229 protein-coding genes, 7 tRNA genes, 1 other RNA gene and 1 pseudogene (2 of these 238 running past the window's edge) are annotated in these 225,430 nt (G+C 69.0%); 147 read left to right on the forward strand and 91 right to left on the reverse strand.

Annotation, left to right across the window (positions count from 1 at the left end; genetic code table 11):
- From dapE to BBA86_RS03515, 3 genes are all read left to right on the forward strand, one after another.
- On the forward strand, nt 1-891 hold the 3' portion of the coding sequence (dapE, locus tag BBA86_RS03505; RefSeq protein ID WP_065570312.1) for a succinyl-diaminopimelate desuccinylase. Its footprint begins 186 nt before the window's first position; 891 of the gene's 1,077 nt are visible here — the last part of the coding sequence; its start codon lies beyond the left edge, outside the window; the stop codon is at nt 889-891.
- Nucleotides 873-2,072, forward strand: coding sequence for a hypothetical protein (locus BBA86_RS03510; RefSeq protein WP_065572164.1), 1,200 nt, complete (start codon nt 873-875; stop codon nt 2,070-2,072). The genes dapE and BBA86_RS03510 overlap by 19 nt, the downstream gene beginning before the upstream one ends.
- A 93-nt stretch (nt 2,073-2,165) precedes the next feature.
- Nucleotides 2,166-2,339, forward strand: a complete 174-nt coding sequence (locus tag BBA86_RS03515; protein WP_064506455.1) for a DUF3117 domain-containing protein — start codon at nt 2,166-2,168, stop codon at nt 2,337-2,339.
- Nucleotides 2,340-2,413: 74 nt separating this feature from the next.
- Here the strand turns inward: BBA86_RS03515 and BBA86_RS03520 are convergent, their stop codons facing one another.
- Nucleotides 2,414-3,052, reverse strand: a complete 639-nt coding sequence (locus BBA86_RS03520) for an O-methyltransferase (protein WP_065570313.1) — start codon at nt 3,050-3,052, stop codon at nt 2,414-2,416.
- A gap of 74 nt (nt 3,053-3,126) precedes the next feature.
- Between BBA86_RS03520 and BBA86_RS03525 the strand changes: the two genes are divergently transcribed.
- Nucleotides 3,127-3,513, forward strand: coding sequence for a translocase (locus tag BBA86_RS03525; protein WP_065570314.1), 387 nt, complete (start codon nt 3,127-3,129; stop codon nt 3,511-3,513).
- A 25-nt stretch (nt 3,514-3,538) separates the two neighbouring features.
- On the opposite strand, the gene BBA86_RS03530 is transcribed toward BBA86_RS03525, so the two are convergent.
- Genes BBA86_RS03530 through BBA86_RS03540 form a run of 3 tightly spaced genes read right to left on the reverse strand, consistent with a single transcriptional unit; the run spans nt 3,539 to nt 6,479 of the window.
- Complete coding sequence (locus tag BBA86_RS03530; protein ID WP_065570315.1) at nt 3,539-4,672, reverse strand: Mrp/NBP35 family ATP-binding protein; 1,134 nt, start codon at nt 4,670-4,672, stop codon at nt 3,539-3,541.
- On the reverse strand, nt 4,669-5,217 hold the full coding sequence (locus BBA86_RS03535) for a DUF1003 domain-containing protein (RefSeq protein WP_065570316.1): 549 nt from the start codon (nt 5,215-5,217) through the stop codon (nt 4,669-4,671). Before BBA86_RS03535 ends, BBA86_RS03530 begins: the two co-directional genes overlap by 4 nt.
- Nucleotides 5,217-6,479: a magnesium transporter MgtE N-terminal domain-containing protein gene (locus BBA86_RS03540; RefSeq protein ID WP_065570317.1), complete on the reverse strand. Its 1,263-nt coding sequence runs from the start codon at nt 6,477-6,479 to the stop codon at nt 5,217-5,219. The genes BBA86_RS03535 and BBA86_RS03540 overlap by 1 nt, the downstream gene beginning before the upstream one ends.
- A gap of 72 nt (nt 6,480-6,551) precedes the next feature.
- On the opposite strand from BBA86_RS03540, the gene BBA86_RS03545 reads away from it, so the two are divergent.
- Both BBA86_RS03545 and BBA86_RS03550 read left to right on the forward strand, forming a co-directional pair.
- Entirely contained in the window at nt 6,552-7,262 is a 711-nt protein-coding gene (locus tag BBA86_RS03545) for a general stress protein (protein WP_065570318.1), read from the forward strand.
- Nucleotides 7,259-7,930 carry an alpha/beta family hydrolase gene (locus BBA86_RS03550; RefSeq protein ID WP_065570319.1) on the forward strand — a complete coding sequence of 224 codons (672 nt, stop codon included), beginning with the start codon at nt 7,259-7,261 and terminating at the stop codon, nt 7,928-7,930. Before BBA86_RS03545 ends, BBA86_RS03550 begins: the two co-directional genes overlap by 4 nt.
- Here the strand turns inward: BBA86_RS03550 and BBA86_RS03555 are convergent.
- The 3 genes from BBA86_RS03555 to BBA86_RS03565 are packed head-to-tail and all read right to left on the reverse strand — an operon-like array spanning nt 7,912 to nt 12,164.
- Entirely contained in the window at nt 7,912-9,690 is a 1,779-nt protein-coding gene (locus BBA86_RS03555; RefSeq protein WP_065570320.1) for a gamma-glutamyltransferase family protein, read from the reverse strand. The two genes, BBA86_RS03550 and BBA86_RS03555, sit on opposite strands and share 19 nt — an antisense overlap.
- Before the next feature lie 10 nt (nt 9,691-9,700).
- Nucleotides 9,701-11,119, reverse strand: coding sequence for an aminopeptidase P family protein (locus tag BBA86_RS03560; protein ID WP_065570321.1), 1,419 nt, complete (start codon nt 11,117-11,119; stop codon nt 9,701-9,703).
- Between the two features lie 31 nt (nt 11,120-11,150).
- Nucleotides 11,151-12,164, reverse strand: a complete 1,014-nt coding sequence (locus BBA86_RS03565; protein ID WP_065570322.1) for an endonuclease/exonuclease/phosphatase family protein — start codon at nt 12,162-12,164, stop codon at nt 11,151-11,153.
- Nucleotides 12,165-12,220: 56 nt separating this feature from the next.
- Here BBA86_RS03565 and BBA86_RS03570 point away from each other — a divergent pair, with 56 nt between their 5' ends.
- Nucleotides 12,221-13,096: a PHP domain-containing protein gene (locus BBA86_RS03570; protein WP_065570323.1), complete on the forward strand. Its 876-nt coding sequence runs from the start codon at nt 12,221-12,223 to the stop codon at nt 13,094-13,096.
- Between the two features lie 12 nt (nt 13,097-13,108).
- Here the strand turns inward: BBA86_RS03570 and BBA86_RS03575 are convergent, their stop codons facing one another.
- Nucleotides 13,109-14,629 (reverse strand): DEAD/DEAH box helicase, encoded by a 1,521-nt coding sequence (locus tag BBA86_RS03575; protein ID WP_065570324.1) that lies wholly within the window; start codon nt 14,627-14,629, stop codon nt 13,109-13,111.
- Nucleotides 14,630-14,773: 144 nt separating this feature from the next.
- On the opposite strand from BBA86_RS03575, the gene BBA86_RS03580 reads away from it, so the two are divergent.
- A complete protein-coding gene (locus BBA86_RS03580) occupies nt 14,774-15,508 on the forward strand; it encodes a ferritin-like fold-containing protein (RefSeq protein WP_065570325.1) in 735 nt (244 codons plus the stop codon).
- A 16-nt stretch (nt 15,509-15,524) separates the two neighbouring features.
- Here the strand turns inward: BBA86_RS03580 and BBA86_RS03585 are convergent, their stop codons facing one another.
- Together BBA86_RS03585 and BBA86_RS03590 are read right to left on the reverse strand one after the other, a co-directional pair.
- Nucleotides 15,525-15,815, reverse strand: coding sequence for a hypothetical protein (locus tag BBA86_RS03585; protein WP_065570326.1), 291 nt, complete (start codon nt 15,813-15,815; stop codon nt 15,525-15,527).
- A 1-nt stretch (nt 15,816) separates the two neighbouring features.
- Nucleotides 15,817-16,038, reverse strand: a complete 222-nt coding sequence (locus BBA86_RS03590; protein ID WP_065570327.1) for a DUF3107 domain-containing protein — start codon at nt 16,036-16,038, stop codon at nt 15,817-15,819.
- 166 nt (nt 16,039-16,204) lie between these two features.
- Here BBA86_RS03590 and BBA86_RS03595 point away from each other — a divergent pair, with 166 nt between their 5' ends.
- Together BBA86_RS03595 and BBA86_RS03600 are read left to right on the forward strand one after the other, a co-directional pair.
- A complete protein-coding gene (locus tag BBA86_RS03595) occupies nt 16,205-19,282 on the forward strand; it encodes an ATP-dependent helicase (RefSeq protein WP_065572165.1) in 3,078 nt (1,025 codons plus the stop codon).
- Nucleotides 19,279-22,560: an ATP-dependent DNA helicase gene (locus BBA86_RS03600; protein WP_065570328.1), complete on the forward strand. Its 3,282-nt coding sequence runs from the start codon at nt 19,279-19,281 to the stop codon at nt 22,558-22,560. The genes BBA86_RS03595 and BBA86_RS03600 overlap by 4 nt, the downstream gene beginning before the upstream one ends.
- Before the next feature lie 30 nt (nt 22,561-22,590).
- Here the strand turns inward: BBA86_RS03600 and BBA86_RS03605 are convergent, their stop codons facing one another.
- Nucleotides 22,591-23,820 carry a phosphotransferase gene (locus BBA86_RS03605; RefSeq protein ID WP_223247017.1) on the reverse strand — a complete coding sequence of 410 codons (1,230 nt, stop codon included), beginning with the start codon at nt 23,818-23,820 and terminating at the stop codon, nt 22,591-22,593.
- Nucleotides 23,821-23,884: 64 nt separating this feature from the next.
- On the opposite strand from BBA86_RS03605, the gene nudC reads away from it, so the two are divergent.
- A complete protein-coding gene (gene nudC, locus BBA86_RS03610) occupies nt 23,885-24,787 on the forward strand; it encodes an NAD(+) diphosphatase (RefSeq protein ID WP_065570330.1) in 903 nt (300 codons plus the stop codon).
- Nucleotides 24,784-26,496 carry an ATP-dependent helicase gene (locus BBA86_RS03615; RefSeq protein WP_065570331.1) on the forward strand — a complete coding sequence of 571 codons (1,713 nt, stop codon included), beginning with the start codon at nt 24,784-24,786 and terminating at the stop codon, nt 26,494-26,496. The genes nudC and BBA86_RS03615 overlap by 4 nt, the downstream gene beginning before the upstream one ends.
- Nucleotides 26,497-26,512: 16 nt before the next feature.
- Here BBA86_RS03615 and BBA86_RS14755 read toward each other — a convergent pair.
- Nucleotides 26,513-27,187: pseudogene (locus BBA86_RS14755) on the reverse strand (hypothetical protein); the annotation flags it as partial.
- A gap of 98 nt (nt 27,188-27,285) precedes the next feature.
- Nucleotides 27,286-28,701 carry a zinc-dependent metalloprotease gene (locus BBA86_RS03630; RefSeq protein WP_065570334.1) on the reverse strand — a complete coding sequence of 472 codons (1,416 nt, stop codon included), beginning with the start codon at nt 28,699-28,701 and terminating at the stop codon, nt 27,286-27,288.
- Between the two features lie 126 nt (nt 28,702-28,827).
- Here BBA86_RS03630 and BBA86_RS03635 point away from each other — a divergent pair, with 126 nt between their 5' ends.
- Complete coding sequence (locus BBA86_RS03635; RefSeq protein ID WP_065570335.1) at nt 28,828-29,952, forward strand: PDZ domain-containing protein; 1,125 nt, start codon at nt 28,828-28,830, stop codon at nt 29,950-29,952.
- Between the two features lie 79 nt (nt 29,953-30,031).
- Nucleotides 30,032-32,959, forward strand: coding sequence for a UPF0182 family protein (locus tag BBA86_RS03640; RefSeq protein ID WP_065570336.1), 2,928 nt, complete (start codon nt 30,032-30,034; stop codon nt 32,957-32,959).
- Nucleotides 32,960-32,986: 27 nt separating this feature from the next.
- Here the strand turns inward: BBA86_RS03640 and BBA86_RS03645 are convergent, their stop codons facing one another.
- The 7 genes from BBA86_RS03645 to idi are packed head-to-tail and all read right to left on the reverse strand — an operon-like array spanning nt 32,987 to nt 38,551.
- Nucleotides 32,987-33,862 (reverse strand): prenyltransferase, encoded by an 876-nt coding sequence (locus tag BBA86_RS03645; RefSeq protein ID WP_065570337.1) that lies wholly within the window; start codon nt 33,860-33,862, stop codon nt 32,987-32,989.
- Nucleotides 33,859-34,167 (reverse strand): lycopene cyclase domain-containing protein, encoded by a 309-nt coding sequence (locus tag BBA86_RS03650; RefSeq protein WP_065570338.1) that lies wholly within the window; start codon nt 34,165-34,167, stop codon nt 33,859-33,861. The genes BBA86_RS03645 and BBA86_RS03650 overlap by 4 nt, the downstream gene beginning before the upstream one ends.
- Entirely contained in the window at nt 34,164-34,505 is a 342-nt protein-coding gene (locus BBA86_RS03655) for a lycopene cyclase domain-containing protein (RefSeq protein WP_065570339.1), read from the reverse strand. Before BBA86_RS03655 ends, BBA86_RS03650 begins: the two co-directional genes overlap by 4 nt.
- 5 nt (nt 34,506-34,510) lie before the next feature.
- Nucleotides 34,511-36,064: a phytoene desaturase family protein gene (gene crtI, locus BBA86_RS03660; RefSeq protein WP_065570340.1), complete on the reverse strand. Its 1,554-nt coding sequence runs from the start codon at nt 36,062-36,064 to the stop codon at nt 34,511-34,513.
- Nucleotides 36,061-36,945 (reverse strand): phytoene/squalene synthase family protein, encoded by an 885-nt coding sequence (locus BBA86_RS03665; RefSeq protein WP_065570341.1) that lies wholly within the window; start codon nt 36,943-36,945, stop codon nt 36,061-36,063. Before BBA86_RS03665 ends, crtI begins: the two co-directional genes overlap by 4 nt.
- On the reverse strand, nt 36,942-38,006 hold the full coding sequence (locus BBA86_RS03670; protein ID WP_065570342.1) for a polyprenyl synthetase family protein: 1,065 nt from the start codon (nt 38,004-38,006) through the stop codon (nt 36,942-36,944). Before BBA86_RS03670 ends, BBA86_RS03665 begins: the two co-directional genes overlap by 4 nt.
- Complete coding sequence (gene idi, locus BBA86_RS03675) at nt 38,003-38,551, reverse strand: isopentenyl-diphosphate Delta-isomerase (RefSeq protein ID WP_065570343.1); 549 nt, start codon at nt 38,549-38,551, stop codon at nt 38,003-38,005. Before idi ends, BBA86_RS03670 begins: the two co-directional genes overlap by 4 nt.
- Before the next feature lie 71 nt (nt 38,552-38,622).
- Here idi and BBA86_RS03680 point away from each other — a divergent pair, with 71 nt between their 5' ends.
- Entirely contained in the window at nt 38,623-39,096 is a 474-nt protein-coding gene (locus tag BBA86_RS03680) for a MarR family winged helix-turn-helix transcriptional regulator (RefSeq protein WP_065570344.1), read from the forward strand.
- Between the two features lie 57 nt (nt 39,097-39,153).
- Here BBA86_RS03680 and BBA86_RS03685 read toward each other — a convergent pair.
- Nucleotides 39,154-39,227, reverse strand: a tRNA-Met gene (locus BBA86_RS03685).
- A gap of 82 nt (nt 39,228-39,309) precedes the next feature.
- Here BBA86_RS03685 and BBA86_RS03690 point away from each other — a divergent pair.
- Both BBA86_RS03690 and BBA86_RS03695 read left to right on the forward strand, forming a co-directional pair.
- Complete coding sequence (locus BBA86_RS03690) at nt 39,310-39,819, forward strand: DUF6328 family protein (RefSeq protein ID WP_065570345.1); 510 nt, start codon at nt 39,310-39,312, stop codon at nt 39,817-39,819.
- Nucleotides 39,816-40,625, forward strand: a complete 810-nt coding sequence (locus BBA86_RS03695; RefSeq protein ID WP_065570346.1) for a carbon-nitrogen hydrolase family protein — start codon at nt 39,816-39,818, stop codon at nt 40,623-40,625. Before BBA86_RS03690 ends, BBA86_RS03695 begins: the two co-directional genes overlap by 4 nt.
- A gap of 15 nt (nt 40,626-40,640) precedes the next feature.
- Here the strand turns inward: BBA86_RS03695 and BBA86_RS03700 are convergent, their stop codons facing one another.
- On the reverse strand, nt 40,641-41,849 hold the full coding sequence (locus tag BBA86_RS03700) for an aminotransferase class I/II-fold pyridoxal phosphate-dependent enzyme (protein WP_065570347.1): 1,209 nt from the start codon (nt 41,847-41,849) through the stop codon (nt 40,641-40,643).
- A gap of 126 nt (nt 41,850-41,975) precedes the next feature.
- Here BBA86_RS03700 and BBA86_RS03705 point away from each other — a divergent pair, with 126 nt between their 5' ends.
- Genes BBA86_RS03705 through BBA86_RS03715 form a run of 3 tightly spaced genes read left to right on the forward strand, consistent with a single transcriptional unit; the run spans nt 41,976 to nt 46,172 of the window.
- Nucleotides 41,976-43,439: a S1C family serine protease gene (locus BBA86_RS03705; protein WP_065570348.1), complete on the forward strand. Its 1,464-nt coding sequence runs from the start codon at nt 41,976-41,978 to the stop codon at nt 43,437-43,439.
- A 52-nt stretch (nt 43,440-43,491) separates the two neighbouring features.
- Nucleotides 43,492-44,733: a CDP-glycerol glycerophosphotransferase family protein gene (locus BBA86_RS03710; RefSeq protein ID WP_065570349.1), complete on the forward strand. Its 1,242-nt coding sequence runs from the start codon at nt 43,492-43,494 to the stop codon at nt 44,731-44,733.
- A complete protein-coding gene (locus BBA86_RS03715) occupies nt 44,730-46,172 on the forward strand; it encodes a CDP-glycerol glycerophosphotransferase family protein (RefSeq protein ID WP_065570350.1) in 1,443 nt (480 codons plus the stop codon). Before BBA86_RS03710 ends, BBA86_RS03715 begins: the two co-directional genes overlap by 4 nt.
- A gap of 6 nt (nt 46,173-46,178) precedes the next feature.
- Here the strand turns inward: BBA86_RS03715 and BBA86_RS03720 are convergent, their stop codons facing one another.
- From BBA86_RS03720 to BBA86_RS03745, 6 genes are all read right to left on the reverse strand, one after another.
- The gene (locus BBA86_RS03720) at nt 46,179-47,246 is read right to left on the reverse strand and encodes a glycosyltransferase family 2 protein (protein WP_065570351.1); all 1,068 of its coding nucleotides are present in this window, start codon (nt 47,244-47,246) and stop codon (nt 46,179-46,181) included.
- Complete coding sequence (locus tag BBA86_RS03725) at nt 47,243-49,774, reverse strand: glycosyltransferase (RefSeq protein WP_065570352.1); 2,532 nt, start codon at nt 49,772-49,774, stop codon at nt 47,243-47,245. The genes BBA86_RS03720 and BBA86_RS03725 overlap by 4 nt, the downstream gene beginning before the upstream one ends.
- A gap of 29 nt (nt 49,775-49,803) precedes the next feature.
- A complete protein-coding gene (locus BBA86_RS03730) occupies nt 49,804-50,946 on the reverse strand; it encodes an acyltransferase family protein (protein WP_065570353.1) in 1,143 nt (380 codons plus the stop codon).
- Between the two features lie 78 nt (nt 50,947-51,024).
- Nucleotides 51,025-51,249 carry an SCO4848 family membrane protein gene (locus tag BBA86_RS03735; RefSeq protein WP_065570354.1) on the reverse strand — a complete coding sequence of 75 codons (225 nt, stop codon included), beginning with the start codon at nt 51,247-51,249 and terminating at the stop codon, nt 51,025-51,027.
- A gap of 9 nt (nt 51,250-51,258) precedes the next feature.
- Complete coding sequence (locus BBA86_RS03740) at nt 51,259-52,104, reverse strand: hypothetical protein (protein WP_065570355.1); 846 nt, start codon at nt 52,102-52,104, stop codon at nt 51,259-51,261.
- A 28-nt stretch (nt 52,105-52,132) separates the two neighbouring features.
- Nucleotides 52,133-52,822, reverse strand: a complete 690-nt coding sequence (locus BBA86_RS03745) for an NTP transferase domain-containing protein (protein ID WP_223247018.1) — start codon at nt 52,820-52,822, stop codon at nt 52,133-52,135.
- Between the two features lie 319 nt (nt 52,823-53,141).
- Between BBA86_RS03745 and BBA86_RS03750 the strand changes: the two genes are divergently transcribed.
- From BBA86_RS03750 to BBA86_RS03760, 3 genes are read left to right on the forward strand one after another with little or no spacing between them, the layout of a single operon-like run.
- Complete coding sequence (locus tag BBA86_RS03750) at nt 53,142-54,515, forward strand: ABC transporter ATP-binding protein (RefSeq protein ID WP_189318415.1); 1,374 nt, start codon at nt 53,142-53,144, stop codon at nt 54,513-54,515.
- Nucleotides 54,491-56,044, forward strand: coding sequence for a hypothetical protein (locus tag BBA86_RS03755; RefSeq protein ID WP_065570358.1), 1,554 nt, complete (start codon nt 54,491-54,493; stop codon nt 56,042-56,044). The genes BBA86_RS03750 and BBA86_RS03755 overlap by 25 nt, the downstream gene beginning before the upstream one ends.
- Nucleotides 56,045-56,085: 41 nt before the next feature.
- Complete coding sequence (locus BBA86_RS03760) at nt 56,086-56,352, forward strand: DUF3039 domain-containing protein (RefSeq protein ID WP_064001855.1); 267 nt, start codon at nt 56,086-56,088, stop codon at nt 56,350-56,352.
- On the opposite strand, the gene BBA86_RS03765 is transcribed toward BBA86_RS03760, so the two are convergent.
- On the reverse strand, nt 56,331-57,659 hold the full coding sequence (locus BBA86_RS03765) for a nicotinate phosphoribosyltransferase (protein ID WP_065570359.1): 1,329 nt from the start codon (nt 57,657-57,659) through the stop codon (nt 56,331-56,333). The genes BBA86_RS03760 and BBA86_RS03765 overlap by 22 nt on opposite strands.
- 56 nt (nt 57,660-57,715) lie before the next feature.
- On the opposite strand from BBA86_RS03765, the gene murI reads away from it, so the two are divergent.
- The 5 genes from murI (at nt 57,716) to BBA86_RS14395 (ending at nt 61,806) form a co-directional block, all read left to right on the forward strand.
- Nucleotides 57,716-58,543, forward strand: a complete 828-nt coding sequence (murI, locus tag BBA86_RS03770; RefSeq protein ID WP_065570360.1) for a glutamate racemase — start codon at nt 57,716-57,718, stop codon at nt 58,541-58,543.
- Nucleotides 58,540-59,283: a ribonuclease PH gene (gene rph, locus BBA86_RS03775; protein ID WP_065570361.1), complete on the forward strand. Its 744-nt coding sequence runs from the start codon at nt 58,540-58,542 to the stop codon at nt 59,281-59,283. Before murI ends, rph begins: the two co-directional genes overlap by 4 nt.
- Entirely contained in the window at nt 59,280-59,873 is a 594-nt protein-coding gene (gene rdgB, locus BBA86_RS03780) for an RdgB/HAM1 family non-canonical purine NTP pyrophosphatase (RefSeq protein ID WP_065570362.1), read from the forward strand. Before rph ends, rdgB begins: the two co-directional genes overlap by 4 nt.
- 98 nt (nt 59,874-59,971) lie before the next feature.
- The gene (locus BBA86_RS03785) at nt 59,972-60,883 is read left to right on the forward strand and encodes a cation diffusion facilitator family transporter (RefSeq protein ID WP_065570363.1); all 912 of its coding nucleotides are present in this window, start codon (nt 59,972-59,974) and stop codon (nt 60,881-60,883) included.
- A gap of 458 nt (nt 60,884-61,341) precedes the next feature.
- Nucleotides 61,342-61,806: a hypothetical protein gene (locus BBA86_RS14395; protein ID WP_141677833.1), complete on the forward strand. Its 465-nt coding sequence runs from the start codon at nt 61,342-61,344 to the stop codon at nt 61,804-61,806.
- A 47-nt stretch (nt 61,807-61,853) separates the two neighbouring features.
- Here BBA86_RS14395 and BBA86_RS03800 read toward each other — a convergent pair whose 3' ends face one another.
- Nucleotides 61,854-64,223 (reverse strand): ATP-dependent DNA ligase, encoded by a 2,370-nt coding sequence (locus tag BBA86_RS03800; RefSeq protein ID WP_065570365.1) that lies wholly within the window; start codon nt 64,221-64,223, stop codon nt 61,854-61,856.
- Between the two features lie 61 nt (nt 64,224-64,284).
- On the opposite strand from BBA86_RS03800, the gene BBA86_RS03805 reads away from it, so the two are divergent.
- A complete protein-coding gene (locus tag BBA86_RS03805; RefSeq protein ID WP_065570366.1) occupies nt 64,285-65,220 on the forward strand; it encodes a Ku protein in 936 nt (311 codons plus the stop codon).
- On the opposite strand, the gene BBA86_RS03810 is transcribed toward BBA86_RS03805, so the two are convergent.
- Together BBA86_RS03810 and BBA86_RS03815 are read right to left on the reverse strand one after the other, a co-directional pair.
- A complete protein-coding gene (locus tag BBA86_RS03810) occupies nt 65,221-65,997 on the reverse strand; it encodes a DedA family protein (RefSeq protein WP_065570367.1) in 777 nt (258 codons plus the stop codon).
- Nucleotides 65,998-66,070: 73 nt separating this feature from the next.
- A tRNA-Leu gene (locus BBA86_RS03815) sits at nt 66,071-66,152 on the reverse strand.
- Nucleotides 66,153-66,264: 112 nt separating this feature from the next.
- Between BBA86_RS03815 and BBA86_RS03820 the strand changes: the two genes are divergently transcribed.
- From BBA86_RS03820 to BBA86_RS03850, 7 genes are read left to right on the forward strand one after another with little or no spacing between them, the layout of a single operon-like run.
- Nucleotides 66,265-67,428 carry a CpaF family protein gene (locus tag BBA86_RS03820; protein WP_065570368.1) on the forward strand — a complete coding sequence of 388 codons (1,164 nt, stop codon included), beginning with the start codon at nt 66,265-66,267 and terminating at the stop codon, nt 67,426-67,428.
- Nucleotides 67,425-68,285 (forward strand): type II secretion system F family protein, encoded by an 861-nt coding sequence (locus BBA86_RS03825; RefSeq protein ID WP_065570369.1) that lies wholly within the window; start codon nt 67,425-67,427, stop codon nt 68,283-68,285. The genes BBA86_RS03820 and BBA86_RS03825 overlap by 4 nt, the downstream gene beginning before the upstream one ends.
- Nucleotides 68,282-69,193, forward strand: a complete 912-nt coding sequence (locus BBA86_RS03830; protein WP_065572166.1) for a type II secretion system F family protein — start codon at nt 68,282-68,284, stop codon at nt 69,191-69,193. The genes BBA86_RS03825 and BBA86_RS03830 overlap by 4 nt, the downstream gene beginning before the upstream one ends.
- A 47-nt stretch (nt 69,194-69,240) precedes the next feature.
- Nucleotides 69,241-69,420 (forward strand): hypothetical protein, encoded by a 180-nt coding sequence (locus tag BBA86_RS03835; protein WP_065572167.1) that lies wholly within the window; start codon nt 69,241-69,243, stop codon nt 69,418-69,420.
- An 11-nt stretch (nt 69,421-69,431) separates the two neighbouring features.
- Complete coding sequence (locus BBA86_RS03840; protein WP_065570370.1) at nt 69,432-69,821, forward strand: TadE/TadG family type IV pilus assembly protein; 390 nt, start codon at nt 69,432-69,434, stop codon at nt 69,819-69,821.
- Nucleotides 69,796-70,263 carry a TadE/TadG family type IV pilus assembly protein gene (locus BBA86_RS03845; protein WP_065570371.1) on the forward strand — a complete coding sequence of 156 codons (468 nt, stop codon included), beginning with the start codon at nt 69,796-69,798 and terminating at the stop codon, nt 70,261-70,263. The genes BBA86_RS03840 and BBA86_RS03845 overlap by 26 nt, the downstream gene beginning before the upstream one ends.
- The gene (locus tag BBA86_RS03850; RefSeq protein ID WP_065570372.1) at nt 70,260-70,667 is read left to right on the forward strand and encodes a pilus assembly protein TadG-related protein; all 408 of its coding nucleotides are present in this window, start codon (nt 70,260-70,262) and stop codon (nt 70,665-70,667) included. The genes BBA86_RS03845 and BBA86_RS03850 overlap by 4 nt, the downstream gene beginning before the upstream one ends.
- 6 nt (nt 70,668-70,673) lie before the next feature.
- On the opposite strand, the gene BBA86_RS03855 is transcribed toward BBA86_RS03850, so the two are convergent.
- Nucleotides 70,674-71,948: an MFS transporter gene (locus BBA86_RS03855; RefSeq protein ID WP_065572168.1), complete on the reverse strand. Its 1,275-nt coding sequence runs from the start codon at nt 71,946-71,948 to the stop codon at nt 70,674-70,676.
- Nucleotides 71,949-71,974: 26 nt separating this feature from the next.
- On the opposite strand from BBA86_RS03855, the gene prfB reads away from it, so the two are divergent.
- The 8 genes from prfB to smpB all read left to right on the forward strand — a co-directional run bounded on the left by prfB (nt 71,975) and on the right by smpB (nt 78,586).
- Entirely contained in the window at nt 71,975-73,087 is a 1,113-nt protein-coding gene (gene prfB, locus BBA86_RS03860; RefSeq protein WP_065570373.1) for a peptide chain release factor 2, read from the forward strand.
- A 113-nt stretch (nt 73,088-73,200) separates the two neighbouring features.
- Nucleotides 73,201-74,022: a DUF4397 domain-containing protein gene (locus BBA86_RS03865; protein WP_065570374.1), complete on the forward strand. Its 822-nt coding sequence runs from the start codon at nt 73,201-73,203 to the stop codon at nt 74,020-74,022.
- Nucleotides 74,023-74,040: 18 nt separating this feature from the next.
- The gene (locus tag BBA86_RS03870; RefSeq protein ID WP_065570375.1) at nt 74,041-74,685 is read left to right on the forward strand and encodes a class F sortase; all 645 of its coding nucleotides are present in this window, start codon (nt 74,041-74,043) and stop codon (nt 74,683-74,685) included.
- Complete coding sequence (locus BBA86_RS03875) at nt 74,682-75,266, forward strand: RNA polymerase sigma factor (protein ID WP_065570376.1); 585 nt, start codon at nt 74,682-74,684, stop codon at nt 75,264-75,266. The genes BBA86_RS03870 and BBA86_RS03875 overlap by 4 nt, the downstream gene beginning before the upstream one ends.
- Nucleotides 75,253-75,996: an anti-sigma factor domain-containing protein gene (locus BBA86_RS03880; protein ID WP_065570377.1), complete on the forward strand. Its 744-nt coding sequence runs from the start codon at nt 75,253-75,255 to the stop codon at nt 75,994-75,996. Before BBA86_RS03875 ends, BBA86_RS03880 begins: the two co-directional genes overlap by 14 nt.
- Nucleotides 75,997-76,053: 57 nt before the next feature.
- The gene (gene ftsE, locus BBA86_RS03885) at nt 76,054-77,133 is read left to right on the forward strand and encodes a cell division ATP-binding protein FtsE (RefSeq protein WP_065570378.1); all 1,080 of its coding nucleotides are present in this window, start codon (nt 76,054-76,056) and stop codon (nt 77,131-77,133) included.
- Complete coding sequence (gene ftsX, locus BBA86_RS03890) at nt 77,130-78,044, forward strand: permease-like cell division protein FtsX (RefSeq protein ID WP_065570379.1); 915 nt, start codon at nt 77,130-77,132, stop codon at nt 78,042-78,044. Before ftsE ends, ftsX begins: the two co-directional genes overlap by 4 nt.
- A gap of 65 nt (nt 78,045-78,109) precedes the next feature.
- On the forward strand, nt 78,110-78,586 hold the full coding sequence (gene smpB / locus BBA86_RS03895; protein WP_065570380.1) for an SsrA-binding protein SmpB: 477 nt from the start codon (nt 78,110-78,112) through the stop codon (nt 78,584-78,586).
- A 22-nt stretch (nt 78,587-78,608) separates the two neighbouring features.
- Here smpB and BBA86_RS03900 read toward each other — a convergent pair whose 3' ends face one another.
- Nucleotides 78,609-78,818 carry a hypothetical protein gene (locus tag BBA86_RS03900; RefSeq protein WP_223247019.1) on the reverse strand — a complete coding sequence of 70 codons (210 nt, stop codon included), beginning with the start codon at nt 78,816-78,818 and terminating at the stop codon, nt 78,609-78,611.
- Nucleotides 78,815-80,284 carry an SDR family oxidoreductase gene (locus tag BBA86_RS03905; RefSeq protein WP_065570382.1) on the reverse strand — a complete coding sequence of 490 codons (1,470 nt, stop codon included), beginning with the start codon at nt 80,282-80,284 and terminating at the stop codon, nt 78,815-78,817. The genes BBA86_RS03900 and BBA86_RS03905 overlap by 4 nt, the downstream gene beginning before the upstream one ends.
- Nucleotides 80,285-80,322: 38 nt before the next feature.
- Here BBA86_RS03905 and BBA86_RS03910 point away from each other — a divergent pair, with 38 nt between their 5' ends.
- The gene (locus BBA86_RS03910) at nt 80,323-80,733 is read left to right on the forward strand and encodes an NUDIX hydrolase (protein ID WP_065570383.1); all 411 of its coding nucleotides are present in this window, start codon (nt 80,323-80,325) and stop codon (nt 80,731-80,733) included.
- Between the two features lie 102 nt (nt 80,734-80,835).
- Nucleotides 80,836-81,207: a transfer-messenger RNA gene (gene ssrA, locus BBA86_RS03915) on the forward strand.
- Nucleotides 81,208-81,268: 61 nt separating this feature from the next.
- On the opposite strand, the gene BBA86_RS03920 is transcribed toward ssrA, so the two are convergent.
- Nucleotides 81,269-81,841: a hypothetical protein gene (locus BBA86_RS03920; RefSeq protein WP_065570384.1), complete on the reverse strand. Its 573-nt coding sequence runs from the start codon at nt 81,839-81,841 to the stop codon at nt 81,269-81,271.
- Entirely contained in the window at nt 81,838-82,662 is an 825-nt protein-coding gene (locus BBA86_RS03925) for an inositol monophosphatase family protein (RefSeq protein ID WP_065570385.1), read from the reverse strand. The genes BBA86_RS03920 and BBA86_RS03925 overlap by 4 nt, the downstream gene beginning before the upstream one ends.
- 115 nt (nt 82,663-82,777) lie before the next feature.
- Between BBA86_RS03925 and BBA86_RS03930 the strand changes: the two genes are divergently transcribed.
- Nucleotides 82,778-82,850, forward strand: a tRNA-Lys gene (locus tag BBA86_RS03930).
- Nucleotides 82,851-82,904: 54 nt separating this feature from the next.
- On the opposite strand, the gene corA is transcribed toward BBA86_RS03930, so the two are convergent.
- The 9 genes from corA to BBA86_RS03975 form a co-directional block, all read right to left on the reverse strand.
- Nucleotides 82,905-83,903, reverse strand: a complete 999-nt coding sequence (gene corA / locus BBA86_RS03935; RefSeq protein WP_065572169.1) for a magnesium/cobalt transporter CorA — start codon at nt 83,901-83,903, stop codon at nt 82,905-82,907.
- A 91-nt stretch (nt 83,904-83,994) separates the two neighbouring features.
- A complete protein-coding gene (locus BBA86_RS03940) occupies nt 83,995-84,207 on the reverse strand; it encodes a DUF2945 domain-containing protein (protein ID WP_065570386.1) in 213 nt (70 codons plus the stop codon).
- Nucleotides 84,195-84,797, reverse strand: a complete 603-nt coding sequence (locus BBA86_RS03945; RefSeq protein ID WP_065570387.1) for a hypothetical protein — start codon at nt 84,795-84,797, stop codon at nt 84,195-84,197. The genes BBA86_RS03940 and BBA86_RS03945 overlap by 13 nt, the downstream gene beginning before the upstream one ends.
- Nucleotides 84,794-85,672, reverse strand: coding sequence for an endonuclease/exonuclease/phosphatase family protein (locus BBA86_RS03950; protein ID WP_065570388.1), 879 nt, complete (start codon nt 85,670-85,672; stop codon nt 84,794-84,796). Before BBA86_RS03950 ends, BBA86_RS03945 begins: the two co-directional genes overlap by 4 nt.
- On the reverse strand, nt 85,609-86,400 hold the full coding sequence (locus tag BBA86_RS03955) for a glycosyltransferase family 2 protein (RefSeq protein ID WP_065570389.1): 792 nt from the start codon (nt 86,398-86,400) through the stop codon (nt 85,609-85,611). The genes BBA86_RS03950 and BBA86_RS03955 overlap by 64 nt, the downstream gene beginning before the upstream one ends.
- Nucleotides 86,401-86,403: 3 nt before the next feature.
- The gene (locus BBA86_RS03960; protein ID WP_065570390.1) at nt 86,404-87,318 is read right to left on the reverse strand and encodes an ABC transporter substrate-binding protein; all 915 of its coding nucleotides are present in this window, start codon (nt 87,316-87,318) and stop codon (nt 86,404-86,406) included.
- Between the two features lie 39 nt (nt 87,319-87,357).
- Nucleotides 87,358-88,080 (reverse strand): ABC transporter permease, encoded by a 723-nt coding sequence (locus BBA86_RS03965; RefSeq protein WP_065570391.1) that lies wholly within the window; start codon nt 88,078-88,080, stop codon nt 87,358-87,360.
- Nucleotides 88,077-88,754, reverse strand: a complete 678-nt coding sequence (locus BBA86_RS03970; protein WP_065570392.1) for an ABC transporter permease — start codon at nt 88,752-88,754, stop codon at nt 88,077-88,079. The genes BBA86_RS03965 and BBA86_RS03970 overlap by 4 nt, the downstream gene beginning before the upstream one ends.
- A gap of 7 nt (nt 88,755-88,761) precedes the next feature.
- Nucleotides 88,762-89,598: an ABC transporter ATP-binding protein gene (locus tag BBA86_RS03975; protein ID WP_065570393.1), complete on the reverse strand. Its 837-nt coding sequence runs from the start codon at nt 89,596-89,598 to the stop codon at nt 88,762-88,764.
- Between the two features lie 134 nt (nt 89,599-89,732).
- Here BBA86_RS03975 and BBA86_RS03980 point away from each other — a divergent pair, with 134 nt between their 5' ends.
- A complete protein-coding gene (locus BBA86_RS03980; protein ID WP_065570394.1) occupies nt 89,733-91,148 on the forward strand; it encodes a dihydrolipoyl dehydrogenase family protein in 1,416 nt (471 codons plus the stop codon).
- A 6-nt stretch (nt 91,149-91,154) separates the two neighbouring features.
- On the opposite strand, the gene BBA86_RS03985 is transcribed toward BBA86_RS03980, so the two are convergent.
- A complete protein-coding gene (locus BBA86_RS03985) occupies nt 91,155-91,946 on the reverse strand; it encodes an IclR family transcriptional regulator (protein ID WP_065570395.1) in 792 nt (263 codons plus the stop codon).
- Nucleotides 91,947-92,050: 104 nt separating this feature from the next.
- Between BBA86_RS03985 and BBA86_RS03990 the strand changes: the two genes are divergently transcribed.
- The 3 genes from BBA86_RS03990 to BBA86_RS04000 are packed head-to-tail and all read left to right on the forward strand — an operon-like array spanning nt 92,051 to nt 94,654.
- Entirely contained in the window at nt 92,051-92,824 is a 774-nt protein-coding gene (locus BBA86_RS03990) for a CoA transferase subunit A (protein ID WP_065570396.1), read from the forward strand.
- A gap of 1 nt (nt 92,825) precedes the next feature.
- Nucleotides 92,826-93,476 (forward strand): 3-oxoacid CoA-transferase subunit B, encoded by a 651-nt coding sequence (locus tag BBA86_RS03995; RefSeq protein WP_189318416.1) that lies wholly within the window; start codon nt 92,826-92,828, stop codon nt 93,474-93,476.
- A complete protein-coding gene (locus BBA86_RS04000) occupies nt 93,473-94,654 on the forward strand; it encodes an acetyl-CoA C-acetyltransferase (RefSeq protein ID WP_065570397.1) in 1,182 nt (393 codons plus the stop codon). The genes BBA86_RS03995 and BBA86_RS04000 overlap by 4 nt, the downstream gene beginning before the upstream one ends.
- 12 nt (nt 94,655-94,666) lie before the next feature.
- On the opposite strand, the gene BBA86_RS04005 is transcribed toward BBA86_RS04000, so the two are convergent.
- On the reverse strand, nt 94,667-94,921 hold the full coding sequence (locus tag BBA86_RS04005; RefSeq protein WP_018188103.1) for a hypothetical protein: 255 nt from the start codon (nt 94,919-94,921) through the stop codon (nt 94,667-94,669).
- A 73-nt stretch (nt 94,922-94,994) separates the two neighbouring features.
- On the opposite strand from BBA86_RS04005, the gene BBA86_RS04010 reads away from it, so the two are divergent.
- From BBA86_RS04010 to serA, 9 genes are all read left to right on the forward strand, one after another.
- Entirely contained in the window at nt 94,995-96,407 is a 1,413-nt protein-coding gene (locus BBA86_RS04010; RefSeq protein WP_065570398.1) for a trehalose-6-phosphate synthase, read from the forward strand.
- The gene (gene otsB / locus BBA86_RS04015) at nt 96,404-97,171 is read left to right on the forward strand and encodes a trehalose-phosphatase (RefSeq protein ID WP_065570399.1); all 768 of its coding nucleotides are present in this window, start codon (nt 96,404-96,406) and stop codon (nt 97,169-97,171) included. Before BBA86_RS04010 ends, otsB begins: the two co-directional genes overlap by 4 nt.
- A 9-nt stretch (nt 97,172-97,180) precedes the next feature.
- On the forward strand, nt 97,181-98,887 hold the full coding sequence (gene ilvD / locus BBA86_RS04020) for a dihydroxy-acid dehydratase (protein ID WP_065570400.1): 1,707 nt from the start codon (nt 97,181-97,183) through the stop codon (nt 98,885-98,887).
- Nucleotides 98,888-98,928: 41 nt separating this feature from the next.
- Complete coding sequence (locus BBA86_RS04025; RefSeq protein WP_065570401.1) at nt 98,929-100,722, forward strand: acetolactate synthase large subunit; 1,794 nt, start codon at nt 98,929-98,931, stop codon at nt 100,720-100,722.
- 2 nt (nt 100,723-100,724) lie between these two features.
- Complete coding sequence (gene ilvN, locus BBA86_RS04030) at nt 100,725-101,234, forward strand: acetolactate synthase small subunit (protein WP_065570402.1); 510 nt, start codon at nt 100,725-100,727, stop codon at nt 101,232-101,234.
- A 45-nt stretch (nt 101,235-101,279) separates the two neighbouring features.
- Nucleotides 101,280-102,305: a ketol-acid reductoisomerase gene (gene ilvC, locus BBA86_RS04035; protein ID WP_065570403.1), complete on the forward strand. Its 1,026-nt coding sequence runs from the start codon at nt 101,280-101,282 to the stop codon at nt 102,303-102,305.
- A 107-nt stretch (nt 102,306-102,412) separates the two neighbouring features.
- Complete coding sequence (locus BBA86_RS04040) at nt 102,413-102,895, forward strand: hypothetical protein (RefSeq protein ID WP_065570404.1); 483 nt, start codon at nt 102,413-102,415, stop codon at nt 102,893-102,895.
- A 4-nt stretch (nt 102,896-102,899) separates the two neighbouring features.
- The gene (locus BBA86_RS04045; RefSeq protein ID WP_223247020.1) at nt 102,900-103,241 is read left to right on the forward strand and encodes a hypothetical protein; all 342 of its coding nucleotides are present in this window, start codon (nt 102,900-102,902) and stop codon (nt 103,239-103,241) included.
- A gap of 122 nt (nt 103,242-103,363) precedes the next feature.
- Entirely contained in the window at nt 103,364-104,968 is a 1,605-nt protein-coding gene (serA, locus tag BBA86_RS04050; protein WP_065570406.1) for a phosphoglycerate dehydrogenase, read from the forward strand.
- 70 nt (nt 104,969-105,038) lie between these two features.
- Here the strand turns inward: serA and BBA86_RS04055 are convergent, their stop codons facing one another.
- On the reverse strand, nt 105,039-105,581 hold the full coding sequence (locus BBA86_RS04055) for a TetR/AcrR family transcriptional regulator (RefSeq protein ID WP_026302971.1): 543 nt from the start codon (nt 105,579-105,581) through the stop codon (nt 105,039-105,041).
- Between the two features lie 58 nt (nt 105,582-105,639).
- On the opposite strand from BBA86_RS04055, the gene BBA86_RS04060 reads away from it, so the two are divergent.
- From BBA86_RS04060 to BBA86_RS04095, 8 genes are all read left to right on the forward strand, one after another.
- Nucleotides 105,640-107,187, forward strand: coding sequence for an MFS transporter (locus tag BBA86_RS04060; protein ID WP_065570407.1), 1,548 nt, complete (start codon nt 105,640-105,642; stop codon nt 107,185-107,187).
- A 34-nt stretch (nt 107,188-107,221) separates the two neighbouring features.
- Nucleotides 107,222-108,274 carry a 3-isopropylmalate dehydrogenase gene (locus tag BBA86_RS04065; RefSeq protein WP_065570408.1) on the forward strand — a complete coding sequence of 351 codons (1,053 nt, stop codon included), beginning with the start codon at nt 107,222-107,224 and terminating at the stop codon, nt 108,272-108,274.
- Between the two features lie 49 nt (nt 108,275-108,323).
- The gene (locus tag BBA86_RS04070) at nt 108,324-109,418 is read left to right on the forward strand and encodes a branched-chain amino acid aminotransferase (protein WP_020097180.1); all 1,095 of its coding nucleotides are present in this window, start codon (nt 108,324-108,326) and stop codon (nt 109,416-109,418) included.
- A 3-nt stretch (nt 109,419-109,421) separates the two neighbouring features.
- Nucleotides 109,422-110,189 carry a fumarylacetoacetate hydrolase family protein gene (locus tag BBA86_RS04075; RefSeq protein WP_018188089.1) on the forward strand — a complete coding sequence of 256 codons (768 nt, stop codon included), beginning with the start codon at nt 109,422-109,424 and terminating at the stop codon, nt 110,187-110,189.
- Nucleotides 110,182-111,417: an MFS transporter gene (locus BBA86_RS04080; RefSeq protein WP_065570409.1), complete on the forward strand. Its 1,236-nt coding sequence runs from the start codon at nt 110,182-110,184 to the stop codon at nt 111,415-111,417. The genes BBA86_RS04075 and BBA86_RS04080 overlap by 8 nt, the downstream gene beginning before the upstream one ends.
- Before the next feature lie 42 nt (nt 111,418-111,459).
- Complete coding sequence (gene gltX, locus BBA86_RS04085) at nt 111,460-112,974, forward strand: glutamate--tRNA ligase (protein WP_065570410.1); 1,515 nt, start codon at nt 111,460-111,462, stop codon at nt 112,972-112,974.
- A gap of 69 nt (nt 112,975-113,043) precedes the next feature.
- A tRNA-Gln gene (locus tag BBA86_RS04090) sits at nt 113,044-113,115 on the forward strand.
- A gap of 86 nt (nt 113,116-113,201) precedes the next feature.
- Nucleotides 113,202-113,423, forward strand: a complete 222-nt coding sequence (locus tag BBA86_RS04095) for a hypothetical protein (RefSeq protein ID WP_065572171.1) — start codon at nt 113,202-113,204, stop codon at nt 113,421-113,423.
- 25 nt (nt 113,424-113,448) lie between these two features.
- On the opposite strand, the gene BBA86_RS04100 is transcribed toward BBA86_RS04095, so the two are convergent.
- Entirely contained in the window at nt 113,449-113,628 is a 180-nt protein-coding gene (locus tag BBA86_RS04100; protein ID WP_065570411.1) for a hypothetical protein, read from the reverse strand.
- 93 nt (nt 113,629-113,721) lie between these two features.
- Complete coding sequence (locus BBA86_RS04105) at nt 113,722-115,734, reverse strand: DUF262 domain-containing protein (protein WP_065570412.1); 2,013 nt, start codon at nt 115,732-115,734, stop codon at nt 113,722-113,724.
- Nucleotides 115,735-115,857: 123 nt separating this feature from the next.
- On the opposite strand from BBA86_RS04105, the gene BBA86_RS04110 reads away from it, so the two are divergent.
- The 5 genes from BBA86_RS04110 (at nt 115,858) to BBA86_RS04130 (ending at nt 120,879) form a co-directional block, all read left to right on the forward strand.
- Complete coding sequence (locus tag BBA86_RS04110; protein WP_065570413.1) at nt 115,858-116,631, forward strand: hypothetical protein; 774 nt, start codon at nt 115,858-115,860, stop codon at nt 116,629-116,631.
- Between the two features lie 115 nt (nt 116,632-116,746).
- Entirely contained in the window at nt 116,747-117,529 is a 783-nt protein-coding gene (locus BBA86_RS04115) for a DeoR/GlpR family DNA-binding transcription regulator (RefSeq protein ID WP_065572172.1), read from the forward strand.
- A complete protein-coding gene (locus BBA86_RS04120; RefSeq protein ID WP_065570414.1) occupies nt 117,526-118,509 on the forward strand; it encodes a 1-phosphofructokinase family hexose kinase in 984 nt (327 codons plus the stop codon). The genes BBA86_RS04115 and BBA86_RS04120 overlap by 4 nt, the downstream gene beginning before the upstream one ends.
- Entirely contained in the window at nt 118,502-120,577 is a 2,076-nt protein-coding gene (locus BBA86_RS04125) for a fructose-specific PTS transporter subunit EIIC (RefSeq protein ID WP_065570415.1), read from the forward strand. Before BBA86_RS04120 ends, BBA86_RS04125 begins: the two co-directional genes overlap by 8 nt.
- A 32-nt stretch (nt 120,578-120,609) precedes the next feature.
- Nucleotides 120,610-120,879: an HPr family phosphocarrier protein gene (locus BBA86_RS04130; RefSeq protein WP_018188079.1), complete on the forward strand. Its 270-nt coding sequence runs from the start codon at nt 120,610-120,612 to the stop codon at nt 120,877-120,879.
- Nucleotides 120,880-120,951: 72 nt separating this feature from the next.
- On the opposite strand, the gene BBA86_RS04135 is transcribed toward BBA86_RS04130, so the two are convergent.
- The gene (locus tag BBA86_RS04135; protein ID WP_065570416.1) at nt 120,952-121,590 is read right to left on the reverse strand and encodes an MBL fold metallo-hydrolase; all 639 of its coding nucleotides are present in this window, start codon (nt 121,588-121,590) and stop codon (nt 120,952-120,954) included.
- A 114-nt stretch (nt 121,591-121,704) separates the two neighbouring features.
- Between BBA86_RS04135 and BBA86_RS04140 the strand changes: the two genes are divergently transcribed.
- Nucleotides 121,705-121,777 (forward strand) — tRNA-Glu (locus BBA86_RS04140).
- A 57-nt stretch (nt 121,778-121,834) separates the two neighbouring features.
- Here BBA86_RS04140 and BBA86_RS04145 read toward each other — a convergent pair.
- On the reverse strand, nt 121,835-122,878 hold the full coding sequence (locus BBA86_RS04145; protein ID WP_065570417.1) for a DUF4349 domain-containing protein: 1,044 nt from the start codon (nt 122,876-122,878) through the stop codon (nt 121,835-121,837).
- Nucleotides 122,875-123,435 carry an RNA polymerase sigma factor gene (locus BBA86_RS04150; protein WP_065570418.1) on the reverse strand — a complete coding sequence of 187 codons (561 nt, stop codon included), beginning with the start codon at nt 123,433-123,435 and terminating at the stop codon, nt 122,875-122,877. The genes BBA86_RS04145 and BBA86_RS04150 overlap by 4 nt, the downstream gene beginning before the upstream one ends.
- A gap of 104 nt (nt 123,436-123,539) precedes the next feature.
- On the opposite strand from BBA86_RS04150, the gene BBA86_RS04155 reads away from it, so the two are divergent.
- The 7 genes from BBA86_RS04155 (at nt 123,540) to BBA86_RS04185 (ending at nt 131,148) form a co-directional block, all read left to right on the forward strand.
- Nucleotides 123,540-124,634, forward strand: a complete 1,095-nt coding sequence (locus BBA86_RS04155) for a TerC family protein (protein WP_065570419.1) — start codon at nt 123,540-123,542, stop codon at nt 124,632-124,634.
- Nucleotides 124,635-124,792: 158 nt separating this feature from the next.
- A complete protein-coding gene (leuC, locus tag BBA86_RS04160) occupies nt 124,793-126,235 on the forward strand; it encodes a 3-isopropylmalate dehydratase large subunit (RefSeq protein ID WP_065570420.1) in 1,443 nt (480 codons plus the stop codon).
- 1 nt (nt 126,236) lies between these two features.
- Nucleotides 126,237-126,833: a 3-isopropylmalate dehydratase small subunit gene (leuD, locus tag BBA86_RS04165; RefSeq protein ID WP_065570421.1), complete on the forward strand. Its 597-nt coding sequence runs from the start codon at nt 126,237-126,239 to the stop codon at nt 126,831-126,833.
- Nucleotides 126,834-126,899: 66 nt separating this feature from the next.
- Complete coding sequence (gene murA / locus BBA86_RS04170; protein ID WP_065570422.1) at nt 126,900-128,264, forward strand: UDP-N-acetylglucosamine 1-carboxyvinyltransferase; 1,365 nt, start codon at nt 126,900-126,902, stop codon at nt 128,262-128,264.
- On the forward strand, nt 128,261-129,031 hold the full coding sequence (locus tag BBA86_RS04175) for a lysophospholipid acyltransferase family protein (RefSeq protein ID WP_065570423.1): 771 nt from the start codon (nt 128,261-128,263) through the stop codon (nt 129,029-129,031). Before murA ends, BBA86_RS04175 begins: the two co-directional genes overlap by 4 nt.
- Nucleotides 129,021-130,169 carry an NAD(P)H-dependent glycerol-3-phosphate dehydrogenase gene (locus tag BBA86_RS04180; RefSeq protein ID WP_065570424.1) on the forward strand — a complete coding sequence of 383 codons (1,149 nt, stop codon included), beginning with the start codon at nt 129,021-129,023 and terminating at the stop codon, nt 130,167-130,169. Before BBA86_RS04175 ends, BBA86_RS04180 begins: the two co-directional genes overlap by 11 nt.
- Complete coding sequence (locus tag BBA86_RS04185) at nt 130,069-131,148, forward strand: D-alanine--D-alanine ligase family protein (protein ID WP_083199457.1); 1,080 nt, start codon at nt 130,069-130,071, stop codon at nt 131,146-131,148. The genes BBA86_RS04180 and BBA86_RS04185 overlap by 101 nt, the downstream gene beginning before the upstream one ends.
- Before the next feature lie 6 nt (nt 131,149-131,154).
- Here the strand turns inward: BBA86_RS04185 and BBA86_RS04190 are convergent, their stop codons facing one another.
- A complete protein-coding gene (locus BBA86_RS04190) occupies nt 131,155-131,631 on the reverse strand; it encodes a DUF3515 family protein (RefSeq protein WP_065570426.1) in 477 nt (158 codons plus the stop codon).
- Nucleotides 131,632-131,653: 22 nt separating this feature from the next.
- Here BBA86_RS04190 and thiL point away from each other — a divergent pair, with 22 nt between their 5' ends.
- The gene (gene thiL, locus BBA86_RS04195) at nt 131,654-132,625 is read left to right on the forward strand and encodes a thiamine-phosphate kinase (protein ID WP_065570427.1); all 972 of its coding nucleotides are present in this window, start codon (nt 131,654-131,656) and stop codon (nt 132,623-132,625) included.
- Here thiL and rsmD read toward each other — a convergent pair.
- Complete coding sequence (gene rsmD / locus BBA86_RS04200) at nt 132,595-133,203, reverse strand: 16S rRNA (guanine(966)-N(2))-methyltransferase RsmD (RefSeq protein WP_065570428.1); 609 nt, start codon at nt 133,201-133,203, stop codon at nt 132,595-132,597. The genes thiL and rsmD overlap by 31 nt on opposite strands.
- Before the next feature lie 38 nt (nt 133,204-133,241).
- On the opposite strand from rsmD, the gene BBA86_RS04205 reads away from it, so the two are divergent.
- The 6 genes from BBA86_RS04205 to mutM are packed head-to-tail and all read left to right on the forward strand — an operon-like array spanning nt 133,242 to nt 138,377.
- Nucleotides 133,242-135,389, forward strand: a complete 2,148-nt coding sequence (locus BBA86_RS04205; RefSeq protein ID WP_065570429.1) for an ATP-dependent DNA helicase RecG — start codon at nt 133,242-133,244, stop codon at nt 135,387-135,389.
- 39 nt (nt 135,390-135,428) lie between these two features.
- Nucleotides 135,429-135,920, forward strand: coding sequence for a pantetheine-phosphate adenylyltransferase (gene coaD / locus BBA86_RS04210; protein ID WP_065570430.1), 492 nt, complete (start codon nt 135,429-135,431; stop codon nt 135,918-135,920).
- Between the two features lie 60 nt (nt 135,921-135,980).
- On the forward strand, nt 135,981-136,538 hold the full coding sequence (locus BBA86_RS04215) for a YceD family protein (RefSeq protein ID WP_065570431.1): 558 nt from the start codon (nt 135,981-135,983) through the stop codon (nt 136,536-136,538).
- 2 nt (nt 136,539-136,540) lie between these two features.
- On the forward strand, nt 136,541-136,750 hold the full coding sequence (gene rpmF, locus BBA86_RS04220; RefSeq protein WP_018188062.1) for a 50S ribosomal protein L32: 210 nt from the start codon (nt 136,541-136,543) through the stop codon (nt 136,748-136,750).
- A 10-nt stretch (nt 136,751-136,760) separates the two neighbouring features.
- Nucleotides 136,761-137,453, forward strand: a complete 693-nt coding sequence (gene rnc, locus BBA86_RS04225; protein WP_065570432.1) for a ribonuclease III — start codon at nt 136,761-136,763, stop codon at nt 137,451-137,453.
- 6 nt (nt 137,454-137,459) lie between these two features.
- A complete protein-coding gene (gene mutM, locus BBA86_RS04230; protein WP_065570433.1) occupies nt 137,460-138,377 on the forward strand; it encodes a bifunctional DNA-formamidopyrimidine glycosylase/DNA-(apurinic or apyrimidinic site) lyase in 918 nt (305 codons plus the stop codon).
- On the opposite strand, the gene BBA86_RS04235 is transcribed toward mutM, so the two are convergent.
- Both BBA86_RS04235 and BBA86_RS04240 read right to left on the reverse strand, forming a co-directional pair.
- Nucleotides 138,374-139,468, reverse strand: coding sequence for a GNAT family N-acetyltransferase (locus tag BBA86_RS04235; protein ID WP_065572173.1), 1,095 nt, complete (start codon nt 139,466-139,468; stop codon nt 138,374-138,376). The genes mutM and BBA86_RS04235 overlap by 4 nt on opposite strands.
- 61 nt (nt 139,469-139,529) lie before the next feature.
- On the reverse strand, nt 139,530-139,787 hold the full coding sequence (locus BBA86_RS04240; RefSeq protein ID WP_065570434.1) for a hypothetical protein: 258 nt from the start codon (nt 139,785-139,787) through the stop codon (nt 139,530-139,532).
- Nucleotides 139,788-140,209: 422 nt separating this feature from the next.
- On the opposite strand from BBA86_RS04240, the gene smc reads away from it, so the two are divergent.
- The 4 genes from smc (at nt 140,210) to BBA86_RS04260 (ending at nt 145,565) form a co-directional block, all read left to right on the forward strand.
- Nucleotides 140,210-143,713 carry a chromosome segregation protein SMC gene (gene smc / locus BBA86_RS04245; protein WP_065570435.1) on the forward strand — a complete coding sequence of 1,168 codons (3,504 nt, stop codon included), beginning with the start codon at nt 140,210-140,212 and terminating at the stop codon, nt 143,711-143,713.
- A 64-nt stretch (nt 143,714-143,777) separates the two neighbouring features.
- Nucleotides 143,778-144,125, forward strand: coding sequence for an excalibur calcium-binding domain-containing protein (locus BBA86_RS04250; RefSeq protein WP_223247021.1), 348 nt, complete (start codon nt 143,778-143,780; stop codon nt 144,123-144,125).
- A 22-nt stretch (nt 144,126-144,147) separates the two neighbouring features.
- The gene (gene ftsY / locus BBA86_RS04255) at nt 144,148-145,020 is read left to right on the forward strand and encodes a signal recognition particle-docking protein FtsY (RefSeq protein WP_065570436.1); all 873 of its coding nucleotides are present in this window, start codon (nt 144,148-144,150) and stop codon (nt 145,018-145,020) included.
- Between the two features lie 44 nt (nt 145,021-145,064).
- Nucleotides 145,065-145,565 (forward strand): DUF2004 domain-containing protein, encoded by a 501-nt coding sequence (locus BBA86_RS04260; RefSeq protein WP_065570437.1) that lies wholly within the window; start codon nt 145,065-145,067, stop codon nt 145,563-145,565.
- A gap of 3 nt (nt 145,566-145,568) precedes the next feature.
- Here the strand turns inward: BBA86_RS04260 and BBA86_RS04265 are convergent, their stop codons facing one another.
- From BBA86_RS04265 to lipB, 3 genes are all read right to left on the reverse strand, one after another.
- Nucleotides 145,569-145,904, reverse strand: a complete 336-nt coding sequence (locus BBA86_RS04265) for a hypothetical protein (RefSeq protein WP_065570438.1) — start codon at nt 145,902-145,904, stop codon at nt 145,569-145,571.
- A gap of 123 nt (nt 145,905-146,027) precedes the next feature.
- Nucleotides 146,028-146,993: a lipoyl synthase gene (lipA, locus tag BBA86_RS04270; RefSeq protein ID WP_065570439.1), complete on the reverse strand. Its 966-nt coding sequence runs from the start codon at nt 146,991-146,993 to the stop codon at nt 146,028-146,030.
- A 26-nt stretch (nt 146,994-147,019) separates the two neighbouring features.
- Nucleotides 147,020-147,661 (reverse strand): lipoyl(octanoyl) transferase LipB, encoded by a 642-nt coding sequence (gene lipB, locus BBA86_RS04275; protein WP_065570440.1) that lies wholly within the window; start codon nt 147,659-147,661, stop codon nt 147,020-147,022.
- Nucleotides 147,662-147,718: 57 nt separating this feature from the next.
- On the opposite strand from lipB, the gene BBA86_RS04280 reads away from it, so the two are divergent.
- Both BBA86_RS04280 and ffh read left to right on the forward strand, forming a co-directional pair.
- Entirely contained in the window at nt 147,719-148,300 is a 582-nt protein-coding gene (locus tag BBA86_RS04280) for a TetR/AcrR family transcriptional regulator (RefSeq protein WP_065570441.1), read from the forward strand.
- Nucleotides 148,301-148,312: 12 nt separating this feature from the next.
- Nucleotides 148,313-149,863: a signal recognition particle protein gene (gene ffh, locus BBA86_RS04285; RefSeq protein WP_065570442.1), complete on the forward strand. Its 1,551-nt coding sequence runs from the start codon at nt 148,313-148,315 to the stop codon at nt 149,861-149,863.
- Between the two features lie 6 nt (nt 149,864-149,869).
- Here the strand turns inward: ffh and BBA86_RS04290 are convergent, their stop codons facing one another.
- The gene (locus BBA86_RS04290; RefSeq protein ID WP_065570443.1) at nt 149,870-151,027 is read right to left on the reverse strand and encodes a glutamate--cysteine ligase; all 1,158 of its coding nucleotides are present in this window, start codon (nt 151,025-151,027) and stop codon (nt 149,870-149,872) included.
- A 185-nt stretch (nt 151,028-151,212) separates the two neighbouring features.
- Between BBA86_RS04290 and rpsP the strand changes: the two genes are divergently transcribed.
- From rpsP to BBA86_RS04355, 13 genes are all read left to right on the forward strand, one after another.
- Entirely contained in the window at nt 151,213-151,623 is a 411-nt protein-coding gene (rpsP, locus tag BBA86_RS04295; RefSeq protein ID WP_065570444.1) for a 30S ribosomal protein S16, read from the forward strand.
- Between the two features lie 4 nt (nt 151,624-151,627).
- A complete protein-coding gene (locus tag BBA86_RS04300; RefSeq protein ID WP_065570445.1) occupies nt 151,628-151,858 on the forward strand; it encodes an RNA-binding protein in 231 nt (76 codons plus the stop codon).
- On the forward strand, nt 151,851-152,465 hold the full coding sequence (gene rimM / locus BBA86_RS04305; protein WP_189318417.1) for a ribosome maturation factor RimM: 615 nt from the start codon (nt 151,851-151,853) through the stop codon (nt 152,463-152,465). The genes BBA86_RS04300 and rimM overlap by 8 nt, the downstream gene beginning before the upstream one ends.
- A 1-nt stretch (nt 152,466) precedes the next feature.
- A complete protein-coding gene (trmD, locus tag BBA86_RS04310) occupies nt 152,467-153,177 on the forward strand; it encodes a tRNA (guanosine(37)-N1)-methyltransferase TrmD (protein WP_065570447.1) in 711 nt (236 codons plus the stop codon).
- A gap of 45 nt (nt 153,178-153,222) precedes the next feature.
- Nucleotides 153,223-153,690, forward strand: a complete 468-nt coding sequence (locus tag BBA86_RS04315) for an MFS transporter permease (RefSeq protein WP_065570448.1) — start codon at nt 153,223-153,225, stop codon at nt 153,688-153,690.
- A 169-nt stretch (nt 153,691-153,859) separates the two neighbouring features.
- Nucleotides 153,860-154,207, forward strand: coding sequence for a 50S ribosomal protein L19 (gene rplS, locus BBA86_RS04320; protein WP_065572175.1), 348 nt, complete (start codon nt 153,860-153,862; stop codon nt 154,205-154,207).
- Nucleotides 154,208-154,342: 135 nt separating this feature from the next.
- On the forward strand, nt 154,343-155,083 hold the full coding sequence (lepB, locus tag BBA86_RS04325; protein WP_189318418.1) for a signal peptidase I: 741 nt from the start codon (nt 154,343-154,345) through the stop codon (nt 155,081-155,083).
- The gene (locus BBA86_RS04330; RefSeq protein ID WP_065570450.1) at nt 155,080-155,742 is read left to right on the forward strand and encodes a ribonuclease HII; all 663 of its coding nucleotides are present in this window, start codon (nt 155,080-155,082) and stop codon (nt 155,740-155,742) included. Before lepB ends, BBA86_RS04330 begins: the two co-directional genes overlap by 4 nt.
- Before the next feature lie 56 nt (nt 155,743-155,798).
- Complete coding sequence (locus BBA86_RS04335; protein WP_065570451.1) at nt 155,799-156,122, forward strand: DUF2469 family protein; 324 nt, start codon at nt 155,799-155,801, stop codon at nt 156,120-156,122.
- Between the two features lie 90 nt (nt 156,123-156,212).
- Nucleotides 156,213-156,575, forward strand: a complete 363-nt coding sequence (locus BBA86_RS04340; RefSeq protein ID WP_065570452.1) for a YraN family protein — start codon at nt 156,213-156,215, stop codon at nt 156,573-156,575.
- A complete protein-coding gene (locus tag BBA86_RS04345; RefSeq protein ID WP_065570453.1) occupies nt 156,572-158,098 on the forward strand; it encodes a YifB family Mg chelatase-like AAA ATPase in 1,527 nt (508 codons plus the stop codon). Before BBA86_RS04340 ends, BBA86_RS04345 begins: the two co-directional genes overlap by 4 nt.
- A complete protein-coding gene (gene dprA / locus BBA86_RS04350) occupies nt 158,095-159,261 on the forward strand; it encodes a DNA-processing protein DprA (RefSeq protein ID WP_065570454.1) in 1,167 nt (388 codons plus the stop codon). The genes BBA86_RS04345 and dprA overlap by 4 nt, the downstream gene beginning before the upstream one ends.
- 66 nt (nt 159,262-159,327) lie before the next feature.
- On the forward strand, nt 159,328-160,227 hold the full coding sequence (locus tag BBA86_RS04355; protein WP_065570455.1) for a tyrosine recombinase XerC: 900 nt from the start codon (nt 159,328-159,330) through the stop codon (nt 160,225-160,227).
- A gap of 12 nt (nt 160,228-160,239) precedes the next feature.
- On the opposite strand, the gene BBA86_RS04360 is transcribed toward BBA86_RS04355, so the two are convergent.
- On the reverse strand, nt 160,240-160,731 hold the full coding sequence (locus BBA86_RS04360) for a murein hydrolase activator EnvC family protein (protein WP_065570456.1): 492 nt from the start codon (nt 160,729-160,731) through the stop codon (nt 160,240-160,242).
- A 287-nt stretch (nt 160,732-161,018) separates the two neighbouring features.
- Here BBA86_RS04360 and rpsB point away from each other — a divergent pair, with 287 nt between their 5' ends.
- The 8 genes from rpsB (at nt 161,019) to BBA86_RS04400 (ending at nt 166,872) form a co-directional block, all read left to right on the forward strand.
- The gene (gene rpsB / locus BBA86_RS04365; protein ID WP_065570457.1) at nt 161,019-161,888 is read left to right on the forward strand and encodes a 30S ribosomal protein S2; all 870 of its coding nucleotides are present in this window, start codon (nt 161,019-161,021) and stop codon (nt 161,886-161,888) included.
- Between the two features lie 78 nt (nt 161,889-161,966).
- Nucleotides 161,967-162,794 (forward strand): translation elongation factor Ts, encoded by an 828-nt coding sequence (gene tsf / locus BBA86_RS04370; protein ID WP_065570458.1) that lies wholly within the window; start codon nt 161,967-161,969, stop codon nt 162,792-162,794.
- An 87-nt stretch (nt 162,795-162,881) separates the two neighbouring features.
- A complete protein-coding gene (pyrH, locus tag BBA86_RS04375; protein WP_065570459.1) occupies nt 162,882-163,601 on the forward strand; it encodes a UMP kinase in 720 nt (239 codons plus the stop codon).
- Nucleotides 163,602-163,657: 56 nt separating this feature from the next.
- On the forward strand, nt 163,658-164,212 hold the full coding sequence (frr, locus tag BBA86_RS04380) for a ribosome recycling factor (protein ID WP_065570460.1): 555 nt from the start codon (nt 163,658-163,660) through the stop codon (nt 164,210-164,212).
- Between the two features lie 118 nt (nt 164,213-164,330).
- On the forward strand, nt 164,331-165,251 hold the full coding sequence (locus tag BBA86_RS04385; protein WP_223247022.1) for a phosphatidate cytidylyltransferase: 921 nt from the start codon (nt 164,331-164,333) through the stop codon (nt 165,249-165,251).
- Entirely contained in the window at nt 165,248-165,805 is a 558-nt protein-coding gene (locus tag BBA86_RS04390) for a DivIVA domain-containing protein (RefSeq protein WP_065570462.1), read from the forward strand. Before BBA86_RS04385 ends, BBA86_RS04390 begins: the two co-directional genes overlap by 4 nt.
- A gap of 43 nt (nt 165,806-165,848) precedes the next feature.
- Nucleotides 165,849-166,586: a phage tail tip lysozyme gene (locus BBA86_RS04395; protein ID WP_065570463.1), complete on the forward strand. Its 738-nt coding sequence runs from the start codon at nt 165,849-165,851 to the stop codon at nt 166,584-166,586.
- Between the two features lie 4 nt (nt 166,587-166,590).
- The gene (locus BBA86_RS04400) at nt 166,591-166,872 is read left to right on the forward strand and encodes a hypothetical protein (RefSeq protein WP_065570464.1); all 282 of its coding nucleotides are present in this window, start codon (nt 166,591-166,593) and stop codon (nt 166,870-166,872) included.
- A gap of 2 nt (nt 166,873-166,874) precedes the next feature.
- Here the strand turns inward: BBA86_RS04400 and BBA86_RS04405 are convergent, their stop codons facing one another.
- Nucleotides 166,875-167,948, reverse strand: a complete 1,074-nt coding sequence (locus tag BBA86_RS04405) for an AI-2E family transporter (protein WP_065570465.1) — start codon at nt 167,946-167,948, stop codon at nt 166,875-166,877.
- Nucleotides 167,949-168,105: 157 nt separating this feature from the next.
- Between BBA86_RS04405 and BBA86_RS04410 the strand changes: the two genes are divergently transcribed.
- Nucleotides 168,106-169,884 (forward strand): glycosyl transferase, encoded by a 1,779-nt coding sequence (locus tag BBA86_RS04410; RefSeq protein ID WP_223247023.1) that lies wholly within the window; start codon nt 168,106-168,108, stop codon nt 169,882-169,884.
- A complete protein-coding gene (locus BBA86_RS04415; RefSeq protein WP_065570467.1) occupies nt 169,881-170,819 on the forward strand; it encodes a tetratricopeptide repeat protein in 939 nt (312 codons plus the stop codon). The genes BBA86_RS04410 and BBA86_RS04415 overlap by 4 nt, the downstream gene beginning before the upstream one ends.
- Nucleotides 170,820-170,861: 42 nt before the next feature.
- On the opposite strand, the gene glgB is transcribed toward BBA86_RS04415, so the two are convergent.
- The 3 genes from glgB to glgX are packed head-to-tail and all read right to left on the reverse strand — an operon-like array spanning nt 170,862 to nt 177,214.
- Nucleotides 170,862-172,997, reverse strand: a complete 2,136-nt coding sequence (glgB, locus tag BBA86_RS04420) for a 1,4-alpha-glucan branching protein GlgB (RefSeq protein WP_065570468.1) — start codon at nt 172,995-172,997, stop codon at nt 170,862-170,864.
- Nucleotides 172,994-175,069: an alpha-1,4-glucan--maltose-1-phosphate maltosyltransferase gene (locus tag BBA86_RS04425; protein ID WP_065570469.1), complete on the reverse strand. Its 2,076-nt coding sequence runs from the start codon at nt 175,067-175,069 to the stop codon at nt 172,994-172,996. The genes glgB and BBA86_RS04425 overlap by 4 nt, the downstream gene beginning before the upstream one ends.
- A gap of 45 nt (nt 175,070-175,114) precedes the next feature.
- On the reverse strand, nt 175,115-177,214 hold the full coding sequence (gene glgX / locus BBA86_RS04430) for a glycogen debranching protein GlgX (RefSeq protein WP_083199461.1): 2,100 nt from the start codon (nt 177,212-177,214) through the stop codon (nt 175,115-175,117).
- A gap of 54 nt (nt 177,215-177,268) precedes the next feature.
- On the opposite strand from glgX, the gene BBA86_RS04435 reads away from it, so the two are divergent.
- Nucleotides 177,269-178,450 carry a cysteine desulfurase family protein gene (locus tag BBA86_RS04435; RefSeq protein ID WP_065570470.1) on the forward strand — a complete coding sequence of 394 codons (1,182 nt, stop codon included), beginning with the start codon at nt 177,269-177,271 and terminating at the stop codon, nt 178,448-178,450.
- Nucleotides 178,451-178,459: 9 nt separating this feature from the next.
- A complete protein-coding gene (gene mnmA / locus BBA86_RS04440; RefSeq protein WP_083199462.1) occupies nt 178,460-179,557 on the forward strand; it encodes a tRNA 2-thiouridine(34) synthase MnmA in 1,098 nt (365 codons plus the stop codon).
- On the opposite strand, the gene BBA86_RS04445 is transcribed toward mnmA, so the two are convergent.
- Nucleotides 179,514-180,542, reverse strand: coding sequence for an epimerase (locus BBA86_RS04445; RefSeq protein WP_065570472.1), 1,029 nt, complete (start codon nt 180,540-180,542; stop codon nt 179,514-179,516). The two genes, mnmA and BBA86_RS04445, sit on opposite strands and share 44 nt — an antisense overlap.
- A gap of 218 nt (nt 180,543-180,760) precedes the next feature.
- Here BBA86_RS04445 and BBA86_RS04450 point away from each other — a divergent pair, with 218 nt between their 5' ends.
- Nucleotides 180,761-181,291, forward strand: a complete 531-nt coding sequence (locus BBA86_RS04450; protein ID WP_223247024.1) for a DUF4166 domain-containing protein — start codon at nt 180,761-180,763, stop codon at nt 181,289-181,291.
- Nucleotides 181,264-183,588, forward strand: coding sequence for an NAD-dependent DNA ligase LigA (gene ligA, locus BBA86_RS04455; protein WP_065572177.1), 2,325 nt, complete (start codon nt 181,264-181,266; stop codon nt 183,586-183,588). Before BBA86_RS04450 ends, ligA begins: the two co-directional genes overlap by 28 nt.
- Nucleotides 183,589-183,591: 3 nt before the next feature.
- Here ligA and BBA86_RS04460 read toward each other — a convergent pair whose 3' ends face one another.
- Nucleotides 183,592-185,292 (reverse strand): long-chain-fatty-acid--CoA ligase, encoded by a 1,701-nt coding sequence (locus BBA86_RS04460; protein ID WP_065570473.1) that lies wholly within the window; start codon nt 185,290-185,292, stop codon nt 183,592-183,594.
- 56 nt (nt 185,293-185,348) lie between these two features.
- Between BBA86_RS04460 and gatC the strand changes: the two genes are divergently transcribed.
- The 6 genes from gatC (at nt 185,349) to BBA86_RS04490 (ending at nt 190,937) form a co-directional block, all read left to right on the forward strand.
- Entirely contained in the window at nt 185,349-185,648 is a 300-nt protein-coding gene (gene gatC / locus BBA86_RS04465) for an Asp-tRNA(Asn)/Glu-tRNA(Gln) amidotransferase subunit GatC (protein ID WP_018188011.1), read from the forward strand.
- Nucleotides 185,645-187,156: an Asp-tRNA(Asn)/Glu-tRNA(Gln) amidotransferase subunit GatA gene (gatA, locus tag BBA86_RS04470; protein WP_065570474.1), complete on the forward strand. Its 1,512-nt coding sequence runs from the start codon at nt 185,645-185,647 to the stop codon at nt 187,154-187,156. Before gatC ends, gatA begins: the two co-directional genes overlap by 4 nt.
- Nucleotides 187,156-188,673: an Asp-tRNA(Asn)/Glu-tRNA(Gln) amidotransferase subunit GatB gene (gene gatB / locus BBA86_RS04475; RefSeq protein ID WP_065570475.1), complete on the forward strand. Its 1,518-nt coding sequence runs from the start codon at nt 187,156-187,158 to the stop codon at nt 188,671-188,673. The genes gatA and gatB overlap by 1 nt, the downstream gene beginning before the upstream one ends.
- 73 nt (nt 188,674-188,746) lie before the next feature.
- Nucleotides 188,747-190,003: a DNA polymerase IV gene (gene dinB, locus BBA86_RS04480; RefSeq protein ID WP_065570476.1), complete on the forward strand. Its 1,257-nt coding sequence runs from the start codon at nt 188,747-188,749 to the stop codon at nt 190,001-190,003.
- Nucleotides 190,004-190,057: 54 nt separating this feature from the next.
- Nucleotides 190,058-190,381, forward strand: a complete 324-nt coding sequence (locus BBA86_RS04485) for a hypothetical protein (protein ID WP_065570477.1) — start codon at nt 190,058-190,060, stop codon at nt 190,379-190,381.
- Nucleotides 190,365-190,937: a hypothetical protein gene (locus BBA86_RS04490; RefSeq protein WP_065570478.1), complete on the forward strand. Its 573-nt coding sequence runs from the start codon at nt 190,365-190,367 to the stop codon at nt 190,935-190,937. Before BBA86_RS04485 ends, BBA86_RS04490 begins: the two co-directional genes overlap by 17 nt.
- A gap of 10 nt (nt 190,938-190,947) precedes the next feature.
- Here BBA86_RS04490 and BBA86_RS04495 read toward each other — a convergent pair whose 3' ends face one another.
- The 7 genes from BBA86_RS04495 to BBA86_RS04525 form a co-directional block, all read right to left on the reverse strand.
- Complete coding sequence (locus BBA86_RS04495; protein ID WP_065570479.1) at nt 190,948-191,433, reverse strand: DUF2017 family protein; 486 nt, start codon at nt 191,431-191,433, stop codon at nt 190,948-190,950.
- Nucleotides 191,430-191,729 (reverse strand): ATP-dependent Clp protease adapter ClpS, encoded by a 300-nt coding sequence (gene clpS, locus BBA86_RS04500; protein WP_065570480.1) that lies wholly within the window; start codon nt 191,727-191,729, stop codon nt 191,430-191,432. Before clpS ends, BBA86_RS04495 begins: the two co-directional genes overlap by 4 nt.
- Complete coding sequence (locus BBA86_RS04505; protein WP_065570481.1) at nt 191,720-192,070, reverse strand: metallopeptidase family protein; 351 nt, start codon at nt 192,068-192,070, stop codon at nt 191,720-191,722. The genes clpS and BBA86_RS04505 overlap by 10 nt, the downstream gene beginning before the upstream one ends.
- 25 nt (nt 192,071-192,095) lie before the next feature.
- Nucleotides 192,096-192,171: transfer RNA gene (locus BBA86_RS04510), tRNA-His, on the reverse strand.
- A gap of 34 nt (nt 192,172-192,205) precedes the next feature.
- A complete protein-coding gene (orn, locus tag BBA86_RS04515) occupies nt 192,206-192,826 on the reverse strand; it encodes an oligoribonuclease (protein WP_083199463.1) in 621 nt (206 codons plus the stop codon).
- Nucleotides 192,827-192,872: 46 nt separating this feature from the next.
- Nucleotides 192,873-192,945, reverse strand: a tRNA-Arg gene (locus BBA86_RS04520).
- A gap of 27 nt (nt 192,946-192,972) precedes the next feature.
- The gene (locus BBA86_RS04525; protein WP_065570482.1) at nt 192,973-193,581 is read right to left on the reverse strand and encodes a YczE/YyaS/YitT family protein; all 609 of its coding nucleotides are present in this window, start codon (nt 193,579-193,581) and stop codon (nt 192,973-192,975) included.
- 60 nt (nt 193,582-193,641) lie between these two features.
- Between BBA86_RS04525 and BBA86_RS04530 the strand changes: the two genes are divergently transcribed.
- On the forward strand, nt 193,642-195,066 hold the full coding sequence (locus BBA86_RS04530) for a PLP-dependent aminotransferase family protein (RefSeq protein ID WP_065570483.1): 1,425 nt from the start codon (nt 193,642-193,644) through the stop codon (nt 195,064-195,066).
- 10 nt (nt 195,067-195,076) lie between these two features.
- On the opposite strand, the gene BBA86_RS04535 is transcribed toward BBA86_RS04530, so the two are convergent.
- A complete protein-coding gene (locus tag BBA86_RS04535; RefSeq protein ID WP_065570484.1) occupies nt 195,077-195,322 on the reverse strand; it encodes a hypothetical protein in 246 nt (81 codons plus the stop codon).
- Nucleotides 195,323-195,445: 123 nt separating this feature from the next.
- Between BBA86_RS04535 and msrA the strand changes: the two genes are divergently transcribed.
- The 5 genes from msrA to BBA86_RS04560 all read left to right on the forward strand — a co-directional run bounded on the left by msrA (nt 195,446) and on the right by BBA86_RS04560 (nt 199,359).
- Nucleotides 195,446-195,970: a peptide-methionine (S)-S-oxide reductase MsrA gene (msrA, locus tag BBA86_RS04540; protein WP_065570485.1), complete on the forward strand. Its 525-nt coding sequence runs from the start codon at nt 195,446-195,448 to the stop codon at nt 195,968-195,970.
- Nucleotides 195,971-196,153: 183 nt separating this feature from the next.
- The gene (locus BBA86_RS04545) at nt 196,154-196,618 is read left to right on the forward strand and encodes a single-stranded DNA-binding protein (RefSeq protein WP_065570486.1); all 465 of its coding nucleotides are present in this window, start codon (nt 196,154-196,156) and stop codon (nt 196,616-196,618) included.
- Between the two features lie 263 nt (nt 196,619-196,881).
- On the forward strand, nt 196,882-197,157 hold the full coding sequence (locus BBA86_RS04550; protein WP_065570487.1) for a DUF6993 domain-containing protein: 276 nt from the start codon (nt 196,882-196,884) through the stop codon (nt 197,155-197,157).
- Nucleotides 197,158-197,207: 50 nt separating this feature from the next.
- A complete protein-coding gene (gene ettA / locus BBA86_RS04555; protein WP_018187995.1) occupies nt 197,208-198,887 on the forward strand; it encodes an energy-dependent translational throttle protein EttA in 1,680 nt (559 codons plus the stop codon).
- Nucleotides 198,880-199,359, forward strand: a complete 480-nt coding sequence (locus tag BBA86_RS04560) for an acyl-CoA thioesterase (protein WP_065570488.1) — start codon at nt 198,880-198,882, stop codon at nt 199,357-199,359. Before ettA ends, BBA86_RS04560 begins: the two co-directional genes overlap by 8 nt.
- Nucleotides 199,360-199,365: 6 nt before the next feature.
- Here the strand turns inward: BBA86_RS04560 and BBA86_RS04565 are convergent, their stop codons facing one another.
- The gene (locus BBA86_RS04565; RefSeq protein WP_065570489.1) at nt 199,366-200,238 is read right to left on the reverse strand and encodes an acyl-CoA thioesterase; all 873 of its coding nucleotides are present in this window, start codon (nt 200,236-200,238) and stop codon (nt 199,366-199,368) included.
- A gap of 61 nt (nt 200,239-200,299) precedes the next feature.
- On the opposite strand from BBA86_RS04565, the gene BBA86_RS04570 reads away from it, so the two are divergent.
- Complete coding sequence (locus BBA86_RS04570; protein ID WP_065570490.1) at nt 200,300-200,974, forward strand: hypothetical protein; 675 nt, start codon at nt 200,300-200,302, stop codon at nt 200,972-200,974.
- 11 nt (nt 200,975-200,985) lie between these two features.
- On the opposite strand, the gene BBA86_RS04575 is transcribed toward BBA86_RS04570, so the two are convergent.
- The 7 genes from BBA86_RS04575 to pepN form a co-directional block, all read right to left on the reverse strand.
- The gene (locus tag BBA86_RS04575) at nt 200,986-201,435 is read right to left on the reverse strand and encodes a globin (protein ID WP_065570491.1); all 450 of its coding nucleotides are present in this window, start codon (nt 201,433-201,435) and stop codon (nt 200,986-200,988) included.
- Nucleotides 201,432-202,535 (reverse strand): mechanosensitive ion channel family protein, encoded by a 1,104-nt coding sequence (locus tag BBA86_RS04580; RefSeq protein WP_065570492.1) that lies wholly within the window; start codon nt 202,533-202,535, stop codon nt 201,432-201,434. The genes BBA86_RS04575 and BBA86_RS04580 overlap by 4 nt, the downstream gene beginning before the upstream one ends.
- Nucleotides 202,536-202,545: 10 nt before the next feature.
- Entirely contained in the window at nt 202,546-203,193 is a 648-nt protein-coding gene (locus tag BBA86_RS04585) for a response regulator (protein WP_411267696.1), read from the reverse strand.
- A gap of 74 nt (nt 203,194-203,267) precedes the next feature.
- A complete protein-coding gene (locus BBA86_RS04590) occupies nt 203,268-204,521 on the reverse strand; it encodes a sensor histidine kinase (RefSeq protein WP_223247025.1) in 1,254 nt (417 codons plus the stop codon).
- A 9-nt stretch (nt 204,522-204,530) separates the two neighbouring features.
- A complete protein-coding gene (locus BBA86_RS04595) occupies nt 204,531-205,364 on the reverse strand; it encodes an ABC transporter permease subunit (RefSeq protein ID WP_065570493.1) in 834 nt (277 codons plus the stop codon).
- Entirely contained in the window at nt 205,361-206,275 is a 915-nt protein-coding gene (locus BBA86_RS04600; RefSeq protein WP_065572181.1) for an ABC transporter ATP-binding protein, read from the reverse strand. The genes BBA86_RS04595 and BBA86_RS04600 overlap by 4 nt, the downstream gene beginning before the upstream one ends.
- 108 nt (nt 206,276-206,383) lie before the next feature.
- Nucleotides 206,384-208,933 (reverse strand): aminopeptidase N, encoded by a 2,550-nt coding sequence (gene pepN / locus BBA86_RS04605; RefSeq protein WP_065570494.1) that lies wholly within the window; start codon nt 208,931-208,933, stop codon nt 206,384-206,386.
- Between the two features lie 124 nt (nt 208,934-209,057).
- Here pepN and BBA86_RS04610 point away from each other — a divergent pair, with 124 nt between their 5' ends.
- Genes BBA86_RS04610 through lnt form a run of 6 tightly spaced genes read left to right on the forward strand, consistent with a single transcriptional unit; the run spans nt 209,058 to nt 214,961 of the window.
- Nucleotides 209,058-209,594 carry a ribose-5-phosphate isomerase gene (locus BBA86_RS04610; RefSeq protein ID WP_065570495.1) on the forward strand — a complete coding sequence of 179 codons (537 nt, stop codon included), beginning with the start codon at nt 209,058-209,060 and terminating at the stop codon, nt 209,592-209,594.
- A complete protein-coding gene (locus tag BBA86_RS04615; RefSeq protein ID WP_065570496.1) occupies nt 209,594-210,586 on the forward strand; it encodes an Fpg/Nei family DNA glycosylase in 993 nt (330 codons plus the stop codon). Before BBA86_RS04610 ends, BBA86_RS04615 begins: the two co-directional genes overlap by 1 nt.
- A gap of 22 nt (nt 210,587-210,608) precedes the next feature.
- Nucleotides 210,609-211,262 (forward strand): FMN-binding negative transcriptional regulator, encoded by a 654-nt coding sequence (locus BBA86_RS04620; protein WP_189318420.1) that lies wholly within the window; start codon nt 210,609-210,611, stop codon nt 211,260-211,262.
- Nucleotides 211,259-212,761 carry an amidohydrolase gene (locus BBA86_RS04625; protein ID WP_065570498.1) on the forward strand — a complete coding sequence of 501 codons (1,503 nt, stop codon included), beginning with the start codon at nt 211,259-211,261 and terminating at the stop codon, nt 212,759-212,761. Before BBA86_RS04620 ends, BBA86_RS04625 begins: the two co-directional genes overlap by 4 nt.
- 8 nt (nt 212,762-212,769) lie before the next feature.
- Nucleotides 212,770-213,333 carry a gamma carbonic anhydrase family protein gene (locus BBA86_RS04630; RefSeq protein ID WP_065570499.1) on the forward strand — a complete coding sequence of 188 codons (564 nt, stop codon included), beginning with the start codon at nt 212,770-212,772 and terminating at the stop codon, nt 213,331-213,333.
- A gap of 23 nt (nt 213,334-213,356) precedes the next feature.
- Nucleotides 213,357-214,961, forward strand: a complete 1,605-nt coding sequence (gene lnt, locus BBA86_RS04635) for an apolipoprotein N-acyltransferase (protein WP_065570500.1) — start codon at nt 213,357-213,359, stop codon at nt 214,959-214,961.
- Between the two features lie 3 nt (nt 214,962-214,964).
- Here lnt and BBA86_RS04640 read toward each other — a convergent pair whose 3' ends face one another.
- From BBA86_RS04640 to BBA86_RS04655, 4 genes are all read right to left on the reverse strand, one after another.
- Nucleotides 214,965-215,336 carry an RNA polymerase-binding protein RbpA gene (locus BBA86_RS04640; protein ID WP_018187978.1) on the reverse strand — a complete coding sequence of 124 codons (372 nt, stop codon included), beginning with the start codon at nt 215,334-215,336 and terminating at the stop codon, nt 214,965-214,967.
- A gap of 106 nt (nt 215,337-215,442) precedes the next feature.
- Nucleotides 215,443-216,216, reverse strand: a complete 774-nt coding sequence (locus BBA86_RS04645; protein WP_065570501.1) for a glycerophosphodiester phosphodiesterase family protein — start codon at nt 216,214-216,216, stop codon at nt 215,443-215,445.
- The gene (locus tag BBA86_RS04650; RefSeq protein ID WP_065570502.1) at nt 216,213-217,169 is read right to left on the reverse strand and encodes an SPFH domain-containing protein; all 957 of its coding nucleotides are present in this window, start codon (nt 217,167-217,169) and stop codon (nt 216,213-216,215) included. The genes BBA86_RS04645 and BBA86_RS04650 overlap by 4 nt, the downstream gene beginning before the upstream one ends.
- Nucleotides 217,166-217,636, reverse strand: a complete 471-nt coding sequence (locus BBA86_RS04655; RefSeq protein ID WP_065570503.1) for an NfeD family protein — start codon at nt 217,634-217,636, stop codon at nt 217,166-217,168. The genes BBA86_RS04650 and BBA86_RS04655 overlap by 4 nt, the downstream gene beginning before the upstream one ends.
- Before the next feature lie 136 nt (nt 217,637-217,772).
- On the opposite strand from BBA86_RS04655, the gene BBA86_RS04660 reads away from it, so the two are divergent.
- Nucleotides 217,773-218,534, forward strand: a complete 762-nt coding sequence (locus BBA86_RS04660) for an SDR family oxidoreductase (RefSeq protein ID WP_065570504.1) — start codon at nt 217,773-217,775, stop codon at nt 218,532-218,534.
- A 15-nt stretch (nt 218,535-218,549) separates the two neighbouring features.
- On the opposite strand, the gene BBA86_RS04665 is transcribed toward BBA86_RS04660, so the two are convergent.
- Entirely contained in the window at nt 218,550-219,482 is a 933-nt protein-coding gene (locus BBA86_RS04665; RefSeq protein WP_065570505.1) for an AEC family transporter, read from the reverse strand.
- An 85-nt stretch (nt 219,483-219,567) separates the two neighbouring features.
- Between BBA86_RS04665 and BBA86_RS04670 the strand changes: the two genes are divergently transcribed.
- Genes BBA86_RS04670 through BBA86_RS04680 form a run of 3 tightly spaced genes read left to right on the forward strand, consistent with a single transcriptional unit; the run spans nt 219,568 to nt 221,265 of the window.
- Nucleotides 219,568-220,032 carry a DUF2975 domain-containing protein gene (locus BBA86_RS04670; protein WP_065570506.1) on the forward strand — a complete coding sequence of 155 codons (465 nt, stop codon included), beginning with the start codon at nt 219,568-219,570 and terminating at the stop codon, nt 220,030-220,032.
- Nucleotides 220,032-220,253 carry a helix-turn-helix domain-containing protein gene (locus BBA86_RS04675; RefSeq protein ID WP_065570507.1) on the forward strand — a complete coding sequence of 74 codons (222 nt, stop codon included), beginning with the start codon at nt 220,032-220,034 and terminating at the stop codon, nt 220,251-220,253. The genes BBA86_RS04670 and BBA86_RS04675 overlap by 1 nt, the downstream gene beginning before the upstream one ends.
- Nucleotides 220,246-221,265 (forward strand): hypothetical protein, encoded by a 1,020-nt coding sequence (locus tag BBA86_RS04680; protein WP_065570508.1) that lies wholly within the window; start codon nt 220,246-220,248, stop codon nt 221,263-221,265. The genes BBA86_RS04675 and BBA86_RS04680 overlap by 8 nt, the downstream gene beginning before the upstream one ends.
- Nucleotides 221,266-221,413: 148 nt before the next feature.
- Here the strand turns inward: BBA86_RS04680 and BBA86_RS04685 are convergent, their stop codons facing one another.
- Nucleotides 221,414-222,643, reverse strand: a complete 1,230-nt coding sequence (locus BBA86_RS04685; protein WP_065570509.1) for an ROK family protein — start codon at nt 222,641-222,643, stop codon at nt 221,414-221,416.
- A 188-nt stretch (nt 222,644-222,831) separates the two neighbouring features.
- Here BBA86_RS04685 and BBA86_RS04690 point away from each other — a divergent pair, with 188 nt between their 5' ends.
- The 3 genes from BBA86_RS04690 to BBA86_RS04700 form a co-directional block, all read left to right on the forward strand.
- The gene (locus BBA86_RS04690) at nt 222,832-224,076 is read left to right on the forward strand and encodes an ABC transporter substrate-binding protein (RefSeq protein ID WP_065570510.1); all 1,245 of its coding nucleotides are present in this window, start codon (nt 222,832-222,834) and stop codon (nt 224,074-224,076) included.
- Nucleotides 224,077-224,141: 65 nt separating this feature from the next.
- A complete protein-coding gene (locus BBA86_RS04695; RefSeq protein WP_189318421.1) occupies nt 224,142-225,080 on the forward strand; it encodes a carbohydrate ABC transporter permease in 939 nt (312 codons plus the stop codon).
- A protein-coding gene (locus tag BBA86_RS04700; RefSeq protein WP_065570511.1) for a carbohydrate ABC transporter permease crosses the window boundary here: on the forward strand, nt 225,077-225,430 show its start. Its footprint extends 495 nt past the window's final position; 354 of the gene's 849 nt are visible here — the first part of the coding sequence; its start codon is at nt 225,077-225,079; its stop codon lies beyond the right edge, outside the window. The genes BBA86_RS04695 and BBA86_RS04700 overlap by 4 nt, the downstream gene beginning before the upstream one ends.

Genomic DNA, 225,430 nt, shown 5'->3' on the forward strand with positions numbered 1-225,430 from the left:
CAGCGCGTCGCCATCGCCGGGCACATCGACACCGTGACGATCAACGCCAACGTCCCCACCCGTGACGTCGACGAGGACGGCGAGTCGTTCCTGTGGGGCCGCGGCACGGTCGACATGAAGGCGGGCGTCGCGGTGCAGTTGAAGCTCGCCGCTGAACTAACCGACCCCCGGGTCGACATCACCTGGATGTGGTACGACCACGAGGAGGTCGCGGCCGACCTCAACGGGCTGAATCGGCTCGCGGCATCCCGCCCCGATCTCTTCGAAGCGGACTTCGCCATCCTCGGCGAACCCTCGAACGGCGAGGTCGAGGGCGGGTGCAACGGCACGCTCCGTGCCGTCGTGCGCACCACGGGCGTGCGTGCGCACAGCGCCCGGGCGTGGATCGGCGAGAACGCGATCCACAAGGCCGCGCCGGTCCTCGTCCGCCTCGCGGAGTACCGACCACGCGAGATCGAGGTCGACGGGCTGCTCTATCGGGAAGGACTGAACGCCGTCGCGATCCGCGGTGGGATCGCAGGCAACGTCATCCCGGACGCGTGCGAGGTCGACGTCAACTATCGCTTCGCTCCGAGCAAGGATGCCGCGGCCGCCGCCGCGCACATCCGGGACGTCTTCGCCGGCTTCGAGGTCGAGGTCGTCGATCTCTCCGAGGGCGCCCGTCCGGGGCTCGATGCGCCGCTCGCGCAGGAGTTCGTCGCTGCGGTCGGGGCGGTACCCAAGCCGAAGTACGGCTGGACGGATGTCGCCCGGTTCTCCGCGATGGGTGTGCCCGCCGTCAACTACGGCCCGGGCGACCCGTCCCTCGCGCACCACGACGAGGAGCGGGTGCCGCTCTCGCAGATCGAGGATGTCGAGCGGGGTCTGCGGGCATGGCTGAGCGGCGACTGAGGACCACCGCCTCCATCGCCGGCACGGTCGCCGCGGTCTACGTCACGGCGCGCCTGGTCACCACCCTCTTCTTCTGGATCGCTGCGGAGCTGTCGGGACCGACGTCGCGATTCGGCCCGGATGCCACGATCCCCTCGCTCGCGATGGGATGGGACTCCCAGTGGTATTGGGTCATCGCCGACCGCGGCTATCCGACCCAGCTCCCCGTGTCGGACTCCGGTCAGGTCGCCGAGAACGCCTGGGCGTTCATGCCGGTGTACCCCTGGCTCGCGCGTGCTCTCGGCACCGTCCTCGGCGGTTACCCGGCGGGAGCGATCGCGCTGGCCGTCGTCGCGGGGTACGCGGCATCCGTCGTCCTGTTCCTCCTGCTCCGCCAGCGCATCGGTGAAACCGCGGCACTCTGGGCGGTGGTCTTCTTCGCCAATGGTCCCCTCGCCGCCCTGTTCCAGATGGGCTACGCCGAGTCGCTGTTACTCCTCTGGCTCTTCCTCGCCCTCCGGGCGCTCGTGCGCCGGCGGTTCGGCTGGATCTACCCGCTCATCGTCCTGATGGGATTCACCCGGCCCGGGGTCCTCGCGTTCGCCCTGCTGATCGGGCTGTACGGCATCCATCGGTGGGTTCGGCGCGGGCAGGATCCGCTGCCGACGTCGCACATCGTCCACATCATCGGGCTCGGCGCGCTGGCCACCATCGTCGGCTTCTCCTGGCAGGTGATCGCCGGCATCGTGACGGGGGACCCCGCCGCCTACCTCGACACCGAGCTCGCCTGGCGACGCAGTTGGGTCGGGTCGGAGGAGCACTTCCTTCCCTTCGCCGGGTTCATTCAGGCAGCGGGTATCTGGTTCGGGATCTGGGGGCTACCGCCGTCGTGGGGCCCCGTCGCGCTCGTCCTGCTCGTCGTCGGCGTGGCGGTGCTTCTCGTTCGGGCGCCGCAGGTGCGGAGACTGGGACCGGAGATCCGGCTGTGGGGCGCCAGCTACCTGGTATACCTGCTGGCGGTCTTCTTTCCGCAGTCGAGCATCTTCCGACTCCTCCTGCCGTTGACGCCCGTGGCGGCAGCCGTCGCCGTGCCTCGCTCGAGCTGGTGGCGGATCGGCGTCCTCCTGCTCTGCCTGGGCAGTCAGTGGTTCTGGATCCACGAGATGCTCGCACTCGGCGACACGTTCTTCCGGATTCCATGACGATAAGCGTCCGCTGAGAGCCGCGCGCGCCGAAGGGGATCACCCCATTGGGTAGACTAATGGGGTAGGCCGAAGACGAAAGGGAGCCCCACAATGGCAGCCATGAAGCCGCGCACCGGAGACGGACCTATGGAGGCCGTCAAGGAGGGCCGTCTCATCATCGTGCGTGTTCCGCTCGAGGGGGGCGGTCGACTTGTCGTCTCGGTGAACGATGACGAAGCGAAGGAACTCCACAGCGTTCTCAGCGGGGTCGTCGGCGCCGCCTGACCCCGGATCGACACGAAAGGCCGGCCCCTCGGGGCCGGCCTTTCGTCATCCCTGGACGCTGTCTCGAGACGGATTCAGGTGGGGTCGGCGACGGTCGTCAGCTGGAGCAGGCCCTCGCCGACGATGGAGAGTGCGCCGAGGACGGCCGGGGAGGACTGAGTCTCCTGGATCAGCGAGCGGTAGGCGCTCTCCACCGGTCCGCGCTTGACCGGATCGGCGACCGCCCCGCCGGCGAGGACACGCGGTACGAGAACGGTGCCTCCCGCGCGAGCGAGGCGCAGGCCGTGCTCCACGTACTCGATGACCCCCTCGGGGTCGGCGTCGATCAGGACGATGTCGTACGACGCCTCGTTCATCCGGGGGAGGACGTCGGCTGCGCGACCGGTGATGAAGCGCACGCGGGCAGGCGGGACGCGGGCGTCGGTGAAGGCCTTCCGCGCCACGGCGAGGTGCTCGGGCTCCTTGTCGATGGTGGTGAGCGTCGCGCGCGGCGAACCGTGGAGGAGCCACAGCCCCGACACGCCACCACCGGTCCCGATCTCGACGATGTTCAGTGCGCGGCTGGTCGCGGCGATGACCGCGCACTGCGCACCGACCTCGGGGCTGATCGGATTGGCGCCGATCTCGAGGGCGTGTGCGCGCGCCCGCGCGATGGCATCGGTCTCGACCGTCGCCTCTGCGGCGAACCGGCGAACCGCCTCGTGATCTCCCATGTGGTGAACCTCCACGTTCAGCCTAGGCGCGCGGTCACCGCTGAACCCCCAGGCGCACGGGTAACCTGGGAACCATGTCATTCGGGCTCGATCTGGAGAAGATCCTCCTCATTGGTCTGATCGCGGCCCTCCTGCTCGGACCCGAGCGTCTCCCCGGGTACGCCGCCTCGCTGGCGCGCCTCACCCGACGGGTCCGCGAGTGGCTCGACGGCGCCAGGACCCGTGTCAAAGAAGAGATGGGCGACGACTTCGACGAGATCGAATGGCGAAAGCTCGACCCGCGCCAGTACGATCCTCGCCGGATCATCCGTGAGGCCCTCATCGACGATGCCCCGGTGAAGCCGGTGACGGCGACACTCGGAGCGGCCACCGGTGTCGCCGTGGCGGAGCCACCGGCGGCCACCGCCACCGCTACGGAGGACGTGGCGACGGGCGTGCCGTTCGATTCAGAGGCGACCTGACGCGACCGTCGTCGTGTCAGTCCGGTCAGGCGCGGGAGACCGGAAGCGAACGTCCCGCCAATGATCGCCGCGTCGACACGATCTCGCCGGCGATGCGGGAGATCGTCTGAGACGCGATGTCGTCGGGCGCGCCGACGACGACGGGCACTCCGGTGTCGCCCCCCTCGCGCAATGCCGGGCTGAGAGGGACGGACCCGAGCAGCGGAACGTCATCGTCGTCGGACGACAAGGCGCCGGCAACCGCGGCGCCGCCGCCGTCGCCGAAGAGGTCGAGGGTCGTGCCGTCGGGCAACGTCAGTGCCCCCATGTTCTCGATCACGCCGAGAATCGACTGGCCGGTCTGGCGAGCCACGACGCCGCTACGGACGGCCACGTCGGCGGCGGCCGCCTGAGGCGTCGTCACGACGAGCACCTCGGCGTGGGGGAGCAGCTGCCCGACGGAGATCGCGACGTCCCCGGTACCGGGCGGCATGTCGATCAGGAGCACGTCGAGATCCCCGAAGTGCACGTCGGTGAGGAACTGCTGCACCGTGCGGTGGAGCATGGGGCCTCGCCACGCGACGGCAGGGGAGGCATCCGGGGGGAGGAACATCCCGATGGAGATCGTCTTCACGCCGTACGCCACCGGTGGAAGCATGAGGTCGTCGAGCCGCGTCGGCTGTGGGGGGCGCCCATCGTCGCCGACCAGACCGAGGAGTCCGGGGATCGAGAACCCATGGACGTCGGCGTCGATCAGTCCCACCGCGAGGCCTCGCGCGGCGAGCGCGACGGCGAGGTTGGCCGTGAGGGTGGACTTGCCGACACCGCCCTTGCCGCTCGTGACCGCGATGACCCGCGTCAGGGAGTCCGCCGTGAAGGCCATCCGCCGGGTGCCGCGGATGCGCTCGACGAGTGCGGACCGCTCCGCGGGAGTCATGACGCCGACGTCGACAGTGACCTCGCTCACGCCCGAGACGGATGCCGCGGCATCCCGTACGTCCTGTCCGATCCGATCGGCCGCCGGGCATCCGACGATGGTCAGCGCGATGCCGACGCGAGCGACGGCGCCCTCCACGGTGACGTCGCGGACCATGTCGAGCTCGCCGATCGGGCGGCGCAGCTCGGGATCGATGACCGCGGCCACCGCCCGGCGGACGTGTTCTGCAGCGACGGCGCTCACGAGGACGGTGGATCGTCGCCGCGACGTTCGGTGTCGCGCTCGGCATCGCGCTCGTCGAGGCGCTCCAGGAGCGTCCTCAACTCCTGACGCAGGACATCGCGGTTGACCACGTCGTTCTGCATGTCGGTGAGGGCCATCCGCAGGGCGACGACCTCGCGGGCGAGGTACTCCGTGTCCGCGAGATTCCGCTCGGCGCGCTGGCGATCCTGCTCGATCTGCACGCGGTCGCGGTCGTCCTGCCGATTCTGCGCGAGGAGGATCAGCGGCGCCGCGTACGAGGCCTGCAGCGAGAGCACCAGGGTGAGGGCTGTGTAGCCCAGCGCGGCGTCGTCGAAGCGGAGCGTCTCGGGACCCACCGTGTTCCAGCCGATCCAGGCCACGCAGAACAGTGTCAGGATCAACAGGAACGCGGGCGTCCCCATGGCCCGGGCGATCCATTCGGTGAATCGACCGAATCGGTCGCGGGAGGGCTGCGGCGTTCGGGTGAGGACGCTCGCCCGGCGACCGCGGGGAGCCTCGAAGCCGGACTTCGGCGCGCGTGCCATCATCGCCGCGGCTCCGTGACCTGGCGCGGGGCGTCCTGCGAACGCCAGTCGTCGGGCAGGAGGTAGTCGATGACGTCGTCGACGGTCACCGTGCCGACGAGGTGGCGCGCCTGATCGACCACGGGCAGCGAGACGAGGTTGTAGCTCGCGAGCAGGCGCGCGACCTCGGCGGCGCTGGCGGCCGTCGTCACGGGCTCCACCGTGTCGTCGATGATCGCGCCGAGGCGCTCGTGAGGCGGGTACCGCAGCATCCGCTGGAAGTGGACGACACCCAGCAGACGCCCCGTCGGAGTCTCGTAGGGCGGAAGGGTCACGAACACGGCGGCTGCGAGAGCCGGGTGGAGCTCGTGACGACGGATCAGGGCGAGAGCCTCCGCGACCGTGGCGTCGGCGGACAGGACGATCGGCTCACTCGTCATCAGGCCACCGGCGGTGTCCGGGCCGTGGACGAGGAGCGCGCGGACGTCCTCGGCTTCTTCGGGCTCCATGAGGTCCAGGAGCTGGCCGGCTCGGGCATCGGACAACTGGCCGAGCACGTCGGCCGCGTCGTCGGGTTCCATGGCGTCGAGGACATCGGCCGCGCGCTCGTCGCCCAGGGCCTCCAGGATGTGGACCTGGTCGTCCTCCGGCATCTCTTCGAGCGCGTCGGCGAGGCGGTCGTCGGGGAGCTCCTCCGCGACCTCGAGAAGACGATCTTCGGGCAGGTCGAGGAGCGTGTTGGCGAGATCGGCGGGCTTCAGCTCCGAGTACGAGGCGACCAGGAGCTCCGCGGACTGCGTCTCACCGTCGACCTGCTGCTCGCGCACCTCGTCCCACTGCGCGAACGTCGTCGGGCCTTTCGCGAAGGGCGACGCGCTCGTCTTGGGACGACGCAGGAACAGCTGGCCCACGTGCCATTCGCCGAGGCGATCGCGTTCGATGGCGACGTCCTCGATGACGGCGCGGCCCGAGCCATCGGTGAGGTGGACGTTCCTCCCGATCAACTCGGTCATGACGCGAACCTCGCCACCGCGCTGCTCGAAGCGGCGCACGTTGATGAGTCCCGTCGTGATGACCTGCCCGCTCGCGATCGAGGTGACCCGTCCGATGGAGAGGAAGACGTTGCGTCTGCCCGGGATCTCGACGACGAGGCCGACCACTCGAGGAGGGTCGTCCTTGCGATAGATCACGACCACGTCGCGGACCCGTCCGAGACGGTCTCCCGACGGGTCGAAGACGGCGCACCCGGTCAGGCGCGCGACGAAGACCCGCTGCGTACTCACCCGACCAGCGTAGTCGGCGGATCCGTCGCGGTTCCTGCGCCCACGCAAAGACCGCCGTGCGAGACTGAGCGCATGAGCATGATGGGCGGGGCCCCCAAGGAACACGGCGCGACGGTCGCGGAGTACACGGCGTACGAGGCGGCGCAGAAGGCCGTCTCGACTTTGATCGCGGCCGATGTCCCTGCGCAGGACATCGCGATCGTCGGGCGCGGTCTACGTTCGGTCGAGCGTGTGACGGGGCGTCTCGGCTACGCGACCGCTGCGCGCTCCGGCGCGATCAACGGTGTGCTCCTCGGACTGCTCTTCGCCGCGATCTTCGTCCTCGGCAGCCCGGGAGCCGTCCTCCAACTCTTCGTCGGCGTCATGCTCGTCGGGATCGCCCTGGGCATGCTGCTGAGCATCATCAGCTACTCCATTCTCCGGCGTCGGCGCGACTTCACGTCCGTGACCCAGGTGATCGCCGATCACTACGACGTCACCGTCCTGCCGCGCAGCATCGGCCGCGCGAAGCAGCTGCTCGGCGCTCCCGCCGCTCCCTCCGCGCCGCCGGCCCGGCCCATCGATCCCGCTGAACCGCCGCGGTACGGCGAACGCGTCACCCCGGGTGCGCCGCAGCCTCAGGCGGGCGAGCGGGTCGACCCCGCTCCGACACCCGCGGCGGGCGAGCGGGTCGACCCGTCCGAGCCGCCCCGCTACGGCGAGCGCGTCGATCCCGCTCCGGCGCCCCCTGCTCTCCCGCCGCAGGGGGGCGAGAGCTCGACAGGTCCCGACCCGCAGCGATGATCCCGGTCGCCCTGCCCTCGGGCGGGGTCGAGCTCGGCGCGTGGGTCGATGACGCCGACGACCCGATCGGCGTGATCGCCCTCGCCCACGGAGCCGGCGCCGGGCACGAGCACCCGTTCCTCGACGGCGTCGCGCAGGCCTGGAGCGCCGCGGGCTTCACGACGGTCCGGTTCGATTTCCCCTACCGGCACGCGGGCAGACGGATGCCGGGTCCCGCCGCCCACGCCATCGAGACCTGGTCCGCCGTCGAGAGCTTCTGCCGGAGGGTGCTCCCCGGCATCCCGTTCGTCGCGGCGGGAAAGTCCTACGGCGGTCGCATGGCGTCGGTGGCGGCGGCGGAGGGACGGATCGCTCCGGAGGCGCTCGTCTACCTCGGCTACCCGCTCCATCCGCCGGGGCGCCCCGAGAACGCCCGTACCTCGCACCTTCCGTCCGTCGCCGCGCCTCAGCTGTTCCTCGCCGGGACGAAGGATCCGTTCCTCCAGCCGCTCGCCGACCTCGAGGCCGCCGCCGCGTCCTGCCAGGTCGCGGACGTCCGCTGGATCGAGGGCGGCGGGCACTCGTTCGAGGTGGCGGGGACCAAGCTCCCCGCGCACGAGGTGGGTGCGGCCACCGCGCACGTCGCCCTGCCGTGGCTCGCGGAGCGACTTCAGCGTCCGGCTGCGTAGCCCTGAACGCCGCGCGGGTTCGCGGCTGCCCACAGGATGCCGGTGCTGCCGTCTCTTCCGACGGCCGAGAGCCGGCCGAGCGACCAATCCCCGGCAGGCGTCACGCGGTGTCCGCGCCGGGCGAGTCCGTCGAGGACCCGCTCGCCCAGTCGGTTTTCGGCGGCGATGCCCGTCGGGTCCCAGGTCCTCGGCCAGAACGAGTCGACCATCGCCGCCGTGTGCAGCGTCGGGGCGTCGATCGCCTGCTGCGCGGAGTATCCGCCGACGAACATCCGGAGCAGCATCGGCAGCTGCCACTGATCCTGCTGGTCGCCGCCGGGGGTCCCCAGAGCGATGCGGGTGGTCCCGTCGTGGACGAGCGTGGGCGAGAGCGTCGTCCGCGGCCGGTGACCGGGACGGAGGGCCGCAGGCGACGCCTCGTCGAGCCAGCACATCTGCAGCCGCGTACCGAGGCAGAACCCCAGTGACGGGATGGCGGGGGAGGACTGCAGCCAGCCGCCCGACGGCGTGACCGAGATGATGTTGCCCCATCGGTCGACGACGTCGATGTGGCAGGTGTCGCCGCGCGTGTCGCCCGTGCGCGCGACGGTGGGCTCGCCGGTGCCGACCGCGGCCTCGGCCTCTCGTCGCAGCGGCGGGCGCCAGGGGACGGCTCCAGCACGCGTCGCAGGTCGCCACGTGGATGAGGCGCGGTCGCCGATCTCGGCCCGGCGGGCGGTGACCACAGCGTCGGCGAGGAGGGGCGTGGCGTCCGCACCCTCGCCGAAGTAGGCATCGCGATCTGCGAGGACGAGCTTCAGCACCTCGATGAGCGTGTGCGCGCCGTCCACCGACGAGGGGTCGAGACGTTCGTCCGCGAGCGGCTCGAGGATGCGGAGCGCCTCGAGGAGCGCCGGGCCCTGGGACCAGGCATCCGCTTTGAAGACCGTGCGGCCGCGGAAACCCACGGCCAACGGCGTCTCGTAGCGCGCCGGTGGGTCGGCGAGGTCGGCCGGAGTGAGGACGGCGGCGTGGTCTCTCCCGCTGGAGTGCCGATGGGGGCGGGCGAGGAACGCGCAGGCGTCCGCGAGCAGGTGACGCCATTCCGTCCGGGCGGCGTCGATCCGCGCGCGACGCTCGTCGGCGGGGTCGCCGGCCGTGGCGAGGCGCCGCAGCACGCCGGCGTAGGCCGGGTTCCGGTGGCGTGCGCCCGGCGTCGGGAGCTCGCCGTCCGACAGCCACAGCTGCGCCGACGACGTCCAGTGATCGCGGAACAGGTCGGCGACCCGACCGATGGTCGCGGCCGCGGCGGGGAGGAGCGGATGCCCCTCCTCGGCGTACCCGATCGCGTAGGACACGACGTCGGAGACGGTCCACGTGCCGTGGTCGCGGAGCAGGAGCAGCCAGGCATCGACGGCAGCGGGGATCGCAGCCGCCAACCCGCCGGCGCCCGGGACGAGATCGAGCCCCTCCGCGGCGAAATGGTCGATCGTGGCCCCGGCCGGCGCAGTCCCCTGGCCCATGAGGACCGTCGGAGCGGCGGCATCCGCAGGCTGGAACAGGCCGACGAGGTCGCCGCCGGGACCGTTCAGATGCGGTTCGACGAGATGCAGCACGAAGCCGCCGGCGCAGGCCGCGTCGAACGCGTTGCCACCGCGCTCGAGGACGGCCTGCGCGACGGCGGTCGCCGTGGCATGGGTGGATGCCGCCATCCCGAACGTCCCCATGAGCTGGGGCCTCGTCGTGAAGGCGGACGGCGGCGTGTACCCCGTCGTCGTCATCGACGCGATCTCAGGCCCGAGCGCGGGCGATCCACGCCTCGATCTCGTCCGCTGTGCGCGGGATGTCGGCCGACAGGTTCACGGGCCCGTCCGCCGTCATGAGGATGTCGTCCTCGATGCGCACACCGATGCCCCGGTACTCCTCGGGAACGGTGAGGTCGTCGATCTGGAAGTAGAGGCCCGGTTCGATCGTGAAGACCATGCCGGGCTCGAGCTCGCCGTCGTAGTACATCTCACGGCGGGCCTCGGCGCAATCGTGGACGTCGATGCCGAGATGGTGGCTCGTCCCGTGCACCATGTAGCGGCGGTGCTGCCCGCCGCGGTCGACGTCGAGCGCCTCCTCGGCGGTCACGGGGAGCAGGCCCCACTCGGCCGTGCGCGTCGCGATGACCTCCATAGCCGCCTCATGGATGGTGCGGAACTTCACGCCCGGACGCGCCGCCGCGAACGCGGCGTCCGCCGCCTCGCGAACCGTCTCGTAGATGCGTCGCTGGACGGCGGAGAAGGTCCCCGAGACGGGAAGGGTGCGGGTGATGTCCGCTGTGTAGAGGCTATCGACCTCGACACCCGCGTCGATCAGGACGAGGTCGCCCGGGACGACGGCACCGTCGTTGCGCGTCCAGTGCAGGTAGCACGCGTGCGGTCCCGAGGCGGCGATCGTGTCATACCCCTCGCCGTTGCCGTCGGTACGGGCGCGGAGGTGGAACACGCCTTCGATCGCCCGCTCGCCGCGCGGCGTGTCGATGATGCGGGGAAGCTCGGCGACGATGTCGTCGAATCCCCGTCCGGTCGCCTCGACCGCGAGGCGCATCTGCGCGATCTCGTACGGGTCCTTGACGAGGCGCATCTCGGACACGAACCGTGTCAGCTCGTCGTCGACCTCGACGGTCCGATCGCGATCGGAGTCCTGGAACGCGTCGATGTGCGCTGTCGGGACGCCGAGCTCGGCTGCGACTTCGTCGAGCGAGGGCCGCGGTCCGATCCAGAACTCGCCGATCGCAGCGTCGGCGTAGAACTCGGTCGTCGTCCGGTCGGCGCGCTCGCGCAGGTACAGGGTCACGTCGTGCCCGCCGTCGACCGGCTCGAAGACGAGGACGGAATCGGGGACCGCGTCCGCCCCCCACCCGGTGAGGTGGGAGAACGCGGAGTGGGCGCGGAAGGGGTAGTCGGTGTCGTTGGAGCGCTGCTTGAACGAGCCCGCGGGGATGACCAGCCGCGAGCCCGGGAAGGCGGCGGAGAGAGCAGCGCGGCGTGCGGCCGCGTAAGGGGCCTCCGCCCGCTGCGAGGGGCGCGACGCGGGCCGTTCCGCCCAGCCCGTCGAGATCGAGTCCAGGAAGCCGGCGGGGAAGGGCTGCTTGCGATTGGTCGTCGCTGCGGCCGGGGTCTCAGGGGTCTCCGTTGCGATCGTGTCGCGCTCATCGGTGGTCATCGTCCCAGTCTCCCACCGACCGCCCGAGACGTCAGCCCACCGGCTCCAACTGCACGATGACGGGACGGTGGTCGCTGCCCGACCCGTCGAGGGAGGTCACGACAACCGATCCCGTCGCTCGCCAGGCATCCGTCGACATGACGTGGTCGATGGGAGCGCCCAGGAGAGACGGCCAACCGGTGTCCCACGTGCCGACGGCACCGGTCCCCGTGGCGGACGCGGCATCGTGGCAGCGGCCGAGGGTCCCGCCATCGGTGCCGAGCCGACTCATGTGATCGACGGTCGCATTGAAGTCTCCGGCGAGGATCACATCAGGGCTCGCGCACTGATCCGCGACCCAGCGGAGGTCGCTCCGCCAATGATCCATGTCGTTCGGCCTCGGCGCGACGGCGTGCACGGCGACGATCGTCGGTCCCTTCCCGTCGACGGGCATCGCGACCACGCTCGGGACGACCGAGGTGTTGCGGGTTCCCGCCGAATCCGACGTCACGACGGCGTAGTCGCCGAGATCGGGGGAGATGAGGAGCGTCGTGTACGTGGCATCCCACCCCTGGTAGTTCTCCTCGTGCACCCACATCGGGTTGCCGCGCTCACGCATCGCGACGGCGATCGCCTTGCCCGTCTTCTCCGTCGTCTCGGGGAGCGCGACGACGTCGACATCCATCGCGATGGCGGTCTGCACGATCGCGTCGACGTCGGTCGCCTCGCCCGCGGTGTTCCACGTCATGACGCGGATGCTGTCGGCGGTGGGTTCGGGGAGTCCCGACGTCCCGAGACCGCGGAAGGCGAGGATGCCGACGTTCGCCGCGCAGGCGAGGATGCCGATCATCGCCAGGCCCGCTCCGAAGCCCCGCGTGCGGCGCCCGAGGCAGATCAGGAGGCCGAGGAGGGCGAGGGCGGCGAAGCCGACCGCGACGACGGGGCGGAGGGAGACGAGCTGCGCGATCGGGAATGTCTGCTCGAGGCGGAAGAACTGCGGCCAGGTGAGGATGGCGGCACCGATGGCGGCGGCGATCGTGATGAGGATCCCCGTCAGTCGCAGCACACCACGACACTAAGCGGGCAGGCTGGGGAGTTTCTGCGCGCGGTACGCTCGTCACCATGTCCGCCGGGTCGCATGATTCCTTCGCCCCCCACGGGCCGGGAGACCTGCACCTGCATTCGGATCATTCCGACGGGACCGAGCCGCCGTCCGCCGTCATGGCCGCAGCGCACCGTCACGGCATCCGGACCGCGGCCCTCACCGATCACGACACGACATCGGGCTGGGCCGAGGCCGCCGACGCCGCCGTGTCGCTCGGAATGTCCTTCCTCCCGGGCATGGAACTGTCGGCGCGCCACGAATGGCGCAGCGTTCACGTCCTCGCCTACCTGGTCGACCCGGAGAACGCGGACCTGCGAGCACTGACCGATCGCATCCGGGAGTCCCGCCTCACGCGCGCACGGACCATGGCCGATCGGATCGGTCGAGACTACGACCTCACGTGGGAGGACATCGAGGAGCAGACCGCGGAGGGCGCCACCGTCGGACGTCCCCACATCGCAGACGCGCTCGTCGCTCGCGGGCACGTCCGCGACCGCGGCGAGGCATTCGGCGGCATCCTGTCACCGGCCAGCGAGTATTACGTCGCTCTCTACGCTCCGGATCCCGTGACCGCCGTCGCCGCCGTCTCGGCCGCCGGCGGCGTGCCGGTGATCGCCCATCCGGCCGGGCGGGCCGGACTGCTGCCCACCCGGATCGTCCGGGGCATGCTCGGTGCGGGCCTCGCGGGGTTCGAACTCGGCCACCGCGAGAACGCGGAGCCCGCTCTCGGCGAGCTTCGTCGCCTCGTCGCCGATCGGGGCCTGATCGCCACCGGATCGAGCGACTATCACGGTCGCGGCAAGCCGAACATCCCCGGCGAGAACACGACGTCCGAGGAGATGATCGACCGGATCGTCGCGCTCGGGACGGGGAGCTCGCTCGTCACGCCCTAGCGGGGCGCGAGCTCAGGCGCCCGCGGCGGGTGCGCCCGAGCCGGACCCGCCGCGACGGCGCCGACGGCGACGTGCGGGAGCGGGCTTGCCGTCGTGGTGCTCCTTGCCGGAGCCGTCGTGGGTACCCGCTCCGTCGACCGTGCGGTCGGCGGCATCGGCCGACGTGGGAGCGGAACCGGATGCCGACGCCTCGCCGTCGGCGGCGAACGTCGAGCCGACCTTGGCCTCGTCCGCACCTGAGCGGCGACGACGGCGGCGGCGGGTACCGGCATCCGTCGACTGCTCCGCGGCGGCATCGGCAGCACGTGCCGGGGCGGCCGAGGAGCGCGCGGGAGCAGCCTTCGGGGCTGTCGCGATGCGGCCTTTCGTCCCGGCGGGGATGTCGAGGTCCTCGAACAGGTGGGGGCTCGACGAGTAGGTCTCGAGGGGTTCGGGCTGGCCGAAGTCGAGAGCCCGGTTGATGAGGGCCCACTTGTGGAGGTCGTCCCAGTCGACGAACGTCACCGCGATGCCGGTCTTACCGGCACGGCCGGTGCGGCCGGCGCGGTGCAGATAGGTCTGCTCGTCGTCGGGGATCGTGTGGTTGATGACGTGGGTCACGTCGTCCACGTCGATACCGCGGGCGGCGACGTCGGTCGCGATGAGGACGTCGCGCTTGCCCGCCTTGAAGGCGGCCATCGAGCGCTCGCGCGCCTCCTGGCTCATGTCGCCGTGGACGGCGCCGGCGCTGAAGCCACGGTCGCTGAGCTCGTCGACGAGTCGCTGGGCGGCCCGCTTGGTGCGCGTGAAGATGACGGTCTTGCCGCGGCCCTCGGCCTGCAGGATACGAGCGATGACCTCGTCCTTGTCGAGCGAGTGCGCCCGGTAGACGAGGTGCTTGATGTTGGCCTGCGTGAGGCCCTCGTCGGGGTCGCTCGCGCGGATGTGGATCGGGTTCGACATGAAGCGTCGGGCGAGCGCGACGATCGGGCCCGGCATGGTGGCCGAGTACAGCATCGTGTGGCGGACCGGCGCGACTTTCTGGAAGATCTTCTCGATGTCGGGGAGGAACCCGAGGTCGAGCATCTTGTCGGCCTCGTCCAGGACGACCTCGGTCGCGTGCGACAGATCGAGCAGACGCTGGTTGTTGAGGTCGATGAGGCGCCCCGGGGTGCCGACGACGATCTGCGCGCCCGCCTTGAGCTGATCGATCTGACCCTCGTAGGCCTTGCCGCCGTAGATGGCGACGACGCTCGTGGCGCGCCCCGAAGTCAGCATGTCCATGTCCTCGTAGACCTGGACGGCGAGCTCGCGCGTCGGAACGACGATCAGCGCCTTGACGCCGGGCTCGGGGGTGAGGCCGAGGCGCTGGACGACGGGGATGCCGAAGCCGAAGGTCTTGCCGGTACCGGTCTTCGCCTGGCCGATGATGTCCTGGCCGGGAAGGCCGAGGGGGATGGTCTGCTCCTGGATGGGGAACGTGTCGACGATTCCCTTGGCGGCGAGGGTGTCGACGATGTCCTGGTCGACGCCGAGCTCTGCGAACGTGGTCATGCTTTTCCGTGCCTGTCTGACGGTGAGATGCCGCCGTGATGAGGGTCCACGCCCTTCACTCAGCCCCAGGCGCGGGGTCCCGATCCGACGCCGGGACGGAGCCATCCTACCGGAGCGGTCCCTCCCGCCCCGTAGGCTGGGCGCGTGGTGAGGTGGTTCTGGCAGCGACGGCGACCCCCCGGGCGCATCCTGCGGTTGCGTTCCCGCGATGAGGCGAGCGACGTTCGTCGTGTCGACTTCCAGCAGCTCGCGCCCGACGTGGCCACGTATCTCGGGCAGGCGGCCTACCTCCAGCTCGGATACGCCGAGACGCTCAGCTCGGTCATCGAGCGGAGCCCCGAGCTCTCCCACAAGGAATCGCTCTCGCGGGCCACCGGCGCTGCGCTGTTCAAGCACCAGGCGCTGGTCGAGCTCATCCGCGACCGGGGCGACGACCCGCTCGAGCTGATGCTCCCGTTCCGAGAACCCCTCGACGCCTTCCGGCGGGCGACCCACGGGGTGCGTCCGCTCGAGACCATGCTCACCGTGCACGTCACGGCGGGCCTGCTCGACGACTTCTACCTGTCCCTTTCGGGGAGCTACGGCGAGACGGGCCGCCGCGCGGCGGCGATCCTCCGAGCGGATGCCGACCGCTCACCGCTCGTGGCGATCGTCTCCGACGCCATCTCGACCGACGACGAGCTGCGCTCACTGCTGAGCCTGTGGGGCCGGCGCCTGGTGGGCGACACGCTCCTCGTGGCGAGGAGCGCTCTTCGTCCACGGACCACGGATCGACCCGGCGCGCTCGACCAGGACGACGAGAAGCAGGTCGAGCCCGTCTTCACCCAGCTCTTGGGCGCCCACTCGCGGCGCATGACGAGTATCGGACTCGACGCCTGACCGTGCCGAGTCGTGCTCAGGCGATGCCGAGGTCGCGGCGGGTGCGGGCGTCCCGTGCGGCCCGCGCACGCGACGCGAGAAGCAGGACGATCGGGGTGACGATGACAGGGACGGCGATGCTCGTCAGCCAGATCCAGCCCGTGTCGGGGCCCATGCCGGCCCAGGTCATCGCGGTCCAGGTCCCGGCCCCGAGCAGGGAGCCGAGGATCGGCGCCGCGGCCACGCCGCGCAGCGAACGGAGCGGCAGCGCGTAGTGCGCGGCTGCTCCGGCGATCGCTCCGAAGACGAGCGCCAGGACGACGAGCATGTCAGGCGACGAAGCCCACGCGACGGGACTGGTCGGTGCCGACCTCGACGAAGGTGATGCCCGCCGTCGGGATGAGGTAGGTCGCGCCCTTCGCATCGGCGAGGGTCACGTAGTTCGCGCCGCTGTCGAGCGCCGCGATGACCGTCTGCTTCACAGCCTCGGCGGTCTCGTTCGAATCGAAGCCGAGCTCGCGCGAGTTGGCGATGCCGATGCGGATCTCCACGGTGATGCCTGCCTTTCCGGGCCCGGGTCTCCGGGCGCGTCTCGAGCCTACGACACGGGCTCGGGCACCGGATGCGGGTGGCTGCTCGCTGTCGGCGAACGATCCCGCCCCCGGCGCGCGGGCTCTCGTGACACTGGTGTCGGCGGCGACGGTTAGCGTGGACCGCATGCCCGCCGCGCCCTCCCGACCCGACCCGGCGCAGGACGCGGTGATCGCCCTCCCCGAGGCGGCTTCCGGCGTCGTGATCGGCGCGCCGGGCACGGGGAAGACGGCGACCCTCGTGCGTCGCGTCGTCGCGCTCATCGACGGGGGGATGACGCCGGAGCAGCTGCTCGTGCTGACACCGACCCGGACCGCGGCGACCGGGTTGCGCGATCGCCTCGCTGTCGGCGTCGGCGTCGCGACGAGCGGTCCGCTGGCCCGGTCCGTGGCGGCCTTCGCCTACCAGGCGGTGCGCGCTCACGCCGTACACAGCGGTGAGGAGCCTCCGCAGCTTCTGACGGGCCCGGATGAGGACCGCATCATCGGAGACCTCCTCGCCGGCGACGCCGAAGACGAGCAGCACGCGCCGTCTCGGTGGCCCGAGTGGCTGCCCCCTGACATCCGATCGACGTCCGGGCTCCGCGCCGAGATCCGTGCCTTCCTCGCGGAGATGACGACGCTCGGCATCGAACCGGGCGAGCTCGCCGCGCGCGCGAGCGCGACGGATCGACCGGTGTGGGCGTCGCTGGCGTCGTTCGCCCGGGAGTACCGCGCCGTCCGCGCACGCATGCGCGGAGCGCATCGGGATGCGGCCGGTCTGGTGCGTGAGGCGGTGGGGCTCCTTCGCGACGCTCCGGCCGGCTCGCCCGCTCTGGGGTCGGTCGCCGGCCTGCGCGCGATCCTCGTCGACGACGCGCAGGAGCTGACTCTCGGTGGAGTGGAGTTGCTCGAGGCCTGCCGGATGCGTGGCATCGCCGTCCTCGCCTTCGGCGATCCCGACGTCGGCTCGGGGTCGTTCCGAGGCGCCCACCCCGAGAACTTCGCCCGCCTCGCCACGACGACGTATGTCCTCGACCGGGTGCACCGCGGGACGGCGGCGCACCGAGACCTCACGGCACAGGTCACCTCGCGCATCGGGGCGGCGGGGCTCGTCGCGCACCGGCATCCACCCGTCGGGGTCGACCCGGATGAGAGCGTCCGCGCATTCACGCTGCGATCCGGGGCCGAGGAGTTCGATGTGATAGCCCGCCTCCTGCGGGAGCGTCACGTCCACGACGGGGTCCGCTGGGAGGACTGCGCGGTCATCGCGCACGACTCGCGCCAGGTGACGGCCCTGGAGGCCGAGCTGTCGGCTCGCGACGTCCCCACCGCCGCTGTCGGTCCCGCCCGCGCCCTCGCCGAGACGGTGATCGTCCGGGAGCTGCTGCGGACCGTCGATCTCGCGGCGATACCGCTGGAAGAGCGCACCGACGACGACGTCCTCGACGCGCTGGTGGGCGGGGGCCTCGATCCGGTGGAACTGCGTCGCCTGCGCGCCGCGCTCCGACACGAGGAGCTGCGACGCGGGGGCGAGCGATCTGCGCGGGATCTGCTCGCGTCGGGGATGCGTCATCCGATCGAGTTCGACGTCGTCGACACCCCCGAGGCGCGCCGGGCCGCGCGCGTGGCGCGCACGCTCGGCGACCTGGGGGAGCAGCTGCAGACCGGCGCGACCGCGCACGAGCTCCTCTGGACCGTGTGGGAGCAGCGAGGCCTCGAACGCCAGCTGCGTTCCCTCGCCGACGGCCAGGGATCGCTGGCGGACGGCGCCCGGCGGGACCTGGACGCCGTCGTCGCCCTGTTCGAGGCTGCCAAGCGTCACGGGGAGCGCGAGGACGGCACCGCGCCGATCGACTATCTGCGGGCGCTGCTGCACTCGGAGATCGCGGAGGACCGCCTGCGGACCGGCACAGTGACGAGCGGAGTCCAGATCTCCACGCCGGCTGCCGCTCTCGGACTCGAGTTCGACACCGTCATCATCGCAGGGGTGCAAGACGGGGTGTGGCCGAACCTCCGGCTGCGCGGCAGCCTCCTCGAGACCGCTCGGCTCGCCGAGGAGGACACGGATCTCGACACGGCGGATCGACGCCGCGCGGTTCTGTACGACGAGCTCCGACTCTTCGCGCGTGCGGTTTCGCGGGCGCGGTCCCGGCTCGTCGTGACCGCGGTGGACGACGACGACTCCGGGCCCAGCGTCCTGTTCGAGCTGCTGCCTCCCGCCCGGCCGGCTCCTCGGTCGGCTGAGCATCCGCTCACGCTGAGGGGTCTCGTCGCGGCCCACCGCCGGACGCTCACGGACCCGCGAAGTGCGGAGCCGGTGCGGGCGGATGCGGCGGGGCAGCTCGCGTTGCTGGCCGGCGCCGGTGTTCCCGGCGCAGACCCTTCGCAGTGGTACGGGCTCGCCGAGCCGACCTCTACGGCCCCCATTCGAGACCTCGACGCGGCGCCGCTGCGCATCTCACCCTCGCGCATCCACGCACTCGAGCAGTGTCAGCTCGACTGGGTCATCGGCGATCTGGGCGGCGACCCGGGAACCGCGGTCGCGGGACTCGGCACCCTCCTGCACGCGGCCCTGGAACGTGCGGAGACGGGAGATGTCGAGACGCTGTGGGCATTCGTCCAGGACGGGTGGTCCCAGCTCGAGTTCGACGCCGCGTGGATCGACGAAGCCGAGCGCCGTCGCGCCCGCGACCTCGTCGAGAGACTGGCCGCGTACCTCCGCGACATCGAACGGGACGGCACCGCCCTCGTGGGTGCGGAGCCGCACTTCGAGGTCGCGCTGCCGGTTCCGGATGCCGCGCATCCGGCGATCCTCTCGGGCTACATCGACCGGGTCGAGCGGACGCGGGACGGCCGCGTCGTCATCGTCGATCTGAAGACGGGGCGGTACGAGCCGACGGGCGACAAGGCCGCCGAGGAGAACCCGCAACTGGCCGCGTACCAATTGGCGTTCGAGCGCGGGGCGATCCCCGAGGTGGCCGGCGCCGAGCCGGGCGGGGCGAAGCTCCTCGTCCTGAAGGGAACGCGGAACGCCCCTTACGCGCAGCCGCGACAGGAACCGTTCGACGACGAGACGCGGGCGGCGTTCCTTTCCCGCGTCGACGAGGCGGTGCGCGTGATGCGAGGTACCTCGTTCATCGCGCCCTTCGAAGAGCACTGCCGCGACGACCACACCCGCGGACTCTGCCGCATTCACACGATCGGACCGGTGAGTTCTGCGTGAGCGCCTCCGTCATCAGCCCTGAAGCCGTCGCGGCGGCGCTCGGGCAGTTCCCCCCGACGGTCGAGCAGTCCGCCGTCATCTCGGCGCCGCTCTCTCCGGCGCTCGTCGTCGCGGGCGCCGGGAGCGGCAAGACGGAGACGATGGCCGGTCGCGTCGTGTGGCTCGTCGCCAACGGCCTGGTCCGTCGGGATGAGGTGCTCGGGCTGACCTTCACCCGCAAAGCCGCGGGGGAGCTGGCGGAACGCATCGGGTCACGGCTGCGTCGCCTGGCGGAGTTCGAGAGTCGGGGACTCCTCCCGCAGCTCGAGGCTCTGCACGCCGACGGTCGTCTCGCCGTCTTCGGGGAGCTCGAGCGCTCGGGGGCGCCCGAGAGCGCCCGCCGCGCGGCGCTCGACGCCCTCGCCCCCGAGAGCGCGAGCCCGGCCGCGGGGGACGCGTTGCTCGAGCGGCCCGCCGTTTCGACCTACAACAGTTTCGCCGACGCCATCGTGCGCGAGAACGCGGTCCGGATCGGCCGCGACGCCGAGGCTGTCGTCCTCAGCGAGTCCGCGGCGTGGCTCCTCATGCGCCAGGTCGTGCTGTCCTCCGACGACCCGCGCCTGCCCGAACGCCCCGAGCGGCCCTCGACGATCATCGACGCGGCCCTGCGGATCGCGCGGGACAGCGTCGACAACCTCGTCGGTCTCGCGGATCTCGACGCCTTCGCTGAGGCGTTCCAGGACGTCCTCGAGCGGCCGAGTGAGCGCGCCGGGACGACCGTGTACGCGGACGTCCGGACGGCGGCCGAGAAGGTGTCGGGGCTCACCGTCCTCACTGCTCTCGCTCGCACCTACGACGCCGAGAAGCGCCGGCGCGGCCTCATCGACTTCTCCGACCAGGTCGCCGGAGCTCTGGAGGTCGTCCGCACGCATCCGTCCGTGGCCGACGAGGTGAGGCAGCGGTACCGGGTGGTCCTCCTGGACGAGTACCAGGACACCTCCGTCGTCCAGACGGATCTGCTGGCCGCCCTGTTCCGGGGGACGGCGGTCATGGCCGTCGGGGATCCGCATCAGTCGATCTACGGATGGCGCGGCGCCAGTGCGGGCAACCTCGGTGACTTCGCGCGCTCCTTCGATCCGGATGCCGGGGCTCGCACGTATTCGCTTCTCACGAGCTGGCGCAACGGCGTCGACGTCCTCCGGGCCGCGGGTGCGGTTCTCGAGCCTCTCGAGGCGCCCGTCGAGGTCGGCGCGCTCCGCCCCCGCCCGGGGGCGCCCGCGGGACGCGTCGACATCGTCGTCGAAGACGACGTGGACGCCGAAGCCGACGCCGTCGCGGAGTGGTTCCGCGCCGTGCGCGAGGAGCGGCATCGAACCGGACGGCAGACCACGGCGGCCGTCCTCGTGCGGAGCAAGAAGCACATGATCAGGTTCGCGGACGCGCTGGGGCGGCGCGGCATCCCGCACCGGATCCTCGGACTGGGCGGACTCCTCTCGACCCCGGAGGTGGTCGACGTGGTCGCCGCGCTGCGGGTCATCAGCGACCCGCGAGCGGGATCCGCCCTCATCCGGTTGCTCGCCGGGCCGAGGTGGGCGGTCGGGCTCGCCGATCTCAAAGAGCTCGCTCACGTGGCCGCACGGCTGGTCCGTCACGACACGGCGCTCCAGCCGTTGCCACCCGAGCTCGCAGAGACGATCCGCTCCTCGGCGGGAGACGAGGGCGGATCGCTCATCGCGGCTCTCGACTTCGTTTCCCGTCAGAAGCCCGATCACGGCTGGCTCAGCGGTTTCACCCCGGCGGCACGGACCCGGCTGCGGGAGGCGGGTGCCGTGTTCGCAGGACTGCGGCGCGCCGCGGGTCTTCCGATCCCCGAGCTCGTCCGGCTCATCGAGGCGGAACTGCGTCTGGACATCGAGCTCGCAGCGAACGAGTCGCGGGGACCGGCCCGGACGGCCTCGGATCAGCTTCGTGCCTTCATCGACGAACTCCACGGTTTCCTCCAGACCGACGAGCGCGGTTCGCTGTCGAGTCTGCTCGCCTGGTTGGACCGCGCCGAGCGCATCGACGAGTTCGCACCGCGCACCGAGCCGCCCGAGGAGGACGTCGTTCAGTTGCTGACGATCCACGGCTCGAAGGGCCTGGAGTGGGACGCCGTGGCGGTCGTCCGCGGTGTCGAGGAGGAGCTGCCTGCTCGACTGCAGGATGCGAAGGGCTGGCTGGGGTTCGGCGTGCTGCCATACTCTTTCCGGGGTGACAGGGACTGGCTGCCCGAGCTCAGATGGCGCGCGCATGACGCGCCCACCCAGCAGGACCTGAAGGCCGCACTCGTGTCGTTCACCGAGGGGATCCGCGACCGCCACCTGGCGGAGGAGCGCCGGCTCGCGTACGTCGCCGTCACGCGAGCACGCGAGCACCTCTTGCTCGCCGCGTCGCCGTGGGCGGGAACCAAGAAGCCGCGCCGGGTGAGCCGGTTCGTGACCGAGATCGCAGCGGAGCTCGAGATCCCGCTTCCCGAGACCGAGGTCCCGGACAATCCCTACGACGGTGCGCGAGCCACCCTCGAATGGCCCATCGATCCGCTCGGCGCGCGTGCCGCGAGGGTCCGGAATGCGGCCGCACGTGTGCGGACGGCTATCGGCTCCGCCCCGGCGACGCCGACGCGCGACCTCGAGCTCCTCCTCGCCGAACGGGCGGCGCGGGCTGCCGGCCAGGAGCGCGTGGCCCCCACCCGCATCCCCGCATCACGGTTCAAGGACTTCGTCGCCGACTACGACGCGGCCGCGACGGCGGTCTCGCGTCCGCTGCCGGAACGGCCCTACCGTCAGACGAGGCTCGGCACACTGTTCCACTCCTGGGTCGAGCAGCGATCCGGTCTGGTGGGTAGGGCCCGGTCCGCCGATGATGTGCTGTGGGATGACGACGAGGACGGCGGATCCGTGTCGGCGGCGGACGCCGACGCGCTCGACCGGCTGCGCGAGGCCTTCCTCTCCTCCGAGTGGGGTCCGCTGCAGCCGATCGAGGTCGAGACCGAGATCGACTTCGTCGACCCCGACGCCCTCGGCGACGGGCGCCCGCACATCGTCATCTGCAAGCTCGATGCCGTCTACCGGCGCGGGGACCGCATCGAGATCGTCGATTGGAAGACCGGTCGACCCCCACGGACGGCAGCTGAACGAACCGAGCGGATGCTGCAGCTCGAGCTGTACCGACGGGCATACCACGCGAAGCACGCGGTCCCGCTGGACATGATCGACGTCGCCCTCTTCTACGTCGCCGACGGCCTCGTTCTGCGGGCCTGACCGGGGCGCAGGATCAGCGGCCGATGCGGCTCAGGCTGTTCCCGTCCAGCGGCGGAGCGCGTTCTTGGCCGCGTCGTCGGGGTCGCGCTCCTCGGCGGCCGGCGCGTCCTCGGCGCCGGGCCAGTCGCTGAACTCGATCGGCTCGGTCTCCTCATCGGTTCGGGATGCCGCCGGTTCCGGCGCCTCGTCCTCGTAGCCGTCGAGCATGCCGGGGTCGTAGGCGTCGGTCTGCATCGACGTGTCGATGGCGTCCGCGGTCGCGGCGGGCACGCGGCCGATCGCCGCGATCGCGTCGTCGACGCTCACCGTCCCCGATCCGATCGGCGGCTCGTCGCGGACGCTCTCGTCGAGAGAGGTGAGGAGGGCGACGGCATCCGTCATCACCGACTCGGATGCGGACTCGTGCCCGTGCACGAGCCACTTCGCGAACTCGAGTTCGGCGTGCAGGCGAGCCCGCTCGGCGAGCATGGTGTCGGGTGAGCGTCCGGCGGCCGCGGAGTATGCGGCGATGACGTCCGAGGCGGCATCGGGAGCGCTGGCGATCCAGCGGAGGTCCTCGGCGGGATCCCCGACGCTCAGTCCGCCCCACGACAGCAGCCCGTCGACGGTCGGCACCCCGTCGACGTCGGTCAGGGTGAAGGCAGCGGGGTCGACGCCGCCGAGGACGACCGTCGGCTCGACATTCCACAGGCCGTCGAGCGCGATGGCACGGCTCCACCTCCGCAGGAGCCCGAACGGCAGGCGGCCGGTCGCCTCGGCACGATCGAGGAGGCGTTCGGTGTCGGACCGGACCTGCGCGGCCGTCCGGGAGGGCAACCCCGCGCTCTGGACGATCGAGGTCGGGAGATCGTGGATGCCGGCGATCGCTGTCGCGATGGCCGTCGCGACGCCGCGACCCGCCGGGATGTGGGCGGCGTCGACGCGGTATCCCGCCAAGTGGGTTTCGACGCGCGCGGTGCGGCCCTCGATGCTCGATCGCCCCAGGATCTCGGGGGCGCGGAACGGGAGCATCGCGCGTACCCCCGCCGTCAGCGCCGCGAGCGCGGCGGCCTCCCGTGAGGCGTCGGCTTCGGCCTCATCGCTCTCCGGGACGCGGACCACGAGGCGTGTGCCGTCGTCGAGGTGGACGAGAGCGGTGTCGTACCGTCCGCCGGCCCCCTCGCTCAGGCGTCCCGCCGCGGTGATGCTCGTGCGCACGCCCGAAGCCTGCGAGAGAGCTGCCGTCGCCGCCGCGGCTAGAGTGAGAGGAGAGCGTGCCATGCCCCCCAGGGTAGGCGGGGCCCGCCGCAGCGCATTCGCGCCACGCCCGCAAGAGAGGTCCTCGATGACGACGAAGGACGTCCCGCCGCCACTGGCTCGAGCGGTCATCGACCGTGCAGCCGACGAGCGGCTCGACGAAGGTCTGCTCACCCGCATCCAGCAGGACGCCGACACCCGGGTGCTGCTGCTGCACGGCGATCGCGCCCCGCTCGACGGGCACTTCGCGCTCCAGTGGCTCAGCCCCGATGCCGTCCCCGGTGACGCCGTCTGGGCGTTCCTCGGTCGAGACGCGAAAGCGCGTGCCGTCGCCCTGGCTGCACTGCCCGCCTCGGCTGGCGAACCCGCCGTGAACGCGGCGGAGTGGGGCAGCCTGCGCGTGATCGGCGGGGACCTCGATCCCGACGACGCCGGGCGCGTCGTCCAGGGGCTGAGCCTCGCGCGTTGGCTGCTCGACGCGCCGTTCTGCCCGGCCTGCGGCGGAGCGACCGAGATCCAGCAGGCGGGCTGGTCCCGGCGATGCGTCGTCTGCGGGCGACAGCACTTCCCGCGGACGGATCCCGCCGTCATCGTGGCCGTCGCCAGCGCCGACGGTGAGCGCCTCCTGCTCGGGCGCAACGCCGCCTGGGGGGACATTCCGGTGTACTCGACGTTCGCCGGCTTCGTCGAGGCGGGGGAGTCTCTCGAGACGACCGTCGAGCGGGAGGTAGCCGAAGAGGCGGGCGTGCGCCTGGACCGGATCGTCTACCGCGGATCGCAGGCGTGGCCGTATCCGCGCTCGCTCATGCTCGGGTTCACGGCCTACGCCGTCGCCGATGACGAGGCGCGTCCCGACGGGGAGGAGATCCTCGACGTCCGCTGGTTCACGCGTGCTGAGATCCGCGAGGCTCTCGCGGGCCGAGCTGACGTCCGGCTCCCGGGGTCCGCGTCCATCGCTCGGAGCCTGATCCTGCGGTGGGTGGGGGAGTGAGCGCAGACCCTCTCGCCGATCTCGACGACCGCCAGCGCGAGGCGGCGAGCACGCTCCGCGGCCACGTGTGCGTCTTGGCCGGCGCAGGCACCGGGAAGACGCGCGTCATCACGCATCGCATCGCCCACGGCGTCGACACCGGCGCCTACTCGCCCCAGCGCGTCATGGCGGTCACGTTCACGACGAAGGCTGCCGGCGAGCTACGCGGACGGCTGCGGGCGCTCGGCGTGGAGGGCGTCGCGGCGCGCACCTTCCACGCGGCTGCACTCGCGCAACTGAACTTCTTCTGGCCGCAGGTCGCCGGCGACACCGCCCCGGCGATCGTCGACAGCAAGGTCCGCCTCCTCTCGCACGCCGCCGACGGGATCGGGCTCCGCCTCGATGCGTCGACGCTCCGTGACGTCGCCTCGCAGATCGAATGGCGCAAGGTCACGATGCGATCGATCGAGGACTACGCGCAGGCGCGGCCGGGCGGCATCCCGGGGCTCTCGATCGATCCCCTCGTGGGCCTGCAGCGCGCGTACGAGAAGCTGAAGGACGAGCGGCGTCAGCTCGACTTCGAGGACGTCCTCCTCGCGTGCGCCGGGATGATCGAGTCCGAGCCTCGCGTCGCGACCGCGGTGCACGAGCAGTACCGCCACTTCACGGTGGACGAGTACCAAGACGTCTCGCCGGTCCAGCACCGCCTGCTCCAGCTGTGGCTCGGCGACCGCAAGGATCTGTGCGTCGTCGGGGATGCGAGTCAGACCATCTATTCCTTCGCGGGCGCCGACCCGCGGTATCTGCTCGAGTTCGCCGAGCGCGACGACGACGTGACCGTGGTCCGTCTGGAACGCAACTACCGATCGGATGCCGCGGTCCTGGCGGTCGCGAACGAACTCATGCGCGGGCGGCCCGGCGCGCTCCAGCTCGTGACGCCCGCGCCCGCCGGTCCCGCTCCCGAGGTCACGTCCTACGACGATGACGCCGCCGAGGCCGATGGCATCGCCGATCGGATCGCCGCGCAGCTGAAGGCGGGCATCGACCCGCACGACATCGCCGTCCTGTACCGGTTGAACGCCCAGTCGGCGCCGCTCCTGGCCGCGCTCTCGTCCCGCGGCATTCCGGCGACGGTGCTGGGCGGCAAGAGGTTCTGGGACCTCCCCGAGGTCCGCCAGGCACTCCTGGCCCTGCGCGGTGCGTCGGTCGCGCCGCTGTCCGGATCGTTCATCGCGACGGTCCGCGACGTGCTGCGCTCGCTCGGTTTGACGGACGAGGCACCCCCCGCGGGCGGCGCGCTCCGCGACGCGTGGGAGGCCCGTGCGGCGGTCCTCCGTCTGGCTGAGGAGGCACCGGAGGGGACGACCCTCCGCGGCTTCACGGATGAGCTGACCGCCCGCGCCAAGGCGCAGCACGAGCCGGCGATGCGCACGGTGACGCTGGCCACACTCCACGCCGCCAAGGGGCTGGAGTGGGCGCACGTGCATCTGATGGGACTGAGCGAGGGTCTGCTGCCGATCTCCTACGCGTCGACCTTCGAGCAGATCGACGAGGAACGACGTCTCACGTACGTCGGGGTCACGCGGGCCGCGCGAACGCTGTCGTTGTCATGGGCGCAGCGCTCGGGGAATCGGGAGCGTCAGCGGTCCAGATTCCTTCAGGAGATCGGCAGAGGCACGATCCGTGAGGGCGGTGCTCGCGGAGCTCGCGCCGGTCGTCCGTCGCGCTGACCACGATCGATCGCCCGACGTCCCTCGTTCGGAGCATCCGAGCGGCGAGGGCGGCTGCCTCGACGAGCAGCAGAGGATCCGTCGGGACGGACGGGCGGGCGAGCAGCTGAGCGGCGACGAGCGGCCATTCCGCATCACGTTCTCGCCGCTCGGCATGGACGCACGCGAGGCAGGCCGTCTCGCCGGGGATGACCAACGGCCCGACCACGACCCGGTCGCCGGACAGTTCGATCGGTAGGTGCGGAACGTCGTCGGCCGTCAGGCGTGCGGCGCGATGCGGGTCGACCAGGCGCGCGGCGACGAGGACGATCGGGGCACGCCCGGGTGGCAGAGCCCACCGCGCGCAGTCCGCCAGGGTCAGCCCCGCGCCCGCCATCCCCACCAGGAGGGTCCGCTCATCCTCGTGCCCGAGATCTGCCGGGAGCTCCACCCGGACGCGGGGGCTCGCGGTCTCGTCCGTCGCGAGCGAGCCCTCGATGCGGCGGAGGAACGCCGCGGCCTCGACATCGCTCGCGCCGAGTTCCCGCGCGAGCGGCCCGAGGCGCGCGTCCGGAATGCCGCTGACGAGCTCATCGAGAAGACGCTCCTGCCACGGATGCAGTCCCGTCAGGAGCCTCTTGTCGTCGATCCCGAGTTGAACACTCGTCGGTGTCCGCCAGAGCGGTGGATGCGAGGGGGCGAGGCGCAGCATGCCGCGATTCTGTCGATGACCGTGGCGCTGCGGGCAGCCCCTCCACAGTCACCGGGACCGTGATCCGTGGCGGGGTGCCTGTGGAGGAGGCTGTCGGCTCAGACCGGGCGCGGGCCGGTCGGGCCGTCGTCGCCCGACTCGTCACCCGTGGGGGATTCGTCGGCGGTGCCGTCTGCTCCGGCTTCCTCGTCGAGGAGCGCGGCGAGGGCGTCGTCGAACGCGTCGCGCTCAGGCTCCTCGCCCCGCTGGCGAGCCTGGAGACGGACGATCAGACCGGCCGGGTCGTCGATGTCCTCGGCCGTCGGCATCAGGTCGGGGTAGTCCCACAGTCCGTCGCGGACAGCCGGGCCGACGGCATCCGTCACGGCTCGCCACATCGCGGCGGCTTCGCGCAGGCGACGGGGCCGCAACTCCAGGCCGACGAGCGAGGCCATCGCCTGCTCGCCGGGACCGCCGACGGCGCGACGACGGCGCACCGCCTCGGCGATGCGATCTGCTGCCGGAACCCGCGTCGTGGCGTCCGCGGTCACGACGTCGACCCATCCCTCGATCGTGGCGAGGAGGTTCTCCAGTCGAGTGAGGGCGGCGACCTGAGCCTCGGAACGCTGGGGGAGGAGGGCACCGCTCTCGATCGCGGCCTTCAGCTCTTCGGGGGCGGACGGGTCGAAACGCGAGGCGAGGTCTTCGAGCGCATCCGTGTCCACATGGACGCCCCGGGCGAAGTCCGTCACCTGCGAGATCACGTGCAGGCGCAGCCACCGCGCGTGACGGAAGAGGCGGGCGTGGGCGAGTTCGCGGGTCGCGAGGACGAGCGCGAGCTGGTCCTCCTCGATCTCGAGATCGCGTCCGAAATCGGCGAAGTTCTGCGGCAGGATGGCCGCGGCGCCCGTGGGCATGAGAGGGATGCCGACGTCCCCGCCGCTGACGACCTCGAGGGAGAGCTTGCCGATGACCGAGCCCAGTTGGCCGGCGAACAGCGCGCCGCCCATGCGACGCATCAGCCGGCCGGCCCCCTGGATCGCCGGACGCATCTCCTCGGGGGTCTGCGACTCGAGCGCCGCCATGAGGGCGTCGCTGATCGAGGTCGCCACCGGCTCCGCGAGCTCCTGCCACACCGGCAGCGTGGCCTCGACCCACTGGCCTCGGGTGATGGGGTGCGGGGTGGAAGCGAGTTCGGCAATCCCCGTCACCTCGCTCAACCACAGCGACGCGAGGGCGAACGCCTGATCGAACTCCGTGCGGGCGCCGGAGCTGATGCCGAGGCCGTCACGGTTAGCGATGTGCAGAGCCTGCGTCTTCGCGGCGGACCAATCGAGGCCGTCGTCGTCGCCGTCCGCCGACATGGCGGCCTGGAACTGGCGCATGATGTTCTGCATCATGGCGGGGTCGATGCCCATGCTCGAGAGCTGGCGGAGCTGTTCGGGATCGATCCCTCCCTGTCCTCCCAGCATGCGCCGCAGCATCTCGGCGAAATCGTCGTCGCCGGGGAGCTCGTCGTCCGCAGGATCGGTCATGTCAGGCGCCTTTCAGCAGGGGGGAGACGTCTCGTTCTACGCTAGTGGCAGGTTTTCTCCGCCCGGTCCGAGCGGGAGATGTCCCGTGTACGCCGGTCGCGAACGAGCGCCGGAGGAAGGACCAGCGTGTCGTTTTTCACGCCTGCACCCGAGCGCGTCGAGCCGCGCAGTTCGCCCCGCTCTCGCCGCTTCGCCGCCGGCGTCTGGGCGCTCGTCGTCGCGCTCGTCGCACTTCTCGTCCTGAGCTTCCTCCCGACCGGCTACGTCATCCAGCGGCAGGGGCCCGTGGTCAACACCCTCGGGACCGCCGAGAACGCCGATGGCAAGGACGTCCCGCTGATCTCGGTGTCGGGAGCGAAGACGTACCCGACAACCGGTGCCCTCGACCTCACGACGGTCCAGGTTGTCGGCAACCGCGAGCAGACCCCCTCGTGGTTCGAACTCGCTCTCGCCTGGTTCGACCCCGCCGAAGCGGTGCTTCCCGTCGACAGCATCTTCCCGGCGGGGACGACGACGGAGCAGCGGAACGAGGAGAACGCCGCGCTGATGGTCGATTCCCAGAAGGAAGCAACGGCCGCAGCCCTCACTGAGCTCGGCTACACGGTCCGTGAGCACGTCGGGGTGGGGGCCCTCCCGAAGGACTCTCCGGCGACGGGGATCCTTCAGGTGGGTGATGAGATCGTCTCCGCCGCCGGGACGAAGATCACCGACACCGCGCAACTGCGCTCCGTGATCAACGACGGTGAGGGTGACCCCGTCGATCTCGTGGTCCGTCGTGGCGGAGAGGAGCGTCCCGTCACGATCACGCCCGTCCGCACGGAATCGACGGACGGCCCGGTCTGGATCATCGGGATCACCACCGAGCGCGACTTCGACTTCCCGATCGACGTGACGATCCAGCTCGACCGGATCGGGGGACCGAGCGCGGGACAGATGTTCGCCCTGGGCATCATCGACACGCTCACCCCCGGGGAGCTCAACGGCGGGAAGCAGGTCGCCGGTACCGGGACGATCGACTCGGCCGGCACGATCGGTCCGATCGGAGGCATCCGGCAGAAGCTCTACGGTGCACGGGATGCCGGTGCGACGTACTTCCTCGCCCCGAAGGAGAACTGCAACGAGGTCGTCGGACACGTCCCCAGCGGTCTCCGTGTGATCCCCGTCTCGAAGCTCGACGAGTCGCTCGCGGCGCTCGACGCGATCCGCACCGGCTCCGGGGTCGACGATCTGCCGGTCTGCACTGCCCGCTGACCGCGGCACCCCCTGCGATTCCGCCGAGAGCGCACGGGCGCGAGGCCGGGGTGCAAGAGCCGCCGCCTAGGATGAGAGGGTGACCTCGACACCTGCCGGGCCGGCCACGTCCACCCCTCCGAATCCCGTCCGTCGCACGATCGCCATCACCGTCGGCGTGTTGGTTGTGCTGGTGATCGCGTTCTTCGCGTTCGCCAACCTCTACACCGACTGGCAGTGGTACCGGCAGCTCGGATTCGACAGCGTCCTCGTGACGCAGTGGACCGCGCGCGTCGTCATGTTCGTCATCGGGTTCCTCGCGATGGCCGCCCCCGTGTTCGCCGCCATCCAGCTGGCCTACCGCCTGCGTCCCGTGTACGCCCGGCTGAGTTCGCAGCTCGACCACTATCAAGAGGTCGTCGAGCCCCTCCGTCGCCTGGCGATGTGGGGCATCCCGGTGTTCTTCGGCTTCTTCGCCGGCTTCGCCGCGTCGGCGCAGTGGGAGACCGTGTGGCTCTGGGCCAACGGCGTCTCGACGGGTCAGAAGGACCCGCAGTTCGGCCTCGACACCGGCTTCTATCTCTTCCAGATGCCGTTCTACAGCATCGTGCTCGGCTTCGTGTCGGCCGTCCTGCTGATCTGCCTGCTCGTGACCGTGGTCGTCGCGTACCTCTACGGCTCCGTCCGCGTCGGCCAGCGGGAACTCCGCATCTCGAAGGCCGCGCGCATCCAGCTCGCGGTCGTCGCGGCCCTCTACCTCGCCGTCCAGGCGGTCAGCCTGTGGTTCGACCGGTACAAGACGCTCACGACGCAGGGCGATCGCTTCACCGGTGCCAGCTACGTCGACGTGAACGCGGTCATCCCGGGACTCGCGATCGTCTCCATCGCCGCGGCCATCGTCGCCGCACTGTTCGTCGTGACGGCCGTCATCGGCCGTTGGCGCTTCCCGCTCATCGGAACCGGGCTCCTCATCGTCTCCTCGCTCGTCGTAGGAGTCGCGTACCCGTGGGCGGTCAGCCAGTTCCAGGTTGCGCCGAACCTCGAGACCTACGAGGCGCCGTACGTCGATCGCAACCTCAGCGCGACGAAGTTCGCGTACGGGATCGACGGGCTCGAGAAGACCGAGTACGAAGCCGTCACCACTGCCGAGAAGGGCCAGCTCCGCGCCGATGCGGAGACGACTGCCTCGCTGCGCATCATGGACCCCGCCATCATCGGTCCCACGGTCCGCCAGCTCGAGCAGTACCGGTCGTACTACCAGTTCCAGAACCCGCTCGACGTGGACCGCTACCAGATCGACGGCGAGACCCAGGATGCCGTCGTGTCCGTGCGCGAGCTGAACCTCGACCAGCTGGGGAATGCGCAGTCCTGGTACAACAACACCCTCGTCTACACGCACGGCTACGGAGTCGTCGCGGCGAAGGGCAACGACCGCACGGCCGACGGCGACCCCGTCTTCCTCGAGCGCGGCATCCCCACGTCGGGCTCTCTGACGGATGAGTCGAAGTACGAGCCCCGCATCTACTTCGGCGAATCGTCCCCGACCTACTCGATCGTCGGCGCCCCCAAGGGGAGCGAGCCCGTGGAGCTCGACTACCCCCGTGGCGAGGACGGCGCCGGTCAGACCCGGACCACCTTCACCGGCGACGGCGGACCCAACATCGGGAACCCGTTCAACCGGCTCCTGTACGCACTCAAGTTCCAGTCCACCGACATTCTCTTCTCGGACGGGATCAACGACAACTCGCAGATCCTCTACGACCGGAACCCGCGGGACCGAGTCCAGAAGGTGGCGCCGTACCTCGAGCTCGACAGCGACCCGTACCCGAGCGTCGTGGACGGACGCGTCGTGTGGATCATCGACGGCTACACCCTCAGCAACAACTACCCCTACTCGTCGATCGTCAGTCTTCGGAATGCGATCTCCGACACGACGAACACCCAGCCGCGGGTCGCCCTCGACGACATCAACTACATGCGCAACTCCGTCAAGGCGACGGTCGACGCCTACGACGGGTCGGTGAAGCTGTACGCGTGGGACGAGACGGACCCGCTGCTCCAGGCGTGGCAGAAGGTCTACCCGTCGACGCTCCGACCGATCAGCGAGATGTCCGGCGACCTCATGAGTCACGTGCGGTATCCGACCGACCTGTTCAAGGTGCAGCGCGCGATGCTCGGCACCTACCACGTCGACGATGCGCAGTCCTTCATCCGCCGCGACAACGCGTGGCGCACGCCGCAGGACCCGGTGACGCAGTCGAACCTGCAGCCGCCGTACTACCTGACGATGAAGATGCCAGGCCAGCCGGATCCGACCTACTCGATGTTCACGTCGTTCATTCCCGCCGCTGAAGGCGACCAGGAACGCAACGTGCTGATGGGGTACCTCGCCGTCGATGCGAATGCGGGCAGCACGAAGGGGGAGAAGAACCCCGACTACGGCAAGCTCCGGATGCTGGAGATCAGTGCCGACGTCTCGGTTCCGGGTCCCGGCCAGGTCCAGAACACGTTCAGCTCGAACGAGACGATCGCGCAACAGGTGAACCTCTTGCGCCAGGGCCAGTCCGAAGTACGAAACGGCAACCTGCTGACGCTGCCCGTCGGTGGCGGCCTGCTGTACGTCCAGCCGATCTTCGTGCAGGCGTCGAGTGGAACCCAGCTCCCCGCCCTGCGGAAGATCCTGGTCGCCTTCGGCGACGAGGTCGCCTTCGAGGACACGCTGCAGGAGGCGCTCGACAAGCTGTTCGGTGGCGATTCGGGTGCGACGACCGGTGACGAGGGAACCGCGCCGAGTCCGGCACCCTCGGGATCCCCGACCGCGACTCCGACCGAGACCCCCGGCGGTGGTGACAACACGCCGCCGTCGGCGGGCACGGGCGATGAGACTGCCCGTCTCCTGCAGGAGGCAAGCGAGGTCATGATGGCGCGCGACGCCGCCATGCAGAAGGGCGACTGGGCGACCTACGGTCAGGAAGACGAGAAGCTCACCAACATCATCGACCGGCTGATCCAGCTCGACGGGAACTGACCGCGCGATGATCCTGGTGGGGGCTGTTCAGGACAGGAACAGCCCCCACCAGATCATGAGCAGGGTCACGACGAAGCCGGCGAACTGGTTGAGCCAGAGGAACCGGTCCCAGCCCCGGGTGGCGGTCGCTGCCTCCGCGTCCGACACCGACCGGTACGGCCACACGGTCGCGAGGTAGGGGAGCGCCACGATCGCGGCGAGCGGCCCCGGCCACGTCGTGGCGAGCATCGCCAGGCCCGCTGCCGCGTAGGCCACCAGAGAGAACCGCACCGTCCAGGCGGCCCCGCGGGCCGTCGCGATCGATGAGATGCCCGCCTCGCGATCGGCGACGACGTCCTGCACTGCACCGAAGGCGTGGGAGGCCACGCCCCACAGTGCGAAGGCCACGATGATGAGGGCGAGCTGCGGCGTCCAGGTCGCACCCGTCAGCACGAGCGCGTAGACGGCCGGCGAGGAGAAGTGGATGCTGCTGGTGACCGAGTCGGCGAAGGGCCGCTCCTTGAGGCGCAGCGGAGGCGCGCTGTAGAAGACGACGGCGACCAGGCTGAGGGTCAGGACGACCCACGACAGCGGTGGACCCGAGATGACGAGGAAGACCACGAACGGTGCGCAGAGCACGCCGGATGCCCAGAGCGTCGGCGCGTGCAGGCTCTTTTCGAGGATCGCCCCGTGCGCCCCGCCCTTCCGGGGATTCCGAAGGTCGGATTCGTAGTCGAAGACGTCGTTGATGCCGTACATCGCGACGTTATAGGGGATGAGGAAGAAAATCGTCCCGACGACGAGGAAGACATCGACCTCGCGCGTGCTCAAGAGATACGCCGCCGCGAACGGGAACGCCGTGTTGATCCAGCTGACGGGTCGGGACGAGACGAAGAGCTGGTGCGCGAAGCGGAGCGGCGTCATGCGGCATCCTTCCGTTCGGGAATCAGCGCCGACACGGCGGGAAGGAGGAAGGCGACGCAGAGCGGGTATGCGAAGTCCTCGATGGGGGCCAGGCCGATCCGGATGCCGCTGATGTGCTCCTCGGGATAGGTGAACAGGTCCGCGGCGATCATCGCATTGTCGAACACCGCGGTGAGTGCGAACAGTGCTGCGGCGGTCCACGCCGAGGCGACGAGTCGCTCGCGGCGGCCGGGACGGCCCAGCGAGGCGAGCGTCACTCCGAGCGTGACCACGAGGAACGGGATGAGGATCAGCGGGTAGGTCACGTCGTCTCCGGGCCTCGCGGTCGGCCGCGTGCCGCGCGGACGCGCGTGACGATGGCGTGGATCACGAGGGCGAGGTGGCAGAGGAAAGCGAGGAAGACGGGCTCCTCCAGAGGCAGGTGCGGTGCGAGATCGATCCCGATCAGCAGCGGGCTGTCGCCTCGGACGAAGACGCCCGTCGCGATCCCGACGAGATCCCACACGAGGAGGAACACCGTCCCGCATCCGATCAGGAGGGCGGTGCGGCCCGGTGCGGAACCGAGGGCGAGTCGGTGTCTGAGGTCGACGGCGAGAACGCCGAGCGCCGAGACGATCAGGGCGCCGAGGTAGACACCCGGCATCGTGCTCAGCGCTCCGAAGCGAGAGGCTCGGGCAGTCGTCCTGTGGAGACGTCTCCGTCGAGGAGTTTGACGATGAGTTCGGCCGAGATGAGGCACATGGGCAGCCCGACGCCGGGGAGGACCGTCTGGCCGGCGTACAGCAGCCCGTCGACCTTCGATCGCAGGCCCGGCCGGAACATGGCCGACTGGCGCAGGGTGTGGGCGAGCCCGAGTGCACCGCCGCGGAACGAGCCGAAGTCGGCGGCGAAGTCCCCGGGGGAGATCGTGCGCCGGACGCGCACACGTTCCGCGAGGTCGTTGACGCCGGTCCAGTCGGCGATCTGGGCGATCACGGCGTCCGCGGCGGCCTCGATCGGGGCGTCGCCGGCACCGTCCACGCCGCCGCGACCGAGCTCCGGAGCGGCGGGCATGGGGACGAGGACGAACAGGTTCTCGTGACCGGCGGGTGCGACGTCGTCATCCGTGGCGCTCGGCCGGCACACGTAGAGCGATGCGGGGTCGGGGATCGCGCCGGTGGTGTCCTCGCCGAAGATGGCGTCGAAGTTCGCCTTCCAGTCCTTCGTGAACAGGAGGGTGTGGTGCTCGAGCTCAGGCAGCTCGCCTTCCACTCCGAGCAGGATCAGGAGGGCACCGAACGAGGGGACCCGCTTGTCCCACCAGGCGTCGCTCCGCGAGCGGAGGTCGGGCTCGAGCAGCTCCGTCTCGGTGTGGTGCATGTCGGCCGTGGAGATGACGTGGTCGGCTTCGACGCGGGTGCCGTCGGCGAGGCGGATGCCGGTGGCCACGTCGCCGACGGTGATGATCCGCTCGACCTTGGCCGAGGTCCGGATCACGGCACCGCGTTCCTCGGCCAGGCGGGCGATGGCGCGGATGATCTGCACGAAACCGCCTCGCGGATACAGCACGCCGTCGTCGAGGTCGAGGTGGCTCATGAGGTGGTAGAGGCTCGGAGCGTCGTAGGGCGAGCCGCCGAGGAACACGGCGGGGTAGCCGAGAACCTGCCGGAGGACGGGGTCCGAGAACTGCTTCTCGACGTGGGCCGAGAGGGGGCGCAGCAGGAGCGGCAGCAGCGTGCCGAGCTTGCTGAGGACGTCGGGGTGGGCCAGCCCCTTCAGCGAGACGTAGGGGTCGTAGAGGAACCGGGAGACGGCGAGGTCGTAGATCTCGCCGGCGGAGTCGAGGTAGTCGGCCAGCTTCGCGCCGGCGTCGGGTTCGCGCGCCTCGAAGGCGGCCATGGCGGCATCCCGTCCCGACACCACGTCGAACGGCTCTCGCTCGCCCTCGTGGTAGACCCGGTAGGCCGGGTCGAGCCGCACGAGGTCGAGCTGTTCCGCGGCCGTCGTGCCGAGGAGCGCGAAGAAGTGATCGAAGACCTCGGGCATGAGGTACCAGCTCGGCCCGGTGTCGAACCGGAAGCCGTCCTTCTCCCAGCTGCCTGCGCGGCCGCCGATGTCGTCCAGCGCCTCGAACACGGTCACCTCATCCCCGCGGTCGGCGAGGAGCGCAGCGGTCGCGAGACCGGTGATCCCGCCTCCGATGATGGCGATGCGGCGGGTCATGCGGGGGACCTCCGTGAGGATGCGGGTCGTCTGGCGGGCAGCAAGGTGCGGTGCGCGACGGCGGCGCGGACCGCGATCGCTGCTTTGACGGGGTTCGGGACGCGGACGCGCGTGTCGACGTCCTCGGTCCGGTGCAACCTGTCAGCGAGCGAGGCGAACAGCCCGTGCGCCGTCGCGACGGCGACACGGCAGTCCGCGGGAAGGAGCGGGATCGTCGCCTCCGCGGCATCCAGGTCCGCGTCGATGCGTGCGAGGACCTCGATGCGACGCTCGGCCCCAACGCCCACACCGAGGTAGTCCCGGCCGAGGCGACCGGAGTCGTCCGCGTGGTCGCGGAGGAAGTTGATGTCCTGGAACGCTGCGCCGAGACGGCGTGCGCCCGATACGAGGTCCGGATCGGGGTCCCGCGGTGAGACGCGACCCGCGTTGACGAAGACCTGCAGGCACATCAGTCCGACGACCTCTGCGGAGCCGTACACGTAGTCGTCGTGCGACGCGTCGTCGTGCTCGGCCCGTTCGAGGTCCGTGCGCATCGATGCGAAGAACGGCTCGATGTGCACCTGCGCGATCCCGCACTCCCTCGAGGTGCGGGCGAAGGCGTGCACGACGAGGTTCGCGCTGAAGCCGCGGTCGATCGCCGCGTAGGTCTCCGCCTCGAGCGCGTCGAGGACGCGTCGCTGCTCGTCGAGGGGGACGCCGGCGGCGTCGGCGGCGCCGTCGACGATCTCGTCGGCGACCCGGACCAGCGCATAGACGTTCCGCACATGCCCCCTCACGCGCGGGCCCAGAAGAGTCGTGGCGAGTCCGAAAGATGTGGAGTAGGCGCGGATGACCGATGCCGCCGCTGCCGCTGCGGTCTCGTCGTACAGGGAATCGCTCATCGCGGGATGCGGTCCTCCACAGCGGCGGCGAGCGAAGCGAGGAGGACGACGGCGTCGCGGGGGAGCGCGGCGTCGGCGGCGTGGCTCCGTGCGGAGCGGAGCGTCTCGGCGATCATGTCGACAGCACGCTCCCGTGCTCCGCTGGCGGCGAGCTCGCGCTGCGCCTCGGCGATCGCGATGGGGCCGGTCGGCGCCATCGCCAGGGCGGACGCGATGCGCGGCCACGCCTCGGTCTCAGCGGCCATGGCGATCAGCGGCGTCCGCTTGGACGCGCGGAGGTCGGCGCCTGGCTCACGACCGGCTTCGGCCCGCGAACCGAAGGTCCCGATCAGGTCGTCGGCGAGCTGGAAGGCGACTCCGATCGCGGAGCCCGCGGATTCGAGTGCCGCCCGCTCGTCGTCGCTGGCGCCCGCGAGGAGGGCACCCGCGGCCAGCGGAGCCTGGAAGGAGTAGAAAGCCGTCTTGTCGCGGGCTGTGCGGATCAGGGAGTCCGTGGGCGGGAGGTCGGCGCCGATCGTCTGCTCGACGTCGGCCAGCTCGCCGGCGGCCGAGATGAGGAGCGCGTCGTCGAGGAGGACGAACAGGGCGGCCCGCTGCGGTGCAGTGACCGGGGCGGTGGCGATCAGGCGGGTCGCCTCGAACAGCAGGAGATCCCCGGCGAGGACGGCCGCAGCGGCGCCGAGCAGGTTCGCGTCGTCGGCGTCGCCGCCGCGGGCCAGAGCGCGTTCCCGGAACCGTCCCACGACGTTCGGGATGCCGCGACGCTCGACGTCGCCGTCGATCAGGTCGTCGTGCACCACGAACGCCGCATGCAGGAGTTCGAACGCGGCGGCGACTCGCCAGAGCCCGGGGGAGTGGCCGATGTCGCCACCGAATGCCTGGAATGCGGCGACGACGAGCGCGGGTCGCAGCTGCTTGCCGCCCGTGGCGGAGGCGGCCGTAGCCTCACCGAGGGCGGCCGACGCCTCGCCAAGGGCCGCCGAGCGGATGCGGAGACGCTCGAGAGCGACCTGCAGGGCATCGTCGATCTCGCGTCGTGCGATCGCGGAGAGGGTGATCACGAGGCCCTCCGAACGGTGACCGGGTCTGCCAGATCGAACTGCTGCGCCTGGAGGACGAGCCAGGGGCTGAAGGCCCACGGTGCTGCGGAGACGGAGGCGGCCAAGTCGGCGGGGTCGACCCACCGCGCTTCGGCGACCTCGTCGGGATTGAGGATCGGATCCTCGTCGGCGTAGGCGACGTAGACGGGGCAGATCTCGTTCTCGACGATCCCCGAGGCGTCGACCGCGCGGTAGCGGAAGTCCGGGACGGTCGGCGTGACGTCGCGGATGACCAGGCCGACTTCGTGGGCGGCGCGCCGGTGAACGGCGTCGACGACCGCTTCGCCGGGGCCGGGGTGGCCGCAGAAGGAGTTGGTCCACACGCCCGGCCACGCCGCCTTGCTGAGCGCCCGACGTGTCACGAGGATCTGGCCTCGGGCGTTGTACACGTGGCACGAGAATGCGAAATGGAGGGGCGTGTCGGTACCGTGGACCGTTGCCTTGGGAGCCGTTCCGATGTCGCGGCCGTCGTCATCCATCAAAACGACGTACTCGATGTCAGGCACGATTCCTCCGTAAGTTGCTAGATTATCTAGCTATCATCCGTCATGCTACCTATCGACCCAGGAGGTGTCCAATGGTTGCAGAACCGTGGATCCCGACGACCGAGCGGGAGGCCGTCGTGGTGAACGCCCTCGAGGCGATCCGCGCGTTCTCGGACTCTCTGGATCGAATGTACGCGGGTATGCGCGGTGACATGGACATGAACGCGACCGATCTCGCTGCGTTGCGGATGCTCATCATCCGCGAGCAGCACGGTGAGGTGGTCAAGCCCAACGATCTGGCGACGCACCTCGCGATCTCGACGGCCTCGACCACGAAGCTGCTGGACCGGCTCACTGCGGACGGCTACTTGACGCGCATCCCTCATCCGCACGATCGTCGCGCCCGGATCGTCGTGCTGACCGACGAGGCACGCGTGACGTTCCGTCGCCATTTCGGAGAGCGGCTGCGGCGGATGAGGAGCGCGGCCGACGGATACTCCGATGATGAGCTGCGCACGATCGTGCGCTTCCTGTCCGACATGGAGACGGCGATGCTGCCTCAGTGATCTGCCCGGAATCGAAGAAGGCGCCCCCTCCGGAGAGGGAACGCCTTCTTCTTTTTGTTGCGGGGACAGGATTTGAACCTGCGACCTCTGGGTTATGAGCCCAGCGAGCTACCGAACTGCTCCACCCCGCGGCACAAGAGAAAACACTAGCACGCGATTCGGGGGGACGCGAATCGGGGCGCGGACGGTCCCGGGACTGGGCAGGATGAGGACATGCCTGCGCGAGACCTCGACGTCACCTCGGACGCCCAACCCGACGGTCGGGATGAGACCCGAGACGAGCGGGCGGACCGCAACTGGAACGAGGTCCTGCAGGAGCTGCGCGTGCTCCAAACCGGAACCCAGATCCTCACCGGATTCCTTCTGGCCCTCGCATTCCAGCCATCGTTCGGCGACCTGAACGCGGCCCAGCGCGGGATGTACCTGGTGCTGGTGGCGCTCTCCGCGCTCAGCGCCGTCGTGGCGCTCGCTCCCGTATCGGTGCACCGCTTCCTGTTCGCGCGTCGCGCGAAGCCGGCGATCGTCCGCTTCGGCCACGTCTGCATGCTGGGCGCACTCGGGCTCGTGTCCCTCCTCCTGATCGGCGTCGTCGGCTTCGTGTTCGACGTCGTCGTGGGAGGTGCGGCATCCTGGATCGCGGGTGCCTGTCTCGCGGTCGTCATCGCGGGACTGTGGGTCGTCGCACCCGTGATCGCCCAGCGCCGTTCGGAGAGGACCTCATGACCGTCACGCCCCTCGGCGTCGCCGTGGCCCAGTTCGCTCCGACCGCCGATGAGTCGGCCAACCTCGATGCGATCGCCGACCTCGTCGCGCGTGCGCGTGATCGCGGTGCGGACGTCGTGCTCCTCCCCGAGTACTCGAGCTACTTCGTGGACCCCTTCGACGCCTCGCTGGCCGAGCATGCGCAGGATCTCGGCGGCCCGTTCGTCACCGCGCTGGCGGCGCTGGCTGCCGCGCATGGGGTCCACATCGTCGCAGGGATGGTCGAGCGCGCGGCGTCACCGGGCAGAGTCCGCAACACCGTCGTCGCCGTGGATGCCGGAGGCGTCGTGGCCCGCTACCGCAAGCTCCACCTGTACGACGCCTTCGGACAGCGGGAGTCGGACTGGGTCGAGCCGGGGGACATCGACGTCCCCGAGACCTTCGATCGGGGCGGCATCCGATTCGCCCTGATGACCTGTTACGACCTCCGCTTCCCGGAGGTCGCCCGTGTGCTCGCCGACACCGGCGCGCACGTCGTCCTCGTCGCGGCGGAGTGGGTCCGCGGGCCTCTCAAGGAGGACCACTGGCGGACGTTGCTGCAGGCTCGTGCCATCGAGAACACCCTGTACGTCGCCGGTGCGGACCACCCGCCGCCCCTCGGCGTCGGACACTCGGTCGTCGTCGATCCGCAGGGCGTGCCGGTCGTGCACATCGGGACGGCCACGGACGTCGCGGTGGCTTTCGTGGACCCTCGTGTCGTCGAGCGGGTCCGCCGAGTGAACCCCGCTCTCGCCTTGCGCCGCTATACGGTCGCGGCACGCGAGTGACGCGCGCGGCGTGTGTCAGCGGGTGGATGCCCCCAACCGGCGGGCAGCCTCCGCGATGACGTCCGTCCGCTTGCACGAGGCGAAGCGGACGAGCGTCGCGTAGTCGTCCCGGTGCTCGGACGTCACGAACGCCGTCACGGGGATCGCCACGACGCCGACGCGCGCGGGAAGCTCGCGGCAGAAGTCCGCGGCATCCTCACCCTCGGCGAGCATGGAGCGCACGTCGGCCACCGTGAAGTACGACCCCGCGGGAGTGGCCACGTCGAATCCAGCCGCGACCAGGCCCGCGCCGAGCAGATCGCGCCGTTGGCGTTGGGTCGCCGCGAGATCCTCGAAGTACCGGTCGGGCAGCCCGAGGCCGACAGCGATCGCGGGCTGGAAGGGCGCTGCGTTGACGTACGTGAGGTACTGCTTGACGGCGAGGACGGCGTCGACGAGGTCGGCGGGTCCGCTGATCCAGCCGACCTTCCACCCGGTCGTGCGGAACGTCTTCCCGCCCGACGAGATGGTGAGCGTCCGCTCGGCGGCCCCGGGCAGTGTGGCGATCGGCGTGTGGCGACCGGACATGACCAGGTGCTCGTAGACCTCGTCCGTCACGACGAGCGCGTCGTGCAGATGAGCCAGCCGGACGATCTCCTGGCGGACCTCGGCGGAGAACATCGTTCCGGTCGGGTTGTGGGGATCGTTGACGAGGATGATCCTCGTCCGATCGGTGACGGCCGCCCGGAGGTCGTCCAGGTCCGGCTCCAGACGCGGCCACCGCAGCGGAACCGGAATCAGGCGTGCGCCGGCGAGCGCGACCGCCGCTGCGTAGGAGTCGTAGAACGGTTCGAAGACGACGACGTCGTCGTCGGGCCCGTCGACGAGCGCCAGGATCGCAGCGGTCAGCGCCTCGGTCGCTCCGGCGGTGATGACGATCTCACGGTCGGGGTCGAGGTCCACGCCGTAGAACCGGTGCTGATGATCCGCGACCGCGTCTCGGAGCACCGGCATCCCCCGCCCCGGCGGGTATTGGTTGGCCCCGGTCCGGATCGCGTCGATGGCTGCGTCGAGCACGTCGGCCGGACCGTCCTCGTCCGGGAAACCCTGGCCGAGGTTGATCGCGTCGTGCCGGATCGCAGCGGCCGTGACCTCGGCGAAGATCGTGGGCGCCAGGTCGCCGGTGGGGGACAGGAGGCCTGCCCCGCGAGCCGCGCGTTGCCAAGCTCCGGGTATGTGCAGCACCGGTTCAGCGTATCGCTGCTCGACCCGGATATCCGCTGCACTCCCATAGGCTGATCGGAGGGGTGGCATAGCTGGTCCACAGACTCCGGGAGCACTCTGAAGTCGCCTCGAAAAAGGAGCAGTCCCATGAGCGAATCGAACACCCCCGACCCGAACACGTCCGGCGCGAATGTGCCCCCGCGACCGCCGCTTCCCGACGCCGGCGCGCCCGGATACCAGGGCACCTCCGGTGCCCCCTCGTCGGCCGGGCACCCCTCCGACCAGCCGTGGTACGCCCAGGCTCATCACCAGCAGAGCGCCCACGATGCCGGTCAGCACGCCCCGGGGGCGGCGTTCACCACGCAGCCCCTACCCGGTGAGTCGACGTCGGGACGCCCTCACGATGCGAAGGTGGGTTCGGGCAAGATCGTGGCCGTGCTCGTCGCCGCTGCCATCGTGGGAGCGGTGTCGGGATTGGGCGGCGCGGCGATCGGGAACGACGTCTTCCAGCCGCAGGCGACCGCCGTCGCCCCCAAGGGGTCGACCCAGATCACGGTCAACGACCCCGATCAGGTCAACCAGACCACCGGCATCGCCACCAAGACCCTGCCGAGCGTCGTCACGATCAGCGCCACGTCGTCGAGCGGCGGCGGCACGGGGTCCGGTGTCGTCCTCAGCGAAGACGGCTACGTCGTCACCAACACGCACGTCGTGACTCTGGACGGCGCGAGTTCCGACGCCTCCCTCCGGGTCACGACCTCCGACGGCCGCGTCTTCAACGCGAAGATCGTGGGGACCGATCCCATCTACGACCTCGCCGTCATCAAGCTGACCGACGCGAGCGATCTCACTCCGATCACGTTCGCCGACTCGGCGAAGCTGAACGTCGGCGACACGACGGTTGCCGTGGGCGCACCGCTCGGCCTGTCCAACACGGTGACGACCGGCATCGTCAGCGCGTTGAACCGCTCGATCCAGATCGCTTCCTCCGCCGTCCCCGATTCCGGCGAGCAGGAGCAGGGCCAGGGCCAGAACGGCGAGTCGCCGTTCCAGTTCGACTTCGGGCAGGGGCAGCAGCGCGGGTCGGGCTCGTCGGGCACGATCTCGATCGCGGTCATCCAGACGGATGCCGCCATCAACCCGGGCAACTCCGGTGGCGCACTCGTGGATGACGAGGGAAACCTCATCGGCATCAACGTCGCGATCGCGACCGCGGGCGGCGGGTCGTCCTCGTCGAGCGAGGCGGGCTCCATCGGTGTCGGCTTCTCGATCCCGTCGAATGTCGTCAAGCGCGTCGCCGACGAGATCATCAAGGACGGCAAGGCCACCCACGGTCTGCTCGGCGCGATGGTCGGGAACTCCGCCGACGCGAAGGACAGCACCGTCGCCGGCGCGCTGATCAGCGACGTGACCCCCGGCGGCGCCGCGGCGAAGGCAGGACTCAAGGCCGGCGACGTCGTCACCGAGTTCGACGGAGTGCCGGTCCGCGACGCCACCGACCTGACGGCCCAGGTCCGCGCGCTGGCTGCCGGTAGCTCGGCAGACCTCGTCTACGTCCGCGACGGCAGGTCGCTCAGCGCCGATGTCACGCTGGGCACCCTGAACGACTGATCGCTCCGGCGACACCCCGAGGCACGACCCCATCCCGCGATAGGCTCGCGGGATGGGGTCGTTCTCGTTCTCGTCGGGCAATGCGGCGCAGGTGCTGAGAATCCCGGTCCACCTGCTCGGACTTCTCGGGACGCGGGTCATCCCTCGATCGAAGGACCTGTGGGTGTTCGGCTCGGCCGCGGGGATCGGCGAAGGAGCGTGGGCGCTCTGGAAGGTCGCCGCAGCGAACGGAGAGCGCGCCGTCTGGTTGACAGGATCGGAGAAGGATGCCGCCGACGCCCGACGCGCGGGCCTCTCGTCCGCTCCGAAAGCCGGCTTCGTCGGGTTCTGGCTCACCGCCCGGGCGCGCGTGGTCGTGGTGACCCACGGCGCAGGAGACGTGAACCGCTACGGTACGGCGGGCGCGTTCCTCGTGCAGCTGTGGCACGGCATTCCCCTGAAGCGACTCGGGCTGGACTCTCCAGCGACGGCGAAAGCGCCCGTGAACGTGCCGGGCCTGGCTCGCCTTCTGCGTTACGCCTACCGGCGCACTCAGCGGCGCATACGTCTGCTGCCCGCCGCGTCCCACCTCGTCCGAGGCCGCCTCGAGTCGGCTTTCGGTCTCCGCTACGACCGGATCCCGGTCACCGGCGAACCGCGCGTGGACGTGCTGTCGGTCGGTTCGGCCGCTGAGGCGCGTGCGTCGGTCGAAGCGCTCGTCGGACCGGCCACGGGCGCTCGTCTCGTCCTCTACGCACCGACCTGGCGAGACGGGGCGCCGGACCCCGCGATCCCCAGCCCGTCGGAGTGGGCGACGATCGTCGAGTCGCTCGAGTCCGCGAACGCCGTGCTCGTGATCCGCTCGCATCCGCTGGGCGCCGGCGACTACACGCCGCCTCCGGGGACCGATCGCGTCCGGCAGATGGGAGCAGACCGCGTCGCCGATGTCACGCCGGTTCTCCCGGCGTTCGACGCTCTGATCACCGATTACTCCTCCCTCGTCTACGACACGGCGCTCATCCCGCTCCCCGTCGTCTTCTTCGCGCCGGATGAGTCCCGCTACGCCGTCGAGCGTGGCTTCTACGGGCGATATCGCGACCTCGCGGGCGAGGACGTGGCGACCTCGTGGAGTCAGGTCGTCCGCCAGCTGTCGGTCGTCCTGCTCGATGATGCCGAGCGTGCGCGGCGGATCGCGCGGGCTCGCGACCTCAGCTCCCGCGTTCACATGTACCGCGACGGCGGCAACGCCGAGCGCGTGTACCGGGCCATCCGTCGCGGGCTCGACGCGTCGCGAACGACGAAAGGCAACGAATGATCCGGTCCGCGCTGGCATCGGGTGACGTGCTCATCCTCGAGGGGCCTGGGGCCGCGCCTTCCGGCATCCGTCTCGAAGGCGCGCGAGCACGCGTCGACGGCGCTGTCGCGGAAACGGATGCCGGCTGGCGGGCGACGATACCGATGCGCGTCTCGCGATGGGGCGGCCCGCTCCTCGCGCTCCCGAGCGGCGCCTACCGCGTCGTGGTGGACGCCGGAGACGTCGCCGCCGACCTCGCGCCCTTCGCGCGGACCGTCGGCGAGGCTCTCGCAGTTGAGCTCGACGGCGGGCGTGTCGTCGTCTCGCCGCCTCTGACGGACGTGGATGCCTCCGCCGCGGGGCAGTCCGCCCTGGAGCGGGCGTACGCCCATGGGTCCTCGGAACTCGAGAACGCCGTCCTCTTCGAGAGCTTCTACGGCAGAAACGCGAGCTGCAACCCGCGCGCGATCGACGCGGAGATCGCTCGTGTCGCGCCAGGGGTGACGCGGTATTGGAGCGTGTCGGACCGCTCCGTGGACGTTCCCGGCGGCGCCGTGCCCGTGGTCGAGGGTTCTCCCGAATGGTGGCGGGTCCGGGGGGCCGCTCGCCTTCTCGTCGTCAACGACTGGCTGCGGCGGCGCTTCGTCCGTCGGCCCGGCCAGCGGGTGTTGCAGACCTGGCACGGCACGCCGCTCAAGCGTCTCGCCCTTCAGCGTCCCGGGTTCGATCCCCGGCGCGCTCTCGCCGTCGTCCGGGAGAGCAGGCGCTGGGACGTACTTCTCGCGCAGAGTCCCTACGCGGCCGGCATCCTCGAGAAGGCGTACGCATTCGGGCGGCGGCCGATCTGGGTCGAGGGCTACCCGCGCAACGACGTCCTCGTCGCCGGCGACGAGGATCGGGTCCGCCGCGAACTCGGCGTCTCGCCGGACGCGAGAGTCCTCCTCTACGCGCCGACATGGCGGGACGATCGTGAGGAGATGGTGGACTTCCTCGACCTGGAACGACTGGCAGACGACACCGGAGCGATCGTCCTCGTGCGGGGACATTCGCGCACCCTGGTTCCGGGGGCGGATGCGACCGGCTCGCGAGTCATCGACGTCACGACCTACCCGGACACCTCGGCGCTCCTGCGTGCAGCGGATGCGCTCATCACGGACTACTCGTCGGTGATGTTCGATTTCACCGTCACGGGCAAGCCGGTCTACTTCTTCGTTCCGGATCTCGATCACTACCGCGGCAAGCTGCGCGGCTTCTACTTCGATCTGGCCGTCAGAGCCCCCGGTCCGCTCACGTCGACGCAGGACGAACTGACGTCAGCGCTCACCGACACGGGCACGCCTGGCCGCTTCGCGGACCGCTACGCATCCTGGGTGTCGCGATTCAACGCCCGCGACGACGGGCGTGCCGCGGAGCGAGTGGTCGCGAGACTTCTCGATCAGGACATGATCCCGCGCGATTGATCCGCGTCAGGGCAGAGGCGTGTTCCGGTCGAGGCGGGACGTGTCGACGGTGTCGCGGGCGCCCCGGAGGACCCCGGCCAGGAACCCGGTGCCCCATGCGAGGTGCATGGTCGGGAGCACGGCGGCGAGCCATGCCCGTTGAGCCATCGCCTGTCCGGCGACCGCGCTGAATGCGAGTACGCCCACGACGTAGAGCGCGACGGGAAGGTGGAGGATCGAGAGCACCGCGGAGGCGGGACCGGCCACCAGACCGATTGCCTGCAATGCGGCCAGGAGGATGCTCGCCGTGAGGACGACGACGAGGGCGGGGGGTGCGAAGAACCGCAGGGAGTTCTGGCGACCGAACCGGCGAACGAGTTCTCCGCGCCACGTTCCCGTCGCGACGAACTGACGGGCCAGGCGGGCCCAGCTCTCTCGCGGCCAGTAGGTGACGGCGAGCTCCGGGTCGAACCACACCCGGTAACCGGCGTGCCGGATGCGGAGATTCAGCTCCCAGTCCTCGCCGCGTCGGATCGACTCGTCGAAGAGGCCGACTTCCTCGAGCACGCTCCGGCGCATGACCCCGAGGTAGGCGGACTCCGCAGGTCCCTCCGGGGCACCCCCGTGGTAGGCGCCCCCGCCCAGGCCGACCGGCGAGTTGTAGGCGACCGCGACGGCTTTCTGGAACGGGGTGCGGCCGTCCGCGCGCATGACGCCGCCCACGTTGGCGGCCCGCACGCGAGCAAGCGTGGACAGTGCGCGTCGCGTGTACCCCGGCGCGAGCTCGGAGTGCGCGTCGACGCGCACGATGGTGGGATGCCGAGCTGCGCGGATCGCGAGATTCAGCGCGACCGGGATGTCGGCGCGCGGGTTGTCGACGAGACGGATGCGGTCGTCCGCCGACGCCAGTCGTCGCGCGAGCTCGGTCGTACCGTCGGCGGACGGTCCCAGCGCGAGGATCAGCTCGGCGGGACCGTCCACGTCCTGCTGGAGGACGGTCTCGACCGCGCGCTCGAGGTACTCGCGTTCGTTGAGAACGGGCATCACGAAGGTGACACCGGCACCGGGCGCGGGAACCGGCGCGTCGACCGTCACGGTGTGCCCGTGGAGTCAGGGGAGCGCGCGGGCTCGACGCGCGGGATCAGCGCATCGAACTGCGAGAGCACTTCGGCGGTGTAGGCGTCGACGTCGAGCGACGCCGGCGCCACCTGTCCGTCGAGGAACGCCGTCATGCCGTCGGCGAGCGCACGGTCGTCGCGGTCGACGATGTGCAGGTCGTCGCCCGGCAGAGCGCCCCGCGCGGAGCCGAATGCCGTCGACACGATGGGCAGTCCCAGTTGCGCAGCTTCGATGAGGACCATCGGCTGACCCTCGTAGTCGCTGGAGAGGACGAAGCAGTCGCAGCGTCGCATGACGGACACCGGGTCGCGGAGCGGGCCCGTCAGGAAGACGCGCCCGGTCAGACCGGCATCCCGCACCTGTTGCTCGAGCTGTGCGCGTAACGGCCCGCCGCCGACGATGAAGAGCTGCGTATCGGGTGCTTCGGAAGCGAGACGGGCGAACGCGCGGATCAGCCGGGCGTGGTTCTTCTCGGTCGACAGCCGGCCTACCGAGATGAATCTCCGGATGCCGGGGGCCGAGAGCGCGGCCTCGAGGACCTGGTCGAGGCCGGCGTCGTCCTCCGGCTCGTCGCCATCTTCGTCGCGCTCGTCGACGGCTTCGGCGGAGACGAGGTCGGGGAGGTTTCGCAGGGTGACGAAGCTGTCCGCCGGCGCGTAGTCCGCGAGCTCCGCACGGTTGAGGTCCGTGAGGGCCGGGGAGACGGATACGAGCTGGTCGTACGCGCGGTACATGGCGAAGACGCGGCCCAACGAACGCCGGAAAGCCTTCTTGCCGTTGACGGTCCGATCGCGGTCGGCGGCCATCTCGTTGTGCAACCAGATCGCGCGGACCGCCCGCGGCGAATGCAGCATCAGGTGCGCCCAGAACGGGCTGTATCCGCTGAAGTCCGCGACCCAGTCGAACTTCGCAGACCCGAAGATGCGGGTCCACTCATCCCGCCACAGGGTGCGGTGCCCGAGGCGACGGTGCGCGCGGAGCGGATCGGTGCTGACATCCGCGACACGTCGCATGATCTGGCGCGCCTTCAAGCCGTTCATGCCGCCGACGCGGAAGACCTGCCGGATGTTCGGATTCAGGCGGGTCTGATTGTGGCGTGTCGTCGCGCCGCGGGGGAACGACATGAGGGCCGTCACGTCGTAGCGCTCGGTGTCGAGCGAGTTCAGCAGGTTGACGGCGGCCGTCGTGATGCCGTTGAGGCGCATCCCGCCCAGGTAGAACAGCAGTCGGGGACGGTCGTCGCGCCGCACGGGCCGGACACGGCGCCCCTCCTCTCTGCCGCGGAAGACGACGTCGATGACGCGCGAGGTCGCGTCACCGTCGTCGTAGGGGACGAATCGTTCCGCCCAGTCGGCGTAGCGCGGGTGGGCCGCGGCATCCGGTTGCAGCAGCCCGCCGAGCTCGCGTCCGAGCGCCCGCGGGTCGGTGTGCACGGGCCCGGGGAGCTCGTCGAGCGGCATGTACGTGCCACGATCGGTCGAGTAGGCGTCGCCGTCGGGGACGAGGAAGCCGATGGGACGGCCCGTGGCGAGATAGTCGAAGAAGATCGATGAGTAGTCCGTGACGAGCGCATCGGCGAGGCCCAGCAGAACGTTCGTCGCGATGATGTTCGGCACGAGGACGCGCCGGAGGGCCGGGATGCCGCTGGCCGCCCGGTGCACCACCTGATGGGTCTTGAGGAGCACGACGACGCCGTCGCCCAGTTCTCGCTGCAGGCCGGAGACCTGGTCCGCCAGGTGCGCGAGATCCGCATCGGGAGCCTGGAACGAGCTGCCCCGCCACGTCGGAGCGAACAGGACGATTCGCTTTCCCGTGAGCGACCAGCCCAGTCCGGCGGCGAGCGCAGCGACGCGCTGCTCCTTTTCGACGTCCGACATCCACTGCCGGTCGATACGCGGGTAGCCCTCTTCGATGATCGCACCGCGGTAGACGTTGCGGAGTTGATAGGCGTCCTCGTACATGGTCTCGGCCATGAAGGGGTTGGCTGCGAGGAGGTAGTCGGCGTTCAGGAGGTTGCGCAGGGTGTTGGCGGATTCGCGAGCACCGCCGGGCATATCGAAGCCCATGAGCTTCAGCGGGGTCCCATGCCAGGTGTTGAGGTAGACCTGACCGACGCGCTTACTGAACGCCGGCGGGAAGGTGGCGTTGTTGATGAGGTATCCGGCCGTGGAGACAGCGCGCCAGTAGGCACCGCTGCCGCGCGTCACGACGACGACGTTGCTGTTGCCGGCGAACTCCGCACGGAGCGCTGCGGCGGCATCCGGATCGCTGATCGCCCAGATGTGCGTCAGGTCTGCGAACTCCGGATCGGCGAGCAGTGATCGGAAGATCGCCTCGGGATTGCACAGCGCTCCGTTACCCGCGAAGGATTCGTAGACGACTGTCCGGTGCCGGATCGGCCGGGAGCGCGCCCACGCGATCTGCTCCGACGTCGGGATGCGCTTCGCGCGGCTCAGCGCCGAACGGACAGCACGGGTGACGGCGGGCGGAAGGGGCGAACGCATGTATGTGCTGTGCTCTCGTCGACGGCAGGTCAGGGCGCGACTTCTCCGGCCCGGCGGCGGGCTCGTGCCGCAACAGCTCGGTGGACGCGTCGCGCCGCCTTATGCATTCTAGCTTCGACTCCCTCGTAGAACCCCCAGGCCACGAGCAGGCTGATCGGGATGCCGAGGAGGCCGACCAGCGCCCACGCCTCGGAACCGAAGGCGAAGGCGAGAGTGGCCAGGACGGGGACGTGTACGAGGTAGAGGCTGAACGAGATCTTGCCGAGCCACTGGATCGGCCGTGTCTCGAACAGTCGGATGGCCGGCCCCCACGCGAGCGCGACGAGCACGACGCCGGCAGCACCCGGCGCGGCGAACGCCCACAGCACCTGGCTCAGATCCGTGCCGCTCGGGACGATCGGCCGCGCGAGCCAGCTGCCGATGAGCATGAGGATGCTCACGAGCGTGAACAGCGGCATGAACCACCGGGGTCGTGGACGTTCGACCCACGCCAGCAGGTCCGGCATCCGCGCCGCCATGATCGTGCCGATCACGAAGACGGGGAAGTAGAGCAGTTCGCTCTGCTCGAACAGACGCCCCGCCACGCTCAACGCGCAGCAGACGATGACCGCGGTCAGCGCGTACCGCCTCGCGAGCAGGGCGAGCGCTGTCGCAAGCGGGAGGACGATGGAGTAGAGGAGTTCCCAATGCAGCGACCAGAGAGGGTTGTTGAGCGAGTACTGACGCGGGACGAGGGATGCCTGCGCGAGGAAGGACTGCCACGTCACACTCTCGGCGTGCGTCTCGGCCATCCACGAGCCGGCGGGCATGGTCGAGCGATCGCGCGGAACCAGGAAGATCAGCAGGGCGCTGAGCCCCAGCGACGCGATCACGGGACCGTACAGTCGGACGACACGCGCGGAGAGGAAACCCATCCACGAGAAGTTCTCGCGGAACACGGGGAGAACCACGACGAGACCGGAGAGGACGAAGAAGACCAGGACGGCTTCGTTACCTGCCGTCAGGAGTTTGACCGGCGACTCCGAGATCACCGCCCAGCTCACGGTGCCTTCGAGTAGCGGACGCGCGATGAGCAGCCAGTGGTGCAGGAGAACGACGAGAGCCGCGACTCCACGGAGACCGTCGAGGCTCTGGATGCGGCCGGGCGGGTGCGTCGGGGGAGTCGTTACCACTCGTCAACGCTAATCATTGCGGCGCGGCGGACCGAACCACTTGCGCGCGCACCGTGGGGTGTGCAGACCGTCGAGGCGTCAGGTCCACGCGCCCGTCGCGGCGATGATTCCGGCGAGGATGGAGACGGCCGCGAGGACGAGGGCAACGGCGATCAGCACCGTGTGGACGACGAGGAAGCGCGTGGCGCGACCTTCCTCGTCGCGTGCGCGCGCGTCGCGGGCGACGCGCCGATAGAAGGCAGGCCAGACGAGCGCGTTGAAGACGCCGTTGAGGATGAGCAGAGTGACGAGAACCGGGACCACCCGGCCACGCTACCCCGTGACGTGAGGACCGGGCCCGGAACGACGGCGCCGCCGCGCGCGCAGGCTCAGGCGCTCTCGCGGGCTCGGCCCGGCGGCCAGCTCTGCGGGAAACGCGGGCGGGACGGGCCCGAAGGCTTTGCGGGCGCCCACGACAACGCGACGCCCCAGGATGTGGTTGCCGCTTCCGCCGACGACGGCACCGACACCGAACGGGAGGGCGCGACCGACCACCGAAACGCCACCCTGCACGGTGAACCGGCGGAGGAACGCGGATTTGAGCCGGTCGAGAAGGGGACCCACCATGGCCCGGGGAAGCGACGTGGTGACCAGCTCTCCCCAATAGGCCTGGCGGGGTTTCCCGGAGCCGCTGACCTGCCCGGCGAACTGGCTGACGAGCTCCACGCCCTCGCGTCCCACCATCAGGGTCAGAACGAGGGCTCGGGCGCGGTCGGGATCGGACAGTCGGACGCCGTGCACCTCCGCGAGGGACTGGGCGAACAGGGCGGTCGCCTCCAGGAAACCCACCGTCTCCGCACCGGCCAGCGCGAGGGTCACCGCGGTTCCGACGCCGGGCACGACCGCCGTGGCTCCCACCGCGGCGCCGCCAGTCGTCACCGTGGCGAGGTAGCGCCGTTCGAGGATCCGGCAGACATCAGCGGGAGTTGCGTCCGGATGGCGTGAGCGGATGGCGCGGAGGTGCGCGATGACCGCAGGCCGCTGTGTCGCGAGGACGCGATCGAGCACGCGGATGAGCCACGGGTGCTCCGGCGACCCCACCGGAGGCAGGCCGCCCGCCCACGCCGCATCATCCGGCAGAGAGTGGATACGGGGGACGTCGTTCGTCGCGGGGGTCACGGCGCGCCCGAAGGCGCCGTGTCGATCCTCAGACGTAGAAGTTCGCCCGGTCGAGGTCTTCCGCGAAATCCACCTCGACGGCGTAGAGGTCTGAGATGTCGAGGGGTTGCAGCTTCAGCCCGTTTTCGGCGACGGCGAGCTCGAGCCCGCGCTCGAAGTAATCCTGATTGTCGACTCGGTTGAGCTGCGCGATGAGGGCCGGCTTGTCTGCGCGGGAGATGTAGTTGATGCCTACGGCCTCGCCGAGCCCGCCGGCGACCGTCTTGGACAGCTCAGCGATGTTGCCGTGTGCGTCGACGGTGTACTTGACCTCTTCGTCGCTGACCTTCGACGTGTTCACCGTGACGAAGGACTGGTCCGCTTCGATGAGGGCGAGAGCGCGACCGAGCAGACGAGGGTCGAAGACGACGTCGCCGTTCATCCACAGGACACCCGACTTGCCGGTCGCCTTGAGGGCGCGAAGAAGGCTCTTCGAGGTGTTCGTCTGGTCGTAGCGGTCGTTGTAGACGTAATCCGCGTCGGGGAACGCCTCGACGATCGTCTCGGCGCGGTAGCCGACGACCGTGGTGATGGACGCGCTCGGCCCGAAGGCGGCGTGAATGTTGTCATGCTGCTGGCCCATGATGCTGCGGCCGTCGCTCAGCTGTGTCAGCGGCTTGGGCAGACTGCGGCCGAGCCGCGAGCCCATACCGGCTGCGAGGATGACGATCTTGGTCACGGGGTGCTCCTGACGATGTGGTCTCTGTCCGTGCATCGGAAAGACACATCCTTGTGCCAGCTAAATGGTAGCGGGGGTGCCTGACAATGACCCGTATCCGTGTATGGCGTTGCGCATTCGTGACCACCGGTGCTGCCGTACGGCGTCTCAGGAGACGGCGAGCACCCCTTGGTAGGTTTGACGAGTGACGCCTCCGAAGACACGACAGCCCCGCGGTAAGGCACGAGTGTCCGGCACCGGCACCGCTGTCCCCCCGCCGCCCCCACTGCCTGCCGATGTCGCCGCGACACGCGCCGAAGACGGTTCTGCCGGCGAGACGATGACCATTCCGGCGCTTCCGCCGAAGCCCGATCTGCCGGCATCCGTCGCCGCCGCACGCTTCGAAGATGCGGTGAGCGAACCCGGTGGCGGAGCGGAGGTCGCCGCTGAACCGGACGTCGACCCGGAACACGAACGTCAGCCGCAACCCGAGCCCGCAGCCGTGGCTGAGCCGGACCTGGAGTCCGAGCCGGAAGTCATGGTCGATGTGCAGCCCGACGTCGACCAAGAGACCGAGCGCAAGATCGGCTCGGAGTCGGCCCCGGAGCCGGAGCCGGAGATCGAGCCGGAGCCCGAACTGACGGTCGAGCCAGCCGTCGAGCCGGCGCTGAAGCCCGAACCGACGGTCGAGCCGGAGCACCAGCCTGAGATCGTCCCGGAGCGCGAGGTCGAGCCGGGCCCCGAGGTCACGCCAGAGCCCGAGCCGGCGCCCGAGATCGAGCCCGAACCGGAGCCGGCGCCCGAGCCCGAGCCCGAGCCTGACCTGGGGCTGGAGCCCGACCTGGCGCTGGAGCCCGACCCGGGGCTGGAGCCTGAACCCGAGCCGGAGGGACCCGCGCCCGCCACCGCTGTTCTGCCGACGACCGACCGGATCGAGCCGACCGAAGGCGGCACCGCGTTCGCCCTCCGGATGTCGCACGTGTCGAAGGCCTTCGGTCGCACTCTCGCTGTGGACGCCGTGGACCTCGAGATCCCGGCCGGAACCTTCTACGGCATCGTCGGACCCAACGGTGCCGGGAAGACCACGACGCTGTCGATGATCGCGGGTCTCCTGCGCCCCGACTCAGGCACCATCCAGGTCGGCGGCGTCGACCTCCGCCGCGATCCCCGCGGTGCGAAGGCGCTCATGGGGGTCCTCCCGGATCGCCTGCGCACCTTCGATCGACTCACCGGTCGACAGCTCCTCCACTACTACGGCGTCCTGCGCGGGCTCCGGCCGGCGGTCGTCACGGAGCGCACGCAGGACCTCGCTCGCGCGTTCGACCTGACCGCTGCACTTGCGCGTCCGGTGTCCGACTACTCCGCGGGCATGACCAAGAAGATCATGCTGGCCGGCGCCATGATCCACGCCCCGAGGCTGCTCGTCCTCGACGAGCCGTTCGAAGCGGTGGATCCGGTCTCGAGCGCCGTCATCCTCGACATCTTGTCGGCGTACGTCGCGCGAGGCGGCACCGTCGTCCTCTCGAGTCACGGCATGGAGCTCGTCGAGCGGGTGTGCGACGGCGTCGCGGTCATCGTCGCGGGCCAGGTGCTCGCGCAGGGCACGGTCGACGAGGTCCGTGGCGACAAGACCCTCGCGGAACGTTTCGTCCAGCTCTCCGGCGGACTCAGCGATGTGGAAGGCCTCGAGTGGTTGCACACGTACTCCGACTGAGGCTCGCCCTCCTCATCGGCGCGGTGAACGCCCGACCCGTCGTCGTGGTGCGCCGACTGGCGGCGTTCGGCGTCCTCGCGGTGGCTGTCGCGGCCGTGTGCGTCGCCTTCGTCCGGCTCGACCGCGTCCCCGATGAAGAAGCGGCGACGCTGACCGTCGTGGGAGGCGCGCTGCTGATCGCCGGCTTCCTGCTGATCCCGCTGTTCACCGGGGCCGATGACCCCCTCGACCCGCGTCGCTTCGTCACGACGGGTGCCGAGCCGCGGACCATCGCCTGGACGGTTGCGGCGGTGTCGCCGGTCGGGGTTCCCGGCCTGGTCGTGCTCTCGATCGCCGCAGCGATGGCTGTGGCGGCCACGAGCCACGGGGCCCCGGTCTGGCAGGCTGTCCTCGGAACCGCCCTGATCGTCGCCACAGCGGTGCTCGCGTCGCGGTGCGCCATGGCCGTCTCGGCGGTCGCCCTCCGAGACCGACGGTCGCCGCAGCTGACCGGGTTGATGGTCACCGCAGCCGGAGTCGTCGTGATCCCGGTCGCCGCTTTCGCGTTCTCCCTCGAGTGGTCGGGCGGACTTCCGTCCCCGCTGACCGAAGCGGCTCAGGTGCTCGCGATCACTCCCTTCGGCGCGGCGCCCGCGATAGCCGTGCGCACCGGGGGAAGCCTCATCGCCTCGCTGCTGGTCGCCGGAGGAACGATCGTCGTTCTGGGCGCCATGTGGTACCTGCTGGTCCAGCTGATGATGACTCGAACCGAGCGCCCGGTCCCGGTCCGCGAGCGTCGCGGCCTCGGGTGGTTCGCGGTCATGCCCGGGCTGCCGGGGGGAGCGATCGCGGCGCGGAGCATCGTCTACTGGTTCGGCGATGCCCGCTACCTCGCGAACGTCATCGTCGTGCCGATCGCCTCCATCCTCATCGTGACGCCGTTGCTCGTCGTGGGTGTCCCGCTGCAGACCGTGGCGCTCATTCCACCGCCGATCCTCGCCCTCTTCCTCGGCTGGCTGGTGCACAACGATCTGGCTTACGACTCGACAGGCGTGTGGCTGCACATCTCCGCGGGGGTTCGCGGTCTCGCAGACCGGATCGGCCGGCTCGTACCCATCCTCATGATCGGCATCCCGCTGCTGGCGCTCCTGATCACCGGCTCGGTCTGGGTGCACGGTCGATGGGCGGTTCTGCCCGCCCTCATCGGCGTCTGCGTCTCCCTGTTCGCCGCGGGCCTCGGCCTCGGGTCGATCTCCTCAGTCGCGTCGCCCTACGCCGTTTCCCGCCCGGGCGAGGGACCATTCGAGCAGCCCCAACGCACGGGCGGGGGCATGACGCAGGCCCTCGTGCTGTTCGGTGCCATCCTGCTGTCCGCACCGGCGCTCTGGTGGGGGTGGCTCTGCCTCAACGGGGACGAGGGTGCCGCGTGGTCGTCGTTCTGGTCCGGCATCGGGGTCGGTCTCGGCGTGATGATCGTCGGCGTGGCCGTCGGTGGAGCACTCTTCGAGCGCCGAACCGGACGCATCATGGAGTTCGCAGAAACCCTCTGACAGCCGGCCACGAAGCTCTCGGCCCCAGTACACTCGGGGGAATGAGCACGCCGATCGACAGCCCTGATCAGGGCGGCCTCGCCACACTCGACCGCGAACTCGAAGAGCTCATCCGCGAGGAGTCCATCGAGCCTGGCGACCATGAGCGGTTCTCGCACTACGTCAAGAAGGACAAGATCCTCGAGTCGGCCATCACCGGCAAGCCGGTGCGCGCGCTGTGCGGCAAGAAGTGGACCCCCGGTCGGGATCCCGAGAAGTTCCCGGTCTGCCCGACATGCAAGGAGATCTACGCCTCGCTCACCTCGTAGACGGTCGGCAGCGCGGGATCGGCGCGGCTGAGCGCCAGCGCCGCGACCGGCAGCTCCTCGCGGACCCGAAGGTGGTGCGCGCGGGCGGCGGCGACACCCTCGGGACCGAGGTGAGCGGCATCCGTCTCGCCGTGGTCGACGAGCACGGTCTGCAGTGGACGCGCGTCGGGATGAGCGGACGGGGTGTCGAGCTCCTCGAAACCGTCGGCGACGGCGATCACCTCCGCGGTTGCGACACCGTCGGCGCGACGCCGGAACGCCGCCTTGCGACCGCCGATGGACGCCTTCGACGTCGAAGCCTTCGCCACCGGAACCCAGCCGCCGTCTGAGCCCTGTCGGGCGACGAGCTTGTAGACCATTCCCGCCGTCGGGGTGCCCGATCCGGTGACGACGGAGGTTCCGACTCCGTACGCATCGACCGGGGATGCGGCCAGCGCAGCGATCGCGAACTCGTCGAGATCGCTCGTCACAGTGATCCGCGTCTCGGTTGCGCCGAGCTCGTCGAGTTGCTCACGGACGGAGGCGGCCACGGTCGGGAGGTCGCCGGAATCGAGCCGGACGCCACCGAGACCGGTACCCGCGACGCGAACGGCCGTCTCCACGCCCTGGCGGATGTCGTAGGTGTCGACGAGAAGGGTGGTCCCCGTGCCGAGGGCATCGATCTGGCTGCGGAAGGCGTCCTCCTCGGTGTCGTGCAGGAGGGTCCAGGCGTGCGCTGCGGTGCCCATGGTGGGGATTCCCCAGGAGCGTCCCGCTTCGAGGTTGCTGGTGGCGGAGAACCCCGCGATGTAGGCGGCGCGGGCCGCCGCGACGGCGGATCGCTCCGCTGCACGGCGGGATCCCATCTCTGCGAGCGGACGGTCACCGGCGGCGATGCTCATGCGCGCGGCGGCCGTCGCGACGGCCGAGTCGTGGTTGAGGATGCTGAGGGCCAGAGTCTCGAGGATCACCGCTTCAGCGAAGGTGCCCTCGATCGTCAGGAGGGGGGAGCCCGGGAAGTAGAGCTCGCCCTCCCGGTAACCGCTGATCGTGCCGCCGAACCGGTAGTCCTCGAGGTAGCGCACCGTCTCATGGCTGACGATGTCGTTGTCGCGCAGGTAGGCGAGTTCGGCCTCGTTGAAGCGGAAGTCTGCGATCTCCGAGAGGAGCCGTCCGGTTCCGGCCACGACGCCGAAGCGGCGGCCGCCCGGAAGACGCCGTCCGAACAGTTCGAAGACGCACCGACGATTCGCCGTGCCGTCGCGCAGTGCGGCATCCAGCATCGTGAGTTCGTAGCGGTCGGTCAGCAATGCCGTGGACGTGGCCATCCGGTCACTCTATCCACGCGCAGGGGAGGACCGGACCGAGACTAGGCTGGTCGATCGTGACGGACGCACCGATCGGGATCTTCGACTCCGGAGTGGGCGGGCTGACCGTGGCCCGGGCCGTCTCCCAGCTCCTGCCGCGCGAATCGATCCTCTATATCGGCGACACCGCGCACTCCCCGTATGGACCCAAGCCCATCGCCGACGTCCGCCGGTACGGACTCGAAGTGCTGGACACGCTCGTGGACCAGGGCGTCAAGATGCTCGTCATCGCGTGCAACACGGCGTCGGCCGCCCTTCTCCGCGATGCACGCGAGCGCTATGACGTGCCGGTCGTCGAGGTCATCGGCCCGGCCGTCCGCACTGCCATCTCGACCACGCGCAACGGCCGCGTCGGCGTCATCGGTACCGCCGGCACCATCGGGTCGGGCGTCTACCAGGACATGCTCGGTGTCAACGAACGCCTGAGCGTCTTCGCGCAGGCGTGCCCGCGCTTCGTCGACTTCGTCGAAGCGGGCGTGACGGACACGACGGACGTCCTCGGCGTCGCCGAGGAGTACCTCGCTCCGCTCCGCCACGCCGGCGTCGACACCGTCGTGCTCGGGTGCACGCACTATCCGTTCCTCGAGGGCGCCATCAGCTACGTCATGGGCCCCGATGTGTCGCTCGTGTCCAGCGACACGGAAACGGCGAAAGACGTCTACCGGCAGCTCGTCTCCCGCGACCTCCTCGCCGGTCCGGACGCGACCCCGACCCACGTCTACGAGGCGACCGGCGATTCCGCCGACGACTTCATCCGACTCGCCGACCGGCTGATGGGTCGCGGCGTCAGCGCCGTCCGACTCGTCCAGACCGGTGCCATCGACCTACCGAAGGAGACCCCATGACCGAGACCACCCGCGCCGACGGCCGTTCCGTCGACCAGCTGCGCCCCGTCACGATCGAACGCGGGTGGAGCGCCCATGCGGAGGGTTCCGCGCTGATCTCCTTCGGCGGCACGAAGGTCCTGTGCACGGCATCCTTCACGAACGGCGTCCCCCGGTGGTTGACCGGTAAGGGCAAGGGCTGGGTCACCGCTGAGTACGCGATGCTCCCGCGCGCGACGAACTCGCGCAACGACCGCGAATCGATCAAGGGCAAGGTCGGCGGGCGCACGCACGAGATCTCGCGGCTGATCGGACGCGCGCTGCGGGCGGTCGTCGACACGAAGGCCCTCGGCGAGAACACGATCGTCATCGACTGCGACGTCCTTCAGGCCGACGGCGGCACGCGCACCGCCGCCATCACCGGTGCCTACGTCGCCCTGGCGGATGCGATCGAGTGGGGCCGCGCGAAGGGCTTCGTCGGCAAGAACGCGAAGGCGCTCATCGACTCGGTCGCAGCGGTGTCCGTGGGCATCATCGACGGTGAGCCGATGCTCGACCTCGCCTACGTCGAAGACGTCCGCGCGGAGACCGACATGAACGTCGTCGTCACCGGTCGCGGCCTGTTCGTCGAGGTCCAGGGAACCGCCGAGGGAGCGCCCTTCGACAAGCGCGAGCTCGACGCCCTGCTCGAGCTCGGCGTGAACGGCTGCGGCGACCTCCGCGAGGCGCAGCTCGCCGCGCTGGCACGGGAGCTCGCGTGACGACGCGCCGCATCGTCCTCGCCACGCACAACGCGCACAAGGTCGAGGAGTTCGGAGCGATCGTCGCGGCGACGCGACCCGACCTCGAGGTCGTCGGCTATGACGGCCCCGAGCCGGTCGAGGACGGTGTGACGTTCGCGCAGAACGCCCTCATCAAGGCCCGAGCGGCCGCCGCCCACACCGGACTCCCGGCCATGGCGGACGACTCCGGGATCGCCGTCGATGTTCTGGGTGGGTCGCCCGGAGTCTTCTCCGCGTATTGGGCGGGGCACAAGAAGGACAGCGGCGCGAACTACGAGCTCCTGCTCGATCAGCTCGCCGACATCGCTGATCCCCACCGCACGGCGCAGTTCGTCTCGACGATCGCGCTCGTCGTCCCCGGTGACGAAGAGCACGTCGTGACCGGCGTGTGGCCGGGCCGTCTCGCGACCGCACCGACGGGGGAGAACGGGTTCGGCTACGACCCCGTGTTCCTGCCGGACGACGCAGAGGGTAGTTCTGCGGCGGAGTTGACGCCCGCCCAGAAGAACGCGTCGTCGCACCGCGCGCGGGCCTTCGAAGCTCTCGTGCCTCTGCTCGCCTCCCTCTGACGCGGCGCGGGCTCTCCTGCTGAGGCTGAGAATCGGACTCATTCCCGAGTTCGGGAATCGGGCCGGTCGGTGCGACGGCGGGTCCTACCCTCGTAGACATGCACGATCACGCACCCACCGGCATCCGGGGAGGACATCCGCGGCGACTGCTCGCGGTCTCCCTCGGAATCACCGCGACGGTGCTCGTCGTCCAGCTCGTCGGTGCCATCTTGACCGGGTCGCTGGCGCTGCTCGCCGATGCCGGCCATATGTTCACCGACAGCTCGGGGCTCGTGATCGCTCTCATAGCCGCGTCGGTCGCGGCTCGCCCGGCGGACGAGCGACAGACCTACGGATATCAACGCGCCGAGGTCTTCGGTGCGCTGCTCAACGCTGTGATCCTCATCGCTCTCGGAGCGTGGATCGCGGTCGAGGCCGTCGGCCGCCTGATCCGACCCGCGGATGCCGAGGTGCAGGGGCTGCCGATGCTCGTCGTCGCCGTCATCGGCCTCCTCGCCAACGGTGTCTCGCTCTACGTCCTGAGCGCCGCGCAGCGCACGAGCATCAATGTGCGCGGCGCGTACCTCGAGGTCCTGGGCGACCTGCTCGGGTCGGTCGTCGTGATCATCGCGGCCGGGGTGATCTGGCTGACGGGATGGATGCCGGCGGACGCCGTGGCTTCCCTCGTCATCGCCGCGCTCATCGTGCCGCGTGCCATCACCCTGTTGCGAGAAGTGTTCGCCGTGCTGGGCGAGCGGGCACCGGCGGGGACGAAGGTCACCGACATCCGCGACCACATCCTCGGCACCGAGGGCGTCGTCGACGTCCACGACGTGCACGTCTGGCAGCTCACGCGCGGCGCGCCGGTGTTCACGGCGCACGTTGTCGTCGCGACGGACTTCTTCGCGGATGACCGCGCGGGCGCGCTGCTGTCCCAGCTTCAGTCCTGTCTCGCCCGCCACTTCGACGTGGAGCACTCCACGTTCCAGCTCGAGCCGGCGGGCCACGTCGAGCACGAGGCCCACGCCTGAGGCACCGCTGATGGTGGACGTCGCCGCGCCGAAGCTGGCGTCTCGAGGCTTCGACACCACGACTGGGTTCTACGTGTCAATCGGTTTCGAGGCGGTCTAACGCTGAAGACTGGCTGATACTGCGCCGGCAGCAGCTGCAGCTGGAGGTCTTCCCCGATTCGGACCTCGACCCGGGCGCGAACACGGTCATGTGCTGTCTTCGCGTGGACGACCTCGGCGCCTGGTACCGGCGGATCGCCGACTCCGGTGCGCCCGGGGGCGCGACCGGCATCCCCCGGCGGCATCCGCCGAAGATCGAGGCTGGGGCGGTCGCGTCGTGTATCTCGTGGATCCTGACGGCACTCAGCTCACTCTCGTTCAGAACCGGTGGCGGTAGGGCTTCTCTTTCCTTTCCAGGGCGCTGCTAGTGTCGGATTGTCGCTTTCGGTTTTCGGGGCGAATGACATCCGGGGGGAATAATGAATAAAATCGCGCGATTTGCTGCGGCCACTGCGGTCGCATTGGCGATGGTCTCGCTCTCAGCGCTGCCGGCCAACGCTGCAGGTCTCAAGATCACGTACATCAAGAACAAGGTTGACGTCGGCGTCAGCCTCACATTTCCGGGGATCACACCTGCTCTTCCAGACGATGCGCGGATGACGATCGCCGGAAAGTTCTCGGAGCACAAGGCGAATAGCGTAAGGCTGAAGAGCTTCATCTTCTGTTATCAAGAAGGTCCCGCGAAAAAGATCACCGTCCATCCCATGGCGGGCAATATCGCCTCCGAGATTTGGGAGCCCAACGGGTGGGTGGATCTCCAGCGCGGCCAGTGCAAGACCTGGTATCCGAACAAGGTTTACAAGAAGAAGAGCAACGGTGAAGTTGTGAGGATCACGGCATTCATCGACGGCTCCAAATCGGTCATTGCTGGCTTCTACCGATAGCGCGAGGTGACGGCTGGGCCCGGCGGAATCGATCCGGATCCGCTGGCTCAGTCTTCGGCGTTCACGTCCGCGGGAGTCTTGTCGGGGCGGAGCCCCCGCCAGCGGGCGTGACGCAGGGTGCCGTTCGGTGTCGCTTCGGCGTACTCCACCTCGCCGACGAGCTCGGGTCTGACCCACAGCGCGTCGGACGCCTCGGCACGCCCGATGTCGACGAAGGGGTTCTCAGCGGTGCGGAGCGGTGCGAGCTCGGCATCCAGTCGTGCGAGCGTCGCCTCGCTGAACCCCGACCCGACGCGACCGATGTAGCGCAGACCGCCCTCTGTCGGCAGGCCCATGAGCAGCGATCCGATCTCTCCGGTGCGCCCGCCTCTGCCGGGACGGATGCCGCCGATCACCACTTCCTGCATCAGGGTCAGCTTCACCTTGAGCCACTGCTCGCTGCGGACGCCACGACGGTAGACCGAGGCGGGATCCTTCACGACGACGCCCTCGAGTCCGAGCTGCTGCGCCGTTGCAAGGGCGTCGTCGACGTCACTCGCGACGGGAGGCACGACGATGGGATCGATCGCGCCCCCGGCCACACCCTCCAGCAACTCGCGCCGCTGCGAGAGGGGCAGGGATGCGGCATCCGTCCCGTCGATCTCCAGGACGTCGAACAGCAGGAATTGCGCGGGGATCCGCGCCGACTCGCGGTCGATGTCGGCGGCCTTCGTGAGGTGCATCCGGTGCTGGAGCAACGAGAAGCTCGGCCGGTTGCGATCGTCGAGCGCGACGATCTCCCCGTCCACGACGCAGGGGGCGGCGCCGAACCCGGGATCGCCGCCGGTCAGTTCGGGATACCGGGCGGTGATGTCGGCGCCGCTGCGGGCGCGGAGCCTGAGATGTTCGCCGTTCCAGACGCCGAGGGCTCGGACGCCGTCCCACTTGAACTCGACCCAGGGACCCCAGCGGGTGGCCGCATGCCTGGCCAGGGCCGCATTCGAGGACGTCGCGAGCATCGGCGCCGGTATCGGTGCCGATGCAGGGGAGGGCGGAGCGGGCGCCGGCGGGGGAGCCGCGGCATCCTTCTTCATCCGGTGCAGCAACCACTGCGACTTCTCGCCGTCGCCGCTCGTCCGGATGAGGGCGAGCTTCACGGTCCCGAGCGGCCCTTCGCCGTGCCCTGTCGCGGTGAAGATGACCTCGTCGTCTCGCCACTTCTCGAGGTCGAAGGTGCCGCTGTCCCAGATCGACATGGTGCCGGCGCCGTACTCGCCGGCGGGGATGTCCCCGGCGAAATCCAGGTACTCCATCGGGTGGGGCTCGGTCATCACGGCCAGGTGGTTCGTCGAGGGTGACTCCGGGATGCCGCGCGGCACGGCCCAGCTGACGAGCACGCCGTCGCGCTCGAGTCGCAGGTCGTAGTGGAGCCGTCTCGCGTGGTGTTCCTGGATGACGAACCGAGAGGATGCCGGACGAGCGGAGCCGGCGGGGGAGTCCGGCACGGGCTCCGGGGTCTTCGCCGCGGTGCGCTTCGCGATGTAGGACGTCAGCGGTCCCGTGCTCCGGGGGGCGAGCGGTGCGATCAGGTCGCCGTCGGCGGCGACTCGGTCGAGGACCTCGTCGTAATGCAGGTGACGCAGACCCGGATCGTCGAGCTCGTCCCAGGTGCGCGGCGCGGCGACCGTGGGCCGCGCGCGTCCGCGAAGCGAGTAGGGCGCGATGGTCGTCTTCTTGCCGTTGTTCTGGCTCCAGTCGAGGAAGACCTTCCCCGGTCGCGCCGCTTTGGACATCTGACTCACGACGAGGTCGGGGTGATCCGCTTCGAGCGCTCGCGCGAGTTCCTTTGCGAAGGCGCTGATCTCGTCGCTCGCGCGGCTGCCGTCGAGCGGGGCGTACAGATGGATGCCCTTGCTGCCGCTCGTGACGGGGAGGGGGTCCATGCCCAGGTCGACCAGGATCTCCCGAGACCATCGGGCGACTTCGGCGCACTCGGCGAGTCCGACGCCGGGGCCCGGATCGAGATCGAGCACGAGACGATCGGGATTCCGCCTCGCGCCGTCAGCGTCGAAGCGCCACTGCGGCACGTGCAGTTCGATCGACGCGACCTGTGCGAGGTAGACGAGGGTCGGGACTCCGTCGACGAGGGGGTAATCCTTCGCGCCGGTCGAGTGCTCGATGGGTCTCCGGGCCACCCACGACGGTGCGCCCGCCTCGAGGTGCTTCGCGAAGAAGGAACCCTCCGCCGTGCCGTCCGGCCAGCGGATCCGGGTGACCGGTCGCGCATCGAGGTGGGGGAGGATGGCGGGGGCGATACGCGTCAGGTAGTCGATGACCTCGCCCTTGGTGGTGCCCGTTTCGGGGTACATCACCTTGTCGAGGTTCGTCAGCCGCAGCCGGCGTCCGTCGACGACGACCTCCTGCGGCGCGGCTGGCATGGGGCCAGATTAGTGCGCAACCCCCATTGGTCGCCGCGCCGACGGGGTGTGTACTGAGGGCATGAGATCGATCTGGAAAGGCGCATTGACCTTCGGACTCGTCAACGTGCCGGTCAAGGTGTACTCGGCGACGGAGGATCACGACGTGTCGCTGCACCAGGTGCATGCGACCGACGGAGGCCGCATCCGCTACCAGCGCATCTGCGAGATCGACGGTGAGGTCGTGCCGTACTCCGACATCGACAAGGCCTACGACGACGGCGAGCGCACCGTCGTCCTCACCTCGGACGACTTCGCCGCGCTGCCGAGTGAGCGCAGCCGTGAGATCGAGGTCGTCGAGTTCGTCCCCACCGAGCAGATCGACCTCCTCACCCTCGACAAGGCCTACTACCTCGAACCCGATTCGAAGAGCCCGAAGGCGTACGTCCTCCTGCGCCAGACGCTCGAGCAGACCGACCGCACCGCGATCGTGCGTTTCGCGCTCCGGCAGAAGACGCGACTGGCGGCGCTCCGCGTGCGCGGCGACGTGCTCGTTCTGCAGACTCTCCTCTGGGCGGACGAGGTTCGCGAGGCATCGTTCCCCGTGCTGGATGAGCCGGTGAAGATCTCCAGCAAGGAGCTCGAGCTCTCGGCATCCCTCGTCGACAGCTTCTCGGGCGACTTCGACCCGGGCGAGTTCACCGACGAGTACCAGAAGGAACTGCGCACCCTCATCGACGCGAAGCTCGAGAAGGGCGACGCGTTCGACACCGCCGAGACCTTCGGCGAGAAGGCGGATGCCGAAGGGGGCGAAGTCATCGACCTGATGGCGGCACTGCGGGCGAGCGTCGAGAAGAGCCGCGCGGCGCGGTCGGGTTCCGGTTCGTCGGGGCAGACCAAGGACGACGCCGAGAAGAAGTCGGTGCCGGCCAAGAAGCCTGCGAAGAGGGAACCTGCGAAGAAAGAACCGGCGAAGAAAGAACCGGCGAAGACCCCCGCGAAGAAGAAGGCGTCCTGATCAGAGCCGCGGAGCGTCCCCGCGCTCCTCGGCCGGGTCGTCGAACGCCTCAGGCTCGAGGACGAGCTCCTGCGCCTCGGCCGCGTCCGTCGTCCCATCCGGGCCGGCGGACATCTCGCGCTTGACCTTGCGCTTCTCGGCGAAGTAATGCCAGACGATGAAGACGATGGTGCCCGCGACCGCGATGAGCAGGATGACGTCGATGTACTCGGCGACGAACTCTCCGACGCCGGGGATGAGGCTCACCAGGTAGCCGATGACGGTGAGACCGAAGCCCCAGATGACGGCGCCGATGAGGTTGTACAGCGAGTATTTGTGCCAGGCCATCTTGCCGACGCCGGCGGCGACCGGGGCGAAGGTGCGCACGATGGGGACGAATCGCGCGAGGATGACCGTCACACCGCCGTACCGCTCGAAGAACGCATTCGTCCGTTCGACGTTACTCCGACTGAAGAGGCCCGATTCCTTGCGTTCGAAGACCGCTGGACCGCCTTTGCGGCCGATCAGGTACCCGACCTCTCCACCGAGGAACGCGGCGAGCCCGATCAGGAGTCCGACGATCCAGACATTGACACCGAAGACGCCGTTCGGAGCGTGCGTGACGGGGTTGGAGAGGAGCCCCGCCATGATCAGGAGCGTGTCGCCGGGGAGCAGGAACCCGACGAGCAGGCCGGTCTCGGCGAAGATGATGAAGCAGACCACGACGAGCGCCCAGGGGCCGGCAGCGTTGATGATGGTCTCGGGATCCAGCCAGGGGATCAAGGCGAAGGGGTGCACGGAGGTCCTTCAGGTCGCGACGGCGGGCCGGCCGGCGGTATGGGCGCAAGGTGTGAGACACGACGGTGCCTCGTGCGGAAGGGGGGACTTGAACCCCCACGCCCGAAGGCACAGGAACCTAAATCCTGCGTGTCTGCCGATTTCACCACTCCCGCTGGTGGCTTCAGTCTAGGGCGCGCGGTGGGAGTCGCCTGAGAGGGTCAACCCCCGAATCGCGTGTGGATAACTCCCGCGCGGACAGCGGCGGGCTTGCGAGGATCCCAGGCCATGAGCTTCCCGCAGACCGCACCCACGACGCGAGGCCTGACGTCGGTCGCCGAGCGCGTGCGGGAGCGGCTGCGGGCGGAGGAAGTCGACCCGTCGCGGGAGCCCGACCGCGCGTCGTTCATCGCTCGAGCCGAGGTGCGGCGTCACAACGACTTCGCCCTCGCACGGGGTGTGGACGTCATCGAGGACGAGGCGGCCTCCGTCCGCGACATCCTCTCGACGGTCGCCGGGTACGGCCCGCTCCAAGCGCTGCTGGATGATCCGGACGTCGAAGAGATCTGGATCAACGCACCCGACAAGGTCTATATCGCGCGCGAGGGTCGAAGCGAGCGGGCACCGATCGTGCTCAGCGACACGGCCGTCCGAGATCTTGTCGAGCGCATGCTGCACGCCACCGGTCGTCGGGTCGATCTGAGCCAGCCGTTCGTCGATGCATCTCTGCCGGACGGGTCCCGGCTGCACGTCGTCATTCCCGACATCACTCGTCGCCACTGGGCGGTCAACATCCGGAAGTTCCTCACGCGCTTCCGGACTCTCGACGACCTCGTCGCGGCTGGATCCGTTTCCCCCGAGGTAGCCGGACTGCTTCGGACGGCGATGCGCGAGGGAACGAGCGTGATCGTCTCGGGCGCGACGCACGCAGGGAAGACCACGCTCTTGGGCGCGTTGATCGCGGCCGCGCCGTCGCACCATCGCATCGTGACGGTGGAGGAGACGTTCGAGCTCGCTGTGCAGGCGCCGGACCTGGTCGCCTTGCAGGGGCGTCAGCCGAGCTTGGAGGGCACGGGTGAGGTGTCGCTTCGGCGTCTCGTGAAAGAGGCGCTGCGCATGCGTCCCGACCGCCTCGTGGTCGGCGAAGTCCGCGACGCAGAGGCCCTCGACCTGGTTCTGGCGCTCAATACCGGCGTCCCCGGAGCAGCCACCATCCACGCGAACTCAGCTACGGATGCGCTTCGCAAGCTGGGATCACTCCCGCTCCTGGCCGGACGGAACATCGATCGCGACTTTCTTCTTCCGGCCATCGCCGCCTCTGTCGGCCTCGTGGTGCACTGTCGACGGGATGCCGAGGGCCGCCGAGCCGTTGCGGAGATCATCGCTCCGACCGGTCGCGTCGTCGATGGCGTCATCGAGAGCCGTCGGGTGTTCGAGAGCGAGTCGAGATGACGACGGTTCTCGGAGTGACGCTGGCCGCAGGCATCCTCCTCGCGCTCTCGCCGTGGCTGTGGCCGCCCCGCGCGCCTCGCGATCAGGGTGCTCGACGGGATGGCCGTCCCGCGCGTCTCCTGCAAGACGCCGGGTTCGGTCATGCCACCGTCGGGCATCTCGCGATGATCTCGCTGGCGGCAGCCGCGCTCACCGGTGCATCGGTCTGGTTGGTCACATCGCTCCTCGCCTTCGCCGCGGTCGCCGCGGTGGCGGGCTTCTTCGCCCCGGCCGCGTGGCTGCGCGGACGGGTGCGCCGCCTGCAGAAGAGTCGACGGCAGCTGTGGCCCGACGTGTGCGACCTCCTCGTGGCCTCGGTCCGGTCCGGGATGTCGCTCCCGGATGCGGTTTCCGCGCTGGCCGAGGTGGGGCCGCCGGCGCTTAGGCCCGCCTTCGTCGGCTTCGCGTCGGACGTCTCCGCGTCCGGGCATTTCGATTCCAGCTCCTTGCGGTTGAAGGCACGCCTCGCCGATCCCGTCGCCGACCGCATCATCGAGGCGCTCCGGATGGCTCGGCAGGTCGGCGGCACCGAGCTGACCAGCGTCCTCCGCGCCCTCTCGGCGTCCGTCCGTTCCGAGGCGGCGCTCCGCGCGGAAATCGAAGCGCGCCAATCGTGGATCCGCGGCGCGGCCGTGCTGGGAGTCGTCGCGCCGTGGGTGATCCTCGGTCTGCTCGCCCTGCGTCCCGAGGGCGCCACGGCCTACAGCAGCCCTGAGGGGGTGACCGTCATCGTCCTCGGTGCCGCGGTCTCGTTCGTCGCCTTCCGGCTCATGCTCGGGATCGGTCGGCTGCCGGAACCGCGGCGGTGGTTCGCGTGAGCGGGCTTACAGAACTGGCTCTCGCGATCGTCTTGGGCGGTGCTTTTGCCACCGGCCTCGTCCTCATCGCGACGCGCATCCCGCGCCTCGCCGCTCCGACGCTCGCTCGTCGAATCGCGCCGTACCTCCGTGACATCGCCGATCCGCGCGGGCTGACTCCCTTGGCATCGGTCTCGGGAGACTGGCGATCGCGGCGGGATCGTCTCGTGGCATCCCTGGGCGGCGCGGCGCGACTTGAGCATCGCCTGCGTCAGGCGGGCTGGACTCAGGATGCCGCCGGGTTCCGTGGACGTCAGCTCACGTGGGTCGTGGTGGGCGCCTTGCTGGGCGGTATCGCACTCGTGATCCTCGCCCTCGCGGGCAGGCTCACGGCTGGAGCGGCAGTTCTCCCGCCCGTGGCCGCGTCGGCGGCCGCCGCCCTCGTCGATCTTCGCCTCACGTCGGCGGCGCGACGTCGCCGAGCGCGCGTCGAGGAGGAGCTGCCCACAATTCTCGAGTTCCTGTCCCTCTGCCTCGCTGCAGGCGAGGGGCTGCGTGACGCGCTGCAACGGGTCGGCGAGATCGGCAGCGGTGAACTCACCGTGGAGATCCGTCGCGCGGTCCTCGACAGCGGCACGGGGTCGAACCTGTCGGACGCTCTTCTCGACCTGGGACGACGTCTCGACGTTCCCGCCCTGTCGCGGGCGATCGAACACCTCGTCGCCGCGATCGATCGCGGCGCGCCGCTGGCCGGAGTCCTCCAGGACCAGGCGGGCGACGCCCGCGAGGACGCCAAGCGTTCCCTCATCGAGCAGGCAGGGAAGAAGGAGATCGCGATGCTCTTCCCGATCGTTTTCCTCCTGCTGCCGATGAGTGTCCTGTTCGCCGTATTCCCCGGCATCGTGATGCTGCGACTCGGGGTCGGCTGACGCATGACCGAAAGGAGATCATCATGATCCGTTCCACCGTCGTCCGAATGCGCACCGCATGGGGTGCGGTGCGCACCGAGCTCCGAGAGGACGATCGCGGGGACGTGCCGGGCTGGGTGCTCATCACGCTCATGACCGCCGGCCTCGTCGTCGTCATCTGGGCACTCGCGGGGCCAGCGCTCGCCCAGCTCTTCCAGCAGGCGATCGATCAGGTCTCCAGCTTCTGAGGCGCCTCGAGATGCGGCGGCTGCTCTCCGACGAGCGCGGATCGACTCCGGTCGAGTTCGTGCTCGTCGGAGTGCTCCTGACCGTGCTGACGCTCGGCGTGCTGCAGCTCGGACTCGCCGTCTACGTCCGGAACGTCGTTCACGACGCGGCGGTCGAAGGCGCGTACTACGCGGCCTTGGCAGACGTCGAGACCGCGTCAGGTGCAGCGCGGGCACGCGAGGTCGTGGGGCGCGCTGTCGGGGGCGATTTCGTCGAGAGTGCGACGGCGACGGAATCTCGCGTCCTCGGGTACGAGACGGTGTCGGTGACCCTGACCACACGGCTGCCGATCGTCGGTCTGCTCGGCGTTCCGCACGGATGGGAGGTGACGGTCCATGCCCCCGCAGAGAGCTTCGAGTGACCGGCTCCGTGACGACGAAGGCGGTTCGGCCGCGCTGGAGTTCATCGTCGGCGGGGTTGTCCTGCTCGTCCCGATCGTCTACCTCATCGTGGCCCTCGGGATGATCCAGTCGCACTCGCTCGGCGTCGAGTCCGCCTCCCGTCACATCGCCCGCGCCGTGGCTTCGGCAGAGAGCGTCGAAGACGCTGATCATCGCGCAGCGACCGTTCTGGACTCTCTCGTGCAGGAGTACGACCTCGACGAGGATGCGTTGGAGGTGGACGTGTCGTGCGTGGACGCGGCCACCACCTGCCCGACGGCGGGGGCGATCGTGCGGGTGACGGTGTCGTCCTCGGTTGCGTTGCCGCTGGTTCCTCCCGTTCTCGGTCTCGACGATGCCGCCCGGGTCGGCGTCGAGTCGTCCTCCGTACAGAAGGTCTCCCGGTATTGGAGGGACGGATGAGTCGCGGCGACGAGGACGGCAGCGTCCTGCTGCTGACCATCGGCTACGCCCTGCTGGCACTCGTCCTCGTCTTCGTGACGGTCGACGCGACCAGCCTGTACCTTGCGCAGAAGCGCACGCAGGCGACGGCGGACGCCGCGGCCCTCGCAGGCGCGGACGGTTTCACCCTCGAGGTTGTCGAGGGCGAGCCCCGCGCGGAGCTCACGGACGGGGGAGTGCGCGAACAGGCTCGGGCGATCACCGCCGCCGAGCCGGGTGCGAACCTCGTCGCGGCGGCCACTCCCGACGGCGTGTCCGCCCGGGTCGTCGTCAGCTCAGTGTGGCACCCGCCGATCTCGACGCTGTTCGTGCCGGGAGGCGTCACCCTCCAGGCGACGGCCACGAGTCGCACCGCGCTCGAATAATCTCGCTCAGCGGGCCACGTGCGGCAGGAACCGCGGGAGCCAGCGGATGAACGCGACGGCGCCCAACAGTCCGATGATGCCCACCGCACCGGCCGCGAACGAGAGCGACGAGACCGCCGTGATGCCCGTGACGATCAGCGGGGTGGTGGCACCACCGGCATCCGTCAACGTTCGCCAGGACCCGAGGAACGGTGCCGGATCGTCCTTCGGCGCAAGATCGGCGCCGATCGTCAGCAGGATGCCGCTGGAGAGCCCGTTGCCCACGCCGAGGACTGCGGCGAACATCGCGAACCACATCTCGGCGCTCGCGCCGTCGTGCGTGATCGATAGGGCGAGGAACCCGCTCCCCATCAGAACCATTGCGGGGAGCGCCGCCCACAGGCGCCCGAACCGGTCCATCACCTGCCCGCTCGCGTAGAAGAGGGCGAAGTCGAGCGCACCGGAGATGCCGACGACGAGGGCGATCGACTGCGCGTCCAGCCCGATCGACACACCCCACAACGGCAGGACGACCTGACGTGCCGATCGGACCGCCGACAGGGAGGCCGCCGCCAGGCCGACACGCGACAGGACCCGGCGGTGCAGCCACATCGTGCGGAACACGCCCACCCGTTCGGCGACGGGGATCGAGCCGGTCACCGGTTCGCCCGAGTCCTCAGCCTCATGGCTGCGCACGGTCTCCGCGACGAACTGCTTCTCGGGGTCTGGCCCGAACGTCACCAGGACGATGAGGGCGACGAGACACACCGCGAAGAACCAGATCGTCGACCGCTCGTCGCCGAAGAGTCCGATGAGCGCCGCCGCGATGAAGGGGCCGGTGAACATGCCGAGGCGGAAGGTGCCGCCGAGAAGTGACAGTGCACGTGCGCGGAACATGACCGGCACGCGGGTCGTCATGAAGGAGTGGCGCGCCAGACCGAACGCGGCGGCGCAGGAGCCGATGAGGAACACCGCGCCCGCGAAGACCGGTAGGGACGGCACCAGCGCTGCGGCCAGCGAGACGACGAGCGCCACGGAGCCCGCGATCATCATCGTCACCCGCTCGCCGACCCGGGCGACCGCCCAGCCTGCGGGCAGGTTGCCGACCAGCTGTCCGATGACGAGCAGCGAGGCGATGAGCGCCGACAGGGCGACGTCCGCACCCAGGCCGCCTGCGAGGATCGGGATGAGGGGGAGCACCGCTCCCTCGCCGATCGCGAACAGGACGGTCGGCGCGTAGACCATCGGTCCGAAACGCCACAGCACCTCCCGGGCAGTGGGGGAGTCGGGTCGGTCGGTCATCGCCATCCACGTTACTCTGGAGTGTCATGCTTGAATTCGATCCGTCTGCGGACATCCAGGCCCTCCGTTCCACCTTCGGTGAGATCAAGGCGGTCGTCGATGTCGACGCCCTCACCGCCGAGATCGCCCGTCTTTCCGACGAGGCGGGCGCTCCCGACCTCTGGGACGACGTGGAGAAGGCGCAGAAGGTCACCAGCGCCTTGAGCCACCGCCAGTCCGAGCTGAAGCGCGTCACGGAGGTCGAGCAGCGACTCGACGACGTCGAGGTGCTCGTCGAGCTCGCGCAGGAGATGGACGACGAGGACTCCGCCGAGGAGGCTCGTCGCGAGATCGCCGATCTCGAGAAGGTCATCAGCCAGCTCGAGGTGCAGACCCTCCTCGACGGCGAGTACGACGATCGCGGCGCGGTCGTCACGATCCGCTCGGGTGCCGGCGGCGATGACGCCACCGACTTCGCCGAGATGCTCATGCGCATGTACCTGCGTTGGGCCGAGCGCCACAAGTACTCCGTCAAGGTGATGGACACGTCCTTCGCCGAAGGCGCGGGCATCAAGTCCGCCACGTTCGAGGTCGACGCCCCCTACGCCTACGGCACGCTCTCGGTCGAGGCCGGCACGCACCGCCTCGCTCGGATCAGTCCGTTCGGCTCCGCCGACAAGCGCCAGACGAGCTTCGCGGCCGTCGAGGTCATCCCGGTGATGGAGGAAGCCCAGGAGGTCGACATCCCCGAGGGCGACATCCGCGTGGACGTCTTCCGTTCCTCCGGTCCCGGCGGACAGTCGGTCAACACGACCGACTCTGCCGTGCGCCTGACGCACCTTCCGACCGGCATCGTCGTCTCGATGCAGAACGAGAAGAGCCAGATCCAGAACCGGGCGGCCGCCATGCGCGTGCTGCAGACGCGACTCATGCTGCTCCAGAAGGAAGAGGAAGCGGCGAAGAAGAAGGAGCTCGCGGGCACGATCACGGCGAGCTGGGGCGATCAGATGCGCTCCTACTTCCTCTACGGTCAGCAGCTCGTCAAGGATCTCCGTACCGGCCACGAGGTCGGCAACCCCGCCGTCGTCTTCGACGGCGACCTCGACGGGTTCATCGCTGCCGGCATCCGCTGGCGCAAGCGCAAGGACGACGACGACTGATCCGCGCCGGGTGGTCGAAATCTTTTTCATCCACCTGCATCCATATCGGGTGCGTCGCAGGAATACCTCTCTGACAGCGCGAACAGCTCGCGCCGGATCAGAAGGAGTTCCTCATGCGCAAGACACTCTCTGCGGGCGTGGCTCTCGGTGCCGCCGTGGCCTTCGCCGCATTCACCCCCGCGTCGGCTGCGACAGCGGAAGGCGCCGACCTGTCGGTCCTGCACGCGATCCCGGACACGCCCGTCGACGTCTACGTCGATGGGAAGCTGACGATCGACGATTTCCAGCCCGGTGACCTCGGCGGTCCGCTGGAACTGCCCGGCGGCACGTACTCCGTCGCGCTGACGGCAGCCGATGCGACCGACGACTCGGACCCGGTGCTCGGCCCGATCGACCTCACCCTCGAGGCAGGCAAGAACTACACCGCCGTGGCGCACCTCGATGCCGCCGGTGAGCCCACCGCGAACCTCTTCACGAACGACACGTCGAAGACGGCCGCGGGTGAGGGACGCCTGACGGTCCGCCACGTCGCCGCCGCTCCGGCCGTCGACGTGCTGGCCGGTGGAGAAGCCGTGGTCAGCGGTCTCGAGAACCCCGATGAGCAGTCGCTCGACCTGCCCGCCGGCACCGTGGACGCATCGGTCGCCCTGGCCGGTACGACCGATCCCGTAATCGGACCCGCCGACGTCGACGTCGCCGAGGGCGTGCTCACGATCGTCTACGCCTGGGGATCGGCGGAAGCCGGGAACCTGGCGCTCGCGACCCAGACCATCGACGGCCTCCACTCGGGCCCGGGAGGCGTGAACACGGGCTCGGCCGGTCTCGTCGCCGAGAACGCGCCCACCGGGTGGGTCTTCGCCGGTGGCGCCGCGCTGATCGCCGGACTCGTCGGCGGCGGCGTCTACGCGACGCGCGCTGCCAAGGTCCGTCGCTGAGCCACGGAGGTTCCCCATATGCGTCGCTTGTCCGTCGTCGCCGTGTCTCTGACGGTGACGCTGCTGGCGGCCTGCGCGCCGGTCTCGGAGGCGGGTCGGCCCCCCTCCGAGACCGGCCCCGGCGCGACCGGGACGGTCTCCCCGACGCTCGCGGCCCCATCGCCCCGGGTGTCCGTCCCGGTCGCGCCGGCGACTCCGCGGGCCATCGCCGCTCCGCCCGCTCCGGAACGGTTGACGATCCGCTCTCTCGACGTCGACATGCCGGTCGAGCCCGTCGGGGTGAAAGACACCGGCGAGATGCAGATCCCCGAGCGTCCGTCCTCCGCGGGGTGGTACCGGTTCGGCTCGGCTCCTGCGGACGGTGAAGGGACGACCGTCATCGCCGCGCACGTCGACGATCGCGAGTACGGGATCGGCCCGCTCGCCGCGCTGCGCGATGCTCGTCCCGGTGAGATCGTGGCCGTCACGGATGCCGACGGCACCGTCACGGACTACGTCACGGAATCGGTCACCTACATACCGCGCGCCGAACTCCCCGTCGATCGTTTGTTCACCCGAGAGGGTCGCCGCATGCTCGCCGTCATCACCTGTGGCGGTGATTTCGATCAGCAGACCCGCACCTACAGCGATAACGTTGTGCTCATTGCTCGGGCGCAACCGTGAGTCTCATCGTCGAGCCGCGGCTCGCTGCACGGAAGGAGCCGGCCGTCGACGACGACAAGGAACTCGGCGAACGCTTCGCCGCGGGCGATGACACGGCGGTGAAGGCCATGTACGACCGTTGGTCGCGCATCGTCTACACCCTGGCGGTCCGCTCCTTGGGTGACACCGCCGAAGCCGAGGACGTCACCCAACGCACTTTCGTGTCCGCATGGACGTCGAGGTCATCGTTCCGCCCCGGCCAGGCGCCGTTGGGGGCGTGGCTGATCACGATCGCGCGCCGCCGCATCGCGGACGCGCACGAGGCGCGAGCGCGCGCAGCCCGCCTGGAGGAGGCGCTGAAGGCGGTGGTGCCCGAACCGACGGTGGACCACGATGTCTCCGACGCCATGGTCGTCGCCGACGAGGTGTCCCGGCTCGAGCCGGACGCGCGAGCCGTTCTCGCTCTCGCCTTCTATGAAGACCTCACGCATCAGCAGATCTCCGAGAGGCTCGGCATGCCGCTGGGTACCGTGAAGAGCCACATCCGCCGAAGTCTCACCCGCCTGCGAACCCGATTGGAGGCGCACCATGTCGCATCTTGACCCCGAGGTCGCCGCCCTCCTCGCGATGGGCGAGCCGGCGTCGGACGCCGACCGGCGCCACCTCGATGCCTGTGCGGACTGCCGCGCCGAGGTCGACTCGTTCTCCCGCGCCGTTCTCGCGGGTCGCGCATCGGGAGCGGGCGAGCCCCTGCTGACACCGCCGGACCGTGTCTGGGAGTCGATCCGTTCCGAGCTGTCACTGTCGGACGTCGCTTCCGACGCCGACGCGGCCGAGGCATCCGTTGCCTCGTCCCCCGGCACCCGTTCCCATGTCGCATCGCGCCGCAGGCGGGTCAGTCGTCGGCCGGTGTTCTTCGTCCTGGCCGGCGCTGCGGTCGCGGTGGTGGCCATCTTCGCCGGAGTCTGGGCATCGGGCGGAATAGTTCCGAAGGCGGACATCATCTCCGAGGCGCGCCTGGACGGGCTACCCGGGTGGTCCGGCGCGGCCGGTGAGGCGCTCCTGGAGCGCATCGACGGCCACGACCGCGTCGTGATCGACCTCACGGCATCCGTTCCGGACGACGGGTACCGCGAAGTCTGGCTCCTGACCGCAGACGCGAGCGACCTGGTCAGCCTGGGAACCCTCGACGGCTCGACGGGGACGTTCGATGTTCCCGACGCCGTCGACATGTCGCGTTTCACCGTCGTCGACATCTCGCAGGAGACGACCGACGGCGACCCCGGCCATTCGGGCGATTCCATCGTCCGGGGAACCCTGTCAGCCCCCTGAGTTATCGGGAGTGTCGCTGACGGATGCCGGTGGCTTCCCGCTTAGGCTCGTCAGGCCATGATCCGGTTCGAAAAGGTTTCCAAGCGCTATCGAGGCACCAGCAAACCCGCTCTCAGCGATGTCGAATTCGACGTCCAGCGCGGTGAGTTCGTGTTCCTCGTCGGTGCCTCCGGCTCGGGGAAGTCCTCGTGCCTGCGTCTCATCCTCCGCGAGGACACTGCGTCCGACGGACGCGTCGTCGTGCTCGGTCGTGACGTGAGGGGCTTGAGCACCCGCAAGGTCCCGTACTTCCGTCGCCACATCGGGTCGGTGTTCCAGGACTTCCGCCTCCTGCCGAACAAGACGGTGTTCCAGAACGTCGCCTTCTCGCTGCAGGTGATCGGCTCCAGCCGCGCCTTCATCCAGCAGTCGGTGCCCGAGGCTCTCGCACTCGTGGGTCTCGCGGGGAAGGAGAAACGTCTCCCTCACGAACTGTCCGGCGGCGAGCAGCAGCGCGTCGCGATCGCGCGCGCCATCGTGAACCGCCCCCAGATCCTGCTTGCCGACGAGCCGACTGGAAACCTCGATCCCGGCACGTCGATCGACATCATGCAGTTGCTCGCCCGCATCAACGCCGGCGGGACGACGGTCGTCATGGCCACGCATGAGGCGGGCTTCGTCGACCAGATGCAGCGCCGCGTCATCGAGCTGCGCGGCGGCGTCGTCGTCCGCGACGAGCGTCACGGCGGATACGGCGACACCTCGGGCCTGCCGGTCCTGACGCCCGAGACCGTCAAGGGCGCTGCAGCGACGGCGGCGCTCACCGCGGTCCTCGAGCTCCAGAAGCAGATCGCCTCCTCCGGTGAGACCGGCGAGGTCGATCCGCTCCCCGAGCCCGCGGAGCCGCCCGCGCCGCAGCCGGACGCCGTCCTGCCCGCCGTGCCCGTCGTGAAGGACGAGCCCGTCGCGCTTCAGCCCCGTGATGACGATCGACCGGATGCCGCGGCCGCGGCGGTGGCTGCCGAGCCCGACACCGGCACCCGCGGCATCCCGATCACACCCGCGGACATCGACCTGGCGGACATCGACGGCCTCGGTGCCGCGGACCGGCTGGGTCTTGGCCGCCGCGACGACGACGAAGTGGGGCCGACAGCATGAGGGTCCGTCTCGTCCTCGGCGAGGCGTTCACCGGCCTTCGCCGGAACGCCTCGATGGTGATCTCGGTCATCCTGGTCACGTTCGTCTCGCTCACCTTCGTCGGTGCGGCGATGCTCATGCAGATGCAGATCGCGAAGATGCAGGGCTATTGGGCCGAACGCGCCCAGGTCGCGATCTTCATGTGTCGGGACGGTTCGACGCAGACGACCTGCAGCGATGGCGAGGCCACGAAGGAGCAGTTGAAGGACGTCGCCGACAAGCTCGAGAGTCCCGCGCTGAAGGACATCGTCAGAAGCGTCCGCTTCGAGACGCGCGACGAGGCGTATCAGAACGTCCTCGACCTCATGGGTCAGGACTACAAGGACTTCATCACCCCCGCCCAGCTCAACGAGACGTACTGGGTGAACCTGGTCGACCCGACCCAGACGGACGTCATCGACGAAGCCTTCAGCGGTATGGACGGCGTGGAGGAGGTGAAGGACCAGATGGAGTATCTGCAACCGCTCTTCTCCGCTCTGACGATCGCCACCTACATCGCGATCGCCATCGCCGGACTCATGCTCGTCGCCGCGGTCCTCCTCATCGCCACCACCATCCGTCTGTCCGCCTATGCGCGACGCAAGGAGCTCGGCATCATGCGACTCGTGGGCGCGTCGAACAGGTTCATCCAGACACCCTTCGTCCTCGAGGGCGTCTTCGCGGCGTTCATCGGGTCGACTCTGGCGAGTGTCGCCATCTGGCTGGGCGTCCAGTACGGCGTCCGCGGCTATCTCGTCGACGAGATCGACTTCGTGACGACGTGGATCGACGGACGCGATGCGCTCCTGGTGATTCCCGTCATCGTGGGGTTGGGGCTCGTCCTCGCCGCGCTGTCGGCGAGCTTCGCGATCCGCAGATGGCTGCGCACCTGAACCGGCGCCTCCGTTAGACTGGCAGGCCGGTCGCGCGCGGAGCGCGGCCGCGTCGAGGAGTCATCATGCCCAGGGAACGCGGAGAGCAGGTCATCGCGACCAACCGTCGCGCGCGCCACGAGTACGCCATCGAGAAGACGTACGAGGCGGGCCTCGTGCTCACCGGCACCGAGGTCAAGTCGCTCCGGCAGGGTCGCGCGAATCTCAGTGACGGCTACGCGTTCATCGACGGCGGGCAGGCGTGGCTCGATGCGGTGCACATCCCCGAGTACTCGCAGGGTCACTGGACCAATCACGCGACCAAGCGCACCCGCAAGCTGCTCCTGCACAAGGACGAGATCATCAAGCTCTCCCATGCCATTTCCGCCGGCGGCTACACGCTCGTCCCGTTGAAGCTCTACTTCTCGGACGGTCGGGCCAAGGTCGAGATCGCCGTGGCCAAGGGCAAGCGAGAGTTCGAGAAGCGTCAGACGATCCGCGAGCGCGAGGACAAGCGCGAAGCCGAGCGCGCGATGCGCGGTCGGAACCGGCTCGGCGACTGAGCCCCGGCTCGGCGACTGAGCCTCAGCCGCGTCGACGCGGTTCGGGCGGCGGGGGTACGGCCTTGGCCGCGATGATCGCGCCGCGCGGGATGCGTTCGATCCCGCGCTTGCCGTCGACGACCACCACGTCCGTCTCGGCGCTCACCAGCTCACCGAGCGCATCCGTCGCTCGACCGTCGGGGAGCAGGTAACGCACGACGACGCGCGTTCCCGGGGCAGGGAGCGAGGTCACCACCGGCTCGGTGCGTAGTCCTTGAGGAAGACACCGAAGACGTCGTCCCCGGCCTCGCCTCTCACGATCGGATCGTAGACGCGGGCCGCCCCGTCGACGAGGTCGAGCGGTGCGTGGAACCCTTCTTCTGCCAGACGCACTTTCGTCGGGTGCGGACGCTCGTCGGTGATCCAGCCGGTGTCGACGCTCGTCATCAGGATGCCGTCGGATTCGAACATCTCCCGGGCGCTCGTGCGGGTGAGCATGTTGACGGCGGCCTTCGCCATGTTGGTGTGCGGATGCCCCGGGCCTTTGTATCCGCGCTCGAAGACGCCCTCCATCGCGCTGACGTTCACGATGTACGTGCGCCGCGCCGGGCTGCCCGCGAGCGAGGGCCGCAGCTTCGACACGAGCAGGAACGGAGCCGTCGTGTTCGCGAGCTGAACCTCGAGCATCTCGAGCGGATCGACCTCTTCGACCCGCTGAACCCAGGAGTTCGAGTGGTCCAGATCCGGGATGAGTCCGCCTGCATCGATCGCCGTGCCGTCCGCGAGGCGGTCGAGAGATGTGGACCCGGCGGACATCGCCTCGCGGGTGAGCATGTCGGCCCGGTCGGCTGCGGCGGCGAGGATCGGATGTGCGCTGACGGAGCGCTCGAGGGCTTCGGGATGCCGGTCGTTCGTGTGCCCGAAGGTGACCAAGGCGGGGAGCGGACCGTCGGGCAGGGGAGCGAGCTCGGCATCGACGAGGGGCTGATAGGCGCCGGGGGATCGCCGCACGGTCTGCGTGGCGTTGTTGATGAGGATGTCGAGCGGGCCGGCCGCGGCGACGTCATCGGCGAGAGCGATGACCTGTGCGGGGTCGCGGAGGTCGATGCCGACGATCTTGAGGCGATCGATCCAGTCCGCCGAGTCGGGCAGTGCGCGGAATCGGCGCACCGCGTCGCGGGGGAACCGGGTGGTGATCGTCGTGTGCGCGCCGTCGCGCAGCAAGCGCAGCGCGATGTACATGCCGATTTTCGCGCGGCCGCCGGTAAGGAGGGCACGGCGGCCGGTCAGGTCCGTGCGTGCGTCGCGCTTCGCGTGGCTGAGGGCGGCGCAGTCGGGGCAGAGCTGGTGGTAGAAGGCGTCGACGACCGTGTACGGCTGCTTGCAGATGTAGCACCCGCGCGCTTTCTTCAGGACGCCCGCGATCGGTGCTGCGGTGCGCGCCGCGATCGGGATGCCGCGCGTCTCGTCGTCGATCCGGTCGGGGGCGCCGGTCGCCGTCGCGTGGACGACGTCGCGATCGGCGACGGCGATCGCCTGGCGGATCTCTCGGCGCCGCTCCTTCTTCGCCGCCTTGAACATGGCGGCGCTCGCCTGACGGACCGTGACGAAGTCGGGATGCGTCTGGGGGAGGGACGGAAGCGCCGCGAGGACGCGGAGCGTCGTGGCGAGGTCGTCGGGATCGATCCCGGTTTCGTCGGGTGAGGCGTCGGGAAGCACATGAGATTGTACGTCGGCCCGCCTGTTAGCGTTTTCGCGTGACGCCCTACGAAGATGCTTCCGCCCCGTCGATCCGCGTGTCGGCGGCCGTCATCCGTGATTCCGCCGAACGGCTGTTGCTCGTGCGCAAGCGGGGGACGAGTGCGTTCATGCAGCCCGGTGGCAAGCCTGAAGACGGCGAGACGCCGGCGGAGACTCTCGTACGCGAGCTGGGTGAAGAGCTCGGCGTCTCGGTTGGACTCGATGACCTGCGTGGCCTCGGCGTCTTCCGTGCGGATGCCGCTAACGAGCCCGGGCATGCCGTCATCGCCGACGTGTTCGAGGTGTCGCTTGCCGGGCAGGTGCCGGTCGCTGCCGCGGAGATCGCAGAACTCCGTTGGGTGTCGCGCGGTGAGGCCGGCGGTATCCCGATCGCTCCTCTCGCCGCCGAGTACTTCCTCGCCGGGTGACACCGCCACGAGCGGTGGTAGTCTGGGATGCTCGGACGCTCCGGCAGCCGAGACATGACAACTCCACAGTGTGACAACGGTCCACACGCCGTCAGGCGTCTCGGGGATGATCGGTTTCGACATCGCCTGTGACTCTGCGGGAAGCGGGCCGAGGATGCAGGGTTATCTCGTAAACGATCTCTGCGAACCAATAACTGCCAATAAGAAGCAGTCCGACTTCGCCCTCGCTGCGTAAGCAGCCAGCTCGAGTCCGTCAGTCCGTGAGTGATCCCCTCATGGTTCCTGGCGTCATCTAAGGGATCTCGCTGCGTGGCGTCGCCTGAGCGTCACGCGGGACTTTTTCAGGCTGGGCTCGTCGACTTACATGTCTGTAGGAAGAGTCGGAGCCGAGTAGAACGCCTTTTACAGACTGCGCCCGGAGAAGACGCCGTCTCTCAGCGATGGACGGGGGTTCGATTCCCCCCATCTCCACGAACCGTTGTCACGGAGTACAAGCCCCCGGTCCGTTCGCGGATGCGGGGGCTTCGTCGTCCCCTCAGCCGAGGTCGATCAGGTCGAGGCCCTGACGGGTGTCCGAGACCTCCACCCACCCGTTCCGGAACAGGTAGGTCATCCCATAGCCCTGGTCGTCCAGGCGCAGGGCGGCCGAGGGGTCCTCGGTGATCATGACGCCTCGGGGATCGTCCTTCCGGAGCCACCCCTCCGTCTCCAGGGCCTTCTCCGCAGCGGAGGCGTCAGCATCGCTGATGGGCGACCATCCGAAGAGGATGAGGTCGTCGTTCGTGGGGGAGCTGAAATCCCCCCACGTGCACGCGATCCCCTTCGGCAGTTCGAGATCGAGGATGACGAACGGATCCTCACGCACCGTCCACCCCGTCGAGTTGAACGTCTCGACGGTGTCGGGAGAGAGCATGTTCTCGCAGGTGACGTCGTCCGGGTCGATCTGCGTCGCCGCGGGTGCCGTCGTCGCCGGCGCCTGCGGCGTGCTGCCGGAGCCGCTGGCGCCGGGGGCCGTTCCGGGCGTGCAGGCGCTCAGCAGGACGACGGAGCCGACCACGACGAGGGCGGCGACCCCTGCCGCGCGCAGACGTGCAGGAACGGCCGTCACGTCCGCAGCATCTCCAGGAACGCATCGTGCAGGATGCCGTTGGTCGCCAGGGACGACCGGGCGTCGAGTCGCTCCTCGCCGTCGATGTCCGTGAAACGGCCGCCGGCCTCGATGATGATCGGGACGTGAGCGGCGATGTCGTACTCCCGGACGTCGAACTCCGCGACGAACTCGAGGCGCCCCTCTGCGAGGAGCATGTACGGCCAGGCATCGCCGTAGCCGCGATCGCGCCACACGGCGCGGGAGAGCCGCAGGAGGTCGTCGGTGCGACCCACGGCATCCCACTGTCCGATGCTCTGGAAGCTGACACTCGCCTCGGCGACGGTGGCGACCTCCGAGGTTCGGATCGCCCGGGTGCGACCGTCCGGGGTCCGTGTCCATGCGCCCGTGCCCGTTGCGCCCCACCAGCGGCGTGAGATGGCGGGTTGGCTGACGACGCCGACGCGCGGGACGCCGTCGATGACGAGGGCGATGAGGGTCGCCCACATGGGGATGCCCTTGAGGTAGTTCGCCGTTCCGTCGATCGGATCGATGATCCACTGGCGGCGGGTGTCGCCGCTCGTGCCGTATTCCTCGCCGAGTATCCCGTCACCAGGGCGCTCCGCCGTCAGAAGGTCGCGGATGGCTCGCTCCGTGGCGAGGTCGGCCTCGGTGACGTGAGTGGCATCGGCTTTCGTCTTGATCTCGAGATCGGGTGCGTCGAAGCACTCCATCGAGACACGATCCGCGGCATCCGCGAGGCGGAGGGCGAGAGCGAGGTCGTCGCCGAGGTCGTCGTCGAAGGGGGCTGTCCAGTCCGTCGAAGAAGGAGAGGGCGTCACGGGGTCCAGGATACGGCGTGCACCTGAGTGCGATGACACGCGCAGGGTGCCTCGATTGGCGCGGGACGCGATCGTGATGCTAGTGTTGACCCTCGGTTCGAGTTCTTCGAATCACGCACCTCTAGCTCAATCGGCAGAGCAACTGACTCTTAATCAGTGGGTTCCGGGTTCGAGTCCCGGGGGGTGCACGGATGGCCCCGATCACTCTCGCCAGTGATCGGGGCCTTCTGCTTTTTCGAGGTTCAGAGCCAGTGTTTGCGCTTGAACACGACATACAGCACCACCGAGCTGGCGACCATCATGCCGAGCGCCATCGGGTAGCCGTACGTCCAGTGGAGCTCCGGCATGTTCTCGAAGTTCATGCCGTAGACCGTCCCGACGAGGGACGGGCCGAAGAGGATCGCCGCCCAGCCGGAGATCTTCTTCACCTGGTCGTTCTGCTCGAGCGATGTATCGGTCTGGCGCTGCGTGACCAGTGTCGAATGCACCGTCAGCGCGTTGTCGAGTATCGACCGGAACGCCACGATCCGTTCGTTGAGACGGATGACGTGGTCCAGGACGTCGCGCAGCGATCGTTGGAGCTCGATGTCCACCCCGTACTTGTCGGAGCCCTGCAGCAGGCGCTGGAGCATGTCGTCGAGCGGCAGGGTCGACTTGTGGAGCGCGATCACCTCGCGTGCCAAGGCGTAGATGCGCTGAGACAGCCCGGAGTCGTCTCCGCTGAAGAGCTTCTCCTCGATCTCGTCGATGTCGTTCTCGACACCCGCGAGAACGGGAGCGTACTCGTCGACGACCTGGTCGAGGATCGCGTAGAGGATCGCCTCAGGACCCATGCGCAGCAGCTCGGGCTGCTTCTCCATCCTCGCTCGCACCTGACTGAGATCGGGCGAGTCAGCATGTCGGATCGTGACGACGAAATCAGGACCGACGAAGACGTGGAGCTCGCCGAACGCGACGGATTCCGTCTGATCGTCGTAGCGCGCGGGCCTGAGCACGGCGAAGAGGACATCACCGTAGCGCTCGAGCTTCGCCCGCTGGTGGCCCGCCAACGCGTCCTCCACGGCGAGCGGGTGCAGCGAGAACTCCGAGGCGACGGCGGCGACTTCGGCCTCGGTCGGGCGGTACAAACCGATCCACGCCATGCCGCTGTGGTCGCGCATGTGCTCGAACGTCTCGGTGAGGTTCGACGGGTCCTGGATGCGGTGGCCGTCCACGTACACGGCGTTGTCGACGATGGGCATGCGTAGATTCTGCGCCCTGCGGGATGAGCGGATGCCGCGCGCCGCGCCGAGGCTCCGTGAGACGAACCGCAGCGGAACCCGCGGCATCCCTTCAGGATGACAGCTTGTTCAACGCCGAACCCTTGTGAGCGGCTTTGGCCCCGGTCTTCTCCGACTCGACGATGAACGCAGGCTCATCCTTCGATGCGGTGAAGTCCTGCCCGTCGAACGTGAAGTCGCTCGTCTTGCGTTCCGTGATCTTGCCCTGGGTGCGTCCCTGGGACGTCTTCCAGCTGACGCGGTCACCCTTCTTCAACTCCGCCATGATGCTTCCTTTCTGTTCGCCGCGACGAGCGCGGTCCTGTCGATGGGTATCCGGATGATCAGGATGCCGGCGAGCAAGGAACCGAGCCCACCGACGGCCATGTCGCCGATGGTGTCCTGGTAGGTCACGAAGATGTCCGGTGCGAGGAAGGTCTTGCCGGCCCACTCGACCATCTCCCACAGCGCACTGATCGCCAGCCCGATCGTCGGGACGAGGACGACGGTCGACCGTCGGGCGTCGCTCGCCGGCACGACCGCGAAGCGCCGAAGGGCGAGGAACACGATGGTCGCGATCACACCGGTCGCGACGAAGTGGACGGCGATGTCCCACCACGCGATGGAGCGGTACAGCTCCAGGACGTTGCTCCATGCCGCGACGACCACCGTGACGCCGTAGAACACGTCGAGACCGGGTCGCGCGCCGATCGCTCGGGGCACGAGGAGGGCGGGCAGAGCCAGCGCGAGAATCCCCGCGTCGGTCGGCGTCCACCAGAGGAATGCCGCTGCCACGCTCAGCAGACCGAGCACCCGGATGCCGTCGGCCGCCCACTCGGCGGCGGAACGCGGCGGACGAAGGAAGTCTGCTCTCATCGGGGTACCTCGATGGCGGCATGGACCGGGAGATGATCCGACCCGGCCACCCCTTCCTCCAGCCGAGCGTCGACGCCGACGCGTTCCACGACGATGTCCGGGGTCGTCAGAATCCAGTCGATGCGCGCGCCCCCGCGGACCGGCGGGCGGTAACCGCTGTATGTGCCCCAGAGCGGCGTCACGCGTTCGGCTGCGGCAGTCCAGGCATCCGTCATCAGGTCGCCGCGAGTCATGGCCTCCAGCGCGGGCGAGCCCGCGGCTGCGTTCATGTCGCCCACGACGACGGCGGGGAGCCCCCGCCGTCTCACCTCCCGTCGGATCTGCTCGGCGGCGCGGACGCGAGACCGAGCCGAGAACGGGTCCAGGTGAGTGTTGATGACGGTGAGAGAGGCTCGCGTGCGTCGGTCCCGGAAGACTCCGATCACCATCGCCCGAGGCAGGGGGTTGCCCCACGACCGGGAACCCGCGACGTCGGGCGAGTCCGACAGGGCGAGTTGCTGCTGATCGATGAGTTCGAGCCGCGATCGATCGAAGAAGATCGGACACCCCTCGCCGCGGCCGCCGCGTCCGCGTCCCGCGCCGATGCGCGCGTACTCGGGACCCAACGCGGCGGCGATGTCCTGTGCCGGCCCCGGGAGGACCTCCTGCAGACCGACCACCGACGGCGACTCCCGCGACAGCGTCGCCATGAGCGCGGAGCGGCGCCGGTCCCAGCGATCGGCACGGCGGGTGAGTACCCGCGGGAGCGGCCGACGCACGTTCATCGTCGCCACGTGCAGGAGGTCGCCGTCGACCTCACCGAGGACGCCGTTCACGAGGACGCCTTCAGGGCTGACCTGCGGCGCACCGCGCGACGACGCGCGGACCGCGCCCATCGGATCGGTGCGAATTCTTCAGGCCAATGCCGGACGACGGTGCGGATGCCGCGGCGCACACGTCGGCGGAACGCCGACGCCGACGCGAAGGGCCGCATCGAGATACCCATCGCGGCAGAGGGGACGAACCGGATCCGATGCTCCTTCCCGAGATGGAAGGAGAGATCGAGGTCGTCGTGCATCTCGGGGTCGCCGCGGTGCACCGTTGCGCTCACGCGCCGCCACGCGGATCGACGCATCGCGAGGTTGGAGCCGAACAGGGGAAGGTGTCCGAGGGTCGGGGTGAGGACGGCGGCGTAGGCGCCCAGGTAGGCGACCGCCAAGGGCGACCGAAGGAATCGCGGGCCGTCGACGAATCGAGCAGCGCCCGCGAAGACGTCGACCTCGGGTCGGGCGCGGGCTTGCGTGCTCATGACCTCCACCCAGGTCGCCGCCGGTATGCAGTCCGCGTCGAGGCGGAGGATGAGGTCGCCCTTCGCGGAGTCGTACCCGGCTGCCGCTGCCGCGGGTATCCCGGGCTGGACGCACGAGATGACGCGCGTCCCGTTTTCACGCGCAACGTCGGCCGAAGCGTCTGACGAGGCGTTGTCGACGACGACGATCTCGTCCGGACGCCGGGTCTGGAGAGCGAGGGCCCGCAGGCACCGCCTAAGTCCGTCAGCGTCATCTTTCACGGGAATGACGACGGTGACGGATCCGGCGGTGGGCTGCGGGCCCCGGGCTGTCATGTGTCAGCCGAGGTTGTCGGCGATCCACTTCTTGGCGATGTCAGCGCTCGAACGCTGGTCGACGGTGGACTCGACGTTCATCGCGACGAGCTCCTCGGGGCTCATCGCCGCGCTCACCTTGTTGATCGCATCCGCGATCTCGTCGGCCTTGTCGGCGTTCGCGATGGGCACGACGTTCGCAGCGAGGAAGAGTCCCTTCGGGTCCTTCAGCGTGACGAGGTCCTCCGTCTCGATGCGCGGGTCCGCGCTGTAGACGTTGGCGACCTGGATGTTCCCCGCGACGAGCTCGTCGACGGTCGTGTCGGCCGTCGCTTCGAACTTGGCGTCGACACCGTAGACCTTCTTCAGGTCGGTGAAGTAGGGACGCTGCTCCAGCTCGGGCGCGCCGCCGAACGTGAGGTCCTTGACGCCGGCCAGGTCGCCGATCTCGGTGACGTTGTTCTCCTTCGCGAAAGCGGCGGTCACGTTGTAGGAGTCCTGGTCGGTCGCCGGCGAGTAGTCGAGGGCCTTCAGGTTGTCCGGGAGGACCTTCACCATGGCGTCGTAGACCTCGTCGGACGACCCCGCGGTGGCCGACTTGTCGTAGTACTGCAACAGGCTGCCGGTGTACTCGGGGAAGAGGTCGATCGAGCCGTCCTCGAGCGACGGCATGTAGGCGTCGCGCTGCCCGATGGCGAACTTCCGCTCGACGGTGAAGCCGTCCTTCTCGAGCACCTGGGAGTAGATCTCGGCGATGATCTCGTTCGACGGGTAGGACTGCGAGCCGACGACGATCGTCTTGGACTGGTCGTCGCCGCCCTGGTTGCCGCTCGAGCCGCCGCCCTGGAGGGAGTCGCTCGAGCCGCAGGCGGACAGCGCGAAGACGGCCGCGGCGGCGAGGCCGATGACGGGAATGATGCGGGTGCGTGTGATGGACATGGATGCCTCCGGATGGGGTGGTGGTCGGTATTTCCGGGCTCAGGTGGCCGGGACGGGGGCGCGCCGGGTGCGACGACGCGTGGGGGAAGAGTGTTGCACGGCGACACCGCGGGGCACGACGATGCGCTGGAACAGCGCGAACGCACCGTCCAGGACGAGGGCGAGGATGACGACGACGATCGAGGCGCCGAGGATCTGTGCGGCGTTGCGAGTCTGGATGCCCTGGATGAGGGCGAACCCCAGTCCGCCGAGTCCGACGTACGCGGCGATGGTGACCGTGGCCACGACCTGCAGGACGGCGGAGCGGATGCCGCCGATGAGCAGCGGCAGGCCGAGGGGGACCTCGATCTTCCACAGGATCTGCATCGGCGTCATCCCGACGGCGCGGCCCGCCTCGACGGTGGAGCGGTTGATCGCCTCGATACCGGCGTACGCGCCGGCGAGGATCGAGGGGATCGCGAGCAGGACGAAGGCGACGACCGCGGCCTGCTCCTTGAAGTTGACGCCGATCACGAGGTACAGGAGCACGACGAGACCGAGGGACGGCAGGGAGCGAGCGGCGCCCGAGAGGAACACCGCGATCTCGCGGCCTTTGCCGGTATGACCGATCGCCCATCCGGCCGGGATGGCGATGAGAGCGGCGATCGCGACAGACCCGAAAGTGAAACCCAGGTGCTGCAGGACCGCCTCCCACAGGGGGAGGTAACCCGTGGTGCGGTCGGGGGAGAAGATCCACGCGAACGCGTCGAGGAAGACGTTCATGCCGTCACCTCCACGGCACGTGCTCGTTCCCGCGGCATGCGGGTCTGACGGGTCCACGGCATCAGTGCGCGCCCGGCGAGAACGAGCACCAGGTCGATCACCAGGGCGATGACGACGACGGCGAGGACGCCCGCCAGCACCTCGGGGATGATGCGTCGCTGCGACCCGTTCGTGAAGAGGTAGCCCAGGTTCTGCACACCGATCAGGGCGCCGACGGTGGCGAGGGAGATGGTCGACACCGCCGTCACTCGCAGGCCCGCCAGCATGACCGGCCCCGCCAGGGGTAAGTCGACCGTCCAGAAGCGCCTGAGCGGCCCGAATCCGACGGCCACCGCGGCGCTGCGGACCGCGGCATCCACCGACGCGAGACCGTCGGTCACGGAGCGCGTCATGATCGCGACGGCGTAGATCGTGAGCGCGACGACGAGGTTCGTCTCGGACAGGAGGCCGATGCCGGTCGTCGCACTGATGAGAGCGAACAGGCCGAACGAGGGGATCGTGTAGAGGATGCCCACCACGCCCAGAAGAGTCCCGCGCAGGCGAGTGAACCGGAACGCTGCCCAGCCGAGCGGAATCGCGAGGACGAAACCGAGCACGATCGCGACGGCGCTCTGCCGCAGGTGGGCGAGCGTGAGTTGCCCGATCAGGTCGAGGTTCTGGCCGACCCAGTTCATCGGGCGATCACCCCTCGTCCCCGGGCGAGCCCGGAAGCAGGACGCCTTGGGTTCGACCCGATCCGTCGACGAGCACCGTCCCGCGGTCGGTCTGTTTCGCGTGGAAGGCGCGCGCGCCGCGATCAGCGCCGATGAAGCTCGCGACGAAGTCGTCGGCGGGGGCCTCGATGATCTCCGACGGGGTTCCGTGCTGAGCGATCCGCGCGCCCTTCTGCAGGATGACGACCTGGTCGCCCAGCAGGAAGGCTTCGTCGATGTCGTGGGTCACGAAGACGATCGTCTTGTCGAGTTCTCGCTGCAGTCGGATGACCTCGGCCTGCAGCTCCTTGCGGACGATGGGGTCGACGGCGCCGAACGGCTCGTCCATGAGCAGGATGTTCGGGTCCGCAGCGAGCGCGCGTGCGACGCCGACGCGCTGCTGCTGACCGCCGGAGAGCTGAGCGGGGTAGCGATTGGCGAACGCGGTGTCGAGGCCGACGACCTCCATCAGCTCCAGCGCGCGGCGACGCGCGGTCGCGCGCGTCTGGCCGGTGAGCACGGGCACGGTCGCGATGTTGTCGGCCACCGTGTAGTGCGGAAGGAGGCCGGCGTTCTGCAGGACGTAACCGATGCTGCGGCGCAGCTGAACGGCGTCACGTGAGCGGATCGACTCGCCGTCGATCGTGATGTCACCGGACGTCGGTTCGATCAATCGGTTGATCATCCGCAGCAGCGTGGTCTTGCCGCAGCCCGAGGATCCGACCAGGACCGTCGTCTTGCGCGCGGGCATCTCGAGCGAGACGTCGTCGACGGCGGCAGGACCGTCGCCGAAGCGCTTGGTGACGGATCGGAATTCGATGGCCATGGGCGTCCTTTCGGCCGGTGTTTCAGCAAACCACAGACCCCCGACATCCCGGCAGTCTCCGGCGTCCATTGACGTCTTTCCCCGGGTATGGCAAGGGCAGGACTTTCCGGTCGAGCGCTCGCTACGGTGTCGGCATGAGCACACGCGAGTACGACCTCATCGTCATCGGAGCAGGCCCTGTCGGCGAGAACGTCGCGGATAGGGCCGTGCGCGGCGGGTTGACAGCCGCGATCGTCGAGAGCGAGCTGGTCGGCGGCGAATGCTCGTACTGGGCCTGCATGCCGTCCAAGGCGCTGCTGCGCGCACCCGCCGCGCTGCGCGCGGCGCGGGACGTCGGAGGAGCGGCCGAGGCGGTGTCCGGCGGCGTCGACGTCGCAGCCGTCCTTGCGCGGCGTGATCGCATGGTGCACGACTACCAGGACACCTCCCAGGTCGAGTGGCTGCAGGGCGCGGGCATAGATCTCGTCCGGGGCCACGGGCGGTTGTCCGCGGAGAGGGAGGTCACCGTCGAGGCGGCCGACGGTTCCACGACGGTCCTGCGGGCACGGCACGCTGTCGCGGTGTGCACCGGTTCGGCAGCGCTCCTGCCCGATATCCCGGGCCTGGAGGATGCCGCGCCGTGGACGAGCCGTGAGGCGACCGGCGTGAGGAACGTCCCGTCGTCCCTCGTCGTGCTCGGGGGCGGCGTCGTCGGTGTCGAGATGGCGACGGCGTTCGCCGCCTTCGGGTCGGAGGTCACGGTGATCGCACGGTCGTCGCTCCTCAGCGGGCTCGAGGACTTCGCCGGTGAAGCGGTGGGTAAGGCGCTCACCGCGGCCGGCGCGACCGTCCGTACCGGCGTCGGCGTGACCGGCGTCCAGCGCGCGGGCAACGAGGTGACCGTGTCGCTGGACGACGGCTCGACCGTCCGCGCCGAGGAGATCCTCGTCGCGACCGGTCGCGTGCCCCGGACCGAGGACGTCGGCCTGGAGGTCGTCGGGCAGAAGGCCGGAGCGTGGATCGAGGTCGACGACACGCTCCGCGTTCCCGGCAGCGACTGGCTCTACGCGGTGGGTGACGTCAACCACCGCGCCCTGCTCACGCACCAGGGGAAGTATCAAGCGAGGGTCGCGGGTGACGTCATCGCCCGACGGGCCGGCTCCGGCGACGTCGACACTTCGGCCTGGCGTCCCCTCGCGGCGACCGCGGACCACACCGCCGTGCCGCAGGTCGTGTTCACCGACCCCGAGGTCGCCGCCGTCGGCCACACCGAGGCATCCGCCCGCGCGGCGGGCATCGAGGTGCAGGTCGTCGACTACGACCTGTCGTGGGTGGCCGGCGCCAGCACGCACTCCGACCGGTACGAGGGAATGTCGCGCGCCGTCATCGACACCGAGCGGCGCGTCCTCGTCGGAGCGACGTTCGTCGGACCGGACGTCGCGGAACTCCTGCACGCGGCGACGATCGCGATCGTCGGCGAGGTCCCGCTCGAGCGACTGTGGCACGCCGTGCCGGCGTACCCGACCGTCAGCGAGGTCTGGCTCCGGTGGTTGGAGTCCGCGGGGCTCTGACTCCCGTCAGCTTCGCCGGGCCGACTGGACGCGCGTCGTCAACTGGTGCGCGTGGGCGAGGAGGAGCCTCCCCAGTTCAGGCAGTCGGTCCGGCCCGAAACGGAACTCCACCCCGGTGAGGCTCAGGGCCCACGCGGGCCGGCCGGCGGGATCGAAGACCGCCGCGCCGAGGCCCCAGGACCCGGGGACGATCAGGCCGGGATTGACGGCGTACCCGCGATCCCGGGTCTCCGCGATGCGTCGCGTGAGGGAGGCCGCATCGTGTTCGTCACCCCATCGGCTGACGAGTTCGGGATGCCGGGAGAGGTAGGCGTCCACGTCGTGCGGCGGGAGGAACGAGAGGATTGCGAGTCCGGCCGACGCGACCCCGAGCGGGAACCGGACGCCCTCGCTGAGGACGAACGATCGGATAGGGAAGGACCCCTCCTCGCGCACCAGGCAGACGGTCTCGTCACCCCGTCGGACCGAGAGGAACGCGCTCTCCTCCGTCTTGACGGCCAGTGAGCGCACGATGTCGCCGGCGAGGTGGGTGACGTCGTACCGCGGAGCCGCCGCTGCGCCCATGAGGAACAGATCCGGGCCGGCGAGCCACCGCGCGCTCCGCTCGTCCTGATCGACGAGTCCCTCCGCGCGGAGGGCGGAGAGCAAGCGGTGGGTCGTCGTGCGGGTCAGTCCGGCGTCGGCGGCCAGTTCCCGCACGCCCTTACCCGCTGTCCCCGCTGCACTGACGAGTCGCAGAAGGAGGGCGGCGCGCGCGATGGCCTGCGCGCCGGGGACGGATGCCGCGGGTCGTTCCACATCGTGGACAGTAGGCGGCGCGACGTCCACATGGCAACCGTTCGCTCTCACTTCCACCGGACGGGGACGGAGGCTGGAGGACAGACCATACGAAGGAGTGCGCAGTGATCGACAAGACGGTGGCGGGCGCGGCGAAGGCGGTCGCCGACATCCCCGACGGCGCGAGCATCGCCGTGGGCGGTTTCGGGCTCTCGGGCAATCCGATCGCCCTGATCGAGGCCCTGCTCGCGCAGGGCACCACGGACCTCTCGATCGTCTCCAACAACTGCGGGGTCGACGACTGGGGGTTGGGTGTCCTTCTGCATGCGCGCCGCATCCGGAAGATGACCTCGTCGTACGTCGGTGAGAACAAGGAGTTCGAGCGGCAGTTCCTCTCGGGTGAACTCGAACTCGAGCTGACGCCTCAGGGGACCCTCGCCGAGAAGTTGCGCGCCGGCGGCTCGGGTATCGCGGCGTTCTTCACGCAGACAGGCGTCGGGACGCAGGTCGCCGACGGCGGGTTGCCGCGGCGCTACGACGGCCGGGGCGGGGTGGCGCTGGCATCCCCGGCCAAGGACGTCCGGACGTTCGCGGTCGATGGCGTCGAGAAGGAGTACGTGCTCGAGGAGGCGATCACGACCGACTTCGCTTTCGTGCACGCGCTCCGCGGCGATCGGCACGGGAACCTCGTCTTCGCGAAGTCAGCCCGAAACTTCAACCCGTTGGCCGGGATGGCGGGTCGCGTCTGCATCGCGCAGGTCGAGGAGCTGATCGAGCCGGGCGGGATCGATCCGGATGCCGTCCACCTGCCCGGCGTCTTCGTGCATCGTGTGGTGGAGGTCGGGACCGACATCGAGAAGCGCATCGAGCGACGTACGGTCGCTGCGGAGGGGGAGTGAGATGGCGCTGACCAGGGATCAGATGGCGGCACGGGCGGCCGCGGAGCTGCAGGACGGCTCCTACGTGAACCTGGGGATCGGGCTCCCGACTCTGGTTCCCAACCACGTGCCCGAAGGGGTCGTGGTCGTACTGCAGTCCGAGAACGGCATCCTGGGGGTCGGGCCCTACCCCCGAGAGGCCGACGTCGATCCCGACCTCATCAACGCGGGAAAGGAGACGGTGACGACGCTCCCGGGGGCTGCGTTCTTCGACTCCGCACTCAGCTTCGGGATGATCCGCGGGGGGAAGATCGACGCCGCGATCCTCGGCGCGATGCAGGTCTCGGCGACCGGCGACCTCGCGAACTGGATGATCCCCGGGAAGATGGTCAAGGGTCCGGGCGGGGCGATGGACCTGGTCCATGGCGCAGCCCGCGTGATCGTCCTGATGGAGCACGTCGCCCGGGACGGCTCTCCGAAGATCGTCGACGCGTGTTCCCTGCCGCTGACCGGCCGCGGCGTGGTCGACCGCATCATCACGGACCTCGCCGTGATCGACGTCACGGGCGAGGGTCTGGTGCTGGTGGAGACCGCCCCCGGCGTCAGCGTGCAGGATGTCCGCGACGCGACGGAGCCGGGCCTCATCGTGTCCGATGCGAAGGTGGAGTCATGAGCGAAGAGATCGTCATCGTCGGTGCGGCCCGCACCCCGCAGGGCAAGTTGAAGGGCGCGCTGTCGTCCTTCTCGGCGCCGCAGCTCGGGTCGTTCGCGATCCGCGGAGCCCTCGAACGCGGTGGGGTGGATCCCGCGGCGGTCGACGCGGTGATCATGGGGCAGGTCCTGCCTGCCGGTTCGGGTCAGAATCCGGCGCGGCAGGCGGCTCTCGGGGCCGGCATCGGCTGGGGCGTCCCGGCATCCTCCGTCAACAAGGTCTGCCTGTCGGGTCTCACCGCGGTGATCGACGCCAAGCGCATGATCGCGTCGGGGGATGCCGCGGTCGTCGTCGCCGGCGGGATGGAGTCGATGTCCCGTGCCCCGCACCTTCTGACGGGTTCGCGCGACGGCTGGACGTACGGCTCGGTCGAGGTCCTCGACCACATGGCGCACGACGGACTCACCGACGCCGCGGAGGGGATCTCTATGGGGCTCTCGACCGAGCGGCGCAACCCGGGTCTCGGACTGACGAGGCGGGAGCAGGACTCCGTCGCGGCGCTCTCGCACCAGCGTGCGGCCGCCGCGGCCGAGGCGGGCGTGTTCGACGCGGAGATCGTGACGGTCGAGGTTCCCCAGCGCAAGGGTGAGCTGCGACGGATCAGCGCCGACGAGGGTGTCCGCCCCGATACGACGGTGGAGAGCCTGGCGGGGCTGCGACCGGCGTTCTCACCCGACGGCGACATCACCGCGGGGAACGCCTCGCCGATCTCGGACGGCGCGGCCGCGGTCGTCGTGACGACGCGATCCCGCGCCGAGGCAGAAAGATGGACTGTCCTCGGGGTGATCGGCGCCGCAGGGCAGGTGGCGGGACCCGACAGCTCGCTGCACTCCCAGCCGGCCCGCGCAATCGCTCACGCCCTCGAGCGGCAGGGGCTGTCGGCATCCGACCTGGACGTCGTCGAGATCAACGAGGCCTTCGGCGCGGTCGTGGCCCAGTCTCAGCGGGAACTCGGCATAGGCGATGACATCGTCAACATCCACGGCGGTGGGATCGCGATCGGCCACCCGATCGGCGCCTCCGGCGCGCGGCTGGTCGTCCACGCGGTGCACGAGCTCGCGCGCCGGGGACGCGGAACCGCGGCGGTGGGCCTGTGCGGGGGAGGCGGTCAGGGTGAAGCGCTCATCCTGACGCGCTGAATCCGCCCGTCGTCAGCGGGAGAGGCGGCGCTTCAGCAGCTTCTTCTTCTCGCCGTCGCGCGGAGAGTCCATCGGGATGAGCTTCCCCCGAGATGCACGCCGAGTGTCGACGACGGAGCCGACCGCGAGCGCGAGGGTGATTCCCCAACTGAGCCACGCGAGGGCGGTACGCCAGGTGAAAGGTTCCGGGCTGCGCGCGGACCGCAGCAGCGTGACACCGCCGGTGAGGGCTGACAGCAGTCCGGTTCCGAACAGGTATTTGCGCATACCACCCACGGTACTGCGCCGGACGCATGCCGCGGCGGTTGTTAGCCTGAAGTCATCCATCGAGAGGAACATCGTGACTCTGGCTTCCGACTTCGTCGTCGTGTCCAACCGCCTTCCCGTCGACCGGACCGATGATGAGAACGAACCATGGCGACGCTCTCCCGGCGGGCTCGTCACGGCTCTCGATCCGGTCATGCGCACCAACAACGGCGCGTGGGTCGGGTGGCCGGGCCAGCCGGGCGTCGAGCTCGATCCCTTCGAGTTCGACGGCCTCCAGCTCGTGCCGGTCACGCTCTCGGCTGATGACATGCAGCTCTACTACGAGGGCTTCTCGAACGACACGATCTGGCCGCTGTATCACGACGTGATCGCAGCCCCGACCTATCACCGGACATGGTGGGACGCCTACGTCAGGGTCAACAAGCGATTCGCGGAGGCGGCCTCTACCCACGCCGCCGAGGGCGCTACGGTCTGGGTCCACGACTACCAGCTCCAGCTCGTCCCGAAGCTCCTCCGCGAGCTCCGTCCCGATCTGACCATCGGATACTTCCACCACATTCCGTTCCCCGCATACGGGCTGTACGCGCAACTGCCCTGGCGTCGTCAGGTCCTCGAGGGGTTGCTCGGGGCTGACGTCATCGGCTTCCAGCGGGTGGCGGATGCCGGCAACTTCGCCCGTGCGGTGCGTCGCCAGCTGGGGTTCGACACGAAAGCCGGCGCCATCTCCGTTCCGACGGAGGACGGGGGAGTGCGCACGGCCGTCGCCCGTGCCTACCCGATCTCGATCGACGCCGCGGAGTACGAGGAACTCGCGAAGCGGCCCGACATCAGAGCTCGCGCGGAGGAGATCCGCTCCAGCCTCGGCAACCCGAAGGCGATCCTTCTCGGTGTCGATCGACTCGATTACACGAAGGGGATCCGTCACCGTCTGAAGGCGTACGGCGAGCTGCTGGCCGACGGACGCCTCTCGGTGCACGACGTCATCCTGGTCCAGGTCGCGAGTCCCAGTCGGGAGCGCGTGCAGACGTACATGGAGCTCCGCGACGAGATCGAACTGACGGTCGGCCGCATCAACGGCGACGCGGACGAGCTCGGTTACAGCGCGATCCAGTATCTGCATCACTCGTACCCGCGCGAGGAGATGGTCGCGCTCTTCCTCGCGGCGGACGTGATGCTGGTCACGGCCCTGCGAGACGGCATGAACCTGGTTGCCAAGGAGTACGTCGCGAGCCGCGTCGACGGTGGAGGGGCTCTCGTGCTCAGCGAGTTCACGGGCGCAGCGGACGAGCTGACTCAGGCCATCAAGGTCAATCCGCACGACATCTCAGGGCTGAAGGACGCCATCATGCAGGCGATCGAGATGCCCGACAAAGAGAAGGAGCGCCGTATGCGCGCGCTTCGACGGCGGGTCCGCGAGAACGACGTCGCGAAATGGTCAGAGCGGTTCCTCTCGGAGCTGCGCACCGCCCGTGAGGCGCGCCCGTGACCGACCTCGAGGCCGTGACGCGGACCGAGACGCTTCTCGTCGCGCTCGACTTCGACGGCACGCTCTCACCCCTCGTCGATGAACCGATGACAGCGCGAATGGCACCGGCCGCCCGAGCTGCCGTGACGGCGCTCGTGGCCGCCCCCGCGACGGTCGTCGCGTTCGTCTCCGGCCGCTCGTTGGGCGACCTCCGCATTATCGCGGAGCACACCGACGACTCGCCGATCCTCCTCGCGGGCTCGCACGGCGCGGAGTATCTCCTCCCTGGGTCGGGTTCCGCTCCCGCGCTCGACCCAGCCGATACCGCTCTGCGCGACCGGATGCGCGCGGAGGCGGAGGAACTGGCCCGGGACGTACCGGGAGCGTGGATCGAGCCGAAGACATTCGGGTTCGGCGTCCACCTGCGCACCGTCTCCGATGGGGCATCCGCCGAGCGGCTGCGATCCTCGACGGATGCCCTCGTCGCGGATCGCGCGCCCCACTGGCGTCGTCGTCAGGGGCACGGCATCGTCGAGTACGCGTTCACCGATGTGGGCAAGGATGCCGCGGTGGCCCACCTCCGCCAGGTCGTCGGTGCCACGGCGGTCATCTTCGCCGGTGACGACGTCACCGATGAGGACGCCCTCCGTTCCCTCGGACCGGAGGATCTCGGCATCCGAGTCGGCTCGGGGGAGACGGCGGCATCCGTTCGTGTGGGAGACATCGAAGAACTCGCCGCTTTGCTGTCGACTGTCGCACGCGAGCGCGTCGCCGCACACCAATAGACTTCGAGAATGCCCTCAACCGACGAGAACATCGATATCAAGCCCCGCAGTCGCGCGGTGACCGACGGCATCGAAGCCACCACGTCACGCGGAATGCTCCGTGCGGTCGGTATGGGCGATGAGGACTGGGACAAGCCCCAGATCGGCATCGCCTCGAGCTGGAACGAGATCACGCCGTGCAATCTGAGCCTCGACCGGCTTGCGCAGGGTGCTAAAGAGGGCGTGCACGCCGGTGGCGGCTACCCGCTCCAGTTCGGCACCATCTCCGTCTCCGACGGTATCTCGATGGGCCACGAGGGCATGCACTTCTCGCTCGTCAGTCGTGAGGTCATTGCGGACTCCGTCGAAACCGTCATGATGGCCGAGCGACTCGACGGCTCGGTCCTGCTCGCCGGTTGCGACAAGTCGATCCCCGGCATGCTGATGGCCTCGGCTCGCCTCGACCTCTCCAGCGTCTTCCTCTATGCCGGCTCGATCGCGCCGGGCTGGGTCAAACTCAGCGACGGCACCGAGAAGGACGTCACGATCATCGACTCCTTCGAGGCGGTCGGAGCGTGCCTTGCCGGCAAGATGAGCGAAGCCGACCTCAAGCGCATCGAGTGCGCGATCGCGCCCGGCGAAGGGGCGTGCGGCGGGATGTACACGGCGAACACGATGGCGTCGGTCGCCGAGGCTCTGGGCCTCAGCCTGCCCGGCTCCGCGGCCCCGCCCTCCGCCGACCGCCGCCGCGACTACTTCGCGCACCGCTCCGGCGAGGCCGTCGTGAACCTGCTCCGTCAGGGCATCACGACCCGAGACATCCTCACGAAGGAGTCGTTCGAGAACGCGATCGCGCTGGCGATGGCGCTCGGCGGATCGACGAACGTCGTCCTGCACCTGCTCGCCATCGCGCGTGAAGCCGAGGTCGACCTGACCCTCCACGACTTCAACCGCATCGGCGACAAGGTCCCGCACGTCGCCGACATGAAGCCGTTCGGGAAGTACGTCATGAACGATGTCGACCGGCACGGCGGCATCCCGGTCATCATGAAGGCGATGCTCGATGAGGGCCTCCTGCACGGCGATGCGCTCACCGTCACCGGTAAGACCCTCGCCGAGAACCTAAGTGACCTCGACCCGGACCCGATCGACGGCACCGTCATCCACACATTCGACGACCCGATCCACGCGACCGGGGGGATCACGATCCTCCACGGGTCGATGGCCCCCGAAGGCGCGGTCGTGAAGACCGCCGGGTTCGACGCCGCCGTCTTCGAGGGACCCGCCCGGGTCTTCGAGCGCGAGCGCGCCGCGATGGACGCCCTCGAAGAGGGACGCATCGCCGCGGGCGACGTCGTCGTCATCCGCTACGAAGGCCCCAAGGGCGGTCCCGGCATGCGCGAGATGCTCGCCGTGACCGCCGCCATCAAGGGCGCTGGCCTCGGAAAAGATGTACTACTGTTGACGGACGGACGATTCTCAGGCGGCACAACCGGCCTGTGCATCGGCCACATAGCACCCGAAGCGGTGGACGCTGGTCCCATCGCCTTCGTGCGCGATGGTGATCTGATACGGGTCGATATCGCGGCTCGTTCTCTCGACCTACTCGTCGACGAAGCCGAGCTGAACTCCCGCCGTGAGGGCTGGGAGCCCCTTCCCCCGCGCTATACCCGTGGCGTGTTGGCCAAGTACTCGAAGCTCGTGCGCTCCGCTGCGGAGGGCGCGACGACGGGCTAGGCCCCACACACTCGTCATCCATCACCACAGAGGTCTCTCTCATGTCTTCTGACACCGTCGCCGCTGTGCCCCGGCCACCGGCCGGAGGCGCGTCCACGCCTCTGCTCACCGGAGCACAGGCCGTCGTCCGCTCGCTGGAGCTCCTGGGCGTCACCGACGTCTTCGGGCTCCCCGGCGGCGCCATCATCGAGGTCTACGACCCGCTGATGGACTCCACCGATCTGCGTCACATCCTGGTCCGCCACGAGCAGGGCGCCGGTCACGCCGCCGAGGGGTACGCCGCGGCATCCGGTCGTGTCGGCGTCGCCATCGCGACGTCGGGCCCGGGAGCCACGAACCTCGTCACCGCGATCGCGGACGCGTACATGGACTCGATGCCCATCGTCTGCATCACCGGGCAGGTGTACTCGACCCTGATGGGGACGGATGCCTTCCAGGAGGCCGACATCGTGGGCATCACGATGCCGATCACGAAGCACTCCTTCCTCGTGAAGGACCCTGCCGAGATCCCCGGTGCCATCGCGGCGGCGTTCGAGATCGCCTCGACCGGTCGCCCCGGTCCTGTCCTCGTCGACATCACGAAAGATGCGCAGCAGGCCAAGGCGCCGTTCGTCTGGCCGCCGAAGGTCGACCTGCCCGGGTACCGCCCCGTCACCAAGGCGCACGGCAAGCAGATCCAGGCTGCCGCGCAGCTGATCGCGGAAGCGAAGAAGCCGGTGCTGTACGTCGGTGGCGGCGTGGTCCGTGCCGGAGCCGCCGCGGAGCTCCGTCGGTTCGCAGAGGCGACCGGTGCGCCGGTCGTGACGACGCTCATGGCCCGCGGCGCGTTCCCCGACTCCCACCCGCAGCAGCTGGGCATGCCGGGCATGCACGGCACGGTCCCCGCCGTCCTCGCCCTGCAGGAGTCCGACCTCCTCATCGCGCTCGGCGCGCGGTTCGACGACCGGGTCACCGGTAAGGCGGCACTGTTCGCCCCCGACGCCAAGGTCATCCACGTCGACATCGACCCCGCCGAGATCTCGAAGATCCGCACGGCCGACGTACCGATCGTCGGCGACCTGAAGGATGTCCTCGTCGACCTCGACGCAGCCTTCGCGGGCGTCGACGGGCCCGACATCTCGGAGTGGTGGTCCTACCTCGAGGGGCTCCGCACCGAGTTCCCGCTCGGGTACGCGCCGACGACCGACGGCCTGATGTCACCGCAGCACGTCATCCAGCGCATCGGCGAACTCACCGGACCGGAAGGCGTCTTCGCCTCGGGCGTCGGTCAGCACCAGATGTGGGCCGCGCAGTTCATCGGGTACGAGCGTCCCAACGCCTGGCTCAACTCCGGCGGCGCCGGGACGATGGGCTACGCGGTTCCCGCCGCGATGGGCGCGAAGGTCGCCCAGCCCGATCGCGCCGTGTGGGCGATCGACGGCGACGGCTGCTTCCAGATGACCAATCAGGAGCTCGCGACCTGCGCGATCAACAACATCCCGATCAAGGTCGCGATCATCAACAACTCGTCCCTCGGCATGGTGCGCCAGTGGCAGACCCTGTTCTACGACGGGCGCCACTCGAACACCGACCTCAACACGGGCCACGACAGCATCCGCATTCCGGACTTCGTGAAGCTCGCCGAGGCGTACGGCTGCCTCGGCATCCGCGTCGAGAAAGCCGAGGACGTGGATGCCGCTATTCGGACCGCGCTCGAGACGAACGACCGTCCCGTCGTGATCGACTTCGTCGTGAGCGCCGATGCGATGGTGTGGCCGATGGTGCCGCAGGGCGTCAGCAACAGCTACATCCAGTACGCGCGAGAGCACGCGCCGGCGTTCGAGCAGGGGGACTGACGATGAGCAAGCACGTCCTGAGCCTCCTCGTGGAGGACAAGCCCGGTCTGCTGACCCGCGTGGCGGGCCTGTTCGCCCGTCGCGGCTTCAACATCGACTCCCTCGCCGTGGGCGTCACCGAGGTGCCCGGGCTCTCCCGCATCACGGTGGTCGTCGACGTCGAGGAGTTGCCGCTCGAGCAGGTGACGAAGCAGCTGAACAAGCTGGTGAACGTCATCAAGATCGTCGAGCTCGACTACTCGACCTCGGTCCAGCGCGAGCACATGCTCGTGAAGGTCCGCGCCGACAACCAGACGCGCTCGAACGTCATCGAGGTCGTCAACCTCTTCCGCGCCTCGGTCGTGGACTACGCCACCGACGCGCTCGTGGTGGAGGTCACCGGTGACCGCGGCAAGGTCGACGCGTTCCTCAAGGCGCTCGAGCCCTTCGGTGTGAAGGAGCTCGCGCAGTCCGGCATGGTCGCCATCGGCCGCGGCGGCAAGAGCATCACCGAGCGCGTCCTGCGCGGCTGACCCCAGCACTTCTCTACCGACATCTACAAGGAGACACACACGAACATGGCTGAGATCCTCTACGACGCCGACGCCGACATCTCGCTCATCCAGGGCAAGAAGGTCGCCATCGTCGGGTACGGCTCGCAGGGCCACGCCCACGCCCAGAACCTCCGCGACTCCGGCGTCGAGGTCGTCATCGCCCTCAAGGACGGCTCGAAGTCCGCTCCCAAGGCGGAGGAGGACGGCTTCCAGGTGAAGTCCGTCGCGGATGCCGCCGAGTGGGCCGACCTCATCATGATCCTCGCGCCCGACCAGCACCAGCGCGGCATCTTCAACGACGAGATCAAGCCGCACCTCGCCGCGGGCAAGACGCTCGCCTTCGCTCACGGCTTCAACGTGCGCTTCGGCTACATCGAGGTCCCCGACGACGTCGACGTCATCCTCGTCGCCCCCAAGGCCCCCGGCCACACGGTGCGCCGCGAGTTCGTCGCGGGCCGCGGCATCCCCGACATCATCGCCGTCGAGAAGGACGCCTCGGGCCAGGCCTGGAGCGTCGCGCTCTCGTACGCGAAGGCCATCGGCGGAACCCGTGCGGGCGTCATCAAGACGACCTTCACCGAAGAGACCGAGACCGACCTGTTCGGCGAGCAGGCCGTCCTCTGCGGCGGAGTGTCGCAGCTCGTGCAGTACGGCTTCGAGACGCTGTCCGAGGCCGGATACCAGCCCGAGATCGCCTACTTCGAGGTGCTCCACGAGCTGAAGCTCATCGTCGACCTCATGTGGGAGGGCGGCATCGCCAAGCAGCGCTGGTCGGTCTCCGACACGGCCGAGTACGGCGACTACGTCTCGGGCCCGCGCGTCATCGACCCGAGCGTCAAGGAGAACATGAAGGCCGTCCTCGGCGACATCCAGTCGGGCGCCTTCGCCAAGCGCTTCATCGACGACCAGGACAACGGCGCCGTGGAGTTCCAGGAGCTTCGTGCCAAGGCCGCCGCGCACCCGATCGAGGCCGTCGGCAAGGACCTGCGCGCGCTCTTCGCGTGGAAGCAGCAGGACTCGGACTACACCGAAGGCTCCGCCGCGCGCTGACCCTCGGCATCCCGCCCTCGGCGCATCCGCCGGGACCGGCTTGACATGAGCCACGGAGGCCCGACCCTTACAAGGGGTCGGGCCTTCGGCGTCGGTAGACTCGGGAGGTGCCTTCCGACCCCCGAGACGACGAGGACGCCTTCCGCTGGGAAGGCGACGATTCCCCGACGCGACCGCCCCGTCCAGAGCGCGCCGACGCGGCTCTGCCGAGCGGATGGCGGACCGTCGGCAAGGGGAGTGAACCGGCCGCCACCGGGGCGGAGCCCGCGCAGGACGAGCCGGTCGGCGAGGCGGAGCCTCCAGCATCCCTCGGCAACGTCGCACTGGTCTCGCTCGGACTTCTGGGGGGCATCTACCTCCTCTACACGGTGGGTTGGATCCTCGGCGGGGCGAGAACTGCTCTCGTGCTCTCGCCGTTCCTCGCACCCAGCGCGGTCGTTCCTGCCCAGTGGCTTGCCGTCGCTGCTCCGGCGCTGTGGTTCGGCGGCACCATGCTCCTGACGCAAGCGTCGGCGAGCTGGGTGCGGTTCGTGTGGCTCGTGGCCGGCGTCTTTCTGCTGCTGCCCTGGCCCTTCGTGAGTGGAGTGTGATCTCGTGACGACGACTTTTACAGGACGCCGATCTCCCTCGTGGCTGCGCTCCACCGTTGCCGGCCTCTTCGGTCTGTTCTACGCATACGCCGTGTGGACGGCTGTCGCCTTCCTCATCGCTCAGGCAGTTGCTGTGGAGGGGTTGACCGGCGCTGGCTGGGCGATCCTGCTATTCGCGGTCGTTTTTCCCATCATTGTTTTCATAGCGGGGGTCGTGATCGCGCGAGGTCGGCCGCTCTTGCACCTCGCCGTGGTTCTTCTTATCGGGCTTGGCCTGGCGGGCGTCTTCTGGCTGAACATTCTCACTTTCGCTGTTCGTAGCCAGAGCTCCTTGTTCGGGTCGTGATCGGCGTCACACGGTCGGGGCCGTCCTGTCCGATTCGCTAGGCTGGCCGTGCCGCGTACCGTCGTCGGTCCCAGCCCGACCGGACTCGTGGCGATCCACACTCGCGTACCCGAAGGTCTGCCGTGCCCAAGCCTGTCGTCCTGATCGCCGAAGAACTCTCTCCCGCCACGATCGAGGCCCTGGGCCCCGATTTCGACGTCCGATCCGTGGACGGCGCCGACCGTGCCGCGCTCCTGCCGGCCCTCGCCGATGCGGACGCCGTCCTCATCCGCTCCGCCACGAAGATGGATGCCGAGGCGATCGCCGCCGCTCCGTCGCTCAAGGTCATCGCGCGCGCCGGCGTCGGTCTCGACAACGTCGACATCAAGGCGGCTACGAGCGCCGGCGTCATGGTCGTCAATGCGCCGACCTCCAACATCATCTCGGCCGCCGAACTCACCGTCGGTCACATTCTGAGCCTCGCGCGTCACATCCCCGCCGCGCACGCCTCGCTCGCCACGGGAGCCTGGAAGCGCTCGTCCTTCACGGGCACCGAGCTGTTCGAGAAGACGGTCGGCATCATCGGCCTCGGCCGCATCGGCGCCCTCATCGCCGCTCGACTGCAGGCGTTCGGGGTCTCGGTCGTCGCGTACGACCCCTACGTCACCCCGACACGCGCGCAGCAGTTGGGCGTGCAGCTGCTCGGGCTCGACGAGCTTCTGACGACCAGCGACTTCGTCACGATCCACATGCCGAAGACGCCCGAGACGACCGGCATGATCGGTGCGGCGCAGTTCGAGATGATGAAGGACACCGCCTACGTCGTGAACGTCGCCCGCGGTGGTCTCATCGACGAAGAGGCGCTGCACACTGCGCTCACCACCGGCCAGATCGCCGGCGCAGGACTCGATGTCTTCACGAGCGAGCCGCCGAAGGAGGACGGCACGGCGTTCCCCCTGCTGTCCCTGCCGAACGTCATCGTCACGCCCCACCTGGGCGCCTCGACCGAAGAGGCTCAGGAGAAGGCGGGTGTCTCGGTCGCGAAGTCGGTCAAGCTCGCGCTCGAAGGCGACCTGGTCCCGGATGCCGTGAACGTCGCCGGTGGCGTCATCGACCCGTTCGTGCGTCCCGGCATCGCGCTCGTCGAGCAGCTGGGCCAGATCTTCACGGGGCTCGCGCCCAGCGCCCTCACGAGCCTCGACATCGAGGTGCGCGGCGAGCTCGCCGATTACGACGTCAGCGTCTACCGCCTGGCGGCGCTGAAGGGCATATTCACGAACATCGTGAGCGAGAACGTCTCCTACGTGAACGCGCCGCTGTTCGCCGAGCAGCGCGGCATCGAGACCCGACTGATCGTCGAGTCCGAGAGCCCGCTGTACCGGAACATCACGATCCTCCGCGGCACGCTGTCCGACGGCACGGTGCTCACCGTGGAGGGCACCCTGGCGGGCACGCGCATGGTGCCGAAGGTCGTCGGCATCAACGGCTACGAGGTCGAGGTGCCGATCAACCGCTACCACGTCGTGATGCGCTACGCCGACCGGCCCGGCATCGTCGCGATCTACGGTCAGAAGCTCGGCGAAGCGGGCATCAACATCGCGGGGCTTCAGGTCGCGCGGCCCGACGCGAGCGGCCGCGCACTGTCGGTCCTGACCGTCGATTCGCCGATCCCCGAGCCGATGCTCGACGAGCTCCGCGCTTCGGTACAGGCCGACCTGTTCCGCCAGATCGAGCTCACCGAGGTCTGACGCACCGGCATCCCTCGTTCCCCTGTCGCATCACGCCGCGTGCGGCGGTCGTTCGTGACAGGGGAGTGCGTCAGCGCGCGGCGCGCTCGACGAGCGCGATGAGTGCGTCGAGGTCGTCGCCCTGCGGGATGGGTCCCGGGACGCCCTGGGTGGCGAGCGCGCTGTTGAAGTAGAGCCCGTCGCTCACGAGCAGGACGAGCTGCAGTGCGCTCTCGTCGCGGGTGTGAGGACGGAGCGCATCCTCCCAGACGCGTCGCGCGTCACGGAGGGCGACGGATGCCGCGTCGTGGCCCGTCTGCGCCAGGCGTGACGTGGCGACGATCGCGCGGTCGAGCGGGGTGTCGGACTGCACGGACGTGCGGACGAACACCGCCACGATCCCGTCGGGGGAGCGGAGCATCTCCTCCACGTCCAGGTCGACGAGGCGCCGCATCCGCTCGATGAGCGCCGACTCGAGCGCTTCCTTCGAAGCGTAGTGGTAGAGCAGACCGCCCTTCGAGACGCCCGCCGCTGCGGCGACGGCATCCATCGTCGCGCCGCGGGCACCGCCGTCGATCAAGGCGGCCTCGAACGCGTCCAGCACGCTCTCTCGCGCCCGTGGTGGTCTGCTCACGACTCTTCCCTCTCGACGACCGACTCTGTTACTATACCGGCTGGACGGTGTATAAATCATGACCTTGACGGAAGAGATCCGCGTCGCCGACGCGGCAGGCGTGCGACAGGGATGGCGGGGCTGGGCAGCCCTTGCGGTGCTCATGCTGCCGGTGCTCCTGGTGTCCGTCGACAACACGGTGCTGAGCTTCGCCCTGCCCGAGATCGCCCGCGACCTCACTCCCACGAGCGCGCAGCAGCTGTGGATTATCGACGTGTATCCGCTCGTCCTGGCAGGACTCCTCGTCACGATGGGATCGCTCGGAGACCGGTTCGGACGCCGCCGGCTGCTCATGATCGGAGCGACCGGCTTCGCAGGTATCTCCGCCCTCGCGGCCTTCGCCCCGTCGGCCGAGCTCCTCATCGCCGCCCGTGCGGCGATGGGTCTGTTCGGTGCGATGCTCATGCCCTCGACGATGTCGCTCCTGCGCAGCATCTTCACCGACCGCGACCAGCGCCGGCTCGCTATCGCAGTGTGGGCGTCGATGTTCTCGGCGGGTTCCGCGCTCGGACCCATCGTCGGAGGGCTCCTGCTGGAGCACTTCGCGTGGGGGTCGGTGTTCCTCCTCGCGGTGCCCGTCCTCATCCCGCTCCTCGTCCTCGCCCCGATCCTCGTCCCCGAGAGCCGTGACCCGAAGCCGGGCCGAGTCGACCCCGTCAGCATCGCCCTCAGCATGGCAACCATGGTGCCGATCGTCTACGCGATCAAGGAGTTCGCGGTCCACGGTCCCGGCGCCCTCCCGCTCGTCCTCGTCCTCGCGGGACTGGCCTTCGGCTGGGTGTTCGTCCGCCGTCAGCTGCGCTCGGAAGCCCCGATGCTCGACATGCGGCTGTTCGGAAAGGGGGCCTTCACGGGGGCTCTACTCGTCAACCTACTGAGCGTCGTCGCCCTCGTCGGCTTCCTCTACTTCGTCACGCAGCATCTGCAGCTGATCGTCGCCCTCAGCCCGCTCCAGGCGGGTCTCGCCCTCGTCCCGGGACTCGTGCTCATGATCATCTCGGGCCTCACTGTCGTCCCGATCTCGCGCCGGGTCTCGCCGCGGGTGGTCGTGCCCGTCGCACTCGCGCTGTCGGTCGCTGCGTACCTCGTCATCGCCGTGTCGACGGATGCGGCCGCCCTCGGCACGCTCATCGCGGCCTTCGGGCTGCTCGGCCTGGGCATCGGTGCGGCCGAGACCGTGTCGAACGAGCTGATCCTGGCGACGGCTCCGCCGGCCAAGGCAGGCGCGGCGAGTGCCGTGTCCGAGACGGCCTACGAACTCGGGGCCGTTCTCGGCACGGCGGTGCTCGGCGGCATCCTCACCGCGCTCTACCGTTCCGGGATTGTCCTGCCCGACGGGGTGCCGGCCGGTGCGGCGGACGCCGCCCGTGAGACGCTGGGCGGCGCGGTCACCGTGGCGGAGGAGCTTCCCGCAGGGCTCGGTCAGCGCGTCGTGGATGCCGCGGCGTCCGCCTTCGATGCCGGCGTCGGCGTGACCTCGATCATCGGAGCCGCACTGGTCGTCTGCGCCGCCGTGATCGCGGCCACTACGCTGAAGGGGACCCGCACCGCGCACGTCGAGCACTGACGGCGCGCGGTCCACCCCGACAACGAGGAGAGCGATGTCGCGCGTCGTGAAGCTGGCCGTCATCCCCGGAGACGGCATCGGTCCGGAGGTCGTCGCAGAAGCGGAGAAGGTGCTCGACGCCGTCACGGACGGTGCCGAGGTCGCTTTCGAGAAGACCCGGTTCTCGCTGGGCGCCGCGCGCTACCTCGAAACCGGCGACACCCTCACAGACGAAGACCTCGCCGCCATCGAATCGCACGATGCGATCCTTCTCGGCGCCGTCGGCGGGATGCCGGGGGACCCGCGTCTGAAGGACGCGAACATCGAGCGGGGCCTTCTCCTGAAGCTGCGCTTCGCACTCGATCATTACGTCAACCTGCGGCCGTCGGTGCTGTACCCGGGAGCATCCGGACCGCTCGCGAACCCCGGGGACATCGATTTCGTCGTCGTCCGCGAGGGCACCGAGGGCCCGTACGTCGGCAACGGCGGCTCCATCCGCACGGGGACCCCGTACGAGATCGCGAACGAGACGTCGGTCAACACGGCCTTCGGGATCGAACGGGTCGTCCGGTTCGCGTTCGCGCAGGCCGAGAAGCGTCGCAGCAAGCTCACCCTCGTCCACAAGACGAACGTGCTGGTCCACGCGGGCGGGATGTGGAAGCGGATCGTCGACGAGGTCGCGCAGGAGCATCCCGGCGTCGCCGTAGACTACCTGCACGTCGACGCGGCGACGATCTTCCTGGTCACGAACCCGGGCCGCTTCGATGTGATCGTCACCGACAACCTCTTCGGCGACATCCTGACCGACTTGGCCGGCGCCGTCACCGGAGGCATCGGCCTCGCCGCTTCGGGGAACATCAACCCCGACGGCGCGTTCCCGTCGATGTTCGAGCCCGTGCATGGTTCCGCGCCCGACATCGCCGGACAGCAGATCGCCGATCCCACCGCCGCGATCCTCTCCGTCGCCCTCCTGCTCGAGCACCTCGGGCTGAGCGACGAGGCCCAGCGCGTCACCCGCGCGGCCCGAGAGGACATCGAGGCGAGGGACGGCTCCACCCGCACGACCGCGCAGGTCGGCGACGCCATCACCGCACGCCTCCGGGCGTAATCTGACTGGATGCGCGTCGCGCAGACACCGCGCGAGGAACAGGAATGACATGACCCTCACCGACTCGACCGCCGCCCCGCTCACCTTCTCGGTGACGAAGAATCTGGCTGCGGCATCGCCGTCCGCCCGCGAGGAGATCCTCGCGAACCCCGGGTTCGGCACGAACTTCACCGACCACATGGTCGACATCTGCTGGTCGTCGAAGGGCGGCTGGCACCGCCCGCGCGTCTCGCCCTACGGACCCATCTCGCTGTCGCCGGCCGCCGCGGTGCTGCATTACGGCCAGGAGATCTTCGAGGGCATCAAGGCGTACCGCCACGCGGACGGCTCCATCCACACGTTCCGGCCCGACGAGAACGCCGCCCGCCTGCAGCGGTCGGCGCGACGGATGGCTCTGCCCGAACTCCCCGCCGAGTATTTCCTGCAGTCGCTCCGCGAGCTGATCGCCGTCGACGGCGCCTGGGTTCCGTCCGGTGACGACCAGAGCCTGTACCTGCGTCCGTTCATGTTCGCCAAGGAGGCCTTCCTCGGGGTTCGCCCGGCCGAGAAGGTCGCCTACTACGTGATCGCCAGCCCCGCGGGCGCCTACTTCAAGGGCGGTGTCACCCCCGTCAAGATCTGGCTGAGCGAGGACTACGCGCGTGCCGGCAAGGGCGGCACGGGAGCGGCGAAGACCGGCGGCAACTACGCCGCGAGCCTCCTGCCTCAGGCCGAGGCCTACGAGAAGGGCTGCGACCAGGTCGTGTTCCTGGACGAGGACGGCAACGTCGAAGAACTCGGCGGCATGAACGTCGTGTTCGTCATGAAGGACGGGACGCTCGTGACGCCCGAGTCGGAGTCGATCCTCGCCGGCATCACCCGCAACTCGATCCTGCAGCTCGCGGAGGACCGCGGGCACCGCGTCGAGCGCCGTCCCGTCTCGCTGACCGATTGGCGCGAGGGCGTTGCCTCGGGTGACATCGTCGAGGTGTTCGCGTGCGGAACCGCCGCCGTCGTCACCCCGATCGGAGCGCTGAAGGCGTCCGGATTCGAGGATGTGCAGCCCACGGGCACTCTCGCGCTCGAGCTCCGTCAGCACCTCACCGACATCCAGTACGGTCGCGCCGAAGACGTGCACGGCTGGCTGACGCGGCTGGACGGCTGAGCCGTGCGCATCGTCCGTTACCGCCGCAACGAGGCCATCCGTTACGGGATCATCGACGAGAAGGAGGTCGTCGAGCTCGCCGGTGACCCGATGTTCGCCGGGTTCGAGACGACGGGGGAGCGGATCCCCCTCGCCGAGATCACCCTCCTCGCCCCGTCCATCCCACGCTCCAAGGTGGTCTGCGTCGGCAAGAACTACCGGGACCACGCCGCCGAGATGGGCGGCGAGGCCCCCGGCGAACCGCTGCTGTTCCTGAAGCCGAACACGTCGGTCATCGGTCCCGATGACGCCGTCGTCCGCCCGCCGCAGTCCGAGCGCACCGATTACGAGGGCGAGCTCGCGGTGGTCATCGGCCGCGTCGCCAAGAACGTCCCCGCTGAGAAGGCCCTCGACTACGTCTTCGGCTACACGATCGGCAACGACATCACGGCGCGCGACCTGCAGCGCTCCGACGGTCAATGGTCGCGTGCCAAGGGCTTCGACACCTTCTGCCCGCTGGGTCCGATCATCGAGACCGAGTTCGACCTCGACGGCGGCGCGCGCATCGTCTCCCGGGTGAACGGCGAGGTCCGTCAGGACGGTCCGATCTCCGACATGGTGCACTCCGTGCCCGACATCATCGCCTACGCGTCGGCGGCCTTCACGCTCCTCCCGGGCGATGTGATCCTCACGGGCACGCCGGCGGGGATCGGCGAGTTCCACGCCGGTGACGTGCTCGAGGTCGAGATCACGGGTCTCGGCATCCTGCGCAACACGGCGCGGAATGCCTGACGGGGCAGATCTCACCCTCTCGACGCCCGACGTCGCCCTCATCCAGCGGCGGACGGTCGGCGTCCTCGCCGCAGGCCAGGTACTCGGCGGCGTCGCCTTCGGCTCGACGGTCTCACTGGGGGCGCTGCTGGCGGCCGACCTGTCGGGTGAGGAGTCGCTGTCGGGGTTCGCGACGGCATCCGTCACCCTCGGTGCCGCCCTGTGCGCGATCCCGCTCGCACGACTCGCCTCGGCGCAGGGGCGACGGCGTGCGCTGACCCTCGGCAACCTGCTGGCCCTCGTCGGGATCGCGGTCGTCATCACCGCGGCGGCGCTCCGCCTCTTCCCGTTGCTCCTCGTCGGCGTCATCCTCATCGGTGCCGGCAATGCGGGCAACCTGCAGTCGCGGTTCGCGGCGACCGACCTCTCGGGTCAGGCGCGTCGCGGACGCGACCTCGGCACCGTGGTGTGGGCGACGACCGTGGGCGGAGTCGTCGGCCCGCTCATGCTGACGCCCGGCGAGGCGGTCGGTCAGTGGCTCGGGATGCCGCCCCTCACCGGCTCGTACGCGTTCTCGATCGTCGCGCAGACGCTCGCCCTCATCCTCTACCTCGTCGCCCTCCGGCCCGACCCCCTGAAGGTCGCGCAGCAGCTCGCTCGCACGAGGGATGCCGGTGCGACCCGCGTCGTGGAAGTGGACCGACCGATCGTGGCCCGCTACGCGGTGTTCGCCGTGGCCGGCTCGCACGTGACGATGGCGTCGGTCATGGCCATGACCCCCGTCCACCTGGCGCACCTCGACCCCCGGAACGTGACCACGATCGTCGGCGTCACCATCGCGCTGCACGTGTTCGGGATGTACGGCCTGTCGCCGGTCTTCGGCATCCTCGCGGATCGCTGGGGTCGGCTGCAGACGATCCTCCTCGGACAGGCGATCCTCGCCGCGTCGCTCGTCACCGCGGCGATCGCTCCGAACTCGCCCACCGCGGTGCTCATCGCTCTGCTGCTCCTCGGGCTCGGGTGGAGCGCCGCGACAGTGGGCGGCGCGGCTCTGCTGACCGAGGCCACGCCCACCGAGCTCCGGCCCCGCCGGCAGGGGCGCAGCGACACGGCGATGACGCTGTCGGCGGCCGTCGGGTCCGTGCTGGCCGGCGGCATCCTCAGTCTCATCGGGTACGGCGGGCTCGCGCTCGTCGCTCTCGCGGTCGTCATCGCGATCACCGTGCTCTCTCCCTACGCGCGTCGCTGACCGAGCGGGGCGGTCGAGGGCGCGGCCGTAGACTGGACGGTGATGTCGACTGCACCGCACCCCCTCACCACGACCGCTTCCGGCTCGGACGTCCGCGTCCGCTTCTGCCCCTCGCCGACCGGCCTCCCGCACGTCGGGATGGTCCGCACCGCCCTGTTCAACTGGGCCTACGCGCGGCACACCGGAGGCAAGATGATCTTCCGCGTCGAGGACACCGACGCGGCACGCGACAGCGAGGAGAGCTACCGTCAGCTCGTCGACGCGCTCACCTGGCTCGAGATCGACTGGGACGAGGGCGTGGAGAAGGGCGGACCGCACGAGCCGTACCGCCAGTCGCAGCGTCACGAGATCTACCGCGAGGTGCTCGACAAGCTGATCGCCAGCGGCGCCGTCTACGAGTCGTACTCGACCGCTGAGGAGATCGACGCTCGCAACGCTGCGGCGGGGCGAGCGAAGCAGCTCGGCTACGACAACTACGACCGCACCCTCACCGACGAGCAGAAGGCCGCCTTCCGCGCCGAGGGACGCGAGCCGGCGTGGCGCCTGCGCGTGCCCGAGGAGGACGTGACCTACGTCGACCTCATCCGCGGCGAGGTCACCTTCCCCGCCGGGTCGTTCCCCGACTTCGTGGTAGTCCGCGCCGGTGGCATCCCGCTCTACACGTTCACCAACCCGGTCGACGATGCGCTCATGGGGATCACCCATGTCCTCCGGGGCGAGGATCTCATGCCCTCCACGGCGCGCCAGCTCGCCCTCTACGGCGCACTGATCGACGCCGGCGTGACGGGCTTCGTGCCGCGCTTCGCGCACATGCCACTCGTGCTGGGGGAGGAGGGCACCAAGAAACTCTCCAAGCGCGACCCCAAGGCCGACCTCTTCCTGCAGCGCGAGAAGGGCTTCATCCACGAGGGGCTGCTCAACTACCTCTCGCTCCTCGGCTGGTCCATCGCCTCCGACCGTGACGTGTTCACGCGGCAGGAGCTGATCGAGGCGTTCGACATCGTGAACGTCAATCCCAACCCGGCCCGCTTCGACCAGAAGAAGGCCGAGTCGATCAACGGCGACCACATCCGGATGCTGGAGCCCGACGACTTCGCGTCGCGTCTGGTCCCGTACCTGGTCGGTGCCGGCGTCGTCAGCACACCCCCCACCGACGTGCAGCGCGAGATGCTCGCCAAGGCCGCACCGCTCGTCCAGGAGCGTATGCAGATGCTCGGCGAGGCGCCTGGGCTGCTCGGCTTCCTCTTCCGTGACGTCGAGACCTACGACGAGGACGCTCTGAAGGGGCTGCCCGCCAACGCTGCCGAGGTCCTCGCCGCGTCGATCGAGGCTCTCGAGGGCGTGTCCGCCGACGCGTTCCACGCTGAGGCGATCCAGGCAGCTCTGGCGGGCTCGCTCATCGACGGGATGGGCCTGAAGCCCCGTGTGGCGTACGGGCCTGCCCGTGTCGCGCTCAGCGGCCGTCGTGTGTCGCCGCCGCTGTTCGAGTCGATGGAGCTCCTGGGCAAGGACGTGTCGATCGCGCGTCTCGAGAAGCTGCGGGCGACACGCGGCTGATGCCCCGGTTTGGCCGGGACCGCGCCGTGGGCTAAGCTTGACCCTCGGAACGGTTCCGGCCGGATCCAGTGGGGTATGGTGTAATTGGCAACACGGCGGTTTCTGGTTCCGTTGTTCTTGGTTCGAGTCCAGGTACCCCAGCAAGATGAAAAACCCCCGCTCCGGCGGGGGTTTTGCTTTTCCTGCGAGAGCTGTCGCGGCTCGCCGCGCAGGCGCACAATGGTCCCATGGGACTCTTCACGCAGCGACCCGAAGAACCGTCGGAATGGGGCGGACTCCCGTCCGAGCCGCTGGAGCCGACGAACCCGATCGACCGTCTCGGCGAGGGTCCGGTGGTCGCCGGTTGGACGCCGGACCTCTCGTCCATGACGCCCACGACGGCGACCTGGATCGAGATCCCCGTCGACCCCGCCGCCCCCGAGGGGGACGGCGGAGCCGACGGCGACTGATCCTCAGCGCATCAGGTGCGCGGGCTCACTCGATGCCCGTGCAGACCCACTGCTGCATGCGCCAGAGGATGTTGTAGAGGTTCCAGGGTTCCTCGCCGACGGGCCGCCAGGGGCGCCCGACGTGCGCGGTCCATTCAGGGAGATGACAGCAGACGCGATGTCCGAAGAGCCGGAACAGCAGCCTGCACAGGGGTGAGCGCATCATGGATGCGAGCCTTTCTCTCGATCGCCGCCCCGGGTCGGGGCTGGCGTTGGCTCGCATGCATGGCCCCAACCTATCGCGCCATGGCGATGCGGATCAGCGCATCGCGTCGCCGATGTAGGAGTACTTGACGAAGACCTCCGACGCCCAGCCGGCTTCTTCGAGCACTCCCTGCACAGCGGAGAGCATGTACTTCGAGTCCCACCCGAGGTAGAGGTACTGACCGTCGCCCAGCCGGTCCCACTGGCCGTTCCACGCCATCGCGGGGTACACCGGACCGCCCTGGCGCTCGCTGTAGTCGACGACGCTCTGGCGCGAGTCCGCCCACAACCGTGCGAAGACGCGATTGAAGAGGTATCGGACGTCCCGGACGTCCCAGTGCTCGCCGCGGTACTCGACGTAGTCGAACTCCCGCTGCCAGCCGCGAGGCCATCCGCGACGCTTCTTGGCGTCGAGGATCGGCGTCAGGTTGTCGTCGTCGATGCCCACGACAGCGGGTCGACGCCAGGCATCCATGAATCGTGCGGTCAGTCGCTCGGTGCGAGCCGCGATCTGCGGCGTCGACCACGTCTCGGCATCGGCGATCTCCCGGGTGAGGGCGACCGAGCTGGTGGCGTACGCCCTGCGCTTCTGAGCGAACGACGCGTCGAAGACCCGATCAGCCAGGTCCACCTCGAGGAGCGTCGCATTGCCGAGGGTGTGAACCAGCGCCCGGTGGGCGTTCTGCTCATCGTCGCTGAGATCCGCCCATCGACGCGACCCATCACCGGTCCAGTCGTCCGACGGTGCGGCGGGCAGGACGTGATCGACGACGAGGTCCTCGTCTGCGTCGACACCCGCCAAACGCGCGAGCACGAACCCCGCGTGAGGCAGTTCTCCGTATCGGAGTCCGACCCGGGTCCGCTCATCGGAGGGCGTGATGCGAGCGATGGCCAGTGTCAGGGCGTCCATGCCGTCGTCCGCCGCGCGGCAGAACCGAGCGACGAGGCGGTCGATCGGCAGGCCGACCACCGTCCGGCGCAGCAGCAGCGATTCGACGTGGGTCAGGGCGAGCGAGAGATCGGATGCCGAGAGCTCGGCGTGCAGGTGGTCGCGGTACAGCCGCATCGCGATCGGGTACATGCCGCGACCGAGGACGTTGATGGCGGCGAAGTGACGGGCGATGACGGGGTCGGTCGCCGTCGCCGGTTCCAGAAGAAGACGGTAGATCTCCGACAGCTCCCGCCACTGCGTCGCGTTCGCGAGGAGGGTCTCGCGGTCGAGGCGGGGGAACTCGTGCCGGAACGCGTCGTAGACACCGCGCTCGCCTTCGACGAGCACTTCGCGGCCGGTCAGCATCACGAGATAGTCCCGCCAGAAGGCCCCGATCTGCTCACCGGTGTTCGCTTCGAGCGGGAGCCAGTATTCGTTCTCGATCTCGCTCTGCTCGGAGTGCGAGAGTCCCATGAGGACGTAGTTGTGGATGAGTTCGTGGTCGCGGAGAGGCTCACCGGTCGAGTTGAGGCTCTCGAAGATCTGCTGCGCGTTGGCGTCCGCGCCCAGGGTGATCGATACATGCTCGAGCTTGCGCAGACCGCGCCAGATCGCCGCGGCTTCATCGGGGCGGATCTGGCTCCGGAAGAACGCGTAATTGTCGTCGAACCGCGACGCGCGGCCCGCGTCGGCGGGAGAGCGACGATCGAGGACCACGCTCTCGAAGACGTCCGCCCACGCCCGGTGCGGACGGAGCTTCGTCCGGAGGGGGTCGTCACGACGCACGAGGACGGCTTCGAGCTCGGTCGCGAGCTCCGGATCGTCCTCGCGGAGGGTGTGGTGGAGAGCGGCGATCAGCAGCATCAGAGTCGTCACGCGCTGCTGTCCGTCGATCAGGACGAGGTGCGCGTCTTCGTCGGCCGAGGTGCTCGCGGTGGAGAGAATCGACCCGATGAAGTGCGTCTGTCCATCGTCGCTGGCGGCGACGGCGCGGATGTCGCCGAGCAGCTGCTCGCACCCTCCGATGTCCCACCGGTACTGCCGCTGGTACACCGGAACGACGATCGTGGTGTCCGAGGCGGAGAGCCAATCGATCGTGTTGACGGCGGTTGCATCGACGTTCGTGGCGCTGCTCATGTTCCTCGAATCGCTCCTCGAATTTTCCCGGTCGAGTCTACTGACGGTCTCAGAGCCGCTAGGTAGGCTGACCTAAGTCGGGCCTGTAAAAACTTCGCTCGCCCGACAGAAAGGTTGATCCGCATGGGTTACATCAAGAGTGCTCTGCTCGAGGAGACCGGCTACGTCGTCCTCGACATGTACGGCAAGGAAATCGATCCCAAGGAATGGCTCGACATCGAGTACGTCGACTGGAAGTCCTCCGGCGACACCCGGTTCGCGCCGCTCGCGTCGGCGAAGGGTGAGATCGAGTGCAACGGGTTCTGGAACCACCAGCCGCCGCGCACCGACAAGGACGGCGTCTGGATCCCGTCTCAGACCGAGAAGGCTCCCACTCTCACCGAGCGCGCCCTCGAGCCCGGCTCGAACGTCGGTCGCTGCCGCATCATCGAGCTGCAGCCGAACACCTACGCCGATGCGCTGTACAACCTGCACCAGGACGACAACAACCGTCTGAACCCCGACGGAACCGGGTGGGTCGTCCGCAGCTTCTTCAACCTCACCGACGACAAGGACAGCTTCTTCGTCCTGCGCGACAACCGCACCGACCCGAACGGCGAGACGCGCATCGCGTTGCCGGCGGGCGCGCAGCTCGTCATCGACACGCAGCGCCTCTGGCACGCCGCGTACCACCCGGGTGACGCTCCCCGGTACTGCCTCATCACCTCGTGGGAGTCGGGCCCCGAGCTCGACGCCTACATGGAGAAGTACAACGGCGTGAACACCGTCGAGAGCGTTCCGCTCGACCAGGAGACCATCGACGCCGGTCAGGCTGAGCAGGAGCGTCGCATCGCCGCTCGTGCCGCCGCGCTCGCGGCCCGTGGTCAGCGGGAAGTCCTCGCCATGAGTGAGGCCTGAGCCACCGAGTAGCGAACGACGCCCCCGGTTTTAGGCCGGGGGCGTCGGTCTATATCCCGTTCTTGTTTCGTGTTGGTTTCTGTTGTAACGTGTGGACTTGTTCGAGGAGGACCACATGTACGCAACGGAGCGCCAGCAGCAGATCGAGCGGCTGATCGCGAGCGACGGCCGCGTCGCCGTCATGGACCTCGCCGACCGCTTCAGCGTCACGAGCGAAACCGTGCGTCGCGATCTCGCCGCCCTCGAACGGGCGGGGGTCGTTCGGCGCGTCCACGGGGGAGCGGTGCACCGTGCTCGCGCCAGCACCGCGGAAGCCTCCGTCGCCGAGCGTGCCTCGCAGCGCAGCGGCTCCAAGCAGTCCATCGCCCGCGCTGCGGTCGATCTTCTCGGCTCGGACCTCGACGGCGCCCTGTATCTGGACGCCGGGACCACGACCGGTGCGATCGCGCAGCTCCTCGCCACGGGTCCGCATCCCGCCGGTGACCTCGAGGTCGTCACGCACTCGATGTCGGTCGCGCACATCCTGGCGGGAGCGCAGGGGATCGGCTTGACGGCGATCGGGGGGCGCGTCCGCGGGCTCACCGCCGCGGCCGTCGGCGCGCAGACGGTGGAGGCCATCACCCGCCTACGCCCGGACATCGCTTTCATCGGCACCAACGGCGTCGCTGCCGGGTTCGGACTCAGCACGCCGGACCCCGACGAGGCGGCCGTCAAGCGCGCGATCGTCGCATCCGCGCGGCGGATCGTCGTGGTCGCCGATGGCGACAAGTTCGATGCGGAACTCCTCGTCTCGTTCGCGTCGCTCTCGGACGTGGATGTGCTCCTGACCGATGCGACGCCCGACGGTGTTCTCGCTGACGCGCTCCGCGAGGCCGACGTGGAGGTGCTCGTCGCATGATCGTCACGCTGACCACGAATCCGTCGCTCGACCGCACCGTCTCCCTGGGGGCGCCCCTGCGCATCGGCGACGTCCAAGCCGCCCTCGGAGCGCGCGAGGACGCCGGCGGAAAGGGAATCAATGTCGCCCGCGTCGTTGCGGCCGCCGGCCGTCCGACTCTCGCGGTCCTTCCGCTGGATCCGACGGATCCCTTCGCCGGAGCCCTGAACGCGACCGGCATCCCGGTGCAGACCGTGCCGCATGACGGCGCCACCCGCGCCAACATCACGATCGCCGACGACGTCGGCACCACCACGAAACTCAACCTTCCGGGCGCGATGCTCACCGAAGCGGATGCCGCGGCCCTCACCGCCGCCGTGGTCGCCGCATCCGAGGGGGCGGAATGGCTGGTGCTCGCGGGCTCCCTCGCCCCGGGACTTCGCGAGGATTACTACGTCACCGTCATCGAGTCCGTCAGGTCCGCATGGGGTGCGTCCGCGCCGCGGATCGCCGTCGACACGTCCGGTCCCGCTCTGGCGGCGGCTGTCGCTTCGGGGCGTCCCGATCTCATCAAGCCGAACGACGAGGAGCTCGCGGAACTGGCCGGACGCGACCTGGATGCCGCGCTCAGCCTCCCCGAGGCCGTCGCCGCGATCGCGGGGGACCTCGTCCCGGGCGCGGTCGGCGCAGCGCTCGTCACCCTCGGCGGCGACGGAGCCGTACTCGTGACCGCTGACGGGTGCTGGCACGGGACGCCACCGCCCACGCGGGTCCGAAGCACCGTCGGTGCAGGCGACAGTTCGCTCGCCGGATACCTCCTCGCCGAAACCGCCGGTGCTGCACCCGAGGATCGGTTGCGCTCCGGCATCCGATACGGATCCGCCGCTGCGTCGCTCCCCGGCACGCAACCCCCGACCCCGAACGACCTGTCGACCGGTGACGTGCCGGTGCGACGACTCCTGCAGCAGGACAACCCGACCACTGGAGGTCACCGTGACTGAGATCATCACCGCGGAACTCGTCAGTATCGACGAGCCGCTCGGCGCCGACAAGCGCGCCGTCATCGACGCGCTCGCGCATCGCGTCGCGGCGCAGGGGAGGGCCACCGACGGTGCCCGCCTGGCCGACGACGCCTGGGCCCGGGAGGAGAAGGACGAGACCGGCCTTCCCGGCGGCATCGCCATCCCGCATGCGAAGAGTGCTGCGGTCACTCAGGCGTCGCTCGCCTTCGCGCGGCTGAACCCGGGAGTCGACTTCGGCGCCGAGGACGGCGGGGCCGACCTCGTCTTCCTCATCGCGGCTCCCGACACCGCGGCCGAGGAACACCTCGCCGTGTTGTCGAAGCTCGCGCGCAGCCTCATGCGCGACGACTTCACCGCTGGTCTTCGCGCTGCCACGACAGCCGACGAGGTGGTCGCCATCGTGCGCGATGCGATCTCGGACGCCCCGGCCCCCGCGGCAGCCGATGCACCGGCACCCGCGTCCCGCGCCGAGGCCCGCGGGGCGGCGCCGTCCGCGTCGGCCACGGACGACGCCCTCATGATCGACGGCCGCCCGGCACGCATCGTCGCCGTCACCGCCTGCGCCACAGGCATCGCGCACACCTTCATGGCGGCGGACGCCCTCACCGCGACCGGTCAGAAGGAGGGCGTCGACCTCACCGTCGAGCCGCAGGGCTCGAGCGGCTACAAGGCCCTCGACCAGCGGATCATCGACGAGGCGGACGCCGTCATCTTCGCCGTCGATGTCGACGTCCGTGAGCAGGCGCGGTTCGCCGGCAAGCCCGTGGTCCGCTCCGGTGTGAAGCGCGGCATCGAGCAGCCCGCCCAGATGGTCCGTGAAGCCGTCGCCGCGGCGAAGAATCCGAACGCGCCGCGCGTTCCCGCAGCCTCCGGTGCCGCGGTGGCGAGCGAAGCCACGCCGACCTCGCTCGGTGGCGCGATCCGCCGTGCCCTGCTCACCGGGGTGAGCTACATGATCCCGTTCGTGGCCGGCGGCGGTCTGCTGATCGCGCTTGGTTTCGCTCTCGCCGGGTACAAGATCGCGAACACCGCAGACGGGAACACTGTCAACAACGCGATCTTCACGCTGCAGAACTTCACCCTGTGGAACCTGCCGCCCGAAGGTCTCGACTACTACCTCGGTGCGGCGGCATTCCAGATCGGTCAGCTGTCCTTCGGCTTCCTCGTGCCGGCGCTGGCCGGCTACATCGCGTACGGGCTCGCGGACCGCCCGGGCATCGCCCCCGGTTTCGTCGCCGGTGCCGCGGCCACCTTCATGGGTGCGGGCTTCATCGGCGCCATCGTCGGCGGCCTGCTCGCCGGTCTCGCGGCGTGGTGGCTCAACCGACTGTCGGTCCCGCGCTGGCTGCGCGGCCTCATGCCGGTCGTCATCATCCCGCTGCTCGGCTCGATCTTCGCGTCGGGGCTGCTGCTGTTCGTGTTCGGCGGCCCGATCGCCGCGCTCACGAAGCTCCTCAACGACTGGTTGTCCGGACTCTCGGGCGCCGGTGTGATCCTGCTCGGCGTCATCCTCGGGCTCATGATGTGCTTCGACCTCGGCGGGCCGCTCAACAAGGTCGCGTACGGCTTCGCCACGGCGAACCTCGCGCAGGGCATCGCCGGAGACGAGCGCTACCTGCAGATCATGGCGGCCGTCATGGCGGCCGGAATGGTCCCGCCCCTCGCCATGGCGCTCGCCTCGACCGTCCTCGGGCGCAAGCTCTTCACGGCTCCCGAGCGTGAGAACGGCAAGGCGGCGTGGCTGCTCGGCGCCGCGTTCATCTCGGAGGGTGCCATCCCGTTCGCCGCGGCCGACGTCTTCCGCGTCATCCCCTCGGCGATGCTCGGTGGCGCGGTGACCGGCGCGCTGTCGATGTTCTTCGGAATCACTTCGCGCGCTCCGCACGGCGGTGTCTTCGTCTTCTTCGCCATCGACAACTTCTGGCTGTGGCTGCTGTCGATCGCTGTCGGCACCGTCGTGAGCGCCGTCTCGGTCGTTCTGCTCAAGCGCTACGTGCGCCGTCGCCCCATCGAGGCCGACGTGCCCGCCGTCGCCGTCACGGCATAGTCTCGTCATACCGACTCAAGGAGGAACCCCAGATGGCCGAACGGACCGCAACCGTCGCGAGCAGCTCCGGACTGCACGCCCGCCCCGCCAAGCTCTTCGTGCAGGCGGTCAAGGAGACGGGAGTGCCCGTCACGATCGCCGTTCCCGGTGGTCCCGATCAGAACGCCGGCAGCATCCTCACCCTCATGGGGCTGGGCGCGACGCAGGGCACGGTCGTGACGCTCAAGGCCGAGGGCGAGGGCGCCGACGAGGCGCTCGACAAGCTCGTCGCCTTCATCGAGACGGATCACGACGCCGAGTGAGTCTCGATCCCCCTGAATGACGGATGCCGCGGAGTGAGAGCCCCGCGGCATCCGTCATTTCCGCCGGTGCGATCAGAGGTCGGTGGACTGACCGGGCTCGAGCTCGACGAATTCGCCGCCGTTCTGCTCGGTCGCCCACCTGAGGCGGTCGCGATGCATCGCGAGGCCCGCGCGCGACAGGGTCATGTCGTGGGTGCCGAACGCACGACGGGGTTTCACCGCGAGCACGTAGTCGATCGCCTCGCCGATCTTCAACCAGGGAGCCCCGACGGGGGCCGCGAGAAGGCCGACCTCGACGCCTTCGGGCACGGCGTACGAATCGCCGGGGTAGTAGAACTCGTCGTTGACGAGCACGCCCAGGTTGTCGATGACCGGGATCGACTCGTGGATCACGGCGTGCGTGCCGCCGAAGAACCGCATCCGGAACGGGCCGAGGTCGGGTTCGTCCCCGACGCTCACGGTCGTGACGTCGTAATCGGATGCCGCAGCAGCGACCCCGGCAGGCCCGAACACCGGCACCGCCGGCGCCTGTGACCGGATGGCGTCGAGTTGCGCGGGTGTCCAGTGGTCGGGGTGCTCATGAGTGATCACGAGGCCGACGAGGTTACCGAGATCGTCGAGGGGGAGGGTGAACGACCCCGGGTCGATGAGGAGGGTTTTACCCTCGCTGTCGAGGCGGAGGCAGGCATGTTCGTGCTTCGTAACGCGCATGCATCCAATCAACTCAGGACGCGCAGGCGTTGGCAAGGGCGCACCGATTTTGCACGACTGTGAACGTCGTGCATAATTGAACGGTTGCCTCCGCAGGGAGGGAACGAAAAGTACGGCCCCATCGTATAGCGGCCTAGTACGCCGCCCTCTCACGGCGGTAACGCGGGTTCGAATCCCGCTGGGGTCACACAGATGATGAAACCCCCGACCATCAGGTCGGGGGTTTCGTCGTTGCGGCGGCCCCTCAGTCCGCCTCGGTCGCGACCCTCGCGCGTCGGTTCCGTCGTCCGCGCCGCACCGCACGGACGACGACGATGACGACGGCGACGATGGCGAGCCAGGGGAGAAGGAAGCCCAGCCCGATCACGACGCCGTTGAGGGTCACGAGGAGCGCATTCCACCCGGTGGCGAGTCCGTCGCCGAAACCCTCCGGTTCCGCGGACACCTTCTGACCGGGGCGAGAGAGCGTGATCGTCGCACTCGAGAGCGCCACGTCGTCCGAGAGGGCCTTCTCCTGCGCCCGCAGCGAATCGAGGTCCGCCTGTCGCTGGGCGAGGGCATCCTCGGCCGCGAGCACGTCCGCTGTGGTCGCGGCATCCGCGATCAACCCCCTGAGCCGCTCGACGGATGTCTCGAGTGCGGTGGCCCGGGCACGTAGATCCGTCGTCTCGGCCGTGACGTCCTCCCGTGAGATGTCCGTCGCCCGGACGGTACCGAGGTCATCGAGGTCCCGCAGGAAGTCCGCGAGGCCCGACGCGGGGACGCGAACCGTGAGGCGGGCGTCCGCCGATTCCGCCGTCTCTCCCGTCGCCGCATCGTTGACGTTCAGGGACTCGACGTAGCCTCCGGATGCCTGGGCCCTGGCGGCGATCTCATCGGCAGCGCCCGAAGGATCATCGACTTCGAGGCGCGACTCGGCGCGAGCCGCAACGGCTCGCTCGCCGACGCGTGTCACTGCGGCGTCGGAGTCCTCGAGGTCGTGGAGCCCGCCGCTCATCTCGCTGCCGCCCCCATCCGGACGTGTCATCGACTCCTCGGAGGCGGCACCGCCCGCCAGCGAGCCGGCACCATCGGTTCCCACACCACCGACGACGGCCGGCCCGATGAATCCGGCGACCACGATGACGGCCGCCGCCGCCCCGGCATACGCCCAAGCGCGTCGACGGCCACCCCCCGGGGTCTCGCGAGGAGGGCGTCCGGCCTCGGCGATCTCATCGAACAACGCCCGTTCGATCTCGTCCTGCCGTGTCCGGGTCAGGGTGGGCAGGACAATGTCGTCCCTGGTCATGATCCCTCCGTCCCCAGGGCGGTCCGCAGTCGTGTGCGGACGCGCGAGAGTCGGTTGCGGACCACGGCGTGAGAGATGCCCAGCTCCTCCGCGGCCGCGGCGTAGGCATATCCCTCCGTCGCGCAGAGGCGGAAGATCTGCTGGTCCAACGGTGAGAGCGTCCCGAGTTCGGCGACGACGCGTTCGGCGAGCGCCGACCCGATGACCTGGTCCTCCACGTCGACCGTGGCGGGGATCATCTCATCCGCTGCGGCCGCCGTATTCAGGCGGTCGCGGCGCTGCCGCCGCATCCGGTTCGCGCTCTGGAACCGGCAGATCGTGACGAGCCAGGGCAGAAGCGAATCACTGATGAGGTCGAGTGTCGGCAGACGCCGCCACGCGACCAGGAAGGTCTCCTGCATGACGTCCTCCGCATCGGATGTGTCTCCGAGGAGCCCGTGGGCGAGCCAGTAGACCGGACGCGCGTACGCGCGATAGAGCTCCCGGAAGGCCTGCTGGTCGCCGCGCGCGGCGGCTGCCACCAGGTCCGCATCACTCCTCGCGGGCGCGTCGGCCATGGCATCCTCGTTCGTTCTGTCGATGGGGGAGTGTCGCCACTGCCGGGATCGTCTCAGACACCTCGAAAGGTACTCTTAGGGTCGCCCCCGCACGAAAGGCCCCCATGGAGCTCCCCCTCTGGTTCGAGGTCGGCTCGCTCGTCGGTCTGACGCTCATCCTCGTCGCCGACCTGCTGCTGATCATCAAGCGCCCGCACGTTCCATCGACGAAGGAATCGACTCTCTGGGTCGTCTTCTACGTCGGGCTCGCGTTGCTCTTCGCGCTGCTGATGCTGGTCGTCACGAACGGCGAGTACGCGGGTCAGTTCGTGGCCGGCTGGCTCACCGAGTACAGCCTGTCCATCGACAACCTGTTCGTCTTCGTCTTGATCATGAGTCAGTTCTCGGTGCCCCGCGCGGCGCAGCAGAAGGTGCTCATGGTCGGCATCATCATCGCCCTGATCCTCCGCGGCATCTTCATCCTTCTCGGCGCCGCCATCATCGAGCAGTTCAGCTGGGTCTTCTACCTCTTCGGTGCTTTCCTCATCTACACCGCCTGGAAGCAGGCCTTCGACGGTGACGACGACGAGGACGAGGAGAAGAAGGAGAGTTTCCTCGTCCGGCTCCTGCGACGCCGGATGAAGGTCAGCGAGGAGTACGACGGTGCGAAGGTGCGCACCGTCATCGACGGCAAGAAGATCTTCACACCGATGATCATCGTGTTCGCGGCTCTCGGCATGACCGACCTCTTGTTCGCGATCGACTCGATCCCGGCGATCTTCGGCATCACGCAGAGCGCCTTCATCGTCTTCACCGCGAACATCTTCGCGCTCATGGGTCTCCGCCAGCTGTACTTCCTCCTCGGCGGGCTGCTGGACCGTCTGAAGTACCTGCACTTCGGGATCGCGTTCATCCTCGCCTTCATCGGCGTGAAGCTCGTCCTGCACGCGATGCACGAGAACGAGCTCCCGTTCATCAACGGCGGCGAGCACGTCGAGTGGGCACCCGAGATCTCGACGTGGGTGTCACTGGGCGTGATCGTCGGCTCGATGGCGGTCGCGACGATCGCCAGCCTGGTGGCCGCGCGCCGGGAGGGATTGCGGGAGCCGGTACCGGCGACGGGACCGACGCCGGTACGTCATGCGGAGGACGTCGCCGAGGAACAGGGCACGCCTCGCACCGTCGACCCGCACCCGTCGGACGGGGAAGCGCCTCGTTGAGACCACGGCGGGTCGCCCTCGCGCTGGCGTCGCCGCCCCGGTGGTAGTCTGACGCCGTGCGGACCGCTCGACTCCTTATCGGCCGCGACGAGACCTCCTTCTGAGCCCCCTCTCGTCGCGGAGGCTGTCGCGGGCGCCATCCGACATCAGGAGACATCATGAGCACGATTCCCGACCGTCCCCGGACCCTCGCCGAGAAGGTGTGGGACGACCACCTCGTCGTGAAGGGTGAGGACGGCAGCCCCGACCTCATCTACATCGACCTCCACCTCGTGCACGAGGTGACGAGTCCGCAGGCCTTCGACGGCCTCCGCGCTGAGGGGCGGCCGGTCCGCCGTCTCGACCTCACGATCGCGACGGAGGACCACAACACGCCGACGCTCGAGATCGACAAGCCGATCGCCGACCTCACGAGCCGCACCCAGATCGAGACCCTTCGGCGCAACGCCGAGGAGTTCGGCGTCCGCCTGCACTCGCTGGGCGACAAGGAGCAGGGCATCGTCCACGTCGTGGGACCGCAGCTGGGTCTGACGATGCCGGGCATCACGGTCGTCTGCGGCGACTCGCACACCTCCACCCACGGCGCGTTCGGCGCGATGGCGTTCGGTATCGGGACGAGCGAGGTCGAGCACGTCCTCGCGACGCAGACCCTGCCCCTCAAGCCCTTCAAGACGATGGCGATCACCGTCGAGGGCACACTGAAGCCCGGCGTGAGCGCGAAAGACATCATCCTGGCGATCATCGCCAAGATCGGCGCCAACGGCGGGCAGGGTTACGTGCTCGAGTTCCGCGGCTCCGCCATCCGCTCCCTGTCGATGGAGGGGCGCATGACGATCTGCAACATGTCGATCGAGGCGGGTGCCCGAGCCGGCATGATCGCGCCGGACGAGACGACGTTCGCCTACGTCAAGGACAAGCCGCACGCCCCCCGGGGAGCCGATTGGGACGAAGCAGTCGCCTACTGGCGGACGCTGCCCTCCGACGAGGGGGCCGTCTACGACGCCGAGGTGTTCCTCGACGCCGACGAGCTCGAGCCTTTCGTCACGTGGGGCACGAATCCCGGCCAAGGCGTCTCGCTGAGCGGCGTCATCCCGGACCCTGCGCAGATGACCGATCCCAACGAACGTGCAGCGGCCGAGCGGGCGCTCGAGTACATGGACCTCGCGCCGGGCACGGCGTTGAAGGACGTGGCGGTGGATGCCGTCTTCATGGGCTCGTGCACGAACAGCCGCATCGAGGACCTCCGTCAGTTCGCGTCGATCGTGCAGGGCCGGGCGAAGGCCCCGGGCGTTCGGGTGATGGTGGTCCCGGGCTCCGCCCGGGTGCGCCTCGAGGCCGAGGCCGAAGGGCTCGACAAGGTCTTCACCGACTTCGGAGCGGAGTGGCGCTTCGCCGGTTGTTCAATGTGCCTCGGAATGAACCCCGACCAGCTCGCCCCGGGCGAGCGGTGCGCCTCGACCAGCAACCGTAACTTCGAGGGCCGCCAAGGAAAGGGCGGTCGTACCCACCTCGTGTCACCGCTGGTGGCTGCCGCGACGGCCGTCCTCGGTCGCCTCGCGAGCCCCAGCGATCTCGATGCCCTGACCCTGACGGAGGCCTGACATGGAGAAGTTCACCCGCCACACCGGCGTCGGCGTGCCCCTGAAGCGCTCGGCGGTCGACACGGACCAGATCATCCCCGCCGTCTACCTCAAGCGCGTCACGAAGACGGGGTTCGAGGATGCGCTCTTCGCGAACTGGCGCCAGGACCCCGGATTCGTCCTCAACCAGGATGCTTACCGCGATGGGTCCGTCCTCGTCGCCGGCCCGGATTTCGGGACGGGGTCGAGTCGTGAGCACGCCGTCTGGGCTCTTCGCGACTACGGATTCCGTGTCGTCCTCAGCACGAAGTTCGCCGACATCTTCCGTGGCAACTCCGGCAAGCAGGGCCTCGTGACCGGGGTCGTCACCGAGGAGGTGCTGGAGGCCATCTGGGCGGCTCTCGAGGCCGACCCGGGCCGCGACATCACCGTGGACCTCGAGACACGCACGGTGGCGGTCGGCGACCTCCAGGCCTCGTTCGACATCGACGATTACACTAGGTGGCGGCTTCTCGAAGGGCTCGACGACATCGGGCTCACGCTGCGCAGCGAAGAACAGATCGCGCAGTTCGAGGCGCGCCGCGAGGCGTGGCGGCCGCGGACGCTCCCCGTCCGCTGATCGGCCAGCGCCCCGCACGACGGGGCCGGACCACGCTTCCTCGACACCAGTAATGAGGTCCCACCCATGAACACACTTCTCAGCGACTCCGCGTCGACCCCCGCCAGCGGCGGTAGTGCCGGTCAGACGCTCCGGATCCGCGGCGGGCGACCGCTGCGAGGCCGGGTCGAGGTGAAGGGGGCGAAGAACCTCGCCACGAAGGCGATGGTCGCCGCCCTTCTGGGTGAGACCGCGAGCATCCTCCGGGATGTGCCGGACATCAGCGACGTCCACGTCGTCCGATCACTCCTCGAGGTCCACGGCGTCCGCGTCGAGGACCTCGAGGACGGCGTGCTGCGGCTCGATCCGAGCGGCGCCGTCTCAGCGCACATGGAGGAGATCGATGCGCACGCAGGTGCCTCCCGCATCCCGATCCTCTTCTGCGGACCCCTGCTGCACCTGCTCGGCCAGGCGTTCATCCCCGATCTCGGCGGATGCCGCATCGGTGACCGGCCCATCGACTTCCACCTCGACGCCCTCCGGTCGTTCGGAGCCATCGTCGACAAGCTGCCCAGCGGCATCCGGCTGTCGGCGCCCGGCGGCCTTCACGGGGCCAACATCGAGCTTCCCTACCCGAGCGTCGGCGCGACCGAGCAAGTGCTGCTGACGGCCGTCCGCGCTAAGGGGACGACGGAGCTGCGAAACGCGGCGATAGAACCCGAGATCATGGACCTGATCGCGGTTCTCCAGAAGATGGGCGCGATCATCTCCTACGAGCCCAACCGGGTGATCTTCATCGAAGGTGTCGAGTCGCTCCGCGGCTACGACCACCGCGCCATCTTCGACCGCAACGAGGCCGCCTCGTGGGCTGCCGCTGCGCTGGCCACCGACGGCGACATCTTCGTCGGGGGAGCGAAGCAGCAGGAGATGCTGACCTTCCTCAACGTCTTCCGCAAAGTCGGCGGCGACTTCGACATCGCCGAGGACGGCATCCGCTTCCGTCGCGGCGGGCCGCTCAAGCCCGTCATGGTCGAGACCGACGTGCACCCCGGGTTCATGACCGACTGGCAGCAGCCGCTGATCGTCGCTCTCACGCAGGCGGAGGGCGAGTCGGTCGTCCACGAAACCGTGTACGAGAATCGTCTCGGCTTCACCCGTGCGCTGGTCCAGATGGGCGCCGACATCATCGTGCACCCCGACGGCATCGCGAGCTCCGACCGCCGTGTCCCCCGCCGCGCCCTCGAGCAGGCCGCTGTCATCAACGGCCCGACTCCCCTCCATGGCGCCGACGTCGTCGTTCCGGACCTGCGGGGCGGGTACTCGTACGTGATCGCGGCCCTGGCGGCTGAGGGCGAGTCGACCGTCCGCAACATCGGGATCATCCGCCGGGGCTACGAGAAGTTCCTCGAGAAGCTCACGGATCTCGGCGCCGACTTCGACGTCACGGAGTGACTTCGGTGAGTCCTCGTCGCCGCGCGTCGGCCGAGAAGACGCGTCCCAGCGTGTTCTGGCCCGCCGCCATGATCGTCGTCCCGGTCACGGGGTGGTTCGCGAAGATCGAGATAGAAGGCGCCGAGAACCTCCCTCTCGAGGGACCCTACGTCCTGGCGCCGAATCATTACAGCGAGTTCGACCCCGTGATCATCGCGGTCGCGACCTGGCGCATGGGGCGGGCTCCCCGGTTCATGGCGAAGGAGAGCCTGTTCAAGGTCCCGGTCCTGGGAGCCCTCCTGCGCGCGACCGGGATGATTCCCGTCGCGAGAGCATCGAACTCTGCGGCGGCGACGCAGACGCTTGCACAGTCGAACGCGCTGGTCGCCGCGCAGCGCGGGGTCATCGTCTACCCGGAGGGCTCGCTCACCCGCGATCCCGACATATGGCCGATGCGCGGCAAGACGGGCGCGGTCCGCCTCGCCCTCGCCGCAGACCAGACGCTGCCGGTCATTCCGGTGGCGACCTGGGGCGTGCAGGAGATCCTGCCGCGGTACGGCCGGCTGCGGCTCTGGCCGCCCCGCCGTCGCGTGCGCGTCCTCGTCGGTCCTCCGGTCGATCTGACGGGATTCACGGACACCACACCCGCCACCCTCACCGCCGCGACGGATGCCGTCATGCGCGACATCTCGGTCCTCCTCGGTCGCCTTCGCGGCGAGGAGCCTCCTGCGGAGCGGTGGAACCCCGCCAAGCACGGCCAGAACGAGACGGGCCGTCTTGACTCCTAGGGAATCGCCGCGCCGCGACGTCGCCGCCCCCCGCGTCGCGGTGCTCGGGTCCGGAAGTTGGGGAACGACCTTCGGCAAGGTCCTCGCGGATGGCGGCGCAGACGTCATGATGTGGGCTCGTCGCGCGGAGCTCGCGCACGAGATCCGAGAGGGCAAGCGCAACACGCAGTACCTCCCGGGCATCAACCTGCCCCGCGGGCTGTCGGCCACCCACCATCTCGCGGAGGCACTGGACGGGGCCACCCAGGTCTACATCGCGATCTCCAGCCAGGCCCTGCGGCAGAACCTCAAGGGCGTCCGCCCGTTGCTCGGGAACAGCGATGTGCCGATCGTCTCCCTCATGAAGGGTGTGGAGAAGAAAACCGGGCTCCGCATGAGTCAGGTCCTCGAAGAGGAACTGCGCTGCGACCCTGCACGCATCGCCGTGGCCTCGGGCCCCAACCTCGCTCTGGAGATCGCGCGGCAGCAGCCCACAGCAGCCGTCATCTCGTCATCCAGCCAGGAGACCGCCGAAGCCGTCGCCCGCATCGCGCGGAACGGGTACTTCCGCACGTTCGTCAACACCGACGTCATCGGCACCGAGTTCGGCGGCGTGCTGAAGAACCTCATCGCCGTCGCGATCGGGATCGTCGACGGCGTGGGGTACGGCGAGAACACGAAGGCGTCCATCATCACGCGCGGGCTCGTGGAGATGACGGACTTCGCGGTCGCCCAGGGCGCGCAGCCAGAGACGTTGCAGGGGCTCGCCGGTCTCGGCGACCTGATCGCGACGTGCCAATCCCCCCTCAGCCGCAACAACACCGCCGGCCGCCTGTTGGGACAGGGCTACAGCTTCACCGAGGTCGTGAAGCAGATGGACCAGACGGCCGAAGGTCTCGCCTCGGTCGCCCCCGTTCTCCAGTTGGCGAGGGCAGCCGGCATCCAGATGCCCATCGTCGAGCAGGTCAAGATGGTGCTCGACGGCACAATGAATCCCCGTGACATCGCTCCGCACCTGACGACGGATGACGATGAGCCCACGGAGGAGAGGACTCAGAATGGTTCAGGCGGTAGTGGTTCTGCTCTTCGGCGGGCGTTCCAGCGAGCACTCGATCAGTTCCGCCACGGCGGGCGGGGTGCTTCGCGCGATCGATCGTGAGCGCTACCGGGTCATCCCCGTCGGCATCACCCGAGAGGGCGCTTTCGTCCTCGAGGAGGACGACCCCGACAAGTTCGCGCTGAACCCCGAGCGGCTTCCCGAGGTCGTCGACAACGGCACGCGCATCGTCTGGCCGGACTCCACCGCAACGCGCGCCATCTCGGTTCGTCATCCGGACGGAACCGTCGAGACCCTCGGCGACATCGATGTGGTCTTCCCCATCCTCCACGGTCGTTTCGGCGAGGACGGCACCGTCCAGGGGTTCCTCGAACTGCTCGATCTCCCGTACGTCGGGGCGGGACTGCTCATGTCCGCGATCGGCATGGACAAGCACACCACCAAGAGCGTCCTCCGTGCCGCCGGCGTGCCGGTGGTCCCGTGGGTGACGGTCACCCGCGGTGCCCTCGAGCGCGATGACGACCTGTGGCGTCGCCGCATCCACGCCCTCGGTCTGCCCGTCTTCGTGAAGCCCGCCCGCGCGGGCTCCAGCGTCGGCGTGTCGAAGGTCTCGGAGTGGGGCGAGTTGGATGCCGCTCTCGACACCGCTTTCCACGAAGACGCGAGCGTCCTCGTCGAGCAGGCCGTCTCGGGTCGCGAGGTGGAGTGCGGTGTCCTGCAGGGCCGCGACGGCGCGGACCCCCGCGTCAGCGTCGCGGGCGAGATCGTCGTCAGCGGTCGCGACTTCTACGACTTCGAGGCCAAGTATCTCGGAGCCCCGGGCATCGACCTCGTCTGCCCGGCGCACCTGCACGACGGCGAACTCCGCGAGATGCAGCGCATCGCCGCACGAGCGTTCGAGGCGGTCGGAGGTCAGGGACTCTCGCGTGTCGACTTCTTCTACACGGGGTCGGAGTTCTTCGTGAACGAGGTGAACACGATGCCGGGCTTCACGCCCATCTCGATGTTCCCGACGTGCTGGATCCAGAGCGGCCTCAGCTACCCGGACCTCATCACGGAACTCATCGAGCTCGCGCGCTGATCCCGGTCAGGGCTGCGTCTCGGTCGGCGCCACGCACTTAGCCGTCGTGTCGAACCGCTTCGTGATGAGTCGGCTGAGTGCGGAAACGGGACCGCTCGACGAGACCGCGTCGTAGTCCAGGATGAGCTGCGCTGCGGGTTCCCGGCCGTAGGTCGTGATCCGGTAGATCGGCGCCTCCGAGTCGTCCACGACCCAGTCGACGCCGTCGACCGTGAAGCACGGGAGCGTCGTCGGCCCGAGCGGCTGCACCCCGCAGGCGAATTGGACCTTGGTCGGCTCACCCCACGCGGCCGTCGACTGTGCGTCCGTCCAGCGCCGCTGCTGATCCTCGAAAGTGTCGGGGAGGCGCACCATGACCTGCGCGCAGCGCGGATCGTCGGCCTGCGGAGGGGTGTCCGTCGCGACGGTTCCCGAGCACCCGGTCAAGACCGCGACCCCCGCCACGAGCAGAGCGAGCGCGGCGGACGAGCGGGTTCGGGGCATCGCTCCAGGCTACCGTGGACGCATGGGTGAGCTCCGTGTGTGCGACGTGTCCGAGGCGGACCTCCTGGCCCGGATCCTCCGTGTGCTCGGTTCAGCATCGCGTGCCGAGATCGGCCCCGGCGATGATGCGGCTGTTCTGGCGGTCCCCGGAGGGCGGGTCGTCGCCACGACCGACACGCTGGTTCACGGGCCGGACTTCCGACTGGCCTGGACGTCCCCCTACGACCTCGGGTTCAAATCCGCCGCGGTGAACGTCGCCGACGTCGCCGCGATGGGCGCGCGGCCCACGGCCCTCCTCGTCGCCTTGGCGCTGCCGGAATCGCTGCCGGCGGCGTTCGTCGACGCTCTGGCAACCGGATTCCGGGACGCCCTCGCCCAACTCGCGCCGGGCTGCGCTGTCGAAGGGGGCGATCTCACCGTGTCCGACACGCTCACCGTCGCGGTGACCGCGCTGGGCGTGCTCGACGGGGTCGAACCTGTCCGCCGATCCGGCGCGCGTGTTGGTGACGACGTCGCGGTCGCGGGCCGGTTGGGCGGGGCGGCTCGGGGCTTGCGCATCCTCTTGGAGCGGTTCCGGGATGCCGAGGGCATTCCGGTGCCGGTCGACGATGAGGAGCTGTCTGCCGCCGAACGGGACGATGTCGACGCGCAGTTGCGCCCTCGCCCGCCGGTGGAACTCGGCGTGGTCGCCGCTCGGGCGGGCGCGACGGCGCTCATGGACGTCTCCGACGGTCTCCTTCTCGACGCCTCCAGGATGGCTGACGCGTCGGGCGTGACGATCTCGATCGACGCCGATCTCGACGCCTACGCGCTCTCTGGCGGCGAGGACCATGCGTTGCTCGCGTGCTTCCCGGCGGGAGCCGCCCCGCCGGGGTTCGACGTCATCGGTCGGGTGACCGAGCAGGGAGGAGCCGCCGTGCTCGTCAGGGGCGCCGTCCCGGCCGTCCGCGGCGGGTGGGATCCCTACACCGACTGGGACTCGGCGCTCGGCTGAGCCGGGTTCCCGATGTCCCGCAGGCGCACCCACCAGAGTGTGGTGTCGCCGTACTTCTTCGCACGGTCGACCTCGAGCCCTGTCGGCAGATCCGGCTCACCCGATCGGGTGGCTCGTTCGACGATGACCACTGCTCCGGCGCTCAGCCGCGGCGTGAGGAGGGCGAGCGTCGTCGAGACGTCGGCATCCGTCATGTCATACGGCGGGTCCACGAACGCGAGGTCGAACGATGGACCACCGGCGCGGAGGAACGCATCCGCGGCGGAACGGTGAACCGTCAGGCGTCGACCCGGGAGGCTCCGTGCGACGGCACGGACGTTCCGTTCGATGACGGATGCCGCCTGCGGCGCCCGCTCGACGAGGTCGGCCGACGCCGCGCCGCGACTCACGGCCTCCAGGCCGAGCGCGCCCGATCCCGCGAAGAGGTCCAGGACGGCCGCGCCCCCGATCAGATCGGCGGATTCCAGCGCGCCGAACAGCGACTCGCGCACGCGTTCGCTCGTCGGGCGCGTGCCTGCGTTCGGCACGGCCAGCGGCAGGGATCCGGCGTCGCCGGCGATGATCCTCGTCACCCCCACACGATATCGGCGTCGGCGGTCGCTCGTAGACTCGTCGCATGCCCTCGTTTGCACTCGACACGCCCCTGCACGAGGCGGTCGGCGAGAGTCTGTCCAAGGGGCTGAAGCGCGCCTTCCACATGGCGACCGTGGGAGAGCTCTTGGGGCACTACCCCCGTCGGTACGCCAATCGCGGGGAGCTGACACCGATCGCCGCGCTGCCGGTCGGTGAACTCGTGACGATCGTGGCCGAGGTCCGCTCAGCGTCGACGAGGCCGATGCGTGGCCGCCGCGGAGAGCTCCTCGAGGTCGTCATCGGCGATGGCGAAGGCAGCATGTCGCTCACGTTCTTCGGTCAGGGGTGGCGAGTGAAGGAGCTCACCGCCGGCAGGCAGGGCATCTTCTCGGGCAAGGTGGGGGAGTACCGGGGCCAGAAGCAGCTCACTCATCCCGATTACCAGCTCTTCGACGACGAGGGGACAGCCCGGCTCACCGCGGAGGCGTGGCGAAATCGCCCGATCCCGATCTACCCGGCAACGAGCACCTTCTCGAGCTGGCAGGTCAAGAAGTGCGTGGATCTGGTCCTCCCGGCCGTTACCGGTGTCCCGGAGCCCCTGCCGGACGATTTCCGCGCCGCCCAAGGCCTCCTCGACGCCCGAACCGCGCTCACCCTCATCCATGATCCGGAGTCCTTCGACCAGATCGGCCCGGCGCGGGAGACGCTCCGGATGCACGAGGCGTTCGTCCTGCAGGCGGCGCTCCTGCAGCAGCGGCAGTTCGTCCGGATGATGTCGGCGACCGCACGGCCGCCCGGTGATCTCCTGGCCCGCTTCGACGCGGCTCTGCCGTTCGAGCGCACCCCCGACCAGGTGAGCGTGGGCGAGCGCATCGCCGCCGACCTCGTGGCGGCGTGGCCGATGAACCGGCTCGTGCAGGGTGAGGTCGGTTCGGGTAAGACTCTCGTCGCGCTGCGAGCGATGCTGCAGGTCGCTCAGTCCGGCGGCCAGTCCGCGCTCATCGCGCCCACCGAGGTCCTCGCGGCGCAGCACGTCAGGTCCATGGCTCGGATGCTGGGCCCCGAGCTCGCGCCGGAGCTGATGCCCACGCTTCTCACCGGGCAACTGGGCGCGGCTGAGCGCCGCCGCGCGGCTCTGCGAGTGGCATCCGGACAATCTCGCATCGTCGTGGGAACGCACGCGTTGCTGAGCGAATCCACGACGTTCGCCGACCTGGGACTCGTCGTCGTCGACGAGCAGCATCGCTTCGGCGTCGATCAGCGCGAGACCCTCCGTGCGAAGGGCAGCTCGCCGCACGTTCTCGTCCTCACTGCCACCCCGATCCCGCGGACCGTGGCCATGACGGTGTTCGGCGACCTCGACGTGTCGACCATCCGCACGATGCCGGGCGGTCGGGCCGGGATATCGAGCTTCGTCGCCCCGGTGGGTGAGAAACCCGCCTGGTTCGCTCGCGTGTGGGAGCGGGTCGCGGAGGAGGTGCGACTCGGCAGGCAGGCATTCGTGGTGTGTCCGGCGATCGACGCCGCCACCGATACCGCGGACGAGGAATCGCTCGAGACCGAGGAACCGGGCCGCACCCGGTGGGGCGTCGTCCAGGCGGCGGCGCTGTTGGCGGGGCACCCGGACTTCCGTGACATCCGGGTCGAGATCCTCCACGGGAAGATGCCCGGTGACGAGAAGGATGCCGTCATGCAGGCGTTCGCCCGCGGAGACATCGATGTCCTCGTGGCGACGACGGTGGTCGAAGTCGGCGTCGACGTCCCCAACGCCTCGACGATGGTGATCCTCGAAGCCGACCGGTTCGGTGTGTCCCAGCTGCATCAGCTCCGCGGCCGCGTCGGCCGCGGCTCCGTGCCCGGGCTCTGTCTGCTCGTGACAGAGGCCGACCCGTTCACGCCGGCGCGGCAGCGCGTCGAGGCCGTGGCAGCGACGACCGACGGCTTCGAACTGGCGGAGGTCGATCTCGATCTGCGCGGGGAGGGGGACGTGCTCGGTGATGCGCAGTCCGGCGTGCGCTCCTCTTTGCGGCTCCTGCGAGTCGTGGCGGATGCGGACCTCATCGCCACTGCTCGCGCGGAGGCGGAGCGTCTGCTCGCCGAAGACCCGGCTCTCGACGGGGCTCCGGGGCTCGCCGCCGCGATCGCCGGGCGCGTCAGTCAGCGTGAACGCGCCGCGCTAGGGAAGAACTGACGCGGGTGCGGCGGGCTCGGTGTCGTTAGGCTCGACGGCATGAACAACCGGATCGCCGTTGTCCCGGGCTCCTTCGACCCGCCGACGCTCGGGCATCTCGATGTGATCCGGCGAGCCGCGGCCCTGTACGACCAGCTGCACGTCCTCGTCGTTCACAATCCCGGCAAGGAGGCGATGCTGCCGATCGCGCAGCGCCTCGCGCTCCTGGAGCAGTCGGTCGAGGAGAGCGGCATCCAGGGTGATGTCGTCGTCGCCTCGTGGAGTGTCGGACTCCTCGTCGATTACGCGACCGATGTCGGCGCCGGCGTGCTCGTGAAGGGGATCCGATCGCAGGTGGACGTCGCATATGAAACGCCGATGGCCATCGTGAACCGTCATCTCGCTCACATCGAGACGGTCTTCCTCCTGCCGGATCCGGCGCATGCGCTGGTGTCCAGTTCGCTCGTGCGTCAAGTCTCCTCGCTCGGCGGCGACGTGTCGCCCTTCGTGCCGGGTCCGGTCGCTCGTTTCCTCGAGGGCGGCCCGCGCTGACTGATGCGGCCCGCGCGGTCTCCGTCACGCGTACGATGGACGACCGTGGTCAGAAAGCGTGTGAGTGGTCCCTTCGTCCTCCCCGTCCGGGACATCGTCCGGGCACCGGGGGAGATGCGGGAATTCGAGTTGACGGTCCCGGCGCCCGAGAAGTGGGGCGAGGGGCTGGCATGGATCGATGCCGGCAGCGACGTCGACGTCGACGTCCGTCTCGAATCGGTTCATGAGGGGATCCTCGTCAGCGCGGACATCGCCGCGACGTACGACGGTCAGTGCAGCCGGTGCCTCATGGACCTGACACGCCCCCTCGAAGTCGAGTTTCAAGAGCTCTTCGGGTATTCTGGGGACGAAGCGACTGATTTCCAGGTTCAAGACGACCACGTGGATCTTGAAACGGCAATCAGGGATGCGATCGTCCTGTCGCTTCCGTTCCAGCCGGTGTGTCAGCCGGATTGCCCCGGGCTTGATCCGTCCACCGGGGAGAAGCTGACCGAAGCACCGGTCTCGGAGACTCAGATCGACCCGCGCTGGACTGCGCTGGCCGCATTGTCGGCCTCGACCACAGACCACGACGACGAGGCAGCACGCCCCGCCGCCGACGACACAGAGAAGAGCTGACCATGGCAGGTAACCCCCCGAAGCGGAAGGTCTCCCGCTCCAACACCCGTTCGCGTCGCGCGCAGTGGAAGGCCGAGGCCCCCACGCTCGTCAAGACCATCGAGAACGGCAAGGTCGTCTACAGCCGTCCCCACCAGGCGAAGGTCGTCACCGACTCGCAGGGCACGGAGCTGTTCCTCGAGTACAAGGGCCGCAAGGTCGCCGACATCTGATCGCCGCGTCGTGACAGACGCAGTGACCGATCACTCGGTTCTCACACACAAGCTCGGGGTCGTCATCGACCCCGAGCTTGTGTCGCTTGCGCTCACCCATCGGTCGTACGCCTACGAGCACGGCGGGATCGCTCACAACGAGCGGCTCGAGTTCCTCGGGGATTCGATCCTCGGTATGGCCGTGACGGTTCACCTCTACCGTTCTCACCCGGAGCTCGACGAGGGGTCGCTGGCCAAACGTCGTGCGAGCGTCGTCTCCACCGTCGCCCTCGCAGAGGTCGCTCGCGGTATGGATCTCGGTGCGCATCTGCGATTGGGTCGAGGCGAGGATCAGACCGGCGGCCGCGACAAGGATTCGATCCTCGCGGACACCACGGAGGCACTGATAGGTGCCGCCTATCTCTCTGCCGGAATCGACGAAGCGACCGCGCTCGTACTCCGCCTGGTGTCGCCGTTGATGGCCGACCCGGAGCGTTACGGCGCGGCGATGGATCCGAAGACCGCGCTGCAGGAACTTGCGGCGCGACGCGGGATGTCCGCTCCGACCTACAGCGTGGACGCCGAAGGCCCGGACCATCATCGGGTCTTCACGGCGACGGTAGCCGTCGGAGACGTCTCCCGCACCGGGGGCGGCTCCAGCAAGAAGCAGGCGGAGATGGCAGCGGCTCTCGCCGTCTGGCGCGAGCTGTCGTCCCGAGCGTGATCCGTCGTGCCCGAACTGCCTGAGGTCGAGGTCGTCCGCGCCGGGCTCGAACCTGCCCTGGCGGGCTCGCGTATCGAGGCGGTGACCGTGTCGGACGCGCGAGCCCTCACACGGCATGCCGGCGACGCCGCCGACTTCGAAGCGCGTGTGACGGGCCGAGTCGTGCGCGGCGTCGTTCGTCGTGGCAAGTTCCTGTGGATGCCGCTGGCAGCCGCACCGGCGGCAACGAACTCCCCGGACGACGAAGCGATCGTCGGCCATCTGGGCATGAGCGGACAGATGCTCCTCCGCGAATCCGGGACTCCGACGCTCCGACATGAGCGCGTGCGCCTCGACGTGCGGCATCCCGATCACGGGGAGCTCGCCGTCGTGTTCGTCGATCAGCGTACGTTCGGTTCTCTGGCCGTCGATCGTCTGGACCCCACACCCGACGGGGCGCCCGGCGGGCGGGGGAGCGAGACCGCTCTGGTGCCGAGTCAGGTCGCGCACATCGCGCGTGATCCGCTCGACCCGGCGTTCGACGAGGACGCCTTCCGCCAGTCGGTTCGCCGCACCCGCTCCGCGATCAAACGCGTCCTCCTCGATCAGACCGTGGTGAGCGGAATCGGCAACATCTACGCCGACGAAGCGCTTTGGGCGTCGCGGCTGCATCCCGAACGTCTCGGTCAGGATCTTCCGAGCCGCGCTCTCGGACGACTCCTCGGCGAGGTCCGGGCAGTTCTGCACCGGGCCCTCGCCGAGGGCGGAACGAGTTTCGACGCGCAGTACGTCAACGTCAACGGCCAGGCGGGCTACTTCGCCCACTCCCTGAACGCCTATGGCCGCACCGGCGAGCCCTGTCCTCGATGCGGTACGCCCATCGTCAGGGTGAGCTTCACCAACCGATCGAGCCACTACTGCCCGAGGTGTCAGCGCCGGGCCTAGGCGAGCACCTTCTTCCACGCGCCGATGTATGCGGCCGGGACGAAACCGATCGCTTCGTTGATGCTGAGCATCGGTCGGTTCTCCTCGGCGTTCCAGGTGATGATGCGGCGTGACTCCGGGGCGATCTCCCGCCACCGCAGGATCCCCGCGCACTTGATGAGCTGACCCAGGCGATGTCCACGGTGCTCGCGGAGCACCAGAGTGTCCATCTGCTGAGTGGTCGAGGTCGGTTCGGCTCCGGAGCAGAGTTCGTTGAAGGCGACGACATCCCCCGTGGCCTCGTGGATCGCCGCAGTCACCAGGACCGTCTGACCGGCGTCCAGATATCGTGCCTCGTGTCGGTCGAGGCGATCGAGATCCCACTTCTCTTCATCGACCACGAGGCCAGCCGCGGGGGCGTCGGTGGACATTCGCGACTTCGCCCAGGCGAAGCTCTCCCGGTACGGGGCGGGGATGGGGAGAAGCCACTGCTCGACGCGGTAGCCGGCGGAGTGGGATTCGGCATCCGCCAACAGCGCGCGGACGTTTCCGAGGGAGGCGTCCAGGTCGAGGACGCTCTTGCGATCGACCTGCTCGAGTGTGTGCCCGTGGCGGAGGTAGAACCGTGCCGGGCGATCCTGTGGGATGGTGCCGAAACCGGTGGGAGCGGGAAGCCGTGCGACAGTGACGCCTTCCGCCGGCTCGGGGTGCTCCGCCCACGATTCCAGAATGGTCCGGCCCGCGTGGCGCGCCGTGTCTTCGACGAGCTCGAGGAGGCGTGTGCCGATCCCTCGTCCTTGGACGCGTTCGAGGAGCTCGATCGTCCAGAACGCGACCTGCGACTCTTCCTCTGCCGGGATGTCGAGGATGACCCGTCCGACCACGGCGTCGTCGACCAGGACGATCCAGCTGCGCTTGTCGTTGTCGGGGTTCTCCTGGAAATGGGGGAGCAGTTGTCCCGGGGTGGCGGCTTCGTCGTCGTTCGCACTGATCTCCCGGTAGATCTCGTTGCGGACGTCGACCATCGCGATGAAGTCGGCCGCCTCCGGGTCGTCGAGGGAGACGGGCACGATCAGCGGTCGGATGTCGTATGCGGTGGTGCTGGTAGTCATGATCTCGTTCCTGGAGTGAGTCGGTTCGGGGGCCGCGACGGTGTCGCGGCCCCCGACGGGATCAGAGACGCGGGCCGAGGAGTGCACGGCGACGGTCCCATTCGGCCTCCCGCGCGCGTCGGGCGATGCCCTCGCGGTGTCGGGCCTCGATCTCCTCACGGTTCGCGCCGGGGCGGGTACTCCACAGGAGCAGCGCCAACGCGATCCGCAGGGCGAGTCGGTCGATGAACGTCTGACGGGGTGTGATGCCCGTCGGGGTCGGATGCTGCAGCGCGGCGAGGACCGCCGTTGTGCGCTGCGGCGCGGTGAGAGTGCGCATGAGTGATCTCATTTCGATCGTTGCAGTGGAGGTGCCGCGGGCGCGGCGGGGGATCGTGCCGCAGCACGAGAGAGCACGACCGTGGGCGGGCCTCTGAAGGCCGCCGAGCACGGCGGGGAAGGACGGTGAGTCCGAGCGGGGTCACGCAGGCGACCGTCAGAAGACGGACCTCACGTGCGCGCCGGTCAGTGACCGATGTGAGTGCGGGTCGCCGCTACGGCGCCGAAGGAGAGGGTCCCCCCTGCGGACGGGAACGCGGTGAACGCTTCTCCGGTGGGCATCATGCGAGTAATCATGTCGGGGACCTCCTTTCTCAGACTTCTGACGCGAGCCCTGACACTAGCGTCGCCTCGGGCGCGCCGTCAAGTGGCGTTCCCGATTCGTCCGCTAGCGTGGACGCGACGACGACCCCGGAGGCCCCCATGCACCTGAAGAGCGTGACGCTCAAGGGGTTCAAATCCTTCGCCCAGCCGACGACATTCGCCCTCGAGCCGGGGGTGACCTGCATCGTCGGGCCCAACGGTTCGGGGAAGTCCAACGTCGTCGACGCTCTCGCCTGGGTCATGGGAGAGCAAGGCGCGAAGACCCTTCGCGGCGGCAAGATGGAGGACGTCATCTTCGCGGGCACCGCAACGCGGGGGCCGCTCGGCCGAGCCGAAGTGCAGCTGACGATCGACAACTCGGATGGCGCCCTGCCCATCGAGTACAGCGAGGTCACGATCAGCCGGACATTGTTCCGAAACGGCTCCAGCGAGTACGCGATCAACGGGGAGACCTGCCGACTGCTGGACGTTCAAGAGCTCCTCAGCGATTCCGGTCTCGGCCGTGAGATGCACGTCATCGTCGGACAGGGCCGGCTCGACACCGTCCTGCAGGCGAGTCCCGAAGATCGTCGCGGGTTCATCGAGGAAGCTGCCGGCATCCTCAAGCATCGTCGCCGCAAGGAGAAGACGCTCCGCAAGCTCGAGGCGATGGAAGCGAACCTGACACGGCTGAGCGATCTCGCCGGGGAGCTGCGCCGCCAGCTCAAACCGCTCGGCAAGCAGGCGGAGATCGCGCGCGAGGCGGCGTCGATCGCGGCCGTCGTGCGCGACGCGAAGGCGCGCCTCCACGCCGACGAACTCGCACGTTTGCGAACGGAGCTCGCGGACCATTCCCGCAACGAGCAGGAGCGCCACGCCGAGCGTCTCGTGTTGCAGGATCGCGCCGACGGACTGCGCCGGCGGATCGACGAGCTCGAGAACGATCAGCGGGCAGAAGCGGTGGATCGCGCTCGATCGGTCACCTTCGAGCTCGGCCGGGTGCAGGAACGCCTCCGTGGTCTCTACTCGCTCGCCGGCCAACGCCTGTCGCTTCTCGAAGACGACAGCGAGGCTCCGGATACCGGCGCCACCGTCACGCAAGCGGTCATCGACGAGGCGCGAGGTGAGATAGACGAGATCGGCTCCGGTCTCGGTGCGGCTCAGGACGCTGCGGCCACGGCGGCGCGGGACGTGATCCGGGCTCGCGCCGAGCTGGACGCACTGGACACCGACATCGCGGCGCAGAGCGCCCTCGTCTCTGAGCACGACATGCGTCTGGCGTCTCTTCGAGGTCGCGCCGAGGCGGCGGTGTCCAAGGCGGAGGCACTGCGTGCCACCGTCGAACGGCAGCAGCGAGCGCTCGACGCGGCAGCGGAACGCCGCGTCGAGGCCGAGTCCGCGCTGGCGGAGATCGCCCCCGCCGCGGATGCGCCGGAAGACTCCGCCGCCGAGTACGCGGCCGCCTACGAGCGGGCGCAGCGTGATGCGGCTGAAGCGGAGCGTGAGCTGGGATCGATCCGCGAGCGGTTGCATGCGGCGGAGCGCGAGCGCGAGTCGCTGCTCGCTGAGACGGCCGCGCTGGGCCGGGCGCTCGACATCCGGAATGCCGCCGCGTCGGTCATCGAACGCGGCGGTGCAGGGGTCCGAGGCATCGTCAGCGATGCGATCCGCGTGACCGCGGGATATGAGGGTGCGGTCGCGGCGGCTCTCGGCGCGCTCGCGGACGGCGTGCTCGTCGATGACCTCGAGACCGCGCGCACCGTCATCACGACCGCTCGCGAGTACGACCTGGGTGCTGTCGACATCGCTGTGATGGACGGACCGGTCGTCGTCGAACCCGACCTCGACGGAGAGTGGACGTGGGCTGCGGACGTGGTGGACGCGCCGGCAGGCGTCCGCGCCGCGCTCGCGGGCGTCGCCATCGCCGAGGACATCGACGGCGCCTTCTCCGCGTGCCAGGCCGCTGCTCGCGCGGGCAGTCGAATCGTGGCCGTCACTCGAACGGGTGAGACGGTCACGGCGAGCACCGTTCAGGCGGGCTCCGGGCAGTCCCGCTCCCGTCTCGAGTTGGCGGCCGAGCGCGACGCAGCGCAGGAGCGGCTGACGGAGGTGTCGGTCATCGCCGACTCCCTGCGTGACGCGCTCGATGAGGCCCAGTCGGTCTGGGATGCCTCGCGCCAACGGACTCGGGAGTCGCTGACCGCCTTGCGGGCGCACGACTCGGAGCGCGCCGCCCACGCCGAGAAGCTCAACCGTGCAACGGTTCGCCTCGAGGCGGCCGTGGCCGAGTGCGAACGACTCAACGCGGGCGTCCAGCAGGCTGAGGCGGCGGCGCGGGATGCCGACACGGCTGCGCAGGCCGCGCGAGAGGCGTTCAGCGCGGCGGAGGAGACGCCGAGGCCGATCCTCGATGCATCCGCTCGGGACGGTCTCCTCGATGCGCTGGAGGCTGCGCGCAATCGGGAGATGGACACGCGCCTGGATGTGGAGACGCTGCGGGAGCGAGTTCGCGCAGCGGAGGCCCGGGTCGTCCAGTTGGAGCGTCAGCGTGAGAGGGAGCGCGCTGCCGCGGAGGCGGCTGCACGTCGCGCCGTCATCCGTCGTGCTCAGCGAGCGGTCGCGTCCGAGGTCGTGACGGCTCTGCCGCCCGTACTCGACTCGATCGATCGTTCGACAGCTCAGGCCCGGGTCGAGTTGGAGCGCGCGGAGCAGACTCGTACGGCTCTCACGACAGAGCTCGCACGGCTCCGGCGGGAGGACGGGGAGGTCCGGGAGCGTCTCTCACGTGTGACGGAGTCCGTGCACGGACTGGAACTGCAGATGCATGAAAAGCGCTTGCACGTGCAGAGCCTCCTCGACAGAGTGCAATCCGAACTCGGCCTGGACGAGAGTATCCTCCTGGAGGAATACGGTCCGGATGCGGCCGTTCCCGCGGACGACGCAGAGGAGCCTCAGGCATTCGATCGCGCGAACCAGAAGAAGCGCCTTCAGGATGCGGAGCGCAAGCTCGCCCAGCTGGGTCGGGTGAATCCGCTCGCACTCGAGGAGTTCGCCGCGCTGGAACAGCGTCACTCCTTCCTGACCGCGCAGCTGGACGACCTCGTTCGCACCCGCACGGATCTCCTCACGATCATCGAGGAGTTGGACGAGCGGATGCAGGCCATCTTCCTCGCCGCCTTCGAGGACACGAAGGCCGCCTTCGGCGACGTCTTCCCCATCCTGTTCCCGGGGGGTACGGGCTCGATATCCCTGACCGATCCGGACCATCCACTCACGACGGGCATCGACGTCGCGGTGCGTCCGGTCGGCAAGAAGATCGAGCGACTGTCGCTCTTGTCGGGGGGCGAGCGTTCGCTCGCTGCGGTCGCGCTCCTGACGGCGATCTTCAAGGCGCGCCCGAGTCCGTTCTACATCCTCGACGAGGTGGAGGCCGCCCTGGACGACGCCAATCTCGGGCGCCTGCTCGGCGTCTTCGAGCAACTCCGCGAGTCGAGCCAGCTGATCGTGATCACCCACCAGAAGCGGACGATGGAGATCGCGGACGCCCTTTACGGGGTGTCGATGCGTCAGGACGGTGTGTCCGCGGTCGTCGGTCAACGCGTCCGGGAGCGCGCCGCGGTATGACGATCGGGTCCTGTGTACTGTGTGCACGGGGACGGGGTGCCCCTCGAGAAGACTGGGGTCGGCGATGAAGAACTCTGTGCGCGCGAGCATGCGGCGAACGATGGTGGCCGTGATCGTGGCCGGCGCTCTGGTGGGCGCGCCGTCCGTGGCGTCGGCGGCGCCGATGCCGGCGGCGTCCGTCAGCGCGACGCGGGTGGTGCCAGCAGCGAAACCCGTGATCAAGAAGTTCGCGAACTGCACGGCGCTCAACAAGGTCCACAAGGGCGGCGTGGCGAAGGCGGGCGTGAAGTACAACAAGGTCAGCGGCAAGAACAAGACGTTCAAGGTCAAGCCGACCTTCTCGACGGCCCTGTACAACGCGAACAGCAAGATGGACCGCGACAAGGACGGCATCGCCTGCGAGAAGGGCTGACCGGTTCAACTAGCCTGGGGACATGGCGGAGAGCTCTTGGTCCCTCGGTCGCGCGCTGCGCGGCCTGTTCGTCAAGCCGACGATCGATGAGACGACGTGGGACGACCTGGAGACAGCGCTCCTGACGGCCGACTTCGGTCCCGATGTGACCGAACGCATCGTCGAGGAACTCCGCGAGAAGGTGGAGCGGTTCCGGACGACCGATCCCAAAGACCTCCAGCGCATGCTCCGCGAGACGCTCGAGGAGCACTTCGCGAAGTTCGACACGACCCTCCGCCTCAGCGAACGTCCTGCAGTGGTGCTCGTCGTGGGTGTCAACGGCGTCGGTAAGACGACGACGATCGGCAAGTTCGCGAACTATCTCCGACGATTCGGTCGGAGCGTCGTCGTGGGAGCTGCGGACACCTTCCGCGCGGCCGCCGTCGATCAGCTGGCCACCTGGGCCGAGCGCGGGGGCGCGGCTATCGTGCGTCCTCAGCAGGAGGGTCAGGACCCGGCATCCGTTGCCTTCCAAACCATCGACCACGCCATCCGCACCGGCACCGAGATCGTCCTCGTGGACACGGCGGGGCGCCTCCACACCAAGGCCGGGCTCATGGACGAGCTGACGAAGATCCGCCGGGTCATCGAGAAGCAGGCCCCCGTCAGCGAGGTGCTTCTCGTCCTCGACGCCACAACCGGTCAGAACGGCGTGATGCAGGCGGAAGCGTTCCTGCAGCACGCCGGGGTGACCGGACTCGTCCTGACGAAGCTCGACGGTTCCGCTCGAGGCGGGTTCGTGCTGGCGGTTCAGGAGCGCACGGGCATTCCGGTCAAGCTGCTCGGACAGGGCGAGGGGATCGGCGATCTGACCGGTTTCACCCCTCACGTGTTCGCTTCGGCACTGGTCGATTGACCGGAGCGGTCGCGCGGGGCCTCCAAGGCTGGTTTCATTGAGACATGGCGATCGAGCACGACTACTTCGGACTTCTGGAGTCCGGACCCGACGGGTCGATCTTCTGGTCGGAGGTCGTCGACTTCGGTGATCAGCGGGTGACCGTCGATCTCACTGCGCCCGACCAGGATGACGTGTCGATCGAAGCGCTCGATGTCGCCGCCGCGATGATCGCGGCCCTGGAGACGATCGACCTCCGCGCTCGGAATGCGATGGTGTCCGAACTGGACGACCGAACCAGCGAGGTGACGGAGTTCATCCTGCAGCAGCAGGAGATGCTGGGCGAGGACATCGAGGACCTCCTCGTCGACGTCTCGGGTGACACCCACATGGACGTCATCCGGTCCCTCCAGCTGATGAGCATGACGATCCTCGCTGACGAGCACAGCGGCAAGGACCCTTTCGCGGTCCTCGAGTACGCGCTCGACCCCGACTCGACTGACGACGTCCTGCTGGTCAACCTCGACGTCGCCGGCGCGGTCCAGTCCGTCACCAGCGCCGACTGATCGTCAGCCGCGGGATGCACGCGCCCAGTCGAGGGCGTCGCGCAGGGTGGCCAGATCTCGGTACCAGGTGCGGACCTCGGCCCGGCACCTGACCCGGTCGATGCGCGTGTCGTACTCGGAGCACTCCGCCATCGCCTCGGAGTCCGTCGGCGGATACTCTCCGGATCCGTCGTAGTAGGTGATCTCGAATCCGTTGGCGGCATCGCCGGTGACCGACACCACGGTGTCCGGCGCCGGTTCGGTCGGGGGTTCGGCGCTCGGAGCGCCGTGGGGAAGCGCCGCTGTCACGGCGAGTACGGTCCCGAGAAGGGCGGTGAGGGCGAGAGGAGTCGTGCGCATCGGTGTCCTGCTTTCGTGGTGCCGGTCGTTCCGGCACCACGAACGTAGAAGCGGGGCTGCCGCCAGACAGGGGGCGGCGCTGTCACGGTGGAAGGATGCCGCGGAAGCTCCCCTGTGGAGGAATCAGACCGCCTGCGCGAATCCCTCCGCGTCGGCCTCCTCGGCCAGGTGGGCGAGAGCGGGTGGGATCTCGCGATCCTTCGACCGCATGGAACGAGCCCACAGTCGGCCAGCCCGGTAGGAGGACCGGACGAGTGGTCCCGCGAGGACACCGAGGAAGCCGATGGACTCCGCGAGCCGGCGGAGCTCGATGAACTCCTGCGGGGTAACCCACCGCGCCACCGGCAGGTGGCGCGGTGACGGTCGCAGGTACTGCGTCAGCGTGATGATGTCGGTCCCGGCGGCGTGGAGATCGCGCAGGGCCTCCTCGACCTCGTGTCGTTCCTCGCCCATGCCCAGGATGAGGTTGGACTTCGTGATCAATCCGGCATCCCGCGCCCTCGTGAGGACGCCGAGCGACCGCTCGTACCGGAAGGCCGGTCGAATGCGCTTGAAGATCCGGGGGACGGTCTCGACATTGTGCGCGAACACCTCCGGCCGCGAGGCGAAGACGACGTCGAGCAGTTCCGGGTCGCCGTTGAAGTCCGTGGCGAGCAGTTCCACGCCCGTTCCGGGGTTCGCCGCGTGGATCTGGCGGACGGTCTCGGCGTTGAGCCACGCACCGCCGTCGGGGAGGTCGTCGCGAGCCACGCACGTCACGGTCGCATAGCGCAGGCGCATGCGCGTGACGCTCTCCGCCACTCGGCGCGGCTCGTCCGTGTCGTACTCGGCGGGCTTGCCGGTGTCGATCTGGCAGAAATCGCATCTCCGGGTGCACTGCGAACCGCCGATGAGAAATGTCGCTTCGCGGTCCTCCCAGCACTCGAAGATGTTGGGACACCCCGCCTCCTGGCAGACGGTGTGCAACCCTTCGTCCTTCACGAGGGACTGCAGTTCCTGGTACTCGGGTCCCATCCGCGCCTTCGTGCGGATCCACTCCGGCTTGCGCTCGATGGGCGTCTGTGCGTTGCGTACTTCGAGGCGCAGCATACGACGGCCGTCGGGACCGGCCGCGCTCACGCTGCGACCTCCGCGCCGAACTCTTCTGCGAAAGCGGATGCCACGGTCGGAAGGATCTGACGGGGGGAGACGTCGCGCCCGAGGAGAGACGTGAGCGTCGTGACGCCGGCGTCCGCGATCCCGCACGGGATGATCCGAGAGAACGGCTCGAGGGAGTTGTCGCAGTTCAGCGCGAACCCGTGCATCGTGACCCCGCCCTGCACTCGCACGCCGATGGCGGCGACCTTCGCCGTCGCGCCGGAGTCATCGACCCAGACCCCGCTTCGTCCGTCGACGCGTTTCCCGTCGAGACCGAGCGATCGGACGACACGAATGAGAACGTCCTCGAGTCGGCGCACGTGCGCCACGACGTCGACCGGCTCGGGGAGGCGGACCAGGGGGTAGCCGACGAGCTGGCCCGGTCCGTGCCAGGTGATCTTCCCGCCACGGTCGACATCGACGACCGGCGTGCCGTCGGCGGGGCGCTCATGGGACGCCGTGCGTGCCCCGGCCGTGTACACGGCCTCGTGCTCGAGGAGGAGGAGCGTGTCGCCCCGGCTCCCCTTCACGATGTCGGCGTGGAGTTCCCGCTGAAGCGCCCAGCCGTCGCGGTAGGGGACCAGGTCGGGCGCCATGCCGACCGTGCGGATCTCGATCAAGAGGACCTCCCAATTATTGGACTGCGTGCAACAATACGCCGCGGATAGGCTGGCGTCATGACGACCGGCCGGCCCCGCGCGTCGTCTCGCGAGGTGTTGTCGGAGGCGGCGTGCGAACTCTTCCTCGAGCGCGGCTTCGACGCGACATCGATCACGGACATCTCGGCGCGCGCGGGAGTCAGCAGGTCGAGCTTCTTCAACTACTTCGAGTCGAAGGAAGCCATCCTGTGGTCTTCGCTCGACGGTCGGATCGAGACCTTGCGGGCGGAAACGCCGGTGGTGGACGCGGCCGCGGCGCTGATGGACATGTGTCGCGATCTCCAGCCGGACAGCCTCGCCCTCGCCCTCGTCAATGCTCACGCCATGGGGCTGGTGGATGAGTTGGAGCGGGGCGCGGCCGTACGCAGCGCGCGCATCGCCGCTGCGGTCTCGACATCCCTCGTCGCGGCCGGCGCAGACCCGGTGTCGGCGGCGATCTGCGGTGCCGCCCACGCCGGAGCCGTGATGGTCTCGATCGAGCGCTGGGCTCGCGCCGGTGCCGGGCGAGCCTCGCTCTCCGACGAGCTCGCCCACGCACTCGCGGTCGCCGCGGTCACCCTTCCGGATGCACGCGCCGGGAAGCAGCTCCCGCTCGACTAAACTCGAGCCATCATGGCTACCTTCGGCACGCTCTCCGATCGTCTCACCGAGACCTTCCGCAACCTCCGCACGAAGGGAAAGCTGTCGCCTGCCGACGTCGACGGCACCGTGCGTGAGATCCGTCGAGCCCTGCTCGACGCGGACGTCGCGCTCCAGGTGGTCAAGGAGTTCACCGGCAAGGTGCGTGATCGCGCCCTCGGTGACGAGGTCAGTCGCGCGCTGAATCCCGCGCAGCAGGTCGTCCAGATCGTCAACGAAGAGCTGGTCGCCATCCTCGGCGGCGAGCAGCGACGCCTGCAGTTCGCGAAGCAGCCGCCCACCGTCATCATGCTGGCGGGTCTCCAAGGTTCCGGTAAGACGACTTTCGCGGGCAAGCTCGCCAAGCAGCTCGAGAAGGACGGCCACACACCGCTGCTCGTCGCGTGCGACCTGCAGCGCCCGAACGCCGTCAACCAGCTCACGGTCGTCGCTGAGCGTGCCGGTGCCGCCATCTACGCGCCCGAGCCGGGCAACGGCGTCGGCGACCCCGTGAAGGTCGCTCGCGACGGAGTCGAGCACGCTCGTCGCCAGCAGTTCGACACGGTGATCATCGACACCGCCGGCCGTCTCGGCGTGGACGCCGAACTGATGAAGCAGGCTGCAGACATCCGCACGGCGACCGACCCGGATGAGGTCCTCTTCGTCATCGACGCGATGATCGGCCAGGATGCCGTCAACACGGCCAAGGCCTTCCAGGACGGTGTCGACTTCACCGGTGTCGTGCTCTCCAAGCTCGACGGTGATGCACGAGGCGGTGCAGCGCTGTCGGTCGCCTCGGTGACCGGGCGCCCGATCATCTTCGCCTCCACGGGTGAAGGGCTCGACGACCTCGAACCCTTCCACCCCGACCGCATGGCGAGCCGCATCCTCGACCTCGGCGACATCCTCACCCTCATCGAGCAGGCTCAGCAGGCCTTCGACGAGGAGGAGGCTCAGCGCGTCGCGGAGAAGCTCGCGACGGAGCAGTTCACCCTCGAGGATTTCCTCGAGCAGCTTCAGCAGGTCCGGAAAATGGGCTCGATGAAGAAGATGCTCGGCATGCTGCCCGGCATGGGCCAGATGAAGCAGCAGATCGAGAACTTCGACGAGCGCGAGATCGATCGCACCGAGGCGATCATCCGCTCCATGACTCCGATCGAGCGACGCAACCCGAAGGTGCTCAACGGCTCGCGGCGTCTTCGTATCGCACGTGGTTCGGGCATGACCGTCACCGACGTGAATCAGCTCGTGCAGCGATTCGATCAGGCCGCGAAGATGATGAAGACCGTGGCGCGGGGCGGAGTCCCCTCCATGCCCGGCATGGGGGCTGTCGGCGGCAAGCCGGGTGCCTCCAGCAAGCGCGGCAAGAAGCAGAAGAGCAGCGGCGGTTCACGTTCCGGGAACCCGGCGAAGCGGGCAGCCGAGAACGCCGGCCTCACGGCGGCGCCCACCGCGGCGACCGGCTCGGGCTTCGGACTCGGCGCATCAGCCGAGCCGTCGGAGGCGGACCTCGCCGAGATCCAGAAGCTCTTCGGGAAGAGCTGAACGGCCTCAGCCGACGGAGACGACCTCGCGGAGGGACGGCCCACCCCGGAACTCCCGGATGAGGTGGCGCACGACCTCGCGGAGGTCGCCTTCAGCTGCATCCGCCATTCGTATCTGACGCTCGTAACTCGCGCCCTGGTCGAGGATCTGGGTCACGCCCGCGAACTCCTTCGCGCAGTGGAGCTCGGATGCGATGGGGGTGAGTGCCTCGACGAGCTCGCGGAGATGCTCGGCGACGGACCGCTGACGCCCCTCCCGGTCGACGATGATGTCCGCCTGAAGGCCGTACCGGGCCGCGCGCCATTTGTTCTCGCGGACGAACCAGGGCTGGATGGTCGGGAGGGTCATCCCTTCGTCGAGCATCCGGGAGAAGTGCTCCGCGAGCACCTGAACGAGCGCGGCGACGGCGGCGAGCTCCGGGAGCGTCGACATCCCGTCGCACGCGCGGATCTCGATCGTCCCCCATCGAGGGGCGGGACGGATGTCCCACCGCACCTCGGTGGCATCCGCCATGACTCCGGTGCGCTCCATGTCGGCGAGGTAGGACTCGTACTCGGACCAGGTCTCGAGCGGCCATGGCAGCCCTGCGGTCGGCAACTGCTGGAAGACGAGTGCCCGGTTGGATGCGTAGCCCGTGCGGTCTCCCGCCCAGAAGGGGCTCGAAGCCGACAAGGCCTGGAGGTGGGGGAGATATGCCGACAGAGCATTGATCATCGGGAAGACCTTCGAGACGTCCTCCACCCCGACATGAACATGGATGCCCCAGATCATCATGTTGCGCCCCCACCACTGCGTGCGCTCGATGAGCTTGTGATAACGGGTCTTGTCGGTCACCTCCTGGTCGTACCAGCGGGCGAACGGGTGGCTCCCGGCGCAGAGGAGTTCGATCTCCTGCGGGTCCGTGGCCGTGCGGATCAGGTCGATGGCGTCGCCGATGTCGTCGACCGCGGCAGCGACGGTGTCACCGACGCCGCTGGTCACCTCGATCGTGTTGGTGAGCAGTTCTCCCGTGACGGTGTGCCGCTCGTGGCGGGTCTGCTCCTCGACCTGGTCGAGGATGCCGGGAGCCGCCGGAACGAGGTCGCCGGTGGACCGGTCGGCCAGCATGATCTCCCATTCGATCCCGACGGTCGAACGAGCGGATGTGGCGAAGGTCACCGTCATGGGCTCAGTGTGGCACGACGCTCCGGCGGTTCGCGGCATCCCTCTCCATCTGGCAGAATGGACGGTTGGACCGCCTTGCCCGACCCTCTATCCGGCTCGGAGGTCCACCGCAGAGCTCCCGCCGGGTGTGCACCCCACGCTCCAGGCGACGTTCATCATCATTCGCAACACCATTCAGGAGAATTGTGGCTGTCAAGATCCGTCTGAAGCGCATGGGCAAGATCCGCGCGCCGTATTACCGCATCGTCGTCGCCGACTCGCGCACCAAGCGCGACGGTCGCGTCATCGAGGAGATCGGCAAGTACCACCCGACCGAGCAGCCCTCGTTCATCGAGGTCGACTCGGAGCGCGCGCAGTACTGGCTCTCCGTCGGCGCCCAGCCGACCGAGCAGGTCGCCGCCATCCTCAAGCTCACGGGCGACTGGGGCAAGTTCAAGGGTGACAAGGACGCCGTCTCGACCGTGAAGACCGCTGAGCCGAAGGCACCCTTCGAGCTCGACGCGTCGAAGAAGTCGGTCGTCAAGCCGAAGGCGGAGAAGAAGGCTGAGGCGCCTGCCGCTGACGCCGAGACCGCCGACGCGACCGAGTCCGAGTAAGACCTTGCTGGCCGCCGCGCTCGAGCACATCGTCAAGGGGATCGTGGATCACCCGGATGACGTCACCATCGCCTCCAGTACCTCGCCTCGCGGTGAGGTGCTCGAGGTGCGTGTGCACCCCGATGACCGGGGTCGTGTGATCGGGCGCGGCGGACGCACGGCGAAAGCCCTGCGCACCCTCATCTCCGCGCTGGCCGACGGCTCGCGCGTTCGTGTCGACGTGGCGGATGACTGAGGTGTCGGTCAACCCGGCGCGGACGCAGCTGCGTGTCGGCCGTCTCGTCAAGGCACACGGGCTCAAGGGCGCCCTCAAGCTCGAGCTGTACACCGATGACCCCGACGGCCGTTTCGTTCCCGGTGCGGTCTTCACCCTCCAGGTCCCGGAGTCCTCGCCGTGGCACGGTAAGACCGTGACGGTGCGCGAGTTCAAGTGGATGAACTCGCACCCGGTCGTCTTCCTCGACGGGGTCGAGGACCGAGACGGCGCGGAGTCCCTCGTTCGTGCGATTCTCTGGGTCGAACAGGATGCCGCAACGCCGGTCGTCGAGGCCGACGCCTGGTACGACCATCAGCTCGTCGGACTCGACGTCGTCCGTGACGGCGAGGTCGTGGGGCGCGTCGCCCGGGTCGACCACTTCCCGGCGCAGGACCTGTTGATCGTGCGCCTCAGCGGAGGGGCCGACCGCGAGGTCCTCGTCCCGTTCGTCAAGGCCATCGTCCCCGAGGTCGACATGGCCGCGGGCCGGCTCGTCGTGACGCCCCCGGCCGGCCTGTTCGAGGATCTGCCCGCCGAGGACGACCCGCCCGCGGAATCGGGCGACGAGGCCGCTTCCGGGTCCTGACGTGCGCATAGACGTCGTCACGATCTTCCCCGCCTTCTTCGACGTCCTCGAAGTCTCCCTTCTCGGCCGCGCACGGGGTGCGGGCCTGCTGGACATCCGCGTCCACGACCTCCGCCGACACGCCACGGACCGACATCGGACCGTGGACGACACCCCTTACGGCGGTGGCGCCGGGATGGTGATGAAGCCCGAGCCGTGGGGCCTCGCGCTCGATGAGATCGCGTCGCGACAAGATGGCGATGCGGGGGACCCGGCATCCGGACCCTTGTTCGTCTTCCCGTCTCCCGCAGGGGAACGCTTCACGCAGACGACCGCCCGAGAGTGGAGCTCCGAATCCCACATCGTTTTCGGCTGCGGGCGCTATGAAGGCATCGACGAACGCGTCTTCTCCTACGCCGCGACGATCGGCCGCGTGCGCTTGGTGAGTCTGGGAGACTACGTCCTCAATGGCGGCGAGGTCGCGGCCATGGCGATGATCGAAGCGGTCGGACGGCTCGTCCCGGGCGTGGTCGGCAACCCCGAGAGTCTCGTCGAGGAGTCCCACGAGGACGGACTGCTCGAGTATCCCTCGTACACGAAGCCGGCGTCCTGGCGCGGCTACGACGTCCCGGACGTCCTCCTCAGCGGGCACCACGGTCGCGTAGCGCAGTGGCGCCGGGACCAGCAGGTTGAGCGAACCCGCACGCGCCGCCCCGACCTGCTGGCCGACTGAGACTTTCCCCGAGTCCGTCCAGTCCGGGAGGCGTAGCATCGGAGAATGCCCCTGCGTCGCGGATTCTTCTTCTGGCTGCTGCCGAGCGCCGTCATCCTCCCGCTCTGGCTGTTGATCGGCTGGATCGTCTCGGATGCCGGGGGATGGGCGCTGGCCTGGGTGATCATCATCGCCATCCCTTCCGTCTTCGTGGGGCAGCTGGTCCTCACGCTGCTGATCCGGTCCCGCGGGACTGTGCGCCACGCGCGCGCATTGTCCTGGTGGGATGTCGCGGGGATCGCTGCCTGGCACGTATTGACGATCCTCGTGGGGCTCTTCAGCCAAGCCTGGTTCTGGCCCCTCCTCATCGGCGCCACGGTCGTCTTCTTCGCGGTCCTCTGGTCATCGCTCCGGCAGCTGTTCCAGGAAGCCGGCCCGTCCGTCATCCTCCGTCGCTATACCGCGCCGGCGGGCGCCGTGCAGCCGGATCCCTCGGTGGTGGTGCTCGAGGAGAGGCGCGACCCGTCGCGCTGATCCCGCGCGTGGTTGGTGGAGGTGCACATTCATGGCAGAATGGACGCTTGTGCCCTGACAGATCTCTGCCTCAGGGGAGTTCGGCGCCCGCTCGGCGCCGACGGGGCACCGCATCCTTTCTCCTCTAACTCTCGCGGTCGACCTGAGGCGGTCGCAGGAAGTGACGATCATGCAGATCCTCGACTCCGTCGACGCAGCCTCGCTGCGATCCGACATTCCCGTCTTCAACGCCGGCGACACCGTCAAGGTGCACGTCAACATCACCGAAGGCAACCGCTCGCGTATCCAGGTCTTCCAGGGTGTCGTCATCGGTCGCTCGGGCGATGGCGTCCGCGAGACGTTCACCGTTCGCAAGATCAGCTTCCAGGTCGGCGTGGAGCGTACGTTCCCCGTCCACAGCCCGGTGATCGACCACATCGAGGTCGTCACCCGCGGTGACGTCCGTCGCGCGAAGCTGTACTACCTGCGCGAGCTGCGCGGGAAGAAGGCGAAGATCAAGGAGAAGCGCGACCGCTGAGCGCCTCTTCAGACAGATGCCCCGGGACTTCGGTCCCGGGGCATCTGTCGTTCCCGGGTGTTTCGATGCTCCGTGCGCACCTGATGTGCGACGCTGGATACCGGTCGCCGAACCCCGGCACCGGTGAAGGACAGCATGACCACCGACTCCCCGTCGCCCGCCCTCGACAGCGACGTCCGCGCACGTCCCCGACGCCGGGGACCGTGGCCGTTCATCCGCGACGTGCTCGTGATCCTGCTGGTGGCGATCCTGGTGTCTTTCCTGGTGAAGACCTTCCTCGTCCGGTCGTTCTACATCCCGTCCGGCTCGATGGAGAACACCCTCCTGAAGGGGGACCGCATCCTGGTCGACGAGCTCACACCGCGCTTCGGCAACTACGAGCGCGGCGACGTCGTCGTGTTCAAGGATCCCGGTGGATGGCTTCCCGCGACCTATCGCCCCGATGAACCGCCATTGACCGCCGCCGTGGACTGGCTCGGCTCGCTCGTCGGGCTTTCGGCGTCCGACAGTGAGGATCACTTGATCAAACGCGTCATCGGTTTGCCGGGGGATCACGTCGTCTGCTGCAACACGCTCGGTCAGGTGACGGTCAACGACGTCCCGATCGACGAGACGTCCTACGTGGCGCTGAGCCCCTCGCAGTCCGCACCTGATGAGTTCGATTACGACGTGACGGTGCCGGACGGGTCCGTCTGGGTGCTCGGCGACAACCGGGACAACTCGCAGGATTCGCGCTACCAGCAGGATCAACCGGGTCACGGATTCGTCCCCATCGACAACATCGTGGGGCGAGCGTTCCTCATCACCTGGCCGTTCGACCGGTTCGGCACCATCGACTTCCATCACGAGGTCTTCCGCGGGGTCCCGTCGCCATGACGGCCGCCGTCGCCCCGACGTTGACTCTCGAGAGGCGCCTCCTGCGGGAGCACACGCTCGTCATCGCGTGCGACGAAGTGGGTCGGGGTGCGCTGGCCGGCCCGGTCGCGGTGGGGGCGGTGGTCGCGGATGCCGCCTTCAGCCGTCGACGGGTGCCCGAGGGGCTTCGGGACTCGAAGCTCATCGTCGAACCGCGCCGTGCCGGGGTGGCGGAACGGGCGCGCGCGTGGGTACCGGCTCATGCAGTGGGATGGGCGACGGCCGCCGAGGTCGATGAGGTCGGCATCATCCGTGCGCTGGGCCTGGCGGCCGTGCGGGCGATCGACGACCTCGGGTGTCAGGGCGTCGACGTGGAGGACGCGCTCGTGATCCTCGACGGCAATCACGACTACATCACCCCGATCGCGCCCGTCGGGCGAGGAGTCCGCCCCGTCATCAAGGCCGACCGTGATTGCGCATCGGCCTCGGCGGCATCCGTCATCGCGAAGGTCGCGCGCGATGCGTACATGTCCGAGCTCGACGCGGAGGCGCCCGTCTACTGCTGGTCCCGGAACAAGGGGTATGCGAGCGCGGAGCATCGCGCGGCGATCGAGAGCCACGGACTCAGCCCGCACCATCGTGCCTCCTGGTCCATTGCGGCCGCTCCCACACTGTTCTAGGCGTCTCTTCGTCTCAGGTCTGCGGCGCGCCGGCACCGGCCTAGGATGGAGACACCATGGATGACGAAGTCTTCGAGGACTACGACCGCGAACTCGAGCTTGCTCTGTACAAGGAGTACCGCGACGTCGTCGGTCAGTTCCAGTACGTGATCGAGACCGAGCGCAGGTTCTACCTCGCCAACGAGGTCAACGTCGTCCGTCGTGACACCGAGCACGACTTCTACTTCGAGGTCTCGATGAACGACGTCTGGGTGTGGGACATCTACCGGGCGGATCGGTTCGTGAAGTCGGTACGGGTTCTCACGTTCAAGGATGTCAACGTGGAGGAGCTCCAGCGGCGCGACTTCCAGCTCCCGGAGGAGCTGTCGCTCGACGGCTGAGCCTCCTCCCCAAGCGGGATGAGGCGTCCGCCGATCCACTGATCGAGCCGGACGCCGTTTCGTCCGGAGCCTTACCCCGACAGTGGGGGCATGGCAGCGAAAGACGACCTCGGCCGAGCCGGTGAGGACCGTGCCGAGGAGTACCTCCGGTCCCACGGCTACCGCATCCTCGATCGGAACTGGCGGTGTCCGGGCGGAGAGATCGACATCGTCGCGGTGCGCGGTCGTCAGCTCGTCATCGTCGAGGTGAAGACACGACGGGGGGAGTGGTTCGGCCACCCCTTCACCGCAGTGACAGGGAAGAAGCGGGATCGGCTGTGGCGGCTGGGAGCGGCGTGGGCCGTGGCGCACCCGGATGCCGCCCGCGCCCGACGGCTCAGGCTCGATCTCATCGGCATCACGGGACCTGACCCCGGCTCTGCGGTCGTCGAGCATCTGGAGGACCTCCGGTGAGCCTTGGCCGGACCTGGTCCGTCGTCCTCACCGGGCTTGTGGGAGACATCGTCGAGGTGGAGGCCGACTTGTCGAATCAGATCCCGGGATTCTCGATCATCGGGCTGGCGGACAAGGCTCTCGGGGAGGCGCAGCAGCGCGTCCACAACGCGTGCGCCAACAGCGACCTTCCGCTGCCACGCCGCCACGTCACCGTCAATCTGTCGCCGGCCAATCTCCCCAAGCGCGGCTCGGCGATGGACGTCGCCGTCGCGATCGCCGCTGTCGCGACCGAGGCGCCGCTCGACCGACAGTCGCTCCTGGAGACCGTGCACCTCGGCGAGCTCGGGCTCGACGGACGGCTACGCCCGGTGTCCGGGGTCCTGCCCGCTGTAGTCGCGGCCGCGCGGGCGGGGTTCCGGCGCGTCATCGTCCCTCAGGGAAATCTGGCCGAGGCGGAACTCGTCGACGGCATCGACGTCCGCGGTGCGGTCAGCCTCCGCGACGTCGCCCGAGCGCACGGCCTGGACGTCCCCGACGTGGAGGTCGAGCCCGTGGCCGCTATCGACGGCGGGGCGGCGGACGAGCCGCCCGCCCCTGACCTCGCGGAGGTGATCGGGCAACGCGATGCCGTGGAGGCACTTGTCGTCGCCGCGGCGGGCGGACACCATCTGCTCATGAGCGGGCCGCCCGGCGCGGGCAAGACGATGCTCGCGAAGCGGCTACCGGGTTTGCTCCCCGACCTCGACGACGACACGGCTCTCCAGGTCGCGTCGATCCGCTCGCTCGCGGGACTCCCGGTGACGAGTCTGCAGCGACGTCCGCCGTTCGAGGCGCCGCATCACACCGCTTCCGCGGTTGCGCTCGTCGGCGGCGGCAGCCGCATCCTGCAACCCGGTGCGATCGCCCGCGCCAGCGGCGGCGTCCTGTTCCTCGACGAAGCGGGCGAGTTCAGCGGACATGCACTCGACGCGCTGCGTCAGCCGCTGGAGTCCGGCCGCATGGAGATCCATCGAGCCGGCTTCCGCGCGGTGCTGCCTGCCCGATTCCAGCTCGTGATCGCGACCAATCCCTGCCCGTGCGGGAACTACGGAGTGCCGGGCGGGGCGTGCAGCTGCCCATCTCTCGCCATCCGTCGATACCTCGGTCGACTTTCAGGACCGCTCGTCGACCGCATCGACATCGAGCTGGGCCTGCAGCGGATCTCCGCGACGCAGGGCATCGGAGCCGGAACGACATCGGAGGAGGCCCGCGGTCGTGTCATCGCTGCTCGGGACAGGGCGGGACGGCGGCTGGCGGACACTCCATGGCGGATGAACAGCGAGGTCGAGGGAACGTGGCTCCGATCCGGACCGCTCCGCCCGGACCGATCCATCACCCGCCCCCTCGACGATGCCCTGCACCGAGGATCGATCACGCTGCGAGGGTACGACCGCGTGCTCCGGGTCGCGTGGACTCTCGCGGATCTCGCGGGCAAGGACCGCCCCGACGCCGCGGATGTCGGCGGAGCGCTGTACCTCAAGCGAGGTGCGTCGGCATCATGAAGGACGAGAGGAAGACCCAGGAGCAGCGTCTGCGCGGACTCGTTCCCGACGACGTATTCGACGACGAAGACGCCCTCGCGCGCCATCACGCGCATGCCGTCTGGTCCTGCCTCACCGAGCCGGGCGACGGCGTCGCGGGCACGTTGATCAGCGAGATGGGTCCGGTGGGCGCGCTCCGGGTCGCGCGTGAGAGCGGGGGTGCGACGAGTCCATCCCTCGACGCGGGACGCCGCCGGTGGCGTGCCCGCCTGGCGTCCGTCGACGACGCCTTCGATCGGGCTCGACGGGTGCGCGCGAGACTCGTCGTGCCGGGAAGCACCTTGTGGCCCACGGCCGTGGACGATCTCGGCGTCCACGCGCCGCGAGCATTGTGGGTCCGAGGGCATCTCGACGCCCTCGCTCACGATGGCCCGGCGATCGCGTTGGTCGGCGCGCGTGCGGCCACGGGATACGGCGAACACGTCACGGGTGAGCTTGCTCACCGGCTCGCGGAGCGCGGCGTGTCGATCGTCTCCGGTGGGGCGTACGGGATCGATGGGATGGCACACAGGGCCTGCCTCGCGGCCGGTGGCGTGACGATAGCGGTGCTGGCCGGCGGAGTCGATCGCCCCTATCCGGCCGGGCACGCAGAACTCCTCTCCCGCATCGCTGCGGGGCCGGGCGTCATCGTCGCCGAGGTTCCGTGTGGCACGCCACCGACCAAGTGGCGGTTCCTGCAGCGCAACCGCCTGATCGCAGCCCTGAGCGGAGCGACAGTCGTCGTGGAAGCCGGATGGCGGAGCGGATCGTTGAACACCGCGGGTCACGCCGCTGCGCTGGGACGCCCGCTCGGCGCCGTTCCCGGTCCGGTTACGAGCGCGGCGTCAGCAGGCTGTCACCGGCTGCTGCGCGAGTATGACGCTCGGTGCGTCACGTCCTCCGACGATGCGTGCGAACTCATCGGAGCGGGAGGCACGGTGCCGGAAACCCCGGCCGGTCGGACGGATGACCGCACGCGGGTTCTCGACGCCCTGAGCGTGCGCAGCCCCCGTTCTCCGGATGATGTCGGCCTTCGGGCCGGGTTCGGCGCTGAGGAGGTCAGAGGTCTGCTCGCGCTCCTCGAGCTCGACGGCCGGGCCCGGCGTGGTCCGGAAGGGTGGTCCCGCACGTCGTCCGCGTCTTGAGGGCGTTCCACCCCGCGAGCGGCACGCCTGGGCGCGTCCGTGTGGTCGGCGCGGCATGCTGGTCCGGTGCGTTTGTCATCGGCGGTGCGGCTCTACATCGAGCACGTCGGACGCGTGCGCCGGCTGTCTTCCGCCACGGTGCGCGCGTACCGTTCCGATCTCTCCGATCTCACGGCCTCCCTGGGAGATCCGGAGCTCGCCGATATCGATGTCGAGCATCTCCGCGAATGGCTGTGGGAAGCGACTCAGCGCGGCGTGGCCCGCACGAGTCTCGCCCGGCGAACGGCCTCGGTACGGGGCTTCTTCGCGTGGGTGACAGGAGAGGGCATGCGCCCGGACGATCCCAGCCTCCGCCTCGTCACGCCCAAACGGGGACGCACTCTCCCTGCGGTCGCCTCCTCGCAGTCGCTGACCCAGCTGCTCGATGACACTCGGGAGGCGGCGGAAGAAAGCGGCGATCCACTGGCGCTCCGTGACGCTGCGCTCCTCGAGATCCTTTACGGCGCCGCGTTGCGCGTATCCGAGGCGTGCGGACTCGATGTCGTCTCCCTCGACCGGTCCTCGGCGACCGTGCGCGTGTTGGGCAAGGGCGGCAAGGAGCGCGTCGTGCCGTATGGTTCACCGGCGCAACGAGCGCTCGAGGCGTGGATCGTCCGCGGGCGACCTGCTCTCCTGTCCGACCCTGCTGCGCCCGCACTCTTCCTCGGTGCCAGAGGTGGCCGACTCGGCGTGCGGACCGCGTACGACGTCGTCCGACGCACCGTCGGCCCCGTCGTGGGTGCGGATGCCGTCGGGCCACACGCGCTGCGACACTCGGCCGCCACGCATCTCCTGGACGGCGGGGCCGATCTTCGCGCCGTGCAGGAGCTGCTCGGGCACGCGAGTCTCGGGACGACCCAGATCTACACGCACGTATCGACGGAGCGCCTCGCAGCCGCCTACCGGCTCGCGCATCCGCGGGCCTGATCGCGGCGACGCTCAGCAGCACGGCAGGAGTACTGCGCGCGGAACCCGGCCGAGGAGGAGCAGCGGGTTCACGTATCGACCGTCGCGGCGGACTCCGACGTGCAGAGAACCGGGAAGGGCGTGACCGCCTTCGGAAATCGTGCCGATGCGATCCCCGGCTGCGACGACCTCGCCGACCGAGACGCTCGGGTCGATCGGCTCGACGCTCGTCACCCATCCGCCGCCGTGGTCGATCGACACCACCCCGCGGTCGACGACCGTCCCCGCGAAGGCGACCACCCCATCGGCGGGGGCCAGGATCGGACCGTCGACCGGGCCGATGTCGATCCCGCGGTGCCCCGCAGCGTAGTCGTGCTCAGAGGCATCGAACGGCACGAGCACACTCGCGCCCAGAGCCGGGAGCCACCAGTCCGGCATGCCGTCATCGCCCGCACCGGCACTCGGCGGAGCCCCGACGGCCAAGACGACGGTGATGGCGGCGGCGAGGAGGCTGAGTCGCGGCATCCGTCGATCATGCCGGGATGGGGTCGCGTGCGAATCAACCGTCGCGCGACGGGGGAGGGATGCCGCGGGCGGTGCGCGGGGGAGGAGCCCCCGTTCTTGCTATGCTGGTGGAGCACCTCGCTCGTCGGGGTGACTACGCGTGCCCACAGCGGCTCGATCAGACTCCGTCGATCGACGACGCGGCATCCCACCCAATGGTCTCCTCCCGGAGCGGGTGCGTGTCGGGCACCAGGCTCGCCGCGACCATCGGTCCGGCGCGATCAACCACAGAGAACAGGAGAACGGCCATGGCCGTCGTCACCATTCGCCAGCTGCTCGACAGCGGCGTCCACTTCGGACACCAGACCCGCCGGTGGAACCCGAAGGTCAAGCGCTTCATCCTCACCGAGCGCAGCGGCATCCACATCATCGACCTGCAGCAGTCGCTCGGATACATCGACAAGGCGTACGAGTACGTCCGTGAGACGGTCGCCCACGGCGGCACCGTCCTCTTCGTCGGCACCAAGAAGCAGGCGCAGGAGATCATCGCCGAGCAGGCCACCCGCGTCGGCCAGCCCTTCGTGAACCAGCGCTGGCTCGGTGGCCTTCTCACGAACTTCTCCACGGTCTCCAAGCGTCTCGCACGCATGAAGGAGCTCGAGGAGCTCGACTTCGAGAACCCCTCCGAGAGCGGCTTCACCAAGAAGGAGCTGCTCCTCAAGAAGCGCGAGCTCGACAAGCTGCACAAGTCGCTCGGTGGTATCCGCAACCTGCAGAAGACCCCGTCGGCCATCTGGGTCGTCGACGCCAAGCGCGAGCACCTCGCCATCGACGAGGCCAAGAAGCTCGGCATCCCCGTCATCGGCATTCTCGACACGAACGCCGACCCGGACGAGTTCCAGTTCCCGATCCCGGGTAACGACGACGCGATCCGTTCGGTCAGCCTGCTGACGCGCATCATCGCCGACGCTGCCGCCGAGGGCCTCATCCAGCGCCACAACCCGACCGACGAGTCGGCTGAGGCCGAGCCCCTGGCGGACTGGGAGCGCGAGCTGCTCGAGTCCGCTCCGGCCGAGCAGACCGAAGCGCCCGCCGCAGAGGCTCCCGCCGAGGAGGCTGCCGAGGCTCCGGCCGAGGACACCACCGAGGCTCCCGCCGAGGCCAAGTCCGCCGAGTGATCCTCCCGTCGGCGCCCCGCCACCCGCGGGGCGCCGACGTCCGGAAACAACCACCCACACACTGAGGAGCCGCCACCCATGGCAAACTTCACCATCGCCGACATCAAGGCGCTGCGCGAGCAGCTCGGCACGGGAATGGTCGACACGAAGAAGGCGCTCGAGGAGGCCGAGGGCGACCTCGAGAAGGCCGTAGAGATCCTCCGCCTCAAGGGCGCGAAGGGCAACGCGAAGCGTGCCGACCGCTCCACGAGCGAGGGACTGATCGCCGCGCGCGAGCAGGACGGCAAGGTCACGCTCATCGAGCTGAACACCGAGACCGACTTCGTCGCGAAGAACGAGCGGTTCATCGCACTGTCCGAGAAGGTCCTCGACGCCGCTGCCGCAGCCGGCGCCGACTCCGCCGAGGCTGCCCTGGCGGCTGACGCCGGTGGCAAGACGGTCGCCGACTTGATCTCCGACGAAGCCGCCATCATCGGCGAGAAGGTCGAACTGCGCCGCGTTCGCACCCTCTCCGGAGACGCCTTCCAGGTCTACCTGCACAAGACCAGCAAGGACCTGCCCCCGCAGGTCGGCGTGGTCGTCGCCTACTCGGGTGACGACGCGGAGACCGCTCGCTCGATCGCGCAGCACATCTCGTTCGCGAACCCGACGTACCTGTCCCGCGATGAGGTGCCTGAGGCCGACGTCGACAAAGAGCGCGAGATCGTCACCGAGATCTCCCGGAACGAGGGCAAGCCCGAGGCCGCCCTCCCGAAGATCGTCGAGGGCCGCGTGAACGCGTTCTTCAAGCAGGTCGCCCTGCTCGACCAGGACTACGCGAAGGACAACAAGCTGTCCGTCGCCAAGGTCGCGGCCGACGCCGGGATCACGATCACCGGCTTCGCCCGCTTCAAGGTCGGCGCGTAAGCAGATGGAAAAGGGGTTCGCATCGAGAGATGCGAACCCCTTTTCCATGCCGTTCGATAGTCTCCCCCTAGACGAGAGGATCACCGCGTGATCGATGAGAACACCGGACGCCGTCGCGTCCTTCTGAAACTGTCCGGCGAAGCCTTCGGCGCAGGCCAGCTCGGCGTCAATCCCGATGTGGTCGGCGCGATCGCCCGCGAGATCGCCGCGGCGGTCGACCGGGTCGAGGTGGCAATCGTCGTCGGCGGCGGGAACTTCTTCCGCGGAGCGGAGCTGAGTCAGCGCGGCATGGACCGCGGCCGCGCCGACTACATGGGCATGCTCGGAACGGTGATGAACGCGCTCGCCCTGCAGGACTTCCTCGAGCAGGCCGGTGCCGCGACGCGCGTGCAGTCGGCGATCTCGATGACGCAGGTCGCCGAGCCCTACATTCCGCGTCGCGCTGAACGCCACCTCGAGAAGGGACGTGTCGTCATCTTCGGCGCCGGCGCGGGTCTTCCGTACTTCTCGACCGATACGGTCGCCGCGCAGCGCGCGCTGGAGATCGGTGCGGTCGAGGTTCTCGTGGCCAAGAACGGTGTGGACGGCGTCTACACGGCTGATCCGAAGACGGATGCCTCGGCCCAGAAGCTCGATGCCATCACCTACCGCGACGCGTTGCAGCGCGGGCTCAAGGTCGTCGACTCGACGGCGTTCAGCCTCTGCATGGACAACGGCATGGACATGCGCGTGTTCGGCATGGAGCCTGCGGGCAACGTCACCCGCGCGCTCCTCGGCGAATCGATCGGCACGCTCGTCAGCGTCTGAGGTCCACCCCGGCCGCCGACTAGACTCAACAGGACGTACCGACGAATGGAGAGACCGTGATCGCCGAGACCCTGGCCGACACGAAGACCCGCATGGACCGCGCCGTCGAGGCTGCGAAAGAGGACTTCTCGACCGTCCGCACGGGACGCGCGAATCCGCAGCTGTTCCAGAAGGTCATGGTCGAGTACTACGGCACCCCGACGCCGCTCGCTCAGTTGGCCTCGCTCAACGCCCTCGAGGCTCGCACACTCGTCATCACGCCGTACGACAAGTCGGCGCTGAAGAGCATCGAGCACGCCGTCCGCGACATGCCGAACCTCGGCGCCAACCCGTCCAACGACGGCAACGTCATCCGTGTGACCATGCCGGAGCTGACGGCGGACCGCCGCAAGGAGTACGTCAAGCTCGTCAAGAGCAAGGCGGAGGATGCCAAGGTGCAGGTGCGTGGCATCCGTCGCAAGGCGAAGGACGAACTCGACGCGCTCAAGGGTGAAGTGAGCGACGACGATCTCGCGCGTGCGGAGAAGGAGCTCGACGCGGTGACCAAGACGCACGTCGACCTGATCGACGAGGCGTTGAAGCGCAAAGAGGCAGAGCTCCTCGAGGTCTGATATCGCCATGTCCGGAGACGCATCGGGGGACGCGACCGGGTCGGATACGTCCTCGAGTCGGTCCGATCTGCGTCGTGCAGGGGGGCCGGCCGGCGACCCATCGTCGTTCCAGGCGCATGTGAAAGCTGCGCGCACGGAGTTCGAGAGCCAGTTCGAACGAGCCCGCGTCGAGTTCGAAGAGGCGAACGAACGGTTGAACGCCCGTTCGGGTCGCAATCTGATCATGGCGACGCTCATCGGTCTCGCGATCGGCGCCGTCGTCCTCGGCTCCCTCCTCTTCTGGAAGTGGGCGTTCATCGCCTTCGCGGTCCCTCTGTGTCTCATGGGAGCGTTCGAGTTCGCACGTGCGTTGCAGGCCGCGGGGCGGCGCATCGATCTGACCGCCCAGTTCGCCGCCGGCGCCGCCATGCTCGGAGCCGCATTCGTCGGTTACCTCACGCACTGGTTCGTGATCTTCGCCGCCGTGGTCCTCGTGGTCGTGTGGCGCCTGGTGGCTCAGATGGCGGCGGGCGACGGCCGCAAGTACGGCGACGTGGTGAACGATGTCCTCGCCGGTGCGCTCATCCAGCTGTACGTCGTGTTCCACGGCAGTCTCGCTCTGGTCCTGCTCCGACAGGACCACGGAGAACTCTGGCTGCTGGCCGTGCTGATCATCGCCGTCTCGGTGGACACGGGTGCGTATGCGAGCGGGGTGGCGATCGGACGGCATCCGATGGCTCCCCGTATCAGTCCCAACAAGACGTGGGAAGGATTCGCGGGCGCCGTCGTCGCCAGCCTCGTCGCCGGCGGGCTGCTCGGGGTGCTGATGCTCCAGATCCCGTTGTGGGCCGGTCTCGCTCTCGGTGTCGCCGTTCTGGTGTCTGCGACGGTGGGCGACCTCGGCGAATCCCTGATCAAACGCGACCTCGGCATCAAGGACATGAGTTCGTTCCTGCCCGGGCATGGGGGCGTGCTCGACCGACTCGACTCGATTCTGCCCTCCCTCGTCCCCGGCCTCGCCCTGTACATCCTCCTGAATCCCCTGAGCGCACTGTCATGACCGAACTGATCTCCTCCGCCGCCTTCCCTACGACCTCCGGACGTCGGAAGGGATACGAACCTGCAGCCGTGGACGAGTTCCTCTCGAGTGCGCGCTCTGCGTTCGAAGACGACGCGGTGACGCTGACCTCCGACGACGTCCGCGCCGCGGCCTTCCCGCTGATCCGGCGCGGCTACGCCGTCGACGCCGTCGACGCCGCCCTGGCCCGGATCGAAGACGCTTTCGCGCAGCGTGAACGGGCCGCCGCGATGTCCCGGCGTGGTGCGCGCGCCTGGGTGGGCGCCTCCCGGGCGCTCGCGCAGGAGATACTCGATCGCCTTGCGCGCCCTGCGCGGCGTCGCTTCCGTCGGGTGTCGCCGCTGCGCTTCGGGTATCGCGTCGACGAAGTCGACCTCGTCGCCGGTCGGATCGCGCGCTACCTCGAGGCCGGTGAGGGCCTCACGATCGAACAGGTGCGCACGGTGGCCTTCCGCATGCAGCTCGGCGGATACGACGAAGCCCAGGTGGATGCGGTGTTGGACGCCGTCGTTGACGTGATGCAGTCCGTCGGATGATCGCGTGGCGACGGTTCGGATGCCCGGATATGATCGGGGGACTGTGACTTCCGGCAACGAGATCAGCCCGAGGCGCTCCGGCGTCCAGTCGCGAGTCGCGAGTCCATCGCGGCGCGCAGATCCCGTCCGCCGGTGGTCTCGCAAGCGAAGCGTTCTCGCCGCGTTCTCGGTGATGGCGACAGCTGGTTTCGTCGCGGCATCCCTCGTCCCTCTCGTCTCCTTCCCGAGCGAGGCGCAGGCGACCGAACTCGATCCGATGTCGCTCTACGCGACGGCCGTACAGGATGCTCAGCGGTATCACGCGGGCGACGCTCCGGCCGTGGAGCTCGAGCGTGCCAGTGAGTACAGCGTGTACGTGAAACCCACCCCCACGCCGCCGCCGACTCCGACGCCTCCTCCGTCACCTGCGAAGAAGCCGTCCTCCGGGTCCTCCTCTAAATCGTCCTCGGGATGGAGCCCGCCGTTCGTCACTCCGAATCCGGGGAGCGCGCAGGCGATCGCCTACGACATGGTGACCGCTCGCGGCTGGGGTGACTCGGAGTTCGCCTGCCTCGTCGCCCTCTGGAAGAAGGAGTCGGGCTGGCGTGTGAACGCGTACAACGCCTCCAGCGGTTCCTACGGCATCGCCCAGGCGACCCCGGGACGGAAAATGGCGTCGGTCGGCTCCGACTGGGAGACGAACCCCGCCACTCAGATCACCTGGGGTCTCGGCTACATCCAGGGCCGGTATGGAACGCCGTGCGGCGCGTGGGGGAAGTCGCAGCGCTCGGGCTGGTACTGATCCGATGCCGAGATCCAATCGTCGTAAGCCCTCCGGAGCCGATCCGTCGTTCGATCGCCTGCTGGCCGGGTGGAAGCGGACCGAACGACGACGCGGCGTGGAATGGACCGTCCAACCGGTCTCGGCTCTGCAAGCGCGGAAGGAGTACGTCTGCCCCGGGTGCGGGCGCACGGTCCTCTCCGGGACGGCGCACGTCGTCGTCTGGCGTGCGGACGGAGTTCTCGGCGACGCTGCGGATCTCGCTGCGCGCCGTCACTGGCACACGGCCTGTTGGCGGATCGCCTGAGCTCAGAGCTCGTTCTGCCGCGGGATCAGCACCTGGCGATAGATGATCAGCACGCTCGCGGCCACCGGGATGGCGATGAGGGCCCCCAGAAGGCCGAGGAGCGATCCGCCCGCCAGCGCGGCGATGACGACGACCGCTCCGGGGACGGAGACGGCCCGACTCATGATGCGGGGCGAGAGGAAGTACGCCTCCACCTGCATGTACACGAGATACCAGATGAGGGCCACCAGCGCAGTCAGCGGGGAGGCGAGGCCGAGGCACGCGATCACGATGATGGCCGAGCCGGTGAGCGTGCCGACGAGTGGGATCAGAGAGAAGAAGAAGGCGATCACCGCGAGCACCGCGGGGAACGGTGCCTTGATGATCGACAGGAAGACCGCGCTCAGGATGCCGTTGATCGCTCCGAGGACGACCTGACCCATGACGTAGTAGCCGACGGAAGCGGTGATCTGTTCCGAGAGGTCGACGAATCGTTCCCGCTTGGATGCCGGGGCGAGCTGATACACCGACCGCTTCAAAGACCTCATCGAGGCCGTGAAGTAGATCGTGAGGATGAGGACGATGATCGTCCCTGTCGCGAAGGCGACGATGCCGGCGCCGAAGGACAGGAGTCCCGTCCCAAGGGACGTGCCGATGTCGGCGAAGTCGAGCCCGTTCCACCAGTCGTTCACGTAGCCCAGGACCATATCCACCTGGAGCAGCGGGAACGTGTGCGAAAGCCAGTCGCTCGCGACGGTGACGGGGTTCCACTGGCCTTCTACCGCGCTCTGAACGAGCTTCTGGGTCTGCTGCACGAGTTTGGCGATCTGGTCCACGAGGACAGGCACCACGATGAGCACGAGAGCCGTCGCGATGGCCAGGAGCCCGGCGAACGTCGCCACGAGAGCTCCCCATCGCGGGAGACCCCTGCGTTCGAAGAAGGAGACCACGGGGTCGAGGCCGAGCGCCAGGAACAGTGCGGTCCCGATGTAGAGGAGCACCGTCGACAGCGTCTCCACCCCGGTCAGGATGAGGATGCCGACGCCCACGCCGAGCGTGGCGACGAGCGCGGTGCGAAACGCATGCTGGATCTTCACGGCAGCCCCTTCCCAGGTCTGCACTCACCCTAGTTCGCTCCCAGGTCCCTCACGGGCAGCGACTCCCTCCCACGCGTTTGCCAGCGCCGTTCGCTAGGCTGGAATGTCGAAGATCTGCCGGTCACCCGTGATGCCGGCTGGAGGAGGGCGGCGGTTCGTGAGATTCGTGTGGGCGATCATCGCCTTCGTACTTGCCACGCTGATGATCGGGGCTGGGGTGGCTCAGCGCACGATCCTCGAGGCACCGACGACGGAGACGGCCAAGATCGCCACCGACGGCTCGGCGCCGTACGTGCTCATCGACGGCTCCGTCCTCGACAGTCACCCCGGATCGCAGACCCTGCGCATCCAAGGGGACGGCCAGGTCTTCGCCGCGTACGGACGGACGCAGGACGTGGCTGCGTGGCTCGCTCCGACGACGTACGAGCACATCACGCTGAACGGTGAAGGCGAGCCGGTCTCGAAGACGGTCGCCGCGTCGGTGACGCCGGAGGAGGACTCGCCGACTGCGTCGCCAGCGGGATCCGATCTGTGGCTCGATGAGTTCCAGCAGGACCGCTCGCTCGCCACGACGCTTCGCCTGCCCGCCGATATGAGTGTCCTCGTCGCTTCGGACGGGACCTCCGCAGCCCCGGCGACGATGAGTGTGAGCTGGCCGACCGGCGCCACCACACCGTGGGCGGGACCGCTTCTCGCCGGCGGCATCCTGATGGCTCTCGTCGGACTCGTCCTCTACATCCTCGCCCTTCGACACGTCCGCCGCTCGCGGGGCCCGCGCCGTAAGGGCCTTCCACTGACAGCCACGCAGCCGATCGATCTCTCAGTGGAGGAAGCGGAGAAGGGCGTGATCACGGCAGCCCCCGCTCGACGTCGACTGACCATCGGCCGGCGCCCCCTGATCGCGGTCTCGGCCATCGTGGTCGGAGGCCTCGCGTTCACCGGCTGCTCGCCGGAGGCGTGGCCGGATCTGCAGCCCGAGAGCACTCCCTCGCCTACCGCGTCGGTGATCGTTCCCGAAGGACAGGGCGCGCCCGCCGTCACGCAGACGCAGGCCGAGCGAATCCTGTCACGGATCGCTGAGCAGGTCGCCGCTGCAGACAAGGCGAACGACGCCAAGGCCGCGGCGGTGCGGTTGACCGGACCGGCGCTCGTGGAGCGTGAGACGAGTTACCGCCTCCGGAAGGAGCTGCCGAAAGCGGAGCCGCTGCCGGCGATCCCGTCCGGGGACATGACAGCGTTCCTGCCCCAGGCCAAGAACGACTGGCCCCGCATGTTCCTCGCAGTGGTCGAGGACGCGGACGGGGTCGGCACGATGATGACGGCCACGCAGGAGAACCCGTGGTCTGAATACAAAGTGGCCTACGTCTCGAGTCTTCGCGCCGATGCCAGCATGAACCTGGCCGCCAAGTACGTCGGAGCCGTAGCGGTGGAACCCAACTCGCCGTTCCTGCTCATGCCGCCGAAGGACCTGGCCGCCGCGTACGCGGACGTCCTGGACAAGGGTGCCAAGAGCGAGTTCGCCGGAATGTTCGACGAGAAGACCGACACCTTCCGCTCGCTCGTGGCGGAGAATCGGGCGACGCTGCTGAAGAACTTCAACGAGACCGGCGAGAAGACCGGACGCGTGTCCTTCAAGGCGGAAGCCGGACCCTCCGATCCGCTGTCCCTGGTCACTCTCGACAGCGGAGCGATCGTCGCGGTCACGGTGACGGAGAACGAAACGATCGTCCCGACCGACGACGATGCCGTCATCAAACTCGGGGACAACGTCGTGGTGAAGGCTCTCTCGGGTGTGTCGCAATCGAGCACCGGTTTCCGCACGCAGTACACCGACCAGCTGTACTTCTTCGTCCCTGCGCAGGGATCCAACGAGAAGATCCAGCTGCTCGCCTCCCGTTCCAACGTCCTCGACGCCAAGGTGGTTAAGAAAGAGTGAGCACTCCCGCCCCCGGTGCCGTCATGCGCGGTGCCGTCGACCTCTCGTCCCTTCGCAATCGTCCTCCTGCTCAATCCGTCGCGCCGGGAGCCTCGGGCGATGGCCAGGCTCCGGCATCCCGTCTCGTCTTCGACGTCACAGATGCGGACTTCGGCCAGGTGCTCGAGCTCTCACGGACCGTTCCGGTCGTCGTCGACCTCTGGGCGGACTGGTGCGGGCCGTGCAAGCAGCTGAGCCCCGTGATCGAGAAGGTCATCACAGAGCTCGGGGGACGCCTGGTCCTCGCCAAGGTCGACGTCGATGCGAACCCGCAGCTCGCGCAGAGCTTCCGTGCGCAGTCGATCCCTCTGGTGGTCGGCCTCGTGGCCGGACAGCCCGTTCAGCTGTTCACCGGTGCGGTGCCGGAGGCGCAGGTCCGCGAGGTCTTCACGCAACTGCTCCAGCTCGCCGCCCAGCACGGGGTCACCGGCGCGGTTCCCGTCGACCCGGCACCGGAGGACGGCGAACCGCAGGCACCCGCGCTTCCGCCCCTTCACCAGGCCGCCTTCGATGCAATCGAGGCCGGCGACTACACCGCCGCGGCCTCGGCGTACGAGCAGGCTCTGACCGAAAACCCGCGCGATGATGACGCGAAGGCGGGTTTGGCGCAGGTCCACCTGCTCTCCCGGGTCCAGCATCTCGATCTCGGTGAAGCGCGAGCAGCGGCCGCAGCGGCGCCGCACGATATCCGCGCTCAGTTCGACGTCGCGGATCTCGACCTCGCCGGGGGACACGTCGACGACGCGTTCGCCCGGCTGCTCGACCTGTTCGCCGAGCTGCCCTCCGAGGAGCGCGCACCCGTTCGGGAGCGTCTGCTCGAACTCTTCGGCGTCGTCGGCGACGCGGATCCGCGCGTCATCCGTGCCCGAGGCCGCCTCGCGAGCCTGCTCTTCTGACGATCGACGGGGTCCGGGACGCTCCCGGACCCCGTCGATCGGTCAGCCGTCGTGGCGGAGCCAGAGCACGCCGAGCGGGGGCAGGGTCACCTGCGCGGTGCCGTCGGCATCCGTCGTCACGCCGCCGAAGTTCCCGACGCCCGACCCGCCGAACTCCTGTGCGTCGGAGTTGAGGATCTCCGCCCACGCACCGGTCTCTGGGAGCGTGAGGTGCACGTCGTGGCGCGGGGAACCGGCGAAGTTGCAGAGGACGACAACGGTCCCGCCGTCGTCGTCGCGCCGCGCGAACCCGAGCACACTGCTGTCGGGGGAGTGCGGCCACACGCGACTGAACGCCGATCCATCGCTGTCGCGCGCCCACAGGGGCGACTCCGCGCGATAGGTGTGGTTGAGCGCTGACACGAAGTGCTGCAGCTGCTGGTGCGCGGGCTGATCCAGCATCCACCAGTCGAGCCCGCGTCCCTCGGACCACTCGGACATCTGCCCGAATTCCTGGCCCATGAACAGCAGCTGCTTGCCGGGGTGCCCCCACATGTACGCGAGGAACGCTCGCATGTTGGCAAGCTGCTGCCAGTGGTCGCCCGGCATCCGGGTGAACAGCGATCCCTTGCCGTGCACGACCTCGTCGTGGCTGATCGGCAGGACGAAGTTCTCGCTGAAGGCGTAGACGAAGGAGAACGAGAGCTCGCCCTCGTGGTGCGATCGGTACAGCGGGTCGCGGCCGATGTACACGAGCGAATCGTTCATCCAGCCCATGTTCCACTTGAAGCCGAAGCCGAGACCGCCCTGGCTGGTCGGCGCGGTCACTCCCGGGAAGCTCGTCGACTCCTCGGCGATCATCGCGATGCCGGGGTAGCGCTTGTAGGCCGTGGCGTTGACCTCCTGCAGGAAACGCATCGCCTCGAGGTTCTCGCGGCCGCCGTGGATGTTCGGCTCCCACTGGCCCTCTTCACGGGAGTAGTCGAGGTAGAGCATCGAGGCGACGGCGTCGACCCGCAGCCCGTCGACGTGGAACTCCTCGAACCAGTACAGCGCGTTGGCGACGAGGAAGTTCCGCACCTCGTTGCGGCCGTAGTCGAAGATGTAGGTGCCCCAGTCCCGGTGTTCACCGCGACGCGGGTCGGGGTGCTCGTACAGGGGAGCGCCATCGAAGCGCGCGAGCGCGAAGGCGTCTTTCGGGAAGTGACCGGGGACCCAGTCCATGATCACGCCGATACCCGCCTGGTGGAGGCGGTCGATGAGGTACCGGAGCTCATCGGGCGTGCCGAACCGGCTCGTCGGCGCGTAATAGCCGGTGACCTGGTAGCCCCACGACCCACCGAAGGGGTGCTCCGCGAGCGGCAGGAACTCGATGTGCGTGAAACCCTGCGCACCGACGTAGTCGACGAGCTCGTCGGCGGCCTCGCGGTAGCCGAGACCGGGACGCCACGAGCCGAGGTGGAGCTCGTAGGTCGACATCGGCCTATCGTGCACCGATCCGTTCGCACGGTCGGCGAGCCACTCATCGTCGGACCAGGTGTACTCGCTCTCGGTGACGACGGATGCCGTCGCGGGCGGTACTTCTGCGCGGCGCGCCATCGGGTCGGCCTTCATCACCCACTGCCCGTCGGCGGTGAGGATCTCGAACTTGTACGCGGACCCGACGCCGATCCCCGGAACGAACAGTTCCCAGACGCCGGTGGAACCCAAGGAGCGCATGGCGTGCTGCGTCCCGTCCCAGCCGTTGAGATCTCCGACGACGCGGACGGCGCGTGCGTTGGGGGCCCACACGGCGAAGGACACCCCGCTCAGCGCGTCGTAGTGCCGTACGTGAGCACCGAGCACCTTCCAGAGCTGCTCGTGGCGCCCCTCCCGGATGAGGTGAAGGTCCACCTCGCCGACCGTCGGTAGGTGCCGGTACGGGTCGTCGACGCGGTAGTCGGGAGCACCCTCGTAGGTCGCGACGATGTCGTAGGCGGTGGGCTGGGCCGTGGCCTCGCCCTCCCAGACACCCGCACGCACGTGCCGGAGCTCGACACGGGCGCCGTCGGCGAGGACGGCGGTCACCGTCTGGGCGAAGGGGCGGCGAGCGCGGATGACCCACTCGTCGCCCTCCTGGTGGGGGCCGAGCACATCGTGGGGGGCATGGTAAGCGCCGGCGCCGACGGCATCCAGGATCGAGTCATCGGGACGGGTCATGAGCGTGCCTTCACGTGGAGGATGTGGACGGGTTCGGCGAACGCGTCGAGACGGACGTAGTTGTGTTCGTTCCAGGTCCACCGTGCGCCCGTGAGCAAGTCCTCGACGTCGTAGTCGTGACCGCGGGGGAGGCCCCAGAGCTCCGAGTCGACATGGACCGTCGTCTCGCGGGTCGAGTGCGGGTCGACGTTCGCGACGACGATGAGAGTGTCGGACTCCCCGTTCGGCGAGAGGGATGCCGGCAGGTTCTTGGCGTAGGCGATGATCGCGTCGTCGTCGGTTCCCAGAAGATGCAGTCCGCGCAACTGCCGGAGCGCGGGGTGCGCACGGCGGATCTCATTGAGACGACGCAGGTACGGTGCGAGCGAATCGCCTGCCGCTTCGGCGGATTCCCAGTCGCGGAACTTGTACTCGTACTTCTCGTTGTCGATGTTCTCTTCGGAGCCGGGGCGCGCCACGTTCTCGTAGAGCTCGTAGCCGGCGTAGACGCCGTAGCTGCCACCGGCCGTCGCGGCCAACGCCGCACGGATGCGGTAGGCCGGGCGACCGCCGAACTGCAGGTACTCGGTGAGGATGTCGGGAGTGTTGACGAAGAGGTTCGGACGCATGAAGTCCGCTGTCTCGTCGGAGATGGACGCGAAGAACTCCTCGAGCTCCGTCTTGGTGTTCCGCCACGTGAAGTACGAGTAGCTCTGCTGGAATCCGCTCTGCGCGAGAGCGCGCATCGGCATCGGGCGCGTGAACGCCTCGGCGAGGAACACGACGTCGGGGTGCTTGGCGTTCACGGTACGGATGAGCCATTCCCAGAACTGCAACGGCTTGGTGTGCGGGTTGTCGACTCGGAAGATGCTCACCCCCTGCCGGATCCAGTGCTCGACGATCCGGAGGACTTCGGCGCGGATGCCCTCCGGGTCGTTGTCGAAGTTCACCGGGTAGATGTCCTGGTACTTCTTCGGGGGGTTCTCGGCGAACGCGATCGACCCGTCCGGAAGGGTGGTGAACCATTCGGGGTGTTCCGTGACCCAGGGATGATCGGGCGCGGCCTGAAGAGCGAGGTCGAGCGCGATCTCGAGCCCGTGAGCTGCCGCGGCGTCGACGAAGGCACGGAAGTCCTCGAGTGTGCCGAGGTCCGGGTGCACGGCATCGTGCCCGCCCGCGGCGGAGCCGATCGCCCAGGGGGAGCCCGGATCGCCCGGACTTGCGTCGAGGGTGTTGTTCGGACCCTTGCGGTTCACTTCGCCGATCGGGTGGATCGGGGGGAGGTAGACGACGTCGAAGCCCATCGCGGCGACGCCGGGAAGACGCTTCGCCGCGGTGCGGAAGGTGCCACTGCGGACGGTACCGTCCGGCATCCTCTCCGCGCCTTCGGAACGCGGGAAGAATTCGTACCAGGCGCCCACCCCCGCCCGCTCGCGCTCGACGAGGAGCGTGTTCTCCTCGTGCAGCGTGTGCAACGAGATCGCGGGCCGGTCGGCGAACGCCCGCGCGATGCCCGGGTCGCGCACGACGGTGAGCGCCGCGGCGTCGTCGACGTTCTCGTCCCGCAGCGTGCGAGCCGCCGCGGTCAGGGCGCCTCGCTCATCGGCGGGGCGCGTCTTCTCCGTGGCGGCGCGGTCGAACAGGCGCGCACCCATCTCGCGCATGAGGATCGGGTCGACCCCCGCAGCGATCTTCACGTCCGCCGCATGCCGCCATGTCGCGTAGTCGTCGCCGAACGTCTCGAAACGGAACTTCCAGATGCCCTGCTCCAAAGGGGCGACGCTCACCCGCCACGTGTCGAAGCCGTCCTCGAGCGGCTCCAGCCGGTGCAACGTCGCGGTACCCGACGGTGAGGTGAGCCGCAGATGGACGCCGATCCGGTCGTGGCCTTCTCGAAAAGCCGCGACGGTGAACGGAACGGCTTCTCCGACGAATGCCGACGGCGCGAACCGGCCGCCGGGAACGCTGGGACGGTGCGACGCGATCGGGATCCGGCCGTTGCGGATGCCGGCATCCTTCCGGGTCGCCTTCGCCGGGCGAAGCGGGATCTCTGCGGAGCTGCGGACGGAAGCGGGGGAGATCTGTGAGGCCACGCTCTGAACCTACCGTCGCGGAGCCGACCCGGAAACGGGCCTGGATCACTCGGCGCGGAACAGGTACATTGACGTCCCCGCCGCGGTGAAGGTCTCTCCCGGGCCGCGCACCGGTGCTTCGGCGCTCGGTCGCTCGTCGACGCTCGACCACAGCGGGACGAAGCGCGACGCCCCGTCGAGAGCGGGAAGCGAGACCTCGATGCCCTCTTCGCGTCCGTGGATGACGAGGAGGGTCCGATTCGGCGCTTCGTGTTCCGGTGTCGACTGCGCGACGTATTGGAGCGTGCGGTGGGACGGGTCCGTCCACTGCTCGACCGACATCGTCCGCCCGGTCTCGTCGTACCAGTCGATGACCGATGCACCCGGCACGGTCATCTCGGCGTGCGCGAAGCGAAGCGGACGGAGGGCCGGGTTCTCTCGTCGGATACGGGTGAGGAGCGCGACATGAGCACGCAGGTCCTCCTGCCAGGGTGCGAGCGACCAGTCGTACCAGGTGAGCGTCGAGTCGTGACAGTACGCGTTGTTGTTGCCCCGCTGAGAACGGGCGATCTCGTCGCCGGCCGTGATCATGGGGACACCGGCCGACAGGAGCAGGGTGCCCATGAGGTTCCGCATCGCGCGTCGACGCGTCGCGAGCACCCTTTCGTCGTCGGTCGGCCCCTCGAAGCCGTGGTTGAACGACCGATTCGTGTCCGCCCCGTCGCGTCCGTGCTCGCCGTTCGCTTCGTTGCGTTTCACGTCGTACGACACCAGGTCATGCAGGGTGAAGCCATCGTGGGCGGTCACGAAGTTGACTCCGGCGAGTGGCCCGCGCTCCGGGCTGAACGTGTTGGCGGAGCCGGCCAGACGCGTGGCGAACCCGCCGATCCCGACCGGGGTGACATCCGCCCTCCGGGCGTAGTCGATGTCGCTCAGCCAGAAGTTCCGGACGCGGTCGCGGTACCGGTCGTTCCATTCGGTCCAGCCGTCTCCGAACGCGCCCGTCTGCCACCCGCCGAGGCCGACGTCCCAGGGCTCCGCGATGAGCTTCACGCCCTCGAGGGCCGGGTCCTCGGCGATGGCGCGCAGGAGGGGGTGGTCGGGGGTGAAGGTGTGCGAGGCATCCCGACCGAGCGTCGGCGCGAGGTCGAAGCGGAACCCGTCGACCTGCACCTCGTTCGCCCAGTAGCGGAGGGAATCGAGGACGAGGCGTGCCGCGGCATCCGTCGAGGTGTCCACCGAGTTGCCGCATCCGGTCACGTCGACGTAGGTGCCGTCGTCGGTCTGCCGGTAGTAGGCGCGGTTGTCGAGCCCACGGAAGCTCGAGCGGGGCTCCCCGAGGCCCTGCTCGGCCGTGTGGTTGTAGACCACGTCGAGGATGACCTCGATCCCGGCCTCGTGAAGGAGCTTCACCATGCCTTTGACCTCGCGGAGGACCGCCCCCGCACCCTCCGCCTGCGCGGCGGCAGTCGCGTACGGGGCATGCGGTGCGAAGAAGCCCACGGAGTTGTAGCCCCAGTAGTTCGTGAGTCCCAGCTGCAACAGGCGCGGTTCGCTCGCGAACGCGTGTATGGGCAGCAGCTCGATCGCCGTCACGCCGAGGCTCCGGTAGTGCTCGATCATGACGGGATGAGCGATTCCGGCGTAGGTGCCGTGGAGGGCCGCCGGAACGTCGGGGTGGCGCTTCGTGAGGCCCTTCACGTGGGCTTCGTAGACGACGGTTCGGTCCAGGGGGGTACGCGGCTTCGCGACGCCACCCCAGTCGAAGTCCTCGTCCACGACCACGGAGCGCCAGGAGTGGATGCCGGGGCTCGCGAGTCCGCGCGCATACGGGTCGACGAGCAGGGTCGCCGGGTTGAACGTCATCCCGGGCCCGTGCGGGCCGTCGACGCGAACGCTGTACGTCGCGCCCGCGCGGAGCTCGGGCGTCGTCGCCTGCCATACGCCGCGGCCCACGGGGTCCAGCGGCAGGGTGTCGACGATCCAGTCCGGGTCGTCGTCGTCGAAGACGACGACCTCGACCGCCGTCGCATTCTCGGACCAGACGCGCAGCGTGCCGACACCGTCGTGCACGCGTACGCCGAGGTCGTCGAGGGCGTCCGAGAGCAGACCCGCCGTGGGGGGCTCGGATGCCGCGGTCGTCGGGTCGGCCGAGGCGGAGATCATGCGTTCTACAGTAGTGAGCAGGCGATGGCCGACTGCGGCGGGCGGAGGATGAGGATGGTCTACCTCGACCACGCGGCATCCACTCCGCTCCGGCCGGAGGCCCGCGACGCGTGGCTGGCCGCCGCGGAACTGACGGGCAATGCCTCATCGGTGCACGGTGCCGGGCAGGCGTTGCGACGCGTTCTGGAGGACGCACGCGAACGGGTGGCCGCGGTCCTCGGCTGCGACCCCATCGAGGTCGTCTTCACCTCCGGCGGTACCGAATCCGTCAATCTGGGTATCAAGGGCTCCTGGTGGGCGCGCGAGCAGGGGCCTCAGGCGATCGTGCTGCCCGACGGCGAGCACCACGCGACCCTCGACACGGTGGAGTGGCTCGCGAGCGCCCAGGGGGCGGACGTGCGATCGGTACGTCTGCGGCTCGACGGCGCCGTCGACCTCGACGCTTTCGTCGAGGCCCTTCCCGGGGCCGCGCTTGCGACGGCACTCGTCGCCAACAACGAGGTCGGATCGGTGTCGGATGTCGCCGGATTGGCGTCCGCGTCGGCGGACGCCGGTGTTCCCCTTCACCTCGACGCCGTGGGCGCGATCGCCCACGTTCCGCTCGACTTCTCCGGCCTCCGAGGAGGGGGGAAGGACGCGGGCGGGCTCGTCGCGCTGAGCGTCGCCGGTCACAAGGTCGGGGCACCGGTCGGAACGGGCGCCCTCGTCGTCTCCCGGTACGCGCGCATGAGCGCCGTGCTCCACGGGGGAGGCCAGCAACGCGGTCTCCGCTCCGGGACTCCTGACGTTCCCGGAGCCGCCGCTCTCGCCGTCGCCCTCGATCTGACGGCAACCGAGCGGGAGGCGGAATCCCGCCGACTCCGCGCGCTGGCGGACCGGCTGGGAGCCGGCATCCGGGCCGTGGTCCCGCAGGCGACCCTGCTGGGCTCAGCGGATCAGCGGCTGCCGGGCCACGTCCACGTCCTGTTCCCCGACGCGCTGGGGGAGACCCTGCTGTTCCTCCTCGATCACGCCGGTGTCCAGGTCTCGACGGGGTCCGCCTGCCAAGCGGGGATCGCGGAACCGAGCCACGTCGTGCTCGCGCTCGGCTACGGCGACCGCGAGGCACGTTCGGTGCTCCGGATCACGCTCGGCCGCTCCACGACTGAGACCGACGTCGATGCGTTCCTCGAGGCGTTGCCGGATGCGCACCGGCGGGCCGCGGCATCCAGCGCCCGTGCGGGATCGCGCTCGTAGACTGGTCGGATGCGCGTACTGGCAGCAATGAGCGGCGGGGTCGATTCGGCGGTAGCCGCGGCCCGAGCCGTCGACGCCGGGCACGACGTCGTCGGAGTGCACCTCGCGCTCTCCCGCGCGGGCGGCACTCTCCGCACCGGGAGCCGCGGGTGCTGCACGATCGAAGATGCGCTCGACGCGCGCCGCGCGGCGGATCTGCTGGGCATCCCGTTCTACGTCTGGGATTTCTCGGAGCGCTTCCGCGACGACGTGATCGACGACTTCGTGAGCGAGTACCGCGCCGGTCGCACTCCCAATCCGTGCATGAGGTGCAACGAGAAGATCAAGTTCGCCGCCCTCTTGGAGCGCGCGCTCGAGCTCGGCTTCGACGCCGTCTGCACCGGTCACTACGCGACGCTCGTCGACGGGCCGCACGGCCGTGAGTTGCACCGTGCGTCGGACGAGGCGAAGGACCAGTCGTACGTCCTCGGCGTGCTCACCGAGGATCAGCTCGCGCACACGTATTTCCCGCTCGGCACGACGCCCTCCAAGGCTGTCGTCCGCGCGGAGGCGGCCGAGCGCGGGCTCACCGTCGCACAGAAGCCCGACAGCCACGACATCTGCTTCATCCCGGACGGCGACACCCGCGGCTGGCTGGCGGAGAGGGTCGGCGCCGAACAGGGCGAGGTGGTCGACCGTGACGGCGCGGTCGTGGGCCGTCACGAGGGGGCGCACGCCTTCACCGTCGGTCAGCGCCGAGGGCTGCAGCTGGGAGTCCCGGCCGCCGACGGCAAGCCTCGGTTCGTCCTCGAGGTGCGACCGGTCTCGAACACGGTCGTCGTCGGTCCCAAGGAAGCTCTCGCGACAGCGGAGATCGCCGGGGAACGGCACAGCTGGGCCGGTCGCGCACCCGACGGCGGGGCGTTCGACTGCCACGTGCAGATTCGAGCTCACGCCGATCCGGTGCCGGCCCGAGCCACGGTCGCCGACGGCACGGTGACCGTGATTCCGGAGGCGCCCTTCGACGGCGTCGCGCCCGGCCAGACGGCGGTCCTCTACGACGGGACGAGGGTCATCGGCCAGTTCACGATCGCGCGGACCGTGTCCGCCGTCCCGCAGAACGCCTGAGCTTCCGCTCGCGCTCGCGCTCGACGGACGCGAGCGCCTCGGTCAGATCGGTGCGCGAGAAGCGGAACCCCGCCTCGACCAGCCGCTCCGGTACAACCCATCTGCTCTTCAGGATCAGCTCGGGCTCGGTCCGGAGCGCCCACATGGCGATCTCGAGCATCCACCGCAGCGAAGGGATGCCCACCGGCATCCCGACGACGCTCCGGAGGGAGCGCATGAGCGATCGGTTGTCGGATGCCTCGGGCACGGCGACGTTCACGACTCCCGCGACGTCATCCCGTCGGACCAGGAACCGGATCGATTCGAGGACGTCGTCGATGTGCACCCAACTGAACCGCTGCCGGCCGCGTGTGCGGTACCAGGGCGGGCGATCACCCGTCGGATCGTCGCCGATCCCGCGGTAGCGGCGGTGCGGCGGAACCCAGCCGTCGTGTTGCGGACCGCCGAGGCCGGTCCGGGCGAGGGTGAGCAGCATCCTGGTCGCGGGACCGTCGCCGACGACGATCGCGAGCCGGAGCGCGACGCGCCGCGTCGCCGCGAGCTCTCCCGCGAAGAACGCCTTCTCCCACGCCTTGGCGACGTCGACGGAGAACCCGGCGCCGAGTTCGCCGGTGGATTCGCTGTTGGGCCGGTCCATGGTGTGCCGGTAGATCGTCGCCGTCGACGAGTTGATCCACAACCGCGGGGGGACGGATGCCGCGGCCACCGCAGCGTGCAGCGCTCGCGTCGTCTCGACCCGGGAGGACAGGATCGCGTCGCGGTTCGCATCGGTGTAGCGGCAGTCGACGGACTTCCCTGCGAGGTTCACGAGGAGGTTTGCACCGTCGATCGCCGCCCGGAGCGCGTCCGCATCATCCCAGGTCACGCGGGACGCGCGGCCAACCTCGACGACGTCGTACCCGTCGGCCCGGAGGGCGGCCACGAGGGCCTCTCCGATGAATCCGCCGGCTCCGGCGACCACAGCACGGGGACGATCGGTGCGCATGCCTCGACCGTACCGGTCTGGGGAGGAGGGATGAGCCGGGTAGGTTTCCGACCATGACCACCGCTGGCGGGGGACCCCCGGCGTCCGTCTACCGGTGAGCTCTGGGCGACGCGTTCGACGAACTGCCGCCGGTTCTCAGGCGGTACTTCGGGCCGATCCCTCCGGGCCACGTTGGTGTGGGCGAGGGGACGTACGACGCGGTCGGGTCGCGCTAGCGCATGCTCGCGTGGCCTCTTCTCCGCTGGTCGGCGCACCACGAGGCGCTGTTCCCCGAGAGCGGCGGCCAGGTGCCGTTCGCGGTCGAGAACCGGCCCGCCGAGGACGGGCTCACCGGGTCCCGTTGGTTCGCTTTCCCGGGACGGCTGCGGGTGATGCGCGACTCGATGCGCGCCGACGGCGGCGAGATCGTGCAGCGGCTCGGCCGTCGGGGCGGCCTCGAGGTGCGCCTGCGCCCGAGCGTCGAGAACGGGGGAATGGTGCTGCGTCCGCGGGCGCTCGCCTGGTGGTTCGGGAGCGTGCGCGTTGCGATGCCGCCGGTCGCGCGCGTCGAGGTCCGAGAGGACCCGCACCCCGGCGACAGCGGACGACAGCGTGTGGACGTCCGGCTCCGGATGCCTCTCCTCGGCGAGGTCTTCCGCTACTCCGGATCGTTCGCCTACCGCATCGTCGCGGAGAGCGACACCGCCTCGGGAGTGTCCCCGGCCCTCCCTACACTGTCGATGTGGCTGACGCAGAACTCCCCGCACTGACCCTCGACGAGGCTCGCGCCGCGGCAGAGTACCTCACCGAGAAGATCTTGGGCGCGCGCGAGGCGTACTACGGCGGCGATGTCGGGCTCGTCGACGACGCGACCTACGACGGGTGGATGCACGAGCTCGAGGCCATCGAACGCGCGCACCCCGAGCTGCAGGGCCAGGATTCGCCGACGCAGACGGTCGGAGCCGCGGAGTCCTCCATGTTCGCGCCCGTCGAGCATGCCGAGCGGATGCTGAGTCTCGACAACGTCTTCTCCGCCGAGGAGCTTCGGGAGTGGTGCACGAAGGCCGAAGCGTCGGCGGGCCGGCCAGTGCGCTGGCTGTCGGAGCTGAAAATCGACGGCCTCGCCATCTCTCTCCGGTACGAGGACGGCGTCCTCACCTCGGCCGCGACACGCGGGGACGGCCGCATCGGCGAGGACGTGACCGTCAACGCCGTGCGCGTGGCCGGCATCCCCGAGCGGCTGTCGGGGGAGGGGCATCCCGCTCTCGTCGAGGTCCGGGGCGAGGTCTTCATCCCCGTGGCGGCGTTCGAAGAGCTCAACGCGCTGCAGGCGCGCCTGCGGGAACGCGTCATCGCCGACGCGGCGACGCGGCCCCGGTACGACGAGGAGAAGGCTCAGAAGAGCGCCGCGCGTCGCTTCCCCGCGTTCGCCAATCCGCGTAACGCGGCCAGCGGCGGACTGCGCCAGCAGCTCGACAAGAAGTCCGGTCTCGAGCTCGAGGCCGGGGAGGCCCGTCTCGCCTCGCTCCGGATGTACGTCCACGGGATCGGTGCGTGGCAGGATCCGCCCGTTGCGGCGCAGAGCGAGGTCTACGAGCTGCTCGCGGGCTGGGGCCTTCCCGTGAGCCCCTACCCGCAGACCTTCGATGATGTCGAGGGCGTCCTCGGATTCGTCGCGAAGTACGGCGAGAAGCGTCACTCCGTCGCGCACGAGCTCGACGGCATCGTCGTCAAGGTCGACGAGCTCTCACTGCACGACGAACTGGGGGCGACGAGTCGTGCGCCCCGCTGGGCAATCGCCTACAAGTACCCGCCGGAAGAGGTGCAGACCCGGCTCGTCGACATCATCGTGTCGGTCGGGCGCACCGGGCGGGCCACGCCGTACGCGCAGATGGAGCCGGCGCTCGTCGCCGGGAGCGTCGTTCGGCAGGCCACTCTCCACAACCAGGGCGTCGTCAAGGCCAAGGGCGTGCTGATCGGCGACATGGTCGTGCTGCGGAAGGCGGGTGACGTCATCCCGGAGGTGCTCGGTCCGGTCGCTGAACTGCGCGACGGCACCGAGCGGGCCTTCGTCATGCCGACCGAGTGCCCCGAGTGCGGCTCGACCCTCGCCCCCGCGAAGGAAGGCGACATCGACCTGCGCTGCCCGAACACCCGCGGCTGCCCCGCGCAGGTGCGCGGACGCGTCGAACACATCGGCTCCCGCGGCGCGCTGGACATCGAGGCGCTCGGCGAGGTCACCGCGGCAGCCCTGACGCAGCCGCTCCCGCCCCAGAACCCAGCCCTCGACACCGAGGCGGGGCTTTTCGACCTGACGGTCGAGCGACTCGTTCCGATCGAGGTCATCGTCCGGGACTCCGAGACGGGCGAGGCGCGCGTTGACGAGAAGACCGGCGACGTGATCCGGCGCGCTCCCTTCCGCCGCAATCCCACTCCGGCAGAGAAGCGGGAAGGGCTGAGCGGCCCGCAGCCGTCCGCGCAGGCGCTCACCCTCATCGAGGAGCTCGAGAAGGCGAAGACGAAGGACCTCTGGCGGTTCCTCGTCGCGCTCAACATCCGGCACGTCGGTCCGGTCGCAGCCCGTGCGCTGGCACAGTATTTCGGCTCGCTCGACGCCATCCGCGCCGCCTCGCGCGACGAGCTCGCCGCCGTCGACGGCGTTGGCGGGATCATCGCCGACGCACTGCAGGACTGGTTCGCCGTCGACTGGCATGTAGAGATCGTCGACCGCTGGGTCGCAGCCGGGGCGCGCCTGTCGACCCCGGGTCACCCCGGGCCCGGTGCCGCTGCCGCCGCGGGCGGCGTCCTCGAGGGCATCACGGTCGTCGCGACCGGCTCGCTCGAGGGCTACACCCGCGAGGGGGCGCAGGAGGCGATCATGCAGGCGGGCGGGAAGGCGGCATCCAGCGTCTCGAAGAAGACCGACTTCGTCGCTGCCGGCCCCGGCGCGGGATCGAAGCTCGCGAAGGCCGAAGCGCTCGGGCTCCGGATCATCGACGCGGCTCAGTTCCACCTGCTCGTGACCGAGGGGCCGGGCGCCCTAGAAGAGGCTCCCGCCGCGGAGTGAGGCTCAGTCCTTCGGTGCGAGCAGCGCGTCGCGTACCTGGCGGCGCAGCACTTTTCCGATGAGCGAACGCGGCAGATCATCGACCGGTTCTATGCGTCGCGGCACCTTGTACGGGGTCAGTCGCGTCCGAGCGAAGGCGCGGATGTCGTCCACGTCGAGGTCGGTCACACCCGGGGCGGGGATCACGACAGCCACGACCTGTTCCCCGCTGTGCGGATCGGGGAGGCCGACCACGGCGGCATCAGCGACCTGCGGGTGCTGACGGAGCGTCGCCTCGACCTCGGACGGCGAGACGTTGAAGCCGCCGGTCACGATCAGCTCCTTGAGCCGCTCGACGACGCGGAAGAACCCGTCCTCGTCGCGCTCGACGATGTCGCCAGTGCGGAACCAGCCGCCCTCGAGCACCTTCTCGGTTTCCTCCGGCTTGCCGTAGTACCCCGAGAAGACCTGCGGTCCGCGCACCACGAGCTCGCCGGGCTCGCCGACGCCGAAGACGCGCGACGGGTCTTCCGGATCGACGACCCGTGCATCGGTCCCCGGGACCGGGATGCCGATCGTCCCCGCCTTGCGGCTGTCGGCCGGCGGATTCACCATCAGCACGGGCGAGCATTCGCTCAGGCCGTAGCCCTCGATGAGGTAGCCGCCGGTGGCCTCCTCGAACGGCTCGACGAGATCGGGGGAGAGCGCCATCGCCCCGGACACGCCGATCTCGATGCCCCGGATCGAGGCGCCGGTCTCACGGGCCCGCGCGAGGAGACGCTCGGCGATCGGCGGGACGAGAGGCAGGACCGTCGGCGGGTGCTTCCTGATGGCGTCGATCACCATGTCGGCGTCGAACTTCGGGAAGAGCACGAGGCGCGCGCCCATCGACATCGCGAACGTCAGGCACAGCGTCAGCCCGTACGCGTGGAACATCGGCAGGACGGCGTAGAACACGCATCCGTTCCCGCGGACCACCGCCGGGATGAAGGCCTGACTCTGGCGGGCGTTGGCGAGGAGGTTCCGATGGGTCAGCATCGCCCCCTTCGGCGTGCCCGTCGTCCCGGAGGTGTACTGCAACACCGCGAGGTCGTCGGTGGCCGGACGAGGGTGGGATGCCGGGAGCGGCTCGGTCCGGACGAGATCGGCCCACGTGTGCGTCCCGCGCACCGGTGCGGTGAGCGCATCGCGGGATTCGCGGGCCTTGGCGATCGGCAGCCGCAGCGCGAGCCGCGTGTGCAGCGGCAGCGCCGTCGTGATGTCGACCGACACCAGCGCATCGACGTGGAGGTCCGCGGGGAACTCCTGGACGGTCGCGACGACCTTGTTCCACACGATCGCGTGGCGGGCGCCGTGGTCCTGGAACTGGGTCCGCAGCTCCCGCGGCGTGTAGAGCGGGTTGTGCTCGACGACGACGGCCCCGAGACGGAGCACCGCGTAGAACGCGACGATGTGCTGCGGGCAGTTCGGCAGCACGATGGCAACACGGTCGCCCCTCTTCACGCCCAGCTCGCGCAGGCCCGCCGCTGCCCGGTCCACAGTCTCCGCCAACGCGGCGTACGTGGTCTCCCTGCCGAAGAACTGCAGTGCGGGCGCCTGCGGGTAGTCACGCGCGGAGTCGTCCAGGAGATCCATGAGCGACCCGGTGACGGGTGGGAGATCGAGGGGGACGCCGGTGTCGTAGGACGAGAGCCAGGGGCGATCGGCGGAGATCGAATCGGTCACGACCTCAGCCTAGGGTCAGCGCTCAGACGACGAGTGGCCCGAACTAGACTGGGGGAGTGTCTGAAATCACCCCCGATCTCGTGCGCCATCTCGGCGTGCTCGCCCGGATCCAACTGAGTGACGAGGAGGTGGAACGCCTCACCGGTCAGCTCGACGCGATCGTGGACAACATCGCCAAGGTGTCGGAGGTCGCCACCCCCGAGGTCGCCGCCACGAGCCACCCGATCCCGCTGAGCAATGTGTTCCGCCCCGACGTGCCCGGCGACATGCTGAGCCTCGACGAGGTCCTGCAGAACGCTCCGGATGCCGCCGACGGGCGCTTCCGCGTCACCGCGATCCTGGGGGAGGAGCAGTGAGCGACATCCTGAAGCTGACCGCCGCCGACCTCTCGGAGAAGCTCCGTTCCGGCGAGCTGTCGAGCGTCGAGGCCACCCAGGCCCACCTCGACCGGATCGCCGCCGTGGATGGCGACGTCCACGCGTTCCTCCACGTCTCCGACCACGCGGTGGAGGTGGCGGCCGACATCGACCGTCGCCGCGCCGCGGGCGAGGAGCTCGGAGACCTCGCCGGCGTGCCGCTCGCCATCAAGGATGTCCTCGTCACGACCGACATGCCGTCGACGAGCGGATCCAAGATCCTCGAGGGCTACATGTCGCCCTACGACGCGACCGTCGTGGCGCGCTCCCGCGCCGCCGGCCTCGTTCCGCTCGGCAAGACCAACATGGACGAGTTCGCGATGGGCTCCTCGACGGAGCACTCCGCGTACGGTCCCACGCACAACCCGTGGGACCTCGACCGGATCCCCGGCGGCTCCGGGGGAGGCTCCGCTGCGGCCGTCGCCGCCTTCGAGGCGCCTCTGGCCCTCGGCTCTGACACCGGCGGATCCATCCGGCAGCCCGCCCACGTCACCGGCACCGTCGGCATGAAGCCGACCTACGGCGGCGTGAGCCGCTACGGTGCCATCGCGCTCGCGTCGAGCCTCGACCAGGTCGGCCCCGTCTCGCGCACGGTCCTCGACTCAGCGCTCCTCCACGACGTCATCGGCGGGCACGACCCGCACGACGCGACGTCCCTGACCGACGAGTGGCCGTCCTTCGCCGCCGCTGCCCGCGAGGGCGCCACCGGTGACGTCCTGAAGGGTCTGAAAGTCGGCGTCATCCGCGAGCTCGACGACTCCGGCTTCCAGGCCGGCGTCTCGGAGTCGTTCCGCGCCTCCCTCGCTGCGATGGAGGCCGCCGGCGCCGAGATCGTCGAGGTCAGTGCACCCCACTTCGAGTACGGCGTCGCCGCCTATTACCTGATCCTGCCCGCCGAGGCATCCAGCAACCTCGCCAAGTTCGACTCCGTGCGCTTCGGCATGCGCGTCAACGTGCCCGGTGGCACCGTCGAGGACGTCATGGCAGCGACCCGCGACGCAGGCTTCGGCGACGAGGTCAAGCGGCGCGTCATCCTCGGAACCTACGCGTTGTCCGCGGGCTACTACGACGCCTACTACGGCAGCGCTCAGAAGGTCCGCACGCTCATCCAGCGCGACTTCGACGAGGCGTTCGCGCAGGTCGACGTCATCGCGACCCCGTCGGCGCCGACGACCGCTTTCCGCCTCGGCGAGAAGCTCGACGACCCGATCCAGATGTACCTCAACGACGTGACGACGATTCCGGTCAACCTCGCCGGCGTCCCCGGCATCTCGATCCCCTCGGGCCTCGCGGCGGAGGACGGGCTGCCCGTCGGCATCCAGTTCGTCGCCCCCGCGCGCGAGGACGCACGCCTGTACCGCGTCGGCGCGGCCCTCGAGGCCCTGCTCGTCGACAGCTGGGGCGGTCCTCTCCTGGACCGCGCCCCGATCCTCGGAGGAGCCCGCTGATGGCCAAGGATGCGCTGATGGACTTCGACGCGGCGCTCGAGATGTTCGAGCCCGTCCTCGGCTTCGAGGTGCACGTCGAGCTCAACACCGAGACCAAGATGTTCTCGGCCGCCGGCAACCCGGCGCACGAAGCGAACCATGACGCCGCGCCCAACACCCTGGTCGCGCCCGTCGACATGGGCCTTCCCGGCTCACTCCCGGTGGTCAACGAGACCGCGGTCCGCTACTCGATCAGCCTGGGCCTCGCCCTCGGCTGCTCGATCGCGCCGTCGAGCCGGTTCGCGCGGAAGAACTACTTCTACCCGGACCTCGGCAAGAACTATCAGATCTCGCAGTACGACGAGCCCATCGCGTTCGAAGGCAGCGTCGAGATCGAGCTCGAGGGCGGCGATGTCGTCGTCGTGCCGATCGAGCGCGCGCACATGGAAGAGGATGCCGGCAAGCTCACCCATATGGGTGGCTCGACCGGGCGCATCCAGGGCGCCGAGTACTCGCTCGTCGACTACAACCGTGCCGGCGTTCCCCTCGTCGAAATCGTCACCAAGCCGATCTTCGGCACGGAGCACCGCGCCCCCGAGGTCGCCAAGGCCTATGTCGCGGCGATCCGCGACATCGTGCGCTCGCTCGGCATCTCCGAGGCGCGCATGGAGCGCGGCAACCTCCGATGCGACGCGAACGTCTCGCTCCGCCCCCGCGGTCAGGAGAAGCTCGGTACGCGCACCGAGACGAAGAACGTCAACTCGATGCGCTCGGTCGAGCGGGCCGTCCGCTACGAGATCCAGCGTCAGGCGGCGATCCTCGCCGGCGGCGGCACGATCACGCAGGAGACGCGTCACTGGCACGAGGACACCGGACGAACGTCGCCCGGCCGCCCGAAATCGGATGCCGACGACTACCGCTACTTCCCCGAGCCCGACCTCCTCCCCGTTGAGCCGTCCCCGGAGCTGATCGAGGAGCTGCGCGCCGCGCTCCCCGAAGCTCCCTCGGTGTACCGCCGCCGGTTGAAGACCGAGTGGGGCTTCACCGACCTCGAGTTCCAGGACGTCGCCAACGGCGGTCTCCTCGCCGAGGTCGAGGCGACGATCGCCGCAGGTGCGTCCCCGGCATCCGCCCGCAAGTGGTGGACGGGCGAGGTCACCCGCGTCGCCAACGCGCAGGGCGCCGAACCCGCCGCGCTGGTCTCGCCCGAGTCGGTCGCCGAACTGCAGAAGCTGGTGGATGCTGGCACGCTGACCGACAAGCTCGCGCGTCAGGTGCTCGAGGGCGTCATCGCGGGGGAGGGGACCCCGCAGGAGGTCGTCGACGCCCGTGGTCTCGCCGTGGTCTCGGATGACGGTGCCCTCATCGCCGCCATCGACGAGGCCCTCGCCGCGCAGCCCGACGTCCTGGCGAAGATCCAGGACGGCAAGGTCCAGGCTGCCGGTGCCGTCATCGGCGCCGTCATGAAGGCCATGAAGGGCCAGGCCGACGCCGCACGCGTCCGCGAGCTCATCCTGGAGCGCGCCGGACAAGCCTGACGCTGATCGATGATGCCGCCGCGCCGCTGCCCGATCCGGGCTCGGTGTCGGCGGCATCGTCGACAATGGAGGTATGGGACGCGGTGACGGGACGGGACGGATCGTCTCACCCGACGGCGCCGACGACACCGGCACCCGCATCCTCCACGTCGACATGGACGCGTTCTACGCATCGGTCGAGGTCCTGTACGACCCGTCGCTGGCGGGGAAACCGCTCATCGTGGGCGGGATGGAGGGGCGCGGCGTCGTCTCGAGTGCGTCGTACGAGGCCCGACGGTTCGGGGTGAGGTCGGCGATGTCGGTCGGCCGGGCCCTCCAGCTGTGCCCGCAGGCGATCGTCGTGGTTCCGCGGTTCGAGCGGTACTCGGAGCTGTCCAAGAAGGTCATGGCGATCTTCCGCGACGTCACCCCGCTCGTCGAGCCGTTGTCCATCGACGAGGCGTTCCTCGACGTCAGCGGTGCGCGCCGTCTGTGGGGCAGTCCCGGCGAGATCGCCAGGATGGTCCGCCGCCGGGTGCTCGAGGAGACCGGACTGACCTGCAGCATCGGCGTCGCCGCGACCAAACACGTCGCCAAGATCGCATCCACGGTCTCCAAGCCGGACGGGTTGCTCATCGTCAGCGAGCCGGATACGCAGGCGTTCCTCGCCGCCCGTCCTGTCGGGGCGCTGTGGGGCGTCGGCCCGAAAGCCGCGGAGGCACTCGAAGCCCGGGGCATCCGGATGGTGGCCGACATCCTGGGCACGCCACGGAGCGTCCTCGATCGAGCGCTCGGTCCCGCCATGGGCGCGCGCGTCTTCCAGTTGGCCCGGGGCATCGATCCGCGATCGGTGCAGACGGAGCACACGGAGAAGAGCGTCGGACATGAGGAGACCTTCCTCGAGGACGTCACCGACGTCGCGATGCTCCGGAGCGAGTTCCGTCGCCTCGCCGACCGCGTCGCCTCGAGGCTTCGAGCGGGAGGGTGGGAGGCGCGGACCATCGCCGTCAAGGTGCGCTTCGCGGATTTCACGACGCTGTCGCGCTCGGTCAGCGTCCCCGAGCCCACCAACGTCGGCCAGCGGATCGGCGACGTCGCACTCGAGCTCTTCGGCAAAATCGATCTCGTCCAGCCGGTACGGCTCATCGGCGTCCGCGGCGAGAAACTGACCGGAGACGGGATGGGCGGGCTCGCACTGTGGGACGACGACGCCGAGTGGCGCCGAGTGGATGCCGCCCTCGACGATGCACGTTCCCGTTTCGGCCGCGGGGCCGTGACGCGGGCGAGCACGCTGGGTCCTCGTCGCGACGTCAACGCCCTCCCCACGAATCCGCGCCCCTCGCGAGACTGAGCGCGAGAGGCGCAACCCCCTGTTTTCCCCGTCACCTCCGGCTACCGTGAAGACATGGCAAACCTCCCTCTCGAACTCGGCAAGCAGTTCGCCTCGCTGGGCGTGACCACCGTCTACGGCGAGCAGCAGGACGTCGACGGCATCCGCATCATCCCCGTCGCTCTGACGTGGTCCGGCTTCGGCGCCGGCGAGGACTCCTCCAACGGCGCCGGGGGTGGGGGAGGCGGCGGCGCGTCCGTGCCGGTCGGCGCGTACATCCGGAAGGGCGACGATCTGCGTTTCGAGCCCAACCTGGTCTCGCTCGTGGCGGTCGGCATCCCGTTCGTGTGGATCGCGGGACGTGCGCTCAGCCGCGTCATCCGTGCGCTCAAGCGCTGACCCGCTCGAGGCCGCGCTCCTCGACGCGGTCGACATCGTCGCGGACGCGGTGGGAATCGTGCGTCGCGAACCGGCGATCGTGTTCGTCGACGGTCGTTCCGGTGCCGGCAAGTCCACGTTCGCGGACCTGCTCGCCGAGCGACTGCCGGGCGCGACGATCGTGCGGCTGGACGATGTCTACCCGGGCTGGGACGGTTTGCGCGAGGGTGCGGACACCGTGCGTGAGGGTGTCCTCCCACCGCTCCGGAGAGGAGAACGGGGGTCGTGGTGCACCTGGGATTGGAACGCCGATAAGCCCTCCGACCGCGTGCAGAGCGTCGCTCCCGCGCCCGTCGTGATCGTCGAGGGTGCGGGCATCCTGACACCGGAATCGGCGGAACTCGCCGACGTCACCGTCTGGCTCGAGGCACCGCTCGCCGCTCGGCGTGCGCGCGCCCTCGATCGCGACGGAGAGAGCTACGCGCCCCACTGGGAACGGTGGGCGCGCCAGGAAGACGCGCACCTGCGTGACCACCACCCGGAGCGGATCGCCCGCTACGTCTTCCGCCTGCCCTGACGAGCAGCCGTCAGGAATCGAGCGCCTGGACGAGCATCTCCAGGCGGTACCCGATCCATTCGTACACACCGAACCTCGTATCGCCGTCGCCGCGCTGGTCCTCATCGGTCACACCGAGGCGGTCTGCGAGAACGAGACGCAGAGCGGCCAGTGTGCGGAGCCAGGAACCGGCGGCATCCGGGGTCAGATCGACGACGAGGATGTCCTCCGCGGCCGAGCGGTCGAGCTGGTCGGCGTCGAGATCGCGCCCGTCGCGGTGCAGGGATCTCCGGACGACGCCCGCGTCGGCAGCGCGACGCGAGAGAAGGTCGTCCTCCGTGAGACGTCGGAATTCCGCAGCGGCCTCGGAGTCGGCGTATGCGTCGGGGGTGAGCCGTCGGACAGCCGGATCGGATCCATCGTGCGAGGTCACGAGATCCTCGAACTGGCTGACCAGGTCCGACAGGTGGGCCGCTTCGAGAAGCGTCAGCTCCATGACGAGCCCGGAGCCGGTCATGACCCCGCCTCGCGCACGGTTGCCCACAGCCCGTAGTCGTGCATGGCTTGAGCATGCAACTCCATCTGCTCGCGCGATCCCTCGGCGACGACCGCGTGTCCGTCGTGGTGCACGGCGAGCATCAGCCGGTGTGCCTTGTCACGCGAGAACCCGAAGTATTGACGGAAGATGTGCTCGACGTAGCTCATGAGGTTGACGGGATCGTTCCAGACGACGGTCTGCCAGGGGCCGGAGGTGGATGCCTGGAGGTCCGTCTGCTCATCGATCTCGGGCGACGCGATGCTCATCAGGCCCACCCCAGTTCGTGAAGGCGCGCATCGTCGATGCCGTAGAAGTGGGCGATCTCGTGGACGAGCGTCGTGTGCACCTCGTCACGGAGGTGGTCGACGTCGTCGCACACGTCGAGGTGCGGCTCCCGGTAGACGATGATGCGATCGGGCAGATCGCCCATCCCGTACCGGTCGCGCTCGGTCAGCGCGAGCCCGTCGTAGAGACCCAGCAGATCGAGAGAGCCGTCCTCGGGACGGTCCTCGACGACGAACACGACGTTGTCGAGTCCCGAGACCATGTCGTCGGGCAGCGCGTCGAGTTCGGACGCCACCAGATCCTCGAATGCCTCGGCATCCATATCGATCATGACCACGCCTCACGCGGAGAAGATATGGGGTGAGTAACGGGACTTGAACCCGCGACCCCCTGGACCACAACCAGGTGCTCTACCAACTGAGCTATACCCACCATGTGCCCGTCTCCGGGCAACCCCCCAAGTGTATTACAGTCCGGAGGCGAACGACGACACGGCGGATGCCGCGGCGGTCCGCGCGTCGTCGGTGGAAGGCCCGGGAGCATCGACGAAGACGGTCTCGCGGTAGTACGCGAGCTCGCGGACGCTCTCACGGATGTCGGCAAGCGCCCGGTGTCCGCCATCCTTGGCGGGCGCGTTGAAGTACGCGCGGGGATACCAGCGGCGGGCGAGTTCCTTCACGCTGGAGACATCGACATTGCGGTAGTGGAGCCAGCGGTCGACGCGCGGCATGTAGCGCGCGAGGAACATCCGATCGGTGCCGATCGTGTTGCCGGCGAGGGGCGCCTTCCCCTCGGGGACGAAACGCTGGATGTACTCGAGCACCTGGAACTCGGCGTCCGCGAGGCTCACCCCGTTCGGGATCTCCTCGAGCAGGCCCGAACTCTCGTGCATCTTCGTGACGAAGTCGTTCATGTGGGCGAGCGCGGAGTCATCAGGTTTGATGACGATCTGGAAGCCGGGGTCGAGGACGTTGAGCTCGAAGTCGGTGATGACGACCGCCACCTCCACGAGCTCGTCGACGGACAGGTCGAGGCCCGTCATCTCGCAGTCGATCCAGACGAGGCGGTCGTTCTCCGCAGCTGACACGTGGTCTCCTCCCACAGGAGCCGACCGCAGATACGGCGACTCGGAGCCCCTCCAGGAGGATTCGAACCCCCGACCTTGCGGGTAGAAACCGCTCGCTCTGTCCACTGAGCTATGGAGGGAAGGATGCTCAGCCCCCAGGCTACCGCTCAGACCGAGATCGTCGCGCGACGCACGCGCAGGGCGCGCCACCGCGCCGACACGTCCAGCGCGAGGTGGACGCCGGGCCCGATGAGCACGGCGAACAGCACCGTGCCGAGCCCCACGGTGCCCCCGAGCAGCCATCCGGTAACCAGGACGGTTCCCTCGACGACGAAGCGGCAGACCCAGATCGGCCATCCGAACCGGGCGTGAAGGCCGGTCATGAGCCCGTCGCGCGGTCCAGGTCCGAGGTCGGCGCCGAGGTAGATGCCGGATGCCGCCGCGATGAGCGCTATTCCCGTCAAGAACACCACGACGCCCCAGAGATAGTTCTCCACGGGAGGGATCACGGCAAGGGCGCCCTGCATCACGGTCCCCACGACGAGGATGTTCGCGACCGTGCCGATCCCGGGTCGCTGCCGGAGCGGGATCCAGGCGAGGAGTACGAGAGCCCCTGTGATGACGACGATCCAGCCGATCCCGATCCCCGTCTGTCGCGAGAGGCCTTCGGCGAGGACCGTCCACGGGTCCAGGCCGATGCCGGCCTGAACGAGGACCGCGCATCCGATGCCGAACAGGGCGAGGCCGATGACGAGGCGGAGGAGCCGAAGAAGCATGAGGCCATTCCACCGTAAGATTGGACCTCTGTATGCAGTCCAATTGCGAAGAGGTGGACCATGGACTCCCGGATCGGTGCTCGCGGTCTCGCCGCCGCCCTGGGAGGCTGGCGTACGCGCACACCGACGTACGAGGCCCTGGCCGACGGCATCCGTCTGCTCTGTCTCGACAATCGCGTCGCCGCGCACACGGCCCTGCCAGCCGAGCGCGAACTCGCGACCACGCTCGGACTCAGCCGGGCGACCGTCGCGGCGGCCTATCGCTCGCTCCGCGAGAGCGGGCACATCGAGAGCACCCGTGGGTCGGGGAGCATCACGCTCCCGCAGGTGCGCCGAGGCGCCGGTCGGGTCTTCAACGACGGCGACGGAATCGATCTCCAGCAGGCCAGCCCTGCCGCGTGGCCGGGCCTCGCGGGCGTGATGGCCGAGGTCGGGGCGGATTCGGCTTCCCTCGTCGGGCGTCCGGGGTACGACATCGTCGGGAGCATCGAACTCCGTGCAGCGATCGCCGATCGGTACACGGCGCGCGGCATCCCGACCGATCCCGAGGAAATCCTCGTGACCAATGGCGGACAGCACGCGATCCATCTGGTGACGGATGCGCTCCTTCGGCCGGGGGCGACGGCGCTCTTGGAGACCCCGACGTACCCGCATGCGACCGAGGCGATCAAGGCGACCGGCGCCCGCGTGACCGGCACGCCCGTGACGGTGGATGACGGGTGGGATCTGGACCGGGCCGTACAGGCGTTCCGGCGCGCGCGACCGGCGCTCGCCTACCTGATGCCGTGGTTCCAGAACCCCACCGGGCGGACGATGACGGCCCTGGACGCGGCGACCTTCCGAGCTGCGGCGGAGGCGGCCGGATCCGTGCTCGTCATCGACGAGACGACCGCGGAACTCGCGATCGATTCCGCCGCCCCCGAGGCGCTCGACTTCGGGCACGAGGCAGTGAGGATCGGCTCGCTCGGCAAGACCGTGTGGGGTGGGCTGCGGGTCGGCTGGGTGCGAGGCGATCGTGCCCTCATCCGTCGACTCGTGGCCGCGAGACCGCGCCGTGACCTCGGGACGGCGGAGTTCGAGCAGGCGGTGGCCACCCGGCTGTTGCGGATGATGCCCGACATCCTGCCCCAACGCGCGGAGCTGCTCGGCCAGGGGAGGGACCTCGTCGTCGCGGCACTGCGTGCTTCGTTCCCCGGCTGGCGGATCCCCGTGCCGGGCGGCGGCGTGTCCTTATGGGTCGGGCTCGACGCGCCGCGCAGCGGGTCGCTCGTCCTCGCCGCGCGTCGAGAGGGGGTGCTGCTCTCGGCGGGGCCGCGGTTCTCGGTCGACGGTGGCTACGACTCCTACTTGCGCGTGCCGTTCACGGCCCCGTCCGAGCAGATGCGTGAAGCGGTGGCCGTCCTCGCGCGTCTGTGGCCGGGCGTGAGCGGACGCCCGGCGTCCGCCACCGTCGACGAGATGGAAGCCGTCGCCGCGATCGTCTGAACGGACCCGCTCAGCGGGAGTCGTGCAGGGCGGCCACCGCATCCTCGACGCGACAGAACTCGCCCAACTCGACGAAGCTCCCGGCGGAGGGCCGGAATCGTCGGGCACCGAAGCGGGCCGCACCTTCGACGTCGATGCGTGCCAGATGGCCGATGACCAGACCTGCACCATCCACGACCCGCCAGAGCCGGTCGGACGCAGGTGCGAGACGGTAGCCGCGGAGCCGGTAATCGGAACTCGCCGCAATGGTGGTCATGGTGCCTCCTCTCCGTCGCTCGTCACGGTACGCTCGGCCTCCGACACGCCCGATGAGACGGAACACGAGCGGCCTCGACAGCGTTGTCCTCATCGACGATCAACAGTGAAAGGAAGGTCTCGAATGCAGACCTATGTGCTTGCCGGCGGATGTTTCTGGTGTCTGGATGCCGCGTACCGGGCCCTCGAAGGTGTCGTCTCGGTGGAATCCGGTTACGTCGGCGGAACCGCCCCGTCGCCCACCTATGAGCAGGTGTGCACTGGTACGACCGGGCACGCCGAAGCGGTGAAGGTCACGTTCGACGAAGACGTCATCCCGTCGGACGTCATCCTCGACGCGTTCTTCACGATGCACGACCCGCGCCAGCTCAACCGTCAGGGAAACGACGTCGGGACTCAGTACCGTTCGGCGATGTTCCCCGCCGACGACGCTCAACGCGAGACGTTCGAGAAGGCCGCTGAGCGCGCGTCGGACTGGTGGGGCGGTGGACTGGTGACCACGATGGAGCCGCTGTCGGAGTGGTACCCGGCTGAGGACTACCACCAGGACTTCTTCACGAAGAACCCCGGGCAGGGGTATTGCCTCGCCGTCGCGGTGCCGAAGGTGAACAAGGTCCGCGCGCGGTTCGGACAGTACGCGCGGCGCTGATACGCGCGGACTGAGCCTCCTCCACAACGCCCCGGCTCTCGACCGCATCCACTGGTCGGGTGCCGGGGCTCCGTCGTCGAAGCGGACAACGCGATTCTGGTTGCGCTCCGACGCCCGCCGGGCACGCGGGTGTCGGAGCATCGACCGGGCACGACCGTGCCCTCGACGACTGGAGGAATTGCCATGAAGGACCACATCACGATCGTCGGGAACGTCGCCGCCGACCCAGACTTCCGCCGCCTCCCCGACGGCACCCCCGTCGTGTCGATGCGGGTGGCCAGTACGGACCGCAGATACGACGCGAAAGCGGGCGCCTGGGTCGACGGGCTCACGAGCTGGTATCGCGTGTCGGTCTTCCGCACGCTCGGCGAGCACGTCGCCGCGTCCGTCCGGAAGGGTCAACGGGTCGTCGTCCACGGCGTCCTCGCCATCAAACGTTGGGAAGCGGGGGAGAAGTCAGGAACCGATGCCGAGATCGACGCCCTCGCCGTCGGTCACGACCTCGCGTTCGGAACGACCGCCTTCACGGGCGCCGCGCGCGCACGGGAGGACACGCCGGCTTCCGCCCCCGACGACGAATGGTCGCCGGAGCGCGCCACTGCTGACGAGCCTCAGTGGGAAGCGGAGCCCGTCGCGACCCCCTTCTGACTCTGGACCCAGCCGGCTCGGAGGTCGCACCCCCTAGACTCTGGCCCGTGCGCAGACACCAGGCTTCATCGGGATCCCGCTGGCTTCTCTTCGTGCTCGCACCCGTGCTGGTCGTCTCTCTCGCTGGATGCGCGCCAGAGCCCTTGCCCGTACCCTCCGAGCCGGCGTCGTCTTCTGCGGTCGCGGCGAGTCCGTCGCCTGAGGCATCCCCGGCCCCGGCAGCCGATACCGCCGAGGGAAAGCTTCGGGAGTTCACCTCTGCGATGGACGAGGTGTGGAACCGGTCGAAGTCCGTCGAGGGTCGCGACTACATCGATGCCCTGGTCGCGGCCGGGTTCGCGAAGGACGCCATGCAGGTGACGCAGGACGAGACATCGGTCGGCGACCCCGCGGACAGCATCCAGTTCTCGGTTCGCGTCGGCGACGAGTGCCTCGTCGGCCAGGTCGGTCCCTCCGTCCCGCGCCCGACTGCGATCGTCATGCCGGGCCTGCCCGAAGGCGAATGTCTCGTAGGACAGACGCGTCGCATCGATTGGTGACGGCCGGACGGTCCCGCCGCCAGGGACGGCACACGTAGACTTGGGCCGTTATGGCCGAATACATCTACTCCATGGTCCGCGCCCGCAAGGCCGTCGGCGAAAAGCTCATCCTCGACGACGTCACGATGGCGTTCCTGCCCGGCGCCAAGATCGGCATGGTCGGTCCGAACGGTGCCGGTAAGTCGACGATCCTCAAGATCATGGCGGGCCTCGACACCCCGTCGAACGGAGAGGCGAAGCTGTCGCCCGGCTTCTCGGTCGGCATCCTCATGCAGGAGCCCGAACTCGACGAGTCCAAGACGGTCCTCGAGAACATCCAGGACGGCGTGGCGATCAAGCCCAAGCTCGACCGGTTCAACGAGATCTCCGCCCTCATGGCCGACCCCGACGCCGACTTCGACGCGCTCCTGGCCGAGATGGGGACGCTGCAGGAGGAGATCGACGCCGCCGACGGCTGGGACCTCGACTCGCAGCTCTCGCAAGCCATGGACGCTCTCCGCACACCCCCCGCCGACGCCGCGATCGCCCCGCTCTCGGGGGGTGAGAAGCGCCGCGTCGCTCTCGCCAAGCTGCTCCTCCAGAAGCCGGACCTCCTGCTCCTCGACGAGCCCACCAACCACCTCGATGCCGAGAGCGTGCTCTGGCTCGAGCAGCACCTGCAGGCGTACAAGGGCGCGGTCATCGCCATCACCCACGACCGGTACTTCCTCGACAACGTCGCGGAATGGATCGCCGAGGTCGACCGCGGGCGCCTCATCGGCTACGAGGGCAACTACTCGACGTACCTTGAGAAGAAGGGCGAGCGACTCGAGGTCCAGGGCAAGAAGGACGCCAAGCTCGCGAAGCGCCTGAAGGAAGAGCTCGAGTGGGTGCGCTCGAGCGCGAAGGGCCGCCAGACGAAGTCGAAGGCCCGACTCGCTCGCTACGAGGAGATGGCTGCCGAGGCGGAGCGGACGCGCAAGCTCGACTTCGAGGAGATCTCGATCCCGCCGGGGCCGCGTTTGGGAAGCGTCGTCATCGAAGCCAAGAAGCTCCAGAAGGGCTTCGACGGCCGCTCGCTCATCGACGGACTCAGCTTCAGCCTGCCGCCCAACGGCATCGTCGGCGTCATCGGCCCGAACGGCGTCGGAAAGACCACGCTCTTCAAGACGATCGTGGGCCTCGAGCCGCTCGACGGCGGCGACCTGAAGATCGGCGAGACGGTCAAGATCAGCTACGTCGACCAGTCGCGCTCGAACATCGACCCCAACAAGACGCTGTGGGAGGTCGTCTCGGACGGCCTCGACATCATCACGGTCGGCAAGACCGAGATCCCCTCGCGCGCCTACGTCTCGAAGTTCGGCTTCAAGGGACCGGACCAGCAGAAGAAGGCCGGCGTCCTCTCCGGTGGTGAGCGCAACCGTCTGAACCTCGCACTGACCCTCAAGGAGGGCGGGAACCTGCTCCTCCTCGACGAGCCCACGAACGACCTGGACGTCGAAACCCTGAGCTCGCTCGAGAACGCCCTGCTCGAGTTCCCCGGTTGCGCGGTGGTCATCACGCACGACCGGTGGTTCCTCGACCGCATCGCCACACACATCCTCGCGTACGAGGGCACCGCCGAGAAGCCCGATCAGTGGTACTGGTTCGAAGGCAACTTCGAGGCGTACGAAGCGAACAAGATCGAGCGGCTCGGCGCCGACGCGGCGAACCCCGCGAAGTCGACGTACCGCAAGCTCACGCGTGACTGACGCCCGCATCCGCGTTCCCATCCACCTGCGGTGGGGCGACCTCGACGCGTACAACCATGTGAACAACGCGTCGATGCTGAAGCTCCTCGAGGAGGCGCGCGTGCGCGCCTTCTGGGTGCCCGGGGCGGGCGAACGAGTCGTCCCCACCGCGGTGATCGATGCGAGCCACGGTGCGGCCCAGCTGACTCTCATCGCCCGCCAGGAGATCGAATACCTCGCGCCGGTCCCGTACCAGCGCGACCCGATCGACGTGCAGATGTGGTTCGGGAAGATCGGCGGCTCGAGCGCAGAGGTCCACTACGAGGTCTTCACCCCCGCGGGCCAGGAGCCGCAGACGCTCTACGCCCGGGCGTCCACCGTCATCGTGCAAGTGGACGCCGTGACCGGACGCCCCGTGCGGCTCGCCCCCGAGACGCGCGCGGCGTGGGAGCCCTACCTCGGTGATCCGCTGCCGCCGCTGGGGCGCCGCTGACCCGGCTCAGTCCCCCTCGGGGATCCGCACCATGATCTCCTGAGCGACCGAGGCGACCAGTTCGCCGTCGCGGGTGAAGATGCGGCCGGTCGCCAGCCCACGGCCACCCTGTGCGCTCGGGGACTGCTGGACGTACAGCAACCAGTCGTCGACCCGAGCGGGCCGGTGCCACCACATCGCATGGTCGAGGCTCGCCACCTTGAGCCCGGCGGTGGCCCAGGACGCGCCGTGCGCACGGAGCACCGATTCCTGGATCGTGAGATCGCTCATGTACGCGAGGGCGGCGCGGTGGAGCCGGGGATCGTCGGGAACCTCGCCTCGTGTGCGGATCCACACCGACTGATGCGGCACCCGTTCGTCTCCCACAGTCGCGTAGATCGGCTCTTCGACATGGCGCACCTCGACCGGGCTCTGATCGAAGTGGCGCTTGCTCATCGGATGCAGCCCCGCGAGGACGGAGTCGTCCGAGAGGAGGTCGGGTCCTGGGATGCCGGACGGCATCTCGTCCTGGTGTTCCAGGCCCGCGGCATCCACCTCGAAGGAGGCGATCATCGAGAAGATCGGTACGCCTTCCTGAAAGGCCTGAGTCCGTCGTGTGGAGAAGGAGCGACCGTCGTGGATCCGATCGACCGAGAAGGTCATCCCTCGGGTCGAATCGCCGGGGCGGAGGAAGTAGCCGTGCATCGAATGCGCCGCACGCTCGTCGTCGACCGTGCGTTCTGCGGCGATGACCGCCTGAGCGAGCACCTGGCCGCCGAAGACTCGCCCGAGGGGCATCGCCTGCGAGACGCCGGTGAAGATGTCCTCCGTCGTCCGGGCATCGCCGGAGGCGAGGTCCAGCACAGCCAGGAGCCCATCGACGTGTCCCGAATCGCTCACGGCGTTCCTTCCCGGGCGCCGATGTCGTCCCTGTGAACGCCCGGTTGGTAGTTTAGGTCGGATGTCCCCGCAGCTCGTTTTCCCCGACCCGCGCCCGGCGGCCGACCTCCTCACCTTCGCCGCACGTGCTGCCCGGCTCGCTGACCCGGCCGTTCGCCTACGCGCCTCGGGTGGGACGCTCGCCGTGTCGGCGGCGCCACTGTCGCCCCGCGGATTCGGTGACGACACGCCCACCGTCCTCGGCATGCGCTTCCTCCGGATCGACCCCGAACTCGAGTGCGATCTCGTCGTGGATGCCGGAACTCTCCGGGCCGGCGACGATCCGATGCGCGTCGCACTTCCCGACAGCGGCGTCTCCGCCGCCTGGGCGGGCATCTCGCCGCCGCGCGGGGGATGGGTTCCGGGCGAGCCGGTCGCGGAGGCCGTGCTCGCTCGCGCGGTGCGCCGCGGCGTCGACGCCGTTGCCACCGCCCTGCCCGCGTCCCCCGGCGAGGATCTGGTCCGCACCGTCCGCGCGGCGGTCTGGGGCTCTCCCGACGCGGAACTCGGCGGTCTCGCCGCTGGTGTCGCGTTCGCCGCCGACGCGCTCGGCTTCCTGGGTGCGGATCTCGACGAACAGGCATCCGTCCTCCGGACGGGGACGTGGACCCGCGTCAGCCTCACCCGAGGCCACGTGCTCGTCAGAGCGGGCAACCCCACGGGGTTGACGACGGTGCGCGCGACCGGGGGGCGCTGAGCCGTAGGGCGTCAGGACTCGGGGTGGAGCGGCAGAGCTGTGCCACCGTGCGGCTTCGCGACCGGCCCGATACCCGTCGGCTCGAACGTGTTCACCATGGCGTGCGCCGCCCGCTGGAGGTAGTCCCACAGGGTCGCCTCGTGGAGCGGCGACAGGTCGGCTTCGTCGACCGCGATGCGCATCGCGCGGAGCCACCGGTCACGCGCGTCGGGGTTCACGTGGAACGGTTGATGACGCATCCGGAGCCGCGGGTGCCCGCGGGTCTCGCCGTACGTGGTGGGACCGCCCCAGTACTGCTCGAGGAAGAGGAGCAGGCGTTCGGCAGCCGGCCCGAGGTCCTCTTCGGGGTACATGGGGCGGAGGACCTCGTCGGCCGCGACCTCGCGGTAGAACGCGTCGACGATGCGGCGGAAGACGGCGTGCCCGCCGACCTCCTCGTAGAAGGTGCTCGGATCGCTCACGGTGCGGACGTCCCCTCCGGCGCGTCGCCGTCGTTCCGGCCGCGCTTCTTCGGCCGCCACGCGAGACGCGGCGGGGTGGCAGGAGGCGTGACCTGCTGCGGCTTGGTCTTGGGAGGGTTGGCCCCTCGTACGCTCTGAGCGGCGTCCGCGCCCGTCAGGAAGGCGGACTCCAGCTGGGGGAGCGGAACGCCCAGGTCGTCGAGCGCCTTCTTCAGGCGCACGCGCAGCGCCCGCGAGACGTCGTCCTTCGCGTTGGGCCGGGTACGCACGACGAGGCGCGTGACGATGGTCTCGCCGCCGATCGATTCCAGGCCCCAGACCTCGGGCTTGTCGATGATGCGGGTACGCCACTTCGGTTCGCGCACGAGCTCCTTCGCCGACGCCAGCATCGCGTCCTCGACGGCGTCGAGGTCGGCGTCGAGTGGCACTCCGACGTCGATGACGACGCGTGCCCACCCCTGCGACATGTTCCCGATGCGGGTGATCTCGCCGTTGCGGACGAACCAGAGGGTGCCGTTCACATCGCGGACGTGCGTCACTCGAACGCTCACGTACTCGACCACACCCGTCGCCAGCCCCACGTCGACGACGTCGCCGATGCCGATCTGATCCTCCGCGACGATGAAGATGCCGTTGAGGACGTCCTTGACGATGTTCTGAGCGCCGAAACCGAGACCCGCACCGATGGCGGCCGAAAGCAGCGTGAACGACGCGAGGACACCGGGATTGAGGATGAAGACGACCGTGAGGGCGGCGATGATGACGATCGCGACGTTGACGATGTTGGTGAGGATCGACCCGAGCGTGCGGGTGCGCTGGACGATGCGGACCTGGGCCAGTGGCGACATGTCGATCGCTCGGGTGTCTTCCGCCGCCGCTCGCGACTTCGCCCCCGTGACGATGCGGTCGACGACGCGGCCGATCAGACGACGCATGATCCACGAGAGCAGCAGCGCGACGACCACGGTCACGGCGACCCAGAGGAGATTCCACCCCGCCGACACGAGGAAGTCGAGGAATCCGTCGCGGATGCCCTCCCATTCGCCGGGTGCGGGGGCAGGCGAGGAGGGGGCGGACGCGGCGAGAACGTTCGTGGTCATCGTCCCGATCCTACCGAGGCGATCCTTCGATCACCTGGGCGCCGACGCCCTCCAGCGGGCTCGCCAGCCCGTGCGCGATGAGGACGGCATGGACGCGATCCCGCGCCGGGAGCTTGGCCAGGATACGGCCCACGTGGGTCTTGACCGTCGACTCGCCCAGGTACAGCTCGTCTGCGATCTCGGCGTTCGTGAGGCCCCGTGCCATGGCGCCCAGCACCTCCTGCTCGCGCGCCGTCAGGGAGGGATGCTCGCGCGGTCGGGGATCGGGGGCGTCGACGGTGCGGGGTCCCTCCACGTCCGTGACGAGTTCGATCATCCGTCGCACGATCCGTGGTGCCAGGGTGGCCTCTCCCGCGGCCACGGCACGGACGGCGGCCACGAGCTCATCGCGCCCGGCATCCTTCAGCAGGAACCCGCCCGCTCCGGCGCGGAGCGCGCCGAACGCGTATTCGTCCAGATCGAAGGTCGTCAGCACCAGCACGCGTACCTCGGGCTGGTCGCGCGCGATCCGCGCCGTGGCGGCGATCCCGTCGACCCCCGGCATCCGGACGTCCATCAGCACCACATCCGGACGCAGACGCGCGGCCGACGCGATCGCTTCGGCGCCGTCGCCGGCTTCGCCCACGACCTCGATGCCGTCTGCCGCTTCGAGGACCATGCGGAAGCCGAGGCGAATGAGCGACTGGTCGTCGGCGATCAGAACCCGCACGGACGCGGGGGAGGGGGACGTGCTCACGCGGGGGTCTCCTGTCGGGGGATGCGGGCGGTGACCGACCACCCGTGCGGCTGACGCGGGCCCGCGGTGACACTGCCTCCGGCGAGAGCGACGCGCTCGCGGAGCCCCCGCAGACCGAAGCCGCCGGATTCGGCGTCGACGGACGTCGGGAGACCGTCGTCCGTGACCGTGACCGAGACGCCGTCGGGTGCGTGGCGGATGGCGACGTCGATGTGCGTCGCCCCCGTCGCGTGACGGAGGACGTTGGTGACGCCCTCCTGAACGATCCGCGAGACGGCGAGCTGGGTCCGTGAGTCGAGATCCCCCGGGTCGCCCGAGACCACGAGACGTGTGTCGAACCCCGCGGCGCGTGCCGACGCGACCGTCTCCGCGGTCGTGTCGCGGGCCAGCGGTGCAAGGGGTGCGGCCTCCGACTGGCGGAGGATGCCGAGGGTCGCCCGCATGTCTCGGAGCGCCTCCCGGCCGGTCGCCGCGATGGCTTCGACGCCGGGACGCGAGCGGTCGGCGTCGCGGGAGGCCGCGACGCCCTCCGCAAGAGCGACCATGACGGTCAGTGAATGCGCGACGATGTCATGGAGCTCGCGGGCGATCCGCTCGCGTTCGGCGGACGCGGCGAGCTGCGCCTGCTGATCGCGTTCGACGACGAGACGCTGCGAATGGTCGATGAGCGCCGTCACGTAGCGCGCCCGTGAACCGACGTTGGCTCCGATGAGACCGCCGATCACTGCGTTGAGGGCTTCGTTCACGAGCGATCCCCACACGACGGTCGTCGAGCTGACGCCGGTGGCGGCGAGAACGAATCCGGCACTGGCGAGCACCGCCATCCCGATCGCGACGCCGATGAGTGCGGCGCGGGAACTGATGTGAACGGCGACCGAGTACGTGGCGACGAGCAGAAGGGGACCGGCGATCGGTGCGGGGGCGAACATGTACGCCAGGGCGACGACGTACGAGCTCGCCAGCACGATCATCGGGTGGCGCCGCCTGACGAGCAACGCCAGGGACCCGAGGACCACGATCACGCCCAGAGTCGGCAGGACCTGCCGCCATTCGCGGGAATTGGTCCCGACGCCCTCCGGAAGAATCGGGGTCGCGATCACCGGGATCGTGGACACGAGAAGGCAGACGATCGTGACGAGGATGTCGGCGAAGAGTGGATGCCGCGCCCAGTAACGCCGCAGGACCCCCGGAGGACGCGGAAGCCGAAGCTCCCCCTCGGATGAGGAGGAGCTTCGGCTTCGAGTCGTCACGCCAAGACCTTACGCGTCCCGCACCCGCAGGACGGTCCAGCCGCCGAGGAGGGCAGCTGCGGGCCAGGCGAGCAGAACGACGACGTTTCGGACGGTCTCGTTCGCGGGGTTGGTCGTCAGAGCCTGGGCGGCGACCGACGGCAGGTAGTTGTAGAGGTCGATGAGCCACTGCCACGACGGTCCGCCGAAGGTGAACAGGCTCATGACGATCGGCAGGACGAAGAGGATGCCGACGGTCGCCGCGATCGCGCCGGCACCGTTGCGGATGAGGAATCCGCTTCCGAGTCCGAGCAGACCGAACGTCGCCATCGAGACGACGGCGTACGCGAGGGGGATCCACGTGAGCTCTGCGTTGCCCCAGTCGAACCCGTTCTCCCCATACACCGGGGTGACGACGAGGACGGAGATCAGCGAGGTCACGACGGTGGTCGCGATGAGCGTCGCCGCCACGATCAGTGCCTTCGCGAGCAGCACGGCACCGCGACGCGGCTCAGCCGTCAGGCTGGAGCGGATCATGCCGGTGGAGTACTCGCCCGTGATCGCCATGGCACCCAGGATGCCGGCCACGAGCATCGTGAACTGCAGAGGCGAGACCACAGCCATCGTGGGGTTTGTCGCCATCCGGCCTGGCGCATCGGGGAGGCTGTTCATGATGACGGCGATCAGCAGCGAGATCCCGACGGCCAGCAGGACCGTGACGGCGAGCGACCACCAGGTGGATCGCAGGGTGAACAGCTTGATCGCCTCGCTCCGCATCAGGCGCAGGAACCCGAGCCGGTAGGTCGAGGTCGACGGCGCCGCCATGGAAGGCGCCGAGGCGCGGGATTCGGTCGTGACGCTCATGATGCGGCCCCCTGCGTGCGGTATTCGACGGAGCCCTCGGTGAGGGCGAGGTATGCGTCCTCGAGCGATCCGCTGCGCGGAGTCAGCTCGTGGAGGGCGATGCCGTGCTGCGCGGCGAGTTCGCCGACGGCGGCGGCAGTCGTGCCGGTGATGTCGAGCAGACCCGACTCGGAGGAGGTCACCGTGACGTCGGCACCTGCCACGAGCTGCGCCAACTCGGCGGCGCGCGGCGAGCGGACCGTCACGGCACTGCGCGTCCATGCGGCGACCAGGTCCGAGATGCTGGCATCGGCGAGCACGCGCCCTCGTCCGAGGACGATGACATGGTCTGCCGTCAGCGACATCTCGCTCATGAGGTGACTCGACAGCAGGACGGTCCTGCCCGAGGCCGCCTGCGCCCGCACGAACTGACGCACCCAGCGCACGCCCTCGGGGTCGAGACCGTTCACGGGCTCGTCGAGGATGAGCGTCTGCGGGTCCCCGAGGAGCGCCGCCGCGATCCCGAGGCGCTGCCCCATACCGAGCGAGAACTTGCCCGCGCGGCGCTTGGCGACGCTCTGCAGGCCGGTGATCTCGATGACCTCGTCGACTCGTGAACGGGGGATGCCGTGAGTCGCCGCCATCGCGAGCAGGTGATGACGAGCGCTCCGACCGGTGTGGACGGCCTTCGCGTCGAGGAGGATCCCCACCTCGGTCAACGGGGAACGCAACGACCGGTAGTCGCGTCCGTCGAGAGTCACGCGTCCTGCCGTCGGTCGGTCGAGTCCCACGATCATCCGCATGGTGGTCGACTTACCGGCGCCGTTGGGCCCCAGGAATCCCGTCACCTTGCCGGATTGGACCGTGAAGCTCACGCCATCGACGGCTGTCTTGTCTCCGTACCTCTTCGTGAGGCCTTCTGCAACGATCATGTGCTTCACGCTACGGAAGGGGAGAGCTCCGTCGCGTCCCCCGTGAGCAGGAGATCGGGGCGGTCGTGTCATTCCGTGGTACGACATGACCGCCCCGATGGGCCGTGCTCAGTCCTGCGCGTCGCGCTCCTGAACGGACAGTGCCCGCTCGACGCCTGCAAGATTCTCGTTCACGAGCCGCCGCAGTGCGGCGGGGGCGTCACGATGCTCTGCGAGCCAGCCTCGGGTCGCGTCGCGAAGCGACGCGTCGGCGAGCGGTGCCGGGTACAGGCCCACGATCAGGTACTGGGCGATCTGGTAGGTCCGGGACTCCCAGACCGGCAGGAGCATGTCGAAGTAGGCTCCGACGAACTCCCCGAGTGCGTCGATGCCCGCGGGGTGGACGAATCCGGCAGCGGCCGAACGCACCACGGTGTTCGGAAGATCGTCGCTCTCGATGAGCGATGACCAGGCGGCGCGCTTCGCCTCGACGGTCGGAAGAGCAGCCCGTGCCTGGGCGGCGAACTCTCCGCCCTTCGCCGTGTTGTCAGCAGCCAGTGCCTCATCGACGTCGGCTGCGGTGACGACACCCCCGGCCGCGAGGGAGACGAGCAGAGACCACGAGAGGTCCGCGTCGATCTCGAGACCATCGAGCGTGAGCTCACCGGAGCGCAGCTGCGAGACGATGTCCCACTGGGCGGGCGTCGCCGCGGCGGACGCGAATGCGGTCACGAACTGCAGCTGGCTGTCGCTCCCCGCCTCGGCCCTGCGGGCGAGGTCCCACACACCGTCGGCGACGCGCCGGCGCGCCGTGTCCCGCGCGTCCGGAGCGACGTAGGAGTTCGCGGCGAGCTGCAGCTGCGCGAGCGTCGTGCGCACCGTCGTCGATTCGGTCTCGGTGCCGATGTTCTGCAGCACGAGGTCGATGTATTCGGATGCCGAGGCTTCGGCGTCCCGCGTCTGATCCCACGCGGCGCCCCAGACGAGCGAACGCGCGAGCGGATCGCTGATCTTGCTGAGGTGCGCGGTCGCGGTCCGCAGCGACCGCTCGTCGAGTCGGATCTTGGCGTACGCGAGGTCGCCATCGTTGAGGAGGACGAGGTCGGGCTGCGTGAGGCCGACGAGCTCGGGCACCTCGGTCAGGTCCCCGTCGACGTCGAGCTCGACATGGTGGGTGCGCACGAGCGCCTCACCCTCGAGCGTGTAGAAACCGACACCCAGGCGGTGCGGGCGGATGGTCGGGTAGTCGGCGGGCGCCGTCTGCACGATGGCGAAACGCGTGATGGTGCCGTCGCCGTCGACGCGGATCTCGGGGGCCAGCGTGTTGACGCCGGCCGTCTCGAGCCACTTCTTGGACCAGGTCGTGAGCTCGCGACCGCTCGTGGCCTCGAGCTCGACGAGCAGGTCGCTCAGCTCGGTGTTGCCCCAGGCGTTCTTCCGGAAGTAGGCGGAGACGCCGGCGAAGAATGCTTCGATGCCGACCCAGGCGGCGAGCTGCTTGAGAACGGATCCGCCCTTGGCGTAGGTGATGCCGTCGAAGTTGACCTGCACGTCCTCGAGGTCGTTGATCTCGGCGAAGACGGGGTGGGTGGAGGGGAGCTGGTCCTGGCGGTATGCCCAGGTCTTCTCCATGGCGTTGAATGTCGTCCACGCCTCGGTCCACTCGGTCGCCTCGGCTGTCGCGATCGTCGACGCCCACTCGGCGAACGATTCGTTCAGCCACAGGTCGTTCCACCACTTCATGGTGACGAGGTCGCCGAACCACATGTGGGCCAGCTCGTGCAGGATCGTGACGACGCGACGCTCCTTCACGGCATCCGTCACCTTGGAGCGGAAGACGTAGGCCTCCGTGAAGGTCACGGCGCCCGCGTTCTCCATCGCACCCGCGTTGAACTCGGGCACGAACAGCTGGTCGTACTTCGCGAACGGGTAGGGGACCCCGAACTTGTCCTCGAAGTAGGCGAAGCCCTGGCGCGTCTTCTCGAAGACGTAGTCGGCGTCGAGGTACTGCCACAGGCTCTTGCGGGCGTAGACGCCGAGCGGGATGGTGCGGCCGTCGGCGCTCGTGAGCTCCGAGAACACCTGCTCGTAGGGGCCGGCGACGAGAGCAGTGATGTACGAGGAGATGCGGGGGGTGGGCTCGAACGCCCAGGTCGCCACGCCCTCACCGGCAGGGGTCGGTTCAGGGGTGGGGGAGTTGGAGACGACCTTCCACGCGTCGGGGGCCGTCACCGTGAAGCGGAATGCGGCCTTCAGGTCGGGCTGCTCGAACACAGCGAAGACCCGGCGGGAGTCGGGGACCTCGAACTGCGAGTAGAGGTAGACCTCACCGTCGACGGGGTCGACGAAGCGGTGGAGACCCTCGCCGGTGTTCGTGTACTCGCAGTCCGCGACGACGACGAGCTCGTTCTCGTCGGTCAGCCCGTCGAGTGCGATCCGGGAATCCGCGTAGACCGCACCGGGGTCGAGAGGGCGGCCGTTGAGGGTGATCTCCCGGATGCCGCGGGCGATGAGGTCGACGAAGGTCGAAGCGCCGGCGGTCGCGGCGAAGCGGATGACGCTCCGCGACGCGAAGACCTCGTCACCGGTGGTCAGATCGAGCGTGACGTCGTACGAATGCGTCTCGACGGTCGCGCGGCGCTCCTGCGCTTCGATGCGGGTGAGGTTCTCTCCAGGCACGTTCGTGTCTCCCAGGGGTGAGGGTGGGGTGCCGCGGACGGGCGCTGCTGGCGCCGACGGCAACCGTCACAGCCTACGCCGATGGGTCGCCGGAACGTGGTACCGGCGTCCCTAGAATCGTCACATGCGCATCCACATCGCGACCGATCACGCGGGCATGGAGTTCTCGACCCGTCTGCAGCACCACCTGGCCGAAGCCGGTCACGACGTCGTGGACCACGGCCCGGTCGAGTACGACCCGCTCGACGACTATCCCTCCTTCTGCATCCGAGCGGCACGGGCCGTCGCCGAGGATCAGGCGCGCGGCATACAGACTCTCGGGGTCGTCTTCGGCGGCTCCGGCAACGGTGAGCAGATCGCCGCGAACAAGGTGCGCGGCATCCGGGCGGCCCTCGTCTGGAGCATCGCGACGGCGGAGCTCGCCCGCGAGCACAACGACGCGAACGTCATCGCGATCGGTGCGCGACAGCACACGTTCGACGAGGCCGTCGGCTTCATCGACCGCTTCATCGCGACGCCGTTCTCGGGCGAGGAGCGTCACGCACGGCGCATCGGACAGCTCGCCGCGTACGAGACCGACGGCGCGCTCGAGGCCGACCCGCGCGCAGCGACGCCCGACGTGCTCGACGCGTCGGAGACGTTCGACCCGGAAGCCGGCTGATGCCCGAGGGGCATTCGGTCCACCGCATCGCGCGTCAATTCGACCGTAACTTCGTGGGGCGGCCCGTGTCCGCCTCGAGCCCCCAGGGGCGGTTCGCCGAGGGTGCCGCCGTCCTCGACGGCCGGACGCCCACGCAGGTGCGCGCGGTCGGCAAACAGATGTTCCTCGCCTTCGACGAGGACGTCTGGCTCCGGGTGCATCTCGGCATCTACGGCGCGTGGGACTTCGCGGGGGAGATCCTCCTCGACCCGACGATCGCCTCCGCGAACGGCCGGATGGGGCAGACGAATCAGCGAGGAGTCGACCCCGTCTACGACGACGCCGGTGAGAACTCCCTCGCCTCGATCGGTGCACCCCGGCGCGCTCGCGGCGCCGTACGCATGAGCGAGCAGACGAAGGGGCTGGCAGAGCAGACGGATGCCGAATGGCCTCCGCCCGTCGTCGGACAGGTGCGTCTGCGGCTGCTGACGGAGTCGACGTGCGCGGATCTGCGCGGTCCCACCGCGTGCCAGTTGCAGACGGCCGACGAGATGCTCGCCACCGTCGCAGCGCTCGGGCCCGACCCGCTCGTCGACGACATCGCCGAAGGGGAGGAGCGGTTCGTCGCCGCCGTGCGGCGGAAGCCGACCCCGATCGGGCAGCTGCTGATGGATCAGAAGGTCGTCAGCGGAATCGGCAACGTGTATCGCGCCGAGATGCTGTTCCGCGCGAACCTCAACCCGCACACCCCAGGCCGCGACATTCCCGAAGAGACCCTCCGACTGCTGTGGCAGGACTGGGTGCGCCTTCTGGCGATCGGCGTCGAGACCGGTCAGATGATGACGATGGACGACCTCGACCCGGAGGCCTACCGCCGGGCGTTGGCGAGCCGCGACGATCGGCACTGGGTCTACCACCGGGCGGGGCTGCCGTGCCGGGTCTGCGGGACGGAGATCGTTCTGGAGGAGATGGCCGCACGAAAGCTGTACTGGTGCCCGCGGTGCCAGGCCTGATCGAGGCGGAGGCCTAGGCAGAGTGAGACAGAACCCCAGTTTCGCGATGAGCGACGTGACGGAGATCCGTCGCATCATCGACGCGCACCCGTGGGTCACGATCGTGAGCAGCGCCCAGACGGGTCTCGTCGCGTCGCACTACGCCGTCCTGCTCGATCCGACGCGCGACGACCTGACGATCGTCGGCCACGTCGGGCGTCCCGACGACCTGATCCACGGCCTGGGGGAGTCGGAGCTCCTCGTGGTCGTGCAGGGCCCGCACGGATACATCTCGCCGAGTTGGTACGGCGATGGCGCTGCCGTTCCCACCTGGAACTTCGTCTCCGTCCATCTGCGCGGCGTCCCCGAGATCCTCTCCCCGGAGGAGAACCTCGTCATCCTCGAGGAGCTCGTCGACCGCTTCGAGTCGGGTCTGCCTGAGCCGCGCGGCATGTGGCAGCCGCCCAACGACGACGAGTTTGTGCGGCGGCTCGCGAAGGGCACCGTCGGGTTCCGGCTCACGCCGACGCACGTGACGGCGAAGCGCAAACTCAGCCAGAACCGCCCTGATGACGTCGTCGACACGATCATCGAACGATTGGATGCCGGGGCCGGCCCGTACGCGGATCCCCGCCTCGCCGACGAGATGCGTCGCTCCCGCGATGCCATGCGCCACGCCCGGGAGGCCCGCACATGATCCCCGCGCAGGGTGACGCCGTCAGCGCCGTCACCGGAGTGCGACTGACGGGGGCGGACCGGGTCGATCCCTTCGGCGACGATCCCGTCGACGTCCATCTTCGCGACGGCGTGATCACCGACATCGCTCCCGCAGGCGCTCTTCCGACGCGCGGCGTCGTGGTCGACGGCGAGGGCGGGTGGCTCGTGCCGGGCTTGTGGGACCACCATGTCCACACCGTGCAGTGGGCGCTCACGGCGCAGCGCACTCCGCTCGGTGACGTCACCAGCGCGGGGGAGGCGGCATCCGTCATGGGCCGTGCTCCTGTGCTCGACGACGGTCGCCGCGTGGGTACCGGATTCCGCGACGCCTTCTGGGCCGACGCCCCCAGCCTCGCGCTGCTCGACGCGAGGACGGGCGACGTCCCGACCTACCTCATCAACGCCGACGTCCACAGCGTCTGGCTGAACAGCGCGGCGTTCCGGCGCGAGTCCTTCACCCCCGCACCGGACGGAATCCTCCGCGAGGAGCCCGCGTTCGAGATCTCCCGTCGTCTCAACGACCTGGACACCGCTGTCGTCGACCGGTACGTCCAGGCCGCCCTCGACCGCGCGGCGTCCCGCGGCGTCACCGGCATCGTCGACCTCGACATGGCCTGGAACGCGGATGCCTGGGCTCGGCGCCTCGCCGCCGGTTTCGACGGCATGAGGGTGTCCTTCGGTGTGTATCCCGATCTGCTCGACCGGGCGATCGCCGAGGGCCTCGCGACGGGTGACGCGCTCGACCCCCGTGGGCTGGTCCGCGTCGGATCCCTGAAGGTCATCACCGACGGCTCGCTCGGCACCCGCACCGCGGCGTGCTCGCACCCGTACCCCGGCGATCCGCACAACACGGGCGTCATGACGGTCGCCCCGGATGAGCTCCGCGCTCTCATGGTCCGCGCCACCGGATCCGGACTGTCATGCGCGATCCACGCGATCGGCGACGTCGCCAACTCGCACGCACTCGATGCCTTCGCCGCCTCCGGTGCGACGGGCACGATCGAGCACGCGCAGCTCGTCGCGCACGCCGACATCCCCCGGTTCGCCCGCCTGGGCGTGGGAGCGAGCGTCCAGCCCGAACACGCGGTCGACGACCGGGACCTGACCGACTCGGTGTGGGCCGCGCAGACCGCTCTGCCCTACCCGCTCCGCTCGCTCGCCGACACCGGCGCCAACCTCCTGTTCGGATCGGATGCCCCCGTGTCGCCGCTCGATCCCTGGGCGGCGATGGCCGCCGCCGTGCACCGCACCCGCGGTGGACGCGAGCCGTGGCGGCCGGATCAGGGGGTCACGGCGGCGACCGCGCTCGCGGCATCCACCTCCGGCGGCTCGGCGACCGGGAGCGGGCTCGAACCCGGGGGAGTCGCGGACCTCGTCGTGATCGACCGCGATCCGCTCACCGCGTCCGACGAAGCCCTCCGCGCGACGCGCGTCGCCGCGACGATCCTCGGCGGTCGTCTGACCCACATCGCCCTGTGAGGAGAGCGATGACCATCTCAACGCTCGCCAGCGTCATCGCACTGCCCGACGCCGCGCCCTCCATCTCGGACTCCGCGTTCGTGGCAGCCGGTGCCCGCCTGGTGGGAGCCGTGGCCCTGGGAGAGCTCTCGAGCGTCTGGTACAACGCGGTGCTGCGTGGGGACAGCGCTCCGATCGCCATCGGCGCGCGCAGCAATGTCCAGGACGGCGTCGCGATCCACGTCGACGCGGCGCACGGCGTCGACATCGGAGAGGACGTCTCGATCGGGCACAACGCCGTCGTGCACGGCTGCCGCATCGGCGACGGCACGCTCATCGGCATGGGCGCCGTCGTGCTCTCCGGAGCCGTCATCGGATCCGGTTGCCTCATCGCGGGTGGCGCTGTCGTCCTCGAGGGCATGGTGATCCCCGACGGCTCTCTCGTCGCCGGTGTCCCCGCGAAGGTCCGGCGCGAGCTGGCCGCCGAGGAGCGAGCGGGCATCCTCCGTAACGCCGAGGTGTACCTCTCGCATGCGGAGCGGCACGGCACGGTCACTCGATCGATGCACTCCCCGCCTTCAGCGGCGCCATAGCGCGACTCATCTAGGCTTCGTCCGTGCCCGGCCGTCCTGTCCTCCCTCTCTGGCTCGCGCTCCCCGTGGCGGTCGCCGGTGGTGCCGTGCTCGACCTCGCCTATCCCGACATCGGCATCTGGCCCCTCGCCTTCGTCGGAGCCGCTCTGACGCTCCTCACCCTCATCGGTCGGTCGGCCTGGGGTGCCGTAGCCGTCGGCGCTGTGTTCGCGGCATCCTTCTACCTTCTTCACATCGCGTGGATCACCCGCTACCTCGGCCCGGTGCCGTGGTTCGCCCTCGCGGGGGTTGAGACCGCCCTCAGCGCCGTCGGGGCGATCGCCATCACCCTGGCCTACCGGTGGCTCCCGCGGGTGCTGCCGGCCCGCTGGGCCCGCGTGACGCTTCTTCCGGCGCTGGTCGCGGCCGCGTGGACGGCGCGGGAGCAGTTCATGGGTTCGTGGCCGTACACCGGCTTCCCCTGGGCACGGTTGGGCATGAGCCAGTCAGACGGACCTCTCGCCGAGCTCGCGTCGTGGCTGGGCGTCAGCGGCCTCACCTTCGCCATGGCCTTCGCGGTCGCCGCAGCCATCGAAGCCGTTCGACTCCGATTCTGGCGTCACGTGCGGCTCGCGGTCCCCGCCGTCGCCGCTGCAGCCCTGCTGGTTCTCATCCCGCAGTTCCCGACAACGGATGCCGGAACGATGCGCGTCGGTGCGGTGCAGGGCAACGGCCCGTCGGGCTACTTCGACAAACGGAACGCGTACGACGTGTACCGGGCGCAGCTCGCGGCGACCGAGCCCCTCATCGGCGAGGACCTCGATGTGCTGCTGTGGCCGGAGGGCGGTGTCGATTCGGATCCGCTGAACGACGAGTCCATGGCGAAGGCCCTGGATGAGCTCTCCAGAAAGGTCGACGCGCCACTCATCATCAATGCGGCGACCGAGCGCGACACCAAGGTCTACAACTCGTCGATGCTCTGGCAGGCGGGCGCGAAGAACCCGGTGGCGATCCACGACAAGACCCACCCGGTCCCGATGGGGGAGTACGTCCCGGACCGCTGGTTCTTCGAAGCCCTGGCGCCGGACCTGATCGGTCTCATCCAGCGCGAGTACACGCCCGGGACGAATCCGCCGTACTTCGACGTCAACGGCGTCGGCGTCGGGCTGGCCATCTGCTTCGACGTCATCTACGACGACGTCATCTGGCAGGGCGCGCACGACGGTGCGGAGGTCTATATGTTCCAGACCAACAATGCCGACTTCCGGGGGACCGACGAGAACGTCCAGCAACTCGGCTTCGCGCGCATGCGCGCGATCGAGACCGGCCGATCCGTGGTCAACATCTCCACGGTGGGGACCAGTCAGGTCATCGGGCCCGATGGCTCGGTCATCGACGGACTTCCGGCGGATACCGCGGGCGCGCTCCTGGTGGACGTTCCGCTCCGTACCGGTCTGACGGCCGCGGTCGTCATCGGCCCCATCGTTCAGTGGGTGCTGGGGTGGTCCGCCGTTCCCGCGCTCGTGCTGCTCGGATTGCTCATCCGCAGGCGCACGAAAGCGGCGCCGTCCGCGAAGGACGACGCCGCTGAAGTGCGCAGGCGCACGAAAGCGGCGCCGTCCGCGAAGGACGACGCCGCTGAAGTGTGAGTGTCAGGCGCTCAGCTTGCCGGAGTTCTCGCCGCGTCGGGACCGCAGAAGCGCCAGTCGCTCCTCGAGCAGTTCTTCGAGCTCGGGGATGGTGCGACGCTCCATGAGCATGTCCCAGTGGGTGCGAGCGGCCTTGTCACCGGAGTGATCCACGACGGCGACGGTGTCGCCGATGCGGCGGAGCGCTTCGGCTCCGCAGGTCCGGCATTCCCAGGCCTCAGGGACCTCCGCGTCTGCAGCGAACGTGAGAACGGTTTCCCGCTCGCACTGCGTGCAGACGTAGGTGTGGTTGGTGCGCTCTACGAATACGACGCCTTCTTCGCTCTGTAGGCTCGAAGCGCCGAGACGCATGCCGCGAAGGCTGCGATCTGCCATTGTGTGGTCCTCTCGTCGTCCTCAGGTATAACGAACCCACCTGTGCGGATCATCCGAGAAGACCTCAATCGATGTGCTATTCACAGCCGATCTCCAGGACCGGCGACTATAGAAAGCGTGCCCTCTCTGCGACGCCGAGATCAGGCCGATCCGTGACGATGCCGTCCACACCGAGTTCGAGCAGACGCCGCATGTCGCGGGGATCGTTCACGGTCCACACGTGCACCTCCACTCCGACCGAGTGGGCGACGTCGAGAAGGCGCCGAGAGAGCACGCGTATCCCTCGTTGTCGTTCCGGGATCTGAAGCGCCTGGATGCCGGCGAGGCGTCGTGCGGCGACTCGGGGGAGGCGTGCGGTCAGAGCGGCCAGGACGAGAGCGGTCGTCGCCGAGCCGGCGGAGGTCGCCGGCTCGCCGCCACGGTCCCGCGCGGCACGAAGCGCGATCTCGCGGCGCCGGTCCGAGAAGCTCGTGAGAAGCACGCGGTGAGCTTCGCGCGCCACGAGTTCGCCGACGGGCTCCGCCGCGGCATCCGCTTTCACATCGAGGTTGAAGCGTGCGTCCGGGAAGGCGCGGAGGACATCGGGGAGGATCGCCAGTCCGCCCCGCGTCGACATGATGTCGGCGAGTTCACGTGTACGGACGGCGGCGACCGGGCGAGGATCGCCCGCAACGCGGCGGAGGTCGTCATCGTGGAAGAGGACGACGTCGCCGTCCGCGGTCAGGTGGCAGTCCGACTCGAGGTATACGGTGCCCGTCGAACGACCGGCGGCCAGCGCCGCGACCGAGTTCTCCGCGATGTTCTCGGAATCGTGCGGCACGAAGCCTCGGTGAGCCAGGATGCGCGGGGTCGACTCACCGAGGAACCACGGGTGGGTCATGAGGTGGGGGGTGTTCCGTCCGCCGGTCCTGCGGTCTTCTTATCGGCGCCGCCGAACGCGGTGCTGAAGGAGTTCAGCGCGTTCGTGAATTCGCTCGGGATGATCCAGAGCTTGTTGGAGGAGCTCTCGCTGATCTTCGGCAAGGTCTGCAGGTACTGGTAGGCGAGCAGCTTCTCGTCGGGATCGCCCTTATGGATTGCGTCGAAGACGTACTGGATCGCCTGCGCCTCGCCCTCGGCGCGGAGGACGGCGGCGGTCTTGTCTCCCTCGGCTCGCAGGATCTCGGCTTGGCGCCGCCCCTCCGCCTCGAGGATCTGCGACTGCTTGGAGCCCTCCGCGGTGAGGATCGCCGCGCGGCGATCGCGCTCCGCGCGCATCTGCTTCTCCATGGAGTCCTGGATGGACACCGGCGGGTCGATCGCCTTCAGCTCCACGCGGGATACCCGGATTCCCCACTTGCCCGTCGCCTCGTCGAGGACGACGCGCAGCTGCGTGTTGATGTTGTCCCGGCTTGTCAGCGCCTCTTCGAGGTTCAAGCCACCGACCACGTTACGGAGCGTGGTCGTCGTGAGCTGCTCGACAGCGCCCAGGTAGTTGTTGATCTCGTAGGTCGCGGCGCGTGCATCCGTGACCTGGAAGTAGACGACCGTGTCGATGGAGACGACGAGGTTGTCCTCGGTGATGACGGGCTGCGGCGGGAAGGACACGACCTGCTCGCGCATGTCGACGAGCGGCAGCAGCCGGTCGACGAACGGGATCAGGAGGTTCAGGCCCGGGGAGAGGGTCCGCTGGTACCGCCCGAGCCGCTCCACGACACCGGAGTAGGCCTGCGGGATGATGCGAATGGACCGGAACAGGACGACGACGACGAAGATCGCGACGACGACGAGCAGGACGACGACGAAGATCTGGCCGACGAAGCCGCCCACGTCGACTCTGGCGGGGAGGATCATGCGGGATTCCCTTCTTCCGGCGCAACCACGACGGTCGCGCCGCGAACGGCGGTGACGATGACGCGTTGACCGGGGTCGACGGACGCCGCGGCATCGGTCAACCGCGCGGTCCAGGTCTCGCCGTTGTCGAGCTTGACCGAGCCGTCGCCGTCGATGAAGGCGGAGACGACGCGCGCGGACATTCCGGTCAGCGCATCGACGTTGGTCGGGATGTGCTGACTGGAGCGATGCAGTGCTCGCAGCAGAAGCGGTCGGATCGTGAAGAGCAGCAGACCCGAGACAGCCGCCGCGGCGAGGATCTGCAGCCACCAGACACCGCCCACGATGTTGACGCCCAGGCCTCCGATGAGAGTGCCCGAAGCCAGCATGAGGAACGTGAACTCGAGGGTCAGGAGTTCGATGATGACGAACAGGACCGCGAGCACCAGCCATCCGATCCACAGGTACTGGATGAGATCCGGGAACATCGACGGCTCCTTCGGTGGGCGTGTCCTCGCACACTACCAACCACCTCCGTCGCTCAGGCCCGCCGCGCCGGATTGATAGGCTCGACGGCGCACCATCCGCCTCGCGCACCCGCCGAGTACTTCGCAGGAGAGCCCCATGTCGCAGCCCGTTCCCGCCGCATCCCTGACCGGCAAGACCGCCCTCGTCACCGGGTCGTCCCGAGGGATCGGTGCCGACACTGCGCGCTACCTGGCGCAGGCGGGGGCGAACGTCGTCATCAACTTCCGCAACAAAGCCCCCCGCGCCGAGAAGCTGGCCGCCGAGCTCCGCGAGCTCGGAGTCGAGGTCCTGACCGTGGGCGCGGATCTCACCGACCCGGCATCCGTATCGGAGATGTTCTCGACGATCGCAGAGCGTTTCGGCTCGCTCGACATCCTGGTCTTGAACGCCTCGGGGGGCATGGAGGGCGGCATGGCCGAGGACTACGCCCTCACGCTGAACCGCGACGCACAGGTGGGCGCGCTCGAGGCGGCCCTCCCGCTGATCCCCGCCGGTGGCCGCGTCGTCTTCGTCACGAGCCACCAGGCGCACTTCATCCACACGACGCCGACGATGCCCGAGTACGAGCCTGTCGCGCGCTCGAAGCGCGCCGGCGAGGACGCGCTCCGGGAGCGGATCCCGGCGCTCACCGAGAAGGGCATCGAGTTCGTGGTGGTCTCCGGCGACATGATCGAGGGCACCATCACCGCGACGCTGCTCGAGCGCGCCAACCCGGGCGCTATCGCCGAGCGCCGGGAGAGCGCAGGCAAGCTCTACAACGTGTCGGAGTTCGCCGCCGAGGTTGCGCGCGCAGCCGTTGAACCCGTCCCGGCCGACAACACCCGCCTCATCGGCGACACCGCGTCGTTCGGAGCGTGAGCGACGACCCTGGGATCAGACCCCCGGGCTGAGCAGCACCACGACGAGGAACAAGACGGGCACGCAGCCGATCGTCGTCAGGAACACCGTGTCACGCGCGATCGTCTGCCCGACCGTGTACCGCTGGGCGTAGTTGAAGACGTTCTGTGCCGTGGGAAGCGCGGCCAGGACCGTCACGACGAGGACCTCGGCGGGGGAGAGGCCGAAGGCGAACCGCGACAGAAGCCATGCCGCCAATGGCATGAGCACGAGCTTCAACGTCGTCGCGAGCAGGATGTCACGGCGGCGGCCTGGTGTTCCGAGCACGCGCTGCCCGTTGAGCGAGATGCCGTAGCTGATCAGCAGCACCGGTACGGCGGCCCCCGCGACCAACTCCAGCGGATCGATGACGACCGGGGGGAGCGGGATGCCGGTGGCCGACACGATCGTGCCGAGGACGGAGCCGACCACGATGGGGTTGGAGATGGTCCGACGCAGAATCGGCCACGGCCGTCGCCGTCCGTCCGTCGTGAGCGCTTCGAAGACGGCCATGACGATGGGGGTCAGGACGAGGAGCTGGAACAGGATGACGGGGGCCGGGTAAGCCGCACTCCCGAGGAGATAGAGCGACAGCGGGATGCCGATGTTGTTGGAGTTCACCTGACCCGCGGACAGCACACCGATGAGCACCTCACCCGCGGGTCTGCGCCAGACGAACCTCGAGACGACGCCGAAGACGGCGAAAACCGTCACGGCGGCCAGCGCCGAGACCGGAAGGAGTGCGGAGAAGAGGGTCCCGACGTCGGCCTGGGCGAGTACGACGAAGAGGAGGAAGGGGCTGAGGACGAAGAACGTCAATCGGCTGAGGACCTGAGAACCGGTCGGGCCGAGAAGGTCTATGCGTCCGATGATCCACCCGACGAGGATGGCGACTCCGATCACGACGAATCCGGTCAGCACCTCGAGCACGACTCGAGCCTACGTCCCGACATCTCTTGTCGGACAACCTGCGAGGATATATCGTTTTTCGATAGATCCACATCGAAGGGCAATCATGAGTCGCACCACGATCGTCACCCTGCGCGCCGCGATCGCGTTGTCCCTGTCCGGCTCGTTGGCGATCCAGGTCCTCATCCTGCCCGCTGTCTGGCGCGACCTCTCGGGCGCTGCACCGGCCTGGCGGATCACCTCGGTAGCCATCGTCGGGCTGTGGCTGGCCTGTCTGCAGGTCGTCGCGATCTGCATCTGGAGGCTCGTGTCGATGGCCGCCGATGACGCCGTCTTCTCCGTGGGTGCATTCCGCTTCGTGAACGTCGTGATCGCGGCGATCTCGGTCGCGGCGATCCTCACTGCGGGGTTTGCGACACTCCTGGTACCGGGCGAGGTGGCGCCGGGGGTCGTCGGGATCATCTACGGGGCGGCACTGGCCACCGGAGGAGTGGCACTCGTCGTCGTGGTGATGAAGTCGCTCCTTCGCAAGGCCATCGAGATGCGATCCGAACTTGACGAGGTGGTCTGATGCCCATCGTCGTCGACATCGACGTCATGCTCGCGCGTCGGAAGATGGCCGTGGGCGACCTGGCTGCTCGCATCGGAATCACGCCCGCGAACCTCGCGGTGCTGAAGAACGGGCGCGCGAAAGCGGTGCGCTTCACGACCCTGGACGCCCTGTGCGAGGTGTTGGAGTGCCAACCCGGCGACCTGCTGCGCTGGGAGCCCGCCGAGGATGCCGATGGCTGACGCGCGACGCGTGGCCGTCGGCATCCGAGTCCTCACAGCGGTGGTGGCGATTCTCATCGCCGGGGCCATGACTGCTGTCGCAGTGTCGACGAGCGAGGAAGGTGGGGACACGACGGTTCTCGTGGGGACGCTGGACTCGCCTCAGATCCTGGCCGTCCTCATCCTGCTGGGCTTCATCGACCTCGCCGTCCTCGCCTTCAGCCTGCGAGCGACGAGGATCGCGGGGCGCGCGGCCGTGATCGGGGCGAGGGTCGTCGCAACCGGAGCGGTGGTCGTCGCCGGCGCGGGTGTGTTCCTGGCGACGTTCCCGACCACCGTCGTGTCACCCCTCATCGATGATGACGGATGCGACACCGGCTACATCATCCGCGAGGAGAACCATTGGCTGTCGAGCTCAAGCTCGCTGTACCGCATGGACGGTCTCGTTGCGACGCGGGTGGCCGCGATCTCGAACGCGGATGGCGGGACGCCGTTCCAGGATGGCGCGTACGGCGTTTCGGAGGCGGACGGGAGTCTCCGGGTCTCGACGACCACGGCGGGCGATGGCGTGGCCGTGCCTGAGTTGACGGGGCGCGTGCCGGAGTGTGGGAAGACGCGTCCGACGTTCCAGGCGGACCGTCCGACGCCGACGCCGACTGCGCCGACACCGGTCAGTCTGGAACGCGCCGAAGCGGAGCTGGAACGCATGTACGCGGCGACACTCGCTACGGTTCCCGGAGCCGTCGGCACGGACGGCCGCGCCGTGGCGTCGTCCGCGCCCACGCGGACGACGTGCGATCGCGGCGCCTCGCAATCGGTGCTGACGTTCGCGTTGACGACAGAGGACAACGCGACGTCACTGACGAAGATCCTTGCGGCGTGGGATGCCGCCGGTTACGAGATCGATCGTGCGATCCAGACGGACGTCCGATTCGATCCAGTCACGACGGTCACCCTCCGTATCGCCGACCGTTCGACGATCGACGAGACGATCCACGGCGAGATCACCACAGGATGTCTCGCAGATAGATAAGACATCCGATAATGCACATTATGTCAACTCGACCGGCGTTCATGTGCGGGAACACTCCCCATCGAAGTCGGGATACCCGTTGCGATGAGCCGGGTCGACGCCGCAGTCGGAGACGGGGACGTCCTCGTTCCGGCGAGGTGTCCGGCAGCTAGAGTGCGAGCGGCAACCGCGTCGTGGACAGGCCGACGTCGCCGAGGAACCGCTCGAACGCGAGCGTCGCCATACCGATCGCCACCGAGCTGCCCCGCACCGTCGACACCCCGAGGTCTACGGGCGCCGTCGCGCCCACCGGTGCTCGCCGCTGAAGCTCGAGCTTGGTCGGCTCGACCAGGTCGTCGCCCAACGTCCACGCGGTCCAGCCGGTGAGCATCAGGACTTCGGGGTCGATGATCGCCGCCAGGTCACCGAGCGCGACGCCCAGGTAATGAGCGGTCCGTGCCAGCACGTCGTCGACGACAGGATCTCCCCCCGGTTGCCGGTGCGCGCTCGCAAGGCCATCGATGAACTCGCGCTGCGGGACGACGGCCAGCGCATGATCCGGTGCGATCTCGCGGAGGGTCACTTGGATGCCGGGCGCACCGACGTACGCCTCGACGCACCCCTGTCGGCCGCACCGGCAGGTCCGACCGTCGAGGACGAGGACGGCGTGCCCCCACTCCCCTGCGCTGTGCGTCGCGCCGCGGAGGATCTTGCCCTCCAGGACGATGCCGGCACCGACGCCCGTACCGAGGTTGGCGATCACCATGGACGCGGCCGTCCGTCCGCGGCCGAACCAGAGTTCCGCCGTCGCGATCGCCTTCAGGGGGTTCTCCACGACGAGCGGCAGGCCGATGCGCTCGCGCAGTTGTCGGAGCACTTCCACGTTCCGGGCGGCCCAGCGCGGCGCCACGGCATCCGCTGATTCCTCAGCGCTGATGAGACCGGGCAGAGCGATTCCGGCGCCGAGGACCCGCTCACGTTCGATCGCCGTCTCGCGCAACGCGGTGTCAACGGCCCGAACGATGCTCTCGGTCACACTCGTCGCCGACGGCAGGCTCTCGTCCATCGGCACCTCGACGGATCCGACCTCCTCGAGGCTGGCATCGAAGACGATCGCGCGTACGTACGTCTCGGCGACGTCGATACCGAGAATCCGGCCGCGTTCCCCATTGACGCGAAGCATCGTGGTCGGCCTTCCGGCCCCGAGCGCGGAGCTTCCGGCATCCACCACCAGGCCCTCACCGCGCAGTTCCTGAATGATCGTCGCCACCGTGGCGACGCTCAGCCCGGTCGTCTGGGCGAGCTCGTTGCGGGTCGACGTGCCCGCAGACAACAACCCGTGGAGAACGTCCAGCCGCGACTCGCTGCGGATGTCCCGCGACGACCTCTTACCGACCACAGCGTCCTCTCTTCTGCGTCCGCGTCATCACGCGCGAGCGCATGCCTGAATACTGCCAGACGGAGCACAGTTTGATATCGGGGGTAGACCACTCCTTCTTTTAACCATTAGATTAAGGGCGATCGGTGCGACGGCGGACCGATCGGACACCCGTATCGCCGTCACCATCCCGCAGAGAGGCGAGAAGGATGACATCCCAGAAGCGACGCAAGCTCGCAGTCACAGCAGCACTCCTCAGCGCATCCGCGCTGTTGATCTCCGGATGCTCGAGCGGCGCGGGCGGCGGTGCAGACGGCCCGATCACGCAGTTCTACCACCAGTACGGTGAAGACGGCGTCCAGGACGCCGTCAACCGCTGGGCCGACGACTACAAGGACGCCAAGATCGACCTGCAGTGGGTCGAGGGTGACTACGCCCAGCGCGTCAACGCCCTCCTCGCCTCGGGCCGCGGCGTCGACCTGTTCGAATACAACGCGATCAACGTCGAGGCAGCCCGACAGGGTCAGTACGCAGATATGACGGACATCGTCGAGCCTGTCAAGGACGACATCCTCCCGATCGCCCTCAAGCCCGTCACGATCGACGGCAAGTACTACGGCATCCCGATGATCACCGATGCGCAGCTCTTCGTCTACCGGCCCTCCATGTTCAAGGAGGCCGGCGTCGAGGTCCCCAAGACGTGGGACGAGCTCGTCGAGGCAGCCAAGAAGCTCACGAACGCCGACCACAAGGGCCTGTTCCTCGGCAACGACGGTGGCGCGGGCATCCTCGCCGCCAACCTGCCGCCGGCGGCCCCCGGCGGCATCATCAACGACGAGAACACCAAGGTCTCGCTCGACTCGCCGCAGCTCGCCGATGCCCTGACCTCGGCGCACGACCTCTACGACTCGGGCTCGCTCCTGATGGGTGCACCGACCGACTGGTGGGACCCGACGTCCTTCATCGCCGGCGATGTCGCGATCAGCTGGCAGGGTCTGTGGGCCATCCCCGCCCTCAAGAAGGCGCTCGGCGACGACGTCGGCGCGTTCGCGGTCCCGGCGCTCGAAGGCGGACAGCCCATCGTCGGCGTCTCGCAGTGGAACGAGATGGTGGCCGGTAAGTCGGGCAAGATCGAGAAGGCGAAGGAGATCGCCAAGAAGCAGTGGATCGACGACACCGACTGGCAGATCGAGTTCAGCACCAAGTACGGATTCCACATCCCGCCGCTGAAGTCCGCGCGCGAGCAGGCCAAGAGCCTCGGTGACGGCATCGCGAAGGACATCGTCGACCTGACCACCGAATACGGCTGGACCGGCGGTCCCTACTACACGCCCGCAATGAGCACCGCGCTCACCGACGCCGTCAACCGCATCGTCGTCGAAGGCGCGGACGCGAAGTCCGAGCTGGCGGCGGCTCAGACCACGATGCAGGGCATGCTGGACGCACTCCAGTGACTCAGCTCAACACTCCGGTGGCCCGGGTCTCAGACCCGGGCCACCGGCCCACTCCCCCGCCGTCCGTGCCGAGGCGCCGGCGTCCGATCCGAGGCACCCGCCGTGCCTTCTGGCTCTTCGTCAGCCCGTTCTTCATCGGCTTGCTGATCTTCAGCATCATCGCGCTGTTCTGGGGCTTCTATCTCAGCTTCACGCGCGCCGTCGCGACCATCACGCCCACCGACTTCGTCGGATTCGACAACTACGTCTCGCTGCTGACCGACCCGAGCTTCCTGTCGTCGCTCCTGTCGTTCACCGTGTTCGCGATCCTCGTCGTGCCGACCACCCTCGTGGTCTCGCTGGCTTTGGCGATGCTGGTGGCGAACCTCCCCGTGGCGCGTGCCTTCTTCCGCTCCGTCTTCTTCCTGCCGACCGCGTTCTCGTACGTCATCGCGTCCCTGATCTGGAAGCTCGGCATCTTCAGCGGATCGACGTCGTCGGTCGCCAACTCGGTGCTCTCGTCGCTCGGTCTCCCCACCGTGGACGCCTGGCTGACCCAGTCGCCCTACTACTGGGTCGTCATCGTGAGCGTCCGCCTGTGGCTCCAGGTCGGCTTCTACATGCTGCTGTTCATCGCGGGACTCCAGCGGATCCCCGAAACCTTGTACGAGGCGGCTGCGATCGACGGCCTGTCACGAGGTCCGCGGCGATTCTTCGCGATCACCTGGCCCCAGCTCCGTCCCACGACGGCGGCCGTGATGCTCCTCCTTCTGGTGGCGGCCTTCCAGGCGTTCGACGAGTTCTACAACCTCGTGCGAACGATCCCCTCGGTCCGCCCGCCACTTCTCTACATCTACAACCTCTCGTTCCAGCAACTCGACTACGGAAAGGGCTCCGCGGGCGCGTTCGTCGTCACGGCGATCGTCGTACTCGTCGCCCTCGTGCAGTCGCGCTTCTTCGGATTCGGTGCCGCTGACGAGACGAAGGCTCCGCGCCGCGGCGCCCGGAAGGGACGTGCCTCATGAGTGTCGTCGGAAACCCCGTACGAAAGCGCGTCGAGTTGACGCTGCGCTACGCCGTGCTCATCGTCCTCGCTCTCCTGTTCCTCCTGCCGCTGTACGTCATGATCAAGACGGCGGTCTCACAGCCGGAAGATGTCACCTCGAAGACCTTCGTGTGGTGGCCCTCGGACCCCAACTGGGGCAAGTTCGCCGAGATCTTCGCCGACGAACGGTTCGGCCAGTCACTCATGACCTCGGCGATCATGGCCGTCTCGATGACCGTGGGCCAGATCGTCATCGGCGCCCTCGCCGGGTACGGGCTCGCCCGCATCCCGAACCGGGCCTCGAAGCCGCTCCTGGCGCTGACGGTGACG

Origin of the sequence: Microbacterium oleivorans (assembly GCF_001691565.1) — a bacterium.
GTDB lineage: Bacteria > Actinomycetota > Actinomycetes > Actinomycetales > Microbacteriaceae > Microbacterium > Microbacterium oleivorans_B.

Coding starts and splice junctions, on each gene's coding strand:
- BBA86_RS04680 (WP_065570508.1), top strand. CDS start 220,246: ATGGCTGACGCGCGACGCGTGGCCGTCGGCATCCGAGTCCTCACAGCG.
- corA (WP_065572169.1), bottom strand. CDS start 83,903: ATGCCCATCGTCGACAACGCCGTGTACGTGGACGGCCACCGCATCCAG.
- BBA86_RS03765 (WP_065570359.1), bottom strand. CDS start 57,659: ATGGCCACGTCCACGGCATTGCTGACCGACCGCTACGAACTCACGATG.
- BBA86_RS03950 (WP_065570388.1), bottom strand. CDS start 85,672: ATGGGCGCGGTCCGCGCGTCGTCGCGCGGTGCGCCGCAGGTCAGCCCT.
- BBA86_RS03850 (WP_065570372.1), top strand. CDS start 70,260: ATGAGTCGCGGCGACGAGGACGGCAGCGTCCTGCTGCTGACCATCGGC.
- BBA86_RS04290 (WP_065570443.1), bottom strand. CDS start 151,027: ATGACGGTGACCTTCGCCACATCCGCTCGTTCGACCGTCGGGATCGAA.
- BBA86_RS04250 (WP_223247021.1), top strand. CDS start 143,778: ATGAAGAACTCTGTGCGCGCGAGCATGCGGCGAACGATGGTGGCCGTG.
- prfB (WP_065570373.1), top strand. CDS start 71,975: ATGCTTGAATTCGATCCGTCTGCGGACATCCAGGCCCTCCGTTCCACC.
- lipA (WP_065570439.1), bottom strand. CDS start 146,993: ATGCTGCGCCTCGAAGTACGCAACGCACAGACGCCCATCGAGCGCAAG.
- BBA86_RS04630 (WP_065570499.1), top strand. CDS start 212,770: ATGACCATCTCAACGCTCGCCAGCGTCATCGCACTGCCCGACGCCGCG.
- BBA86_RS04105 (WP_065570412.1), bottom strand. CDS start 115,734: ATGAGCAGCGCCACGAACGTCGATGCAACCGCCGTCAACACGATCGAT.
- BBA86_RS04550 (WP_065570487.1), top strand. CDS start 196,882: ATGGACGAGGTGTGGAACCGGTCGAAGTCCGTCGAGGGTCGCGACTAC.
- BBA86_RS03870 (WP_065570375.1), top strand. CDS start 74,041: ATGCGTCGCTTGTCCGTCGTCGCCGTGTCTCTGACGGTGACGCTGCTG.
- BBA86_RS03655 (WP_065570339.1), bottom strand. CDS start 34,505: ATGCCGGGTGTCTACCTCGGCGCCCTGATCGTCTCGGCGCTCGGCGTT.
- BBA86_RS04660 (WP_065570504.1), top strand. CDS start 217,773: ATGTCGCAGCCCGTTCCCGCCGCATCCCTGACCGGCAAGACCGCCCTC.
- crtI (WP_065570340.1), bottom strand. CDS start 36,064: ATGACCCGCCGCATCGCCATCATCGGAGGCGGGATCACCGGTCTCGCG.
- BBA86_RS03560 (WP_065570321.1), bottom strand. CDS start 11,119: ATGACCACCGATGAGCGCGACACGATCGCAACGGAGACCCCTGAGACC.
- ffh (WP_065570442.1), top strand. CDS start 148,313: ATGGCTACCTTCGGCACGCTCTCCGATCGTCTCACCGAGACCTTCCGC.
- BBA86_RS03880 (WP_065570377.1), top strand. CDS start 75,253: ATGTCGCATCTTGACCCCGAGGTCGCCGCCCTCCTCGCGATGGGCGAG.
- BBA86_RS04095 (WP_065572171.1), top strand. CDS start 113,202: ATGGGACTCTTCACGCAGCGACCCGAAGAACCGTCGGAATGGGGCGGA.
- BBA86_RS04615 (WP_065570496.1), top strand. CDS start 209,594: ATGCCCGAGGGGCATTCGGTCCACCGCATCGCGCGTCAATTCGACCGT.
- BBA86_RS04530 (WP_065570483.1), top strand. CDS start 193,642: ATGGACTCCCGGATCGGTGCTCGCGGTCTCGCCGCCGCCCTGGGAGGC.
- ilvN (WP_065570402.1), top strand. CDS start 100,725: ATGAGCAAGCACGTCCTGAGCCTCCTCGTGGAGGACAAGCCCGGTCTG.
- BBA86_RS04280 (WP_065570441.1), top strand. CDS start 147,719: ATGACGACCGGCCGGCCCCGCGCGTCGTCTCGCGAGGTGTTGTCGGAG.
- BBA86_RS04145 (WP_065570417.1), bottom strand. CDS start 122,878: ATGACCAGGGACGACATTGTCCTGCCCACCCTGACCCGGACACGGCAG.
- BBA86_RS04545 (WP_065570486.1), top strand. CDS start 196,154: ATGAAGGACCACATCACGATCGTCGGGAACGTCGCCGCCGACCCAGAC.
- BBA86_RS03835 (WP_065572167.1), top strand. CDS start 69,241: ATGCGCACCGCATGGGGTGCGGTGCGCACCGAGCTCCGAGAGGACGAT.
- BBA86_RS04505 (WP_065570481.1), bottom strand. CDS start 192,070: ATGATCGATATGGATGCCGAGGCATTCGAGGATCTGGTGGCGTCCGAA.
- msrA (WP_065570485.1), top strand. CDS start 195,446: ATGCAGACCTATGTGCTTGCCGGCGGATGTTTCTGGTGTCTGGATGCC.
- BBA86_RS03760 (WP_064001855.1), top strand. CDS start 56,086: ATGAGCACGCCGATCGACAGCCCTGATCAGGGCGGCCTCGCCACACTC.
- BBA86_RS04235 (WP_065572173.1), bottom strand. CDS start 139,468: ATGACTACCAGCACCACCGCATACGACATCCGACCGCTGATCGTGCCC.
- glgB (WP_065570468.1), bottom strand. CDS start 172,997: ATGACCCGTCCCGATGACTCGATCCTGGATGCCGTCGGCGCCGGCGCT.
- BBA86_RS04655 (WP_065570503.1), bottom strand. CDS start 217,636: ATGTTCCCGGATCTCATCCAGTACCTGTGGATCGGATGGCTGGTGCTC.
- leuD (WP_065570421.1), top strand. CDS start 126,237: ATGGAGAAGTTCACCCGCCACACCGGCGTCGGCGTGCCCCTGAAGCGC.
- BBA86_RS03665 (WP_065570341.1), bottom strand. CDS start 36,945: ATGAGCGATTCCCTGTACGACGAGACCGCAGCGGCAGCGGCGGCATCG.
- BBA86_RS04360 (WP_065570456.1), bottom strand. CDS start 160,731: ATGCCGCGACTCAGCCTCCTCGCCGCCGCCATCACCGTCGTCTTGGCC.
- BBA86_RS04450 (WP_223247024.1), top strand. CDS start 180,761: ATGCTCGCGTGGCCTCTTCTCCGCTGGTCGGCGCACCACGAGGCGCTG.
- BBA86_RS03995 (WP_189318416.1), top strand. CDS start 92,826: ATGGCGCTGACCAGGGATCAGATGGCGGCACGGGCGGCCGCGGAGCTG.
- BBA86_RS04150 (WP_065570418.1), bottom strand. CDS start 123,435: ATGGCCGACGCGCCCGCGAGGAGTGATGCGGACCTGGTGGCAGCCGCC.
- BBA86_RS04640 (WP_018187978.1), bottom strand. CDS start 215,336: ATGGCAGATCGCAGCCTTCGCGGCATGCGTCTCGGCGCTTCGAGCCTA.
- BBA86_RS04065 (WP_065570408.1), top strand. CDS start 107,222: ATGTCGCGCGTCGTGAAGCTGGCCGTCATCCCCGGAGACGGCATCGGT.
- BBA86_RS03955 (WP_065570389.1), bottom strand. CDS start 86,400: ATGACAGCCCGGGGCCCGCAGCCCACCGCCGGATCCGTCACCGTCGTC.
- BBA86_RS03715 (WP_065570350.1), top strand. CDS start 44,730: ATGATCCGGTCCGCGCTGGCATCGGGTGACGTGCTCATCCTCGAGGGG.
- BBA86_RS04595 (WP_065570493.1), bottom strand. CDS start 205,364: ATGAGCGTCACGACCGAATCCCGCGCCTCGGCGCCTTCCATGGCGGCG.
- BBA86_RS04240 (WP_065570434.1), bottom strand. CDS start 139,787: ATGCGCACTCTCACCGCGCCGCAGCGCACAACGGCGGTCCTCGCCGCG.
- rph (WP_065570361.1), top strand. CDS start 58,540: ATGACCGAGACCACCCGCGCCGACGGCCGTTCCGTCGACCAGCTGCGC.
- lepB (WP_189318418.1), top strand. CDS start 154,343: ATGACCACCGACTCCCCGTCGCCCGCCCTCGACAGCGACGTCCGCGCA.
- BBA86_RS04485 (WP_065570477.1), top strand. CDS start 190,058: ATGGCAAACCTCCCTCTCGAACTCGGCAAGCAGTTCGCCTCGCTGGGC.
- BBA86_RS03785 (WP_065570363.1), top strand. CDS start 59,972: ATGCACGATCACGCACCCACCGGCATCCGGGGAGGACATCCGCGGCGA.
- dinB (WP_065570476.1), top strand. CDS start 188,747: ATGGGACGCGGTGACGGGACGGGACGGATCGTCTCACCCGACGGCGCC.
- BBA86_RS03605 (WP_223247017.1), bottom strand. CDS start 23,820: ATGGCACGCTCTCCTCTCACTCTAGCCGCGGCGGCGACGGCAGCTCTC.
- BBA86_RS03570 (WP_065570323.1), top strand. CDS start 12,221: ATGTCCGCCGGGTCGCATGATTCCTTCGCCCCCCACGGGCCGGGAGAC.
- BBA86_RS03695 (WP_065570346.1), top strand. CDS start 39,816: ATGACCGTCACGCCCCTCGGCGTCGCCGTGGCCCAGTTCGCTCCGACC.
- BBA86_RS04670 (WP_065570506.1), top strand. CDS start 219,568: ATGAGTCGCACCACGATCGTCACCCTGCGCGCCGCGATCGCGTTGTCC.
- BBA86_RS03865 (WP_065570374.1), top strand. CDS start 73,201: ATGCGCAAGACACTCTCTGCGGGCGTGGCTCTCGGTGCCGCCGTGGCC.
- BBA86_RS03825 (WP_065570369.1), top strand. CDS start 67,425: ATGACGACGGTTCTCGGAGTGACGCTGGCCGCAGGCATCCTCCTCGCG.
- ftsY (WP_065570436.1), top strand. CDS start 144,148: ATGGCGGAGAGCTCTTGGTCCCTCGGTCGCGCGCTGCGCGGCCTGTTC.
- smpB (WP_065570380.1), top strand. CDS start 78,110: ATGCCCAGGGAACGCGGAGAGCAGGTCATCGCGACCAACCGTCGCGCG.
- BBA86_RS03725 (WP_065570352.1), bottom strand. CDS start 49,774: ATGCGTTCGCCCCTTCCGCCCGCCGTCACCCGTGCTGTCCGTTCGGCG.
- BBA86_RS04495 (WP_065570479.1), bottom strand. CDS start 191,433: ATGACCGGCTCCGGGCTCGTCATGGAGCTGACGCTTCTCGAAGCGGCC.
- dprA (WP_065570454.1), top strand. CDS start 158,095: ATGAAGGACGAGAGGAAGACCCAGGAGCAGCGTCTGCGCGGACTCGTT.
- BBA86_RS03805 (WP_065570366.1), top strand. CDS start 64,285: ATGAGATCGATCTGGAAAGGCGCATTGACCTTCGGACTCGTCAACGTG.
- BBA86_RS04445 (WP_065570472.1), bottom strand. CDS start 180,542: ATGCGCACCGATCGTCCCCGTGCTGTGGTCGCCGGAGCCGGCGGATTC.
- BBA86_RS04690 (WP_065570510.1), top strand. CDS start 222,832: ATGACATCCCAGAAGCGACGCAAGCTCGCAGTCACAGCAGCACTCCTC.
- BBA86_RS04000 (WP_065570397.1), top strand. CDS start 93,473: ATGAGCGAAGAGATCGTCATCGTCGGTGCGGCCCGCACCCCGCAGGGC.
- BBA86_RS04645 (WP_065570501.1), bottom strand. CDS start 216,216: ATGACCCACCCGTGGTTCCTCGGTGAGTCGACCCCGCGCATCCTGGCT.
- BBA86_RS03945 (WP_065570387.1), bottom strand. CDS start 84,797: ATGAGAGCAGACTTCCTTCGTCCGCCGCGTTCCGCCGCCGAGTGGGCG.
- BBA86_RS03680 (WP_065570344.1), top strand. CDS start 38,623: ATGGTTGCAGAACCGTGGATCCCGACGACCGAGCGGGAGGCCGTCGTG.
- leuC (WP_065570420.1), top strand. CDS start 124,793: ATGAGCACGATTCCCGACCGTCCCCGGACCCTCGCCGAGAAGGTGTGG.
- BBA86_RS04005 (WP_018188103.1), bottom strand. CDS start 94,921: ATGCGCAAATACCTGTTCGGAACCGGACTGCTGTCAGCCCTCACCGGC.
- BBA86_RS03520 (WP_065570313.1), bottom strand. CDS start 3,052: ATGGGAGATCACGAGGCGGTTCGCCGGTTCGCCGCAGAGGCGACGGTC.
- BBA86_RS04070 (WP_020097180.1), top strand. CDS start 108,324: ATGACCCTCACCGACTCGACCGCCGCCCCGCTCACCTTCTCGGTGACG.
- rpmF (WP_018188062.1), top strand. CDS start 136,541: ATGGCAGGTAACCCCCCGAAGCGGAAGGTCTCCCGCTCCAACACCCGT.
- BBA86_RS04120 (WP_065570414.1), top strand. CDS start 117,526: ATGATCGTCACGCTGACCACGAATCCGTCGCTCGACCGCACCGTCTCC.
- BBA86_RS03855 (WP_065572168.1), bottom strand. CDS start 71,948: ATGACCGACCGACCCGACTCCCCCACTGCCCGGGAGGTGCTGTGGCGT.
- BBA86_RS04570 (WP_065570490.1), top strand. CDS start 200,300: ATGTCCCCGCAGCTCGTTTTCCCCGACCCGCGCCCGGCGGCCGACCTC.
- BBA86_RS04110 (WP_065570413.1), top strand. CDS start 115,858: ATGGGTTACATCAAGAGTGCTCTGCTCGAGGAGACCGGCTACGTCGTC.
- BBA86_RS03980 (WP_065570394.1), top strand. CDS start 89,733: ATGAGCACACGCGAGTACGACCTCATCGTCATCGGAGCAGGCCCTGTC.
- BBA86_RS03595 (WP_065572165.1), top strand. CDS start 16,205: ATGCCCGCCGCGCCCTCCCGACCCGACCCGGCGCAGGACGCGGTGATC.
- ftsE (WP_065570378.1), top strand. CDS start 76,054: ATGATCCGGTTCGAAAAGGTTTCCAAGCGCTATCGAGGCACCAGCAAA.
- BBA86_RS03545 (WP_065570318.1), top strand. CDS start 6,552: ATGAGCATGATGGGCGGGGCCCCCAAGGAACACGGCGCGACGGTCGCG.
- BBA86_RS04650 (WP_065570502.1), bottom strand. CDS start 217,169: ATGATCCTCCCCGCCAGAGTCGACGTGGGCGGCTTCGTCGGCCAGATC.
- BBA86_RS04185 (WP_083199457.1), top strand. CDS start 130,069: ATGGTTCAGGCGGTAGTGGTTCTGCTCTTCGGCGGGCGTTCCAGCGAG.
- BBA86_RS03840 (WP_065570370.1), top strand. CDS start 69,432: ATGCGGCGGCTGCTCTCCGACGAGCGCGGATCGACTCCGGTCGAGTTC.
- gltX (WP_065570410.1), top strand. CDS start 111,460: ATGTCGACTGCACCGCACCCCCTCACCACGACCGCTTCCGGCTCGGAC.
- BBA86_RS03940 (WP_065570386.1), bottom strand. CDS start 84,207: ATGGCGGAGTTGAAGAAGGGTGACCGCGTCAGCTGGAAGACGTCCCAG.
- BBA86_RS04060 (WP_065570407.1), top strand. CDS start 105,640: ATGACCTTGACGGAAGAGATCCGCGTCGCCGACGCGGCAGGCGTGCGA.
- BBA86_RS03705 (WP_065570348.1), top strand. CDS start 41,976: ATGAGCGAATCGAACACCCCCGACCCGAACACGTCCGGCGCGAATGTG.
- BBA86_RS04600 (WP_065572181.1), bottom strand. CDS start 206,275: ATGATCGTTGCAGAAGGCCTCACGAAGAGGTACGGAGACAAGACAGCC.
- BBA86_RS04100 (WP_065570411.1), bottom strand. CDS start 113,628: ATGATGCGCTCACCCCTGTGCAGGCTGCTGTTCCGGCTCTTCGGACAT.
- BBA86_RS04580 (WP_065570492.1), bottom strand. CDS start 202,535: ATGACCACGAACGTTCTCGCCGCGTCCGCCCCCTCCTCGCCTGCCCCC.
- glgX (WP_083199461.1), bottom strand. CDS start 177,214: ATGATCTCCGCCTCGGCCGACCCGACGACCGCGGCATCCGAGCCCCCC.
- BBA86_RS04340 (WP_065570452.1), top strand. CDS start 156,213: ATGGCAGCGAAAGACGACCTCGGCCGAGCCGGTGAGGACCGTGCCGAG.
- mnmA (WP_083199462.1), top strand. CDS start 178,460: ATGCGCGTACTGGCAGCAATGAGCGGCGGGGTCGATTCGGCGGTAGCC.
- BBA86_RS03525 (WP_065570314.1), top strand. CDS start 3,127: ATGTCATTCGGGCTCGATCTGGAGAAGATCCTCCTCATTGGTCTGATC.
- rplS (WP_065572175.1), top strand. CDS start 153,860: ATGCAGATCCTCGACTCCGTCGACGCAGCCTCGCTGCGATCCGACATT.
- BBA86_RS04535 (WP_065570484.1), bottom strand. CDS start 195,322: ATGACCACCATTGCGGCGAGTTCCGATTACCGGCTCCGCGGCTACCGT.
- smc (WP_065570435.1), top strand. CDS start 140,210: ATGCACCTGAAGAGCGTGACGCTCAAGGGGTTCAAATCCTTCGCCCAG.
- ftsX (WP_065570379.1), top strand. CDS start 77,130: ATGAGGGTCCGTCTCGTCCTCGGCGAGGCGTTCACCGGCCTTCGCCGG.
- BBA86_RS04435 (WP_065570470.1), top strand. CDS start 177,269: ATGGTCTACCTCGACCACGCGGCATCCACTCCGCTCCGGCCGGAGGCC.
- BBA86_RS03845 (WP_065570371.1), top strand. CDS start 69,796: ATGCCCCCGCAGAGAGCTTCGAGTGACCGGCTCCGTGACGACGAAGGC.
- coaD (WP_065570430.1), top strand. CDS start 135,429: ATGAACAACCGGATCGCCGTTGTCCCGGGCTCCTTCGACCCGCCGACG.
- ettA (WP_018187995.1), top strand. CDS start 197,208: ATGGCCGAATACATCTACTCCATGGTCCGCGCCCGCAAGGCCGTCGGC.
- thiL (WP_065570427.1), top strand. CDS start 131,654: ATGGGTGAGCTCCGTGTGTGCGACGTGTCCGAGGCGGACCTCCTGGCC.
- BBA86_RS03585 (WP_065570326.1), bottom strand. CDS start 15,815: ATGCTCGTCGTCCTGGCGCTCGTCTTCGGAGCGATCGCCGGAGCAGCC.
- BBA86_RS04625 (WP_065570498.1), top strand. CDS start 211,259: ATGATCCCCGCGCAGGGTGACGCCGTCAGCGCCGTCACCGGAGTGCGA.
- BBA86_RS04585 (WP_411267696.1), bottom strand. CDS start 203,193: ATGGTCCTCGAAGCGGCAGACGGCATCGAGGTCGTGGGCGAAGCCGGC.
- gatB (WP_065570475.1), top strand. CDS start 187,156: ATGGCCAAGGATGCGCTGATGGACTTCGACGCGGCGCTCGAGATGTTC.
- BBA86_RS03535 (WP_065570316.1), bottom strand. CDS start 5,217: ATGGCACGCGCGCCGAAGTCCGGCTTCGAGGCTCCCCGCGGTCGCCGG.
- BBA86_RS04330 (WP_065570450.1), top strand. CDS start 155,080: ATGACGGCCGCCGTCGCCCCGACGTTGACTCTCGAGAGGCGCCTCCTG.
- BBA86_RS04265 (WP_065570438.1), bottom strand. CDS start 145,904: ATGCGCACGACTCCTCTCGCCCTCACCGCCCTTCTCGGGACCGTACTC.
- tsf (WP_065570458.1), top strand. CDS start 161,967: ATGGCAAACTTCACCATCGCCGACATCAAGGCGCTGCGCGAGCAGCTC.
- rpsB (WP_065570457.1), top strand. CDS start 161,019: ATGGCCGTCGTCACCATTCGCCAGCTGCTCGACAGCGGCGTCCACTTC.
- BBA86_RS03515 (WP_064506455.1), top strand. CDS start 2,166: ATGGCAGCCATGAAGCCGCGCACCGGAGACGGACCTATGGAGGCCGTC.
- BBA86_RS03820 (WP_065570368.1), top strand. CDS start 66,265: ATGAGCTTCCCGCAGACCGCACCCACGACGCGAGGCCTGACGTCGGTC.
- nudC (WP_065570330.1), top strand. CDS start 23,885: ATGACGACGAAGGACGTCCCGCCGCCACTGGCTCGAGCGGTCATCGAC.
- BBA86_RS04080 (WP_065570409.1), top strand. CDS start 110,182: ATGCCTGACGGGGCAGATCTCACCCTCTCGACGCCCGACGTCGCCCTC.
- ilvD (WP_065570400.1), top strand. CDS start 97,181: ATGCCCTCAACCGACGAGAACATCGATATCAAGCCCCGCAGTCGCGCG.
- BBA86_RS04205 (WP_065570429.1), top strand. CDS start 133,242: ATGCCCTCGTTTGCACTCGACACGCCCCTGCACGAGGCGGTCGGCGAG.
- BBA86_RS04130 (WP_018188079.1), top strand. CDS start 120,610: ATGGCCGAACGGACCGCAACCGTCGCGAGCAGCTCCGGACTGCACGCC.
- BBA86_RS03550 (WP_065570319.1), top strand. CDS start 7,259: ATGATCCCGGTCGCCCTGCCCTCGGGCGGGGTCGAGCTCGGCGCGTGG.
- BBA86_RS03645 (WP_065570337.1), bottom strand. CDS start 33,862: ATGACGCCGCTCCGCTTCGCGCACCAGCTCTTCGTCTCGTCCCGACCC.
- BBA86_RS04135 (WP_065570416.1), bottom strand. CDS start 121,590: ATGCGCGTTACGAAGCACGAACATGCCTGCCTCCGCCTCGACAGCGAG.
- BBA86_RS03510 (WP_065572164.1), top strand. CDS start 873: ATGGCTGAGCGGCGACTGAGGACCACCGCCTCCATCGCCGGCACGGTC.
- BBA86_RS04155 (WP_065570419.1), top strand. CDS start 123,540: ATGGAGCTCCCCCTCTGGTTCGAGGTCGGCTCGCTCGTCGGTCTGACG.
- BBA86_RS03575 (WP_065570324.1), bottom strand. CDS start 14,629: ATGACCACGTTCGCAGAGCTCGGCGTCGACCAGGACATCGTCGACACC.
- BBA86_RS03630 (WP_065570334.1), bottom strand. CDS start 28,701: ATGACCGATCCTGCGGACGACGAGCTCCCCGGCGACGACGATTTCGCC.
- BBA86_RS04190 (WP_065570426.1), bottom strand. CDS start 131,631: ATGCCCCGAACCCGCTCGTCCGCCGCGCTCGCTCTGCTCGTGGCGGGG.
- BBA86_RS04390 (WP_065570462.1), top strand. CDS start 165,248: ATGACCGAACTGATCTCCTCCGCCGCCTTCCCTACGACCTCCGGACGT.
- BBA86_RS03800 (WP_065570365.1), bottom strand. CDS start 64,223: ATGCCAGCCGCGCCGCAGGAGGTCGTCGTCGACGGACGCCGGCTGCGG.
- BBA86_RS03975 (WP_065570393.1), bottom strand. CDS start 89,598: ATGGCCATCGAATTCCGATCCGTCACCAAGCGCTTCGGCGACGGTCCT.
- BBA86_RS04675 (WP_065570507.1), top strand. CDS start 220,032: ATGCCCATCGTCGTCGACATCGACGTCATGCTCGCGCGTCGGAAGATG.
- BBA86_RS03960 (WP_065570390.1), bottom strand. CDS start 87,318: ATGTCCATCACACGCACCCGCATCATTCCCGTCATCGGCCTCGCCGCC.
- BBA86_RS04025 (WP_065570401.1), top strand. CDS start 98,929: ATGTCTTCTGACACCGTCGCCGCTGTGCCCCGGCCACCGGCCGGAGGC.
- BBA86_RS03555 (WP_065570320.1), bottom strand. CDS start 9,690: ATGACGACGACGGGGTACACGCCGCCGTCCGCCTTCACGACGAGGCCC.
- BBA86_RS03965 (WP_065570391.1), bottom strand. CDS start 88,080: ATGAACGTCTTCCTCGACGCGTTCGCGTGGATCTTCTCCCCCGACCGC.
- murA (WP_065570422.1), top strand. CDS start 126,900: ATGAACACACTTCTCAGCGACTCCGCGTCGACCCCCGCCAGCGGCGGT.
- BBA86_RS04335 (WP_065570451.1), top strand. CDS start 155,799: ATGGATGACGAAGTCTTCGAGGACTACGACCGCGAACTCGAGCTTGCT.
- BBA86_RS03710 (WP_065570349.1), top strand. CDS start 43,492: ATGGGGTCGTTCTCGTTCTCGTCGGGCAATGCGGCGCAGGTGCTGAGA.
- BBA86_RS04115 (WP_065572172.1), top strand. CDS start 116,747: ATGTACGCAACGGAGCGCCAGCAGCAGATCGAGCGGCTGATCGCGAGC.
- BBA86_RS03690 (WP_065570345.1), top strand. CDS start 39,310: ATGCCTGCGCGAGACCTCGACGTCACCTCGGACGCCCAACCCGACGGT.
- BBA86_RS04610 (WP_065570495.1), top strand. CDS start 209,058: ATGCGCATCCACATCGCGACCGATCACGCGGGCATGGAGTTCTCGACC.
- BBA86_RS14395 (WP_141677833.1), top strand. CDS start 61,342: ATGAATAAAATCGCGCGATTTGCTGCGGCCACTGCGGTCGCATTGGCG.
- BBA86_RS04400 (WP_065570464.1), top strand. CDS start 166,591: ATGCCGAGATCCAATCGTCGTAAGCCCTCCGGAGCCGATCCGTCGTTC.
- rimM (WP_189318417.1), top strand. CDS start 151,851: ATGACTGAGGTGTCGGTCAACCCGGCGCGGACGCAGCTGCGTGTCGGC.
- BBA86_RS04315 (WP_065570448.1), top strand. CDS start 153,223: ATGCCCCTGCGTCGCGGATTCTTCTTCTGGCTGCTGCCGAGCGCCGTC.
- BBA86_RS04525 (WP_065570482.1), bottom strand. CDS start 193,581: ATGCTTCTTCGGCTCCTCCGCCTCGTCATCGGCCTCGCCCTGTTCGGC.
- ilvC (WP_065570403.1), top strand. CDS start 101,280: ATGGCTGAGATCCTCTACGACGCCGACGCCGACATCTCGCTCATCCAG.
- BBA86_RS04260 (WP_065570437.1), top strand. CDS start 145,065: ATGGCGATCGAGCACGACTACTTCGGACTTCTGGAGTCCGGACCCGAC.
- BBA86_RS03750 (WP_189318415.1), top strand. CDS start 53,142: ATGACCATTCCGGCGCTTCCGCCGAAGCCCGATCTGCCGGCATCCGTC.
- BBA86_RS03970 (WP_065570392.1), bottom strand. CDS start 88,754: ATGAACTGGGTCGGCCAGAACCTCGACCTGATCGGGCAACTCACGCTC.